Origin of the sequence: Nocardia stercoris, from assembly GCF_003696265.1 — a bacterium.
GTDB lineage: Bacteria > Actinomycetota > Actinomycetes > Mycobacteriales > Mycobacteriaceae > Nocardia > Nocardia stercoris.
Map to the genome: position 1 here is coordinate 230687 of NZ_RFFH01000002.1, position 230686 is coordinate 461372.

198 protein-coding genes, 3 tRNA genes and 2 pseudogenes (2 of these 203 cut by a window edge) are annotated in these 230686 nt (G+C 68.8%); 100 read left to right on the forward strand and 103 right to left on the reverse strand.

What is annotated here, in order from left to right:
• From EBN03_RS06520 to EBN03_RS06545, 6 genes are all read left to right on the forward strand, one after another.
• Positions 1-3451, forward strand: partial view of a murein biosynthesis integral membrane protein MurJ gene (locus EBN03_RS06520; RefSeq protein ID WP_407671098.1) — the 3' portion only. Its footprint begins 374 nt before the window's first position; only the last 3451 of its 3825 coding nucleotides appear in the window; its start codon lies off the left edge, out of view; the stop codon is at positions 3449-3451.
• A gap of 286 nt (positions 3452-3737) precedes the next feature.
• Positions 3738-4271, forward strand: coding sequence for an RNA polymerase sigma factor SigM (gene sigM / locus EBN03_RS06525; protein WP_233608245.1), 534 nt, complete (start codon positions 3738-3740; stop codon positions 4269-4271).
• 80 nt (positions 4272-4351) lie between these two features.
• Positions 4352-5308, forward strand: a complete 957-nt coding sequence (locus tag EBN03_RS06530) for a hypothetical protein (protein ID WP_122187012.1) — start codon at positions 4352-4354, stop codon at positions 5306-5308.
• A gap of 162 nt (positions 5309-5470) precedes the next feature.
• Complete coding sequence (gene trxB / locus EBN03_RS06535) at positions 5471-6457, forward strand: thioredoxin-disulfide reductase (protein ID WP_122187013.1); 987 nt, start codon at positions 5471-5473, stop codon at positions 6455-6457.
• Between the two features lie 21 nt (positions 6458-6478).
• Positions 6479-6808: a thioredoxin gene (gene trxA / locus EBN03_RS06540; protein ID WP_122187014.1), complete on the forward strand. Its 330-nt coding sequence runs from the start codon at positions 6479-6481 to the stop codon at positions 6806-6808.
• 271 nt (positions 6809-7079) lie between these two features.
• Complete coding sequence (locus EBN03_RS06545; protein WP_122187015.1) at positions 7080-8270, forward strand: N-acetylmuramoyl-L-alanine amidase; 1191 nt, start codon at positions 7080-7082, stop codon at positions 8268-8270.
• A gap of 67 nt (positions 8271-8337) precedes the next feature.
• Here EBN03_RS06545 and EBN03_RS06550 read toward each other — a convergent pair whose 3' ends face one another.
• The 4 genes from EBN03_RS06550 to EBN03_RS06565 all read right to left on the reverse strand — a co-directional run bounded on the left by EBN03_RS06550 (position 8338) and on the right by EBN03_RS06565 (position 12669).
• Positions 8338-9090 (reverse strand): GNAT family N-acetyltransferase, encoded by a 753-nt coding sequence (locus tag EBN03_RS06550; RefSeq protein WP_122187016.1) that lies wholly within the window; start codon positions 9088-9090, stop codon positions 8338-8340.
• A gap of 263 nt (positions 9091-9353) precedes the next feature.
• Positions 9354-10346 carry a ParB/RepB/Spo0J family partition protein gene (locus EBN03_RS06555; RefSeq protein ID WP_122187017.1) on the reverse strand — a complete coding sequence of 331 codons (993 nt, stop codon included), beginning with the start codon at positions 10344-10346 and terminating at the stop codon, positions 9354-9356.
• A gap of 3 nt (positions 10347-10349) precedes the next feature.
• Positions 10350-11360 (reverse strand): ParA family protein, encoded by a 1011-nt coding sequence (locus tag EBN03_RS06560; RefSeq protein ID WP_122187018.1) that lies wholly within the window; start codon positions 11358-11360, stop codon positions 10350-10352.
• A 553-nt stretch (positions 11361-11913) separates the two neighbouring features.
• Positions 11914-12669, reverse strand: coding sequence for a helix-turn-helix domain-containing protein (locus EBN03_RS06565; RefSeq protein ID WP_199742638.1), 756 nt, complete (start codon positions 12667-12669; stop codon positions 11914-11916).
• A gap of 84 nt (positions 12670-12753) precedes the next feature.
• On the opposite strand from EBN03_RS06565, the gene EBN03_RS06570 reads away from it, so the two are divergent.
• Together EBN03_RS06570 and EBN03_RS34045 are read left to right on the forward strand one after the other, a co-directional pair.
• Positions 12754-13608, forward strand: a complete 855-nt coding sequence (locus tag EBN03_RS06570) for an NAD(P)H-binding protein (RefSeq protein WP_122187346.1) — start codon at positions 12754-12756, stop codon at positions 13606-13608.
• 618 nt (positions 13609-14226) lie between these two features.
• Positions 14227-14382, forward strand: coding sequence for a hypothetical protein (locus EBN03_RS34045; RefSeq protein WP_158675549.1), 156 nt, complete (start codon positions 14227-14229; stop codon positions 14380-14382).
• A gap of 2149 nt (positions 14383-16531) precedes the next feature.
• Here EBN03_RS34045 and EBN03_RS34050 read toward each other — a convergent pair.
• The gene (locus tag EBN03_RS34050) at positions 16532-16678 is read right to left on the reverse strand and encodes a hypothetical protein (RefSeq protein WP_158675550.1); all 147 of its coding nucleotides are present in this window, start codon (positions 16676-16678) and stop codon (positions 16532-16534) included.
• A gap of 252 nt (positions 16679-16930) precedes the next feature.
• On the opposite strand from EBN03_RS34050, the gene EBN03_RS06580 reads away from it, so the two are divergent.
• Positions 16931-17641, forward strand: coding sequence for a phosphotransferase (locus tag EBN03_RS06580; protein WP_233608206.1), 711 nt, complete (start codon positions 16931-16933; stop codon positions 17639-17641).
• Positions 17642-17687: 46 nt separating this feature from the next.
• On the opposite strand, the gene EBN03_RS06585 is transcribed toward EBN03_RS06580, so the two are convergent.
• The 7 genes from EBN03_RS06585 to rpmH all read right to left on the reverse strand — a co-directional run bounded on the left by EBN03_RS06585 (position 17688) and on the right by rpmH (position 22858).
• The gene (locus EBN03_RS06585; protein WP_158675551.1) at positions 17688-19103 is read right to left on the reverse strand and encodes an alpha/beta hydrolase; all 1416 of its coding nucleotides are present in this window, start codon (positions 19101-19103) and stop codon (positions 17688-17690) included.
• Positions 19104-19184: 81 nt separating this feature from the next.
• On the reverse strand, positions 19185-19901 hold the full coding sequence (gene rsmG / locus EBN03_RS06590; RefSeq protein WP_122187022.1) for a 16S rRNA (guanine(527)-N(7))-methyltransferase RsmG: 717 nt from the start codon (positions 19899-19901) through the stop codon (positions 19185-19187).
• A 187-nt stretch (positions 19902-20088) separates the two neighbouring features.
• Positions 20089-20682: a Jag family protein gene (locus EBN03_RS06595; protein ID WP_122187023.1), complete on the reverse strand. Its 594-nt coding sequence runs from the start codon at positions 20680-20682 to the stop codon at positions 20089-20091.
• A gap of 61 nt (positions 20683-20743) precedes the next feature.
• Complete coding sequence (yidC, locus tag EBN03_RS06600) at positions 20744-21871, reverse strand: membrane protein insertase YidC (protein WP_122187024.1); 1128 nt, start codon at positions 21869-21871, stop codon at positions 20744-20746.
• Positions 21872-21875: 4 nt separating this feature from the next.
• Positions 21876-22208 carry a membrane protein insertion efficiency factor YidD gene (yidD, locus tag EBN03_RS06605; protein WP_122187025.1) on the reverse strand — a complete coding sequence of 111 codons (333 nt, stop codon included), beginning with the start codon at positions 22206-22208 and terminating at the stop codon, positions 21876-21878.
• Positions 22205-22633, reverse strand: a complete 429-nt coding sequence (gene rnpA, locus EBN03_RS06610) for a ribonuclease P protein component (protein WP_122187026.1) — start codon at positions 22631-22633, stop codon at positions 22205-22207. Before rnpA ends, yidD begins: the two co-directional genes overlap by 4 nt.
• Before the next feature lie 81 nt (positions 22634-22714).
• On the reverse strand, positions 22715-22858 hold the full coding sequence (rpmH, locus tag EBN03_RS06615; RefSeq protein ID WP_033085250.1) for a 50S ribosomal protein L34: 144 nt from the start codon (positions 22856-22858) through the stop codon (positions 22715-22717).
• A 1207-nt stretch (positions 22859-24065) separates the two neighbouring features.
• Here rpmH and dnaA point away from each other — a divergent pair.
• The 8 genes from dnaA (at position 24066) to EBN03_RS06660 (ending at position 36174) form a co-directional block, all read left to right on the forward strand.
• Entirely contained in the window at positions 24066-25649 is a 1584-nt protein-coding gene (gene dnaA, locus EBN03_RS06625; protein ID WP_122187347.1) for a chromosomal replication initiator protein DnaA, read from the forward strand.
• A 973-nt stretch (positions 25650-26622) separates the two neighbouring features.
• Positions 26623-27792 (forward strand): DNA polymerase III subunit beta, encoded by a 1170-nt coding sequence (dnaN, locus tag EBN03_RS06630; RefSeq protein WP_122187027.1) that lies wholly within the window; start codon positions 26623-26625, stop codon positions 27790-27792.
• 120 nt (positions 27793-27912) lie between these two features.
• The gene (recF, locus tag EBN03_RS06635) at positions 27913-29187 is read left to right on the forward strand and encodes a DNA replication/repair protein RecF (protein ID WP_122187028.1); all 1275 of its coding nucleotides are present in this window, start codon (positions 27913-27915) and stop codon (positions 29185-29187) included.
• A gap of 223 nt (positions 29188-29410) precedes the next feature.
• Positions 29411-29977 carry a DUF721 family protein gene (locus tag EBN03_RS06640; protein WP_122187029.1) on the forward strand — a complete coding sequence of 189 codons (567 nt, stop codon included), beginning with the start codon at positions 29411-29413 and terminating at the stop codon, positions 29975-29977.
• Between the two features lie 372 nt (positions 29978-30349).
• A complete protein-coding gene (gene gyrB / locus EBN03_RS06645) occupies positions 30350-32377 on the forward strand; it encodes a DNA topoisomerase (ATP-hydrolyzing) subunit B (protein ID WP_122187030.1) in 2028 nt (675 codons plus the stop codon).
• Between the two features lie 108 nt (positions 32378-32485).
• Complete coding sequence (gene gyrA / locus EBN03_RS06650; protein ID WP_122187031.1) at positions 32486-34993, forward strand: DNA gyrase subunit A; 2508 nt, start codon at positions 32486-32488, stop codon at positions 34991-34993.
• A 45-nt stretch (positions 34994-35038) separates the two neighbouring features.
• Positions 35039-35941 carry a DUF3566 domain-containing protein gene (locus tag EBN03_RS06655; RefSeq protein WP_199742639.1) on the forward strand — a complete coding sequence of 301 codons (903 nt, stop codon included), beginning with the start codon at positions 35039-35041 and terminating at the stop codon, positions 35939-35941.
• 159 nt (positions 35942-36100) lie between these two features.
• A tRNA-Ile gene (locus EBN03_RS06660) sits at positions 36101-36174 on the forward strand.
• Positions 36175-36283: 109 nt separating this feature from the next.
• Here the strand turns inward: EBN03_RS06660 and EBN03_RS06665 are convergent.
• Positions 36284-36796: a tyrosine-type recombinase/integrase gene (locus EBN03_RS06665; protein WP_199742640.1), complete on the reverse strand. Its 513-nt coding sequence runs from the start codon at positions 36794-36796 to the stop codon at positions 36284-36286.
• Between EBN03_RS06665 and EBN03_RS06670 the strand changes: the two genes are divergently transcribed.
• Complete coding sequence (locus EBN03_RS06670) at positions 36795-37130, forward strand: hypothetical protein (RefSeq protein WP_147471475.1); 336 nt, start codon at positions 36795-36797, stop codon at positions 37128-37130. The genes EBN03_RS06665 and EBN03_RS06670 overlap by 2 nt on opposite strands.
• Before the next feature lie 550 nt (positions 37131-37680).
• The gene (locus tag EBN03_RS06675; protein ID WP_122187034.1) at positions 37681-37995 is read left to right on the forward strand and encodes a hypothetical protein; all 315 of its coding nucleotides are present in this window, start codon (positions 37681-37683) and stop codon (positions 37993-37995) included.
• An 85-nt stretch (positions 37996-38080) separates the two neighbouring features.
• Here EBN03_RS06675 and EBN03_RS06680 read toward each other — a convergent pair whose 3' ends face one another.
• On the reverse strand, positions 38081-38308 hold the full coding sequence (locus EBN03_RS06680) for a hypothetical protein (protein ID WP_122187035.1): 228 nt from the start codon (positions 38306-38308) through the stop codon (positions 38081-38083).
• 221 nt (positions 38309-38529) lie between these two features.
• Between EBN03_RS06680 and EBN03_RS06685 the strand changes: the two genes are divergently transcribed.
• Positions 38530-38841, forward strand: coding sequence for a YciI family protein (locus EBN03_RS06685; RefSeq protein WP_122187036.1), 312 nt, complete (start codon positions 38530-38532; stop codon positions 38839-38841).
• An 84-nt stretch (positions 38842-38925) separates the two neighbouring features.
• Positions 38926-38998, forward strand: a tRNA-Ala gene (locus EBN03_RS06690).
• 109 nt (positions 38999-39107) lie between these two features.
• Here the strand turns inward: EBN03_RS06690 and EBN03_RS06695 are convergent.
• On the reverse strand, positions 39108-40043 hold the full coding sequence (locus EBN03_RS06695) for an oxygenase MpaB family protein (protein WP_122187037.1): 936 nt from the start codon (positions 40041-40043) through the stop codon (positions 39108-39110).
• A gap of 113 nt (positions 40044-40156) precedes the next feature.
• Between EBN03_RS06695 and EBN03_RS06700 the strand changes: the two genes are divergently transcribed.
• A complete protein-coding gene (locus EBN03_RS06700) occupies positions 40157-40798 on the forward strand; it encodes a TetR/AcrR family transcriptional regulator (protein ID WP_158675552.1) in 642 nt (213 codons plus the stop codon).
• Between the two features lie 48 nt (positions 40799-40846).
• Here EBN03_RS06700 and EBN03_RS06705 read toward each other — a convergent pair whose 3' ends face one another.
• The 3 genes from EBN03_RS06705 to EBN03_RS06715 form a co-directional block, all read right to left on the reverse strand.
• Entirely contained in the window at positions 40847-41191 is a 345-nt protein-coding gene (locus tag EBN03_RS06705; protein ID WP_122187039.1) for an alpha/beta fold hydrolase, read from the reverse strand.
• Positions 41192-41345: 154 nt separating this feature from the next.
• Positions 41346-41780: a MarR family winged helix-turn-helix transcriptional regulator gene (locus tag EBN03_RS06710; RefSeq protein ID WP_122187349.1), complete on the reverse strand. Its 435-nt coding sequence runs from the start codon at positions 41778-41780 to the stop codon at positions 41346-41348.
• A gap of 68 nt (positions 41781-41848) precedes the next feature.
• A complete protein-coding gene (locus EBN03_RS06715; RefSeq protein ID WP_122187350.1) occupies positions 41849-42508 on the reverse strand; it encodes a hypothetical protein in 660 nt (219 codons plus the stop codon).
• 157 nt (positions 42509-42665) lie between these two features.
• On the opposite strand from EBN03_RS06715, the gene EBN03_RS06720 reads away from it, so the two are divergent.
• The 3 genes from EBN03_RS06720 to EBN03_RS06725 all read left to right on the forward strand — a co-directional run bounded on the left by EBN03_RS06720 (position 42666) and on the right by EBN03_RS06725 (position 45192).
• A complete protein-coding gene (locus tag EBN03_RS06720) occupies positions 42666-43871 on the forward strand; it encodes an acyl-CoA dehydrogenase family protein (protein ID WP_122187040.1) in 1206 nt (401 codons plus the stop codon).
• A 167-nt stretch (positions 43872-44038) separates the two neighbouring features.
• Positions 44039-44146 carry a DLW-39 family protein gene (locus tag EBN03_RS34905; protein ID WP_233608208.1) on the forward strand — a complete coding sequence of 36 codons (108 nt, stop codon included), beginning with the start codon at positions 44039-44041 and terminating at the stop codon, positions 44144-44146.
• Between the two features lie 20 nt (positions 44147-44166).
• Entirely contained in the window at positions 44167-45192 is a 1026-nt protein-coding gene (locus EBN03_RS06725; protein ID WP_122187041.1) for an adenylate/guanylate cyclase domain-containing protein, read from the forward strand.
• Positions 45193-45606: 414 nt separating this feature from the next.
• Here the strand turns inward: EBN03_RS06725 and EBN03_RS34485 are convergent, their stop codons facing one another.
• A complete protein-coding gene (locus tag EBN03_RS34485; protein WP_199742641.1) occupies positions 45607-45747 on the reverse strand; it encodes a hypothetical protein in 141 nt (46 codons plus the stop codon).
• Between the two features lie 126 nt (positions 45748-45873).
• Between EBN03_RS34485 and EBN03_RS06730 the strand changes: the two genes are divergently transcribed.
• Positions 45874-46401: a peptidylprolyl isomerase gene (locus EBN03_RS06730; RefSeq protein ID WP_122187351.1), complete on the forward strand. Its 528-nt coding sequence runs from the start codon at positions 45874-45876 to the stop codon at positions 46399-46401.
• 13 nt (positions 46402-46414) lie between these two features.
• Positions 46415-47263, forward strand: a complete 849-nt coding sequence (locus tag EBN03_RS06735; protein ID WP_122187042.1) for a rhomboid family intramembrane serine protease — start codon at positions 46415-46417, stop codon at positions 47261-47263.
• Here the strand turns inward: EBN03_RS06735 and EBN03_RS06740 are convergent.
• Together EBN03_RS06740 and crgA are read right to left on the reverse strand one after the other, a co-directional pair.
• Positions 47260-47727, reverse strand: a complete 468-nt coding sequence (locus EBN03_RS06740; protein ID WP_122187043.1) for a PH domain-containing protein — start codon at positions 47725-47727, stop codon at positions 47260-47262. The genes EBN03_RS06735 and EBN03_RS06740 overlap by 4 nt on opposite strands.
• A 51-nt stretch (positions 47728-47778) precedes the next feature.
• Positions 47779-48045 carry a cell division protein CrgA gene (gene crgA, locus EBN03_RS06745; protein WP_122187044.1) on the reverse strand — a complete coding sequence of 89 codons (267 nt, stop codon included), beginning with the start codon at positions 48043-48045 and terminating at the stop codon, positions 47779-47781.
• Positions 48046-48150: 105 nt separating this feature from the next.
• Here crgA and EBN03_RS06750 point away from each other — a divergent pair, with 105 nt between their 5' ends.
• Genes EBN03_RS06750 through EBN03_RS06760 form a run of 3 tightly spaced genes read left to right on the forward strand, consistent with a single transcriptional unit; the run spans position 48151 to position 49976 of the window.
• On the forward strand, positions 48151-48810 hold the full coding sequence (locus EBN03_RS06750) for an aminodeoxychorismate/anthranilate synthase component II (protein ID WP_122187045.1): 660 nt from the start codon (positions 48151-48153) through the stop codon (positions 48808-48810).
• Positions 48807-49499 carry a RibD family protein gene (locus EBN03_RS06755; RefSeq protein WP_233608209.1) on the forward strand — a complete coding sequence of 231 codons (693 nt, stop codon included), beginning with the start codon at positions 48807-48809 and terminating at the stop codon, positions 49497-49499. Before EBN03_RS06750 ends, EBN03_RS06755 begins: the two co-directional genes overlap by 4 nt.
• A 9-nt stretch (positions 49500-49508) precedes the next feature.
• Positions 49509-49976 carry a deaminase gene (locus EBN03_RS06760; RefSeq protein ID WP_233608210.1) on the forward strand — a complete coding sequence of 156 codons (468 nt, stop codon included), beginning with the start codon at positions 49509-49511 and terminating at the stop codon, positions 49974-49976.
• A 57-nt stretch (positions 49977-50033) separates the two neighbouring features.
• Here EBN03_RS06760 and pknB read toward each other — a convergent pair whose 3' ends face one another.
• From pknB to EBN03_RS35770, 8 genes and pseudogenes are all read right to left on the reverse strand, one after another.
• Positions 50034-51941: a Stk1 family PASTA domain-containing Ser/Thr kinase gene (gene pknB, locus EBN03_RS06765; protein WP_122187048.1), complete on the reverse strand. Its 1908-nt coding sequence runs from the start codon at positions 51939-51941 to the stop codon at positions 50034-50036.
• Positions 51938-53491 carry a serine/threonine-protein kinase gene (locus EBN03_RS06770; protein WP_122187049.1) on the reverse strand — a complete coding sequence of 518 codons (1554 nt, stop codon included), beginning with the start codon at positions 53489-53491 and terminating at the stop codon, positions 51938-51940. Before EBN03_RS06770 ends, pknB begins: the two co-directional genes overlap by 4 nt.
• A gap of 35 nt (positions 53492-53526) precedes the next feature.
• The gene (locus tag EBN03_RS06775) at positions 53527-54993 is read right to left on the reverse strand and encodes a peptidoglycan D,D-transpeptidase FtsI family protein (RefSeq protein WP_122187050.1); all 1467 of its coding nucleotides are present in this window, start codon (positions 54991-54993) and stop codon (positions 53527-53529) included.
• Positions 54990-56486, reverse strand: coding sequence for an FtsW/RodA/SpoVE family cell cycle protein (locus EBN03_RS06780; RefSeq protein WP_122187051.1), 1497 nt, complete (start codon positions 56484-56486; stop codon positions 54990-54992). The genes EBN03_RS06775 and EBN03_RS06780 overlap by 4 nt, the downstream gene beginning before the upstream one ends.
• Positions 56486-57970 carry a PP2C family protein-serine/threonine phosphatase gene (locus EBN03_RS06785; RefSeq protein WP_122187052.1) on the reverse strand — a complete coding sequence of 495 codons (1485 nt, stop codon included), beginning with the start codon at positions 57968-57970 and terminating at the stop codon, positions 56486-56488. The genes EBN03_RS06780 and EBN03_RS06785 overlap by 1 nt, the downstream gene beginning before the upstream one ends.
• Positions 57967-58434 carry an FHA domain-containing protein FhaB/FipA gene (locus EBN03_RS06790; protein ID WP_122187053.1) on the reverse strand — a complete coding sequence of 156 codons (468 nt, stop codon included), beginning with the start codon at positions 58432-58434 and terminating at the stop codon, positions 57967-57969. The genes EBN03_RS06785 and EBN03_RS06790 overlap by 4 nt, the downstream gene beginning before the upstream one ends.
• Positions 58435-58603: 169 nt before the next feature.
• The gene (locus EBN03_RS06795; RefSeq protein WP_233608211.1) at positions 58604-59578 is read right to left on the reverse strand and encodes an FHA domain-containing protein; all 975 of its coding nucleotides are present in this window, start codon (positions 59576-59578) and stop codon (positions 58604-58606) included.
• A gap of 207 nt (positions 59579-59785) precedes the next feature.
• Positions 59786-60166 (reverse strand): annotated as a pseudogene (locus EBN03_RS35770) (DUF3662 domain-containing protein); the annotation flags it as partial.
• Positions 60167-60364: 198 nt separating this feature from the next.
• Here EBN03_RS35770 and EBN03_RS06800 point away from each other — a divergent pair.
• Positions 60365-60447, forward strand: a tRNA-Leu gene (locus EBN03_RS06800).
• 87 nt (positions 60448-60534) lie between these two features.
• Here EBN03_RS06800 and EBN03_RS06805 read toward each other — a convergent pair.
• From EBN03_RS06805 to EBN03_RS06815, 3 genes are all read right to left on the reverse strand, one after another.
• Positions 60535-62868: an FdhF/YdeP family oxidoreductase gene (locus EBN03_RS06805; RefSeq protein ID WP_122187055.1), complete on the reverse strand. Its 2334-nt coding sequence runs from the start codon at positions 62866-62868 to the stop codon at positions 60535-60537.
• 133 nt (positions 62869-63001) lie between these two features.
• Complete coding sequence (locus EBN03_RS06810; RefSeq protein ID WP_122187352.1) at positions 63002-63658, reverse strand: phosphate signaling complex PhoU family protein; 657 nt, start codon at positions 63656-63658, stop codon at positions 63002-63004.
• A 797-nt stretch (positions 63659-64455) separates the two neighbouring features.
• Entirely contained in the window at positions 64456-65466 is a 1011-nt protein-coding gene (locus tag EBN03_RS06815; protein WP_122187056.1) for a stage II sporulation protein M, read from the reverse strand.
• Between the two features lie 66 nt (positions 65467-65532).
• On the opposite strand from EBN03_RS06815, the gene EBN03_RS06820 reads away from it, so the two are divergent.
• The gene (locus EBN03_RS06820) at positions 65533-66357 is read left to right on the forward strand and encodes an RDD family protein (protein ID WP_122187057.1); all 825 of its coding nucleotides are present in this window, start codon (positions 65533-65535) and stop codon (positions 66355-66357) included.
• Positions 66358-66550: 193 nt separating this feature from the next.
• Here the strand turns inward: EBN03_RS06820 and EBN03_RS06825 are convergent, their stop codons facing one another.
• The 5 genes from EBN03_RS06825 to EBN03_RS06845 all read right to left on the reverse strand — a co-directional run bounded on the left by EBN03_RS06825 (position 66551) and on the right by EBN03_RS06845 (position 72861).
• Positions 66551-67900 carry a DUF58 domain-containing protein gene (locus tag EBN03_RS06825; protein ID WP_233608213.1) on the reverse strand — a complete coding sequence of 450 codons (1350 nt, stop codon included), beginning with the start codon at positions 67898-67900 and terminating at the stop codon, positions 66551-66553.
• A gap of 3 nt (positions 67901-67903) precedes the next feature.
• Entirely contained in the window at positions 67904-68887 is a 984-nt protein-coding gene (locus EBN03_RS06830) for an AAA family ATPase (RefSeq protein ID WP_122187058.1), read from the reverse strand.
• 10 nt (positions 68888-68897) lie between these two features.
• Positions 68898-69935 carry a DUF4129 domain-containing protein gene (locus EBN03_RS06835; protein ID WP_122187059.1) on the reverse strand — a complete coding sequence of 346 codons (1038 nt, stop codon included), beginning with the start codon at positions 69933-69935 and terminating at the stop codon, positions 68898-68900.
• Positions 69932-70798, reverse strand: a complete 867-nt coding sequence (locus tag EBN03_RS06840; protein WP_122187060.1) for a hypothetical protein — start codon at positions 70796-70798, stop codon at positions 69932-69934. The genes EBN03_RS06835 and EBN03_RS06840 overlap by 4 nt, the downstream gene beginning before the upstream one ends.
• Before the next feature lie 107 nt (positions 70799-70905).
• Positions 70906-72861, reverse strand: coding sequence for a DUF4407 domain-containing protein (locus EBN03_RS06845; protein WP_122187061.1), 1956 nt, complete (start codon positions 72859-72861; stop codon positions 70906-70908).
• Positions 72862-73879: 1018 nt separating this feature from the next.
• Here EBN03_RS06845 and gltB point away from each other — a divergent pair.
• The 3 genes from gltB to EBN03_RS06860 all read left to right on the forward strand — a co-directional run bounded on the left by gltB (position 73880) and on the right by EBN03_RS06860 (position 81187).
• On the forward strand, positions 73880-78547 hold the full coding sequence (gltB, locus tag EBN03_RS06850; RefSeq protein WP_122187062.1) for a glutamate synthase large subunit: 4668 nt from the start codon (positions 73880-73882) through the stop codon (positions 78545-78547).
• Positions 78548-78636: 89 nt separating this feature from the next.
• Positions 78637-80106 (forward strand): glutamate synthase subunit beta, encoded by a 1470-nt coding sequence (locus tag EBN03_RS06855; RefSeq protein ID WP_122187063.1) that lies wholly within the window; start codon positions 78637-78639, stop codon positions 80104-80106.
• Between the two features lie 319 nt (positions 80107-80425).
• Positions 80426-81187 carry a 3-hydroxyacyl-CoA dehydrogenase gene (locus tag EBN03_RS06860; RefSeq protein WP_122187064.1) on the forward strand — a complete coding sequence of 254 codons (762 nt, stop codon included), beginning with the start codon at positions 80426-80428 and terminating at the stop codon, positions 81185-81187.
• A 267-nt stretch (positions 81188-81454) separates the two neighbouring features.
• Here the strand turns inward: EBN03_RS06860 and EBN03_RS06865 are convergent, their stop codons facing one another.
• The gene (locus tag EBN03_RS06865; RefSeq protein ID WP_122187065.1) at positions 81455-81940 is read right to left on the reverse strand and encodes a MarR family winged helix-turn-helix transcriptional regulator; all 486 of its coding nucleotides are present in this window, start codon (positions 81938-81940) and stop codon (positions 81455-81457) included.
• 105 nt (positions 81941-82045) lie between these two features.
• Between EBN03_RS06865 and EBN03_RS06870 the strand changes: the two genes are divergently transcribed.
• Positions 82046-82687, forward strand: coding sequence for a DUF4386 domain-containing protein (locus EBN03_RS06870; protein ID WP_147471477.1), 642 nt, complete (start codon positions 82046-82048; stop codon positions 82685-82687).
• A 51-nt stretch (positions 82688-82738) separates the two neighbouring features.
• A complete protein-coding gene (locus EBN03_RS06875; RefSeq protein ID WP_122187067.1) occupies positions 82739-83506 on the forward strand; it encodes an SDR family NAD(P)-dependent oxidoreductase in 768 nt (255 codons plus the stop codon).
• Positions 83507-83692: 186 nt separating this feature from the next.
• Here the strand turns inward: EBN03_RS06875 and EBN03_RS06880 are convergent, their stop codons facing one another.
• Both EBN03_RS06880 and EBN03_RS06885 read right to left on the reverse strand, forming a co-directional pair.
• The gene (locus tag EBN03_RS06880) at positions 83693-85000 is read right to left on the reverse strand and encodes an acyltransferase family protein (RefSeq protein ID WP_122187068.1); all 1308 of its coding nucleotides are present in this window, start codon (positions 84998-85000) and stop codon (positions 83693-83695) included.
• A gap of 71 nt (positions 85001-85071) precedes the next feature.
• On the reverse strand, positions 85072-86643 hold the full coding sequence (locus EBN03_RS06885; protein WP_158675554.1) for a helix-turn-helix transcriptional regulator: 1572 nt from the start codon (positions 86641-86643) through the stop codon (positions 85072-85074).
• 288 nt (positions 86644-86931) lie between these two features.
• Here EBN03_RS06885 and EBN03_RS06890 point away from each other — a divergent pair, with 288 nt between their 5' ends.
• From EBN03_RS06890 to EBN03_RS06900, 3 genes are all read left to right on the forward strand, one after another.
• Complete coding sequence (locus tag EBN03_RS06890) at positions 86932-87843, forward strand: cutinase family protein (protein ID WP_233608214.1); 912 nt, start codon at positions 86932-86934, stop codon at positions 87841-87843.
• Between the two features lie 241 nt (positions 87844-88084).
• Positions 88085-88993 carry a cutinase family protein gene (locus EBN03_RS06895; protein WP_199742643.1) on the forward strand — a complete coding sequence of 303 codons (909 nt, stop codon included), beginning with the start codon at positions 88085-88087 and terminating at the stop codon, positions 88991-88993.
• A 184-nt stretch (positions 88994-89177) separates the two neighbouring features.
• A complete protein-coding gene (locus EBN03_RS06900; RefSeq protein ID WP_199742644.1) occupies positions 89178-90092 on the forward strand; it encodes a cutinase family protein in 915 nt (304 codons plus the stop codon).
• A gap of 135 nt (positions 90093-90227) precedes the next feature.
• On the opposite strand, the gene EBN03_RS06905 is transcribed toward EBN03_RS06900, so the two are convergent.
• From EBN03_RS06905 to lysX, 3 genes are all read right to left on the reverse strand, one after another.
• Positions 90228-90563: a hypothetical protein gene (locus EBN03_RS06905; RefSeq protein WP_122187070.1), complete on the reverse strand. Its 336-nt coding sequence runs from the start codon at positions 90561-90563 to the stop codon at positions 90228-90230.
• 111 nt (positions 90564-90674) lie between these two features.
• Positions 90675-91325, reverse strand: a complete 651-nt coding sequence (locus EBN03_RS06910; protein WP_122187071.1) for a histidine phosphatase family protein — start codon at positions 91323-91325, stop codon at positions 90675-90677.
• Between the two features lie 10 nt (positions 91326-91335).
• Complete coding sequence (lysX, locus tag EBN03_RS06915; RefSeq protein ID WP_199742645.1) at positions 91336-94635, reverse strand: bifunctional lysylphosphatidylglycerol synthetase/lysine--tRNA ligase LysX; 3300 nt, start codon at positions 94633-94635, stop codon at positions 91336-91338.
• Between the two features lie 85 nt (positions 94636-94720).
• Here lysX and EBN03_RS06920 point away from each other — a divergent pair, with 85 nt between their 5' ends.
• Complete coding sequence (locus EBN03_RS06920; protein ID WP_122187073.1) at positions 94721-94942, forward strand: RNA-binding S4 domain-containing protein; 222 nt, start codon at positions 94721-94723, stop codon at positions 94940-94942.
• Positions 94943-94949: 7 nt separating this feature from the next.
• Here the strand turns inward: EBN03_RS06920 and rraA are convergent, their stop codons facing one another.
• From rraA to EBN03_RS06955, 7 genes are all read right to left on the reverse strand, one after another.
• Positions 94950-95441, reverse strand: a complete 492-nt coding sequence (gene rraA, locus EBN03_RS06925; protein WP_199742646.1) for a ribonuclease E activity regulator RraA — start codon at positions 95439-95441, stop codon at positions 94950-94952.
• Positions 95442-95506: 65 nt separating this feature from the next.
• On the reverse strand, positions 95507-95959 hold the full coding sequence (locus EBN03_RS06930) for an SRPBCC family protein (protein ID WP_122187074.1): 453 nt from the start codon (positions 95957-95959) through the stop codon (positions 95507-95509).
• A 10-nt stretch (positions 95960-95969) separates the two neighbouring features.
• A complete protein-coding gene (gene galK / locus EBN03_RS06935) occupies positions 95970-97106 on the reverse strand; it encodes a galactokinase (RefSeq protein ID WP_122187075.1) in 1137 nt (378 codons plus the stop codon).
• Positions 97103-98215, reverse strand: coding sequence for a galactose-1-phosphate uridylyltransferase (gene galT / locus EBN03_RS06940; protein WP_233608215.1), 1113 nt, complete (start codon positions 98213-98215; stop codon positions 97103-97105). The genes galK and galT overlap by 4 nt, the downstream gene beginning before the upstream one ends.
• Entirely contained in the window at positions 98212-99009 is a 798-nt protein-coding gene (locus tag EBN03_RS06945; RefSeq protein WP_122187076.1) for a DeoR/GlpR family DNA-binding transcription regulator, read from the reverse strand. The genes galT and EBN03_RS06945 overlap by 4 nt, the downstream gene beginning before the upstream one ends.
• Before the next feature lie 50 nt (positions 99010-99059).
• Positions 99060-99332, reverse strand: a complete 273-nt coding sequence (locus EBN03_RS06950) for a hypothetical protein (protein WP_122187077.1) — start codon at positions 99330-99332, stop codon at positions 99060-99062.
• 36 nt (positions 99333-99368) lie between these two features.
• On the reverse strand, positions 99369-101072 hold the full coding sequence (locus EBN03_RS06955) for a sodium:solute symporter family protein (RefSeq protein WP_122187078.1): 1704 nt from the start codon (positions 101070-101072) through the stop codon (positions 99369-99371).
• 128 nt (positions 101073-101200) lie between these two features.
• Here EBN03_RS06955 and EBN03_RS06960 point away from each other — a divergent pair, with 128 nt between their 5' ends.
• The gene (locus EBN03_RS06960; RefSeq protein ID WP_122187079.1) at positions 101201-102004 is read left to right on the forward strand and encodes an aldose epimerase family protein; all 804 of its coding nucleotides are present in this window, start codon (positions 101201-101203) and stop codon (positions 102002-102004) included.
• 28 nt (positions 102005-102032) lie between these two features.
• Here EBN03_RS06960 and EBN03_RS06965 read toward each other — a convergent pair whose 3' ends face one another.
• From EBN03_RS06965 to EBN03_RS06985, 5 genes are all read right to left on the reverse strand, one after another.
• Positions 102033-103007 (reverse strand): copper resistance D family protein, encoded by a 975-nt coding sequence (locus EBN03_RS06965; protein ID WP_122187080.1) that lies wholly within the window; start codon positions 103005-103007, stop codon positions 102033-102035.
• Complete coding sequence (locus EBN03_RS06970; RefSeq protein WP_122187081.1) at positions 103004-103540, reverse strand: copper resistance CopC family protein; 537 nt, start codon at positions 103538-103540, stop codon at positions 103004-103006. The genes EBN03_RS06965 and EBN03_RS06970 overlap by 4 nt, the downstream gene beginning before the upstream one ends.
• Positions 103537-104190 (reverse strand): YcnI family copper-binding membrane protein, encoded by a 654-nt coding sequence (locus tag EBN03_RS06975; RefSeq protein ID WP_122187082.1) that lies wholly within the window; start codon positions 104188-104190, stop codon positions 103537-103539. The genes EBN03_RS06970 and EBN03_RS06975 overlap by 4 nt, the downstream gene beginning before the upstream one ends.
• A gap of 40 nt (positions 104191-104230) precedes the next feature.
• Positions 104231-104752 (reverse strand): hypothetical protein, encoded by a 522-nt coding sequence (locus tag EBN03_RS06980; RefSeq protein WP_147471478.1) that lies wholly within the window; start codon positions 104750-104752, stop codon positions 104231-104233.
• 68 nt (positions 104753-104820) lie between these two features.
• On the reverse strand, positions 104821-105465 hold the full coding sequence (locus EBN03_RS06985) for a DUF6474 family protein (RefSeq protein WP_122187359.1): 645 nt from the start codon (positions 105463-105465) through the stop codon (positions 104821-104823).
• Positions 105466-105813: 348 nt separating this feature from the next.
• Here EBN03_RS06985 and EBN03_RS06990 point away from each other — a divergent pair, with 348 nt between their 5' ends.
• The 4 genes from EBN03_RS06990 (at position 105814) to EBN03_RS07005 (ending at position 110952) form a co-directional block, all read left to right on the forward strand.
• On the forward strand, positions 105814-107424 hold the full coding sequence (locus tag EBN03_RS06990) for a TM0106 family RecB-like putative nuclease (RefSeq protein WP_233608246.1): 1611 nt from the start codon (positions 105814-105816) through the stop codon (positions 107422-107424).
• A 46-nt stretch (positions 107425-107470) separates the two neighbouring features.
• Positions 107471-109429, forward strand: coding sequence for a molecular chaperone HtpG (gene htpG, locus EBN03_RS06995; RefSeq protein ID WP_122187085.1), 1959 nt, complete (start codon positions 107471-107473; stop codon positions 109427-109429).
• A gap of 144 nt (positions 109430-109573) precedes the next feature.
• On the forward strand, positions 109574-110062 hold the full coding sequence (locus tag EBN03_RS07000) for a nucleotidyltransferase domain-containing protein (protein WP_122187360.1): 489 nt from the start codon (positions 109574-109576) through the stop codon (positions 110060-110062).
• Between the two features lie 74 nt (positions 110063-110136).
• Positions 110137-110952, forward strand: a complete 816-nt coding sequence (locus EBN03_RS07005; protein WP_122187086.1) for a class I SAM-dependent methyltransferase — start codon at positions 110137-110139, stop codon at positions 110950-110952.
• A 120-nt stretch (positions 110953-111072) separates the two neighbouring features.
• On the opposite strand, the gene EBN03_RS07010 is transcribed toward EBN03_RS07005, so the two are convergent.
• Positions 111073-111840 (reverse strand): SDR family NAD(P)-dependent oxidoreductase, encoded by a 768-nt coding sequence (locus EBN03_RS07010; RefSeq protein ID WP_122187087.1) that lies wholly within the window; start codon positions 111838-111840, stop codon positions 111073-111075.
• A 238-nt stretch (positions 111841-112078) separates the two neighbouring features.
• Between EBN03_RS07010 and EBN03_RS07015 the strand changes: the two genes are divergently transcribed.
• Positions 112079-112741 carry a TetR/AcrR family transcriptional regulator gene (locus EBN03_RS07015; protein WP_122187088.1) on the forward strand — a complete coding sequence of 221 codons (663 nt, stop codon included), beginning with the start codon at positions 112079-112081 and terminating at the stop codon, positions 112739-112741.
• On the opposite strand, the gene EBN03_RS07020 is transcribed toward EBN03_RS07015, so the two are convergent.
• From EBN03_RS07020 to EBN03_RS07035, 4 genes are all read right to left on the reverse strand, one after another.
• On the reverse strand, positions 112661-113404 hold the full coding sequence (locus EBN03_RS07020) for a TMEM165/GDT1 family protein (RefSeq protein WP_122187089.1): 744 nt from the start codon (positions 113402-113404) through the stop codon (positions 112661-112663). The two genes, EBN03_RS07015 and EBN03_RS07020, sit on opposite strands and share 81 nt — an antisense overlap.
• Before the next feature lie 383 nt (positions 113405-113787).
• Positions 113788-114315, reverse strand: a complete 528-nt coding sequence (locus tag EBN03_RS07025) for a peptidase (RefSeq protein ID WP_122187090.1) — start codon at positions 114313-114315, stop codon at positions 113788-113790.
• A 357-nt stretch (positions 114316-114672) separates the two neighbouring features.
• Positions 114673-115296 (reverse strand): superoxide dismutase, encoded by a 624-nt coding sequence (locus tag EBN03_RS07030; RefSeq protein WP_122187091.1) that lies wholly within the window; start codon positions 115294-115296, stop codon positions 114673-114675.
• Between the two features lie 191 nt (positions 115297-115487).
• Positions 115488-116102 carry a hypothetical protein gene (locus EBN03_RS07035; protein ID WP_122187092.1) on the reverse strand — a complete coding sequence of 205 codons (615 nt, stop codon included), beginning with the start codon at positions 116100-116102 and terminating at the stop codon, positions 115488-115490.
• 416 nt (positions 116103-116518) lie between these two features.
• On the opposite strand from EBN03_RS07035, the gene EBN03_RS07040 reads away from it, so the two are divergent.
• The 5 genes from EBN03_RS07040 to EBN03_RS35480 all read left to right on the forward strand — a co-directional run bounded on the left by EBN03_RS07040 (position 116519) and on the right by EBN03_RS35480 (position 119895).
• Positions 116519-116878 carry a rhodanese-like domain-containing protein gene (locus EBN03_RS07040; protein ID WP_233608216.1) on the forward strand — a complete coding sequence of 120 codons (360 nt, stop codon included), beginning with the start codon at positions 116519-116521 and terminating at the stop codon, positions 116876-116878.
• Complete coding sequence (locus EBN03_RS07045; RefSeq protein ID WP_122187094.1) at positions 116878-117927, forward strand: DUF4328 domain-containing protein; 1050 nt, start codon at positions 116878-116880, stop codon at positions 117925-117927. Before EBN03_RS07040 ends, EBN03_RS07045 begins: the two co-directional genes overlap by 1 nt.
• The gene (locus EBN03_RS07050; RefSeq protein ID WP_122187095.1) at positions 117924-118691 is read left to right on the forward strand and encodes a glycerophosphodiester phosphodiesterase; all 768 of its coding nucleotides are present in this window, start codon (positions 117924-117926) and stop codon (positions 118689-118691) included. The genes EBN03_RS07045 and EBN03_RS07050 overlap by 4 nt, the downstream gene beginning before the upstream one ends.
• Before the next feature lie 11 nt (positions 118692-118702).
• The gene (locus tag EBN03_RS07055; RefSeq protein WP_122187096.1) at positions 118703-119620 is read left to right on the forward strand and encodes a DUF5926 family protein; all 918 of its coding nucleotides are present in this window, start codon (positions 118703-118705) and stop codon (positions 119618-119620) included.
• Between the two features lie 143 nt (positions 119621-119763).
• Positions 119764-119895, forward strand: coding sequence for a hypothetical protein (locus EBN03_RS35480; RefSeq protein ID WP_267899260.1), 132 nt, complete (start codon positions 119764-119766; stop codon positions 119893-119895).
• A gap of 57 nt (positions 119896-119952) precedes the next feature.
• Here EBN03_RS35480 and EBN03_RS07060 read toward each other — a convergent pair whose 3' ends face one another.
• The 4 genes from EBN03_RS07060 to EBN03_RS07075 all read right to left on the reverse strand — a co-directional run bounded on the left by EBN03_RS07060 (position 119953) and on the right by EBN03_RS07075 (position 123154).
• Complete coding sequence (locus EBN03_RS07060; protein ID WP_122187097.1) at positions 119953-120501, reverse strand: ferritin; 549 nt, start codon at positions 120499-120501, stop codon at positions 119953-119955.
• A 92-nt stretch (positions 120502-120593) separates the two neighbouring features.
• Complete coding sequence (locus EBN03_RS07065) at positions 120594-121124, reverse strand: ferritin (protein ID WP_122187098.1); 531 nt, start codon at positions 121122-121124, stop codon at positions 120594-120596.
• Between the two features lie 9 nt (positions 121125-121133).
• Positions 121134-122324 carry an LCP family protein gene (locus EBN03_RS07070; RefSeq protein WP_122187099.1) on the reverse strand — a complete coding sequence of 397 codons (1191 nt, stop codon included), beginning with the start codon at positions 122322-122324 and terminating at the stop codon, positions 121134-121136.
• A 44-nt stretch (positions 122325-122368) separates the two neighbouring features.
• Positions 122369-123154 (reverse strand): CPBP family intramembrane glutamic endopeptidase, encoded by a 786-nt coding sequence (locus EBN03_RS07075; RefSeq protein WP_122187100.1) that lies wholly within the window; start codon positions 123152-123154, stop codon positions 122369-122371.
• 288 nt (positions 123155-123442) lie between these two features.
• Here EBN03_RS07075 and EBN03_RS07080 point away from each other — a divergent pair, with 288 nt between their 5' ends.
• The 6 genes from EBN03_RS07080 to EBN03_RS07105 all read left to right on the forward strand — a co-directional run bounded on the left by EBN03_RS07080 (position 123443) and on the right by EBN03_RS07105 (position 127960).
• Complete coding sequence (locus EBN03_RS07080) at positions 123443-123985, forward strand: hypothetical protein (RefSeq protein ID WP_122187101.1); 543 nt, start codon at positions 123443-123445, stop codon at positions 123983-123985.
• A gap of 247 nt (positions 123986-124232) precedes the next feature.
• Positions 124233-124784: a hypothetical protein gene (locus EBN03_RS07085; protein WP_122187102.1), complete on the forward strand. Its 552-nt coding sequence runs from the start codon at positions 124233-124235 to the stop codon at positions 124782-124784.
• 285 nt (positions 124785-125069) lie between these two features.
• Positions 125070-125672 carry a hypothetical protein gene (locus tag EBN03_RS07090; RefSeq protein WP_147471480.1) on the forward strand — a complete coding sequence of 201 codons (603 nt, stop codon included), beginning with the start codon at positions 125070-125072 and terminating at the stop codon, positions 125670-125672.
• A 199-nt stretch (positions 125673-125871) separates the two neighbouring features.
• Positions 125872-126297, forward strand: coding sequence for a hypothetical protein (locus tag EBN03_RS07095; protein WP_122187104.1), 426 nt, complete (start codon positions 125872-125874; stop codon positions 126295-126297).
• A gap of 89 nt (positions 126298-126386) precedes the next feature.
• Positions 126387-127307 (forward strand): prephenate dehydratase, encoded by a 921-nt coding sequence (pheA, locus tag EBN03_RS07100; protein WP_122187105.1) that lies wholly within the window; start codon positions 126387-126389, stop codon positions 127305-127307.
• A complete protein-coding gene (locus EBN03_RS07105; RefSeq protein WP_199742647.1) occupies positions 127304-127960 on the forward strand; it encodes a histidine phosphatase family protein in 657 nt (218 codons plus the stop codon). The genes pheA and EBN03_RS07105 overlap by 4 nt, the downstream gene beginning before the upstream one ends.
• A 90-nt stretch (positions 127961-128050) precedes the next feature.
• Here the strand turns inward: EBN03_RS07105 and EBN03_RS07110 are convergent, their stop codons facing one another.
• The 5 genes from EBN03_RS07110 to EBN03_RS07130 all read right to left on the reverse strand — a co-directional run bounded on the left by EBN03_RS07110 (position 128051) and on the right by EBN03_RS07130 (position 132120).
• Positions 128051-128878: an ESX secretion-associated protein EspG gene (locus EBN03_RS07110; protein ID WP_122187106.1), complete on the reverse strand. Its 828-nt coding sequence runs from the start codon at positions 128876-128878 to the stop codon at positions 128051-128053.
• Positions 128879-130063, reverse strand: a complete 1185-nt coding sequence (locus EBN03_RS07115) for a PPE domain-containing protein (RefSeq protein WP_122187107.1) — start codon at positions 130061-130063, stop codon at positions 128879-128881.
• 62 nt (positions 130064-130125) lie between these two features.
• Complete coding sequence (locus EBN03_RS07120; RefSeq protein WP_122187108.1) at positions 130126-130455, reverse strand: PE family protein; 330 nt, start codon at positions 130453-130455, stop codon at positions 130126-130128.
• A gap of 206 nt (positions 130456-130661) precedes the next feature.
• Positions 130662-131003 (reverse strand): metallopeptidase family protein, encoded by a 342-nt coding sequence (locus EBN03_RS07125; RefSeq protein WP_122187362.1) that lies wholly within the window; start codon positions 131001-131003, stop codon positions 130662-130664.
• A gap of 28 nt (positions 131004-131031) precedes the next feature.
• Positions 131032-132120: a septum formation family protein gene (locus tag EBN03_RS07130; protein ID WP_122187109.1), complete on the reverse strand. Its 1089-nt coding sequence runs from the start codon at positions 132118-132120 to the stop codon at positions 131032-131034.
• Between the two features lie 116 nt (positions 132121-132236).
• Between EBN03_RS07130 and serS the strand changes: the two genes are divergently transcribed.
• On the forward strand, positions 132237-133499 hold the full coding sequence (serS, locus tag EBN03_RS07135; RefSeq protein ID WP_122187110.1) for a serine--tRNA ligase: 1263 nt from the start codon (positions 132237-132239) through the stop codon (positions 133497-133499).
• A 210-nt stretch (positions 133500-133709) separates the two neighbouring features.
• Entirely contained in the window at positions 133710-135545 is a 1836-nt protein-coding gene (locus EBN03_RS07140; RefSeq protein ID WP_233608217.1) for a putative bifunctional diguanylate cyclase/phosphodiesterase, read from the forward strand.
• A gap of 6 nt (positions 135546-135551) precedes the next feature.
• On the opposite strand, the gene EBN03_RS07145 is transcribed toward EBN03_RS07140, so the two are convergent.
• Positions 135552-135773 (reverse strand): DUF4287 domain-containing protein, encoded by a 222-nt coding sequence (locus EBN03_RS07145; RefSeq protein WP_122187111.1) that lies wholly within the window; start codon positions 135771-135773, stop codon positions 135552-135554.
• Positions 135774-135947: 174 nt separating this feature from the next.
• Here EBN03_RS07145 and EBN03_RS07150 point away from each other — a divergent pair, with 174 nt between their 5' ends.
• Positions 135948-136973: a DMT family transporter gene (locus EBN03_RS07150; RefSeq protein WP_122187112.1), complete on the forward strand. Its 1026-nt coding sequence runs from the start codon at positions 135948-135950 to the stop codon at positions 136971-136973.
• Positions 136974-137025: 52 nt separating this feature from the next.
• Here the strand turns inward: EBN03_RS07150 and EBN03_RS07155 are convergent, their stop codons facing one another.
• Both EBN03_RS07155 and EBN03_RS07160 read right to left on the reverse strand, forming a co-directional pair.
• Positions 137026-138561 (reverse strand): Rieske 2Fe-2S domain-containing protein, encoded by a 1536-nt coding sequence (locus EBN03_RS07155; RefSeq protein WP_122187113.1) that lies wholly within the window; start codon positions 138559-138561, stop codon positions 137026-137028.
• Positions 138562-138757: 196 nt separating this feature from the next.
• Positions 138758-139684 (reverse strand): hypothetical protein, encoded by a 927-nt coding sequence (locus tag EBN03_RS07160; RefSeq protein WP_147471481.1) that lies wholly within the window; start codon positions 139682-139684, stop codon positions 138758-138760.
• Between the two features lie 67 nt (positions 139685-139751).
• Here EBN03_RS07160 and EBN03_RS07165 point away from each other — a divergent pair, with 67 nt between their 5' ends.
• Positions 139752-140519, forward strand: a complete 768-nt coding sequence (locus tag EBN03_RS07165; protein WP_122187115.1) for a lysophospholipid acyltransferase family protein — start codon at positions 139752-139754, stop codon at positions 140517-140519.
• Between the two features lie 39 nt (positions 140520-140558).
• On the opposite strand, the gene EBN03_RS07170 is transcribed toward EBN03_RS07165, so the two are convergent.
• The 6 genes from EBN03_RS07170 to EBN03_RS07195 all read right to left on the reverse strand — a co-directional run bounded on the left by EBN03_RS07170 (position 140559) and on the right by EBN03_RS07195 (position 148584).
• On the reverse strand, positions 140559-141386 hold the full coding sequence (locus EBN03_RS07170) for a hypothetical protein (protein ID WP_122187116.1): 828 nt from the start codon (positions 141384-141386) through the stop codon (positions 140559-140561).
• A complete protein-coding gene (locus EBN03_RS07175) occupies positions 141383-143053 on the reverse strand; it encodes an ABC transporter family substrate-binding protein (protein WP_122187117.1) in 1671 nt (556 codons plus the stop codon). The genes EBN03_RS07170 and EBN03_RS07175 overlap by 4 nt, the downstream gene beginning before the upstream one ends.
• A 37-nt stretch (positions 143054-143090) precedes the next feature.
• On the reverse strand, positions 143091-144764 hold the full coding sequence (locus EBN03_RS07180) for an ABC transporter family substrate-binding protein (RefSeq protein WP_122187118.1): 1674 nt from the start codon (positions 144762-144764) through the stop codon (positions 143091-143093).
• A 9-nt stretch (positions 144765-144773) separates the two neighbouring features.
• Positions 144774-146612 (reverse strand): dipeptide ABC transporter ATP-binding protein, encoded by a 1839-nt coding sequence (locus tag EBN03_RS07185; RefSeq protein ID WP_122187119.1) that lies wholly within the window; start codon positions 146610-146612, stop codon positions 144774-144776.
• Positions 146609-147529 carry an ABC transporter permease gene (locus EBN03_RS07190; RefSeq protein ID WP_122187364.1) on the reverse strand — a complete coding sequence of 307 codons (921 nt, stop codon included), beginning with the start codon at positions 147527-147529 and terminating at the stop codon, positions 146609-146611. Before EBN03_RS07190 ends, EBN03_RS07185 begins: the two co-directional genes overlap by 4 nt.
• A 74-nt stretch (positions 147530-147603) precedes the next feature.
• Positions 147604-148584, reverse strand: a complete 981-nt coding sequence (locus EBN03_RS07195; RefSeq protein WP_122187120.1) for an ABC transporter permease — start codon at positions 148582-148584, stop codon at positions 147604-147606.
• 224 nt (positions 148585-148808) lie between these two features.
• On the opposite strand from EBN03_RS07195, the gene EBN03_RS07200 reads away from it, so the two are divergent.
• Both EBN03_RS07200 and EBN03_RS35775 read left to right on the forward strand, forming a co-directional pair.
• The gene (locus tag EBN03_RS07200; RefSeq protein WP_122187121.1) at positions 148809-149609 is read left to right on the forward strand and encodes an HAD family hydrolase; all 801 of its coding nucleotides are present in this window, start codon (positions 148809-148811) and stop codon (positions 149607-149609) included.
• A 203-nt stretch (positions 149610-149812) separates the two neighbouring features.
• A complete protein-coding gene (locus tag EBN03_RS35775; protein ID WP_199742651.1) occupies positions 149813-150007 on the forward strand; it encodes a helix-turn-helix domain-containing protein in 195 nt (64 codons plus the stop codon).
• Between the two features lie 13 nt (positions 150008-150020).
• Here the strand turns inward: EBN03_RS35775 and EBN03_RS35485 are convergent, their stop codons facing one another.
• Positions 150021-152153, reverse strand: coding sequence for an N-acetylmuramoyl-L-alanine amidase (locus EBN03_RS35485; protein WP_122187122.1), 2133 nt, complete (start codon positions 152151-152153; stop codon positions 150021-150023).
• A 414-nt stretch (positions 152154-152567) separates the two neighbouring features.
• On the opposite strand from EBN03_RS35485, the gene EBN03_RS07215 reads away from it, so the two are divergent.
• From EBN03_RS07215 to EBN03_RS07225, 3 genes are all read left to right on the forward strand, one after another.
• Positions 152568-154145: a SpoIID/LytB domain-containing protein gene (locus tag EBN03_RS07215; RefSeq protein WP_122187365.1), complete on the forward strand. Its 1578-nt coding sequence runs from the start codon at positions 152568-152570 to the stop codon at positions 154143-154145.
• Between the two features lie 120 nt (positions 154146-154265).
• Positions 154266-155036, forward strand: coding sequence for a MerR family transcriptional regulator (locus EBN03_RS07220; RefSeq protein WP_122187123.1), 771 nt, complete (start codon positions 154266-154268; stop codon positions 155034-155036).
• A gap of 190 nt (positions 155037-155226) precedes the next feature.
• A complete protein-coding gene (locus EBN03_RS07225; protein WP_233608219.1) occupies positions 155227-156084 on the forward strand; it encodes a patatin-like phospholipase family protein in 858 nt (285 codons plus the stop codon).
• A 248-nt stretch (positions 156085-156332) separates the two neighbouring features.
• Here EBN03_RS07225 and EBN03_RS07230 read toward each other — a convergent pair whose 3' ends face one another.
• Positions 156333-157538: a hypothetical protein gene (locus tag EBN03_RS07230; RefSeq protein ID WP_122187125.1), complete on the reverse strand. Its 1206-nt coding sequence runs from the start codon at positions 157536-157538 to the stop codon at positions 156333-156335.
• Positions 157539-157766: 228 nt separating this feature from the next.
• Between EBN03_RS07230 and glf the strand changes: the two genes are divergently transcribed.
• From glf to EBN03_RS07310, 16 genes and pseudogenes are all read left to right on the forward strand, one after another.
• Positions 157767-158969 carry a UDP-galactopyranose mutase gene (glf, locus tag EBN03_RS07235; protein ID WP_122187126.1) on the forward strand — a complete coding sequence of 401 codons (1203 nt, stop codon included), beginning with the start codon at positions 157767-157769 and terminating at the stop codon, positions 158967-158969.
• 233 nt (positions 158970-159202) lie between these two features.
• Complete coding sequence (locus EBN03_RS07240) at positions 159203-161101, forward strand: glycosyltransferase (protein WP_122187366.1); 1899 nt, start codon at positions 159203-159205, stop codon at positions 161099-161101.
• Positions 161098-161700 carry a phosphatase PAP2 family protein gene (locus EBN03_RS07245; RefSeq protein ID WP_233608220.1) on the forward strand — a complete coding sequence of 201 codons (603 nt, stop codon included), beginning with the start codon at positions 161098-161100 and terminating at the stop codon, positions 161698-161700. The genes EBN03_RS07240 and EBN03_RS07245 overlap by 4 nt, the downstream gene beginning before the upstream one ends.
• Before the next feature lies 1 nt (position 161701).
• On the forward strand, positions 161702-162646 hold the full coding sequence (locus EBN03_RS07250; RefSeq protein ID WP_122187127.1) for a decaprenyl-phosphate phosphoribosyltransferase: 945 nt from the start codon (positions 161702-161704) through the stop codon (positions 162644-162646).
• A gap of 58 nt (positions 162647-162704) precedes the next feature.
• Entirely contained in the window at positions 162705-164612 is a 1908-nt protein-coding gene (gene zomB, locus EBN03_RS07255; protein WP_325052058.1) for a flagellar motor control protein ZomB, read from the forward strand.
• A 307-nt stretch (positions 164613-164919) separates the two neighbouring features.
• Positions 164920-165942 (forward strand): alpha/beta hydrolase, encoded by a 1023-nt coding sequence (locus tag EBN03_RS07260; RefSeq protein WP_233608221.1) that lies wholly within the window; start codon positions 164920-164922, stop codon positions 165940-165942.
• A gap of 273 nt (positions 165943-166215) precedes the next feature.
• Entirely contained in the window at positions 166216-167286 is a 1071-nt protein-coding gene (locus EBN03_RS07265; RefSeq protein ID WP_122187129.1) for an alpha/beta hydrolase, read from the forward strand.
• A gap of 425 nt (positions 167287-167711) precedes the next feature.
• On the forward strand, positions 167712-168794 hold the full coding sequence (locus tag EBN03_RS07270; RefSeq protein ID WP_122187130.1) for an alpha/beta hydrolase: 1083 nt from the start codon (positions 167712-167714) through the stop codon (positions 168792-168794).
• Between the two features lie 161 nt (positions 168795-168955).
• Positions 168956-169936: an alpha/beta hydrolase gene (locus tag EBN03_RS07275; RefSeq protein ID WP_122187131.1), complete on the forward strand. Its 981-nt coding sequence runs from the start codon at positions 168956-168958 to the stop codon at positions 169934-169936.
• A 182-nt stretch (positions 169937-170118) separates the two neighbouring features.
• Positions 170119-171933, forward strand: a pseudogene (locus EBN03_RS07280) (alpha/beta hydrolase-fold protein); the annotation flags it as partial.
• A gap of 1319 nt (positions 171934-173252) precedes the next feature.
• Positions 173253-173768: a DUF732 domain-containing protein gene (locus EBN03_RS07285; protein ID WP_122187132.1), complete on the forward strand. Its 516-nt coding sequence runs from the start codon at positions 173253-173255 to the stop codon at positions 173766-173768.
• Positions 173765-174766, forward strand: a complete 1002-nt coding sequence (locus EBN03_RS07290) for a cutinase family protein (protein ID WP_122187133.1) — start codon at positions 173765-173767, stop codon at positions 174764-174766. Before EBN03_RS07285 ends, EBN03_RS07290 begins: the two co-directional genes overlap by 4 nt.
• Before the next feature lie 502 nt (positions 174767-175268).
• Positions 175269-177191 (forward strand): long-chain-fatty-acid--AMP ligase FadD32, encoded by a 1923-nt coding sequence (gene fadD32 / locus EBN03_RS07295; protein ID WP_122187134.1) that lies wholly within the window; start codon positions 175269-175271, stop codon positions 177189-177191.
• A gap of 195 nt (positions 177192-177386) precedes the next feature.
• A complete protein-coding gene (pks13, locus tag EBN03_RS07300; protein WP_122187135.1) occupies positions 177387-182543 on the forward strand; it encodes a polyketide synthase Pks13 in 5157 nt (1718 codons plus the stop codon).
• A 58-nt stretch (positions 182544-182601) separates the two neighbouring features.
• On the forward strand, positions 182602-184146 hold the full coding sequence (locus EBN03_RS07305; RefSeq protein ID WP_122187136.1) for an acyl-CoA carboxylase subunit beta: 1545 nt from the start codon (positions 182602-182604) through the stop codon (positions 184144-184146).
• Between the two features lie 109 nt (positions 184147-184255).
• Complete coding sequence (locus EBN03_RS07310) at positions 184256-184453, forward strand: DUF5988 family protein (RefSeq protein WP_122187137.1); 198 nt, start codon at positions 184256-184258, stop codon at positions 184451-184453.
• Between the two features lie 168 nt (positions 184454-184621).
• Here EBN03_RS07310 and EBN03_RS07315 read toward each other — a convergent pair whose 3' ends face one another.
• Both EBN03_RS07315 and EBN03_RS07320 read right to left on the reverse strand, forming a co-directional pair.
• On the reverse strand, positions 184622-188023 hold the full coding sequence (locus EBN03_RS07315; protein ID WP_122187138.1) for an arabinosyltransferase domain-containing protein: 3402 nt from the start codon (positions 188021-188023) through the stop codon (positions 184622-184624).
• Positions 188024-188077: 54 nt separating this feature from the next.
• Positions 188078-188923, reverse strand: a complete 846-nt coding sequence (locus EBN03_RS07320) for an SDR family NAD(P)-dependent oxidoreductase (RefSeq protein WP_122187139.1) — start codon at positions 188921-188923, stop codon at positions 188078-188080.
• Between the two features lie 273 nt (positions 188924-189196).
• Between EBN03_RS07320 and EBN03_RS07325 the strand changes: the two genes are divergently transcribed.
• Complete coding sequence (locus EBN03_RS07325; protein ID WP_122187140.1) at positions 189197-191158, forward strand: galactan 5-O-arabinofuranosyltransferase; 1962 nt, start codon at positions 189197-189199, stop codon at positions 191156-191158.
• Between the two features lie 114 nt (positions 191159-191272).
• Here EBN03_RS07325 and EBN03_RS07330 read toward each other — a convergent pair whose 3' ends face one another.
• The gene (locus EBN03_RS07330; protein WP_122187141.1) at positions 191273-191614 is read right to left on the reverse strand and encodes a PIN domain-containing protein; all 342 of its coding nucleotides are present in this window, start codon (positions 191612-191614) and stop codon (positions 191273-191275) included.
• Positions 191615-191710: 96 nt separating this feature from the next.
• On the opposite strand from EBN03_RS07330, the gene EBN03_RS07335 reads away from it, so the two are divergent.
• Together EBN03_RS07335 and EBN03_RS07340 are read left to right on the forward strand one after the other, a co-directional pair.
• A complete protein-coding gene (locus EBN03_RS07335) occupies positions 191711-195058 on the forward strand; it encodes an arabinosyltransferase domain-containing protein (RefSeq protein WP_122187142.1) in 3348 nt (1115 codons plus the stop codon).
• A gap of 272 nt (positions 195059-195330) precedes the next feature.
• A complete protein-coding gene (locus EBN03_RS07340) occupies positions 195331-195906 on the forward strand; it encodes a Uma2 family endonuclease (protein WP_122187143.1) in 576 nt (191 codons plus the stop codon).
• 54 nt (positions 195907-195960) lie between these two features.
• Here the strand turns inward: EBN03_RS07340 and EBN03_RS07345 are convergent, their stop codons facing one another.
• Complete coding sequence (locus EBN03_RS07345; RefSeq protein WP_122187144.1) at positions 195961-196722, reverse strand: decaprenylphospho-beta-D-erythro-pentofuranosid-2-ulose 2-reductase; 762 nt, start codon at positions 196720-196722, stop codon at positions 195961-195963.
• A complete protein-coding gene (locus EBN03_RS07350) occupies positions 196719-198167 on the reverse strand; it encodes an FAD-binding oxidoreductase (RefSeq protein WP_122187369.1) in 1449 nt (482 codons plus the stop codon). The genes EBN03_RS07345 and EBN03_RS07350 overlap by 4 nt, the downstream gene beginning before the upstream one ends.
• Positions 198168-198340: 173 nt before the next feature.
• Here EBN03_RS07350 and EBN03_RS07355 point away from each other — a divergent pair, with 173 nt between their 5' ends.
• Positions 198341-198790: a GtrA family protein gene (locus EBN03_RS07355; RefSeq protein WP_122187145.1), complete on the forward strand. Its 450-nt coding sequence runs from the start codon at positions 198341-198343 to the stop codon at positions 198788-198790.
• Between the two features lie 6 nt (positions 198791-198796).
• Here the strand turns inward: EBN03_RS07355 and EBN03_RS07360 are convergent, their stop codons facing one another.
• Both EBN03_RS07360 and EBN03_RS07365 read right to left on the reverse strand, forming a co-directional pair.
• Positions 198797-199417 (reverse strand): pyridoxamine 5'-phosphate oxidase family protein, encoded by a 621-nt coding sequence (locus EBN03_RS07360; RefSeq protein WP_122187146.1) that lies wholly within the window; start codon positions 199415-199417, stop codon positions 198797-198799.
• Positions 199418-200073: 656 nt separating this feature from the next.
• Positions 200074-200556 carry a hypothetical protein gene (locus tag EBN03_RS07365; protein ID WP_122187370.1) on the reverse strand — a complete coding sequence of 161 codons (483 nt, stop codon included), beginning with the start codon at positions 200554-200556 and terminating at the stop codon, positions 200074-200076.
• A 208-nt stretch (positions 200557-200764) separates the two neighbouring features.
• On the opposite strand from EBN03_RS07365, the gene EBN03_RS07370 reads away from it, so the two are divergent.
• Entirely contained in the window at positions 200765-201325 is a 561-nt protein-coding gene (locus tag EBN03_RS07370; protein WP_122187371.1) for a DUF4282 domain-containing protein, read from the forward strand.
• A gap of 176 nt (positions 201326-201501) precedes the next feature.
• The gene (locus EBN03_RS07375; protein ID WP_122187147.1) at positions 201502-202374 is read left to right on the forward strand and encodes a helix-turn-helix domain-containing protein; all 873 of its coding nucleotides are present in this window, start codon (positions 201502-201504) and stop codon (positions 202372-202374) included.
• A 335-nt stretch (positions 202375-202709) separates the two neighbouring features.
• Here EBN03_RS07375 and EBN03_RS07380 read toward each other — a convergent pair whose 3' ends face one another.
• The gene (locus EBN03_RS07380; protein ID WP_122187148.1) at positions 202710-203246 is read right to left on the reverse strand and encodes a MarR family winged helix-turn-helix transcriptional regulator; all 537 of its coding nucleotides are present in this window, start codon (positions 203244-203246) and stop codon (positions 202710-202712) included.
• 85 nt (positions 203247-203331) lie between these two features.
• Here EBN03_RS07380 and EBN03_RS07385 point away from each other — a divergent pair, with 85 nt between their 5' ends.
• From EBN03_RS07385 to EBN03_RS07405, 5 genes are all read left to right on the forward strand, one after another.
• On the forward strand, positions 203332-204795 hold the full coding sequence (locus EBN03_RS07385) for an MFS transporter (RefSeq protein ID WP_122187149.1): 1464 nt from the start codon (positions 203332-203334) through the stop codon (positions 204793-204795).
• Positions 204796-204923: 128 nt separating this feature from the next.
• Entirely contained in the window at positions 204924-205295 is a 372-nt protein-coding gene (locus EBN03_RS07390; protein ID WP_158675555.1) for a WXG100 family type VII secretion target, read from the forward strand.
• A 45-nt stretch (positions 205296-205340) separates the two neighbouring features.
• Positions 205341-205634: a WXG100 family type VII secretion target gene (locus tag EBN03_RS07395; protein WP_122187151.1), complete on the forward strand. Its 294-nt coding sequence runs from the start codon at positions 205341-205343 to the stop codon at positions 205632-205634.
• A 1-nt stretch (position 205635) separates the two neighbouring features.
• Positions 205636-207141, forward strand: a complete 1506-nt coding sequence (locus EBN03_RS07400) for a hypothetical protein (RefSeq protein ID WP_147471482.1) — start codon at positions 205636-205638, stop codon at positions 207139-207141.
• A gap of 8 nt (positions 207142-207149) precedes the next feature.
• Entirely contained in the window at positions 207150-207476 is a 327-nt protein-coding gene (locus EBN03_RS07405; RefSeq protein WP_147471483.1) for a hypothetical protein, read from the forward strand.
• Between the two features lie 50 nt (positions 207477-207526).
• Here EBN03_RS07405 and EBN03_RS07410 read toward each other — a convergent pair whose 3' ends face one another.
• Both EBN03_RS07410 and rfbA read right to left on the reverse strand, forming a co-directional pair.
• Entirely contained in the window at positions 207527-208105 is a 579-nt protein-coding gene (locus EBN03_RS07410; protein WP_122187154.1) for a dTDP-4-dehydrorhamnose 3,5-epimerase family protein, read from the reverse strand.
• 2 nt (positions 208106-208107) lie between these two features.
• Positions 208108-209004 carry a glucose-1-phosphate thymidylyltransferase RfbA gene (gene rfbA / locus EBN03_RS07415; protein ID WP_122187155.1) on the reverse strand — a complete coding sequence of 299 codons (897 nt, stop codon included), beginning with the start codon at positions 209002-209004 and terminating at the stop codon, positions 208108-208110.
• A gap of 368 nt (positions 209005-209372) precedes the next feature.
• On the opposite strand from rfbA, the gene EBN03_RS07420 reads away from it, so the two are divergent.
• The gene (locus tag EBN03_RS07420; RefSeq protein WP_233608223.1) at positions 209373-210287 is read left to right on the forward strand and encodes an alpha/beta hydrolase; all 915 of its coding nucleotides are present in this window, start codon (positions 209373-209375) and stop codon (positions 210285-210287) included.
• 177 nt (positions 210288-210464) lie between these two features.
• On the opposite strand, the gene EBN03_RS07425 is transcribed toward EBN03_RS07420, so the two are convergent.
• From EBN03_RS07425 to EBN03_RS07440, 4 genes are all read right to left on the reverse strand, one after another.
• Entirely contained in the window at positions 210465-211247 is a 783-nt protein-coding gene (locus EBN03_RS07425; protein WP_122187157.1) for a hypothetical protein, read from the reverse strand.
• A gap of 542 nt (positions 211248-211789) precedes the next feature.
• Complete coding sequence (locus EBN03_RS07430; protein WP_122187158.1) at positions 211790-212503, reverse strand: hypothetical protein; 714 nt, start codon at positions 212501-212503, stop codon at positions 211790-211792.
• A gap of 887 nt (positions 212504-213390) precedes the next feature.
• On the reverse strand, positions 213391-214131 hold the full coding sequence (locus EBN03_RS07435; protein ID WP_122187159.1) for a hypothetical protein: 741 nt from the start codon (positions 214129-214131) through the stop codon (positions 213391-213393).
• Between the two features lie 321 nt (positions 214132-214452).
• A complete protein-coding gene (locus EBN03_RS07440; RefSeq protein ID WP_122187372.1) occupies positions 214453-215193 on the reverse strand; it encodes a hypothetical protein in 741 nt (246 codons plus the stop codon).
• Between the two features lie 490 nt (positions 215194-215683).
• Here EBN03_RS07440 and rfbB point away from each other — a divergent pair, with 490 nt between their 5' ends.
• Positions 215684-216685 (forward strand): dTDP-glucose 4,6-dehydratase, encoded by a 1002-nt coding sequence (rfbB, locus tag EBN03_RS07445; RefSeq protein ID WP_122187160.1) that lies wholly within the window; start codon positions 215684-215686, stop codon positions 216683-216685.
• Between the two features lie 56 nt (positions 216686-216741).
• Here the strand turns inward: rfbB and EBN03_RS07450 are convergent, their stop codons facing one another.
• Both EBN03_RS07450 and EBN03_RS07455 read right to left on the reverse strand, forming a co-directional pair.
• Entirely contained in the window at positions 216742-218295 is a 1554-nt protein-coding gene (locus EBN03_RS07450) for a DUF2142 domain-containing protein (protein WP_122187161.1), read from the reverse strand.
• The gene (locus EBN03_RS07455; RefSeq protein WP_122187162.1) at positions 218292-219263 is read right to left on the reverse strand and encodes a glycosyltransferase; all 972 of its coding nucleotides are present in this window, start codon (positions 219261-219263) and stop codon (positions 218292-218294) included. The genes EBN03_RS07450 and EBN03_RS07455 overlap by 4 nt, the downstream gene beginning before the upstream one ends.
• Positions 219264-219456: 193 nt before the next feature.
• On the opposite strand from EBN03_RS07455, the gene EBN03_RS07460 reads away from it, so the two are divergent.
• The gene (locus tag EBN03_RS07460) at positions 219457-219948 is read left to right on the forward strand and encodes a GtrA family protein (protein WP_233608224.1); all 492 of its coding nucleotides are present in this window, start codon (positions 219457-219459) and stop codon (positions 219946-219948) included.
• Positions 219949-220176: 228 nt separating this feature from the next.
• Positions 220177-222060, forward strand: coding sequence for a glycosyltransferase (locus EBN03_RS07465; RefSeq protein ID WP_122187164.1), 1884 nt, complete (start codon positions 220177-220179; stop codon positions 222058-222060).
• Positions 222061-222988: 928 nt separating this feature from the next.
• On the opposite strand, the gene EBN03_RS07470 is transcribed toward EBN03_RS07465, so the two are convergent.
• Positions 222989-223435, reverse strand: coding sequence for a hypothetical protein (locus EBN03_RS07470; protein ID WP_122187165.1), 447 nt, complete (start codon positions 223433-223435; stop codon positions 222989-222991).
• 213 nt (positions 223436-223648) lie between these two features.
• Positions 223649-224314: a hypothetical protein gene (locus EBN03_RS07475; protein ID WP_147471484.1), complete on the reverse strand. Its 666-nt coding sequence runs from the start codon at positions 224312-224314 to the stop codon at positions 223649-223651.
• 314 nt (positions 224315-224628) lie between these two features.
• Between EBN03_RS07475 and EBN03_RS07480 the strand changes: the two genes are divergently transcribed.
• Entirely contained in the window at positions 224629-225165 is a 537-nt protein-coding gene (locus tag EBN03_RS07480) for a hypothetical protein (protein WP_122187167.1), read from the forward strand.
• A gap of 113 nt (positions 225166-225278) precedes the next feature.
• Here EBN03_RS07480 and glfT1 read toward each other — a convergent pair whose 3' ends face one another.
• The 4 genes from glfT1 to EBN03_RS07500 all read right to left on the reverse strand — a co-directional run bounded on the left by glfT1 (position 225279) and on the right by EBN03_RS07500 (position 228583).
• Positions 225279-226187: a galactofuranosyltransferase GlfT1 gene (glfT1, locus tag EBN03_RS07485; protein ID WP_122187168.1), complete on the reverse strand. Its 909-nt coding sequence runs from the start codon at positions 226185-226187 to the stop codon at positions 225279-225281.
• Positions 226184-226999: a galactan export ABC transporter ATP-binding subunit Wzt/RfbE gene (gene wzt / locus EBN03_RS07490; protein ID WP_122187169.1), complete on the reverse strand. Its 816-nt coding sequence runs from the start codon at positions 226997-226999 to the stop codon at positions 226184-226186. Before wzt ends, glfT1 begins: the two co-directional genes overlap by 4 nt.
• 8 nt (positions 227000-227007) lie before the next feature.
• Entirely contained in the window at positions 227008-227892 is an 885-nt protein-coding gene (gene wzm / locus EBN03_RS07495) for a galactan export ABC transporter permease subunit Wzm/RfbD (RefSeq protein ID WP_122187170.1), read from the reverse strand.
• 145 nt (positions 227893-228037) lie between these two features.
• Entirely contained in the window at positions 228038-228583 is a 546-nt protein-coding gene (locus EBN03_RS07500) for a bacterial proteasome activator family protein (RefSeq protein ID WP_199742654.1), read from the reverse strand.
• Positions 228584-228722: 139 nt separating this feature from the next.
• On the opposite strand from EBN03_RS07500, the gene EBN03_RS07505 reads away from it, so the two are divergent.
• The gene (locus EBN03_RS07505) at positions 228723-229928 is read left to right on the forward strand and encodes a cysteine desulfurase-like protein (RefSeq protein WP_122187172.1); all 1206 of its coding nucleotides are present in this window, start codon (positions 228723-228725) and stop codon (positions 229926-229928) included.
• Between the two features lie 113 nt (positions 229929-230041).
• On the opposite strand, the gene EBN03_RS07510 is transcribed toward EBN03_RS07505, so the two are convergent.
• Positions 230042-230686, reverse strand: partial view of an NAD(P)H-quinone oxidoreductase gene (locus EBN03_RS07510; protein WP_122187173.1) — the 3' portion only. Its footprint extends 345 nt past the window's final position; 645 of the gene's 990 nt are visible here — the last part of the coding sequence; its start codon lies off the right edge, out of view; its stop codon occupies positions 230042-230044.

The following is a 230686-nucleotide window of genomic DNA, read 5'->3' on the forward strand; positions in this document are numbered from 1 at the left end:
CCTGGTCACCATGGCGTTCGTGGTGCTCGGCGCCGCCGCGCTGTTCTGTACCGCGTCGGCGCCGCTGCTGATCAAATACATCTTCCTGTCCGACGACGGCAAGGTCAGCGCCGGCCTGGCCACCGCGCTGGCCTACCTGCTGCTGCCCGCCATCGTCTGCTACGGCATGTCGTCGCTGCTCATGGCGATCCTCAACACCCACGAGATCTTCAAGCCGGGTGTGTGGGCGCCGGTGCTGAACAACCTCGTGGTGCTCGGCGTGCTGGGCCTGTACGCGGTGACCCCGGGGGAGATCTCGCTCGACCCGGTCCGCATGGGCGATCCCAAGCTGCTGATCCTCGGCCTCGGCGTCACGTTCGGCGTGTTCGTGCAGGTCATGAGCCTGCTGCCACCGATCCGCCGGGCCGGGATCGACCTGCGGCCGCTGTGGGGCGTCGACGACCGGCTCAAGCAGTTCGGTGGCATGGGTGCCGCTGTCATCCTGTACGTGCTGATCAGCCAGGCCGGCTTCGTGTTCGGCACCCGGATCTCGTCGCACGCCGACGAGGCCGGGCCCGCGATCTATAACAACGCCTGGCTGCTGTTGCAGCTGCCGTACGGCGTCCTCGGCGTGACCGTGCTGACGGCGATCATGCCGCGGCTCAGCCGCAATGCCGCGGCCGACGACACACCCGCCGTGGTGGACGATCTGTCCGCCGCGACCCGGTTGACGATGATCGCGCTGCTACCGGTCGTCACCTTCCTCACGATCGCCGGGCCGCAGGTGGGCGAAGCGCTCTACGGGTACGGGCATTTCGGCAACCACCAGGCCGCGCGGCTGGGCGAGGCGGTCAGCTGGTCGGCGTTCACGCTGATCCCGTACGCCCTGGTCCTGATCCATCTGCGGGTCTTCTACGCGCGTGAACAAGCCTGGACGCCGACGTGGGTCATCCTCGGCATCACGGCCGTCAAGATCGCGCTGTCCGCGCTGGCGCCGCTGGTGTTCTCCGACGACTACGTGGTCATCGCCCTGGGAGTGGCGAACGGGCTGGGCTTCGCGGCCGGCGCCGCGATCGGCGGCTGGCTGCTGCACCGCAGTCTCGGCGATCTGCGCATGTCGAACGTGGGCCGGACCGTCACCCGGGTGGCCCTGGCGTCGGTGGCGGCCGGTGCCGTGACCCTGATCGTCGACCAGACGGTCGGTTTGGACCGGTTCCATCACGGTTTCGGGGCACTGTTCCGAGTCGGGGTGGACGCCGTCGTGATGCTCGGTGTCGCTTTCGGTCTCATGCGCCTGGCGGGCATCCCGGAGATCGTGGCGATCACGGTGTCGATCACGCGGCGCCTCGGAATCTCCGCGCCCGCACCGAAACTCGACCTCGACGCCGCCGAACTCGAGGCGACGACCGTGCTGGCGCGGCCCGAGCCGGCCGCCCCGTACTACTACCGCTACGACCCGTACATGGACGCGCAGACGATGGTGCTTCCGGTCATCCGGCCCGGGACAGTTGTCCGCACCGGTACGAGCGAGTTCCCGTACCCTGTTGCGCAGGCAAACGCAAACGCCGGGTCCGGCACCAGCGCAACCGATATGTCGGGTTCCGCGGTACCGGGTCAGGACGACCGGGTCGGCGCACCACCGATACAGCCGGTATCCGCACAGCAGGTTGAAGGAGGAACCAGGGTGAGCGACGACGCGGCGGGCGCTGCCGCCGCCGATGCTGCCGCGACTAGGGAGGGCGCTCTGCGTACCGACGACCCCGCGGAGGTTCCACCGGCCGACGATGCGGCCGGCGACCAGGATACGGCCGGTACCGGGGAGCAGGATTCCCCGGAGAACTCCGGCGCGACTCCGCCGAGCTACGAGACCGGCATGCTGCCGGTCCACTCGCCGGAGATGCCCCCGATGCGTGTGGAACAACCGGCTCGCCGGACCCCGCGCGGTCCCAAGCTGATCCCGGGCGCCTCGGTGGCCGGCGGACGGTACCGTCTGCTGGCCGCGCACGGCGGTTCGCGTGGCCTGATCTTCTGGCAGGCGCTGGACGTCAAGCTCGACCGCGAGGTCGCACTGACGTTCGTCGACGCCGACCAGAAGGCCACGGAGAACTCAGGTTCCGACGGCCCGCAGGCCATCCTGTCGCGCACGCTGCGGCTGGGCCGGATCAACTCCCCGGGTCTGGCCCGGGTCCTGGACGTGGTGCGCGGTAGTTCCGGCGGCATCGTGGTCGCCGAGTGGACGCCGGGCCGCTCGCTGCGCGAGATGGCCGAGACCGTCCCGTCCCCGATCGGCGCGGCGCGCGCGATCCGGGTGCTGGCGGCGGCCGCCGAGATGGCGCATCGCGGTGGCGGGTCGCTGTCGATCGACAGTCCGGACCGGATCCGGATCAGTGCCTCCGGTGACGCGGTGCTCGCGTTCCCGGGCACGCTGTCGGACTCCGACGCGCAGGCCGACGTGCGTGGCCTCGGTGCCATGCTGTACGCCCTGATCACCGCGCACTGGCCGATCCGCACCGGTGGTGTCACCGGCAAGGCGGCCATGGTGGGTGGCCTGCCGCTGGCCGAATTCGGTCCGGACGGTACGCCGGTCGAGCCGCGGCAGATCCGGCCGGAGGTGCCGTTCGAGATCTCCGCGGTCGCGGTGCGCTCGCTGGAGTCGAACAAGGGTGTGCGGACCGCCGCGACCGTTCAGCACGTGCTGGAGCAGGCGTCGGTCGTCGACCAGAAGACCGATTTCATCCCGGTGCTGCGGCTCGGGCAGCGGGCGACGTCGGCTCCCGACGAGTCGCTGGCCGATCCGGAGCTGCTGGCCGCCGAGCGGGAACGCTCGAAGCGGATGATGTACATCCTGATCGCGCTCGGCATGCTGGCCGCGCTGGTGGTCGGTGTGATCATCTGGTGGCTGCTCAGTATCTTCGCGCCGGCGTCGTCGACGGCACCGCTGGACGAACAGCGCAAACTGGGCTTGACCACGGCCGCCTCGGCGCCGGCCAACCCGAGCGCTGCCGGTGCGCCGTCGTCGTCGGCGGCGCCCGCGGTGCCGGTGCCGTTGACGGGTGCCGCGGTGTTCTCCCCGGAGGGCACGCCGGACAGCCCCGGTACGGCCGGTGCGACGGTGGACGGCAACCCGACCACCGGGTGGCACACCGACCAGTACTTCCAGCAGTTCCCAGCCCTCAAGAAGGGCGAAGGGATCATGGCCTCACTGGCCAACCCGAGCAAGCTGACCGCGGTCAGCATCGACTCGCCGAGCCCGGGCACGGTGGTCGAGATCCGTACCGCGCCGGCGGCGAACGCGACCCTGGACCAGACCCAGCTGGTCGGCCAGGCCACGTTGGGCGACGGCACCACCGAGATCCCGGTGAAGACCGATCAGCCGGCCCGCTTCGTACTGGTGTGGATCACGCAGCTGGCCAACTCGGGCGGTCAGTTCCAGACCACCGTCAACGAGATCCGTTGCGAGGCAGCGCCCTGATCCGCTGAGCGGGTCGATTCCGCTGTGGGCCGGGCCGATTCTCCGGCGCTCGGCGCGATTGCTGCCGGTTTCGATCTGCCGCTATGATCGCCGCACACTCTCGACCGGGAGTGACCTGGTGGGATCCAACCGCGTGGGTGGCGGTCGTTCTCCGGGTGTGACGCGGCAGCTGTTCTGGGGGAACCTGTTGTCCTTCGATGCGATCGAGCGAACCGGTGCGGGACCGTCACGGTCCGCCGGGGCCGGGTCGCGTCTCGGCGATCCGGATACCGCGACGGACCGGGAGTTGCTCGCCGCCCATGTCGCCGGCGATCCGCACGCGTTCGCGGTCCTGTTCCGCCGTCACTATCACCATCTCTATCAACTGGCGCTGCGCTCGTCGTACTCGCCCGAGGACGCCGCGGATTCGGTGCAGGACGCGCTGCTGTCCGCCCATCGCAACGCGGCCGGGTACCGGGGTGACGCCGAGGTCCGCAGCTGGCTGCATCGCATCGTGGTGAACGCCTGCCTGGACCGGATCCGGCGCAATCGGGCGCGGCCGGCGACCTCGCTGTTCGAGGAGTCGATCGACGAGCCGGCCGCGCCGCGCGACGAGATGTCGGAGCTGGAGACGAAGCTGGTGGTGGATCGGGCCCTGTTCGACCTGCCGCCCGATCAGCGGGCCGCCTTGGTCGCGGTCGAGATGGAGCAGCTGAGCGTGGCGGAAGCTGCGGAGTTGCTCGGCGTGCCACCGGGTACCGTCAAGAGCCGGTGCTCGCGTGGTCGAAAACGGCTGCAGGAGAGACTGGGTTCGGTTCGAGATCGGGGGAACCGAAGCTAGGCGCCGCGCGTCATACCTAACGACCCGACCCCGATCCGAGCTCTACAGCAAACCCGCCACCGGCGACCAGAGGAGGTGCGATGGCAGACCGTCCGTTACCGCGGCCGCCGTTCGACGCCGCCCTGCTGGCCGACCTGCACGGCGACAACGTCCCGGCCGAGGTCGCGGCGGACCTGTGGCCGGCGGTTCGCCAGGATCCCGACGCCGTGCGCTATCTGGCCGAACTGGACGCGGTGAACGACAGTCTGCGCGCACTCGGCACGGAAACCGAAGTGCTGCACCGCATGCCGAACGCCGTCCGCGACCGGCTGGACACGCTGCTCGACCAGCTCTCGGCCGATGCCGGTCCAGACGTTGCCCCCGGCACCGACCCCGATCGGCTCGCTGGCTCCGTCGGCGTGGCCCGCGGGCCCGCCTCGGTGGCCGGCCCCAGGCTGCTCACCGCCGGCACGGCCGATGCATCGGCTCTGACCGACTCCGCCCCGACCGCGGGCGAGGCTGCCGCCGCGGGCGCAATTACCGAACCTGTCCGCCTCGCGGCCCAGGCCCCGGCCACAGACCAGTGCGCGGGCGAGGCCGCCGGCTCGAGTGGGGACCAGGCTCCGGTGGCAGAACTCGATCAGTACCGGGCCCGCCGCCGCCGGTTGCTGGCCGCGGCCGCGGCCGCAGTCCCGCTCATGACGTTCGGCATCATCGCGGTGGTCGCCGGGCACCACGATTCGGACAGTCCGAGCGCGCTGCGGCCGAGCTCGACGACCCTTTCCGAGGGTGACCTGGCTCCCGCCGCGCTCTTGGGGGCGATGGGCCGCAACGACGTGACCGGCCGGCTGGCCGCCCCGGGAGCGCTGAACGCCTGTGTCCGGGCCGCCGGGGCGGACCGGCAGGTTCTCGGGTCCACCGACACCACGTTCCAGGGGCAGCCGGCCGCGCTGATCCTGGTCGCCGGCCCGCATCCGCCCACCGTCACGGCCCTCATCGTCGGCACCGGCTGCGCGCCGGGCGACCCGCAGCTGCGCGTCCACCGCGATATCGGCTGACGCGGTAGTGCTGCGGGTTCGGGCAGTGGCGCAGCCCACAATCGGCCGGCGGTCGGGTCGGTACAGCGACCGGCGCTGACCCGGTGGGAACATCTCCCACTACGCTGTTGTTGACCTACGCGCCTGGACATCGCAGGCCTGTCGACCCACCTGGAAGGCATCATGACCACGCCTGTACGCGACCTCATCATCGTCGGCTCCGGACCCGCCGGATACACCGCTGCGATCTATGCGGCTCGTGCGGAGCTGGAACCGCTGCTGTTCGAGGGCACGCAATTCGGCGGCGCGCTGATGACCACCACCGAGGTGGAGAACTTCCCGGGCTTCCGCAGCGGCATCATGGGCCCGGATCTGATGGACGAGATGCGGGAGCAGGCCAAGCGCTTCGGTGCCGACATTCGCACCGAGGACGTGGACGCGATCGACCTGTCCGGTGAGGTCAAGTCGGTCACCGTCGGCGGCGAGGTCTACCGCGCGAAGTCGATCATCCTCGCAATGGGTTCCGCCGCACGGTATTTGAACGTACCGGGCGAGCAGGAGCTGCTCGGTCGCGGCGTGAGCGCCTGCGCCACCTGCGACGGCTTCTTCTTCAAGGGCCAGGACATCGTGGTCGTCGGTGGTGGTGACTCCGCGATGGAGGAGGCGACCTTCCTCACCAAGTTCGCGTCCAGTGTCACCGTCGTGCACCGTCGCGAGGAGTTCCGCGCCTCCCGCATCATGCTCGAGCGGGCCAAGGCCAACGACAAGATCCGGTTCCGCCTGGACTCGGAAGTCGTTGCCGTGCACGGCGAGAACAGCGTGACCAGCCTCACACTGCGCAACACCCGCACCGGGGAGACCTCCGAGCTGGCGGCCACCGGCCTGTTCGTGGCCATCGGCCACGACCCGCGCAGTGAGCTGGTCCGCGGCCAGGTGGCGCTCGACGGCGAGGGGTACGTGCTGGTCGACGGGTCGAGCACCGCAACCGATGTCCCCGGCGTGTTCGCCGCCGGTGACCTGGTCGACCACACCTACCGCCAGGCGATCACCGCGGCCGGTACCGGCTGCCGCGCGGCCATCGACGCCGAACGCTGGCTGGCCGAGCAGGGCGATATCACCGCCAACACCGTGGGCAACGCCGGTTCGCCGGTCGACGTCACCGTCAACTGAATCACCGCACGAGGAGTCACGATGTCCGAATCCGCCACCAAAACCGTCACCGACGCCAGCTTCGCGCAGGACGTCCTGGCCAGCGAGAAGCCCGTTCTGGTCGACTTCTGGGCGACGTGGTGCGGTCCGTGCAAGATGATCGCCCCGGTGCTGGAGGAGATCGCGGTGTCGCACGGTGAGCAGCTGACCATCGCCAAGGTCAACGCCGACGAGAATCCCGAATCCGCCCGGGACCACGGCATTCTCGGCCTCCCGACCATGCTGGTGTTCCAGGGTGGCAAGGAGGTCAAGCGGATCGTGGGCGCCAAGGGCAAGGCCGCGCTGCTGCGCGAGCTCGAAGGCATCATCTGATCGTCCGAGTTTCGGCCGTCGTCGACCTCCGTGCTGCGCGGACCGGCGACGGCCGATACTCTGTGTGCGCGGTAGTGCACGACCGCTATGGTTCCCGGGCGTCGTCGGATTGGCGTACGGAATCCGTCGCCGGTGTACGATCCGTGCACCCGGCCGATTTTGCCGAATTGCGGTCCGGGTCTCTAGCAATCGACCGACACTCCGGTCGTGCGTAGGTGTATTCCTCGCATGAGTGGGTACCCGGGTTGGCGGAAGGAAAGGGCTCTCACGCATGCACCGACTTCGCCACGGCGATTCCGGCCCAGCCGTCGCCGAGGTTCGGAGCACCCTGGCCGGTCTCGGCTTCTTACACGGCCAGCCGGGCCAGGCGGAACCGAGTGACCACTATTGGAAGGACGCCGATGCGGCGTTCGACGGTCCGCTCGACTCCGCGGTCCGCGCCTTCCAGCAGCACCGTGGGTTGCTGGTGGACGGTGTGGTCGGTCCCGCTACCTATCGTGCGCTCAAGGAGGCTTCGTATCGCCTCGGTGCCCGCACGCTGATCTATCAACTGTCCGCGCCGCTGTACGGGGACGATGTCGCCACCCTACAGCGGCGGCTGCAGGATCTCGGCTTCTACGTGCACCGGGTCGACGGCTATTTCGGCCCGCAGACTCACGACGCGTTGACCGCCTTCCAGCGGGAGATCGGTTTGGCCGCCGACGGTATCTGCGGCCCGGACACGCTGCGTTCGCTGGATCTGTTGGGCGCCAGGGTGACCGGCGGCAATCCGCACCGGATCGCCGAGGAGGAGGTCGTGCACCGCGCCGGCCCGCAGCTGACCGGTAAGCGGATCGTGATCGATCCGGGCCTGGGTGGCCCGGACAAGGGCCGTGCGGTTCCGACCGAGTTCGGTGACGTGTACGAGTCGGAGATCCTGTGGGATCTGGCGAGCCGGCTGGAGGGCCGGATGGCCGCCACCGGTATGGAGACCTTCCTGTCCCGGCCGTGGAACGCGAACCTGTCCGACGCCGAACGTGCCGAGATCTCCAACACTTTCGACGCCGACCTGATGATCTCGCTGCGCTGCGCCGCGAACGCCAGTTCGCTGGCCGGTGGGGTGGCGAGCTTCCACTTCGGCAACTCGCACGGTTCCACCTCGATGATCGGCCAGGTGCTGGCCGGGTTCATCCAGCGCGAGATCGTGGCCCGAACGTCGTTGCAGGACTGCCGAACTCACGCCCGCACCTGGGATCTGTTGCGGCTCACCAAGATGCCGACCGTGCAGGTCGACATCGGTTATCTCACAAACGAATACGACATGTCGGTGCTGACCAATCCGCGGATGCGGGACGTGATCGCCGAGGCGATCCTGATCTCGGTGAAGCGGCTCTACCTGCTGGGCCAGGACGATCAGCCCACCGGCACATACACTTTCGCGGAACTGCTGGCCGAGGAACTCGCAGCCTCAGACCGAATCTAGCCGGAAGCTGTTCTCGGACAACAAAAAAGGCGCCCCGGATTATCCGGGGCGCCTTTTCGTTTGCGGGTCAGAGGGTTCCGACCCGGGTCGGTACGGTCATCGAAGCGGCGGCGAGCAATTGGTCCAGCGCGCGCTCGACGTCCTCCTTCCACAGGTGGTCGCTGTCGAGTTCGAGCCGCAGCCGCGGGAAACGGTGGTGTGGGGCAACCACTTCGAAACCGACGTCCTCCAGGAAGTCGGCGTCGATCATGCAGGTCTCGGGGGAGCAGGCGGCCGCGGCACCCCGATGCGCCGGGGCACTACTGCCGCGGGCCGCACCCGAGGCCGGAGTGTCGATGCGTTCCATCAGCATCATCGAACCGACCGCACGAGTCGACAAGGCCGTGGCCGCCGGATCCTTCCGTAGACCGAAGGCCTCGATGGCGCGCACCCCGCGCCGGATCAGATCCGACACCACAGCGTTCAGCAGCCGCTGGGCGATGTCGTTGTGGTTGTACGGGAATTCGGCCCGCAGCGTGGTCAGCAGGACCGCGTCCGGGCTCACCGGAGACGTCGGGAACAGGCCCGCCCGGGGGACCGAACTCGGCGGGGCGTAGAGGGCGCAGCCGGCCGACTGACCGTCCACCAACGCGATCTGCCCGCAGGACCCCCACTGGAGCATGGTGGTCGACAGCCAGGCTTCCTTCTCGAAGACAGGATCACTGAAGCCGGCGCAGTCCTGCGCCACGGCCGGATCGATCTCCCAGAACACGCAGCGGCGTGCGTGCGTCGGGAGCTGGTCCAGCCCGCCGAGAGTTAGTGCGGTCACGCTGGTCGACACCGCTCTGCTCAGCCTCCAGCTGTCTGATTCATCCACACTCACGCTGCATCAACATTTTCTCGCCAGCAAGAATAAGCGATCACTGCGAGTCGCCTCTTTCTCATTCGCTGTGCTGTCGGACGTGCTCCCGAATCGATCCCGTCCCTAGGCCACAGCGCGACCGTGACGTTGTCACAGTGACGTTTCAAGTGTAGGTCCCGGGTCTCGGAATTCACGTGTGATTTTTCCTTCATACGCCGGCCTGTGGCGCCGGCGGGCGGACGTCAGAGCTGCTGCTCCATCATCTTCACGATGCGTTCCAGATCGTCGACCGAACCGAACTCGACGACGATCTTGCCCTTGCGCTTGCCCAGGCTGACCGTCACCCGGGTGTCGAAGGACGAGGACAGCCGATCGGCCACATCCTGCAGACCCGGCATCTGGATCGGCTTGCGCTTGGGCGCCGGGGGAGTGGCAGTTTCCGGGTCCCGGTTGGCCAGGGTCACAGCTTCCTCGGTAGCGCGGACCGACAGCCCCTCGGCCACGATCCGCGCGGCCAGCGTCTCCTGTGCCTCGGCACCGGCTTCCAGACCCAGCAGCGCACGCGCGTGTCCGGCCGAGAGCACACCGGCCGCCACCCGGCGCTGCACCGGAATCGGCAACTTCAGCAGGCGAATCATATTCGTCACGACCGGCCGAGACCGGCCGATTCGCGTGGCGAGTTCCTCGTGCGTCACCGAGAACTCTTCCAGCAGTTGCTGATACGCGGCGGCCTCTTCGAGCGGGTTGAGCTGCACCCGGTGGATGTTCTCCAGCAGGGCGTCGCGCAGCATCGAACCGTCGTCGGTGTCGCGGACGATCGCCGGAATCAGGGACAGGCCGGCTTCCTGGCTGGCCCGCCAGCGCCGCTCACCCATGACCAGCTGGTAGCGCGGCCCGCCCGACCCGGGTAGCTTGCGGACCACGATCGGCTGCATCAAGCCGAATTCACGAATCGAGTGGACCAGTTCCTCGAGCGCCTCCGGTTCGAAGACGTGCCGCGGCTGCTTGGGATTCGGCTCGATCTGCTCCGGCGGGATCTCCTGATAGACCGCGCCCAGATCGGGTTCGGTCGGGTCGGGGACCCGGTGCAGATAGGCCGACGCCGGATGCGGGCCGATCGGTTCGAGGCCGATGACCGCGTTCGCCGCCGCACTGCCCAGCCCCTGGACCTCAGTCGGCCCGGTGGGGATCAGTGCGGCGAGGCCGCGGCCCAGTCCACCCTTCTTCGCGCTCATCGACTACAGGCCCCTTCCGTCTGTCGCACCGACCGTGGCCACAGTCCGCGCCGCGAGCTCACGGCCCGCATCGAGGTAGCTCAGCGCACCCCGCGAACCCGGATCGTAGTCGAGCACCGTCATGCCGTAACCGGGCGCCTCGGACACCTTTACGCTGCGGGGGATGACCGACTTGAGGACGGCGTCGCCGAAGTGGTTGCGCACCTCGTCGGCGACCTGGTCGGCCAGCTTGGTGCGGCCGTCGTACATGGTCAGGATGACGGTCGAGACCCGCAGTTCCTGGTTCAGATGCGACTGCACCAGACCGATATTGCGCAGCAGCTGCCCGACGCCCTCCAGCGCGTAGTACTCGCACTGGATCGGGATGAGCACCTCCTTGGCGGCCACCAGCGCGTTGACGGTGAGCAGACCGAGGGAGGGCGGGCAGTCGATCATGACGAAGTCGATGTCGTAGCCGGCCAGATTCGCTTCGTGGACAGCGTTCTTCAGTCGGTTCTCGCGCGCGACCATCGACACCAGTTCGATCTCGGCGCCGGCCAGATCGATGGTGGCGGGGATGCACAGCAGCCGCTCGTTGTGCGGGCTCTGCTGGATCGCCTCCTTCACCGAGATCTCACCGATCAACAGCTCGTAGCTGGAAGGGGTGCCGGAGGTGTGTTCGACGCCGAGCGCGGTACTCGCATTGCCCTGCGGGTCGAGGTCGATGACCAGCACCCGCATTCCCTGCAGCGCCAACGCCGCCGCCAGGTTCACCGTGGTGGTGGTCTTTCCGACGCCGCCCTTCTGGTTGGCGATCGTGATGATGCGCTGTTCCTTGGGTTTCGGCAATGTCAGGGAGTCGGAGTGCAGCACCTGGCTGGCGCGCTGCGCCTCGGCTCCGATCGGCGTTTCGGCGGAGGAGATGCTGCCGAAAGCGGTGCGCCCGAACTCGTCCATATCGATGCCACTCCCATCGAGCGTGCCTCGCACGCGAGACTGTGTTTCCCGTGAAACATTCGTCGGACCGTTCGACATAGAAGCTCCTAACACCCAGAACATGCTCTTCGCGTGCCCGGTCTGCACCGATGCGTCCGGACCCGGGGTAAGTGGAGCGAGTCGTCTTCTTTCGACCGATGCTCGGCCTTACAAAGTCTGTCGGACATCGAGAATCGGCGCTCACACTCGACAACATCTAGCTTGCCAGCACCGAGCCCAATACGGAAGTTGAACCGCTGCAAACTCCGTATGACACGCGTCGAAAACGGGCCGCGGAGCGCCTCGGGGCGGTCTCGGCGGGCGAGATCGGGTGGGCGCGGGGGTAGTTGCGATGTTTCACATGAAACGTGGCAGGGCGGGAGCCGATCCGGCCTGAGCTCTCCGCGGTCCGCGGTTTCACATGAAACATCGCTACGCGGCGGCTGATCCGGGTTCGGTTTGCGCGGTTGCCCGGCGCCCATGGGGGACGGGAGCATTCCAGGCCGGCGTACGAGACAGGCTGGGCGCATATGACTATCGGCCGCCGACTCGGTTGATGAGGCTCGAGTGACAAGTCCGACCGAGGCGACCGTCCGCTGGAACCACACTCCGGCTACGGCGGCGGTCCGGCGCAGAGGCGGGGGGCCGGGCGGCCGCCGGATACGAAGGCGGCGGGGGAGATGCCCATGATGCGGCGGAAGTCGGTCGTCATGTGCGCCTGGTCGTAGTAGCCGGACTCGCGGGCGACGTCCGACAGCGCGACACCGGCAGTGGCCGCGCGGGCCGCCCGGCGCACGCGAGCGATCCGCGCGAACAGTTTAGGGGACAGGCCGATCTCGGTGTGGAACAGCGTCCGCAGATGCCGCTCGCTGATCGCCAGATCGCGCGCGATCGCGCCCACCCCACCGCGGCCGGTGTCGGAAGTGAGCGCGTGTTGCGCGCTGTCCAGCAGAGCCCGATAGGGGGTGGACCCATCGGCAGACGAGATTCGTTGCAGCAGGGCATCTTCCAGTCGGGCCGCCACCCGCGCCGGATCCGGCCACAGCTCGGACAGTTCCGCGGCCAGGCGGTCGGCCCGGTCACCCCAGAACTCCGCCAACGGCACCGACCGATCGACCAGTTCCGCCGCGTCGGCCGGACCGAGCGCCGCGCTCCCGTACCCAGGGCGCAGCCGGGCGACCGCGCACAGCGGCCGCGGGCCGTCGGTGCTGGCGTAGCCGGCGGCGGTGATCGGACCGCGCACGAACAACTGTCCCGGACCGTCGACCGGCTTGCGGAAGACCACCGACGCGGAGACATTCGGTTGGTCGACATGGATCGGGACGTCGGCCGAGGGCGGGTCGATCACGACGGGCAGTGCGGATCTCACCCTCCCACCGTAGGCCGTGAGCGCGCGTCGTGCTGTGCCGAAACTTCCAAGACCGATGGGACTTGCCCGGCGACAGTGGATTCCATGATTCTCGTAACCGGAGCTACCGGCACAGTCGGCAGCGCACTCATCGAACTCCTGGCCTCGCAGCACCTTCCGGTCCGCGCCCTGAGCCGGCGGACCGATGCCGAATACCCGTCCGGCGTCGAAGCGGTGACCGGTGATTTCGACGACGCCGAATCTCTGGTGGCGGCCGCCTCCGGGGTGACCGCGGCGCTGCTCCTCACCGCGCCGTCGGCGCCGACCGCCGAACACGATCGAGCGTTCGTGGCCGCCGCCCGCGCCGCCGGTGTCGAGAAGATCGTGAAGCTGTCCGCGATCGCCACCGGTGACTACGCACCGGACGGCGAGATGATCGGGGCGCACCACGCGGCGGGGGAGGAGGCGGTCCACGCCAGCGGTCTCGACTGGACTGTGCTGCGGCCGAGCGTCTTCGCCTCCAACTCGCTGTCGTGGGCACCGCTGATCAATTCCGGCGGACCGATCCAGAACCTGACGGGGTCCGGTCGGCAGGGCGTGATCCACCCCGGCGACATCGCGGCCGTCGCTGCCCACGTCCTCACCACCCCCGGCCACACAGCCACCACCTACACCCTGACCGGACCGGCCGCACTGACGACCGCCGACCAAGTAGCCGCGCTCGGAACCGCACTCGGTCGCGACCTGTCGACCGTGGACCTGTCCGAGGACGAAATCCGCGCCCAGCTCACCGCCGCCGGCATGCCCGAGTCGGCGGTGCGAACGATGATCAGCGGCCTCGGCTACGCCCGCTCCGGGAAGAACGCCACAGTGACCGGAGACGTCGAATCCCTCCTCGGCCGCAGCCCGCGGACGTACCAGGAATGGGCCGAGGAGAACCGCGACCGCTTCCTCGCCTGAGGGCGCACAGCGGTGGGCCGGTCCCGCAGCCGGGCGAACTCGGCCCACCGCCGTGGGTTTCACGTGAAACCGACGGCGCCACCATTTCCCGGCACCTGATGGAGGTCTGCCGTATGGGCGCCTACACCCTCGCCTTCGACCCGCAGGTGCTGCTGATGGACGAACCGTTCGCCGCCCTCGCCGGTCGCTGCTCACCGAACTGCCCCCCGCTGGGAAGCGGCCCCGATCACGGTCAGCGCCACCGAGACCGTGCCGCTGGTCTACGACTTCGGCGTGGCTGCCGGCCGCGGTGGTCACACCGAGATCGTCGAATAGGCAGCCGCTGAGAAGATGCGTCGCAGCGTGCCGTTCTCCCGGGCCGTGGGCGCCACAGACGAGCACCACCGGCGGCGCGGTTCCACGTGAAACCCGCGCCGCTATTTGCTGTCCGACAACGATTTCGGCCCGTCGGCCGGGCCGGGGCGTCAGCGCAGTCCGGCAGCACCGGCGAATGAGCGCGGGTTGTCCGCGTATGTCGTGGCGGCGCTGCGGGCGAAGAGACATCGAGATCGGTTGTAGATCGGTTGGTCGAACTGCCGCGGTGGCTGCAGGACGAGCACAGACGCCGCCTCACCCGGGATGACCGTCGTCGACCCGGCGCCGGGCGCCGACCGGGCGCACAGCGGGTACGTCGTCGCCGACGTGGCAATCCGCAGCTCGGTCCACCTGCCGATCGGCACCGCCGCACTGAGGCAGCGGTCACCGACGTCGAGCGAGCCGGCGCGCTCCACGTGAAACACCCGCCGCCGGTGCACGGCAACGACGTCGGGTCAGCTTCTCGGACCTGAGCATGGCCCCCGGCACGGTTCCACGTGAAACACGCACCGCCGTCACTGCCCGACGGCTCGGGTCCATCGATCTCCTCGAGCCCGAACATAGTTCTGCACCACAGGTTCCACGTGAAACACGCACCACCGCTGCCCGACAACGACTTTGGGCCCATCCACCTTCCCGAGCCCGAGCTCGGGAAGGTACTGCGAGCTCCGCACAAATCCGCGGGTGCACGCCGCCGTCGTCGCAACCGGGCAGCCGGTCGTGCTGAAGGGGTACAGCCGCCCACATCGCCACCACGGGCACCCGCGACTCCGGTACATCTCCCCGGGCCGGAGCTCGGGCGCCACAAGAGCTTGAACGTGAATTCACACCACGCGAACCCGAGGCGCAACGCCGCACGGTTCGCATACGGCCACCAGCCCGCCGAGTCCGCACGGTCTCCCCGGCGACGGGCCAAGGGCGAAGCATTGTCGGAACCGTGGGGAGTACAGCCTTCTTCGGTTCGGCGTCGCCTTCCGGCAATCCATCGGCGCGGTTCATCCACACCGGAAACGGGACCCAAGGAAGAGCCATCCAGTGCGCCGAAGTCGTACCACAGGACCCCCACCGAACATCCCGCCTACTTCCGCCACGTGACGGAAGTAGGTGGGGCTAGCGGCATCCCGCGTCCATCCTCCCGAGATTCGATCACGTCCGGCGTCCACCCCAACCGATCCACGCGGTCGCAGCCCGTACACCTGAAACTGTCCCCCGGCCACGACGGCCCGGGCTGCCCGGGCGCGCCACCCGAATCATGTACCGCAGCAAGGACACCAACGAGCAGCCGGTCCCGGTCACCGACACGCCACATCAGGTCCAGTCCGCATCGCCGATTCGAACGCGCTGTGACGATGCTTGCGGTCCACGAAGTTTGGCGGCCACCCGACCTCGAACTGAGGTACTGGCGCCACCCCGTAGCGGTTACGGTGCCGGCCGCAGATCACGGCTGGCGGTAGCGGGTTCGCCAGGTCACTAGACCGCCGGGCCCCGGTTCGAAAGGTCGCCGCGCCGCCAAACCACCGGATCGCCGTGTGGCGGGGCGGCCAGATCGCGACGCCGCCAGCCGCCGAACCGCCACCTGGCGGGTGACCGTGTCACCGGCCGTCGGGTCGAGAGGGCACCAATGGCGGGTTGGCCGGGTCGCCAGACCGCCGGGTCGAAGGTCGCCGCGCGGTGCAGGCGTAACCGCCGACCAAGGTGGCGCTGGTGTACTACGCGCGGACCCGGTCCGCTGACTACAGCGCAGGGCGTGCGGCTCAACGCGATCGAACCAGGTCGGAAGGTAGCGAGGTGGCCGGGTCGCCGTGTGGTGGGGCGGCCAGATCGGCAGAACGCAACCAGGTCGCCCGGGTCGCCTGGTTGACGGACCGTCGGCCGACAGGGCACCCCGTGAGGGGGTTGGCCGGGGCGCGCTAGACCGCCGGGACGTCTGGCGGCGGCCGGGTTGTCTGGCCGCCAGCTCGACAGGCCACGCAGCGGGTTGGCGGGGCGGCCGGGCCGCCTGTTGCCAGCTAGCGGGTCGCCAGCCACCAGGTGGCCGCGTGGTGCGGTGTCCGGGTCGCGCAGTGGCCAAGTCGCGGTGTCCAAGTCGTGGTGGCCGCGTCGTGGTGGCCGGATGGCCGGGTGGCCGGGTGGCCGGGTGGCCGGGTGGCCGGGTGGCCGGGTGGCCGGGTGGCCGGGTGGCCGGGTGGCCGGGTGGCCGGAAGATATCCGCCTGCTTCGTTTCACGTGGAACTCGCACGCAGCTGGAAGTTGCTGGGGCGACCGAGCAGCGTGGCGGGTCGACTGTGTTCACGATGGATTGTGACCGGAACACTTCTCGAATCAGATGTGGTGTCCGAGGCCCGTACTCCGCGACCGTGGCCCGTGGATGCGGAGCCGCCTATCTGCTCGGGCGTCGGTGTAGCGAGGGCTTGGCCGGTGCGGACTATGAGTCGATCGCCACCCGGCGGTACCGCGACGGCCGCACCGAGGCGATGCGTGTCGTCGTTGCTATGCCACCTGAGCACAGTCCTGCGGGTCACCCCCGGCCCCCGGGGCGGGTGGGATTTGGGCCATGAGATCCCTTGTTTCACGTGGAACGCGGTGGCGGCTGGGCTCCCGTCGAGTGCCCACTCATTTCCGCGTGCACGCGCGCGGCGGCGCCCAGCACCAGTTTCGGGAACACCAGCAGCGACGCCCCGATCACGGCGACGATGTTGCCGTGCTGGGAGAACATCAGGTCTTTCCAAGTGTCGGGCGCACCGCTTGCGGCACCTTAGGTGTTCCACGTGAAACCGCGCGATCACTTCTCACTCAGGTTCCCGCGAACGGCGAACCGTGTGCATTCGAGGTGCCGTCGCCGGGCCGGGCGGAGACCTGTCTCGGTGAAGTCCTAAGGGCCCCAATAAATCCAGCGACGTCGGCCGCCCTCCCAGCCATAATCGCCGCCGTGGAAGCAGTCGAGATCGTTGTTGCCCACCATGAGCGCGTGACTGTGCGAGTGGGGGATGCGTTCCTGAAGATCGATGCCGATCGTTCGCGTATCGACATCGAGGTGGAAGCCATGCGCAGGGCACCGATCCCCACCCCGGAAATTCTGTGGCGCCGGCCGCCCGTCCTCGCGCTCGCCGCTGTCCCGGGATTGGCGCTCGGGCGTCGCGGTGAACCGTCGACCGCGTCGCCGGCGGCGTGGGTCGCGGCGGGTGCGGCGGTCCGCATACTGCACGACGCTCCACCACCGCCGCGGCCCGGGCGCGGCCCGGACGAGATCGCAGCGCAGCTCGACAGTGAATGTGCTTGGCTCACAACGAACAATGTCCTTCCCGCCGACGTGATCGCACGCAACCGCCGGATCGCGGCGGCCGCGCTGCGACCGTGGACGCCGGTCTTCACGCACGGCGACCTGCAGCCCGCCCACGTGTTCACCGACGGCGACGCGATCACCGGTGTCATCGACTGGTCCGAGGCAGGCCCGGGCGATGCCCTGTACGACATTGCCGCCCTGACGCTCGGCCACGAGGAGCGCCTCGATGACGTGGTCGCGGGCTACGGCACCGCAGTCGATGTCGATGTCGTCCGGGCCTGGTGGTCGTTGCGCAGCCTGCTCGGGGTCCGCTGGCTGATCGAGCACGGTGTCGACGCGACCGCACCGGGATGCGAGGTCGACGTCCTCAGTACCCAGGCCGGGCGAGACAGCTGATCCGGTGGCCGCCGTTCGCAGCCGCCACGCCCCCTCGCCCGCCGGATCACGCGGCCGGGCAATGGGTTCCGGCTGCGGGCACGGTTCCCGAGATCAGGTACGCGTCGCCCGCAGCGGTGGTGCAGGGGGTGCGGCTGTAGACGCCGTGACCCCAGCCGTCGTAGGTGAGGAGCGTAGCTCGCGGGGTGTGTGCGGCAACGGCCGCGGCCCATTCGTAGGGTGTGGCCGGGTCGTGAATCGAGTTCATCACCAGGACGGCAGGGCCGCCGGTGACCGACGGCAGGTGCGCCGGGTCGGCCGGGGGGATAGGCCAGCCGGAGCAGAGAGTGGCTGCCGCCCACGCGAAGTGGGCGTGCAGGGGGCCCGCGTTGCGGTTCTGTTCCGACCACAGGTCGGTCCAGCGGGCTTGGTCGGGGATGTCGAAGGTCCAGTCGGAGCAGACGGCCAGTTGGCCGGCGGAGACGGCGACGCCGGTGGGCTGCGGCCAGGGGACCGGGCCGGAGATCGGCGGCCGATCACGCAGGGCCGCAAGGTCGTTCGCGAGGGCAGTCCAGTCCGGCTGGTACAGCCGCTGGGTCACCGCGGTACTCAGGCCGAGCGCGGTCGAGGGGCGGCCGTGCGAGTCGGCCAGGGTGCCGTGCAGGGCGCTGTCCCACAGCCGGTCGTACAGCCCGGGGATGTCGGAGCCGTGCAGGGCGCAGGCAGCTTCCCGGTCGCACCAGGACACGAACTCGCCGAAGGTGTCCCCGCCGGCGCGGGCCTCGGCGGCCAGGAAGCCGGGTCCATCCAGGCTGTGGTCGTCCACGCTGTCGATCAGCAGCGCCCGGACCCGTTGCGGGAACAGCTCCAGGTACGCCTGGCCGGACATGGTCCCGTAGGAACGGCCGTAGAGGGCGACCGTCGATCGGCCGAGGGCGGCGCGCAGCGCGTCCACGTCGCGGGCGACGCTGATCTCGTCCACATGCTCGAACAGGGGACCGGTGAACGTGCGACAGCTGTCGGCCAATCGGTGGGCGTACGCCTGCAGCTCGGCCAGCGTATGCCCCGATTCGGGGGCGGTGTCGGGCTGGGCGAGCAGTCCCTGGTCGCATCGGATCGGATGGCTGCGGCCCACACCACGCGGGTCGAAGCTGACGATGTCGAACGCGTCGTGCAGCGCGGGGGAGAACTGGTCCTGGGTGCGGAGTTCGTCGACCCCGGAGGTGCCGGGACCACCGGGCAGGGAGATCAGGGTCCCGGTCGGGTGGGTTCCGGTGGCGCGCTTGCGGGTCACCGCCAGGTCGATGGTGGCGCCGTCCGGGTGAGCCCAATCGATCGGGACGGCGATCGAACCGCAGTCGAGTGCCGCGCTCTCGGGGCACGGATGCCAGGCGACGGTCGGCGGGGCGGAGCGGCAGGCTCCGGCCGACAGCACCGCCAGCAGAGCGGCGGCGAATGGAATCATGTTGCGGCGCAATCGCATACATCCGATCGTGCCGTCGCGTGCCCGAACCCGGCATCCCGCGCTGGAACGAGCGGCCCCCATACCGGGGTAGCGGGGTGGCTAGCGGTTCTTGCGGGACTTGCGACCCGCACGCCCCACGGTCCGGGCGACGCGCTCGATGCTGAGCACCACCGTCGGCGGCGACACGATTCCGGCGCCGCATTCGAGAATCTCGCTGCGTCCGCCGCCGGCGCGCTCCACCTCGGCCCGGTCGCGTTCCAGTTCCTCGGCGACGCTCGACCCCTTGAGGGCGAGCATCCGGCCGCCGTCGTGTACGAGCGGCATGGACCACTGTGCGAGCTTGCCCAGCGGGGCGACGGCCCGCGAGGTGACGACGTCGGCGCCCCCGGCCTCCTTACGGACGTCCGGCTGCTCGGCCCGGCCGCGAATTACGGTGAGCCCCAACCCGGTTGCGGCGATGAACTCCGCGAGGAAGACGGTGCGCCGCAGTAGCGGTTCGACGAGGGTCACATGCAGATCCGGCCGCGCGATGGCGAGCGGGATCCCGGGCAGGCCGGCGCCGCTACCGATGTCGACGACGCGCGCCCCCTCCGGGATGATCTCACCGAGGACAGCGCAATTGAGGATGTGCCGATCCCACAGCCGCGGCACCTCCCGGGGTCCGATCAGTCCGCGCTCGACGCCGGCTGTGGCCAGCGCGGTGTAATAGCGCTCCGCGATCTCGAGTCGATCGCCGAACACCTCGGCCGCGGCCGGCGGCGGGGTCGGGTCGGCCGACGCTACCTCGGGATCCACTTCTCGTTCCACGTGAAACATCCTTCCATCTCGTTCGGCGACCACACGCACTCCACCACGGCCCGATCGGCCCCGAATCGGGCCCACCCCACGGCATCGATCGGTTTCGTCACGGTGACACCTGGCCGCAGCCGGCCGGTGAATCCCCCTGCGACGCAACTGGGCCCCCGGTTCGACGGAACACGGGGGCCCAAGAGCTCGAGCACGATCAGGCAGGCAACACCACGACGCGACGGTTGGGCTCGGCGCCCTCGCTCTCGCTCGTGACACCCGCGACCGCGGCGACCGCGTCGTGCACGATCTTGCGCTCGAACGGCGTCATCGGCGCCAGCGATTCCGGCTCACCCGACGCCAGCACCCGCTGCGCGGCCTCGGCACCCAGCGCGCTCAGCTCCGCGCGGCGCTTCGAACGCCAGCCCGCCACATCGAGCATCAGGCGGCTGCGGATACCGGTGGCCTGCTGCACCGCGAGGCGGGTCAGCTCCTGCAGCGCATCGAGCACCTCGCCGCGGCGGCCGACCAGCTTCGACAGATCGCGGCCGCCGTCGATGCTCACCACCGCGCGGTCGCCCTCGACATCGAGGTCGATGTCACCGTCGAAGTCGAGCACGTCCAGCAGCTGCTCGAGGTAGTCGCCGGCGATCTCGCCCTCTTCGATCAGGGCTTCCTCGGAATCGTTCGCACCGGAGCCGGTCTTCGCTTCGGCGTCCGATTCGTTCTCGGTCACCGGCTCCGCCTCGGTCGCCACACCGTTCGCACTGAGGGCCACAGCGGCATCCCCTCCGTCGGTTTCAACAGTCATTGGTCCGTCCTTCAATCCGCATCATCCGTCGTGTCCGGCACCCGCGGCGCCGGGAATCCGCTCAGCGCTTGCGCTTCTGATTCGCCCGGCCGCGATTGCCGCTCCGCTTCCGGTCGCCCGCGCCGCCCTTGGCAGCGGGCGCCTTCGCGGTGCCGTTGGTGGCCGGCTTCGCCGTACCGTTCGACGTGGCCGTCCCGTTGGCCGACGGCTCGGCGTCGACCGGTGCGTCCTCGACCGCGTCTGTGGGTGCGGCCTTCTTCTGCTTGGTGGGCTTGGCGCCGGGCTTGGGAGCATTCTGCGCGCGGCGCTCGAGCGCCTGCTGCTTCTTCAGCTCCTCTTCCTTCTCGATCTTGCCGAAGACCAGGTGCTGCTGTCCGTAGGTCCAGATGTTGTTGGCGACCCAGTAGAGCAGGATGGCGATCGGCAGGAACGGTCCACCGACGATCACACCCAGCGGGAAGATCCACAGCGCCATCTTGTTCATGAGTGCGGCCTGCGGGTTGGCGGCCGCCTCCGGGCTCTGCCGGGCGACCGACGCGCGCGCGTTGAAGTGGGTGGCCAGACCGGCCAGGATCATCAGCGGCACGGCGACAAAAGCCATGTTCCACCAATGGATCTGCTCACCGGCGGACCGGACGAACGCTTCCAGCTGTGCCTGCGGAGTGGTGATGGCGGCCGAGATCGGGGCACCGAACAGACGGGCGCGCAGGAACGACTGCACGTCGTCCACACCGAAGAAGTAGTTGGCCGTGTTCGCGTTCTGCTCGACGGTCATGCCGCCGCTCTTGCCGAAGCCCATGAAGCCGGCGCTGCTGCCGACCCGGTTGAACGACCGGAGCACGTGGTACAGACCGAGGAACACCGGCACCTGCAGCAGCACGGGCAGGCAGCCCATGAGCGGGTTGAAGCCGTGTTCCTTCTGCAGTTTCTGCATCTCGACGGCCATGGTCTGGCGGTCGTTCTTGTACTTGCGCTGCAGTTCCTTGATGTGCGGCTGCAGCTCCTGCATCTGCCGCTGCGTGCGGACCTGCTTCACGAACGGCTGGAACAGCACCAGCCGGAGCGTGAACACCAGGAACACCACCGAGAGCGCCCAGGTCACACCCCGGTCCGGGCCCAATACAAAACCGAAGACACGATGCCAGAACCATAGGATTCCCGACACCGGGTAGTAGATGAAATTGAGCACGGTCCTATGTACTCCCGTCGTTCGTGTCGGCACTCACCGCGTGCGCCGACCCTTTACAAGGCTTGTCCGCGGCCGTCGCCGCCGCTGCCCGTTTCCGTTCCGGAACCGGGTCCCACCCACCAGGGTGCCAGGGCGCGCATTTGGCCAAGCGCACGGCCGCCAGTCCGAGGCCGACGACGAGGCCGCGGGTGCGCAGCGCGGTCACCGCGTACTCGCTGCAGGTGGGAGTGAACCGGCACGTCGGCAGGCGGGTGGGGGAGATGTAGGTGCGGTACAGCTCGATGAGGAAGATCAGTGCCCGGGCCGGAAGCCCGGCCACCACCCGCAGAGCGGTCATGGTGCGCCATCCGCGGTGGGCACGGGCGTGCCGGTCCGGACGCGTTCGGCCGGGGCGCGCAGCAGCTTGTGTAGCGCGGCCCGCAGCTGCCGGTCGAGTTCCGCGGTGGGAGTGTCCGCGGCGCCCGGCAGGGCCCGGATGACGATGTCCGTCTCGGCGGGCAGTTCGTCGCGCAGGGCACCACACATATGACGCAGGCGGCGAGCCACGCGGTGACGTACCACCGCGGAGCCCACCGCCTTGCTGACGATCAATCCGAAGCGCGGACCACCGGAACGAACGAACGGTTCGCCGGTGTGCTCGTCCGGACCGGTCGGCCAGACGAGCGCATGCACGACCAAGTCCCGTCTCCCGATGCGACGGCCCCGCCGTACCGTTCGGGAGAAGTCGGCACGATGATGCAGCCGATACGGCTCAGGCAACACCCGAGTGTCCGAGCACGCAGCGGGACGGGAGTCCTGAGCCGTACAGCCGTACGGTCATGGCGCCGATGTCGAGGCCGACTATCAGGCGGTCAGCTTCGCACGGCCCTTGCCGCGGCGTGCCGACACGATGGCACGGCCGGCACGGGTACGCATCCGCAGACGGAATCCGTGGACCCGCGCCCGACGACGGTTGTTCGGCTGGAACGTCCGCTTGCCCTTGGCCACGGTCAACACTCCTCGAGTTGGTGGGCACCGTGCGGCGCCCGAAGCTTTGTTCGGTGAAACTGTAGGGTTCGCGCCGGATAAGCGGGTCATCCGAGGCGCGACGCCCATCGCGGTAGGGCCAGGGCCTGCTGGACAGCAGACAGCCACCACCGCGTCGATGGGTGACCGTTCGAGGGTACTGACCGCAGCGAAACAGGTCAAACTCAGCCCAGACGGCCCCTGCGCCACTCCACCAGCGACCTGCGAATATCGATAGCCCCCGGATTGCTGTCCGGCGACACTCGGCCGGTCGGCCCGGCCTTCCCGCTACGGGACGTGCCGTGAACGCGTAATCCACATCTGTGGATAATTGTGTGGAAACAGCGACGCGGTGGCATATCGTATGGCAACCCGCCAGCCCGGACGAGCGAACCCACACCCGCGCACGGGGAGACGCGGACCGGTGTCCGCCTGTCTGCTTCTTTCGACCGATTCGGGGAGGAATACGTCCGTGGACGACGAGCAGAACGTGTTGACCGCAGTATGGCCGGAGGTCGTGGCCGAACTGACCACGGGGTCGGCCGACGGGTCGATCCCGGCGGTAACCAACGCGCAGAAGGCGTGGTTGGGCCTGGTCAAGCCGCTGAACGTGGCGCAGGGATTCGCGCTGCTCTCGGTCCCGTCCTCGCTCGCCCAGGAGGCCATCGAACGTGATCTGCGCGAGCCGATCCTGCGTTCGCTGGGCCGCCGTCTCGATCACCAGGTCGAAGGACTCGGAGTTCGCATCGCCGCGCCGGCCGGCACCTCGGGGGACCGGCAGTCCGGTTCGCCCCGGCACGCTCGGATGACCACCCGTCCCGAGCGGATGCGCGAGGTCGTACGAGACCCGCGCGATCATCCACAGGCCCAGTCGGTGCCGGAGTACCCGGCCGCCGAGGAGTACGCCGCGCCGCGCTATCACACGACCGGCGACTACCCCATGGTCGCGGACTATCCCCAGGGTGAGTACCGGACCGGTTCGATGGCCGCGGAATTGCCGGACATCCCCAGGCAGGATCCGATGCGCACCGGGCATCCGGACACCGGCCGACACCCGTATCCGGAGCAGCTGCGGCCCGCCGACGGGTATGCCGAACAGCTGCGTCCGGGCGAGGGCTACTCCGACCAGATGCGGTCCGGCGACGGTTACTCGGACCAGATGCGGACCGGCGAGGGCTACCCCGAGCAGATGCGGACCGCCGAGAGCTACTCCGATCACATGCGGTCCGGCGACGGTCGCCCCGACCAGATGCGGTCCGCCGAGGGCTACTCCGACCAAATGCGGTCCGCGGACACCTACTCCGACCAAATGCGGTCCGCGGACACCTACTCCGACCAGCTACCCCCGGCCGAATCCCGCCGCCCGGTCCACCCGGAACCGGTCCACCAGGTCCGCCACGAGCAGCTGCGGCAACCGATCCACGAGCACGAGCAGCTGCCGCGACCCGGGCACCCGGCCCGGCAGGAATCCCTGTTCGGCGCGGAATCCGATGCGGTGCAACGACGTCCGCTCGAGCAGCCGCACGAAGCACCGCGCCACCCCATGGAACAGCCGCGGCATCCGATGGACGAGCAGCCGCGCCGGCCCGTGGACGAGCAGCCGCGGCATCCGGCACCGGAACCGCAGCGCGGTCCGGCGCAGCCGGATCCCGCCGACGACGAACCGGTAGTGCCGGTGCGCAACTCCTGGCCGTCGTATTTCACCAAGCCACCGGAACCGGCCGCACCCGCGGCCGCGCAGAACGGTGCCAGCCTGAACGCGAAGTACACCTTCGAGACCTTCGTCATCGGTGCCTCGAACCGCTTCGCACACGCCGCCGCGGTGGCGATCGCGGAGGCGCCGGCACGGGCCTATAACCCGTTGTTCGTCTGGGGCGCTTCGGGTTTGGGCAAGACGCACCTGCTGCACGCGGCGGGCCACTACGCCCAGCGGCTGTTCCCGGGTATGCGGGTGAAGTACGTCTCCACCGAGGAGTTCACCAACGACTTCATCAACAGCCTGCGCGACGACCGCAAGGTGGCGTTCAAACGCCGCTACCGCGAGACCGACATCCTGCTGGTGGACGACATCCAGTTCATCGAGGGCAAGGAAGGTATCCAGGAGGAGTTCTTCCACACCTTCAACACCCTGCACAACGCGAACAAGCAGATCGTGGTCTCCTCCGACCGGCCGCCCAAGCAGCTGGCGACCCTGGAGGAGCGGCTGAGGACCCGGTTCGAGTGGGGTCTGATCACCGACGTGCAGCCGCCGGAGCTGGAGACGCGAATCGCCATCCTGCGCAAGAAGGCCCGGATGGATCGCCTGGATGTGCCGCACGATGTGCTGGAACTCATCGCCAGCCGAGTGGAGCGCAATATCCGTGAGCTGGAGGGCGCGCTGATCCGCGTCACCGCGTTCGCCTCGCTGAACGGGCAGCCGCTGGACCTGTCGCTGGCCGAGGTGGTGCTGCGGGATCTGATGCCCGACGCCACGACGCTGGAGATCACCGCGGCCACGATCATGGCCGTGACGGCGGAGTACTTCAACACGACGCTGGACGAGCTGACCGGTCCCGGTAAGGCCCGGCCGCTCGCGCAGGCCCGCCAGATCGCCATGTATCTGTGCCGGGAGCTGACCGACCTGTCGCTGCCGAAGATCGGGCAGGCGTTCGGCCGCGACCACACCACGGTCATGTACGCCGAGAAGAAGGTGCGCAAGGAGATGACCGAGCGTCGGCGGGTCTACGACCAGGTGCAGGAGCTCACCGCGCGCATCAAGCAACGTTCGCGGTAGTTCGCGCGGACTTTTCCGACGCGAGCCGATCATCGGCTCGGCGGTCTGTCCCCATGGTGGACAACAGTTGTCCTCGAGTGCCGATCCACAAGCCGGTTCCCCCCTCCGACCTGGGGGAACCGGCTTTTTTCGGATGTGGATTCCTCGAGGAGTCCTTGTGGAGTCCTCGAGGAATCCCGAGTCTGTACACCGGTTTCCGCACAGCTTCGCCCCCAGGCTGGGGAGGGATCGACTCACAACCGGTAGTCCACAGTGTGCACAGGTGAATCCGTCCACGGGCCCTGAGCAGCGGCGTTGCCGAGTTGTCCTCGAGGATTCCTCGAGGAGTCCTTGTCGACTCCTCGAGGAATCCCGGGTTTGTCCTCGAGTCGGCGCACAATGTGCAGAAGTGGGCTCGGATCATGGAAGAACTCGAGGATGGCTCGAGGATGGAGTTGGGACAGTTTCGGTGGCTCCACAGCGGCCCGCTGTTCATCCTCGAGACACCCCCTGGCCATCCCCACGGCGCCACACGCTCCGACCTGCGCGGATGGCTGGACTCCACAGAATCCACAGCGCCTATTACTACTTCAGTTCTTCTTCTAGAAATCTCTCTTCAAAACAGGATGTGTGGAAACTCGGCTCGAGGACGGATCGACCGGACTCCAGCCGCACACCGGACTCGAACGAGGCATCGAGGGGAAGGGGGTCCACCGGATCACTCGGAACTCACGCGAGGAGCCCGCACCGGTCCGAGCACTCGACTCCTCGGTGCTCCTCGCACCGGACTCCGGAGTGGCACCACATCGGACAGCGGTGGCACCCACAGGACACGGCCCCACACCCGTTCCTCGAGCCTGCTACGGTTTCTTGTCGGTCGCCTGTGCCAGACTCGTCGGCAACGGATGTGGGGACCGATCAGCACTTCCACGCACACCAGCGCGCTGCGTGTAGAGATCACCACTGGTCGACACTGGAAAGGACAGACCCGGCGATGGAGCTTGCAGGCATGAAGTTTCGGGTCGCACGCGAGGATTTCGCCGAGTCCGTCGCATGGGTGGCCCGCAGCCTCCCGTCGCGCCCGCCGGTGCCCGTTCTCGGTGGCGTGCTGCTGGTAGCCGAGGAGGACGGCCTGACCGTCTCCGGCTTCGACTACGAGGTCTCCGCGCAGATGCGGGTGGCGGCCGAGGTCGCCGGCTCCGGTCAGGTGCTCGTCTCGGGCCGCCTGCTCGCGGATATCACCAAGGCGCTGTCCAACAAGCCGGTGGATGTGTCGGTGGACGGCACCCGCGTGCTCATCGCCTGCGGTAGCGCCAAGTTCTCGCTGCCGACCATGCCGGTGGAGGACTATCCCCAGTTGCCCGAGTTGCCGCCGCAGACCGGTGAGCTCGGCGTCGACGTGTTCTCCACCGCCATCGCCCAGGTCGCCGTCGCCGCCGGCCGCGACGACACGCTCCCCATGCTGACGGGCATCCGGGTGGAGATCGAGGGCGAGCGCATCGTCCTGGCCGCCACGGACCGTTTCCGGCTGGCTGTGCGCCATCTGGAGTGGAAACCGGGCCGTCCCGATGTGGAGACCGCCGCTCTGGTTCCCGCGCGCACGCTGTCGGAGTCCGCGAAGACGCTCGGTACCTCCGATGCGCCGGTGCAGCTCGCGTTCGGCGCCGGCACCGACGGCCTGCTGGGCATCGTCAACGGCGGCCGCCGCACCACCACCCGGCTGCTGGACGCCGAATTCCCCAAGTTCCGTCAGTTGCTCCCCAAGGAGCACACCTCGCTGGCCACGCTGCAGGTGAGCGCCCTCATCGAGGCGATCAAGCGTGTGGCGCTGGTGGCCGAGCGCGGTGCCCAGGTGCGCCTGGAGTTCTCCGAGCAGGGCCTGCTGCTCTCGGCCGGTGGCGACGACGCCGGCCGCGCCGAGGAGTGGATGGAGGCCGACTTCCGCGGCGAGCCGCTGACCATCGCCTTCAACCCCGGTTACCTGAACGAGGGTCTGTCCGCGCTGCATTCGGACCGGGTGACCTTCGGTTTCACCACGCCGAGCCGTCCCGCGGTCATGTGTCCGACGGCCGAGGGCGAGCCGGAGACCACCGAGTCCGGTGCGTTCGCGGCGCTCAGCGGTGACTACACCTATCTGCTGATGCCGGTCCGGTTGCCCGGCTGATCCCCTGTGGACACTGTTGATGAATCTGTGAACAACCGTGTGCGCGTGGGGATTTCGTACCCCTCGTTCGAGTTGTCCACAGCCGCAGTGCTGTTCGTTTCCCCGTCGGCGGTGGGATAGGTGCACATTCGTGCCCTCTCCCTGCGCGACTTCCGGTCCTGGTCGGCGGTCGAGCTCGAATTGCAGCCCGGGCGAACGGTTCTGCTGGGTTCCAACGGCAACGGCAAAACGAATCTGATCGAGGCGGTCGGGTATCTGTCCACCCTCGGTTCGCACCGGGTGTCCTCGGACGCGCCGCTGATCCGGATCGGTGCCCGGCAGGCGCGCATCGGTGCGACGGTGGTGAACGCCGGCCGTGAACTGCGGATCGACGTGGAACTGAACCAGGGCAGCGCGAATCGCGCGCAGATCAACCGATCTCCGGTACGGCGGCCGCGGGAGATCCTCGGCATCCTGCACACCGTGCTGTTCGCGCCGGAGGATCTGGCCCTGGTCCGCGGCGATCCGTCCGAGCGCCGGCGCTTCCTCGACGAGTTGTGCACAGCTCAGCTCCCCCGCTTGGCGGGCGTGCGCTCGGACTACGACAAGGTGCTGCGCCAGCGGTCGGCCTTGTTGAAAACCGCGGGGCGCCTGGCCCGTTCGCGGTCGGGCGGCAACGAGCTGAGCACGCTGGACGTGTGGGACGGCCACCTCGCCGCGCACGGCGCCCAGCTGCTGGCCCATCGGCTGCGCCTGGTGCACGAGCTCTATCCCCAAGTGACACAGGCATATCGAGCGATCGCCCCCGAGTCGCGGACCGCCGGCATCGGCTACCGCAGCGGCTATCTGCCACCGGAATTCCTGGCGCCCGAACGGATTCCGGCGCCAGACGACATCGAGGTCCTCGAAGCGATCCTGCTCCGGGAGCTCGCAGCGGCCCGCGGCAAGGAGCTCGAACGCGGCGTGTGCCTGGTGGGCCCGCATCGCGACGATCTGGACCTGCTGCTGGGTTCGGCACCGGCCAAGGGGTTCGCGAGCCACGGTGAATCCTGGTCGTTCGCGCTCGCCTTGCGGCTGGCCGGTTTCGAACTGTTGCGCAACGCGGGCACCGATCCGGTCCTGGTGCTCGACGACGTGTTCGCCGAACTCGACCGGCGCCGCCGCACGGCACTGGCCGCGGTCGCGGCCGGCGCCGAACAGGTGCTGATCACCGCGGCGGTGCCCGAGGACGTGCCGGCCGAACTCGAGGCGGTGCCGTTGCGGGTGGAGACCACCGGTGCGGCGGATGCGCGGATCTCACAGCTCGTTCATCCACAGGAGGATGCGGATGGACCGGTGGACAACGAATCCGCACCGGACCGGATAACCCCTGGTCCTGTGCAGAACAGCCACTCGGCTGTGGACAACTCTGGATAACTTCGGCACATCCCCCGCTCGAGCCGGGGGCCGGGCTCGAGGATGAATCCACGCCGAGTTGTCCACAGCTGTTATCGAATCGGGGGATGGGAACCGCCCGAACTCGCGGCCGACCGCCCTCCGCGTTGTGGAATTCGGCTCGCGGGCCGACCGGATAGCCTGTCAGGCACGACATTCGCGCCACCCGGGCGCGAATCGGCTACGGCGGAAGGGACGCCACACGATGACCGACGACGACGGTCCCGCGCAGGGCACCCCTGCCGCCGGGGAGCCGGAACTACGCGGCGTCGACCTGGCTCGCCGCGCGCTCGAGGAGGCCCGGGCCGCGGCCCGAGCCAGCGGAAAGGCGGTCGGCCAGGGCCGGGCCTCGCCGCGCAAGGGCGGGGTCCGAGCACTGCGCGGCCGCCGCGGCTGGTCCGGCGCCGGCCCCGACCAACGCGATCCGCAGACCCTCGGCAGCCTGACCGGTGCCCTGGCCAAGAGCCGCGGCTGGTCGGGCCGGGTCGCGGAGGGCACGGTCTTCGGCCGCTGGCCGAACGTGGTGGGGGAGGACATCGCCGCCCACGCCACCCCGGTGTCGCTGACCGACGGCGTGCTCAGCGTGCAGGCCGAGTCCACCGCTTGGGCCACCCAGCTGCGGCTTTTGCAAGGGCAACTGCTCGCCAAGATCAATGCCGCGGTCGGCCAGGGCGTGGTCACCTCGCTGCGGATCAGCGGCCCGGCAGCGCCGAGCTGGCGCAAGGGTGAGCGTCATATCAAGGGCCGCGGCCCGCGCGACACCTACGGGTAGACCGCCCCTGGATCGGTCGCCGCCGCGCGCCGTCCACCGGCGGTGGCGGGGCCGTACCGGCGGGCACGTCCCGCACTGCCGATGACTGGCCGCTCAGGCTCCCGCAGGCGCTGAAACCTACAACCGGACCCGCCGATGGTCGATTTCACGCACTCACGGGCCCGTCAGGGGTGTCATAGGTGCATCCTGCGCCGGACGTACCAGTAGGATGTAGGGGTAACTAGCGGCGAGACCTTCGACGCGATGCGTGTACTGCGCACGGGGACCAGTTTTCCCGGGCGGTTCGCCGACTTCAGCAGTGTATTTGCCGAGGTCGAGCGTGTGTGCGTAGCCGCGGCGGCGGAATCAGCAAGTAAGGAGAGCTACCCAGCAGTGGCTGCCAACGACTCCAACGCGAACGGCTCCAACCAGGGCACATACAGCGGCTCCTCGATCACAGTGCTCGAAGGGCTCGAAGCAGTACGTAAGCGTCCCGGTATGTACATCGGCTCCACCGGTGAGCGCGGTCTGCACCATCTGATCTGGGAGGTGGTCGACAACTCGGTCGACGAGGCGATGGCCGGTTACGCCTCGCGGGTCGACGTCACGCTGCTGGCCGACGGCGGCGTCCAGGTCGTCGACGACGGCCGCGGTATCCCCACCGACATGCACGCCCAGGGCATGCCCACCATCGAGGTGGTCATGACCCAGCTGCACGCGGGCGGCAAGTTCGACGGCGAGTCGTACGCGGTGTCCGGTGGTCTGCACGGTGTCGGTATCTCCGTGGTGAACGCGCTGTCCACGCGCCTCGAGGCCGAGGTGAACTACGGCGGGTACCACTGGACGCAGGAGTACAAGGACGCCAAGCCGGGTCGGCTGATCAAGGGTGAGCCGACCAAGCTGACCGGTACCACCATCCGGTTCTTCCCGGACCCGGACATCTTCGAGACCACCACGTTCAGCTTCGAGACGGTCGCGCGCCGCCTGCAGGAGATGGCATTCCTGAACAAGGGCCTGACCATCACGCTGACCGATCAGCGGGTGTCGGAGAACGACGTCACCGACGAGGTGGTCAGCGAGCGGGCCGAGGCGCCCAAGCACGAGGGCGAAGAGCCGGCCGAGCCGAAGGTGAAGACCCGGACCTACCACTACCCGGGCGGGCTCGAGGATTTCGTCAAGCACATCAACCGCACCAAGCAGCCGATCCACAACTCGATCGTCTCGTTCACCGGCAAGGGCACCGGCCACGAGGTCGAGGTCGCGATGCAGTGGAACTCGGGTTATTCCGAATCTGTCCACACCTTCGCCAACACCATCAACACCCACGAGGGCGGTACCCACGAGGAGGGTTTCCGTGCCGCGCTGACCACGGTGGTGAACAAGTACGCGAAGGACAAGAAGCTTCTCAAGGAGAAGGACGGCAACCTCACCGGTGACGACATTCGCGAGGGCCTGGCCGCCATCGTGAGCGTGAAGATCGCCGACCCGCAGTTCGAGGGCCAGACCAAGACCAAGCTCGGCAACACCGAGGTGAAGTCGTTCGTGCAGCGCACCTGCAACGAGCACATCTCGCACTGGTTCGAGGCCAACCCGGCGGACGCGAAAACCATTGTGACCAAGGCGGTCTCGTCGGCGCAGGCCCGGGTGGCCGCGCGGAAGGCGCGCGAGCTGGTGCGCCGCAAGAGCGCCACCGACCTGGGCGGTCTGCCGGGCAAGCTGGCCGACTGCCGGTCCAAGGACCCGGCGAAGTCCGAGATCTACATCGTGGAGGGTGACTCCGCCGGTGGCTCGGCGAAGTCCGGCCGCGACTCGATGTACCAGGCGATCCTGCCCATTCGAGGCAAGATCATCAACGTCGAGAAGGCCCGCATCGACCGCGTGCTCAAGAACACCGAGGTCCAGTCGATCATCACGGCGTTCGGCACCGGTATCCACGACGAGTTCGACATCGCCAAGCTGCGGTATCACAAGATCGTGCTGATGGCCGACGCCGACGTCGACGGCCAGCACATCGCGACCCTGCTGCTCACGCTGTTGTTCCGCTTCATGCGGCCGCTGGTCGAGCAGGGCCACGTGTATCTCGCGCAGCCGCCGCTGTACAAGCTGAAGTGGCAGCGTGGCGAACCGGAGTTCGCCTACTCCGACCGGGAGCGCGACGCGCTGCTGGAGGCGGGTATCGCGGCCGGCCGCAAGATCAACAAGGACGACGGTGTGCAGCGCTACAAGGGTCTCGGTGAGATGAACCCGAAGGAGCTGTGGGAGACCACGATGGACCCGTCCGTGCGGGTGCTGCGCCTGGTCACCCTCGACGACGCGGCCGCGGCCGACGAGCTGTTCAGCATTCTGATGGGCGAGGACGTCGAAGCTCGCCGCAGCTTCATCACCCGTAACGCCAAGGACGTTCGCTTCCTGGATGTGTGAGTGGTACCGGGGCGCAGTGGAATTCCCGCGTTCCGGTCCCTCGGGGGTTCGAATCCTCTTGTCCCGCTGTAGCAACGCTCCCAGCAGACTTTCTACGGAGACCAATTCATGACTGAGACTTCACTTCCGCCGTCGGGCGGGGACCGGATCGAACCGGTCGACATCCAGCAGGAGATGCAGAACTCCTACATCGACTACGCGATGAGCGTGATCGTCGGGCGCGCGCTGCCCGAGGTGCGCGACGGCATGAAGCCGGTGCACCGCCGCATCCTGTACGCGATGTACGACAACGGGTACCGGCCCGACCGCGGCTACGTGAAGTCCGCGCGCCCGGTCGCCGACACCATGGGTAACTACCACCCGCACGGTGACACGGCCATCTACGACACCCTGGTCCGCATGGCGCAGCCCTGGTCGCTGCGCTACCCGCTGGTCGACGGCCAGGGCAACTTCGGTTCCCGCGGCAACGACGGCGCGGCCGCCATGCGGTACACCGAATGCCGGCTCACTCCGCTGGCCATGGAGATGCTGCGCGGAATCGACCAGGAGACGGTCGATTTCATCCCCAACTACGACGGCAAGACCGACGAGCCGGTCGTGCTGCCGGCCCGCGTGCCCGCGCTGCTGATGAACGGCAGCAACGGCATCGCGGTCGGTATGGCCACGAACATCCCGCCGCACAACCTGACCGAGCTGGCCGAGGCGGTCTACTGGGCGCTGGACAACCACGACGCCGACGAGGAGTCCACCCTCGCCGCGTGCATGGAACGGGTGAAGGGCCCGGACTTCCCGACCGCGGGCCTGATCGTGGGTTCGCAGGGCATCCACGACGCCTACACCACCGGCCGTGGTTCGATCCGCATGCGCGGTGTGGTCTCCATCGAGGAGGACAGCCGCGGCCGCACCACTATCGTCATCACCGAACTGCCGTACCAGGTCAACACCGACAACTTCGTCAACTCCATCGCGGAGCAGGTGAAGGAAGGCAAGATCGCCGGCATCTCCGACATCTACGACGAGTCCTCCGACCGGGTGGGTCTGCGGATCGTGGTGGCGGTCAAGCGTGATGCGGTCGCCAAGGTCGTGCTGAACAACCTGTACAAGCACACCCAGCTGCAGACCAGCTTCGGCGCCAACATGCTGTCGATCGTCGACGGTGTGCCGCGCACGCTGCGGCTCGATCAGATGATCCGGCTCTACGTCAACCACCAGTTGGACGTCATCGTCCGGCGCACCCGGTACCTGCTGCGCAAGGCCGAGGAGCGGGCCCACATCCTGCGCGGCCTGGTGAAGGCGCTCGACGCGCTCGACGAGGTCATCGCACTGATCCGGCGTTCGGCCAACACCGACACCGCGCGCACCGGTCTGATGCAGTTGCTCGAGATCGACGAGATCCAGGCCACCGCGATCCTGGACATGCAGCTGCGCCGCCTGTCCGCCCTGGAGCGGCAGAAGATCATCGACGAGTTGGCCGAACTCGAGGCCGAGATCGCCGACCTGAAGGACATTCTGGAGAAGCCGGAGCGGCAGCGCGCGATCGTGCGCGACGAGCTCAAGGAGATCGTCGACAAGCACGGCGACGAGCGGCGCACCAAGATCATCGCGGCCGACGGGGACGTCGCCGACGAGGACCTGATCGCCCGCGAGGACGTAGTCGTCACCATCACCGAGACCGGCTATGCCAAGCGCACCAAGACCGACCTCTACCGCAGCCAGAAGCGCGGCGGCAAGGGCGTGCAGGGCGCCGGCCTCAAGCAGGACGACATCGTCAAGCACTTCTTCATCAGCTCCACCCACGACTGGCTGCTGTTCTTCACCAACAAGGGCCGGGTCTACCGGGCCAAGGCGTACGAGCTGCCCGAGGCCAACCGCACCGCGCGCGGCCAGCACGTGGCCAACCTGCTGGCCTTCCAGCCGGACGAGAAGATCGCCCAGATCATCCAGATCAAGTCCTACGAGGACGCGCCCTATCTGGTGCTGGCGACCCGTAACGGTTTGGTGAAGAAGTCCAAGCTGACCGACTTCGACTCCAACCGCACCGGCGGCATCGTCGCGGTGAACCTGCGCGATGCCGACGAATTGGTCGGGGCCGCACTGTGTTCCGCCGAGGACGACCTGCTGCTGGTGTCGGCGCACGGCCAGTCGATCCGGTTCCCGGCCAACGACGAGGTGCTGCGCCCGATGGGCCGTGCCACCTCCGGCGTGCAGGGTATGCGGTTCAACGCCGACGACGAACTGCTCTCGCTCAATGTGGTTCGCGACGGATATCTGCTGGTCGCGACGGCCGGCGGGTACGCCAAGCGGACCGCGATCGAGGAGTACACCCCGCAGGGTCGCGGCGGTAAAGGTGTGCTGACGATCCAGTACGACGAGCGACGTGGCAGTCTGGTAGGAGCGCTCATCGTCGACGACGACGACGAGCTCTATGCCATCACCTCCGGCGGCGGTGTGATCCGTACCGCAGCGGTTCAGGTGCGCAAGGCCGGCCGGCAGACCAAGGGCGTGCGATTGATGAACCTGGGCGAGGGCGATACCTTGCTTGCGATCGCGCGCAACGCGGACGAGCCCGATCCGGTCTCCGGTGATGACAGCACCAGCGGTTCCGAGAACAGGTAGTTTCCTCCTCAGCAGCGGCGGCACGAAGGACCGAAGGATTTTCCATTGACCACCAACCAGTCGAACGACGGGAACCACGCCAACGGCGTGACCGAGCGGATAGCGTCATCCGCACCCGACGACGCGACCGTGAAATCCGAATCATCGGAGAACGCAACGGAATCGGACGGGAGTGCCAAAGCCCCGAACGATGACCGGTTCCAAGAGGGCTGGTCGCAGCTGCCGCAGCGCGAGCCGCAGTCCAATATCAGCCGGCCCGGCGTGAAGTCGGTGACCGGTGGCGCCGGCGCGGCGAAGGTCGGGCTGTCCGGATCATCCGGAAATGCCCGCACCACAGCGGATCTCGCGGCCAAGGCGGCCCGCAAGGAAGCCGCGATGGTCAAGTCGGTCGGCATCGACGGCCCGACGCGCAGCATCGCGCGCCCGGAGCTGATCAAGGACATGCCGGACCTGTCGGAGCTGCGGCACCCGCTGCCGACGGCAGCCCCGGCACCGGCGAGCGATCTGCCGATGGCTCACATCCCGGGGAAGTCGTCCCAGCCGGTGTCGCCGTCCGTGCCGGCTGCGGCCGTGGCCGCGTCCAGCGGTGAGCCGCTGCGCGCGACCGTCCAGCTGCGCCACATCGACCCGTGGTCGACGTTGAAGGTGTCGCTGGTCATCAGCATCGCCATGTTCTTCGTGTGGATGCTGGCGGTCGGCCTGCTGTACATCGTGCTGTCCGGCATGGGCGTGTGGGACCGGTTGAACACCAGCTTCACCGACATCGTGTCCGACAGCTCCTCGTCGGGCGCGATCATCGACGCGGGCTCGGTCTTCGGCTACGCCGCGGTGATCGGCATCATCAACGTGGTTTTGCTCACCGCACTGTCGACAGTCGGTGTATTCATCTACAACCAGTGCACCGACTTGGTCGGCGGCATCCAGGTCACCCTGGCCGACCCGGACTAGTCGCCGCGGTCTGACGACGGCCGGCTCCCGCCCCTCACGGCGAGGCCGGCCGTTGCCGCATCCCAGGGTCCGCAGCGCTCCTACCAGCCGTTTTGGCCGATCCGCACCCGGTCGGGTAATCTTTGCACTCGGTTCGAGAACACGAACCGAACTGAATACGGGCCTATAGCTCAGGCGGTTAGAGCGCTTCGCTGATAACGAAGAGGTCGGAGGTTCAAGTCCTCCTAGGCCCACCCACTATGCAAAACCGGCCCTGACCTGCTTGAAGGTTGGGGCCGGTTTTCTGTATCCGGTGTCCGATTCATGTGACCCATGCGCCGGAAATGCAGCAGAAATACAGCATCAGCTTTCGGTGTCGTCGCCGAGCAGACCCCGGATGCTGTCGTGATCGTCGGTCCGGCGGACATAGAGCTGCATCGTCGTGGTGATGTGCTCGTGGCCCATCAGCTTGGCGACCCGGTGCGGCGGGATCCCGTCGTCAGCCAGCCAGGTGCCGTAGGAGTGGCGCAGATCGTGGAACCGCAGCCCGCCGTGTTCGGACCGGGCGACGTGGTTCACCGCCTGGCCGTGCTTGGCGAAGACCTCGGCGTGCACGTCGCCTTCATCGTCCATCCATACGGCCTCGAACTTGCCGTCGACTTCGGAGACCTCACCGAGCAGCCCGGCACGCACCAGCGACGGCCGCCACACACGGGACCGGAACAGAGTCCGGCTCAGCGGGTTACCTGCCTCGTTGGTGAAGATCGGGTCGCGCTGGCCGGCGGGATACTCCTTGAGATAGGCCGCCATTCGGGTCGGTGCCCATGAAAGCAGGGTCTTGGCGGCGAGGCATGGCCGCAATAGGTTCCGTCGCATGACGAATCGCATACTCGGCGGGACGGTATTCGCCGCCGCCATACTCACCGCCCTCACCGTCGGCGCTGGCGCGGCGAGCGCCGAACCGCTGCCCCTCACCCCAGTGAATTCGGACATCACCGGTACCGTCGGCACCTCCCCGAGTGGCACGGTGGCAAACGGCCTGCTGTCGGGCTCGGCCGGTGTCGCCTCGCTGTTTTACGGCGGCAGCGGCGACCACTTTTCGACGGACAACGTCGTGGACACGCTCAGTGTCGATACCGGTCTGGTCACATGCTCCGCCAATCCGATGGCGTTCACCGGTGGCTGCAGTCCGGCTGTGACCTTCTCCTGACCCCTGCAGAACCTGATACCTGGCTGCACGGTTTCGCCAGGTCGATGACCAGTCCCGGCTCCCGAAGACGTCCCCGAGCCGCCTCCGGAGCAGCAGGCGGGATACAGCAGAAATGCAGCGAACGGCCCGACAACCGTTGTTCCCGAGTGATACTGAACGACACAAACGCGCAGCTCAGAGCTACTGCCAGGCACCCCGGAGTCTCCTGGTACTGCCCTGATAACGAAGAGGTCGGAGGTTCAAGTCCTCCTAGGCCCACCCAGAAGAAAACCGGCCCCACCTACACCAGGTTGGGGTCGGTTTTTCGTTTTCGTGCCCGATTCACGTGAAACATGTGCCGCCCAGGCGCTGGCCGGGACTGGATTCACCGGCGATAGTCGAGGCGGCGTGCCTGCCCCGCGGCGACGTCGACCCCGGGCTCTCCCAACTGGGAAGCGATTTCGAGCTCAGGGGCGGATAGACGACCTGTCCGCTGGCACTCCAGCTTGACAGCTCAGGACCCGCCACCGATGCTCTGTGGAGAAGCAGTGGTCGATCAGGGGGACGTCCGGTGGAGATAAAGCAGATCACCGGGTTTACCGAGGTATGCACCGTCGGGGTGGCCGTTCTCTTCCTTACCTTCGGGCTAGTGATCCTGGTCGGTTCGACAAGGCTCAGGCACCTGGTCCTGCGCGGATATGCCCAACGATCCAGGGCTGCTGAGCGACTCCTGGGGCTGGCGTATGTCGCCACAGCCGGTGGCTGGCTGCTGACCGTGCGCTGGCCGGAACTCATGATCCTTGTGATGCTCGGGATGAGCGCGCCAGCCGCAATGGGCTGGAAGCGCCGCACAGTAGCCGGCCTGAGTACTACGCCAGGCTCCTGAGCTGGGCAGCAGGAAGGCAGCGAACGACCCCGTCACCGGGTGACCCGGAACGAGTGCCGCTCGAAACCTTTCTCGTTGTGTGGGTTCAGAGGCAGCCGGCTTGGCGGAGTTGGGCGGCGGCCTCGTCGGAGACTGTGATGGTTTCCGGTGGGGCGGCGGTGAGGGCGGGGATGTCCATGATGTCGGCGGTCATCGCGCAGTCCAGGAATTGCAGGTTGGCTGTCACGGTCTGATCGGCTTGTGCCGCACCGGCTCCGGTCACGACGGCTCCGGCGACGGCCGCGGTGACGAGACTCGCCCGCACGATACGCATAGCTCTCCTTCGAAGACTTCGGTCGGGGAACAGCATCGAACGCAGGCACACAGTACCGCCGCCGCGGCGTACCGCCCGGTGTCGTGTCCGGCAGCGTCCGCGGGTTGTCTACTACGACCGTTTTCGCTGGTGGCGGCCGCTCATTCCGGACTTCGGCTGCGATGATGGGGCGCGGTGGCCGAGCCGGTCACCACGGGCGACGCGGCAGGAGGGTTCGACGTATGACGAAGTTCCTGGTTCTGTACAAGTCGGAGCGTTCGGCTGCCGAGCAACTCGCGTTGTCCAGCGCGGACGAACAGCAGGCCGGCGTGCAGGCCTGGATGGACTGGGTCGGCCGCGTCGGACACGCCATCGTCGACCTCGGATCGCCGCTGGTACCGGTCTCACCCGGCGCCGAACCCGGAGTCGGCGGATTCTCGATCATGCAGGCCGACAATGCCGAGGCCCTGCTGGAGCTGATGCGGGGACATCCGCACACCGAACAGGGCGGCACGATCGAATGCTTCGAATACCTGACCACGCCCAGCTGGTGAGGGCCGCGCCACCCCGAACGTTTTGACCGGGTCCCGCCCGGGCGGGTACCGTTCCGGAGACGCGGTGACAGAATCTGTCGCTCCGGGGCGTTAGCTCAATTGGCAGAGCGCCGCCTTTGCAAGGCGGAGGTCAGGGGTTCGATTCCCCTACGCTCCACACCCGAGACCCTCTCGACCGGCGGTACGGCCGGTCGAGAGGGTCTTTTCGTGTGCGCCGAATCCGGCGATGGATCTCGGCTGTCCCGGGTCTGCGTGAGCGAAAACGGTTACGCGGGCCGCAGCGCCGCCGTGGTGTCCGGGGTGAACGAGGTGAGCCCGATGTCGCGATAGTTGCCGACCAGCCGCCGGTACTGGCGGCGGTTGCGGGCCAGTGGGGTGTCGGTGGCCCAGGTGGGCAGATACCGGTAGCCGACGCGGACCAGGGCGGTCAGGACGGCGAATTCCAGGTCGTGGCGGCGGGTCCAGGTGATCGGCAGCAGGGCGCGGGCGCCGGGATGCATGATGCCGTAGCCGAGGACGCCGGAGACGTGGCCGGCCAGCGGGCGGGTCGCGCGCCAGAGTGGTTCGGCGAGGGCGGGCAGGAACGGTGGCCGCGGCGGGCGCCGGACCGTCGCGCAGGCGTCGGCGGTGGTCTCGGTGGGGGTGAGTTTCTCGGCGACCATGCGGTCGTAGTAGGCGCACAGCTCGGTGTAGTCCTCGATCAGGCGGGCCCGGCCGGGCAGCTGCAGCCCCTCGACGTTGGTGCGGACCCGGTCCCAGATCGCCTGATTGCCTGCGGCATCGAGCTTTTCACCGGTCAGGGCGAGGAAGGCGCCGCGGTACATGAAGAAGGTGCTGATCAGGATCCAGTTCCAGCTCTCGGGATGCAGGGCGCTGTAGCGGATCCCGTCGGGGCTCACGCCCTTGACGTCGCGGTGCAGGAGTTTGAGCCGTTCCATCTCGACGCGGCGGTCGCCCTCCTCGCCGTGGAAGACGATCTGGTCGGACGCCGCCGACCGCATGGCCCGGCCCCACGGCTGGTTTCGGATCCGGCCGGTGTACACCAGGGCCGCGGAGACTTCCGGCAGGAGGGTCTGATCGAAGAGCGCGGAGGCGAACAGCGTGATGAACACGGTTCCGGCGGCGTCGTCGAATCGTTCCACGACCGCGGGCGTGGTCGGTGCGGTAGCCGCCGTGCCGTGGGGGTTCACCGGGCAGGTCATGTGGACTCCTTCGTCCTGACGCCTCATCTGGTGCGTCATGACACCAAATAATTTCTGGTGCCAGGATGCACCAGAAATTGGCGCCCGGTCAAGAGAATGGGGAAGATGGCAGGATGACAGCAGCGACCCGCAGCTACGGCGGTGAAACCGCGGAGCAACGCCGGGACCGGCGCCGGGCCGCACTGCTGGACGCCGCACTCGACCTCTACGCCGAGGGCGGGGCGAGCGCCGTCACCAAGCGCGCGGTCTGCGGCCGTGCCCGGCTCAACGACCGCTACTTCTACGAACACTTCGCCGACCGCGACGCCATCCTGGACGCCGTCGCCCAGGACGTCACCGCCCGCGGCCTGGAGGTGGTGGTCCCCGCCGCCCTGGCGCCCGCCCCCGATGTTCGTGGTCAGATCCACGCGGCCGTCGACGCCGCCATCACCTTCGTCACTGACGACCACCGCCGCGGCCAGCTGCTACTGAATTCCCAGGCAGCCGAAGTGGTCCAGCGCGCCCGCACCACCAGCACCCACACGATCGCCGTCGTCATGGCGGAAATGACCCGAGACCTGTTGGGCGACAAGGCTCCCGACCAGGTAGACGGTGACATGGCCGCCTACGCCGCCGTGAGCGGGGTAATGGAACTCGTAGCCGCCTGGCTCCGCGGCGAATTCGACACGACCCGGGAACATCTGGTCGACCTGGTCACCGCCATGCTCACCGCCGGCATGGACCTGGCCCCGCACCTGCGAACCGAGATCGATTAGGGCTCAGCTCCTTTCGGGTACCGCTCCCGTCGAGCCGCTCCCACGCACTCAGCCTTCGGTGAAGAACCGCGTCAGGGCCGCGCCGACGGGCTGCGGGTTCTCCAGATGTGGGTAGTGGCCGGTGACCGGTTCCTCGTCGAGGACGACGAATTCCGCGTGGCCCAACCGTTCTCGCAAGCGTGGTAGGACGTGTCCGCCGCTGTTGGGGTCGTCCGGGCCCCAGACGAACAGCAGCGGGCCGGGGTAGGACTCGAGGGCCTGTACCCAGCGGGTGGCGTTGGCGTGCCGTTCGCCGATGTAGCGCAGGATATTCGGCTGGATCGCGCGGCCGCCGTCGCTGCTGGTCGCCAGCCACAACTGGTGCAGTTCGGCATCGTCGAGCCGGCGTCCCATGACGGCCCGCAATGTCTTTCGGTAGGCGGGTTCGGTGAGGGCTAGTGTCAGAAGCGATCCGAGATTCGATGGCCGCCGAGCTCGAGCATGGTTCCGCCGGCGATCCACTCCTATTCAGTTCGAAGTTCGAACTAAATATAGTTCTATCATCGAACTACTGATAGGGGTCTGTGATCTCGCGCAACATCGCCAAGCTCTTGCGGAACTCACGCATCCGATCCGCACCCAGGTGCGCGGTCCATTCCCGCACGATCGCCCGGTCCGCGGCCGCCGCCACCTCCAGCGCCAGGCGGCCCCGGTCGGCGATCTGCACCAGCCGGCCCCGCCCGTCCGCCGGATCCGGAACCCGCCGCACATAGCCGGACCGCTCGAGCTGGTCCACCAGATGGGTGGCGGTCTGCTTGGTGACCTGCGTCTGTTCGGCGAGATCGGTGAGCCGGATACCGTCCGGCGCCAGCCGGGCCACAACGCGCGCCTGCTGCAGCGTGAGGTCGTCGAATCCGGCTGCCCGCAAGTCCGCGAACACACGGTTCTCGGCGGAACGGTAGGCCACGAACATCGACACCGTGGGACTGAGTCGTTCGACCATGGAACCATCTTGGCAGCCCGCGGCCGCGAGCCGATCGGGACCGTGAACCGGCCGAATCGCCGCGGAGATCAGCCCGCCAGCCGGATCCACACCTGCTCGGAGCGACTGATCAGGCGGTCGTCGCTGCCGTAGAGGGCAGTGGCGGTGCGGATCTTGCGGCCGTCCTGCGCGTGCAGGGCACCGACCACCACGCACTCCTCGGCCGGGGCGGGGAGATCCAGCAGGGTCGCGGTCATCGAGCCGAGGAGAGCGGGGCGGTCGAACATGCCCGGCACGGCCCAGCCGCCGGGACAGTCCATCACGGCCCACAGCAGGGGCGTGTCGATCGCGACGGTGCCGTCCGGAGACCACGGTGCGGCCACGACCCCCGAGCCCACCGGACCGGCCTGGATGCCGAGACCGTCGGTGCGCAGGCTGCCGCACACGAAACAGTGCCCGAATACCTCGCCGCCGTTGTGGGCGCCGCTCACCGCGGCCGCGAGCTCGGGTGCGACCGGTGGCGGCGGCTCGTGCTCGAACCCGGCCGGCGCGGACGTGGCGACCACCTGCTCGCCGTGCAGCAGGTTGCCGTCGGCGACCCGCAGCGGGGTCTCCAGCGGTGGCGGGGTGCGCAACATGATCCGCACTACCGGCTCGTCCCGAGTCGCGGCCAGCATGCCCGCCACGTAACCGCCGTTGCCGGAGTCCGGCGGGCCGTTGAATCGGGCGGGAATGCGCAATGTGGTCATTCCGGCCACGGTAGTGAAGCCGCCGGTGCCCGGCACGGCCGCCCGCCCGACCTAGCGTCGTGCCCCCGATTCCGCCGATTCACGGCGATAGAACCGGATGAAAGGCCCGGACCGCCGTAGGCTGGTCCCGTTCGCAACTTCGCGGAGGAGCCCGCCGATGGATTTCGCGCTCGACTCGAAGACCACCGAGGTGGTGGACCGGACCTGGGAGTTCATGCGGGAGGAGGTCTTCCCCGCCGAACCGGTCTGGGCCGAGTATCTGCGCGAGCACGGTGAGCATTCGCATCCGCCGGTCATGGAAGAGCTGAAGAAGTCGGCCCGGGCGCGCGGCCTGTGGAATCTGTTCCTGCCGGCCTGGTCGGGGCTGACCAATCTGCAGTACGCGGCGGTCGCCGAGGTCAGTGGCTGGTCCCCGGTGATCGCGCCGGAGGCGATGAACTGCCAGGCGCCCGATACCGGCAACATGGAGACGCTCGAGCTGTTCGGGACCGAGGAGCAGAAGCGGCGCTGGCTGGAGCCGCTGCTCGACGGCACCATCCGGTCCGCCTTCGCGATGACCGAACCCGACGTGGCCTCCTCCGACGCCACCAATATCCGCACCTCGATCCGCCGCGACGGCGACGACTATGTGATCGACGGCCGCAAATGGTGGATCACCGGCGTGGCCGACGACCGCTGCGAGATCTTCATCGTGATGGGGCAGACCGATCCGGACGCCGAGCCCTACCGTCGGCAGTCGATGATCCTGGTCCCGCGCGACACGCCGGGCGTCGGCATCGTGCGGCATCTGCCGATCTTCGGGTACCAGGACCAGCACGGACACTCCGAGCTGGTGTTCGAGAACGTCCGGGTGCCGGCGGCGAACCTGCTGGCCGAGCCGGGGGACGGGTTCCGGATCGCGCAGGCCCGGCTCGGGCCGGGCCGGATCCACCACGCCATGCGCGCGATCGGCATGGCCGAACGGGCGCTGGCGCTCATGGTGGAACGGGCCAAGTCCCGCACCGCATTCGGCGGTCCGCTTGCCGACCAGGGCGTGGTGCGGGAGCTGATCGCCAAGTCCCGCATCGAGATCGATCAGGTGCGGCTGTATGTGCAGAAGACGGCGTGGCTGATCGATCGGCACGGCGCGAAGGGCGCGCTCACCGAGATCTCCGGAATCAAGGTCGCCGCGCCGGCGGTGGCGACCGCGGTGATCGACCGTGCGATAGAGGTTTTCGGTGCGGCGGGCGTCAGCGACGACACGGTGCTCGCGTATTTCTATGCCTGGGCGCGGGTACTGCGCATCGTCGACGGACCGGACGCGGTGCACCGCCGCACGGTGGCCCGCAACGAATTACGCCGGACCCCGCCCTGGACCGGGTGAGGAAAGTTGTCCACAGTTGTGTCCGATAGTGTTGCCGCGCTGTCCATTACGGCGCGGCAAGGGTTTCGCGTGCTACGTTCGATGCCGACATATCGTTCCGGGTCTCGGCTCCGTTGCCCGGCACTTCGTGCCGTTCCGGGTCGTCCCGCATCACACAGAGGTGATTCATGAAATTCGTTCTGGTTCTGGGTGTCATCGCCGCCGCCGTGTTCGCCGTCACCAAGTTCCGCCAGCGCAACGAGGCCGACCTGTGGCACGAGGTCACCACGCGCTGATTCGGCCGTAAGGTCGAATCATGGCCAACCCGGGTTTGTCATCCGTCGTGCTGACGGCCATCGAGGAATATCTCCTCGGCGGTCCGCGCGAATTCAGTCGTGTCGATGTCAGCGAACGCACCGGTGTGCCGTCGGAGGTGACACAGCGGCTGTGGGTCGCACTCGGGTTCGCGGCCACCGGTGACGATTCGGCCCGCGAATATGCGGCCGCCGATCTCACCGCTATCGAAACGTTCCGCGGCATACCGAGTTTCGCGGACCTGGACATCGACCGCCAGACGGCGGTGACCCGGGCCGTCGGGCAATGGGCGGCCCGGCTGGCCGAATGGCAGGTCGATGTCGTCGTCGACGAGATCGGCAAACAGGTCGAGGTGCTGCTCGCCGCGGATCCGGACCGGGACCCCGCCGACGCGGCGGCGGCCGCCACCGCGACCGTCATGTCCGCGTTCGAGGCCATGAACTCCTATGTGTGGCGGCGGCATCTGGCCGCCGCGCTGACGCGGGCGTCGGGTGCCCCGGCCGACGACAGCGCCGCCGGCACCACCCGCCGGCTGGCGGTCGGATTCGCCGACATGGTCGGATTCACCAGGCTCACAAGGCGTCTCGATCTCGGCGAGCTCACCGAGCTACTGCATTCGTTCGAAGGGATCACCGCCGAGGTGATCGCGAACAACGGTGGCTGGGTGGTGAAGAACCTCGGCGACGAGGTCATGTTCGCCGCCGACACCCCGGCCGCGGCGGTGCGGATCGCGCTCGTCATCCAGGACGCGATCCGCAAGGCCGACGCCACCCCCGATCTGCGCACCGGAATCGCCTACGGCGAGGTGCTGCAACGGTTCGGGGACCTGTACGGCACCGTGGTCAACACCGCCGCCCGGCTGACCGGTCTGGCCCGTCCCGGCACGGTTCTGGTCGACGACGAGGCGGCCGCGGAACTGGCCGCCGATCCCGAATTCTCGGTGTGGGGGCTGCGTCCGGTGCACGTGCGCGGGATCAGCCGGCTGCGGCCGCATCTGGTGCGCCGGGCGCGAGTTCGCCAGAGCTAGCAGCTCATCCGTGACGTCGGAGGTCCCCGGGCATGGGAGCGGGCCTCGGCGAAGGGGGGGAGTTTGCCGAGGCCCGCTGGAGGTCGGCCCGGGGGGGAGGGGCCGACGACTCAGATCCTACGCGACGTCGGCGCTTTGTGGGGTGATGAGGGAAACCGCATTCGGAAAATCTTTTCCACCCGGCGATTGCCCTCCCGTTGCCGCGTCACCGATGCGCCAGGGATCGCGATCGAATCGGCTGGCGCGCAAGCATTTACACGATGTTGCGGGCGGCGGTTCGGCGCAAATGTGCCTTTCACCAGGAGGTATGCCGAACCCGCGGGATCGGCGCTATTTCACCCGGGACAACGATTGTCGGCGTGTCGCAGATTGCCGGTGGCCCAGCGGATCCGGGCGGCGGCGGCGACGGTGGTGTCAGCGATTTCGCGAACTGTGCCCCAGGCGCGGCGGTTCGGCGGCCGGCTCGGGCAGCTGAGGACGACGAGTGGACAACAACCAGGCCGCGCCGCCGCCGAATGCGACGAGGACGGCCAGTACGAGCCGGGTACGTGCCATGCGACCACTGTGTCACAGACACGCCGGTCGCGCACCGCCGCAGGTCAGGGGCATGTCGGCCCGGATCGCGACCACGCCGGGCGGGGTATGCGGTGACTGGTGAGCCGGATGAGGCACCATGTGCGGGTGACCACACCGAATCCGACCGCAGTCGCCACACTGCACACCAACCACGGCGACATCAAGATCTCGCTCTTCGGTAACCATGCCCCGAAGACGGTGCGCAACTTCGTCGGCCTCGCCGACGGAACCGCCGAATACACCTCCGAGAATGCCTCCGGGACCAAGACCGGGCCGTTCTACGACGGCTCGGTGTTCCACCGCGTGATCGACGGGTTCATGATCCAGGGCGGCGACCCCACCGGGACCGGACGCGGCGGCCCCGGCTACGAGTTCGGCGACGAGTTCCACCCCGAACTCCGCTTCGACCGCGGCTACCTGCTCGCCATGGCCAACGCCGGGCCGGGCACCAACGGTTCCCAGTTCTTCATCACCGTGGGCCCGCAGCCGCACCTCAACCGTCGGCACACCATCTTCGGTGAGGTCACCGACCCCGACTCCCGCAAGGTGGTCGACAGCATCGCCACCACCGCGGTGGACCGCAACGACCGTCCCAAGGACGAGGTCACCATTACCGGAATCAGCATCGCCTAGATCGGATCAGATCGTGCACGACCGGCCGCCCACCCCGAGCTGTTATCGCCACCCGGACCGTCCCACCGGACTGTCCTGCACTCGGTGCGGGCGGCCGGCCTGCCCGCAATGCCTGCACGCGGCACCCGTCGGCAGCCACTGCGACGAGTGCGTGCGCGCCGAGGCGAAGGCGCGGCCGGCTCCGGCCCGGCGGCCCACGCCGTACGTCACCTATGCGCTGATCGCGTTGAACGTGTTGGTCTTCGCGATCACCGTCGCGCAATCCCACAGTCTCGCCGACAATGTCGGGTCGCCGCTGTTCCGCGACTGGGTGATGATTCCCGACGGTGTCGCCGCGGGGCAGTGGATCCGGGTGATCGGATCCGGCTTCCTGCACTACGGTCCGCTGCACCTGGCGGTCAACATGTTCGCGCTCTACATCCTCGGGCGCGACACCGAGCTGGCCCTGGGCCGGCCACGCTATCTCGCGGTGTACCTGACGTCGCTGCTGGGCGGTTCGGCCGCCGTGATGTGGCTGGCGCGCGACGCCGCGACCGCGGGCGCCTCGGGCGCGATCTACGGGCTGTTCGGCGCCGTCACGATCATCCTGCTGCGGTTGAAGCAGAGCCCGGTGCAGATCCTGGTGCTGATCGCGATCAACCTGTTCATCAGCCTGACCCTGCCCGGAATCTCGCTGTGGGGTCACCTGGGCGGGCTCGCCACCGGCACCCTCGCCACCGCGGGCATCCTGTTCCTGCCGGAACGGGCCGGCGCCCGCACTCCGGCCGACGCGGCCCGGATCGGGTGGTTCGCGGTCGCGGGCGTGGCGCTCGCGGCGGTGGTCCTGATCGGCGCGGCGGCCGCGTCGATGCAGTCCTTCTAGCGGCCCGCGTCCTCGTGCGGCACCACGCCGTGCACGATCAGAGCGTCGAGCACGTCCTGGGGATGCGCGCCGAGGTCCCAGCGGCCGAAGATCAACAGCCGCTCGTGGCCGTCGGCCTCGATGTCGATCTCCAGCGAGGGCACCGACCGGCCGTGCCGCCGCGGACTGAGCACGCGGGCGCGCATCACCTGGGCGGGGGAGTACTCGGCGGGACGCCGCAATCCGCCCACCACGAGCCGTGGGGGATCGAGGCGGGCCGTCAGGCGCGGCCGGAGGCGCAGTGCGACCGCGGTCATCCCCAACAGCAGTGCGGCGGCCAGTCCGACGAGCAGCCGGGCCGGCGGATCCGGGGCCACGACCGCCGCGCCGAGCAGCACCAGGCCGCCGATTCCGGTCGCGACGAGCGCGGCCGGGGGCGTCGACCAATTCAGGGATTCCGGTGAGTTGTGCACAGGGTTATCCACAGGTGTGAGTGAATGACATCGCTGTTATCCGCTCGTCACCGACTCGATGCCTTACCGCCACCGCATCGTCATGACCAGGCCGATCACCATGAGGCCGAAGCCGATGAGGAAGTTCCAGGCGTTCAGATCCGCCATCCAGGTGATGTGATCCGAGGCCAGGTAGTAGACGAGCAGCCACGCCAGACCGGCCAGCATGAACCCGAGCATGATGACCACGTACCACACCGGCGACGGCCCACCCTTGACCTTGACCGGAGTGCGGTTGTTACCGCTGACGGCGGAGTAATCGGTCTTCTTGCGGACCTTCGACTTGGGCATGACGTCCTCGTGTTCGGGGAGACTGGTCTCCCTTGAAGGCTAACCCACCAGGCGCGATCGAGAGCGGGAGGTAATACTCTTGCGCGTCCCACGTACCCTTCAACCATGCGTGTTCTGGTCGTCGACAACTACGACAGCTTCGTGTTCAACCTGGTCCAGTATCTGGGGCAGCTCGGAGTGGAGGCCACGGTCCGGCGCAACGACGACCCGGAACTCACCACCGCGGCGGCCACCGCGAGCGGCCTCGACGCGTTGGTCACCGGCTACGACGGCATCCTGATCAGCCCCGGCCCCGGCACCCCGGACCGCGCCGGCACCAGCATCGAACTGGTCCACGCCTGCGCCCGCACCGCGACCCCGCTGCTCGGCGTCTGCCTGGGCCACCAGGCCATCGGCGAGGCCTTCGGCGCCACCGTCACCCGCGCACCCGAACTGCTGCACGGCAAGACCAGCTCGGTCTTCCACAGCGACGCTGGGGTGCTCGCCGGGCTGCCCGACCCGTTCACCGCCACCCGCTACCACTCGCTCACCGTCCTCGAGGACACGCTGCCCGCCGACATCGAGGTGATCGGCCGCACCGAGACCGGAATCGTCATGGCGCTGCGGCACCGCACCCTGCCGATCCACGGCGTCCAGTTCCACCCCGAATCGGTACTCACCCAGGGCGGGCACCGCATGCTCGCCAACTGGCTGGCCGCATGCGGCGAGCGCCCGGCCGAGGGCTTGGTGGCGACGCTGGAAGCCGAAGTAGCGGCCCTGGTGTGACGACCCGGCCCTTCGTCACCCTGTCCGTCGCGGTCAGCCTCGACGGCTACCTCGACGACGCGCGGGTCGAACGGCTGCTGCTGTCCAACTCGGCCGATTTCGACCGGGTCGATGCCGTCCGCGCCGCGTCCGACGCCATCCTGGTCGGCGCCGAGACCCTGCGCCGCGACGATCCCCGGCTGCGGATCGCCGACGCGGGCCGCCGGGCCGTACGGGCGGCCGCCGGTGAACCCGAACTGCCGCTGCGCGTGACCGTCACTGCGAGCGGTGACCTGGACCCCGGCCTGCGGGTGTTTCTCCCCGGCGGCGCGGCGCTGGTCTACACCACCGACACCGGCGCCCGGACGCTCGGCGACCGACTCGCCGGCCGCGCCGAGGTCGTCACGCTCGGCCCGGAGATCGACTTCGGTGACCTGCTCGACGACCTGGGCCGCCGCGGCGTCACCCGGCTGATGGTCGAGGGCGGCGGCCGTGTCCACACCGCCTTCCTGGCCGCCGATCTCGCCGACGAGCTGCTGCTCGCCGTGGCGCCCGTCCTCGTCGGTGATCCGGCCGCACCGCGCTTTCTGCATCCGGCCGCTTTCCCGGGCGGTTCCGAGCGCAGAATGGAACTGGTGGACGTCGACCGGGTCGGAGACGTCGCGGTCCTGCGATACCGGCCCCGGCCGCACGCCCCCGTCCGCGATTGAGGAGGGCTCGTGCGCTGGGATCCACCACCCGATGTCTCCGTCGACCGGCGCTGGATGCGGCACGCCATCGGCCTGGCCCGGCTGTCCCCGCCCAGCCCGGGCGCCTACTCGGTCGGCGCGGTCATCGTGGGTGCCGACGGAGTCGAACTGCGCCACGGCTATTCGCGGGAGACCGACCCCAAGGTGCACGCCGAGGAATCGGCGCTGAACAAGCTCGGCGCCGATCCACGGCTGCGGACGGCCACCATCTACAGCACGCTGGAACCCTGCTCCCAGCGGGCGAGCGTCGACCGGCTGCCGTGCACCGACCGGATCCTGGCCGCCGGTATCCGGCGCGTCGTGGTCGCCTGGCGGGAACCGGCGCTGTTCGTGGCCGACTGCGTCGGCATCGAGACGCTGCGTGAACACGGCGTCGAGGTCGTCGAATTGACCGACCTCGCCGACGAGGCCATGTCGATGAACCGCCACCTGTTCTGAACGGCGCAGCGCCCCCGGAGAAGTCCCCGAGGGCGCTGCACGGCAGGCTGTCCCGGATCAGGGCGGTCCGAGGACGTAGACGACCACGTTGACGCTGCCGTTACGGGCCACCAGACCACCCGGAGTCGGTGTCTGGCTGGCGATCTTGCCCACGCTGCCGGCGTCGAAGGTGCCCTGCGAGGTCTGCACGATATTGGCGGCCGTCCCGGTCCAGCCCTTGGCGCGCAAGGCGTCCACCGCGGCGGACGGGGTCAGCCCGACCAGGCTCGGCATGGTGATCTGATCACCCGAGGACACCTGCACGGTGACCGTCGAACCCTTGTCGGCCAGCGTGCCCCCGGCCGGACTGGTCGCGATGACCTGCCCCTTGGGCTGCGTCGACTGGACCTCCTGCACCGTGATCTTGAATCCGGCGCTGTCCTCCAGATTCGGCTGCGCCACATCGATGCTCTGCCCCACCACGTCCGGCACCCGGACCTGATCGGGTCCCTTACCCAGCGTGATCGTGACCTGGCTGCCCCAGTCCACCTTCGAGCCCGCGCTCGGGTTCGAGGAGATCACCTTGTCCTTGTCGTCGGCACTGGACGTGTCGCGCTGGATCTGCGGATTCAATTGCAGGCCCACCGCATTCAGCTGCTGTTCGGCCTGCTGCTGATTCAGCGTGTTCAGGCGCGGGACCTGCACCTCCTGCGGGCCGGTGGACACCTGCAACGTGACGGTGCTGCCCTTGGGCGCGCGCGAACCACCCAGCGGCTGGGTGGCGATCACATTGCCCACCCCCACCTTCGGGTCCGGCTTCTCCTGGATCGCGACCGAGAAACCGGCGGACTGCAATTCGCTCTGCGCCGTCGCGGCCGGCTTGTTCGACAGATCCGGCACCCCGACCTGATCCGGCTTCGTCAACGGCGAGATCACCAGCCACGCGACCGTTCCCACCACCGCCAGGGCGACAGCGAGCAGCAGACCCATGAGCAGGCTGCGCCGGCCACCACCGTCACCGGTCGCGACCACCTGCTCCGCGGTGTCGTCACCACGGTCACCGGAGCGGTAGCCGCGCGACGGCGGCACCGCGCCGAGCATGGTGGTGCGGTCCTCCTCGGTCATCACCGTGGGCGCGTTCGGCTTCTGGCCGCCCAGCACCCGGATCAGGTCCTGGCGCATCTCCGCGGCCGACTGGTAGCGGTTGGCCGGATTCTTGGCCATCGCCTTGAGCACCACGGCATCCAGCTCGCGCGGCACACCCGGATGGACGTGCGACGGCGACTTCGGATCCTCCCGGACATGCTGGTAGGCCACCGCGATCGGCGAGTCACCGGTGAACGGCGGTTCGCCGGTGAGGATCTCGTACAGCACACAGCCGACCGAATACACGTCCGAACGGGCGTCGACCGGCTCGCCGCGGGCCTGCTCCGGCGAAAGGTATTGCGCCGTACCGATCACCGCGGCGGTCTGGGTGACCGGGTTCGCGCTGTCGTGGATCGCCCGCGCGATACCGAAGTCCATCACCTTCACCGCGCCCTGGCGGTTGATCATGATGTTGGCCGGCTTCATGTCGCGGTGCACGATGCCGTTCTTGTGGCTGAAGTCCAGGGCCGCACACACATCCGCGACCACCTCCATCGCGCGGCGCGGCGGCAGCGGACCCGTACCGCGCACGATATCGCGCAGGGTGTCGCCGTCGACGTACTCCATCACGATGTAGGGCAGCGGACCACCGTCGATCTCCGCCTCGCCGGTGTCGTACACCGCCACGATGGCCGGATGGTTCAGGGCGGCCGCGTTCTGCGCCTCGCGCTTGAAGCGCAGATAGAACGTCGGGTCGCGGGCCAGGTCGGCGCGCAACACCTTGATCGCCACGTCGCGGCCCAGCCGCAGATCCCGAGCCTTGTGGACCTCCGACATGCCACCGAACCCGATGATCTCACCCAGCTCGTAGCGGGAAGAGAGATTCTTCGGGGTTGTCATGACTGTCCTCGAGATCCGGGGGGCGGCGGGAGACTCTCGTCGATCCCGGTTCCGAACGGACCGGGAGGCACAGAAAACGATGGTAGGCCCGAAGGCGTGAACGTGGTGTGACCTGGGGTGGTCTTGGTCGGCGATGTCGTGACGACCGACGAAGTCGTCGACGGTGTCGTCACGATCGTCGTCGGCACCGTGGTCGTCGTCGGTGGCGGCGGCGGTGGCGGGGTCGTGGTCGGCACCGGGAAGTACGGGACCGTGGTCGTCGGCTCTTCGGTGGTGGTCGGCGCCGCGGTCGTCGTGTAGGTCGTCGTCTGGGGGGTGGTCACCGGGGCCACCGGAGGCGTGGTCACCGTGGTCGGCGCCGGCGGCGAACCGCTGAACAGCACATACGCCGCGAGACCGAACAGCACGACCGCGGCGACGCCGAGACCGGCCAGCGTCCGCTGCCCGCGCGTCATGTTCGCGATGTCGAATCGCGACTTCTGCATGTGCTGCGGCTTCGACCCCGAACCGCCGTAATTCGACGGGCCGGGATAGCTGTTCGGCGGCAGCACCGTGGTGCCACCCACCGACTGCGGCATGGCCGGGCGTCCCGGACCCGAGGGGTACCGGGCGGTCGCCGCGTCGTACTCCGGCGGCACCGGGGGTGGCGGCGGGGTGCCCGGCGGCAGCACGCGGGTCGCGCCGGTCGCCACGGCCGCGTTGCGCGGCGGCGGCGGCCGGTGCCCGGCGCGCACCGCGGCGACCGCGTCGGCGAACTCGCCGCCGGTCGCGTACCGGTTCGCCGGATCCTTCGCCAGCGTGATGTCGATCAGTTCCCGCACGTTGTCGGGCAGATCCACCGGCATCGGCGGCGGCATCTCCCGCACGTGCTTCATGGCGACGGTCAGCGCGCCGTCACCGGTGAACGGCCGCACACCGCTCAGCGCCTCGTAACCCACCACACCCAGCGAGTACACGTCACTGGCGGAGGTGGCGTCGTCGCCGGTGGCCTGCTCGGGCGCGATGTATTGCGCGGTGCCCATGACCATTCCGGTCTTCGTCACCGGCGAGGCGTCGACCGCCTTCGCGATGCCGAAGTCGGTGATCTTCACCTGCCCGATCGGGGTGACCAGGATGTTCCCGGGCTTCACGTCCCGGTGCACCACCCCGGCCGTGTGCGCCACGTCGAGTGCGCGGCCGGTCTGCTCGAGCATGTCGAGCGCCTGCACGACCGACAGCCGTTCCAGTCGGCCCAGCACCGCGTTCAACGGCTCACCCTGCACCAATTCCATGACCAGATAGGCGGTTTCGCCGTTGGCCGGATCGGTGGTCTCGCCGTAGTCGTAGATGCCGGCGATACCCGGGTGGTTCAGCTGCGCGGTGGTCCGGGCCTCGGTCCGGAACCGCTGGCGGAAGGTCGGATCCGCGGAGAACTCGGCCTTGAGGACCTTGATCGCCACCCGGCGGTCGAGCCGGGTGTCCGTCGCCTCCCAGACCTGGCCCATCCCGCCGGTCGCGATCAGGCGCAGCAGGCGGTACCGATCCGCGATCAACGCACCGTTGGTCAGCATGAGGCCCCCCGTTCACGGCTGGTACGCATCATCGTTCAGCCCCCCAACAGTCCGGCGTCGAGCACCGACCGGGCGATCGGCGCGGCGACCGATCCGCCGGTGGCGGCCAGCGCCCGGTCACCACCGTTCTCCACGATCACCGCGATCGCGATCTTGGGGTTCTGGGCGGGTGCGAAGGCGATGTACCACGCGTGCGGCGGTGTGTTGCGGGGGTCGTCACCGTGTTCGGCGGTTCCTGTCTTGGAGGCGATCTGGTAAGGGCGCGGCTGCGTGCCGCCGGTGGTGGCCTGCTCCGAGGCGAGCATCAGAGAGGTGAGCTGGGAGGCGACCGGCGCGGACACCGCCTGGCCGACCGACACCGGCTTGGTCTGCGACAGCACGCTCAGGTCGGGGCCCTGCAACTGGTCGACCAGATGCGGTTCCATCCGCACCCCACCGTTGGCGACCGTGGCGGCCACGATCGCGTCCTGCAGCGGGGTCATCGCCACATCGCGCTGGCCGATGCTGCTCTGCGCCAAGGACGGCAGGTCGCTGATCGGCCCGGTCTGGCTGGTGGCCACCGGCATCGGCACGTTCATCTCCGAGCCGAGCCCGAACGCCGACGCCATGTCCTTGAGCTTGGCCGCACCGACCTTCATGCCGATCTCGGCGAAGGCGGTGTTGCAGGACAGCCGGAACGCGTCGTACATCGAGGCATTGGGCCCCTGCCCGCACGGCGTGCCGTTGTAGTTCTCCAGCGTGGTCGCGGTTCCGGGCAGCGTGATGTTCGGTGCCGAGGTGAAGGCGTCCTCGGGCTTGATACCGGCCGAGAGCGCGGCCGCGGCCGTGATCACCTTGAAGGTGGATCCGGGCGGATAGATCTCCGACACAGCTCGATTCAACATGGGCTGCTTCGGGTCGGAGTTCAACTGTTCCCACGCCTGGGTGCTCTTGGCGCCGTCGTGCCCGGACAGCTGGTTGGGGTCGAAGCTCGGCGTCGACACCATGGTGAGGATCCGGCCGGTGCTCGGCTCGATCGCCACCACCGAGCCGGTGTAGTGCTTGGCGGTCAGTTCGTCGTAGGCGACCTTCTGCATGACCGGGTTGATCGTGGTGACCACATTGCCGCCGCGCGGGTCGCGCCCGGAGATCAGGTCGATCAGGCGCCGGCCGAACAGTTTGTTGTCCGAGCCGTTGAGCACCGAGTCCTCGGCCAGTTCGAGCTGGGTGCGGCTGTACTGCAACGAATAGAAGCCGGTCACCGGGCTGTAGGCGAGCGGGTCGGTCGGGTAGGTGCGCAGGTACTTGTATCGGTCGTCGGTGGCCACCGAGGTGGCCAGGACCGTGCCCTGGGCCGAGATCTGGCCGCGCTGCCGCGAGTATTCGTCCAGCAGCACCCGCTGGTTGCGCGGGTCGTCGCGCAGCTTGTCGGCTTCGAAGACCTGGACATAGGTGGCATTGGCCAGCAGGGCCAGCACCATCACCATGACGGCCAGTGCGACGCGACGCAGGGGAGTGTTCACGCGCCCACTCCCTTCAGGTTGGCCGAGTCCGTCGGGCGCAGGACCTCGGTCGTGGTGTGGCGGGGCAGTTCGCTGGTAGCGTCGCCCGCGGTCTCGCGCTTGCGGACCGGGGCCGGCGCGCGCGCCGCGTCCGAGATCCGCGCCAGCAGCGCGACCAGCGCGAGGTCGGCCAGCAGCGCCGAACCACCGTAGGACAGGAACGGGGTGGGCAGCCCGGTGCGCGGCAGGATCCGGGTGACGCCGCCGACCACCAGGAACACCTGCAGCGCCAGCGTGATCGACAGACCCGCCGCCAACAGCTTGCCGAAGCTGTCCCGCACCGCCATCGCCGTGCGCAACCCGCGTACGGCCAGCACGGTGAACAGCAGCAGGACCGCGGTGAGCCCGATCAGGCCCAGTTCCTCACCGAGTCCGGCGACGATGAACGAGGTCTTCGCCAGCGGCACCTGCGACGGCCGGCCGCTGCCCAGGCCGGTGCCGCCGGCCCCGCCGGTGGCCAGGCCGAACAGCGACTGCACCACCGGATAGCCGCCGGGCTCGGTGAACGGATGCAGCCAGGCCGCGACCGCGGCCCGAATCGACTCGGACAGCTGATATCCGGCGACCAGCTCGCCGACCAGCAGCACCCCGCCGACCGCGAGCCAGCCGGTGCGCTCGGTCGCGGTGTACAGCATGGCCAGTGCGAGCACGAAAACCAGTGCGGCCGCGCCGAGGTCGCGTTCGAAGATCAGCACGCCGAACGCGACCAGGCCGACCAGCAGCAGCGTCCACAGGTCCCGGATCCGGGGCAGTTCCAGGCCGAACAGGTGGCGGCCGGCGGCGGTGAACAGTTCGCGCCGCGACACCAGCACCGACGCAGCGCATACGACCAGCGCGAGCAGCGCGAAAACCCCGGGCTGCATCGAGAATCCGGGCACGTGCAGCCACAGCCGCGCGCCGTCGACCTCGGCGAACCGGGCCGGCAGGAGTGCGGGCAGTGCCAGCGCCAGCAGGCCCAGCACCCCGAGGATCCAGCCCCGGCTCGCGAGACTGCGGTAGTCGCGGACCACCACCAGCACCACCAGGAACAGCGCGACCGCGGCGGCCGTCCAAGCCAGCTGATGCGGTGCGTCGGCCACCGGCGCGGGACCGGATCCCAGTGCCGCGGCCTCGGCCTGTTCGAGGTCGAGCCGGTGGATCAGCACGAGTCCCAGGCCGTCGAGCGCGGCCACGATCGGCAGCAGCAGCGGATCGGTGAACGGTGCGAACCGGCGCACCGCCAGATGAGCCACACCCCAGAGCCCGGCGAACCCGAGGCCCAGCAGCGCCGGATCCCAGGTCACCTCCTGGCTCTGACCGGCTTCGACCAGGACCAGACCGGTGACCGTGAGTGCCGCCGCCCCCGCCAGGAGCATCAGTTCGACATTGCGTCGGGTGGCGGGCCGCGGAGCGGGGGCGAAGCCGCCCGGCGGATTGGCGAAGGGACCGACGGACGGTAGGCCCGGTGCGGACATCAGTCCGCCTTCCTGCAGTTCTCTCCCGGAGTCTGCGGCACCGGGGTCTGGGTGACCGGCGGCGCGATGGTGGACGGTGCGGGAGTGTCGGCGTGCGGCACGCTCGGGTTGGCGTTGGCCGGCTGGTTCGGGTCGGCGGGCGGCGCCGGGGCGGGCGTCGGCACCGGCGGGAAGATCACCGGCGGCGGCACCACCACGGTCTGCGTGACGCAGGCCGGCAGCAGTTCCTGCTGGGCCAGCATCTGCAGCTGGCGGCGAGTGTCGTCGACGCTGCCCGGCTGCAGGGCGTTGTTGCGCACCTTGTCCCGGCCCGAGGGTTTGAGGTCGTTCACCTTCAGCTGCTTGCAGCCGGCCGGGAACGCGGCACCGGCCGCCAGCACGGTCGGGTTGCCGGACCGGTCGACACAGGCGACCTGGTCGACGCTGCGGATCGTCAGGCCCAGCACCGAACCCGGTACCGAACCGGGCAGGCCGCGCATGATCACGACATTGTCGTCTTGCGCGCCGACATAGTAGTTGCTGCGAATCATGTTGTAGCCCACCACGAGTCCGACCGCGACCGCGACCAGCAGTGCGACGGCCAGGCTGATCCACCGCCAGGTGTGCCGCTTGCGCGGCGCCGGCGGCTCGGCCGCGACGGGTGCCCGGCGCGGGGTGGCGCGCGGCGGGCGCATGGCCGCGGCCCGCCCGGCGGCGGTGTTCGGCGGCGGAACGTCCTCGTCCTCACCGGAAGCCGCGCCGGCCACGATCGGATGGCTCTGGCCGTAGTCGACGTCGATGACGTCGGCGACGACCACGGTGACGTTGTCGGGGCCGCCGCTGCGCAGCGCCAGCTCGATGAGCCGGTCGGCCGCGTCGTCGGTGGTGCCCTCGCGCAGCGTGTTGGCGATGGTCTCGTCGCTGACCACGTCGGACAGGCCGTCGGAACACAGCAGGTACCGGTCGCCGGCCACGGCCTCGCGCATGATGAGCGTGGGGTCGATCTCGTTCCCGGTGAGCGCCCGCATGATCAGCGACCGCTGCGGGTGGGTGTGCGCCTGTTCGGCGGTGATCCGGCCCTCGTCGACCAGCGACTGCACGAACGTGTCGTCGCGGGTGATCTGGGCGAGTTCGCCGTTGCGCAGCAGATACGCGCGGGAGTCGCCGATATGAGCCATGCCGAGTTTGCGGCCGGCGAACAGGATGGCGGTCAGGGTGGTGCCCATGCCGTCGAGTTCGGGCTCCTCCTCGACCTGGTCGGCGATGGACGCATTGCCTTCGCGCACAGCCCGATCTAGCTTGCCGAGCAGATCGTCGCCCGGCTCGTCGTCGTCCAGGTGGGCCAGCGCGGCGATCATCAACTGGCTCGCGACTTCACCGGCGGCGTGGCCGCCCATCCCGTCGGCGAGGGCGAGCAGGCGCGCTCCCGCGTAGACGGAGTCCTCGTTGTTGGCCCGGACCAGACCGCGGTCGCTGCGCGCTGCGTAGCGGAGAACAAGAGTCACGATCGCAGCTCGATCACTGTCTTGCCGACGCGGACCGGAGTCCCGAGCGGCACACGGACGGGGGTGGTGACTTTCGAGCGGTCCAAGTACGTTCCGTTGGTAGATCCTAGGTCCTCGACGTACCAGTCGTCGCCGCGCGGGGACAGCCGCGCGTGCCGGGTCGAGGCGTAATCGTCTGTGAGTACCAGCGTGGAGTCGTCAGCACGTCCGATCAGAACCGGTTGAGTGCCGAGTGTGATTCGTGTGCCGGCGAGTGAGCCCTGAGTCACCACTAGATACTTGGCACCCTTCTGGCCCCGGTTGAAGGACGGCAGTACCGCGGACCCACGCGGGGCCCGGGGCTGGATCCGAATTCCGGAAGCCGCGTAGATGTCGCTGCGCAAGGTCTTCAGCACCGCCCACACGAACAACCACAGCAGCAGCAGGAAGCCCGCTCTGGTCAGTTGCAGGATCAATCCCTGCACGGCGGTCCACCTCCTCCTCGCGACTGGTTCCGTGGGTACGGGCCGACCCTCGACCGGCGTTGGCGTGCCGACCGAGTATGGGCAGCATCATAGGGCCGTCGGCCGGTTGTCAGCACGGTGGGACGCAGGATTGGTGCGCCCCACCGTTGGCACCGGCGAGCTTACGGGATCAGACGATTCGGATCAGGATCTCGGAATGCCCAGCACGGATGACATCGCCGTCGGCGAGCTGCCAGTCCTGAACGGGCGATCCGTTGACGAGAGTGCCGTTCGTGGAACCCAAGTCGGAGAGCATGGCCACTTGGCCGTCCCAGCGAACCTCGATGTGGCGGCGGGAGACACCGGTGTCGGGCAGCCGGAAGTGCGCGTCCTGGCCGCGGCCGATGATGTTGCTGCCCTCGCGGAGCTGGTAGGTGCGGCCGCTGCCGTCGTCGAGCTGCAGGGTCGCCGAGTAGCCGGCGTTGGCCCGGCCCGGCTGGCCGTAGCCACCGGGCTGCTGGCCGTAGCCCTGCGGCTGGTCGTAACCGCCGCCCTGCGGCTGGTCGTAGCCACCCTGGTCGTAACCCGGCTGCTGGCCGTAACCCTGCGGACCGCCCTGGCCGTAGCCCTGGTCGTAGCCGCCGGGAGCCGGCGCGCCCGGCTGACCGTAGCCCTGGTCGTACCCCTGCTGCTGACCGTAGCCCTGGTCGTAACCCGGCTGCTGGCCGTAACCCGGCTGCTGGCCGTAGCCCTGCGGGCCGCCCTGGCCGTAGCCCTGGTCGTAGCCGCCGGGAGCCGGCGCGCCCGGCTGACCGTAGCCCTGGTCGTAAGCCTGCTGACCGCCCTGGCCGTAGCCCTGCTGGCCGTAGCCCTGGTCGTAACCCTGCTGGTCGTAGCCACCCTGCTGCTGGCCGTAGCCGCCGGGCTGCTGGCCGTAGCCCGGCTGGTCGTAGCCGCCCTGCTGGCCGTAGCCGTTCTGCTGGTATTCGCCGCCGCCGTACTGGCCGTCGGCGGCACCGTATTCGCCACCGCCGTACTGCTGCTGGCCGCCGTGGCCGTAGTCGTCGCGGTACTGGCCGGGGCGACCGGCCGGCGGCGCGTACCCGCGATTGCGTGCGTCCTCCGCGGGCTCACGGCTGGGGTCGTAGCCTGAGTTCTGCGTCATGGGGCCAGCTCCTGGTTGCGGGTTTTCAGGTCGGTATCGAGATTGTCCGGGGCGATCCGGTGGCATGGAGGTTCGTGTCGGACCCCGTGGTGTTCGAGGGCTCGGCCCTCCTGGGTTCCGTCGGCCCGCGTCCGGGTCGACCCGACCGCGCGTTCTGAACTGTCCGCTGTGCAGCGTAGGGGATGCCTCGAATTCCACGTGCACTTCGCCGTAGGTCTCCCAGCCTTGATCGCGGATGAAGTCCTGGAGATGCTTGGCGAATGCCCGAAGTGTGAGGTCGTGGTCGGCGTCGAGCTGCTCGAGATCCGCGGCGCTGACGGTGATGACATAGCTGTTGGGGGCGAGCAGATGTCCGCCCACGTCCTCGACCCGGTCGGTGGCTTCCCGCTGCAGTGCGGCCTCGACCTCGGCGGGGACGACACTGCCGCCGAAGACTCGCGCGAAGGCGTCACCGACCGCGCCCTGCAAGCGGCGCTCGAAGCGCGAAACGATGCCCATCCCGCACTCCTTTCGTTCGGCGCCGGTCGCTGCGGTAGCGGTTCGGTCGGTGGTGTGTAGCCGGCTCGTGACACGTCGGCTCCTCCCCATTGTCGGCCTGTTTCCGTGACGCGCCGACAAGGCGTGTCGTGGTCCGGGCCCGGTCCCTGCATGATATCCACGATTACCCACCCCTGTAACTCTTGGCGGGTCCAGCCGGTTCCCGAGCCCGGGCGTGGCGTCCGAACGGCCTGTGACCAGGCGATTTCTTTTTCTGCCGGTTGCCGTGCTAACTTTTTCGAGTCGCTCGGGCGAGTGGCGGAATGGCAGACGCGCTGGCTTCAGGTGCCAGTGTCCTTCGGGACGTGGGGGTTCAAGTCCCCCTTCGCCCACAAGATAGCGGGAGAGCCGCAGTTCCTCGATGGAGCTGCGGCTCTTCCTGTTTCGCGGGTGAGTGTGCTCCTGGTCACGCCGCGCCCCTATGCCGACGCCTCGATGCTCACCGGGATGTTCTTCATGAGCGGCTGGTCGCTCTGTGTGCTGGTGTCGCCGATCGCGATCAACACGTTCAGTTCCGGCATGTAGCCCTGGACGCAGCCGCGCGGGATCGGATACGGGATCAGCCGGTAACCGCGCACCGTCCGAGTGCTGCCGTCACGGGCATGACTGGTGACGTCGACGTGATCGCCCTGCTTCCAGCCGCGGTCGGCCATGTCGTCCGGGTTCATGAAGATCAGCGTGCGCAGGTTCTTCACGCCGCGATAGCGGTCGTTGTACGAGTAGACGGTGGTGTTCCACTGGTCGTGCGACCGCATCGTCGACAGCCGGTACCGGCCCGCGGGCAGGCGCAGGTCCGGTAGCGGCGCCGCGGAGAACTCGGCCTTGCCCGACGGAGTGAGGAACACCAGTTCCCGTGCGGGCTGGCGGATCCGGAATCCGAGCGGTAGCCGAACCCGCCGGTTGTAGTCCTCGAAACCGTCGATGACCTTGGCCATCACATCGCGGATCCGGTCGTAGTCGTCGATCCACTCCTGCCACGGTGTGGGCGAGTCGGGCAGGGCCGCCATCGCGATGCCGCCGATGATCGCGGTCTCCGACCGCAGGTCCGGTGCGGGCGGTGTCCGCATACCCTCCGAGCGGTGCACCATCGCCATCGAATCCTCGACCGTTGTCACCTGCAGGCCACTGCGCTGGAAGTCCTTCTCGGTGTGTCCGAGGGTGGGCAGGATCAGCGCCCGCTTGCCGTGCACCACATGGCTGCGGTTCAGCTTGGTGCTGATCTGGACGGTCAGTTCCGTGTTGCGCAGTGCCTCGAAGGTGTAGGCGGTGTCGGGAGCGGCGGCGGCGAAATTTCCCATGCCCACGAACACCTTGACCGCGCCGGCGTGCATCGCCCTGATGCTCTCGTTGACGTCGTAGCCGGGCGCGCGGGGCGGTTCGATCCCGGTCACCTGGCCGAGCCGGTCGAGGAATTCGGCGGTCGGGTTGTTGTCGATGCCGCAGGTGCGGTTGCCCTGCACATTGCTGTGCCCGCGGATCGGTGACGGGCCGGCGCCCTCGCGGCCCAGATTGCCGCGCAGGAGCAGCAGATTCACGATTTCGCGGATGGTGTCGACACTGTGTTCGACCTGGGTGATGCCCAGGCACCAGCTGATGATGGCGCGGTCGGCCTCGGTGTAGATCCGGGCCGCCTGCCGGATGACCGCCTCCTCGACCCCCGACTGCTCGACCAGTTCCGGCCACGGGGTGGCGCGCAGCAGCGCCGCGTACGCGTCGAAACCTTCGGTCCAGCGTTCGATGAACTCGTGGTCGAGGGCCTTGTCGTCGGTCTCGGACGTCTCGAGGACCGCCTTCGCGATTCCGCGCAGCAGCGCGAAGTCACCGGCGATCACCGGCTGGATGTTCAGGGTGCTGGTCGGCGTGGCATGGAACATGGCCATCTCGACGAACTCGTGCGGGATGATCGTGCTCTTCGCCCCGGCCTCGACGAACGGGTTGATGTGCACGATCTGCGCGCCGCGCCGGTGGGCGTCGGCCAGCGCGGTCAGCATTCGCGGTGCGTTGGACGCGGCGTTGACGCCCAGGATGAACAGCGCGTCGGTGACCGACCAGTCCTCCAGATCGCAGGTGCCCTTCCCGGTGCCCAGGGATGCCTGCAGCGCCCGGCCGCTGGCCTCGTGGCACATGTTCGAGCAGTCGGGCAGGTTGTTGGTGCCGAGCTCGCGGGCCAGCTGCTGATATAGGAAGGTGGGCTCGTTGGGCAGCCGTCCGGAGGTGTAGAAGGCGGCCTGGTTGGGGTCGTCGAGTTCGCGCAGCGCGCGGCCGACGAGTTCGAGGGCCTCCGGCCAGCCGATCGGCACGTACTTGTCGGTCGCGGGGTCGTAGACCATGGGTTCGGTGAGCCGGCCCTCGTGTTCGAGGTCGTAGCTGCTCCAGGTGGCCAGCTCGGACACCGTGTGGCGGTCGAAGAATTCGCGTTTCACCCGCCGGTGCGTCATCTCCCACGTGACGTGTTTGATGCCGTTCTCGCAGATGTCGAGGTGGGTGCCCTTGATCGAGTCGGGCCAGGCGCAGCCGGGGCAGTCGAAGCCGCCGTTCTCGTGGTTCATCTTCAGGATGGCCCGACTGCCGCTGACCGGCTCTTTCTCGCCGAGCACCATGAAGGCGCCGACCGATTTCGCGGCTCCCCAGCCGGCGGCCGGGTGCCGGTAGGGCCCGGTGAACTGGGGCGGCGCCACTTCGGCGCGCCGGCGGCTGGGGCCCTGGTCGGGGTTGTACGGGTCGAGCTCGTCACGAGGTTCGGTGGCCGTCATACCGCATCCCTTCGGTGGTTCGGCGACGCCTAGGGAACGTGGGCAACTCGAGCGGTGCGCTTCGCTGAGACTACTCCGGCCGAGGGGGGTCGCGGGGGTCCGGTTCGGGCGGCAGGCGTGTCGGGTGCGCAGGTCATTCGGGGTCGGCGGAGAGCGGGACGCCGGTGTGGAAGAACTGGATGAGCCGGCCGATCCGGATCAGGTGCGCGGTGCAGCGTTCCCAATGATGGGCCAGCAGCGCGAGATCCACCGCGGTGGCGCTGCCGTGCGGCCATTCGGCGGCGGTGACCGTGGACAGCAGCTGCTGGACCCGTTGCGGCACAGTGTCGTCGGCGCTGCCGGTGGCGGCGGGCGGAACCGGGTGCCGGTCGGTGATGGTGTGCCCGGCGGCGGTGGCCAGGGTGACGACGCTGCTGCCGATCGCGCCGAGGGTGGCGAGCAGGTCCGGTGGCGCAATGGGTTTCGGGTAGTGCCGCACCACGGTTTCGGCGATCCGGTCGGTGAGCCGGCCGATCTGGGAGAGGTCGTCGGCGATCTGGATGGCGCTCACCACGTGGCGCAGGTCGCGCGCGACGGGGGCTTCGAGTGCGAGCAGCAGGACGGCGCGGTTCTCGCAGGCGCCGTAGGCGAGCTGTAACTGCTCGCCGAGTGCGAATACCTCGTAGGCCACGGTGAGGTTGGCGTCGGCGACGGCCACCATCGCGAGTTCGGCGGCGTCGCGGGCGAGCTTCGCGAGCCGTGCGAGATCGTCGGTGAGCGCCGCGAGCTCGGATGAGAACTTCGTCCGCACGCGTTCATCTTTGTCGTTCGCGGCGATGATCGCAGCGCTTCCGTGCGGCAAGGATGCTGTCCGGATCCGTTGCGCACGAGCATGATCGGTGATCCGGCCAGGTTGCGGCCGAAAACGGCCGATCGACCACGGGTTACGCGGCCGGTCGCGGGGAGCGCGCGGCGGCTCGAGGCAGCTGGTGTGATGTTCGTCGCAGTACGGGCCCGGCGGGGGTGCCGGATCGTGGCGTCGCGGGAGCGGCTGCCGGGTTACCTGGTGCCGCGTTCGCCGGCGGGAAAATGGGTGGACATTCGCAGGCGGTGGTTTGTGGCATATGCCGGGTTCAGTAATTCGGTTCGAAACAAACTTCAAGTTTGTTAATCGGGTTATTTCCGGTCACAAGTAAAACTGTTGGGCCGCCTACCTCGGCGTTTCGTGGTCCGCGAGCTGAACCGGAAGGCGGAGTGCTGCGCGCCGGGGGTAGCGCATCGTTTCCATTCGGCGGCATTCCGGACCCGAATCCGGAGCGCAGTCCGATCGGTAGCGCGCGCTGCCGTCGATCGAAAGCTGCGAATTTGCGCGCTCGCGGTCGACGCCTATCCGAACTGGGTTACGGGAAGGCAACTTGCATGCGACTCGGGTCACAACGAGGGTTGCGTCGCGGTAACGATTGTGTACAGTTGGTGGCAACGCTGGCCGCAGCTGAGCTGGACTCGCTGCGGCCAGTGGCTCTCAAATTTCGGTCTCCCGCATCGGGATTCGCAGACCGGTACGCGGCCCGGGCGCACAGGCGCCGGGCGCGGTACGCCTTCGATTAGCTATCCGGCACTCCGAGTTGTCGCCGACTGTTCACTCTCGGCGCCTACAGTGCGCCCGGCATCGTCGTGCGCGCGAGCCGCCCGGCCGCCGAGCACGAAAACGTAGCCGAGAAAGGCCAGTTCGGCGAGCGCGCCGATCCCGATCCGAACAACGGTCGGCCAGCCGCTCGGCGTGACGAAGCCCTCGATCAGGCCCGACACCAGCAACACCCCGACCAGCCCCAGTGCGATCGTGGCCGTCGCCCGGCCCTGCCGGGCCAGCGCCCGCCCGCGGCTCTGCCGGCCCGGATCCACCAGCGTCCAGCCCAGTTTCAGGCCGGCGCCGCCCGCCACGAAGACCGCGGTCAGCTCCAGCATCCCGTGCGGCAGGATGAAACCGAAGAACGCGTCCAGCCGCCCCGCGTCGGCCATCAGCCCGGCGGAGACCCCGACGTTGAGCGCGTTCATGAACAGGACGGACACCGCGGGCAGCAACAGGATCCCCAGGAACAGCGCCAGCGCGGACACCCAGGCGTTGTTCGTCCACACGTGCGCGGCGAACGCGCCGTGCGGATGCTCGGAGTAGTAGGTCTCGAACGCGCCGCCCGGGCCGGTCAGATCGCCGTTGTCGTCGTGCAACCCGAGCAGATGGCGCGCGTCCGTCGAATTCGCCACCCAGACCGCGAGGCCGGTCGCGACGGTCAGGAAGGCCGCGCCCACACCGGCCCACCACCCGCGCGCCCGGTACAGCTCGGCCGGGAACCGCTCGGTCCAGAAGCGGCCCACCTCGCGCCAGGCGTCGATGCGGCCGCGCAGGATCCGCGCCCGCGCCCGCGCCAGCAGTGCGCTCAGGCCGCCGACCAGTTCCGGGTCCGGGGAATGCGATTGGAGCCGGGCCAGCTGCTGGGAGGCCCGCCGGTACAGCGTGACCAGCTCGTCGGCCTCGGCGCCGGACAGCCGGCCGCGGCCGCTCAGCTCCGCGAGCCGATCCCAGGACCGCCGCTGCGCGTAGGCGTATGCGTCGACGTCCATCGAATGGCCTCCCGTGCTGTCCGCGGGGCGCCGCGTCCCCCGATACAGGCTAATCTGTGAAAGGTCATGGCCGTCTTCACCACCGGCGAGGGAGTCGCCCTCGACCTGCCGATCGCGCGGATCCCGACCCGGGCCGCGGCGTTCCTGATCGACCTGCTCGTGCAGGCCGTGATCCTCAATGTGCTGACCGCCGGCCTGCTGTTGCTCGTGTTCCAGCTGCGTCCGGACGACGCCTGGGTGGCCACCGGGTTCCTGCTGATCTTCGTCGGTGTCCTGGCCGGATATCCGATCGCGTGCGAGACGCTGCTGCACGGGCGGACCCCCGGCAAGCTGGCCCTGGGGCTGCGGGTGGTGCGCGACGACGGCGGGCCGATCGATTTCCGGCACGCCCTGACCCGGGGGCTGGGCGGGACGATCGTCGACTTCTGGATGCTCGGCGGCTTCGGCGCGGTCGCGGTCGTCACCTCGGCCTGCTCGCCGCGCGGCCGCCGGGTGGGCGACATCCTGGCCGGAACCGTGGTGGTGCACAACGTATCCCGGGTCCCGTACCCGGCCCTGGCGGTGGCGCCGCCGTGGCTGGCGGCCTGGGCCCACCGGCTCGACCTGTCCGGCCTGACCGAGGACCTGGCCCTCCCGGTCCGCACCTATCTGACCCGCTTCCCGACCCTCACCCCGGAGGTCCGGCACAACCTGGGCCATGCCCTGGTGATCGCGGTGTGCGGGCGGCTCCGGGTGCCCGCACCCGCGGGCTACCCGCCGATGCACATCCTGGCGGCGGTGGTCGCCGAACGGCAGCGCCGCACCCTGGCGCCGGCGGTGCCGCCGGCGCGACAGCCGGTTACCTCGACAGCACCGCGGACGCAAGAAGCCGCCTGGGTCCTCCAGGCCTGAGATGCGAAGCCGAAGCGCGGGAACCGTTTCGGTGCACGAACGCATTCGGCAGCGGCGGGAGGTGAATGCCGCGAATCGGAGCACCGCACTGCGCTCGCAGCGGACCGCCCGACGTCGGGTGGGTGGACGTCACGCAGGGTGACGCCTGAGGGACCCGATCATGCGGTGGCGCAGAGGTCTTCAGTGCCACCCACTACATGCGGCCGGTGCGCTTGAGTTCGAGGTATTCGTCGGCGAGGGCTTCGGGGAGGCGGGCCGGGGCGGCGGCGATCACGGTTATCCCGTTGCGGCGCAGCTGTTCCTGCACCACTGCCTGTTCCGCGAGCGCGCGTTCGGCGGCGGCCGCGAGATAGATCTGCTCCAGGTCGTCCCGGCCTGCGGCGGCCGCGGCGATGTCCGGGTCGGTGATCGAGACCAGCAGGACCCGGTGGCGTTGGGCGAGGACCGGGAGCACCGGCATCAGGTTCTCCTCGACCATCGCCGGGTCCAGGCTGGTGAACCACACCACCAGGCTGCGTCGCCGGGTCTGGCGGACGGCGGTGCGGACCAGGCCGGGGGTGTCGGTGTCGAGCAGCGCGGGTACCACGCCGGCCAGGGCGTGCATCAGCTTGGGCTGCACCGCTTTTCCGCTCGTACCGCGCACCTCGGCCCGGACCTGCCGGTCGTAGGCGAGCAGGTCGACGGTATCGCCGGCCGCGGCGGCCACCCCGCCCAGCAGCAGCGCGGCCTCGATCGCCACCTCCAGCCGAGTGCCGTCCCCGACCCGCCCGGCCGCGACCCGGCCCGTGTCGAGCAGCATCAGTACGTGCCGGTTACGTTCCGGCCGCCAGGTCCGCACCAGCACGTCGTCGGCGCGCGCGGTGGCGCGCCAGTCGATGGTGCGCACGTCGTCGCCGGCCACATACTCACGGAAGGAATCGAATTCGGTGCCCTGGCCGCGCACGTTCGTCACGTTCCGGCCTTCCAGGTGGTGCAGCTGCCGGACCTTGGACGCGAGGATCCGTTCGCTGCGGAAGGCAGGCAGGGCGCGGACCCGGGCGGGAGCCTCCCGTCGAATTTGCCTGCCCGCCAAGCCGAGTGGGCCCAGCAGGCGCAGGGTCACCGGGCCCGCCACCCGGTCGCCGCGGTGGCGCGGGGTGAGGGTCACGGTGAAGCGTTGTTTGGTGCCGGGCGCGAGGCGCAGCCGGTGCTCGCGCGGCACCGGATCCGTGCTGTCGGGCCAGTCGTCCCAGAACCGGCCGCGCAGCGGCCGCGGACCCGAATTGGACACGGTCAGTTCGACTTCCGTGGACCGGCCCAAGCGCACCACGGTCAGTTCCGGGCGGGACAGTTCGAGCCCGCGCACCCGGCCCACCAGCGCGGCGTCGACGACGATCAGCACGGTCAGGACGCCGGTGACCGACACCACGCCGGCCCACGACGGCAGCAGCAGCGACACCACCGCGGCTCCCGCGATCGCGAGCGCGGCCAGCCGCCCGGTGAGAACCACTGTGCTGTACCGGCGGCGCGCGTCCGCCGCCCGGCCGGCACCCGATTCGGCCATGCGCTACACCGGAACCGGGACCGTGGCGAGCAGCGAGGCCAGCACCGATTCCGCCGTGACACCATCCAGCTCTGCCTCCGGGCGCAACTGCAATCGGTGCCGCAATGCCGTCACCGCAACGGTTTTCACGTCGTCCGGAGTGACGTAACCGCGGCCGTTCAGCCAGGCGAAGGCCCGCGCGGCGGCCAACAGCGCGGTCGCGCCGCGGGTCGAGGCACCGTGCGCGACCGCCGGGGACATGCGGGTGGCCCGGCACAGATCGACGATGTAGGCGAGCACCTCCGGGCTGACCGTCACCCCGGCGATCGCGGCCCGCGCCGTGGCCAGATGCTCGGCGCCGGCCACCGGCCGGAGACCTGCCGCGGCCAGATCGCGCGGGTCGAAACCGGTGGCATGCCGTTGCAGGATGCGGAATTCGTCGTCGCGCGCCGGCAGCAGGATGTCGACCTTGAACAGGAAGCGGTCCAACTGCGCCTCGGGCAGCGGATAGGTGCCCTCCTGCTCGATCGGGTTCTGGGTGGCGATCACCACGAACGGATCCGGCAGCGGCTGCGGTGTACCGGCGACCGAAACCTGGCGCTCCTCCATCGATTCCAGCAGTGCCGACTGGGTTTTCGGTGGGGTGCGGTTGATCTCGTCGGCCAACATGAGGTTGGTGAAGACCGGGCCCGGCCGGAAGGTGAACTCGGTGGTGTGCGGGTCGTAGATCTGCGATCCGGTGACGTCACCGGGCATCAGGTCGGGGGTGAACTGCACCCGGGTGTGCTCCAGGTCCAGCGCGGTGGCCAGCGCCCGGACCAGTAGCGTCTTCGCCACGCCCGGAACACCTTCCAGCAGCACGTGGCCGCGGCACAGCAGCGCCAGCACCAGGAAGGTGACGGCGTGGTCGTTGCCGACGACCGCCTTGCCGATCTCGGTGCGCAGCGCGCCGAGCGCCCGCAGCGCTTCCGCGGCTGCCGGGTTGTGGGTGGTCTCCACGGTCGTCATCCGATCTCCGTCATCCGATGGTCGATTCGATCCAGTCGAGCTGGGCGGCAACATATTCCAGGGCCTGATCGTCTGGCACCGGGCCGGTCAGCGCGGCGGCGACCACGGCCGGGTCGGTGCCCGACCGCTGGGCCGCCGCTGCGCAGATCTGTTGCGGCGGTGCGTCCGCGGGCAGGCCCAGGCGGGGCCGGATCCGGCGCAGGGTCGCCGCGCGCAATTGTCCTGCGGCATAGTCGCGGTCGCGGGAGCGCCGGTAGAGCCCGGCCTGGCCGGCCAGCACCTCGTTGGCGGCGACCTCCACCGGCCGGGGTTCGGGGACCAGTGCGCCGCGGCGCGGTGCCCGCCACCAGACGACCGCCGCGAACGCGATCAGCGCCTGGATCAGGCCGTACGCCAGCCAGTTCGGCATCCCGGACAGAATCGAGTCCTGCCCGCGGCCGAAGTCCGGCGGCGGTGGTTTCGACGGTTCGGGGATCTGCGGGGGCGGCGGCGGTGGTGGCGCCCCGAGGACCTTCACCAACACGATGCCGATCAGCACCAGCGCGAGGATCGCCCACAGCACGCCCCAGAGCCGCGGATCACGCAGCAGCTCGGGAAGTTCGAGGCCCGGCAGCCGCTTGCGGCGGGTGCGTTGCTTGCGCTGTTCGCCGGAACCGGCCGCCGTGGTGGCGTCGACGAGGTCGGCTTTCGGTGGCGGCGCGTTCGAATACCGGTCCGCCTGTTCGAGATAGCGGTACTCGTCGGCGGTGGCGGGCCGGCCGCCGTACACCACCTCGTCGAAACTGTGTGCTGCGGTGGGTAGTTCGATCGCGGCGGCCCGGTCGGCGGCGGCCGCGGCGGTCTCCCGCGCGGTGCGCGCGCGTTGCACCTCCAGCAGGCCGTTCTGTTCCAGACCGCGGACCACCGCGCGATAGCGCTCGCGCAGCGCGGTGTCGTAGTCGGCGCGTTGCGCCGCTTGTTCCGCGGCACTGCGATGTTCGCCGGCGGCACCCAGTTCCGGTGGCGGGGGAGTGGCGGGATGCGCGGTCTCCCAGCGGGGCTGATTCACCGGCGGGCCTCCGGAATCGTGATGTCCCAGGCTTCACGCCGGCAGCGCCGGTCGACGTATGCGACCACGCGCGTGGCGGATTCGATGGTTTCGGCGACCGCCACCGCGGTCAGCACGGCACACACGACGAGTACGGTCACGGTCCAGCGGTGCGTGCCCGTATAGCGGGAGAGGAAGAAGGGGATACCGGCCAACGGGACCGTGAGCACGACGGTGAGCACCCGCAGATACAGCCAGATCCCGGCCAGCCGCCAACCAGCGCCGCTCACCAGCAGTTTGGACCGGTCGCGGGCCTGCCCGAGCGGCAACTGCTCGGCGAAGAGCACCGGAACCGTCACGAACTGCTGCGCCCGCAACCAGCTCAGCCACACCGCCGACCCCACCAGCCCGACGAGGAACACCAGTGCGCCCAACACTGTGATCCCAACTCCGGTCAGGGTGAACAGACAGTGGAATCCGAGCAGCGGCCCGAACCGCGCGCCGAACGCTCCCAATGCCGCCTTCGCGGTGAGCGGCTGCTGCCGTACCCCGGCCAGGGCGACCGGCGTCACCACCCCGCGCACGACGGTCCGCAGCATCCACGCGAGTACCACCGTGACCAGCACCGCGACCCCCGCGAGCCGGCCGCCGGCCCCGCCGATCGCGTCCGCCACCGCGATGATCCCGAGGTCCACCGCCGCCGCCACGGCCAGCGCGCTCCCGACCAGTCCCGCGACCACCCGCAGCCGCCCCTGCAGCACCGCGAACGGCAGATCGAGCAACTCCCGCCCACTGAACGGCCGCAGCGGAACCCGCTCGGCCGCCTCGGTTCCGCTATCGGCCGAGCGCACCACCTCGCCCCCACCGGCGGCTGCTGACAACACGCGCCCGAGTGTATCCGCCACCGACGGTTCCGATCAGAGCCGGAAGGTCTCCACACCGCACCGGATCATCCCGCCCTCGGCAAGCGGCTGGAACGTGGTGTCGGCGATCAGGAGTGGTCGGTGCCCGGGGGGAGTTCGCGGGTGCCGCGGGATTCCAGTTCCGCGCGCTGTTGCGCGGTCAGGGAGTTGGGGTCGACGCCGGCCGGGAGTCCGTATCCGGCCTGGCCCGGGGTCAGTGCGGTGTAGCGGGGGTCCTGGTACTGGTAGCCGGGGTGGGGGATGCGGTCGGACGGTACGGAGTACGGGCCGGTGGGGGCTGTCGGCAGCTGGTACGGGTGCGGCTGGGTGGGGAAGGCCGGGGCGTATTGCTGCTGGGTCGGCTGGGGCTGTTCCACGCCGTCGACGGTGACCTTGCGGGTGCGGCGGAAGGTGAAGGTGACCTCCTCCGACTCCTCGAAGGCCTGCCGGATGGTGCGCAGCGGGCTGGTGGCGGTATCGATGGCACCCTCGATGGCGTTTGTCACGAAGTTCGGTACCAGCGGGCGGATCATGCGGGCGGCCGTGTCGGTGAAGGGGACCGTGCCGATGATCGGAAGTTCCAGGCCGCCACCGGATTTCGCCGCAGGCAGGACGTCCGGGTGGGCGGTGGCCGACAGCATCGGATAGGCCGGGACCGGTGTGCCCGCGGGCAGGCGGGCGGGCAGGTTCGAGGGATGGGTCACGATGTCCTCCTGGGACAGGGTGTCTGCGGGACTGCCCGACGGCAGTGCGGAATTGCCATGCGGCGGAAGTGTGTTCGGCCCTGGGCCGGGCAGAGTGCCGGTGGCGCTGTCGAATTCGTGCAGCGCGCGTGGTGCGGCGCCGGTGAGGCCGATCTCGAAGCCGCCGATGGCCGCCACGATCCGGGTGCGCTGCCGCTCCCGGTCGATCGCCTTGTCGGCGACGGCGGCCAGCCGGGCGGCATTCAATTCCTGTTCGACACGCAGGAATTCGGCTTCCTGACCGGCTTCGGCGCGCCGCACCGCGACCGCGGTCTCGGCGGCCCGGCCGGCGCGGTCGGCGGCCGTGTGGGCCGCGATCTCGCGATCCAGCGCGGTCTCCCCGCGCCAGCGGCGCAGCAGGAGCGGAAGCAGGGCGAGCAGTACACCGGCCACGAGGTCGGCGAGCCGCAGCAGCAGGCCGCCGGGGTGACCGGCGGTGTAGCTGTTCATGGCGAGCCAGCGGGCACCGGCGCCGCGGTCGGCGGATCCGACGGCGGCGGTCCGTGCCTGGTCGAGGGCGTCGCGCTTGTCGGCGACCCGCTGATCCGCGGCCGGGACCTGGCCCTGCACGGCGGCGAGCCGGTTGCGGGCGTCCTGCAGCATGGCGTCGTCGGTGGCGGTCTCCGGGCCGCGCCCGGGCACCCCGGTGATCTTGGTCTGCGGGCAGTCCGGCGTCGGGTGGTACTCGCAGCGTGCGGTCTGCAGCGCGTCGGCGATATCGGTCTGGGCCTTGTCGAGCTGCTGTTGCAGGCCGGCCCGGTCGCCGCGGGCCGCGTCGAGCTGGGACTGTGCGGCGACCACCGCCGGCGCCGAATCGGTCGCCCGGTGGGCTTGATCGTCGAGCACCCGGTCCACGGTGCCGCCCAGCAGCAGCACGGTCGCCAGCTCGGCCACCACGATGCCGGCCGCCGCGGCCGCGCCCGCGCGAGTCAGCAGGTCGGCGCGGGTGGCGCCGGAACCGGTCGTGGTGGCCCGGGCGCCGGCACCGGTGAGCAGGACGGCCAGCAGGGCCACGACGACATCGGCCGCGACGGGCCACCCGGCGGCCCGGCCGGTCAGCAGCACCACGGTCGCCGCGGCGAGCGCGAACACCGCCACGGCGGCACCCGAGATCGCGTAACTCGCCCGGTCGTGGCGGTTCACGACGGTTCCGGTGCCGCCGCCCAGCCACGTGAGGAGCCCGGTGCCGGTGAGCTGCGCGCGCTCGGTGACTCGCGGTTGCGCCCGATCGGTGCCGTGCGGTTCCGCGGCACCCGGCGGCGTCGCGCTGTCGCCGGCGTGCGGGACATCGGGGGTGGTCATCGGGAGCTCACATCCTCTGGGTCCCGGGTCGTTGTCCAGGCACGGCACTAGGGGTCGGAGGTTCGGGTGGACTCAGCGTGACAGGCAGACGGTCCGGTGAGCGACTGCGGCCAGGGTTCTGTGGGTAGGGTCACACTGATAGCGAGCAACTATTTCCGCACGTCGCGACGGTTGATCTTGGCCGGAGTCGGGCCTCGCGAACCGGCCGCGCGTACCGTCGGCGGGGTGGGAACGGGTGGCAGCGGCAGTGCCGCCGAAACTCACTGTGCGGCCCCGACGTCGGTGAACGATCCGGTGGAGTGCGAGCGCCATGCCCGGCCGAGGGCGCTGTGCGTAACGTCACAATGGCCTGAATTGCCGAAAGTGTGCTGAACTCCACAAAAGCAAAAAATGCCGTACGGTCGGAACATTGGCGCGGCACGTCGCGGGCGTGTCCGGGTTGTCGCGTTCGAGTGACGAGTGGGTTAGCCGTGCGTGGATCGGGTTTACCCGTGCCCGGCCCGGAAACTCTGCTTCGGTGCAGGTAGGAGCCATTGCGGCCCCGGCGGCGGGTGTCTGTGACTGTCTCGGGTGCGACGCGCCACGGTGGCGAAAGCGACTGCGGAGATGGTCCGATCCTGCCTTACACTGGACAACGCGCAGATAGGTAGAGGACCGATGACAAAGACCAGGTAGACGGATTATTTAGCCAACCCTCACTTGGTTGGGACCTGGTTGGCACTTATCGTTTGCTCTGAACGCCGGGCACATAATGCCCGGCTACCTCGCTCATTGCGGTCGCGGGCTCATGGCCTCAGGCTGACGAGCGAAACCGGAGCGCGGTGGCTGACGGATGCGCGCGCGTTCCGCTACCGCCGAGCACCCGGCGACGACCCGGAGCGGGTGAACAACTGGAGAGTTGACTGCACAGGACGGCCACCACCGCCGCTGGCACCCAACAGTCCTTGGGCAGTCTAGACGGAGGCATTCGACGAAGGCCGTATTTCTTCGAAGGCCTGATTTTTTTGAAGGCAGAGGCATGACGCAACTTCCTGGCCACCGGTCACCCGGGCCCATCGGTCTGTACGACCCGGCGAACGAACACGACGCCTGTGGCGTCGCGTTCGTCGTCGACATGCACGGCCGTCGCAGCCGCGACATCGTGGACAAGGCCATTACGGCGTTGCTCAACCTGGAGCACCGTGGCGCCGCGGGCGCCGAGCCCAACTCGGGCGACGGCGCCGGCATCATCATCCAGCTGCCGGACAAGTTCTTCCGTGGCATCCTCGCCGACGAGGGAGCCACCTTCGAGCTGCCGCCGCTCGGCTCCTACGCCTCCGGTATCGCGTTCCTGCCGCAGGCTCGCCGCGAGGCGGCCCGCGCCGCGTACAAGGTCGAGAAGATCGTCGCCGAAGAGGGCCTGGCGGTCCTCGGCTGGCGTGAGGTGCCGATCGACGAGAGCAGCCTGGGCGCGCTGGCGCGGGACGCCATGCCGACCTTCAAGCAGTTGTTCATCGCCTCGCCCAAGGGCGGCGCCGAGCAGCTCTCCGGCCTGGACCTCGAGCGTCGCGCCTACGTGATCCGCAAGCGCGTGGAGGCCGAGCTCGGCAAGCAGGGCGCCGGCGAGGGCACGGTCGGCCACGAGTCGGTCTACTTCCCGAGCCTGTCCGGTGAGACCTTCGTCTACAAGGGCATGTTCACCACCCCGCAGCTGCGCGCGTTCTACCTGGACCTGCAGGACGAGCGGGTCGAGTCGGCGCTGGGCATCGTGCACTCGCGCTTCTCCACCAACACCTTCCCGTCGTGGCCGCTGGCGCACCCCTTCCGGCGCGTCGCCCACAACGGTGAGATCAACACCGTCACCGGTAACGAGAACTGGATGCGCGCCCGCGAGGCGCTGCTGAAGTCCGACGTCTTCGGCAACGACGCCGACGGCAACAACCGCCTGGAGAAGATCTTCCCGGTCTGTACCCCCGGCGCCTCCGACACCGCCCGCTTCGACGAGGTGCTCGAGCTGCTGCACCTGGGCGGCCGCAGCCTGCCGCACGCGGTGCTGATGATGATCCCCGAGGCGTGGGAGCGCAACACCACCATGGACCCGGCGCGCCGGGCCTTCTACCGCTACCACTCCTTCCTCATGGAGCCGTGGGACGGCCCGGCCTCGGTGTGCTTCACCGACGGCACCGTGGTCGGCGCGGTCCTGGACCGCAACGGCCTGCGGCCCTCCCGCGTGTGGGTCACCGAGGACGGCCTGGTCGTCATGGCCTCCGAGGTCGGCGTGCTGGACATCGAGCCGTCGAAGGTTGTCCGCAAGGTCCGCCTGCAGCCGGGCAAGATGTTCCTGGTCGACACCTCCAAGGGCCGGATCATCGGCGACGACGAGATCAAGTCGGAGCTGGCCGCCGCGGCGCCCTACCAGCAGTGGCTGGACGAGGGCCCGGTCAAGCTGTCCGAGCTCCCCGACCGCCCGCACGTGCACATGTCGCACGACCGCGTGCTCATCCGGCAGCAGATCTTCGGCTACACCAACGAGGAACTGAACCTGCTGATCTCGCCGATGGCCGCCACCGGTGGTGAGGCGCTCGGCTCGATGGGTACCGACACCCCGATCGCGGTGCTGTCGTCGCGCTCGCGACTGCTGTTCGACTACTTCTCGCAGCTGTTCGCGCAGGTCACCAACCCGCCGCTGGACGCCATCCGCGAAGAGGTGGTCACCAGCCTGCGCAGCACCATCGGCCCCGAGTCCGACCTGCTGCACCCCGGCCCGGAATCGGCCCGGCACATCACGCTGACCCAGCCGATCCTGGACAACGACGAGCTGGCCAAGCTGGTTCACATCAACGACGACGGCTCCCGCCAGGAGCTGCGTTCGGTGGTCGTGCGCGGTCTTTACCCGGTCCGCAAGGGTGGCAAGGGCCTGCGCAAGGCGCTCAAGGCCATCAACGAGCAGGTGTCGGCCGCCATCGACGGTGGCGCCCGTATCATCGTGCTGTCCGACCGCGAGTCGAACGAGAAGCTGGCGCCGATCCCGTCGCTGCTGCTCACCTCGTCCGTGCACCACCACCTGGTCCGGGAGAAGACCCGCACCAAGGTCGGCTTGGTCGTGGAGGCCGGTGACGCCCGCGAGGTACACCACATGGCCCTGCTGATCGGTTTCGGTGCGGCCGCGATCAACCCGTACATGGCCTTCGAGTCGATCGAGGACATGCTCGAGCGTGGCGCGCTGAAGATCCCCGGCTCGACCGGCGACCACGAGGCCGACTTCGCCAAGGCCGTCGCCAACTACAACAAGGCGGCCGGCAAGGGTGTGCTGAAGGTGATGTCCAAGATGGGCATCTCCACCATCGCCTCCTACCGCGGCGCGCAGCTGTTCCAGGTCATCGGTCTCTCGCAGGACCTTCTGGACCAGTACTTCACCGGTCTGCGGTCCCCGCTGGACGGTATCGGCTTGGACGACATCGCCGACGAAGTCGCGGCCCGGCACCGGATCGCCTACCTGGAGAACCGCAACGAGCGCGCGCACCGCGAGCTAGAGGTCGGTGGCGAGTACCAGTGGCGGCGGGAGGGCGAGTACCACCTGTTCAACCCGGACACGGTGTTCAAGCTGCAGCACGCCACCCGGACCGGCCAGTACAAGGTCTTCAAGGAGTACACGAAGCTGGTCGACGACCAGTCGGAGCGCCTGGCGTCGCTGCGCGGTCTGTTCAAGTTCCGCACCGAGCACCGCAACCCGATCTCGATCGACGAGGTCGAGCCCGCGAGCGAGATCGTGAAGCGGTTCTCCACCGGCGCGATGAGCTACGGCTCGATTTCGGCCGAGGCGCACGAGACCCTCGCGATCGCGATGAACCGCCTGGGCGCGCGCTCCAACTCGGGTGAGGGCGGCGAGTCGCCGGTCCGCTTCGAGGTGGAGGAGAACGGTGACTGGCGCCGGTCGGCGATCAAGCAGGTCGCTTCGGGCCGGTTCGGTGTCACCGCGCACTACCTGACCAACTGCACCGACATCCAGATCAAGATGGCGCAGGGCGCCAAGCCGGGTGAGGGTGGCCAGCTGCCGGCGCACAAGGTCTACCCGTGGGTGGCCGAGGTGCGACACTCGACGCCGGGTGTCGGCCTGATCTCGCCGCCGCCGCACCACGACATCTACTCGATCGAGGACCTGGCGCAGCTGATCCACGACCTGAAGAACGCGAACCCGCAGGCGCGGATTCACGTGAAACTCGTCGCGGAGCCCGGCGTCGGTACCGTCGCCGCGGGTGTGTCCAAGGCGCACGCCGACGTGGTGCTGATCTCCGGCCACGACGGTGGTACCGGTGCCTCGCCGCTGACCTCGCTGAAGCACGCGGGTGGCCCCTGGGAGCTCGGTCTCGCCGAGACCCAGCAGACCCTGCTGCTCAACGGTCTGCGCGACCGGATCGTGGTCCAGGTCGACGGCCAGATGAAGACCGGCCGCGACGTGATGATCGCCGCGTTGCTCGGTGGCGAGGAGTACGGTTTCGCGACCGCGCCGCTGGTGGTCTCGGGCTGCGTCATGATGCGCGTCTGCCACCTCGACACCTGCCCGGTGGGTATCGCCACCCAGAACCCGGTGCTGCGGGATCGTTTCACCGGTAAGCCGGAGTTCGTCGAGAACTTCATGCTCTTCATCGCCGAGGAGGTCCGCGAGCTGCTGGCCTCGCTGGGTCTGCGCACGCTCGACGAGGCCATCGGCCGGGTCGACCTGCTCGACACCACGGCGGCCAAGGAGCACTGGAAGGCCTCGAAGCTGGACCTGTCGCCGATCCTCGACGACGTCGAGACCGCGTTCATGGCTCAGGACCGTCGCCGGACCAAGTCCCAGGACCACGGTCTGGACAAGGCGCTGGACAACCAGCTGATCGCGCAGGCGGCCGACGCGCTCGAGCGCGGCAAGCCGGTGAAGTTCGAAACCAAGATCACGAACGTGAACCGGACCGTCGGCACCATGCTGGGCCACGAGGTCACCAAACTCTACGGCGGCGCCGGCCTGCCCGACGACACCATCGACCTGACGTTCACCGGTTCCGCCGGTAACTCGTTCGGCGCGTTCGTCCCGGCCGGTATCACCCTGCGGGTCCACGGTGACGCGAACGACTACGTGGGCAAGGGCCTTTCGGGTGGTCACATCGTGATCCGCCCGTCGCTCAACGCGCCCGAGTCGTTCGTGGCCGAAGAGAACATCATCGCGGGCAACGTGATCCTGTTCGGTGCCACCAGCGGTGAGGCGTTCCTGCGCGGCATCGTCGGCGAGCGCTTCGCGGTCCGGAACTCGGGTGCCACCGCGGTGGTCGAGGGCGTGGGCGACCACGGCTGCGAGTACATGACCGGTGGCCGCGTGGTCATCCTCGGTGAGACCGGCCGCAACTTCGGTGCCGGTATGTCCGGTGGCGTGGCGTTCGTCTACGACCCGGAAGGCACGTTCGCGCAGCGGGTTTCGCCGGAGCAGGTCGACGCCGTCGAGCAGCTGTCCGGTGACGACTTCACCTGGCTGCACGACACCGTCACCCGCCACAAGGAGCAGACGGGTTCGGCTGTGGCCGAACGCATCCTGGCCGACTGGTCGCAGCAGGTGAACCACTTCGTGAAGGTCATGCCGCGCGAGTACAAGAAGGTCCTGCTGGCCATCTCCGAGGCCGAACGCGACGGCCGCAACGTGGAAGAGGCCATTATGGAGGCCGCGCGTGGGTAACCCGTCCCACGTCGCGACTGCCGTAATGGCGGTGCGACGCACCGAAATTGAAGGGTGCGCCGAGACGGCGCTGAACGCTGGAGCCGTACATGGGTGACGCACAAGGATTTCTGAAGCACACCAGCCGGGAGCTGCCCAAGCGCCGGCCGGTCGACCTGCGCCTGCTGGACTGGAAGGAGGTGTACGAGGAGAAGTTCTCCCACGACACCCTCCGGACCCAGGCGAGCCGCTGCATGGACTGCGGTATTCCGTTCTGCCACAACGGCTGCCCGCTGGGGAACCTGATCCCCGAGTGGAACGACCTGGTGTACAAGGGCGCGTGGCGCGAGGGCATCGACCGCCTGCACGCCACCAACAACTTCCCCGAGTTCACCGGCCGGCTCTGCCCGGCGCCGTGTGAGGCGTCCTGCGTCCTGGGCATCAACCAGGACCCGGTCACCATCAAGCAGGTCGAGGTCGAACTCATCGAGAACGCCTTCGACGAGGGCTGGGTCACCCCGGTCTACCCGACCCGAATCACCGGCAAGAAGGTCGCCGTCGTGGGTTCGGGCCCGGCCGGTCTGGCCGCCGCTCAGCAGCTGACCCGGGCCGGTCACACGGTGACCGTGTTCGAGCGCGACGACCGCATCGGCGGCCTGCTGCGCTACGGCATCCCCGAGTTCAAGATGGAGAAGCGCTTCATCGACCGCCGGATCGCGCAGATGGAGGCCGAGGGCACCATCTTCAAGGCCGGCGTGAACGTGGGTGTGGACATCACCGCCGAGCAGCTGCGGGAGCGTTTCGACGCGATCGTGCTGGCCGGTGGCGCCACCATCGCCCGTGACCTGCCGGTGCCGGGTCGCGAGCTCGACGGCATCCACCAGGCCATGGAGTTCCTGCCGCTCGCCAACCGCGTGCAGCTGGGCGACGCCATCACCGACGCCGACGGCCTGCCGCCGATCCACGCGCGCGACAAGAAGGTCGTCATCATCGGTGGTGGTGACACCGGCGCCGACTGCCTGGGCACCTCGCACCGGCAGGGCGCCGCGAGCGTCCACCAGTTCGAGATCATGCCGCGGCCGCCGGAGGAGCGTGCCGCTTCCACCCCGTGGCCGACCTACCCGCTGATGTACCGGGTGTCCTCGGCGCACGAAGAGGGTGGCGAGCGCGTCTACTCGGTCAACACCGAGCGGTTCGTGGGCAGTGACGGCAAGGTCACCGGCCTGCAGGCGCACGAGGTCGTGTTCGCCAACGGCCGGTTCGAGAAGGTCGAAGGCACCGACTTCACCATCGAGGCCGACCTGGTGCTGCTGGCGATGGGCTTCACCGGCCCGCAGAAGCCGGGTCTGCTCGAGGACCTCGGCGTCGGCTACGACCAGCGCGGAAACGTCAAGCGCGACAACAACTGGCACACCTCGGTCCCCGGCGTCTTCGTCGCCGGCGACATGGGCCGCGGCCAGTCGCTGATCGTGTGGGCCATCGCGGAGGGCCGCGCGGCCGCCGCCGCGGTCGACACCTTCCTCGAGGGCGAGACGGCTCTGCCGTCGCCGATCGTCCCGACGGCGGTCGCCCAGCGGTAAACGCTGCACAGCTCGAACGGCGCCTGTGGATTTCGATCCACAGGCGCCGTTCGCTGTTTGCGCACAGGTGGTGTCGCCGTGACGGGCGGTGGTGCGAAGTTATCCACAGTCTGCACATGGCTGTGGATAACTTCGCATGCCGGTGATTCGGGCTGTGGATGCTGCGGGCTGATCCAGCCGTCCGGTGTGGAGCGGGCTGACGTAGGTCGTGAAGGTAATCCCCCGAGCCCTTCGGATGCAAAGTGGTCCCGGTCCCGGTTACCGGTGCGGCAGCTCGCTTCCGCTTCGTAACCAAGCAAGCAATTGCTAGGGTGCGAGAATGAAGATCGATAACTCTGTCGCCGTCGTGACCGGTGGGGCTTCGGGCCTCGGGCTGGCGACTGTTCGTGCCCTGCACGCGCAGGGGGCCAAGGTGGTCGTCCTGGACCTGCCGTCGTCGCCCGGTGTGGCCGTGGCCGAGGAGCTGGGCGACGGTGTCGTGTTCGCTCCGACCGATGTGACCAGCGAGGAGCAGGTCGGGGCCGCGCTGGACATCGCGCAGGGGCTGGGTGAGCTGCGGATCGCGGTGAACTGCGCCGGAATCGGCAACGCCATCAAGACCGTCGGCAAGAAGGGCGCCTTCCCGTTCGACGCGTTCCAGAAGGTGGTGTCGGTCAACCTGTTCGGCACCTTCAACGTCATCCGGCTGGCCGCCGAGCGCATGGCCGCCGTCGAGCCGGCCGGCGAGGAGCGGGGCGTCATCGTCAACACCGCCTCGGTCGCGGCCTACGACGGGCAGATCGGCCAGGCCGCCTACTCCGCCTCCAAGGGCGGCATCGTCGGCATGACCCTCCCGATCGCGCGTGACCTGGCGGAGCTGAAGATTCGCGTCGTCACCATCGCGCCCGGCCTGTTCCACACCCCGCTCTTCGCGAGCGCCTCGGACGAGATCATCTCCCACCTCGGCAAGCAGGTCCCACACCCCTCCCGCCTCGGTGACCCCGCCGAGTTCGCGGCGCTGGCCCAGCACATCGTGGAGAACCCGATGCTGAACGGCGAGACCATCCGCCTGGACGGCGCGATCCGCATGGCCCCGCGCTGAGCATTGCCCTGATCCGAAAACCCTATCGGCCCAGCTACTCCCGGGTCGAGTACGGCGCCTGTGGACAACTCCACAGGCGCCGTTCGCATTTCGCACCTATCCGGCCGACGGTACCGACCGCGCGGATCCTCGGCCGCCCTCGACGCCCCTGACCTGTGAGCCACGAATCCGGTGTCCAGCAGGCATGTTCGAGTGCTACGGGGACCGTGCTGCGTCCGCTGGGCGACGCCGGTGGGGGACCGAGTGGGCGTAAGGGTGAGATCCGCGCTACCGAACCGTCTTGTAGCCCGGGTGGACTCCGGCGGTCAGGCCCTGGTCGGTGGCGAGGCGGCCGAGTAGTGAAGCCAATTGCGCGCGTTCGTCGGGGGTGAGCGACCGGCAGAGCGCCTCTTCGTTCTCGCGGGCGGCGACGGCGAGGCGGCTGAGCAGGGCGGTGCCCGATTCGGTGAGGTAGAGGGCGTGCAGTCGGCGATCGTCGGGGTTGGGGCGGCGTTCGATCAGGCCGCGCTGTTCCAGGGTGTCGGCGAATTTCACGAAGCGGCTGGGCGGCATCCCGAGCGCGTCGGCGAGCTCGCGCTGGCTGCGGCCGGGTTGCACGATGAGCATCCGGAGCAGGCCGGCCTGTGGGGGAGTGAGGTCGAGGGGGGCGATGCCCGCGGCGAAATGCGCGGCGGCATGGGCTCCGACCTGCGCCAACAGGAATCCCACGCCGCCCGGCGGGCGGTGACTGCCCGGCTCTGCGTTCATGCTCATAGCAGCATGATAGTCGACGGAAAACGATGCATCCTTGACAATCGTTACAGAATGTAATTATTGTCGACCGAGTACGGACGTCGCACCCGGAAGAAAGAGACCACCATGACCACCACCCTGCGCCCCACCCGGACCACCGCGCCGTTGCTCGCAGCCACCGGCGCCTTCACCGCCCTCACCATCGCCTACTTCGCGGTCAACGCCCGGATGCCGCATCCCGGAGATTCCGGCGCCGCGGTGCTGGCCTACGACGTCGCCCACCGCGGACTGCTCGAGACCGGCGCGCTACTGATGGTGGCCGCGGCCGCCCCGCTGGTGGTGATCGGAACCCTCGTCTTCGCTACCTTGCGGGCCCGGCTCGGCCGCGTACCCGGGATCGCCGTCGCCGGCGCGGTACTCGCCGCGGCCGCGCTCACGGTCAGCGGGATCATCGGCTGGGCGGGTGCCCGGCTCACCGACGCCGCCGGTCCGGCACTGGCGCGGGCCGTGGCCGACCTGAGCTTCGCGTCCGGCGGTCCGGCCTACGCGGTCGGATTCGGCCTGTTCGCCCTGGGCGTCGCGGTACCGGCGCTGATCGGCGACCTGCTGCCGCGCCCGCTGGCCTGGACCGGCGTGGCCATCGGAATCGCCGGTGCCGTCGCCGTTCTCGGCTTGGCGGTGCCCGCCCTGCTGCCGCTGCTCCCGGTGGTCCGTTTCGGTGGCCTGCTGTGGCTGATCGTCACCGTCGTCACGCTGGTCCGGCGCTGAGCCACACCGTCTCTCTCCCACAAGCACTCTCGCCCGGAAGGCTCGATTCCCATGCTCAGCACCTACTCCGACCTGGCGGGCAAGACCGCGGTCGTCACCGGCGGTTCCCGGGGCATCGGCGCCCAGACCGCCCGCCTGCTCGCCGCGCAGGGCGCGAATGTGTGTGTGGCCGGCCGTGATCGCGCCGCCCTCGACAGCGTCGTCGCCGAGATCACCGCGGCCGGGGCCGGTACCGCCTTCGGCGTCGTCGCGAACGTCACGGCCGCAGCCGATCTCGCGGAGCTGCGGGACGCGGTGACCCAGCGCTTCGGCGCGGTCGATGTGCTCTGCCCGTTTGCCGGCGGCCAGGGCGCGCCCGCGCCGACCAGCGCCCTGACCGAACAGCGCTGGCACGAGGTGCTCGACTCGGAACTGACCTCGGTCTTCCTGACCGTGCAGGCCTTCCTGCCCGCGATGGTGGAACGCGGCAGCGGCAGCATCGTCACCATGTCCTCGTCGGCGGGCCGCCAGCCCAGCCAGGCGAACCTGGCCTATGGCGTCGCGAACGCCGGCCTGATCATGCTGACCCGCCATCTCGCCACCGAGTACGGCCCGCACGGCATCCGGGTGAATGCCTTGGCCCCCAGCTCGATTCGCACCGAGAAGGTCGAGGCGCACATGCCGGAGGCGGTCCAGCAGCAGGTCGCCGCCGCCCACCCGCTGCGCCGCCTCGGCACCACGACCGACGTTGCGGAGACCGCCCTGTTCCTGGCCTCCGACGCCTCGGCTTACCTGACCGGCCTGACCATCGACGTCGCCGGTGGCCGGATCACCAACTGACTCAGCGCCTTACGACCGCGCATCCGTCGGATGCGCGGTCGTTCCGTTCCGTGGCGACTCGCCGGACAGCCACCGACATCGGATTCAGCCCCAGTTCCGGATCGGTCACCACAGGTCGCGTCAGTCCGGTCGGCAACGTCGCAAGGCCCGGCCGTCCTCGGGACGTGTCCGCACGGTGGTGTGGCACTACAACTCTCGGACGGCTCCCGCTGCGTGGCGCGCAGAAGCGCACAGCCCCACGAATCCCACTGCCGCGAACCATCCGAGCTCGGTCCCCAGTCCTTGTTTGGCGGCCAACAGGATCGAGGCCCCCGCTAGGCAGACGAACAGGCCCGCAACGGTGCTGCGCGCAGCGGTAGTCCTCGGCAAGCGGGCATCCCACCAGGGCAGCGGACGCTGCTCGAATCGGGTGAGCAGCGGGAACAACAGGGCCAGTACGGCGGCGAAAGCACAGGCGCGCAGGGCGATCCGGAACCAGAAGCCCGGCTGGTGCGGGTCGTGGGCGTCGAGGTCGGCCAGATGCAGGCCGAACGCGGCCACCGCGATCGCGGGAATGTGCCAGAGGTACAGGGTCATCGCGCCGGCATTGCCGACCGCCACCGGGTACCAGACCTTCGGGTGGCGGGCCCAGCGCTCGACGCGACCGGCGGCGGCCACGAAGAACAGGCTCATGGCCACGCAGTGCAGGGCCAGCACGACCGTCGGGGGCGAGACATTGGAGATCCCAGCGGATCCCGTGACGACCAGCGACACCTGATAGGGGCCGAACGCCACGAGCGCGATCTCGGCGGCCAGCGCGGTCAGGGCGGCCACGACCGCGGTGCGCGGCGCGATCAGCTTGCGCGCGTACCCGATACCGATCAACGTCGGGATCAACCACACGGTGAGGAAGCTCGGATAGCCGAATAGGTCGGAGCCCGAGGCGATCCGGGATACGTCGGCCGAGCCGGCGGCACCGAGCAGTGCGGCGATCCCGAGCCAGAGCCGAGGTGCGGTGTCGAGCTGGGTGAGCGCCGGAACACACGCGAGCACCATGAGATACACGCCGAGGAACCACAGCAGCGAGACCACCTGCTCGCCGAGCTGCGCCGCCGAGGCCGCCCCCATCCCCACGCGCACCGCGCCCAGCGCCACGGTCCACACGGCCAGGTACCAGAACACCGGCCGGCACAGCCGCTGCGCCTTGCCCACCAGCCAAGTGCCCCACGGTGTTTCCGCCCGCAGCCCGTAGGCGGCGGCCGCGCCGCCGGCCAGGAAGAACAGGGGCATGATCTGCAGCACCCAGGTGAGTGGCTGCAATGCCGGTGCGGACTGCAGGGTGTCACCGATCCGGACTCCGCCGGCGGTGATCGTGGCCAGCAGCATCGCGCAGTGACCGAACATCACCACGAGGAGGCTGACCAGGCGGGCGACGTCGATCGCGCGGTCCCGCTCGGACGAGGTGCCGGCCGCGACGGCCGCCGGCGAGGGCAGGGCAGGGCTGGTAGCGAACATGATTCGAGCCTGCCGGGCGCGCCACGGATCCGGATGAGTAGTTCCCCCCGGTTCGGGTGAGGGTTATCCGGTCACGACAGCTGCAGCAGACCCAGTTTCCGGGCTATGGCCACCGCCTCCTCACGGGAGTGGCCGCCCACTTTCTGATACATGCTGCGCAGCTGGGTCTTGACGGTGTTGATCGAGACGAACTGTTTCTCGGCGATCTTGCGCAGCGGTTCGCCCCGGGCCAGCTCGCGCAGGATGGCCTGCTCCCGATCGGTCAGCCGGACCACGGGGACGTCGGTGGGGAACACCGAAGGAGTTGCCGCGGCGAGGAATTCCGCGACCCCGCTGGTCGAGACGCCGGTGCGCTCGCTGAGTGTCCGGACCAGCCGGGTCGGGACGAGCGCCAGCGGTCGCAGCAGTCCGGTCTGTTCGATCAGCGTGCAGGCCGACACCCACCGAGTGTCGGCGGAATCGGTCTCGCCGAGCGCTTCGTGCGCGGCCGCCTGGACCAGTAGCGCCTCCAGATGCGGGCGGGGTTGCGCGGACTGGAACCAGTCCACCCGATGACACAGCGCGAGTGCAACGGTCGGCCGGCGGGCGAACAGATTCGCGCGGGCCGCGGCGACCACCGTCCAGGGATCGTCGCCGATCACGCTGTCGGCGATCTCGATGGCCTTGTTCCCCTCGCCGCCCGCCAGCCGCAGATCGATCTCGCTCGCGGTCAGCAGCGAGTAGGCGATCCCGCCGGGCCGGCAGGTGTCGGCATTGGCCGCGACACCGCGGGTCAGGTGGGCCAGGCCGAGGAACGGCTGCCCGATGGCCAGCGCGTACTGGGCGCGGGCGTACACCACGAACGACCACATCTCGTCGCGGTCTTCGGGTTCGCCGATGTCGTCGAGCACGGCGCCGGCATCCGGCGGGTCGAGCCGTTCCAGCGCTACCAGCGCCTGCGCCACCGAGCCCACCGAACGGCCGGACAGCCCGGCGGGCGCTTGGCCGAGCCGCCGGCGGGCCTGCAGGATGTCGCCGGCGACCGCCCGGCCCAGCGCCGATTCGAGGGCGGCGTCGCGGGCCAGCTGGGTCAGGCCGGCGGCGCGGGCCGCGCGGTAGGCCTGCTGTAGTTCGGATGTGGCCTCGGTGAAGGATCCGCTCAGCTGGTAGGTGATGCCGCGCTGGAATCGGACGATGGCCAGTGGCGCGCCCAGGGTGTCGGGCTGGGATTCCGAGGCGCTCGAGACGAGCGGGGTCTGCGTGCGGGCGATGTCGGCCGCGCGCCGGAATTCTCCGGTCGCGCGCTGCATTATCATTCGCACCGCGCCGACACTCAATGCGTCGCGCGCTTTCGGCGTTTCTCCCAGAGCACGCAATTCCTCCGGGTCCGACGGAAGTTCGATCAACCCACTGGTATTGGTGGATCCCCAGTGAGTGAACAGTTTTCGGCCGGCCAATAATGTAGGGTGTTCGGACAGTTCGGATTCGGGAATCGCTTCGGCCGCGACGCGCAGCAGCTGAGGGTCGTCGAGCAGGAGCGTGACCCAGCTATTCTCGATGAGCGAGATGGCCGTCTGCCAGTCACGATCGGCGATTGCGGAGGTCAGAGCGGCGGCTGTGTCGTCGGGAGTCGGTTCGGCAGTCCGCTGGCCGTGGTGGTTCATCCGACTCCCCTTTCTCTTCGCATTCACTTGGCAAACCGATCGGTATGTGGTCGACCTCGATAAATTGACTGTAACCGGGCACCTTAGGGGGGTCATCGCATTGTTGGCAAAATAGGGGCAACTTCCCTGGTCCCAGGTTAGGGGCCATGACCCTTGGGGTGCTAACCGAACTTTCGGTATCCAATTACCGACTGAATCGGTTTCGGTGCCCGAACTGTCGGTGTTGTTGCAGTGTTTGTTTGGTCAGCAGTCCAATACCCCATAGGGGCCGGAACGAACTGGAGCGAAATGCGGGTGCGCAAGTGCATTGCGATGGCGGCGTTCATGGCGGCGGGTGCGGTGGCACCGGCCGTGTCCGGCGCCGGGAACGCGGTCGCGGACAACGATTGTCCGTCGGTCGAGGTGATCGCGATTCCCGGCACGCTGGAGACCGGGCCGCACCGGCTCGACGGCGTCCGCGGCCACGGCATGCTCAGCGGAGTCACCAACGGCCTGGGCGATTCCCATCAGGTCGACTACATCGACTACCCGGCCACCGCGGTCTGGTGGGACGGCGAGGTGTACGGCACCTCCAAGCACAAGGCCGTCGACAACGCCCGCGGCCTGATCGCCGAGATGGCCGCCCGCTGCGCCACGACCCAGTTCGCCGTGGTCGGCTACAGCCAGGGCGCCGACGCCGCCGGTGACCTCGCCGCCGAGATCGGAACCGGCCACGGGGTGATCCCGCCGGAACGGTTCGCCGGCGCCGGGCTGATCTCCGACCCGAGCCGCTCACCCGCCGACATCCAGGTCGGGCCGCCCGCGCCGGGCGCCGGCGCCGAGGGCAGCCGGCCCGGCGGCTTCGGCTTCGTCAACGATCGGGTGCGCACCGTCTGCATCGCCGACGACCTCTACTGCGCGACCGACGAACAGGACTACGTCAGCCGGCTCGCCGGCCTCATCGTGCGCGGTACCGAGATGAACCCGGCCGGCCTGTGGCGGGACATGCTCGACACCGGCGTCTGGATCGGTGACCTGGGCGCGCACGGCGGCATCCCGACCCTGGCCTCGCAGATGAGCCGGCAATCCTACGAGGACCTGATCGACAAGGTGCAGTCCTTCCTGCAATCCGGTGCGCACGTGGCATATCCGCGCTATCAGGTCGGCGACGGACAGAACGCGATCGGCTGGATGCACGACTACGTAGCCGGAATGGGCTGAGCGGTCCGGAAACGGGCTGGGCAGCGGCTGAACAACGTAGGCGCCCACGGATTTCGGTCCGCGGGTGCTGTCACGTGCGCGCCATGATCGGAAATCGGACGCCACGCGGGTTCGGAATGGAAAGTCCGTCCCGTGCCCCATATTCTTGGCTCGCCGGTGGCGAGCGTGAATGTTCCCGCCGCCCTGAGCAATGCGCAAGATTGTGATGCCCTGGTTGGGCGAGTGTGGGAACTGGAGCAGTATGCGGGTGAGGAAGTGCGTCGCGGCCACCGCGGTCGCCGCGACGGGCCTGTCCGGTCTGGTGCTCGGAAGTGGCACGGCCACAGCGGATTCGGCCTGCCCCGACACCTATGTGGTGGCGGTGCCCGGCACCTGGGAGACCGGTGTCGACAAGGACGACAACGTCCGGGGCGGCGGGATGCTCGCCGGTGTCACCGAAGGCCTACCCGGCACGATGCGGGTCGACTACGTCGACTACTCGGCCACCGCCTTCCCGTGGGAGGGCGACGTCTACGGCGCCTCCGAGAAGGAGGCCCGCGACAACGCCCGCGGTCTGATCGCCGATATGGCCGCGCACTGCGGTGGTACCAAGTACGCGATCGTCGGCTACAGCCAGGGTGCGGACGCCGCCGGTGACGTGGCCGCCGAGATCGGCACCGGGCACGGTGTCGTCCCGGCCGACAAGGTCGTCGCGGTCGGCCTGGTCTCCGACCCGAAGCGCTCGCCCGCCGACACCCAGGTCGGCCCGCCGGTCGGTGGCTCCGGTGCCGAGGGTGCCCGGCCGGGCGGTTTCGGTCAGCTCACCGACCGGGTCCGGACGGTCTGCGCCGAGGGCGACCTCTACTGCGCGACCGAGGACACGGACTACATCTCCCGGCTCGCCGGGTTCGTCGCGGCCGTGTCCGGCGGCAACGCGGCCGACATGTGGCGCTACCAGCTGCAGGCCGTGAACCTGGCGAGCGACCTGATGTCGCACGGCGGGATCGGCGCCCTGCAGTCCCAGCTCACCGGTGACGCGAACGAGCAGCGGGTCAAGCAGATCGAGGACTTCTACGGCACCGGATATCACACGTCCTACGGCACCTACGCCGTCGGCGGCGGGCAGACCGCCATCAGTTGGATGCACAGCTTCATCGCCGGCGCGGCCTGACGACGGCCGGGTCGCGGCCCGAATGAGCTGGTCACGGTTCATTCGGGTCCGCGAGTCGGTTTGGGCCCGTATTATCGGCAGTCGAATCGGTTCGCCGGGAATTAACTAGAATGTAATTCCGGTTTGGCAGGATGAACCGGACCATTGGTTGGGCCCGACTCGGGCGTGTTCGAACTGGATCAATATGCGAGTGAAGAAGTACATCGCGGTTGCCGGCGCGACCGCCGTGGTGATGTCCGGCCTGACCCTGGCCGAAAGCGGAACGGCCGCCGCGGATTCGGGCTGCCCGAGCGTCGACGTCGTAGCCGTCCCCGGCACCTGGGAGACCGGCGACCAGAAGAACCAGGCCGTGATCGGCGGCGGCATGCTCGCCGGCGTCACCGACGGGCTGCCCGGTTCCATGCAGGTCGACTACATCTCCTACCCGGCCACCGCCTTCCCGTGGGAGGGTGCGGTCTACGGATCGTCCAAGGACGTGGCCGTCAAGAACGCCGAGGGCGTCATCAAGGACATGGCCGCCCGCTGCGCCGCCACCAAGTTCGCCATCCTCGGCTACAGCCAGGGTGCCGACGCCGCCGGTGACGTCGCCGCCAGGATCGGCACCGGACGCGGCGTCATCCCCGCCAACCGCGTGACCGCGGTCGGCCTGCTCTCCGACCCCAGCCGCTCGCCCGCCGACACCCAGGTCGGCCCGCAGGTCCCGGGCTCCGGCGCGGCCGGTACGCGGCCCGGCGGCTTCGGCGTGCTCACCGACCGGGTCCGCACCATCTGCGTCGACGGCGACCTCTACTGCTCGACCCCCGAGGGCGACTACCTGACCCGGGCCATCGGCTTCGCCGCCGAACTGTCCGCGGTCAACCCCGGCGACCTCGGCCGGCTCGTGGCCGACGGCAACTCGCTGGTCGGCGACATCCTGGCCAACGGCGGAATCCCCATGCTGCAGAACGCCATCGGCAACGATCAGGGCAACCGGGAACGTGTCGAGAAGCTGGCCGAGTTCTACGGCGCCGGCGCGCACACCTCCTACGGCACCTACGACGTCGGCGGCGGCGAGAGCGCGCTGCAGTGGATGCACCAGTGGATCGCGGGTCAGAACTGATCTCGTAGGCTGCGCCGCACACAGACATTCGAGGGCCGTCCCGACCGGGACGGCCCTCGAATCGTCTCGTGGCCGAACCTGCCGCTCACCGGAACGAACCCGGTGGGCAGCTGCCGCAATGGTTGTGACCCGGCCTCAGCTGCCGAAAGAGCCGGTCGGAAGTTGCTGCAGCCACTCGCTCGGGTCCTGCCAGCCGGCCGGGTTCTGCCAGCCCTGGCCGCCCGGCCAGCCGGGGTTCTGCCAGTCCGAGTTCTGGTCGCCGGGCCAGTTGCCCTGGTCGTCCCGGTCGCCGTTCTGCCAGCCGTCGTGGTCGTGGCGGTGGTGGTGCCAATCGTCCTGGTCGACGGCGGCGGCCGACGGGACGGTGTCGGCCAGTGCCGGTGCCGCCACAGCGGCCAGCGGGAGCAGCGCGAACGCGGCCAGCGCCGCGACCCGGGCGGCCGGACGGCGAGACTTGACGGAGGTACGCATCGGTGTGCCTTTCTTGTCGGAACCGTGAGCCGGTACGGGCGCTCACTGGGTTCCATGAAAGGTTCCGAGGCTGGGCGTGGCAGTCGGTCGCGCTGGGAACGATCTGTGAGTTCAGCCCGCGGCCGGTCGCAGATTGCGCGGCAGCAGGTCCCAGACGTGCCCGTTCTCGTTGATCGTGGCCGCGGTGCGAGTGCCGGTGCGCGAGTACAGCACCCGAGTCACCGAGCAGTAGTCGATCGGGAAGGTCAGCGGCCTGGCCAAGCTCAGCACATCCTGCAGCAGCACGTTGATCACGCCGCCGTGCGCGAAGACCACCACGGTGTCGCTCGGCCCGGCAGCCGACACCAGCCCGTCCACGGCCTTGTGCACCCGGGACACGAACGCGCCCGCATCGATCTGCTCGGGCAGGTGACCGGCCTTGATCCGGTCGTACTGCGCCCGCAGCAGCTCGTGCGCGCCCGCCGCGCCGGCGTCCTCGATCGGGATGTACACCGGCAGATCGCGATCGTATTCGGCCAGATCGTCGACGATCTCGAGCTCGACGCCCAGCCGGTCCGCGGTGGGCACGGCGGTGTCGCGGGCCCGGCGCTGCGGGCTCGCCACCACGCGTGTGATCGGCCGTTCCGGACTGCTCAGTGCCGCAAGCACATTCGGCACCCGGGCGGCCTGTTCGCGGCCGAGCGCCGTCAGTTCGGGGTCGGCGGGACCGCCGGTGACGGCGGCCCGCACCGGCTGGGCGTGGCGGACGAGTACCAGTTGCACGCCGCCCAGCCTAGGACCGCGGTTTCACCAACGGGAACGGCAGGGTCTCCCGGATACTGCGCCCGGTGATCAGCATGACCACCCGGTCGACACCGATCCCCAGACCACCCGTCGGCGGCATGGCGAACTCCAAGGCGTGCAGGAAGTCCTCGTCCAGCTCCATGGCATCGGGATCACCACCGGCCGCGAGCATCGACTGCTCGGTGAGCCGCCGCCGCTGTTCGATCGGATTGGTGAGTTCGCTGTAGGCCGTACCCAATTCGACCCCCCACGCCACCAGGTCCCAGCGTTCCGCGACGCCGTCGATGCTGCGGTGCGCGCGGGTCAGCGGCGACACCGAGGTCGGGAAATCGATGTAGAAGGTGGGCAGTTCGGTGCGGTCCTCGACCAGGTGCTCGTACATTTCCAGCACGATCTGCCCGGCGTCCCAGCCCGGCTGGCACGGCACCTCCGCCTTCTCGCACAGCGCCCGCAGTTCCTCCACTCCGGTCTGCGGTGTGATCATCGTGTCCAGCGCTTCCGAGACCGCGCCGTGCACCGACTTCACCGGCCAGTCACCGGAGATGTCGACCTCGACCATCGTGCCGTCGGGACCGGGCCGCAACGCCACGCACTTGCCGTTCGCCGCGACCGCGGCATCCTGGATCAGCTGCTGGGTGGCCGACATCATCCGCAGGTAATCACTGTGCGCCTCATAGGCTTCCAGGATCGTGAACTCGGGATTGTGGCTGTAGTCCACGCCCTCGTTGCGGAACACCCGGCCCAGCTCGAACACCTTCTCCAGCCCGCCCACACACAGCCGCTTCAAGTACAGCTCGGGCGCGATCCGCAGATACAGGTCCAGGTCGTAGGCGTTGATGTGGGTGGCGAACGGGGTCGCGTTCGCGCCGCCGTGTACCTGCTGCAGCACCGGGGTCTCGACCTCGAGGAATCCCCAGCCCGTCAGCGTGTCCCGCAGCGAGCGCACCACCGCGCTGCGCTTGGCCAGCACCTCGCGGGTGTCGGGGTTGATGGCCATGTCCAGGTAGCGGCGGCGCACCCGCGCCTCCGGGTCGGCCAGGCCGCGCCACTTGTCCGGCAGCGGGTGCAGGCATTTGCCGATCATCCGCCAGTCCTGTGCCAGCAGCGACAGCTGACCGCGGCGGCTCGAACCGATCCGGCCGCTGACCTCGATCAGGTCACCGAGGTCGAAGTCGGAGGTGAACTCGTCGGAGCGGCCGCCGCCGACCCGTTCCCGGTCGATCAGCAACTGGATGTCGCCGGACCAGTCGCGCAGTTCGGCGAAGATCACCCCGCCGTAGTCGCGGATCCGCAGCAGCCGGCCGCACACCCGCACCGTCGTGCCCACCGGCGCCCGGCAGGCGGCCGCCACGGTGTGCGTCGGGGGATAGGCGACCGGGTAGGCGTCGATCCCGGCCGCCGCCAGCCGCTCCACCTTGTCCATGCGGACCCGCACCTGTTCGGGGCGGCGCGCCGAATACGGTTCCAGCTCTTCCGGTTCCAGCTCCGGGGGGCTGCCGTCGGCGTGCAGGCCGTGCATGGTGGGTGGCACGGCGGAGTGGATACCGGTGTGCCGCAACGGATCCGGCTCCTTGCCGAACCGTGGCAGGAAACCTTCGGCGAGCGCGGAGGCGATCGCCACCCGCAGCAGATTGCGCCGATCCTCGAACAGCGAGAACCGCGGCACCCACTGCGGCTGATACTTCACGTTCGAGCGGTACAGCGCCTCGAGCTGCCACCAGCGGGAGAAGAACATCAGCGTGCCGCGCCACAAACGCAGCACCGGGCCGGCCCCGATCCGGCCGCCCTCCTCGAACACCGCCCGGAACACCGCGAAGTTCAGCGACACCTTGGTGATGCCGTACTGCTCGGAATCCAGCGCCAGCTGCGAGATCATCAACTCCATGATCCCGTTGGGGCCCTTGGGATCCCGGCGCATGAGATCCAGCGAGACCCCGGTCCGGCCCCACGGCACCAGCGACAGCTCACCCCACACCCGGCCGTCGCAATCCACGGCCTCGACCAGCAGGCAGTCGCCGTCGAGCGGATCGCCGAGCCGGCCCAGCGCCATCGAGAAACCGCGCTCGGTCTCGGTGTCGCGCCAGGTGTCGGCGCGGTGGATGACCGCCGCCATCTCCTCGGCATCGACTTCGTGGTGACGGCGAACCCGGACCGTGAACCCCTGCTTACGCAACCGGTTCGTGGCCTGCCGCACCTGCTTCATCTCCGGCCCGGCCAGCGAGAACGTGCGGGTGTCGATGATGGCCTCGTCGCCCAGGCGTAGCGCCGACAGTCCCGCGCGCTTGTAGACCGTGGCACCCGCCTCGCTCGCGCCCATGACCGCCGGGGCCCAGCCGTAGGCGTCGGCGAGCCGCAGCCACGCGTCGACCGCCTGCGGCCACGCCTCCTTCGTGCCGATCGGGTCACCGGAGGCCAGGCACACACCCAGCTCCACGCGGTAGGTCACCGCGGCCTTCCCGTTGGGGGCGAACACCACCGCCTTGTCGCGGCGGGTCGCGAAATAGCCCAGCGAGTCGTCCACATCGGAGCGGGCGAGCAGGCCGCGCAACGCGGACTCGTCGAGCCCGGTCAGCGCGTTCTCCGAACGCTGCGACCGGAACAGCACCACCGCCGCCGCGACCAGGGCCGCGAACCCGAAGAAACCCAGCAGCAGATTCACCACGTGCGGTGGCCGGCCGTCGAAGGTGTCGCTGCCGACCAGCACCGGTGAGGTGACCCGCGACAGCGCCCACAGCAGGCGTTCGATACCCGGTGGCAGTGTGCCCGGGACGAGTTCGATGATGCCCCAGCCGATCAGCGTGCCCGCGACCACACCACCGACCAGCGTCGCCAGCGCGGTCCAGCCGGCGCCGCGCCGCACCTGGGTGTGGAACTCGGGCCACGCCGCGATCAGCAGGCCGAGCACCACCACGTGCACCACCAGCGCGATGACCACGTTCGGATTGCGCTCGTCGGTCAGATCGATCGCGTTCGCGACCGTGAACATGGTCAGGTAGACCACCAGCAGCCACCAGGCCACCCGTTTCCGGCTCGCGATCGCACCGGCCAGCAACCCGACCACCAGCGCCCACACCAGGCTCGTGTCCGGGGCGTCGAAGTAGTAGCTGTCGATGTACTCGCGCGGCACCCGGGTGATGAACCGCAGTCCGGGCGAGATGCTCCACAGGGCCGCCAGCACCGAGAACGTCGCCAGAACGATCCCCGCCAGGTGCGGCACCTCGGCGAACCGGCCGCGCGCGCGGTGCGGCACGGTTGCGGTCGCGCGGACCGGCTCGCGGTTCGAGGTCACCGGTCCAGTGTGAATGCCTTCCCGCCCGGTGTCTCGAACCGGCCCGCCGTTGCCCGTGTCGGTGCGGGAAGTAAAGATGTACCCCATGTCGGATCCAGTCGACGTGCCGATCGATGACGATGTCATCCGCCTCGGACAATTTCTGAAGCTGGCCAACCTCATCGATAGCGGTGCGGAGGCCAAGACGGTTGTCGCCGCCGGCCTGGTGCGCGTCAACGACGAGGTGGAGCTACGGCGCGGCCGTCAGCTACACGCCGGCGATGTCGTCGCCCTGGCCGGACATCTGGCCAGGGTCGTCAACATGTGAGTGCCGTCTACTCGGCTCGCACCACGACACCGTCGGCGTCGCTGTAGAGCATCTCGCCGGGCACGAACGTCACCCCGCCGATCTGCACCACGACGTCCCGCTCACCGGAGCCGGTCTGGGTGCTCTTGCGCGGGTTGGTGCCCAGCGCCTTGATCCCGATGTCGAGGGTGCGCAGGATCGCGGAGTCGCGGACCGCGCCGTTGATCACGACACCGGACCAGCCGTTGGCGACCCCGCGCCCGGCGATAATGTCGCCGACCAGGGCGGTGTGCACACTCCCGCCGCCGTCGACGACCAGGACCCGGCCTTCGCCCGGCTCACCGAGGGTCTGCTTGACCAGCAGATTGTCCTGGTAGCAGCGGATCGTCACGATCCGGCCGGCGAACGACTCCCGCCCGCCGAACTGCGTGAATTGGGTGTCACAGCTCCGGATCTCGGGGCCGATCTCGTCCGCGAGGTCGGCGGTGGCAATAGCGTTCACAGATTCCGTCACGCGCATCAGCTTGCCATGGCCCGGCCGGTGCGTGGCTGAGACCTTGCTGTCAGAGCCGGGCGATCTCGCGGTCAGCGGCTCAGGTGGTATGCCTCGATCTCGGCGCTGAGCCGCTTGGTCATCTGCGCGGCGGCGATCTTGACGAACGGCTCGATGGTCTTGCCCAGGACCTTGCCCGCCAGGCCGGGCGCGACCCGGTAGTCGAAGTCGACGACCAGACCGCAGCGGCCGCCACCGAGGTCGGTGAAGTTGTACGTGGTCTCGACCTGGAAGCCGTTCACCGACTTCATGGCCAGCACGACGCCCGGTTCGCTGCGAGCCACCTCGACGGTGGTGTGCAAGGTGGCCGGCCCGAGCTTGACGGTCACGTCGAATGTCGCGCCCACACCTTCGATCTGGTCGGTGAGCGGGCTGATGGCGTGCACTTCGGCCATGTACTGCGGCGCGGTCCGGTAGTCGTTCACATAGGCGAACGCGGTCTCGGCCGTGGCGGCGCACTCCACGCTGATCTTCACGTCGGTCATATCGGACAGGTTAACGGTGTACCGGTGGCGGTGCTGCCGTGCGGCGGGCCGGTTCGGTGTCCGGGAGCAGGTGCGCGCCCGCGCCGGGGCGGATCCGGGTGCACCCGGGCCGGGGGTGCCCGGCGGCCGCCACCGTATCCGGTAACTCGGCGGCGATCCGGTCCGCCGCGTCCTGTGGGGCGAAGGCGATCACGGTGCCGCCGAAGCCGCCGCCGGTCATCCGGGCCCCGTACGCGCCGAGCCGGTCTGCGGTGGCCGCGATCAGATCGATTGCGGGCGTGGTGATCTCGAAGTCGTCGCGCATCGAGGCATGAGAGGCACGCATCAGCGCGCCGAATCCGGTGGCGTCCCCGGATCGCAGGGCGGCGGCGCCGTCGAGTACGCGGCGGTTCTCGGTGAGGACATGGCGGGCGCGGCGGCGCAGCTCGTCGTCGGCGAGTTGCCGCCAGTCGTCATCGGCCACGTCGCGCAGGGACGGCGCGCCCAGCAGTTCGGCGGCGCGTTCACAGGCCCGGCGCCGGTCGGCGTACTCGCCCGAGGCGTTGCGATGCGGGCTGCGCGAGTCGATCGCCAGCCACACGCCGCCGGCGGATTCCAGCGGCACCGGGGTCACCCGCACGGACCGGAAGTCGATGAGCAGCGCGGTGTCCGGCTCCCCGTACAGCGCGGCCAGTTGGTCGAGCAGCCCGGTCGGCGCTCCGACGTACTCGTTCTCCGCCCGCTGCGCGATCCGGGCCAGCTCGGTGCGGTCGACCACGGCGCCGGCCGCCGCGGTGAGCGCGCACAGCACCGCGCACTCCAGCGCCGCCGACGAGGACAGACCCGCGCCGACCGGCACTGTCGAGGTGATCCGCATCCGGCCGGCCGGTACCGCCACGCCGAATTCACGTAGCGCCCAGACACTTCCGGCGACGTAACCGCCCCATCCGGTGACGCGGTGGGTGCTTGGCGACGTATCGAGCGGCACCGCAACCGAATCCGGCTTCCGGTCCGACCCGGCGTGGATCGTCGCGTCCGCGCCGCCGACCTCGAAGTCGACGACCGTGCCGGCCTCGAGGGCGATCGGCAACGCGAATCCCGCGTTGTAGTCGGTGTGTTCGCCGATCAGGTTGACCCGTCCCGGCGCGTGCGCCCGCACCCAGGTCATGCGATCACCGCCCGTAGGTCGGCGGCGATGGTCTCCGGGGTCTTGTCGTTGAGGAACGCGTCCCGCCCGGATTCCGACCCCGCAAGGTATTTGAGCTTGTCCGCGCTGCGCCGCACGGAGAACAGTTCGGCGTGCAGGTAGCCCTCTTCGGCGTCCGCACGGTACTGGTGCCACGAGGCGATGTAGGGGAGCGGGCGGGCGTAGAGCGCGTCGAAGGCGCGCAGCACCGTGAGATAGACCAGGGCCAGGTCGTCGGCTTCGGCTGCGGTGAGGTCGATGAGGTTGCGTACGTGGCGATTCGGGTAGACGTGCACCTCGACCGGCCAGCGCGCGGCAAAGGGCACGAACGCCGTGGTGTGCTCGGTGCGCACCAACAGCCTTGTCCGGTCCGCGATTTCGTCGGCGAGGATCGACTCGAACAGATCGGTGCCGTGCTCGGCGCGGTACGCGGCGGCCGTGCGCAGCAGGTCGCGGGTACGCCGGGTGCGGAACGGGTAGCCGTAGATCTGGCCATGCGGATGGGCAAGGGTCACACCGATTTCCGCGCCGCGGTTCTCGAAGCAGTACACCTCGGCGATGTCGTCGCGGGCGAACAGCTCGGCTGTGCGGTGCGCCCACACGTCGATCATCAAGCGGGCGTGCTCGTCGGACAGGGCGGCGAACGAGCCGTCGTGATCACTACTGAAACAGACCACTTCGCAGCGGCCGGTGCCCAGCTCCTCGACCCGAAGCGGATTCGCCTCGGGCACAGCCCGGTACGGCACCCCGACCGTCGACAGTGCCGGGAATCTGTTCTCCAGCACAGCAACCCGATAGTCCGCTGCCGGGATCTCACTGGACCGACCGTCCGGATCCGGGCACAGCGGGCACATCTGCCTGGGCGGGTGATAGGTGCGTTCCTGCCGGGCGGGGGCCACGATCACCCGGTCGCCGGTGCGCGGATCCCGGCGCACCGTGGTGACGGGTAGCGGCGACCGTCGGGGCAGATCGCGCCGGTCCACGCCGAGCCCGGTATCCGAGTCGTACAGCAAGATCTCGCGATCGTCGGCGAGCCGGCCTCGGACGGGAGTCGGCAGGGTGCGGGCGGGCGCGGCCAGGGTGCGGCTCACGGGGCGGGGGTTCCTTCCGCGATGGTCAACGGCACCACGGCGGCGAGCACCTCGCGCGCCGCGGCGCTCAGCCCGGCGTCACAGATCAGGCCGTCGACGGCGTCGAACTCGGCGAACAGGTGCGCGCCGATCTCGCCGAACTTGGTGTGATCGGCCAGCAGCACCGTCGACCGGGAGGAGGCGATCAAGCGCCGATCCGTCTCGGCCTCACCGATATTGGGGGTAGTGAAGCCGGCCGCTGGATCGATGCCGTGCGTGCCGAGCAGCGCCAGATCGCACCGCACCCGTTCCAGCATGGCGTTGGCGACCGGACCGACCAGGGCGTCGGACGGCGTGCGCTGCCCGCCGGTGAGCTGCACCTCCCCGACCGGCAGGTGATCGTCCTCGGGGTCGGTGAGGACGTGGAAGATCGAGATCGAGTTGGTCACCACCGACACGTCCCGGCCGCGTAGCAGCCGGGCCACCTGCAGAGTGGTGGTGCCCGCGCCGATCGCGAGCGTCATGCCGTCCTCGATCCGGGCCGCGGCCGCCAGCGCGATGGCCTGTTTCGCCGCGATATTGCGTTCGGCCTTGCGGGCCGACGGCGGTTCGACGCCCCGGTTGAGCGAGGTCCCCTCGACCCGGACCGCGCCGCCGTGCACCTTGACCAGTTCCCCGGTCGCCGCCAGCCGATCCAGATCGCGCCGGATGGTCATCTCCGACACGTTCAGTTCGGCAGCGAGGCCGAACACCCGGACCGCGCCGTACGTGATGGCGGCGTCAAGGATGCGCCGGCGACGTTCAGCTGCGAGCATCCGACAAAACTATCATCATCCAACAGATACGAACAGTTCCGAACAACCGGTCAGTCGCGGTCGGCCGGGCGCACCACGACCCACACCGCGAACAGCAGGGTGATCAGCACCAGGATGCCGCCGACCCACAGGTTGGCCACGCCGCCCGCCGCCAGATCGGTGCGGTCGGGCGTGTGGGTCGCGGTGCCGGCGCCCGCCTTCGCCAGCGCGGGCGCGATCCCGGCGACCAGCAACAGCACGCCGTACACGCCCAGCAGCGCGGCGACGATGGACCGGATGTCGAACAACCGCGCCCACCGGCTCGGCTTCTCGGAGGTGTTCACGAAGCGACTCCTTCTGCGTGCGAACGGGATACGGGATCAGTGGAAGACGACGCTCAGCGCCACGGCGGCCAGCAGCACCGCGGCGCCCAGTGGCACCGGGCGGGCGTACCAGGCGGCTCCCGCGTCGTCGCCGCCGAAATCGCTTCGGTCGGTGCGGGAATAGACCAGGCCGGTCAGTTCCGCTTCCGGACGCGGGGTCGTCAGCAGCGACACCACGACCGAGATCACGATATCGGTCACGAAGGCCACCGAGGCGGCCACGAACGCCATCCCCTGCCCGGGCAGGTCGATCGTCCCGGTCTCCTGCAGCACGAAAACCGTGACGGCGGAAGCGGTTCCGGCCACCAGCCCGACCCAGCCCGCGGTCGCCGTCATCCGCTTCCAGAACATGCCGAGGATGAAGGTGGCGAACAGCGGGGCGTTGAAGAAACCGAACAGGGTCTGCAGGTAGTCCATCAGGTTCGAGTACCCGGCGGCGATGGTCGCGGTGCCGATCGCCAGCAGCACCGCCACCACGGTGGCCACCTGGCCGACCCGGATGTAATAGCGGTCCTCCCGGTCCTTGACCACGTACTGCTGCCACAGGTCGAAGCTGAACACGGTGTTGAACGCGGACACATTGGCCGCCATCCCGGCCATGAACGAGGCGATCAGGCCGGCCACCGCGACGCCGAGCAGCCCGTTGGGCAGGGTGTCGCGGATCATGAGCAGCATCGCGTCGTTGTAGGTGACGCCGTTGCCCGCGCCGGTGTTCTTCAGGTTGATCATGTCGCCGACCATGGCCGCGCAGATCATGCCGGGCACCACGACGACGAACGGGATCAGCATCTTCGGGATGGCGCCGATGATCGGCGAGCGGCGGGCCGCCGACATCGAATCCGACGCCATCGCGCGCTGCACCTCGACGAAGTTGGTGGTCCAGTAGCCGAAGGACAGCACGAATCCGAGGCCGAATACGATCCCGACCACCGACCACACCGGCGAGGTGAAGCCGCTCAGCGCCTGGCCCGGCCAGGACCGCATCTGCTCGGCGGCGGTCGCGGTGACCGCGCCGTGACTGTCGTGGGTGTCGATCAGCTTGTCCCGCAACCCACTCCAACCCCCGACCTTGATCAGGCCGATGACGGTGACCGGCACCAAGGCCGCGAGGATCACGAAGAACTGCAGCACCTCGTTGTAGATGGCGGCCGACAGCCCGCCGAGCGCGGTATAGGTGAGCACCACCGCCGCCGCCACGATCAGCGACACCCAGCGCGGCCAGCCGAGGACCGCATTGATCACGGTGGCCAGCAGGTACAGGTTGACGCCGGCGATCAGCACCTGCGCCACCGCGAAACTCAGCGCGTTGACCAGATGCGCGCCGGGACCGAAGCGGCGCCGCATGAACTCCGGGACACTGCGCACCTTGGAGCCGTAGTAGAACGGCATCATCACCAGGCCGAGGAAGACCATGGCCGGGATCGCGCCGATCCAGTAGTAGTGCACCGTGGCGATGCCGATCTGAGCGCCGTTGGCCGACATGCCCATGATCTCGACCGCGCCGAGGTTGGCGGAGACGAACGCGATGCCGGTCACCCAGGCCGGGAGACGCCGGCCGGACAGGAAGAAGTCGAGGCTGGAGGACACCTGGCGGCGGGCCAGATATCCGATGCCGAGCACGAATACGAAATAGATCGTGATCAGCGAGTAGTCGAGTGCGCCGACGTTGAGCCGGAGCGGGGCGTCGAGTGCGAGGGTCACCGCCGTCGACCTCCTCACGGTGAAATTTGCGTAGATTGCCCGGGAACCTAACAGATGCGAACATCGCAGCTGAGCGAAACTGTTGATACTCGTCCGGTCTTCGTGTGCGCATTGCTAGATTCGGCCGCATGAATCCCCGGTCGGATGCGGTCATACTGCGCTGCGCGGACGCGACAGTCCGGCTCAGCCCGGGTAACGGCGGCCGGATCAGCGGGCTGACGGTGGCCGGGCACGACCTGCTGGTCGACGGCGACGAGTACGGCAGCTTCCCGATGGTTCCGTGGTGCGGCCGGCTACGCGACGGCGTGCTGCGCCACGCCGGCCGGGAATACGAGTTCCCGTGCGACGCCCCGCCGCACGCCCTCCACGGCCTGGGCTGGACGGCCGGCTGGACCGCGGCCGCGCTGACCGACACCGCCGCCGAACTGTCCTTCGACCTGGGCGCGCCGTGGCCGTTCGGTGGCACGGTCACCCAGCGAATCGCGATCGACGCCCACGGCCTCGACCTGGAATTGACGATTTCCCCTGCCGCCGTGGACTTTCCGGCCCAGGCCGGCTGGCACCCGTGGTTCCGCCGAACCCTGTCCGCCGGTGACCCACCGCTCCGTCTCGACTTCACCCCCGCCTGGCAGGAACTGCGCGGCGACGACTACCTGCCCACCGGCGACCGAGTACCACCCCGCCCGGGCCCGTGGGACGACTGCTTCGGCATGCCCGACGGCGTCGACGCCACCCTGACCTGGCCGGGCCGGCTGCAACTGCGCATCACCAGCCCGGTGCGCTGGATCGTGGTCTACGACCAACTGCCGCAAGGGATTTGCGTCGAACCCCAGTCGGGTCCACCGGACGGGCTGAACACCACGCCGCAGATCGTGACCCAGGACGCGCCGCTACGAGTTCGAAGCCGCTGGGACTGGCGCTTGCTCGGCTGATCCGGCGCCTGGTTCGACCGGGCCGTCCTCAAGCCGCGACGGCGACGGCAGCCGCCAGCCCGAAAACGACACTCATGACGACCAATTCGAGCACCGACCGCCGCAGCGACTCGTCCGCGGTGAGCCGGTGCGCGCTCGCGGCGGGAACCCAGGTGCGGCGCCACCAGCCGCCCAAGCCGAGCAGGACGACCGCGATCACGGTCTTGGCCAACAGGATTCGGCCGTAACCGGTATCGGTCCAGGCGGCGAGGCCGGGGAGCCGGAGCAGGGCGTTCACGATGCCGGTGACCGTGACGGCCGCAGCCGCGCGCAGCGCCCAACGGGAGTACTCCGGCAGGACCGCGGCCCAGTCGCCGCGGCTGCGCAACTGGAGGGCGGCGGCGAGCAGCATGCCGCACCAGCCGGCCGCGGCGAGGGCATGGACGGCCGCGAACATCGAGCCGAAGGGCTGCTGGGACATGTGGCCGGTGACCGGCCGCAGCACCAGGCCGACGGCGGCGAACACCAGGATCACCCCGAGCGGGCCGCTGTCCGCGGCGGATCCGTTGCGGCGGAAGGAGATCGCCGCACAGCTGGTGACGATGAGCGCGCAGATCAGGATGGCGATGCCGATCTGCCCGTTGCCGGATCCGGTGAGATAGCGGCCGAACGCCGCGGTGCCCAGCCGGGCGACCGGCGTGCCGCTCACCTCCGCCGCCTGATCGGCGAGCAGGGCGGTCTCGGCGAACAGCCAGAGTCCGGCGACGGCGGCCAGCGGCCGCCAGGCCGGATCCAGGCGGTCGCTCAGCCGGGGCAGTGCGGCCAGCCCGACCACGACGGCCGCCGCGAGATCGGCGAGCGCCCGCAGCGTGGCCTCGGACTGCACCGGGTCGGGCGCGGCGAGCGCCCGGCCCAGCAGCACCCCGATCACGGCCGCGGGGACGACCAGCAGCAGCGCGGTTCGCCAGGCAGTGGTCCGGCGAGCCGCGCCTCGGGTATCGCCGCCGGTCGTCCCCCGGTTCACGACCGCCGCGGCTTGCCCCGGCCGCCCAGCAGCACCACCGCCAGGCCGCCACCGAACAGGACGGCCGCGGCCGCGATGAACACCCACACCGGGACGCCACCGGATCCGCCCTCGGATCCGGCCGCGGCACCCGGCTTGGGACCGGGCGTCCCGTGCCCGGCGACCGTCAGCGTGAAGGTGCGGGTGCCCGAAACCGGGTGTCCGTCGGCCGAAGTCACCCGGAACGCCACCGTGTACTTGCCGGTCGGCCCGAGGTCGCCGACCGCGACGCTCACGGTCGGCCCGTCCACCACGACGTCCCCGTGCGACCACAGGTTCCCGTCCGGTCCGACGACGGTCAACGACGGGAAACTGGCCTGCAGATTCTCGTTGAACGTGACCGAGGCCCGCGCCGGCCCGGCGGTGACGGTGGAACCGTCCGCCGGCTCACTGGACACCGGCAGCGAGTGGGCGCCGGCGGGCCCGGCGGCCAGCGCCGCGAACCCGCCGAGCAACAGCACCGCGACCAGGCCGGCGAGCACCCGCCGGATCATGACCGGCGCCGGATCACGCTACCGAGGCCCAGCGCGGCACCCAGCGCGCCGAGCGCCAGGCCGATCCCGCCCAGCCAGCGGGCGGTGGTGTCGTCCGAGTCGTGCGCCGCCGGTGCGGCCGAGTTCATGCCGTCGCCGTCGCCGTCGTCGCTGCCGCCCTTGGCCGCGGCCAACGCGATGGTGGGGGCCGGGTGCTCGGGTTCCTGGCTGCCGGTCTGCGGCTCGTCCCACTTGACGACCTTGCCGTCGCTGTAGGTCTGGGTAGCCGGGAAGCTGACCTTGTCCTGCTTGGGCAGGCTCACCGACACCACGAACCGCTGGAACTGGTCGACGCCGATCCCGGGGTTGCCCGGATTGGCCGACCAGGTCACGCCGGTGAACTCGTTCTTGTCGTTCTTGTCGAGCTTGGCGGTCCAGCCGGCGATCGGCTCGGTGCGGGCCGAGGCCACGTTCGGCAGCACCACGCTGACCTGGGTGGTGGTGGCGCCGGTGGATTCGGTCGGCACCTTGAAGGTGACGACTCCGTAGCCGCCCTGGGTGGCGCCGGGGGCGTCGGCGGTGACGTGGGCGGCGGCGGTGCCGGCGGCGAGCACGGTGAGGCCGGCGACGGCGGCGGAGGCCATGAGGGCGCGCGAAACTACGAGAGACATGGATGAATTGCTTTCTCTGGCAATGGAATAGGGGTCGGCACTAACAGGCCGGCACCGGTGGCGCGCGCGGGCCGGGCCCGGCACTGCCGAGAAAGCGTGCGATCGAAGGGGTTCGGCCGGTCGCGGCGATCGACGCGACCCGGGTCTCGAGGCGGAGGGGACGGCCGACGACACGCCGGAACGCCTGCGCCACTTCGGCATACAGCCGCTCCGTGGCGGCGATCAGCACCGCGGTCACGGCCGCGGCAGCCAGGTGTGCCAGGCCCATCCAGCCGGTCGGCAGATCCGCGAGATAGCCTGCGCCGCTTCCGGATCCACAGCCGGTGTGGTGGCTGCACAGTTCGGTGAGCGCCATGTGGCCCACGAGCTGGCCGCCGCCGAGCACGGCGAACAGCCCGGTCCGGCCGAAGCGCGGCAGCAGGGTGGCGACCGCGCCCGCGGTCGCGGCGGCGGCGAACAGCAGGGTCAGCCCGGTGCCGGTGGGCAGTCCGCCCCCCGCCGCACCGTGCGCGGCGACGGCGAGTACCGCGATGGTCACCGCCACCAGGGCGCCACGGGTCACCGGGAAAACCCCGGTGGCCGGAGCCACCGGGGTGCGACTCGGTGAACTCCGTAACCGCACGACTGGATTCAGCGCACGCCGAGGCGGCTGAGCAGGTCCGCTTCGATCCCGCCCAGCTCGGTCGAAATGGAGGCGTAAACCGCGCGGCGGCGCTGCGCCGGCATCTGCTCGGCCGCGCGGATCGCGGTGCTCAGATTGTCGAGGCGCTCGCGGGTGGCAGCGGCGAACTTGGCGGTGTCGGTGTGCTGCCCGCCGCCGCGGGAGTCGATCTGGGTGAGGCTGTTCTCGGCGTTGGCGATCCGGGCCTGCAGCTTGGCGCCCGGCCCGGAGAACTCGCTGAGCTGTTCGATCCCGATGCCGAGGCGCTGGGCCCGGCGGGTGTCGATCTGGCCGCGCAGCAGGGTCGCGCCCTGGTAGACGAGGGGGGCGAGCACCGGCACCAGCACCCGGGCCACGCCCAGGTACTTCTTGATCTGACCGGCGCTCAGCAGCTCCCGATCGGCGCGTTCGGCGGTCTTCACGGCGGCCTTCTCCTCAGCCTTCAGCGTGGCGATCTGGGCTTTGGCGACCTCGCGCTGGGTGCGCAGTTCGGCCCGGTTGCGCTTGCGCTCGTTGCGCGCGCTCAGCTTGGCTTCCAAGCCCGCCTTGTGTTTGAGGGCTTTCGCTTCCGCCTTGCGGTCCGAGCGCGTCTTGCGCTTGGTGAACAACCCCATCTGGAAGGCCTCCGTCATGCTGTGCTTCTGCCGCCGCGCCCACACGGTTCGGCCCAACCATATCGTCTAGGTAGCGGCGCGGGCGAGGCACATCCGCGGCGCGCTGCGGAAACGAGGCGGCGCGGACCGGACGTGTTCGTGCCGAAACGGGTTCGCGGCTCTCCTCGTACTACGCGGTTCACCGGGTTGTCGGGGGTGGGGACCATACTCGGGAGTGTGTATACGGGCAGCGGCGACCGAAACGGTCGCGAGAGCAACGGTCTCGACGGCGGTGGTGCCGTAGTGGGTGGGCTCGGGGACGGCGCGGCCGAGGGCGGCACCGAGGCGGCGCGGCGGCGCGCGCCGTTCATCGACGCACGCGCCCTGATCGGGTGCCGGCACCGCCTGCATCTCGAGGCCACCTACCCGTCCGTGTTGTCGGGGGTGGCGGAGGATTCCGGGGTGGCGCAGCGCCGGGCGGCGGCGGCCGCGCACCGCGATCTGGTCCGCGACACGCTGGTCGCGGCGGCGCCGGAGCAGTGGGTGGTCATCCCCGCCGACCAGCCCGCGTCCGCGCGCGCCGAGGCCACCATGCGCGCCTGCGCGGCGGGCGCGGCCCGGATCTGGGGGGCGCTGCTGCCGCAGGAGTTCGACACCGGCCGCCGCGGCGGGGTGGAGATCCTGCTGCGCGACGCCGACCGCGGCGGCTACATCCCGGTGCTGGTGGTCAATCACAAGGTGACCGATCCGCGCCAGCCCGAACCGGCCGACCACCATCCGGTGACTTCCGATCTCTACCAATGGAATCCGCGTCCGGACCGGCACGTCCGTACCCGCCCGCAGCCGCGCGACCAGCAGCGGCTGGCGCACCTGTACCGGATGCTGCAACGGCACGGCCTGGCCTCGCCCGCACTGGTCGGCGGCGCCGTCGGCCTGCACTTCGACCGCATCCTGGTACACGATCTGACCACGGTCCTCGACGACTACGACCGCCGCTACGCCGACCGGATCGCGGTCGTGCGCGGCGAGCTGCCCACCGTCCCGTCGAAGGTGCCCGAGTGCCGGCAGTGCCCGTGGTGGAGTCGCCCGGCCGACGCCGGACTGCCCAGCTGTGAGCGCCGGCTCAACGACGGCCGCGACGTCAGCCTGGTCGCGCCCGGTTCCCGCGCCGAGCTGCTGCGCCGGCACGGGGTCGAGACCATCGACGACCTGGCCTCCTGGCGCGGCGATCCGCCGGACGACTGGCAGTACGAGCCGTTCGAGGAGGCGGTGGTGACGGCCCGGGCGTGGGCGTCGGGTGCGCCGCTGGTGCGCCGGGTCGAGCGGGTCCAGGTGCGGCGCGCCGACGTCGAGGTCGACGTCGACCTGGAGAGTTTCCAGGAGTACGGCGCCTACCTGTGGGGCACGCTGCTCGACGGCGTGTACCGCCCGTTCGTCACCTGGGACCCGCTGCCCACCGCCGACGAGGCCCGCTCGTTCGCCGAGTTCTGGACCTGGCTGAGCCAGGTGCGTGCCGACGCGGCCGCACAGGGCAAAACCTTTGCCGCCTACTGCTATTCGCGCACCGCCGAGGACAAGTGGCTCTACGAGTCGGCGCGTCGCTTCGCCGGTGCGCCGGGGGTGCCCACCGAGAAGGAGATCCGCGACTTCGTCGACAGCCCGGAGTGGGTGGACATGTTCCAGGCGGTCTCCGACCAGTTCATCTGCCCGAACGGCAAGGGGCTCAAGAAGATCGCGCCGGTCGCCGGGTTCGCCTGGCGTGACCCCGAGGCCGGTGGCGAGGCGTCGATGGCCTGGTACCGCCGCGCGGTCGGCTACGACGGCGCCGAGCCGGAACTCGACCAGCGCACCCGCCTGTTCGAATACAACGAGGACGACGTCCGCGCCACCCTCGCGCTGCGGGAATGGATGGTGCCGCGCGACCCGAGCCGCCCCGGCGCCGACGCAGAGGTTCCCGGCATGAGCGACTTCCGGCGGTGACGATCCCCGGCCGTCCGCGTCGAGTCCCGGTCGTAGAATTCCCCGCGTGACAGATCACGTCGAACAACTCGAATTCCAGGCCGAGACCCATCAGCTGCTCGACCTGATGATCCACTCGGTCTACTCGAACAAGGACACGTTCCTGCGGGAACTGATCTCGAACTCGTCCGACGCGCTGGACAAGCTGCGCATGGCCGCGTTCCGGGACAAGGACCTCGATGCCGACACCTCCGACCTGCACATCGAGCTGGAGGTCGACGCCGACAACCGGGTGCTGACCGTACGCGACAACGGCATCGGCATGTCCCGGGCCGAGGTCGTGGACCTGATCGGAACCCTCGCCAAGTCCGGCACCGCCGAGCTGCGCCGCCAGCTCACCGAGGCCAAGACCGACGCCGCCGCCGAGGAACTGATCGGCCAGTTCGGCATCGGCTTCTACTCGACCTTCATGGTCGCCGACAAAGTCACGCTGACCACCCGTAAGGCGGGGGAGACCACCGGTACCCGCTGGGAGTCCGCGGCCGGCAGCTCCACCTACACGATCGAGGACCTGGCCGAGGCGCCGCAGGGCACGTCGGTGTCGCTGCAGCTCAAGCCCGCCGACGACGACGATCACCTCTTCGACTACACGCTGGAGTGGAAGCTCCGCGAGATCGTCCGCAAGTACTCCGATTTCATCGCCTGGCCGATCCGGATGTCGGTGGAGCGCACCGTCACCGAGGGTGAGGGCGAGGAGAAGACCGAGAAGACGATCGTCGAGGAGCAGACGCTCAACTCGCAGAAGGCGCTGTGGACGCGCCCGCGCAGCGAGGTCTCCGACGAGGAGTACAAGGAGTTCTACCACCACGTCTCGCACGCCTGGGACGAGCCGCTGGAGATCATCCCGTTCAAGGCGGAGGGCACCTTCGAGTATCAGGCGCTGCTGTTCCTGCCTTCGACCGCGCCGTTCGACCTGTTCAACCGGGACCACAAGCGCGGCGTGCAGCTGTACGTCCGGCGGGTGTTCATCATGGACAACTGCGAAGAGCTGATGCCGGAATACCTGCGCTTCGTCAAGGGTGTCGTCGACGCACAGGACCTGTCGCTCAACGTGTCTCGCGAGATCCTGCAGCAGGACCGGCAGATCACCATGATCCGCAAGCGCCTGGTGCGCAAGGTGCTCTCGACCGTCAAGGACCTGCAGAAGGCCGAGGATCAGACCAAGTACCGGACGTTCTGGAGTGAGTTCGGCCGAGTTCTCAAGGAGGGTCTGCTCTCCGACTTCGACAACCGCGACACCATCCTGGAGATCTCGTCGTTCGCGTCCACGCACTCGCAGGACGAGCAGACCACGCTCGCCCAGTACATCGAGCGGATGAAGGACGGCCAGGACAAGATCTACTACCTGACCGGCGAGACCCGGCAGCAGATCGAGAGCTCCCCGCACCTGGAGGCGTTCCGCGCCAAGGGGATCGAGGTCCTGGTGCTCACCGACCCGGTCGACGAGATGTGGGTGTCGTCGGTGCCGGAGTTCGACGGCAAGGGCTTCCAGTCCATCGCCAAGGGCGAGGTGGACCTGGAGTCCGAGGACGAGAAGAAGGCCACCGAGCAGCTGCGCGAGCAGCAGGACAAGGACTTCGGTGACCTGCTGACCTGGCTGGGCAAGGAGCTGTCGGAGGATGTGAAGCAGGTCCGCCTGACCAACCGTCTCACCACCTCGCCCGCTTGCCTGGTCGGCGACGTCTTCGATTTCAGCCCGCAGCTGGAGCGCATGTATCGCGCCTCGGGTCAGGCGCTGCCGTCCAGCAAGCGGATTCTGGAGCTGAACCCGGAGCACCCGCTGGTGACGGGCCTGCGCGATGCGTTCGACACCCGCAAGGAGGACATCGAGGCCGGCAAGGTTCCGGAGATCGGTGAGACCGCCGAACTCCTGTACGGCACAGCCGTTCTGGCCGAGGGTGGCGAGCTGAAGGATCCGGCGGCCTTCGCCCGCATCCTCACCGACCGGCTGACCCGCACGGTGTAGCCGTTGCCGCTGTGCCCCGGATCGAATTCGGGGCACAGCGGCGATGTGCGGTCCGTTTCCGCCGCCGACCGGTATCGTCACAGCATCCTGGCGACGAGACCCGTTGCCGGGCAACGGAATCGACTGCTGCGGATCGGAGCACCGATGCAAGCGCACGACGTACTGAGCCTGTACCGCGCGGTTACCGAAGCGGGTGTGGCGATCTGGATCGACGGCGGCTGGTGCGTCGACGCCCTGCTGGGCCGGCAGACCCGCGACCACAGCGATCTCGATCTCGCCGTACAGCGCGACCAGGCGGATCGCCTGCGCGAGATCCTCGCGACCCTCGGCTACCTGCCGGACCCGAAACCCGATGACACCCTGTGGAATTACGTCCTGACCGGACCCGATTCCCGGTCGGTGGACATCCACGTGGTCGAGTACGACTCCGCCGGCGCGGTGAGCTACGGAATTCCCTACCCCTTCGGCTCGCTGACCGGCACCGGCCACATCGACGGCACCCCGGTCGCCTGCGTCGATCCGGAGTGGATGTTCCGGTTCAAGACCTCCTATCCACCGGAGGACAAGGATCGCCACGACGTCGCGGCCCTCGCTGCCGCGTTCGGCTTCCCGCTGCCCGAGCCCTACCGCTAGGCCGTGCGTACGATGTACGCGTAACCGTTCATCGCGTACGACACACCCGAAGCCGGGTGGAAGGTAAGGAAGTCATGTCCGGGAATCCGCTGTCCACCGCCGCACCGTGGAGCACCATCGCCGTCGGATACGCCGAGATGGCCGAGAAGATGATGCGGCCCTTCGCTGCTCGGGCGCTGGAGCTCGCCGCCCCGGGTGCGGATGCTCGGGTGCTCGACGTGGCGGCCGGGCCGGGAACGCTCAGTCTGCTGGCAGCACAGCAGGTTTCGAAGGTGCGGGCCCTCGACTTCTCGACGGAGATGCTCGAGGTATTGCGGCGCAAGGCCACGGCGGCGGGCGTGGACAACATCGACGCCGTTACCGGCGACGGTCAGCAATTGCCTTACGGTGACGGCGAATTCGATGCGGCATTCTCGATGTTCGGGCTCATGTTCTTCCCGGATCGGTCGCGCGGCTTCGCCGAGCTGCATCGAGTGCTGCGGCCGGGCGGGGTCGCGGTGGTGTCCAGCTGGGCGCCGATGGACGAATCACCGCTCGCGGAGCTGATTTTCCGGGCGATGGTGGCGGGCACCCCGGCCGAGGGGAAGCTGCCCGAGACCGACATGTTCTCCCTGCAGAACCCGGAGCGCTTCGAAACCGAAATGCGCGCAGGAGGTTTCGGCGAGGTCATCGTCCAGCGCCACACCGTCGAGCTCACCTATCCCGACAGTGCCGCCCTGTATCGCGAACTGAGCGAAGGCGGTGCCCCGATGGCGGTGATGCGCACCGGCTTCGACGAGGCGGGCTGGGCGGCGCGCACCGCGCTGATCGAGAACTACCTGCGCGAGAACTACATTCCCGGCAGCCCGCTGGCGACCACGGCCTTCCTGGCTGTCGGTCGCAAGGACTGACGGCCCCGCTGTCGCAGGCGCGCCAGGACTCGAAGCACGCCGGCCCGCACCGAATATCGGTGCGGGCCAGCTGCTTACGTATCTCCGCTGGGTGCCTTACGGCTGAGCGCGCGGGACGGACTACCGCGGCGCCATGCGCAGCGCGCCGTCCATGCGGATCGTCTCGCCGTTGAGGTAGTCGTGCGACACGATGTACTCCGCCAGCTGCGCGTACTCGTCGGGACGGCCCAGCCGGGACGGGAACGGCACCCCGGCCTCGAGGCCCTTGCGGTACTCGTCGGTGACGCCGGCCAGCATCGGGGTGTCGATGATGCCGGGCGCGATGGTGTTGACCCGGATACCCCACTGGGCCAGGTCGCGTGCGGCCGGAATGGTCATGCCCGCGACGCCGCCCTTCGAGGCGGAGTAGGCGATCTGGCCGATCTGGCCCTCGAACGCCGCGACGGACGCGGTGTTGATGACGACGCCGCGCTGGCCGTACTCGTCGACCGGCTCGGTCTTGGCGATGGCCTCCGCGGCCAGTCGCATGACGTTGAACGAGCCGAGCAGGTTCACGGTGATGACCGTGCGGAACAGCTCCAGGTCGTGCGGGCCGTGCTTGGACAGGATCCGGCCGGCCCAGCCGACGCCCGCGCAGTTGACGACGATGCGCGGCGGCACACCGGATTCGACGACCTTGGCGACGGCGGCCGCGACCTCGTCGCCGCTGGTGACGTCGGTGGGGAGCAGGGTGACACCGGCCGGAACGTTGTCGCCGGCCTTGTCGATCGACTGCTGCAGGTCCAGTCCGAACACGGTCGCGCCCGCGTCGGCGAATCGCTTCGCGGTCGCGGCGCCCAGACCTGATGCCGCACCGGTGATGATCGCGGCGGAACCCGAAATCTCCACAGTCTTGTCCTCTCGTTGTCGTCGGCCGTTCCCGGCCTTCGGTCGATAGGCACCGTATCCGGCGTCCGTCGGCGACTTACCGGCCGGTACTTACCCGCTGGTAAGTATATGGGAGAACCCGGGCACACCGGATGGCCGGACTCGGCACCCGTGGCGGTACCGTGTCGAATACACGACAGCCGGGACCGCGGTGTCGCCGCTTCGTGACGCCCTGTTCCCGATCCCACGGAGCCGCCGTATGCCCGATCCGGTGCCGACACGTCAGCTGCCGCGCGGTCGTCACGGCCTACCCCGTGCGGTGGTCGTGCAATCCCAGCGCGACCGGATCCTGGCCGGCATGGCCGAGGCCATGGTGGAGCACGGTTACGTCGGTACCTCGGTGGCGGTGATCCTCAAGCGGGCCGGGGTTTCACGGGAAACCTTCTACGAGCAATTCCGTTCCAAGGAGGACTGTTTCGACGCCGCCTACGAGCGCGCGGTCGAACTGTTGATGGCCCACATCCAGGAACAGGCCGGCGCCCAGCCGGCCGGGCTGGGGGAGTTCGGCGGCACGCCGCTGGAGCAGATCGACCTGCTGCTCGGCGCCTACCTCGAAGGTCTGGCCTCCGAACCCGCCTACGCCCGGCTGTTCCTGGTCGAGGTCTACGCGGTCGGGCCGGCGGCGATCGCGCGCCGCGCCCTCATGCAGGAGTCGTTCGTGGCCATGGTGGCCCAGGTACTGGGCGCCACCACCGACGAGCAGATCTTCGCCTGCCAGACGCTGGTGTCGGCGCTGAGCGGCATGGTCACCGCACGGGTCGCCGCCGACGACACCGAGGGCCTACGCGCGCTGCGCGCGCCGCTGCTGACCCTGGTCCGCCGCAGCGGCGACCTGTTCGGAACCGTTCCCACCGGTAACTGAGCGGGCCCGCCGGGCCGCGCGCAGCCACAGGACGGCCGCGCCGGCGGCCGGCACCCCGGCCGCGAGCGCGTATCCGGCGACCGCGCCGAGGCCGGCGGCCTCGAGCAGGGTCGCGGCACCGAGGTAGAGGAACAGCAGCGCCGAACCCGTCGCGAGCAGCTGTTCCGGCACCCGCTTGCCGACCGCGATCCCGACGCCGATGGCTAGCGCGCCGGCGGCGACCATACCGGCGGCCGCGCCGAGCCAGACCGCGATCCAGGGCCGGTCCGCGGCGAGCGCGATGGTGGCGAACATGGTCCGGTCGCCGAGTTCGGCGAGCACGAAGGCCGACACCACCATCAGGAAGGCCCGGGTGTGCGAGCGCGGCTCGGGGCCGGGTTCGGTTTCGGGCTCGTTGGCGCCGAGGTCGCGCAGTGTCCACAGGCCGACGCCGATCAGGGTGACACCGGTGACCACGGCCATGACCTCGGTGGGCAGCGCGGCGCCCAGGAAGTGCCCGACGCCGACCGCCACCAGGTTGACCAGCACGCTGGCGAGCGTGATCCCGGAGAGCACGATCCACCACCGGTAGCGCAGCGCGAAGGTCAAGGCCATGAGCTGCGATTTGTCGCCGAGTTCGGCGAGGAAGAGCGCGCCGAAGCTCAGCGCGATGGTGGTGATCATGATGTCGGCTCCCAGGTCTCCGGCCCTGCCGACCGAAAGCGGATGCCTTCAGCCGGCCACAGCCCGAATATCTTCGGTTCGTGTCGTCGGCCGAAGGTCTCGCCCACCGGTGTGTGCACCGGTTCACGTGCCCGGACCCCGGTGGGGTCAGTATGTCGAGCAGGTGATTGGGGGCTACTCCCCTTCGTACGTTTGCCAGCGTACTCCACCGGTTTGCCGGATTCCAACCCGGTGTAACCGAAACCTCTGTTCGCGCAATAAGTTTGGCGGTCCACCCTGGGAAGTTAGGGTACCCGTCAACCTTCCGGCAGGTTTGCCGGAAGGATTCTGGACCGGCGTTCAGGGCCCGGTCGGGGCGGCTTCACACCCGCCCGCGGACCGGTTCAGGCGGCCAGCAGCATCGCCAGGACCGCGGTGTCCGGATCGCTGATCGGATCCACCCCGACCCGGCTGATCATCGACGTGACCGTCCCGTCCAGCTCCGCCTCGACCCACGCGGCCCGATGCGCGAGACCCAGATGCGGCAGCCCCGGCAGCAGTACACAACCGGACGCGGCGCCCGTGCACTCGGGCAGCGACGGACGGGTCTCCGACGGTGGATGCAGCATGAGCAGGGCCGGCGGCACGTGCCCGGCGAACCGCCCCGGCAGCAACGCTTGCTCCCCGAGCACCGGCCCTTCGGCGAGTACCAGGCCCACCGTGCCCGGCTGCGGATCGTCGGGCAGTTCCTCCCGGGCGCCGAAGACCGTCGTGGTGGTGAGCAGGCCCGGCAGGCTCGCCACCCGGACCGCGAGGACCAGCAGCTGGGCCCATTCCTTGGTGGTGTCGGGCCAGCGTCCGGAGATGACGAAGCCCTGCAACGAGCCGCGCGCCTGGAACGGAGTGACCCCGACCGGTTCATTGGTGTGCACGGTTGCCTCCCGATGAAGCTGGGGGCTGCCACTCGTCCGACACCCGTCCGAGCGACTGGTCCCTGTACCTACTGGGTACCCGAGAATGGCCCGAACAATGCTTGGCACACAAGTACCTGCGAGTGCTAAAAACCGCAGTTCACGCAGTAGAAACACCCTTGGAACGAACACAGACCCGCCGACCGCGGTGGTCGACGGGTCTGTGCGTACTTCCGAGGCGACAACTGATTTCGCGCGGGCCGGGTAACTCACCGGGTACGCCCGAAATTGTGTCGGCACCGACCGTCGGCACGGGTGCGAAACGGTCAGCGGCACTCAGCCGCCCCCAAAAAACGCGGAGAGGCGGGGGAGCGGAGCCTAGCCGAAGATGAGGCCCTTGCTCTGGGCGATGGCGCGAGCGAAGCGGTCCTGCACGTCGGCCCAGTTGACGACGTTCCAGAACGCGGTCACATAGTCCGCCTTGACGTTCTTGTACTGCAGGTAGAAGGCGTGCTCCCACATGTCGACCTGCAGCAGCGGGATGATGCCCAGCGGCACGTTGGCCTGCTGGTCGTACAGCTGGAAGGTCAGCAGCTTCTGGCCCAGGGTGTCGTAACCCAGGACGGCCCAGCCGGAACCCTGCAGGCCGTTGGCGGCCGCGGTGAACTGCGCGCGGAACTTGTCGAACGAACCGAACTGGTCGTCGATCGCGGCGGCCAGCTCGCCGACCGGCTTGTCGCCACCGTTGGGGGAGAGGTTCTTCCACCAGATCGAGTGGTTGACGTGGCCACCGAGGTGGAAGGCCAGGTTCTTCTCGTTCAGGAAGATGGCGGAGTGGTCACCGGCCTCGCGGGCGGCTTCCAGCTTCTCGAGGGCAGCATTCGCGCCGGCGACGTACGCGGCGTGGTGCTTGGAGTGGTGCAGCTCGTTGATCTGCCCGGAGATGTGGGGCTCCAGGGCGCTGTAGTCGTAGTCCAGATCTGGCAGCGTGTACTCAGCCACGATGTCCCTTCCTAGTGTGAGGCCGTTCGCGCCGTCGGGTCGCCGGCGTTCCCAAGCATCATTCGTACACCCGTCCGTGGACAACAGCCTTTCAAGCCCCCGGATTCCAGCATCGAGGATCGAATTTCGCGGGGCTCCTGGCGAAAATCCGCTGGTGCATACCGGATTCGACCGCAACCGGCGGTGAACAGTTACATCGGTGGTGCGACGTCGGGCAACATGGTGCGTGGATCGCACTTGTCGTGCGCCTTCCACCAGCGCTGCGCGCCGGCGACGAATTCGGCTGTGGGAACGTCGTTCCCCTCCGGGTCGAGGATCCGGATGCCCTGGAACCAGATCCGCACGTCGAGTTCGCGCGGGTCGACGCCCTCCTGCTGGGCGAATTCGAGCACGTGCACGGCCGGGTTCGCGCTGACCTCGGTGTCGAAGCTGAGCAGCTCGCGCCACAGCGACCACCCGCTGGACGCGCCGTCGATGAACTCCCAGCCGTGCAGGGCGCCGCCGCCGAACGCCGCCACACCCTCGTGCAGCGTGTCCAAAGTCAGTGGCAGGACCCGCGGTTCGGGCTCGTGCCAGTCGTGCAGGCGCATGGATGCCGCGACCCGGCTCACGCCGGTGAGCAGTAGTACCACCCGATGGTGTTCCGGCGGCGGCGAGTCTTCGGGAAGGGTCAGGACTTCCAGGTCGATGCGCAGTTCGGCGGCGGCGGCGTCGACGGTGACGCCCAGGCAGGTCGCCTCGGCGAGAGCAGTGTTCAGGCCGGCGGTATCCAATCCGTCATCGACGAGCGCCCTGGTCGCATCCATAGGCCACAGGCTAGCCGGATGACCTGGGTCACTGGCGAATTTCGATTTCGTACGAGTGTCGTCGGTTTTTTCCGAAATTCCGGGAACCGCCCAGGTCCGGGCCGCGTCCAACGTCGTGTCGGGTTCGGTCGAGGGCTCGGCAGGAGGCAGCCGCTCCGGGATCTGTTCAGGAGGGGAGTCCCGGATCGGCTGCCGCCACCCGTGCCGGACCGGCCGATCGGTGACTGTTCCCACCTGTGGATCAGGTTGTGGATTATGTGGATAACCCTGGTCGCGGGCGGTTCGTCCACGCGGCGATCCAGGGGTTCCGTCCACCGATGTCCGATCCCGCTGAACCTCGGGTCCGTGCCGGGATCCGGCGCGGGTTCTCCGGCGGAACTGTTCGCACCACCGGTGGCCGTGGCAGGATCGACGCTGTGACGAGCTCGGAAATCCCCGCGGTGCCGGTTACCGCCGTGCCCGACACCGCCGCCGACGCCGGCGGGGGACCGGCGGCCGTTCTGCTCGATGTCCGCGAGGACGACGAATGGGAACTCGGGCACGCCCCGGGCGCGGTGCACATTCCGATGGTGGACGTTCCGGCGCGGCGTGAGGAGCTCGACATCGATGCCGAGATCTATGTGGTGTGCCGGCAGGGCGGCCGGTCGATCGAGGTCGCGCGGTATCTCGCCTATATCGGATACGAGGCGATCCAGGTGAACGGCGGCATGGTGGCCTGGCAGCAGGCCGGGCGGCCGCTGGTCACCGACGGCGACCACCCGGCGAAGATCTACTGATGGGCGCCCGGACCGGTTCGGTCGTGCAGCCCTGCGCCCGCTGCGGATCGCGGTGGGCGGTCCAGAACAAGCCGCTGTACTGGTGTCCGCGCTGCCGCGGCGTGCTGCTGTCGCCCGGCCCGGTCGACGCGCCCGCCGAGCAGCGCAACTACCGCTGGGTGGTGCGCGCCCCCGGTCGCCGCGGCCCGGTGACCCGGCCGGCGCTGCGCGCGGACCGCACCCCGACGCCGCACTATCGCGAAATACCCACGTGGGGACTGCGTGACCGGCCGGCACCGCCGCCCGCCGCGGCGCGGCGCGGCCGCTGGGACCGGTCGCCGGAGCAGGTGCTGCGGTTGCTGCGCGTCACGGCCCTGCTGTTCCTGATCGCCGCCTGCGCCGAACTCGGCCGCTATCTGATCCTGTTGCGCAACCGCACCGCCCTGATCGATCCGCTGGTGCTGGGCCTGTCCGACTGGTCGGTGTGGATCGCCGAACTGGTGGCGCCCCTGGCCGCGCTGGGTGCCGCGATCGGTGTGGTGGGCTGGCTGGCCGATACCCGACGGGCGGCGTTCGCGGCCGCCGGGCTGCGGGATCCGCGGCCGCGTTGGCTGCTGTTCACCGGCTGCCTGGTACCGGTGGTCAACCTGCTCTGGCCCGGTGTGTACCTGACCGAACTGGTCCGGGCGCGCGCCGCCGGACCGCGCGGGGTGCGCGGTGGTGCACCGTATGCGCTTCGGGCCGTACGGATCTGGTGGCTGGTGTGGATCACCGGCGGCGTGATGGTCGCGATCGGTATCGGATTCCGGTTCACGCACACGCTGCAGGCGCAGGCCAACGGCGTGATCTTCGCGGTCTACACGAATCTGGTGGCGGTGGCCGCCACCGCGCTCACCGTATGGGTGATGCACGCGGTCGACGGCCGCGACCTGCGCGGCCGGGTCCGGGTGCCGAAGCGCTGGGTGCCGGCCGCGGGTCCGGCACGGCCGGTGATCGCGCCGGTCGAGCCGGAACCGGCGGCCGAGCCGGCAGCGGAGGAGACCGAGCCGGTGAAGGTCGCGGCGCGGTGAGTGGTGACAATCGCGCGCCCTTCGTCGTGGCGCACCGCGGGGCCTCGGCGCTACTGCCCGAACACACGCTCGCGGCCTACGAACTCGCCCTCGAGGCTGGCGCCGACGGGCTCGAATGCGACGTCCGGCTCACCCGCGACGGGTATCTGGTCTGCCTGCACGACCGCACGGTGGACCGGATGTCGAACGGGACCGGACTGGTCAGCGAGATGACGCTGGACGAGTTGCGGGACTTGAACTTCGGCACCGCGGACCGGCCCGCCTCGGTACTGACCCTCGGTGAACTGATCACCCTGGTCCTGGATTGGCGCAGCCGCCCGACCAAGCTGTTCATCGAGACCAAGCACCCGGTCCGCTACGGCGCGCTGGTGGAGAACAAGGTGCTCGCCGAACTGCACCGTTTCGGCATCGCCACCCCCGCTTCCGCGGATCACTCCCGGGCCGTGGTGATGTCGTTCGCGGCGACCGCCATGTGGCGCATCCGCCGCTCGGCGCCGCTGCTGCCGACGGTGCTGCTGGGCGAGTCGTCGCGCTATCTGGGCGGCAGCGCGGCAACCTCGGTCGGCGCCACGGCCGTCGGCCCGTCGGTCCGTACTCTGCGCGACCATCCGGATCTGGTCGACAAGGCGGCCGCCGCCGGCCGTGCCACCTACTGCTGGACGGTGAACGAGCCCGCCGACGTGCGACTGTGCGCCGAGCTGGGCGTCAGCTGGATCGCGACCGACCATCCGGGCCGCACCAAGGGACTGCTCGCGGCGGCGTAGGCTCACCGCCCATGGGTAAGAGCAAGCGCAACAGTCCCAAGCCCGACAGCAATCGGGCTCAGCGTCTGGCCGAGCGCCGCGCGGCGCAGGAGCAGGCCGCCAATTCCGAGACCCGCCCCTACGCCGGGCTGGCCGCCGAGTGCGACCTGGTCGCGCTGCGCGAATTCGTGCCGTCCGCCACCGCTGTGGTGAAGCTCGCGCCCGGGGTGAACGCCGAGCGTGAAGTGACCGTGTCGACCGTGCTGCCGGGTGCGGTGTCGGCGCTGGTGCGGGCGGGTGCCGAGCCGATCGGTTTCATCGGGCTGCAGACCCAGTTCCAGTCCGGTAACCCGGCCGCCGACCTGGCGGCCTCCATCCTGTGGACCCAGACCGCGGCGCCGGGCGCGTCGCTCGACCACGCGCCGGTCGAAGGTGCGCCCGCGCTCACCGAGGTACTCGACCCGGGCGCGGGCCTGGACATCGTGGTGCACCAGGACTTCAACTGGTGGGTGCCGGCCGATGTGACCCCGGACCCGCAGGTGGCGGCCACGATCCAGCAGGCGACGGCCGCGATCATGCCGTCGGCGCGGCTGGAGTTGGGCGCGGATCTGCCCGGTGCCGCGTGGTGGGTGGACGCCGGTGAGCGCGCGCACCTGCGCTGGGTGCGGCCCGAGGACGAGGACGCCCTGATGATCGCGTTGGCGCGCGTGCACGCGGCGGGCGGGTTGCACCTGGGTGAGGGTTCGCGGTTCGCGGGCTCGTTCCGCACGCACGGCCTGCTGGTGCCGGTGTTCGACCTGGACCGGGAACGGCATGCCGACGAATGGATCGCTCCGGCAACCGAATTCGGCGCGCGGCTGGCCGCGGCGCTGGCATCGGACGAGCCGCTGACTTCGGAGGAGCGGCGGTCGCGCGACGGTCTGCGGTCGCGTCAGGTCACATTGCGCTGATGTGCCGAGCGAGCCGGTGACCCCTTTGTGAAACATTGAAAATTCACCCTGGCGGTCGGGCTAGGTTGCTCACTGATCGATCACCATTCGGCCACCCCGATCTCGGGGTGGCCGAATCGCTATACGAGACACGAGGAAATGCCATGGGTTCTGTCGCCGGCCTGGTCTACGAGATTCTGTTCAACTGCCCGCTGAGCGCGGCCACCACCGGTTCGGAGGTCGGCAACACGCTCTCCGGTGGTGGCCACACCTCGACCGGTGGCGACTGCCGCTGATTCGCGCCGTGCGATCGAGCCCCGGGCGGTCTGCCCGGGGCTCGATCTCGTTGCGGTCTAGACGCTTCCGCCGGCCACGGCCGGCGCGCCCGCCGCATCGGCGGCCCCGCCCATCTCGCGGGAGACGAAGTTCTCCAGATCGAACAGATTCGCGCCGGCCCGGTCGGCCACGGTCAGCAGCGTGTTCATCCGCGCGACCTCCTCGATCTGCTCCTTGAGGAACCACTGCATGAACTGCTCGCCCAGGTAGTCGCCCTCTTCCCGAGCCGTGCTGACCAGCGCGATGATCTGGTCGGTGACAGTCTTCTCCTGCCGCAGCGCCAGCGCGATCGCCTCCCGCGCACTGCCGAATTCCGATCCGGCCCGGTCGATTCCGGTCAGCTCCACGCTCATGTCCCGGTCCAGGAAGTACTGCACGATCATCATGGCGTGATTGCGCTCTTCGAGGGCCTGCGCGTAGAAGTGCCGCGCCAGCACCGGCAGGTCCGCCCGGTCGAACCACACCGCGATCGCGATGTACTGATGCTCGGCGTTGAATTCGTGTCGGATCTGGTCGTGCAGCAGAGCGTGGAATTTGCTGTGCGGAGCGTCGGAGTGTGTGGACATGAATCCGACATTAACCGCGGCGGCGGGACCTGCCGACGCCAGTGAAGCCTTATTGAGGTAATGGTTACCTGATCATTTGCCGGCGGCGCGGCTCAGCGCCCGGCCGGACGGGGAGCGGTGGCGTCCGCGGTCAGCGGCCGCACCTCACGGGCCACGAACTCCTCCACCTCGAACAGGTCGGTGGCCCGTTCACACACCGTCAGCAGGGTCGACATCCGCGCCACCTCGTCGACCTGGTCCTTCAGGAACCACCGCACGAACTGCTCGCCGAGGAAATCGCCGCTCGCGCGGGCCGCGCGGGCCAGCGCGGTGATCTGGTCGGTGAGATTGCGCTCGTACCCGCCGAGGAACGCGATCGTGCTGCTGGCGGTGTCGAACTCGGATCGGATCGCGCCGATCTCGCCGATCGTGACCGGCAGATCGCGGTCGAGCAGGTACCGGACCATCCGCAGGGCGTGGGTGCGTTTGTCGTCGGCGTTGCCGTAGCAGATCGCGGCCAGCCGGGGCAGCCGCAGGGCGTCGAGATGCACCGCGGCCGCCAGATACTGCTGGGCAGCGGTGAATTCGTGCCGGATCTGGGTGCGCAGCAGCTCGGCGAAGGTGTCACCGGTGGCATTCGGCATGTCTGGAATCTACCGCGTGATCAGGTCGTCGGGCACGGGCCGGTCCTTGGCGAGGGCGTCGAAGAAGGCGCCGGCGCGGGCCCGGTCCCAGAGCAGCACGTTGCCACTGTCGGCCGTGTTCTCGAAGCCGCCGATCGGCACGGTGGTCGCGACGATGTCGCTGTGCAGCGCCCAGCCCAGGCTCGCCAGATCCCAGATGTGGTCCCCGTTGTCGACGGTGACGTTGTCGGCGATCCCGGCGACCATCGGGAACAGCGTGAACGGATCGAGCAGGGTCGCCGGGCTGCTTGCCTTGTGCAGCAGCGCCGACAGGAACAGACGCTGATTGTTCATCCGGTCCAGATCGGCCCGCGGGGTGGCCCGCGAGCGCACGAAACCGAGCGCTTGCGGCCCGGACAGCCGTTGGCAGCCGGCCGGCAGGTCGATCCCGGCCAGCGGATCGTCCACCGCGTACGGCAGGCACATGTCGATCCCGCCCAGATCGTCGACGAGCCCGGCGAAACCACCGAAGCCGATCTTGGCGAAGTGGTCGATGCGCAGGCCGGTGATCGTTTCGACGGTCTGTGCCAGCAACTTCGGGCCGCCGGCCGCGAAGGCGGCGTTCAGCTTGTCGCGTCCGATGCCGGGGATCGGGACATACGAGTCGCGGGGCAGGCTCACCACGGTCGCCGGCCCGGAACCGGGAATGTGCACCAGGATGATCGTGTCGCTGCGCTCACCTCCCGCGTCGGCGATGTCACCGGTGCTCAGCTGGGACTCCTCGGCGGCGCTCAGACCGGCCCGGCTGTCGGAACCGGCCAGCAGCCAATTGGTTCCGCCGCCCTGGGCCGGGCGGCCGCTGTAGTCGCCGAGCGCGGCGACGCGCTGCAGCGTGGTGTCGAAGTAGATGCCCGATCCGATCGGGATCAGTGCCAGGATCAGCAGGGCGACCAGCAGCCAGCGGCCGATGCGGTGCTTGCGGTGGGGTGCGGGCGAACTCGGTGGCGGTGTCCGGCCGCGCCGGTTCGGCGGGGGTACCGGGCGGGCCGGTGCGGCCGGTCGATGACCGAGCGGCGGGATGGGGCGGGGCTGGTGTGGTGCGGGTCTCGGCTGGGGTGGCCGTGGAGCGGGTTCGGGCAGCGGGCGGCCGGGCGCGGGACGGCGATCGGGCGCCGGGACCCACCTGCGCCGTCCGTGCTGCTCGCGGTTCTCGCCGTACATGCTTCGACTGTACGGACCGACTGTGGCGAAGCCCTGAGAAAACGTCAGGGCAGCCAGGAGACGTGTCCGTGCAGAGCGGTATACCCGACGTAAGCGACGGTATCGATCGTCGCGTGCGCCAGGATCAGCGGCCACAGCCGGGTCGTGCGCTGCCAGAACCGGCCGAAAACGACGCCCATGACCAGGTTTCCGAGTCCACCGCCGAGTCCCTGGTACAGGTGGTAGCTGCCGCGCAGCAGCGCGGAGGCGGCCAGTTGCCGGTTCGGTGACCAGCCCAGGGCCCGCAATCGGGTGACCAGGTAGCCGACCACCAGGATCTCCTCCGCGACGGCGTTGGCGATCGCCGCGAGGATCAGCGCCGGCAGTCGCCACCAGTGGTCGCCGAGCCCGCTGGGCACGATGGTGACGCTCGCGCCGAGGGCGTGCGCGACGAGATACAGTCCGAGGCCGGGCAATCCGATCACCGCCGCCAGGGCGGCGCCGGCGCCGAGGTCCCAGCCGCGGATCCGGGCCAGGCCCAAGGCTTTCGGGCCGATCCCGCTGCGCCACAGCAGATACAGCCCGAGCGCACCCCAGCCGAGCAGCCGCAGGTCGCCGAGCAACTGGAACAGCAGATCGATGGTCGATTGCGTGGCGCGGGAGGCATTGAGCGCCACCGTCTGTCCGCCGACTCCGCCGGGTGACAGCGCGCTCTGCAGCAGGGACAGCGCGGCGTCTGCGCCGCTGAGCCCGAACGTCACGACCAGGACGACGAGGATCTCCAGCTGGAGGGCGACGCGCTCCCCCACAGCGGGCCAAGCGGATTCGGACGGGTTCTCGGACGCCACCATGGTGTCAATCTAGGGCGGCCGCCGCCGGCCCGGCGCACCGGCCGGTCCGGAATTCACCCACAATATTTCTTTACATTCAGGGTCAGTGACGTGATCTATCGAATTATCCGGGTGAATCCGAGGTCCTGAATCAGTAATTTTTCAGAATAGGGTAATAAATCATACCAAAAGTTTGCAATAAAGGTCCCTGCAACCCGTAGACGTTTGAATCTTCACGCGCAATGATTGATTATTGTATCGGTTTTGTGTTCGGGGGAGGGCCAAGGAAAAAGGATGATCGGAAGGGCCATGAATGCCAAGAAGATGCTCGGCACCACGACACTGGCTATCTCCGCACTGGCGATAGCGTCCGCGACAGCGAACGGGCAAGCCGCCGACTTCGTCGTACAGAACACGACCGGTGGCATCGCCTACACCACCAGCCTCGGTGCGGACCACCGCAGCGCCACCATCGACCTGGCCTCCGGCCACTTCGTGACGCTCCCCGACGGCTCGGTCAACGTGACAGCGGACGACGGCACGGTCGCCGGAAATATCCCGACGGCGTACTCGACACCATCCGGTGACTTCTCCATCAACTTGGCTCTGGCCAACGACAACACCGAACTGGTGATGACCCCGAACACGGGCCCGCAGCCCACTCGGACGGCTCTGGACCAGTCCAACACCCTCATGCACGACGCACTGCTGATCGGCGCGGTCTTCGGCGCGGCCTTTGGCTGCTGGGTCGGCGTGGTGCTCGGTGTCTGGTTCTTCGTGGTCGGCGCGGTGGTCGGCTGCGTGGTAGGCGCCACGATCGGCGCGACCATCGGCCTGTTCTTCCCGATCTAGGAAGGCGGGAGACTCGCGAGGGTCACAGGTACCGATACCGGGCGGCGGATGCCGCCCGGTATCGGTGTTCGTGGGAGGTCCACCCAGGGTGAATTAACTGGCCGAGATCAACAAAAACACAGGTAGAAGGGTCGGAACCGCGTCGGAAATTTGTACCGATAGTCCCTCGTGTCCCATTGGTATCGGTCGATGGGCGCGGCATGATCGTCTGGGTCGGGGTTCAGATCACCGGATGATTGGACGGGCAATGATCACAACCAAGAAGTTGATCGGAACCGCAGCAGTCGCCGTCGGCTCCACCGCGATCGCAACCGCCATGGCGAACGGGCAGGCCGCTGCGTTCAGCCTCCAGAACTCTGTCGGTCCGGTCGCATACACGACAACACTGGCCGCAGACCACCACAGTGCCACCGTCGATCTGTCCTCCGGACACTTCGTCATGGCATCGGACGGAACCATCGGCGTGTTGGCCGATGACGGTACGAACGTCGGCACCATCCCCACCAGCTACACCACGCTGAACGGGCAGAACATCACGCTCGGCGCGAGCCTGAACGGTGACGCCACCGAGCTGACGCTGACACCGACCAGTGGCCCGGTGGCGGACCCCGCCGCGTTGGACGCGCAGGCCGGCCCGCTACTGCACGAGGCGGCGGTCGGCGGTGCGTTCATCGGCATCGGGATCGGCTGCTTCATCGGCGTCCTGATCGGTATCTGGATCTTCCTGGTCGGCGCCATCGTCGGCTGTGTGATCGGTGCCTTCATCGGCGGAGCGATCGGCCTGGGCACCCCGTTCTAGTACGCGGGATCCCACCTACGTCCCGGGTCGCCGGCCACTCCAGGCCGGCGGCCCGGGACATTATTATAGGCCCCTGTTTCCACCCCTGAATTCACTTTTGATTCCGGTAGCGCGGAAACGGTGCGCGCCGATGGTAATAAAACCGGGTGAACCCGCTGTCCGGACTGCGCATGAACCGCAGGTCTGTGCCGTGAAACCAAACTAGAAGTTTGTAATAGACGGACGCTGTCCCCTGTGGACACCCAAAGGTGTGGCACGGGATGATCGATTCGGTCCGGAAGAAATGTGTTCAGTTCAACGCGGGGGTTTTCAGGGAATCGGATGATTGGAAGGGCAATGACCGCAACAAGGAAGTTTCTAGGAACAGCAGCAGTCGCCATCGGCTCCACCGCGATAGCAACCGTGATGGCCAACGGGCAGGCCGCCGACTTCACGATGCAGAACTCCGCCGGCCCCGTCGCGTACACCACGACACTGGCAGCCGATCACCACAGTGCCACCGTCGATCTGTCCTCCGGGCACTTCGCGCTGGCTTCCGACGGCACCATCAATGTGCTGGCGGACGATGGAACGAACGTCGGCAACATCCCGACGAACTACTCCACGCAGGCAGGTCAGGACTTCTCCATCACTCCGGTCCTCAGCCACGACAACACCGAACTGACGATCACTCCTTCCGGTGGTCCGATGACCTCCCAGACGGCGCTCGACACGCAGGCCAACCCGCTGATGCATGACGCCCTGCTGATCGGCGCTCTCGTCGGCGCGAGCGTCGGCTGCCTCGTCGGTATCGCGATCGGCATCTGGTTCTTCCTCGTCGGTGCCGTGGTCGGCTGCGGGGTCGGCGCCGTGATCGGCGGCACGATCGGCCTGTTCTTCCCGATCTAGCAGGAGGTTTCGCGCTCCCGTATCGCTACGGGACCACTCGAGAACGAACATCCCGGGCCGCACCGCGACCCGGGATGTTGCTCGTCCGGCCGCGGGTACCCCGATGGGGGATATCGGCTACCCATGTACTGCCGGAGAGCGCCGGCGATCACTGTGGGGGGTTATCGGCCGGTGGCGCGGTGCTGGCTACGGTGGAACCGTGCCCCACGACGTCTCCCCGCACTCGGAACCGGTCCTCGTCTCGCTGAGCGTGCCACCGGCCGCCCGCCGCGGACTGGTGACCGGACTCGTGCGGGCGGTATCGGAACGGACCGACCTACCGGTACTCGACCTGGCCGCCGACGACGCCGAGGTCGCCGCGTTCCTGGCCCGAATCGCCCACGCCGACACCGGGTTCGTGGCGCGCACCGACTCCGGCGACCGGGCCCTGGCAGTTGTCGCGGCAACCGCGGCCGCACTCTGCGGCGAGGACATCCGCGCGGCCCTCGCCATGCCGGACATCGAGTTCCTGCGCGGACTGTCGGCACCGGCCGAGGACGCGGTCCGCGACGTGCTGACCGCGATCGAAACCGGCGAACCGGACGCAGTGGGCTCCGGATTGTCGGTCCTGGAAGCCGGTCGGTGACCACGTTCGGCGCCGCTCGCGCCACGGTTTCACCATCCCGGTGAGCCAATCCATGGGCCGCGCGGCGACCGACCAGTAATCTCGTAGGCGTGCCGCGTATCGCCTATTTCGGCCCCTCGGGAACCTTCACGGAGATGGCCCTCGCCCAGCTCGAACAGTCCGGCGCGTTCGACGGACCGGTCGAGCGGGTCCCGGCACCCAGCCAGGGCTCGACCCTGGAACTGGTGCGCGAGGGAGTCGTCGAGGGCGCGGTGGTCCCGATCGAGAGCTCGGTCGAGGGCGGGATCTCCCCGACCATGGACGCGCTGGCCACCGGCTCGCGGCTGCAGATCGTCGCCGAGACCGAGCTCGACGTGGCCTTCACGATCCTGGCCCGGCCGGGCATCGACCTGGCCGATGTGCGCAGTATCGCCGGGTACCCGGTGGCGACCGCGCAGGTTCGCAAGTGGCTGGAGAAGCACCTGCCGCACGCGGAGATTCGCGTCGCCGCCTCGAATGCCGCTGCGGCCGAGGACGTTGCGGCCGGCAAGGCCGACGCCGCGGTCTCGACCGCGCTGGCGGGTGAGCGGCTCGGCCTGGCAGTGCTGGCTTCCGGTGTGGCCGACCACGATCAGGCGGTGACCCGCTTCGTGCTCGTCACCCGCCCGCAGGAGGTGCCGCCGCGCACCGGATCGGACCGCACCTCGCTGGTGATCCTGGAACTGTCCAACGAGCCTGGCGCGCTGATGCGGGTCTTCGCCGAATTCGCCACCCGCGGTATCGATCTCACCCGGATCGAATCCCGGCCGAGCCGAACCGGCCTGGGCACCTATGTCTTCTACCTCGACTGCGTCGGCCACATTCGCGACCGCGCCGTCGCCGAGGCCCTGAAAGCCTTGCACCGCACCGCCGGCCGGATCCTGTTCCTCGGATCCTGGCCCACCGCAACGCCGACCGGTACCCCGCCGCCGTCGGACGAGGCCGCCACCGCGTGGCTGCACGATCTCGAGAAAGGGGTGGCCGACCTGTGACCGCCCGCTTGATCCTGGTTCGCCACGGCGAAACCGAAGGCAATGTCGCCAAGCTCCTCGATACCCGGCTGCCCGGCCTCGCGCTCACCGAACGCGGTGTGGCACAGGCGAAGTCGTTCGGGAGCACGCTACCCGGGCCGCCCGCCGGACTGTTCAGCTCGGCCGCGCTGCGCGCCCGGGAGACCGCCGCCCAGATCGAGGCGGTCACCGGCGTCGCGGCCCAGGTGCTCGACGACATGTTCGAGGTGCAGGCCGGCGATCTGGAAGGCCGATCCGGCGCGGACGCGCTCGGCGCCTTCCACGACATCTACCGGTCCTGGCACGAAGGCGATCTCGACCGGCGCATCCCCGGCGGCGAATCCGGCACCGACGTGCTCGACCGTGTCGTGCCGGTCCTGGACCGCCTGCGCACCGACTACCTGGACAACGCCACCGGCGACATCCTGGTGGTCAGCCACGGCGCGCTCATGCGGCTGGTCGGGCGGGTGGTCGGCGGGGTGACGCCGCCGTTCAGCACCGACAACCACCTCGACAACACCGAGACCATCGAACTGGTCCCGCGCGCCGGCGGCTGGGACTGCGTCCGCTGGGGCCGGTTCACGCCACCGTTCGGCTCGGGCGCGCACACCGAAACCGACGACCCGATGGGCTGATTCGCCGCCGAGGGTTCGCCTCGATGGCAGTGCGATGGAATCGGCTGTGGCTCAGCGAGATCCGCTGCGAGCGAGCGGATTCCGCTGAGCTCAGATGATTCCGCTCGGTGGCGTGAAATCCGCCCGGAGCGGCAGCTGCTCGATCAGATCTCGCAGCGCAGTACGCAGCCGCGCCGGCGTGCCGCTCGCCAGCGAACTCCACTGCACGCCGTCGTCGGCGCGGGTGGTGGTCACCAGGAAGCGGCCGTGCCGGGTGTTGAACACCGCGACCGCGTTGTCGCTGATATCGCGGGTGGCATCGCCGTATACGACACCCACCACGGACGCGTGCGAGGGCACCTCCACCAGCGCCGAGCCCAGGACCGCGGCGTCGCGCGGCGGACGGCCCACCTTCTCCAGCCGGGCGGTGGTGGTGGCGGCATCACCCGCGTCGCCGATGATCGGGCCCAATTCCTCGGTGAGCACGTTCATTCCGCTCAGTTCGAGCGGCTCGGCCGGGCCGAGCGCGGCCATCAGTGTGCCCGGCAGGTCGTGCCCGGCCTCGTCGACGGTGTAGCTGTCCGGCCCGCGCAGGACCACGACCTCGAGGTCGTCGCCCTTCGCGATGCAAGCCCGGTTGATCCGCTCGCCCTGGTACCAGCGCAATGCCACCACCCAGTGCGGGCGATCCAGTGTCCGCAGCCGGTCCTGCAGCTCGCTGTGGATCACCTCGTCGACGATCAGCTCCCGCGCCGCCAGCGACTCGGCCGCGGCCTGCATCGCACGCCGGTGCACGTCGTAGGTGTCGTAGCGGGCCCGGAAGTCCAGGACCACCGGGACCTCGATCTGCAAGGTCTCGACGAGGTACTGCATCTCGTCGAGCGAGAGCACGACCGCATCCAACTGCGCCGGACCGCGGCCGGCTCCCAGGACGGTCACTCAGGCGTCCTCGGCGGTGAGGTCGGCCCCGATGACACCCGCGGCGACCATGTTCTGGTCGGTGAGCGAGGTGTCCTGCCGGTAGACCTTGCCCTTGTGCTCGCCGTCCTCTTCCTCGTCGGCGTGGCCGCGGCCGAGCAGCGGGTTGCCGCCGGTACCGGTCGTGGCCGCACGGGCCGGGGTGCCGGCACCCGGCTGCGCGGGTGCGGTGGTGACCTGGACCTGCGGCGTGGCCGCCGAGGTGGCACCGCCGCCGGTGATATCGGGCGTGCCCCAGCCGGCGGGCAGGCGCAGCGCGCCCGCGTTGTTGCCGATGCTGACCGTCGACGAACCGCCGAGGTACGACGCGGCGGTGGTGACCGCGCCCGCGCCGACCGCGGTGCCGGCCGTCACGGCCGGGGCCATGCCCAGGCCGCCGAGCGGGCCGGCCGCGCCGAGCATGCTCACGACGTTCGAAATGCCGCCGGTCGCAACGGTTCCCGCGGTGGAGACGACGGTCGGGGCCACGCCACCGAGCACCTGGCCCGCCTGCGAGAGCGCGGCCGCGACGGTCGGGTCGGACAGCAGGGCCTGACCGGCCGCGATCGCGGCCTGGATCGGGTCGGTCGGGGCCGCGTCCGCGGCGGCCTCGACCGCACCACCGGGCTGGGCCACCGACGGCGGCTGCTCGAAGGAGTTCGGGGTGGACGTGGTCATGTCGGTGGCCGTCTCGTAGGTCTCCATGACCGCGGCCGCCTGCACGTCCAGCGCGGCCTTCGCGGCCTCGGCCGCCTCGGCGGCACCGGTCAGGTCGCCGCCCAGCGCGTGCGCGGTGGCCCGGGTCGCGTCGGCGGTCAGGATCTCCGGCATGCTCGGCATGGCGATCGACGCGACCGTGTACGCGGTGGCGTGGGCGGTGGCCTTGGCGCTCATGGCGGCGGCCATGGCGCTCTGCTGGCCGGCCCAGCCGGTGAAGCTGGTGAGCTTGCCGGCGACCGTGTCGCCGTTCTCGCCGGCCAGGCCGATACCCAGCTCGGCCATGATCCGGCCGACCGTGGCGGTCGCCTCGGTCCAGCTGGTGGCCAGCCCACCCCAGGCGCCGGCCGCTGCGGTGGCCGACGCGCCGTGTGTGCCGGCGTTGAGTGCGGCCGAGTTGCCCTCGGCGAGTCGTGCGAGCCAATAGACGCCGGTAACGCCAAATGCCATGACAATTCTCCCCTGTTGTCTGAAGTCTGTTCGGGCTCTGCGGTGTGGCCGGGTAGCTCCGGTCAGACCTCGGTGATCGTGGCGGTCTGGGCGGCGATGCCGGCGGCGTGGCTGTCGTCGTGCGCGTTGTACGCCGCGAGCTGGGCGCGCAGCGTGGCCGCCGCGTTCTGCAGCTCGAAGATGCCGCGGGTGACCGACGCGGTGTGGCTACCGCCCGCCTCGCTGAGGTGCGCGGCCGCGTGGATCGAGACCTCCTCGGCGCCGGAGGGCACGACGAAGTCGGTGGACGAGATTGCGGCGGCGTGCGCGGCCGTTAGCCGGTCGGCGAGCAGTTCCAGCTCGGTGGCGGCTGCCTCGATCGTCTCGTGACTGACGTTGACCAGACCAAACATGACTGGACCTCCTTCGGTTCGCGGCCCGCGGGCCCGACCGAGCGGTCCGGACCTCGCTGTGTGGGCCCCCCGGCAGTCCCCTTGACCGCCAAAACTTCCCACACATCGTTGGACGCGACATCCCCCGATCCGGTTCCCCCGAGATCCGGTTGCTTCGAGTCCGCAGGTTCGCACCTCACTCGACTCGGTCGCCCGCAGACGACAGACTATCCCCATCCCAGCTGATGAAGGCGGTCCTCGTCAATCCCGAAATGGTGGGCAAGTTCGTGCACGACCGTGATCGCCACCTCGTCCACCACCTCGGCTTCGCTCCCGCACATGTCCAGAATCGCGTTGCGGTACACGGTGATCCGGTCCGGGAGCGAGCCTCCGTACTCGCTGTCCAGCCGTTCGGTCAGCGCAATGCCCTCGTAGAGTCCCAGCAGGTCAGGCTCGTCGGGATGCCGCGGCTCGATCAACACCACCACGTTGTCGATCGCGCGCGCCAACTGCGGCGGAATCGAATCCAGTGCGTCGGCGACCAATTCCTCGAACCGGTCGTCGGACATCCGCACACCCACGGCAATCTCCGGACGTTCAGCGCGGCGGCGCGGCGCCGGGCAGCGGCGCCGGCGTCGACCGGCCCGAACTCGGTGGCGGTACCGGGGCCTGGCCGTCGATCTGGATGTCGCCCTTCGCACTTCCGGTGATGGACGAGAAGCCGTCCTGGGAGCCCTTGCCCACCAAGCAGTTCAGCTTGTGGCTGCCGACCAGCCAGCTGCGCGGGTCGAGGTTGTCCCAGAACGCGGTGAGGGTCTTGTTCATCAGATCGTCCTGGCCGCCCAGGTATTCGTCCACCGCGTGACTGCACTGGTCCTGCATGAACTTGTCCTGGGCGTCGTTGTCCGGCGGCGGGCCCTGGAACTGCTGGCTCAGGTCGACCACCGAGATCACTTCGTAGGCATGCGGTTTCGCGCAGTCGACCGGTTCGTTGGTCGGCAGGTTCTGGGTGAGGCCGATGCAGGTGCCGGGTTCGAAGATCCGGGACTGGTCCGCGTTCTGCACCCGGCCGGTGGACTGCTGGGTGGCGTTGCCGTTCGCGCTGACCAGCTGCAGGCCGCAGCGGATGGTCCGGTCGCCGCTGCGCCACCCCGGGTCACCCGGATTGATCATGCCGACCACGAACTTGCCGCGCGGGTCCAGCTTGCCGCCCAGATAGTCGGCGGCGGCGGGACCGCAGTTCTCGTCGCGCAGCTCGCTGAAGCGCAGCGAGTCCGGGAACGGCGCCTCCGGCCCGAACTCCTTGCCCGGGTACTTGCTCAGATCGATGTCGGCGGTCACCTCGAACAGGTGCTTGTCCGAACAGTTCACCTTGGTCAGGTCCAGGGTCTTGGCGTCGGTCCAGGTCAGGCAGTCGCCGGACTTGGCGCTGCCGAACGCCGCGTTCGACTTCCCGGTCGGATGGGTACTGCCCGGGTCGTGTGCCTCCAGATGCGAGGTGCGGAAACCGCCGGACAGCGCCATCGTGGCCCCGGCCGCGAGGATCGCGCCGGCGGCCACCGCCAGCAGCCCCCAGCGCAGCTTGTGCGCGGGCAGGCGGCCACGCGCGGACGGGTTCGGCCCGGCGGCGGGCCCGGATTCCGCGTCGACGGGTGCCGGTTTCGTGGGCACATGATCGGTGGACATTGCGGTCCATGATGGCAGCGTGGCGGCGGCGCCGCCAGAATCGGGCCACCCCCGCGCGCCGTTTCGCGGGCGGACCAGGTGCAATTCGCGCTGGACGCGCCCACTAGTCTGGTCACATGATCGACCTGCGATTCGTGCGTGAGAACCCGGACGCGGTCCGCGCCAGCCAGCGGGCCCGCGGCGAGGACCCGGCACTGGTGGATGCCCTGCTCGAGGCCGACGCCACGCGGCGCGCCTCCGTCGCCAACGCCGACGCACTGCGTGCCGAGCAGAAGGCGCTGGGCAAGAAGGTCGGCAAGGCTTCCCCGGACGAGCGGCCCGCGCTGCTCGCGCTCGGCTCGGAACTGTCGGCGAAGGTCAAGGAGGCCGAGGCCGCCGAGAAGGCCGCCGACGCCGACATGGACACCGCCCACCGGGCCATCTCGAACGTGGTCCAGGAGGGTGCGCCCGCCGGCGGCGAGGACGACTACATCGTGCTCGAGCACATCGGCACGCCGCCGGAGTTCGACTTCGAGCCCAAGGACCACCTCGACCTCGGCGAGGCCGCCGGGCTGATCGACATGGAACGCGGCGTCAAAGTCTCGGGCTCGCGGTTCTACTTCCTCACCGGATATGGCGCGCTGCTGCAGCTCGGACTGCTGCAGCTGGCGGCGCAGCGGGCGGTGGCGAACGGTTTCACCATGATGATCCCGCCGGTGCTCGTGCGCCCGGAGATCATGGCCGGTACCGGTTTCCTGGGCCAGCACTCGGCCGAGGTCTACCACCTGGCCGACGACGACATGTACCTGGTCGGGACGTCGGAGGTGCCGCTGGCCGGCTACCACTCGGGCGAGATCCTCGACCTGTCCGCGGGTCCGAAGCGGTACGCCGGCTGGTCGTCGTGCTTCCGGCGCGAGGCGGGCAGCTACGGCAAGGACACCCGCGGCATCATCCGGGTGCATCAGTTCGACAAGGTCGAGATGTTCGTCTACTGCCGGCCCGAAGAGGCCGACGCCGAACACCTGCGGTTGCTGAACTGGGAGAAGGAGATGCTGGCCGCGATCGAGGTGCCCTACCGCGTGATCGATGTCGCGGCCGGGGATCTGGGCAGCTCGGCGGCGCGCAAGTTCGACTGCGAGGCTTGGGTACCCAGCCAGCAGGCCTACCGCGAGCTCACCTCGACCTCGAATTGCACCACGTTCCAGGGCCGCCGGCTGTCGGTGCGGTACCGCGACGAGAACGGGAAGCCGCAGATCGCGGCCACGCTCAACGGCACGCTGGCCACCACCCGCTGGATCGTCGCACTGCTGGAGAACCACCAGCAGGCCGACGGATCGGTCCGGGTTCCGGCGGCGCTGGTGCCGTTCGTCGGCCGTGAGGTTCTCGAACCGCTGGCGTGACTTTCGTCTCGCCGGACCCCTCGATAACTGAGAGTTCACTCATATTGCCGGGTTTCGGCCGCCGCGGACCTGCGTCCGGCCCGGGGAACACGGACAATGCCAGCATGCCTTCGCTATCACCGTCGGACCCGGCCCGGCGTTGCCCGATGATTCCTGTCGTTGTGACTACTGCCTTCGGCACTTGTGTCTAGGCTGTTGAGCGTGCGAGGAATGAAGTCTCGCGGGGACACCCGCACACGTGTGCGGGCGGCGTCGGCGCTGGCGACGGCCAGGTTGATGGCTCGCACCACCGGTGCGTTCTATGTCATGGGTGGCGTGCTGGGCTTGATCATCACGGCCATCGCGCCGGGCGACGAAGGCAACCGCCCACTGGTCGGCATCGCCGCGGCCATCTCGGTGGCGCTCGGCCTCAGCCTGCTGGTGTGGGGGCCGCGGCTGCCGCATCTGGTCCATCACGGCTATCTGGCGACCGCGACCGTCCTGGTGACCGTCGCGGTGCACTGGTTCCCCAACACGATCGGCGGGATCGGTCTCGCCGCGTTCTACGTCTTCGTGGCCTGCGATGCCGCGATCTTCTTCGCCTGGCAGTGGGTGGCGGTCCACGTCGGCCTGGCGGTGGCGTTGTGCCTGGTGGCCTTGCCGACCCGTGGGCTGCCGTGGTGGTCGGGCATGATCCCGGCCGGTGTCACCGTCGGTGTCGCGATCGTGGTGGGCATTCTCACCCGCATGGCGGCCGATGCCGATATCGACACCTTGACCGGCCTGCTCAACCGGCGCGGGTTCGATCGCGCCCTGAACGCGGCCATCGACTACGCGACCCGCGCCGAGCAGGGGCTCGCGCTGGTGCTGGTGGACCTGGACCGGTTCCAGAAGATCAACGACCACCTCGGCCACCGGGCCGGTGACGCAGTGCTGCAGCGGGTTTCCGACACCTGGTCCAAACTGTTGGCTCCCGATCAGCGGCTCGCCCGCTACGGCGGCGACGCGTTCGCGCTGCTGTTGCCCAATGTCACCGAGCAGGCCGCGATCCTGCTGACCGAACAGCTGCGGGCAGCAGTGACCACCGGCTGCTCGGCCGGTGTCACCTCGTGGCAGCCGGGCGAATCGGCGTCGCTGCTGGTCAGCCGCGCGGATGTCGGCCTGTACCGGGCCAAGCAGGCCGGCCGCAACCGGACCGTGCTGGAATCGGCGCGGCAGCTGCCGCTCGCGGTGGAACTGCGGCAGGCGATCGACCAGGGCGCGCTGGACGTGCACTATCAGCCGATCGTGAGCCTGTCCGGCGACGGCAGCAAGACCGTCGGGGTCGAGGCCCTGCTGCGCTGGTCGTCGAGCGCGCAACCCGACGTCACCACCGAGGGGCTGATCCGGGTCGCCGAGGAGTACGACCTCATCTCCGACCTCGACGAACTCGTGCTGCGCCGGTCCTGCTCGGACGCGGCCCGGCTGCAGGAGACCTTCGCCCAGCTCGATCTGACCTTGAACGTCAATGTGAGCGGACTGGAACTGGCCGAAGCCGGATACGCCGACAAGGTTTCCGGCATCCTCGCCGAAACCGGCTGGCCGGCCGATCAGCTGGTGCTCGAGGTCACCGAGAGCGAGCTGGCGGCCGAATCCCAGACCGCCATCGCGAATCTGCACCAGCTGCGCGACCAGGGGGTGCGGATCGCCATCGACGACTTCGGCACCGGATACTCCTCGCTCAGCCGGCTGGCGACCATCCCCAGCGACATCCTCAAGGTCGACCAGTCCTTCGTGGCAGCCATCCGCTCCGACTCCCCGGCCCCGCCACTGTTGGGTGTCATTGCGGCACTGAGCAAGTCACTGGACCTGCAGGTGATCGCCGAGGGCGTCGAGACCGAGTACCAGGCGGCCGTCCTCACCGAACTGGGCTTCGCCCTGGCGCAGGGCTACCACTACAGCGACTCGCACCCGGTCGCCGCGTTGATCAACGACCTGAACGAACACCGCGGCCTGGTGGGCGCGGGCGTACCGGACGCCGACTTCGCGGCCAAGGGCTGGATCCCGATGGACGACCCGGGCAACTGACCGCGCTCAGCGCTCCCACTTGCCGGGGTTCAGGTGGAACTGCACGAGGGCGTTCGCGTGGCCGTGACCCATGGCGTGCACGGACTTCAGCCAGTCGACGAGGTCCTTGTGCCCCGCGATGCCCGAGGCGTTCAGCGCATCGAACCAATCGTCGACCGGACGACCGTATTTCGCCTCGATGGACGGGAAGTACGAGGCGGGGCCGTGCGGGCGGGTGGTGGTGGCCATGGTGATCTCCTCGGTCGAACGATGCTGTCTGCGGTGATGACGGACCTGGTCGGGAGGACTCGTCGCCGAGTGCGGTAGATCACATCCAAGGGTGCTGTGGTTGCCGGAGTCCGGTGATGCGGTTGCCCGGCGGTGCGGGTTGCGGGTGACGCGAGATGGGACCATTGCCGGGTGATGGGGCGCGAGGTGGGGTTGGGGCTGGGTTTCGCCATCGGGGCCGGGGTGGCGACCCAGGGGCGGGTGAACGGCGCGCTGGGGGCGCGGCTACACGACGGAATCGGTGCTGCCGTGGTCAGTTTCGGGTCCGGGCTGATTCTGTTGATGGTGGCGTATCTGGTGAGTGGGCAGGCGCGGTCCGGGGTCGGGCGGGTGCGGGCGGCGGTGGCCGGTGGCGTGCTGCGGCCCTGGCAGCTGCTCGGCGGGTTGTGCGGGGCGTTCTTCGTGACCAGTCAGGGCTTGTCGGTGGCGGCGCTCGGGGTCACGGTGTTCGCGGTGTCGGTGGTCGCGGGCCAGCTGGTCAGCAGTCTGGTGGTGGACCGGCTCGGGGTCGGGCCGCGGGGACGGACGGCGATCACCGGGTGGCGGATCGGCGGGGCCGCGGTGGCGCTGGCGGCCGTGGCCCTGACGGCGTTGGGACGCAACGGTTCCGGACCTGCCGGCGGTTCCTGGGCGCTGGTCATGTTGCCCGCGCTGGCCGGTGTCACGCTGGCCTGGCAGCAGGCGGTCAACGGGCGGGTCGCCGCCGCCGGTGCCGCGGCGCCTGTCCGCGGCGGCACGAGTACGCAGACCGCGGGCCGTGCGTCGACGGGTGACACCCTGGCGGCTGCGGCGGCCGGCACCTATGCGGCCACCACGATCAACTTCGCGACCGGCTTCCTCGCGCTGATCGCGGTCGAGGCGATCCACGTAGCGTTTTCCGGTATGCCCGAGCAGATCCCGTCACAGCCCTGGCTCTACAGCGGCGGCCTCATCGGCATCACCTTCATCGCTACCGCGGCCGTAGCGGTCCGCCTGATCGGCGTCCTGCTACTCGGCCTGACCTCGGTCGCCGGCCAGCTGGCAATGGCACTGCTCCTGGACGTGGTCACACCCTCGTCGGGCGTCGGACTGTCCGTGACAGCAGTAGCGGGTTGCGCGCTGACCTTGGTGGCGGTCGCACTGGCAGCCCATTCGCACACGGATTCATCCGCCCCCGAATGAAATTCGAGTGCAGCCCGTTCGGACTGCGGTCTTGCGATGGCCGCGATACCGATTACAGCTTGCGGCTGCGGAGTTCGTGGCCCTTGGAGGTTTTGCAGGCGCCGGTCTCCAGGTTCCACTGCCAGCCGTGCAGGTTGCAGGTGAGGGTGTTGCCTTCCACCACACCGAATTTCGACAGGTCGGCCTTGAGGTGGGGGCAGCGGCGCTGGATCTCCCAGCCGCCGAGTTCGCAGCTCGCGGTGTCGTCGTGGCTCTCGGCGAACCAGCCGTCGGCGTAGGCGATCCGCTCGTCGGTGAGGCATTTGAAGAACGTGTACAGGTATTCGTTGTAGCCGCCGATCCGCCACGCCTCGAAGCGGGTGGACAGGAAGATGGTGTTCACCCAGTCGGGTTCGTTGTCGCGCAGCACCGTGCGGACCAGGTCCGGGTGGATGCGGAAACCGTAGCGGTACCGGCCTTCTCCCTCGATCGGCGCGCGCACCGTGCGGTTCGGGAAGTCCAGCACCACGGTTTCGTCGCCGAGTACCAGGCCGACGGGATAGCCGATGCCGTCGGAGATCTGGTCGGACTGCCGCATGATCGGCTCGAACAGCTCCCGCAGCGGTTCCAGCAGTGCGCCGGAACCCGTTGCCCACGAAGCCTTCTCGGCGTCCAGCACCGGCTTCAGGCGCTGGGCCATGTCCTCGATGTAGGCGGCCTTGTCGCCGTAGATGGTGTCCGGGTCCACCGGGTGGGTCAGCGACAGTTCCTTGCCGCGCACGTCGGCGACCGAGCCGGGGATCATCAGGATCCCGCCCTCGTTGCCGTGGATGCGCATCTGCTCGAGGAACGTCATCTGGTCGGGGAAGATGTTGCCCTCGTCGCCCCGGTCGTCGTTGAGGTAGCGCAGGGCGTCGTCGAGGAACACCGGCGGCCCGGCCGAGGGCACTACCCAGGTGGCGCCGACCTGCTCGATGTAGCTGCGCGCCCGGTCCATACCGCGCTGGCGCTTCTGCTTGCCGAAGTTCGACTTGGTGCGTGCGGGGATGTCGTACACCATCGGGTACCAGATGGCGCCCGAGTACTGCAGCAGGTGGATGTCGACCGGGCCGAACGCGTCGTGCAGCACGTCCATGTCGACCGGGCGCGCGTCGTTCATGTTGAAGCACACGGTTTCCCCGTCGGAGACGACGAGACCGGAGTCACCGATCGGGCCGTCGGCGGGCGCGCGCAGCGCGATCACCATCACGTCCAGGTCGCCGCCCGGTCCGGTCACCGTGTGTTTGACCGAGTTCTCGGTCTCGAAGAACGTGTGGAAGCCCAGCTTCTCGAGTTCGCGCTGCAGGTCCGGCACCGGATAGTCGGGCAGCAGGACTGTGGCGTCCTTGTTCACGTGGTCCAGCAGGGTCCGCGCGTCGAAGTGGTCGCGGTGCAGGTGCGAGACGTACAGGAAGTCGACATCGCCCAGCTCGTCCCAGTCCAGCCCGGTGTTGTCCGGGAACGGGAACCACGAACCGAAGTAGGCCGGGTTGACCCATGGGTCGCAGAGAATCGTCCCGGCTGCGGTGCGAATGTGGAATCCGGCGTGTCCGACGCTGGTGATCTGCACGAAGAAGCCCTCCTGAACCGTTGCCGGTCACTCAGCCTACCGGTGGCGGCGGGTCCCGGCCGGGCAGCCTGTGTGGTCGCGCCCACGCTGCCGCCGCGGCCGCTGACCAGCTCGAATCCGGCAGTCCCGGCGATCGCGCAGCGCTACCGCCCCGCTGCGCGGTTCGGGCCGGAATTTCTCGGCCGTCGTACGCCGCTCACGCGGTGACGTCGCCGATGCAGTAACCCTGCTCACCCGCATGCAGGGTGAAGGTGTGCTCCTTGGTTCCGGCTGCGGTGGTAACCGTGGCGCTGACCTGCGCATAGTCCGTGCGCAACGTCTCCGAGCTGAGCGACTGGTCGTCGAAGGACTGCACGGCCGTCAGCTTCTCCGGGTTCTTCACCAAGGGCGGGGTGATCGGGCTGCCGGTGCCGGTGGGGTCCCAGCCGGACGTGCAGGTGAGCGGGAACGCGTCCTCGGTATCGGCGGGGTCGACGGGGGAACCGGTGAGCCGCGACAGGTAGCGCCGGACCGTGTGCCGCGCGTCGGCGTCGGTGAACCCGGGTTCGGTGCCGGCCTGGAACACGCGCGGACACGCGTACCCGGCAGCGATATCGCGATGCGTCACGACCAGCGTCACCGCCGGGCCCTTCCAGGTCACGGTCGAGCCGTCGTCGACCCCGGGAACGGCCAGCGCCGCCAGGATCGGCTGCTTGTCGGTGTACATGGTGTCGACGTCGTGCGGCGCCAGGCTCCAGCACTTGTGTTCCAGCGGGGTGTCGGCCGATGCCGAAGCGGCCGCCGACGTCGTCGTGGTCGTTGTCGACGTAGTGGTGGTCGTTGTCGACGTCGTAGTGGTCGACTGCTGCAGGTCGGCGGCGAACGCGCCGACCGCGAATGCGGTGGCCGGGGCCGGCACAGCGAGCGCGACCGGGTAGGCGGGCGCCGGCGGTGCGGGCGGCGCGACGGGTGCGGCCGGCGGAACCGGTACGGCGGCAGCGGATGTGGTCGTAGCGCGCGTGTGCGGGGAGTTCGTGTAGTCGGTGCCCTCGATCCCCACCGCGGAGTCGCAGCCGGCGGCCAGGCAGGCCAGCGCGGCCGCCGCCAGGACTCGGACTCTACGGGTGTGGAGCGGGTGATTCACGACGGTGAACCTCATTCCTGTGCGCGCACTCGATGTCGGTAATGACAGCGACTACGCTAGCGGAACTGTGGACCCCGTATACCGGACGATCATCGGGCTGGCCCGATCGGTCTTCTTTGCGCAAGGCTTGAAATTCGAGGTCACGGGGGAGGAGAACATCCCTGCCCGGGGTGGCGCGGTGATCGCGATCAACCACACCGGGTACATGGACTTCACCTACGCGGGACTGCCCGCCCGGACGCCGAAGCGGTACATCCGCTTCATGGCCAAGAAGGAGGTGTTCGACAACAAGATCTCCGGCCCGATCATGCGGGCGCTGAAACATATTCCGGTGGACCGTTCGGCGGGCGCCGACTCGTACAAGGCCGCCGTGGACTATCTGAAGCGCGGTGAACTCGTCGGGGTGTATCCCGAAGCCACCATCAGCCGCAGCTTCGAGATCAAGGACTTCAAATCCGGCGCCGCGCGCATGTCGATCGAAGCCGGGGTGCCGATCATCCCGGTGGTGATCTGGGGCGCGCAGCGGGTGTGGACCAAGGGACACCCCAAACGCCTGGGCCGCACCAACACACCGATCTCGATCGAGGTCTGCGCCCCGATCCCGGCCCGCCCGGACGGTCCCGGCGTCGCCGCGGAGATGACCGCCGAACTCCACGAGCGGATGCAGGAAGCGCTGGCCCGGTTGCAGCAGAACTACGTCCACGAGCCCGGTGCGTACTGGGTTCCGGCGAAGCTCGGCGGCAGCGCGCCCACGCTGGAAGAGGCGAACGCCATGGACGCCGCGGAGGCGGCCGAGAAGGCGGCCGCCCGGGGCCACGCGATCGAGGAGGAGTAGGCCGCCGCGCCGCGACCGGATCCGGCGCCGCGGCCCGACTCAGCTCGGATCGGAACCGCGGATCGCGGCGAACCAGACCGCGGCCGCGGCGGCGACCGTGGTGGCACCCGCGAACGCGGGGAACCCGCCGCCGTCGGTGTAGATCCACAGCAGGCCCAGAATCGGTGCGGCGACCACGGATTGAGCGTCCAGCAGCAGCCGCCGGCGGGGCCGGGACGCTGCTGCCGCGCGCTCGGCGCCGTCGGGAGTGGGCCGCGACGGGTTGTCCACCAGGCGGCCCACCGGCTCCGAATTGCGTAGGGGGCCGGACGGATACACGCGCAGTCGACTAAGGGTGCTTGTCCCCGTGGGCGGTTCACCAACGGCTGCATCTACCTCGGGCTGTTGTGCGCTGCTCGCTTCGAGTGGTGCGGCTGTATCTGGCTTGGGTTGTTCGGATGTGTCTGGCTCGGGCTGTCCAGCTGTATCCACCCCAGGGTGTTCTGTCGCTGTTGTTTCCGGTTGCCCGGTGTCCAGCAGTTCGACGCGATTACGGCCGAATTCGGCTGTGGTGCTGGGCAATGTGACCAGTGCCGGATCGAAATACACCGGCAGCCACCGACGTCCACCGGCCGTGTCCAGCTCCAGCCAGGAGCGGCTGAGCAGCCGGTGCTGCTGCCGGATCCGCCGCACCGGTACCTGCCCGCTCACCCGCCGCACCGGGGCCAGTGCGACCGACAGCCGGAACCCGCTGTAGCCCAAGATGATCAGCGCCACCGTCGCCAGCATCGCGACCTGATCCGAATCGCCGAACGGCGCCCAGGCGAGGCAGATCGCCAGGGCGCCGATCGTGATCCACAGCGGATAGGTCAGGGGATGACCCCTCACTTCACGAAACCGACCTTCGTCCAGTCGACTCCAGCCATACCGAAGGCGCCGATATTGGCCAGGCTCGCGCGAACCGCGTAGTTACCGGACGCCTGGTTCAGCGGCAGCGAGAACCCCTCTTCCCAGATCATCTTGTCGGCCTTGTTGCCGAGCTCGATGGCCTTGTCCGGGTCCAGCTCCGACAGCGCGGCGTCGATCGCGGCGTTCAGCTCCGGCGAACCGATGTGGCCGTGGTTGCCCTGCCAGTTGTTCGGGTCGTAGTAGTAGATCTGGGGGAGGCTGGCCAGCGGCAATGTCGATCCGCTCCAGCCGTGCTGGACGATGTCGAAGTTGCCCGGGTTCACCCATTCGGTCCACAGTCCGGTGCCGGGTACGGTTTGGATGTCGAGCTTCACGCCGACGGCCGCCAGGTTCTGCTGGATGATCTTGGCCGTGTCGACCCACTGGTCCTGCTGGTACATGACGTCGCGCAATTCCAGCTTGCGGCCGTCCTTTTCGCGGACGTCACCGTTCAGTTTCCAACCCGCGGCGTCGAGTTCCGCGGCCGCCTCGGTCGGATTGAACACCGTCGACGGCGCGGCGTTGTCCTGATAGCCCTTCTGTCCGGCGACGAACACGTGGTTGTTCAGGAAGGTCGGATGATCGACGACGCCGTGCTGACTCTGATTGACGATGGTCTGACGGTCGATGGCCTTCGTGATCGCCACCCGTACCTTGGCGTCCTCCAGCAACGAGCCGGGTGCACCGTTGAAAGTCAGGACGTTCCAAGAGGGTTCGGCAGTGCGCCGCACCAGCACGCCGGGGGTGTTCCGGGCGCCGGTCACATTCGCGAGACCGGACATGTAGGCGTAGTCGATCTCGTTGTTCTGGATGGCGGGCAACAGCGCGCTGGCGTCGAGCACGCTGAAGGTGATGTTGGCCAGTCGCGGTGTCGCACCCCACCACTTCGGGTTGCGGGCCAGCGTGATTCGGTTCTGGGTGCGGTCGAGGTTCTGGATCACGAACGGGCCGGCACTGACCTTCAGGTCGTTGCGGTCGAGGTCGTTGAACGCCTGCGGATCCGCGGTAACCGCCTTGGGATACAGCGGCGAGAACTGGCCCTGCCATTCGGAATACGGCTTGGCGAAGGTGACGATCGCCTGTCGGTCGTCGGCCCCGCGCTCGACCTTCTCGACGCGATCGAATCCGCTCTGAGACGAGACCTGGAAGTCCTTGTTCCTGCCGCTGAGCGCCGCAGCCTCGGACTGCAGGTCCTCCCAGGTGATCGGGGTGCCGTCGGACCACACCGCCTTCGGATTGATCGTGTAGGTGACGGTCTGCGGATTCGTGTTCGTCATGGCGACATCGGTGAAGAAGTCGTGATTCACCGACATTTGGCCCGACGCGTCGCTGGTGAATGCCTGCGGCATCACCGGGTCGATCACCTTGGCGAGGTCGGCATCCGCGCCGTCGACGTGCAGATAGTTGAAGGTGGCGGGGAAGGAACTGAGGTCCATCCGCAGGTTGCCGCCGTCCTGCAGACTTGCCGGATCCTGTGGATTGATGTCGTTGGTGGTCCCCACCACGGCGCTACCACCGGACCCGTTGGTACCGCTGCACCCGGTCACGATCAGGCCGACCGCTACGGCGGGTATCGCGATTTTCGCTACTGTCGAACGAATCCGCATGGATCGCTCCCTTCCTTCTGGGCGAGGTTGTTGCGGGTCATTGCACGAATCCGATGGCGGTGTAGTCGTAGCTGGCCAGACCGGGTGAGCCGTAGTTGGCCACCGTCTTGCGCACACCCCAGTTGCCCTCGGACTGGGTCAGTGGCAGCGAGTGGCCTTCCTCGAAGATCTTTCGGTCCACCTGATTCGCCAGTTCGATCGCCCGCTTCGGATCCAGTTCCGACACCGTGCGTTCGATGAGGTCGTTGAGGTCCGGGGAGCCGATCCGCCCGAAGTTGCTCTGCTCGTCGTCGGGGTGCAGGCCCCAGATCTGGTTCAGGCTCTGCAGCGGGAAAGCGTCACCCTGGAAAGAGAATTGGGTGGTGTCGAAGTCGCCGGGAATGATGAAGTCGGTGAAATAGTTCTGGCCCGGCTTCAGATCGATGGTGAGGGTGACGCCGATCTTGGCCAGGTTCTGCTGGATGATCTTTGCGATCGTCACCCAGACCGGGTCGTTGTACATGACGTCGCGGATCTCCAGCTTGCGGCCGTCCTTCATCCGCACGCCGTTCTGCAGGGTCCAGCCGTCGGCGTCGAGTTCCCTTGCGGCAGCATCCGGGTCGTAACCGAGGCTGTTGTCCTGGTAGCCGGTCTGGCCCCGCAGGTAGACGTGGTTGTTCAGCGGGACCGGCTTGTCCACCAGACCGTTCTGGGTGACGTCGGCGATGCTCTGCCGGTCGATGGCCTTCGTGATTGCCACGCGCGCCTTCTCGTCGGACAGGATCGCTCCGGGTGCGCCGTTGAAGGTGATGTGCCGCCAGCGATTACCCGGGGCGCGGCGCAGCGCCACGTCGGAGGTGGCCTGAATCTGCTTGGCATCACCCAGGCTGCTGAGCATGGCCGCGTCGATCTCGTTGTTGCGCAACGCGTCCACCCACGCCGCGCGGTCCAGCACGCTGTAGGTGATGGTGTCCAGCTTGGGCGTCGCGCCCCACCACTTCGGGTTGCGGGCCAAGACGATCCGGCCCTGGGTGCGATCGGTGGACTGGACCACGAACGGCCCGGCGGACAGGGTGAGGTGGTCGGCCAGGCTCTTGTTGAACGAATCCGGGTCGGCGGTAACCGATTTCGGATAGAGCATGGCATTGCCGGAGAGCTGACCACGCCAGTCCGCGAACGGTTTCGCGAAGGTGAGCACCGCCTGTCGGTCGTCGACCCCGCGCTCGACCTTCGCCACCCGGTCGAACCCGTTGTTGTTCGCGATCAGGAATCGTTTGTCGGCACCGCTGAGCGCGTGTGCCTCCGACTGGATGTCCTCCCAGGTGATCGGGCTGCCGTCGCCCCACACGGCTTTCGGGTTGATGGTGTAGGTGACCTGCTGGGGCTCGGTGCCGGTCAGCTGCACATCGGTGAAGTAGTCGTGGTCGACGGTCGAGTTGCCGGCGGCGTCGGTGGCGAACGCGCGCGGCATCATCGGCCATTCGATCTCGGCGATCTCGCCGTCGTTCCCGTCGTTGGACAGCGTGTTCCAGTTGGCGGGGAACGCGGTCGTCGCCAGCCGTAGATTCCCGCCGTCGCGAACCTGTTCGCGCGGAACGGGATTGATATCGCTGGTGGTACCTAGTGTCGCGGTGCCGGGCGCCGGGTTTCCGCTCGACGAGCAGGCCGCCAGCGTCAGGACGGCGGCGGCCGCCAGGACGGCGTACCGAATGACGTTCGGCGGCTGGCGCACTGCGGTCTCCTATCGGGTCACGACGGGTAGCGGGATCGCATCGATCAGCGCGCGGGTGTACTCGTGCCGAGGGTGCTCCAGAATCTGTTCCGCCGCACCGGATTCGACGATCTTGCCCTGATACATCACCGCGATGTCGTGCGCCAGGTTGCGCACCACCGACAGGTCGTGCGAGACGAACAGATAGGACAGGCCGCGGCTGCGCTGCAGGTCGCGCAGCAGGTTCAGCACGCCGGCCTGGATCGAGACGTCCAGCGAGGACACCGGTTCGTCCAGGATCAGCAGTTCCGGATCCAGGGCGAGGGCGCGGGCGATATTGATCCGCTGCTTCTGGCCGCCGGAGAAGTCGGCCGGGTAGCGGTCGGCGTGCTCGGGGCGCAGGCCGACCAGTTTCAGCAGTTCGGCGACCCGGGGCCGGATCTTGTCGATCGGCATGCCGTCGATGCGCAGCGGCTGCGCGAGGGCGTCGAAGATCGGCAGCCGCGGATCCAGCGACGACGCCGGGTCCTGGAACACGATCTGCATGCGGCGCCGCAGGTCTCGGCGGCCGGTGCGGGTCAGGGTGGCGACGTCCGCGCCGAACACCTCGATGGCACCGCCGTCCGGGCGCGCGAGTTCCATGATCTGGCTCAGCGTGGTGGATTTCCCGGAACCGGACTCGCCGACCAGCGCCAGGGTGCGGCCCGCGCGGACCTGGAAGCTGATGCCGTCGACCGCGCGCACCTCACCGGTGCGGCGCTTGAACACGACGCCGGAGGTGAGCGGGAAGACCTTGGTCAGATCCGAAACCGACAGCACCACAGCCGGATCCACCTGGTCTACGGGCGGCGGCGGGGGGACCTCGGAGCGATACGCCTCGAACAGCTGGGCCGAATTCAGTTCGCCGACCCGGATACACGCGGCGGTGTGGCCGGATTCCGTTTCGAGCAAGGGAGGTTCGGCGCTGGTGCACAGGTCCACCGCGACCGGGCAGCGCGGCGCGAACGGGCAGCCCGGGGGCAGCGCGTGCATGGCCGGGGGCGCCCCCGTGATCGGTACCAGCGGCTGGCGGGCGGGTCCGTCCATTCGGGGGATCGAGCCGAGCAGACCCACCGTGTACGGCATTCGCGGGGCGTTGAACAGGCTTGCGGCACCGGCGTTCTCGACGATTCGACCGGCGTACATGACCGCCACCCGGTCGGCGAGCGTGGCGGCGATCCCCATGTCGTGGGTGATCATGATGACGCCGGCGCCGGTGATGTCGCGGGCCTTGCGGAGCAGTTCGAGGATCTGCTTCTGCACGGTGACATCGAGCGCGGTGGTCGGCTCGTCGCAGATGATCAGGTCCGGATCGTTGGCGATCGCCATGGCGATCACCACGCGCTGCCGCATCCCGCCGGAGAACTCGTGCGGAAAAGCCTTGGCGCGCAACCGCGGATCAGGAATACCGACCAGATCGAGCAGTTCGACCGCCCGCTCCTCGGCCTGCTTCTTGCTCATCTTCCCGTGTGCCAGTAGCGCTTCCGCGATCTGATCGCCCACCCGGTACACCGGGGTCAACGCCGACAGCGGGTCCTGGAACACCATGCTCATCTTCGCGCCGCGCAGGTCGGACAGCTGCCGGTCGGACATGCCGAGCAGCTCCCGGCCGCGGAACCGGATCGAGCCGGTCACCCGCGCCTGGTCCGGCAGCAGCCCCATCACCGCCATGGACGACACCGACTTGCCGGAACCGGACTCGCCGACGATGGCGAGGACCTCGCCGGCGTTCACCGTGTAGCTCACACCCCGCACCGCGTCGATGCGGCCCTCCTCGGACGGGAACGACACCCGCAGATCCGAAATATCCAGCAGCGGTGGCGTGCTCACTTGTCGGCCTTTCGCTTCGAACGAGCCCGCTGCGAGCTCGGGTCCAGGGCGTCCCGAAGTCCGTCACCGACGATGTTGGCGCACAACACGATCAGGATCAGCGCGCCACCGGGCACCAGATAGGTCCACGGGAAGGTCTGCGCGTTGTCGGTGGCGCGGCCGATCAGGACGCCGAGCGAGACCTCCGGCCACTGCACACCGAAACCCAGGTAGCTCAGGCTGGTTTCACCGATGATCGATGCGCCGACCGCCAGCGTGGTGTCGATGATCAGGAAGGACGCCACGTTCGGGAGGATGTGGGTGGTGATGACCGTCCAGGTCGACGCACCCATATAGCGTGCGGCACGGACGAATTCGCGTTCCCGCAGGCTCATCGTGAGCCCGCGGACCACGCGCGCGCTGATCATCCAGCCGAACGCCGCGAGCAGGACGATCAGCAGCAGAACCGAATTCGAGCCCTTGGTGCGCTGGGCGAACAGCATGATCATCAGGAAGCTGGGGATCACCAGCAGCAGGTCGACCACCCACATGATCATGCGATCGGTCCAGCCGCCCAGCAGCCCGGCGACCGCGCCGGTGAGGCTGGCGATGATGCTGGACAGCAGCGCGACACCGAAACCGATGGCCAGGGATTTCTGCATGCCGCGCAGCGTCTGGGACAGGACGTCCTGGCCGTTCTCGTTGGTGCCCAGCCAGTGATCCGGGCCAGGGGGCTGCAGCAGCGCGGCGCTGTCCATGTACTGGTAGTCGTACTTCATCAGGCTCGGCCCGGCGAATGCGGCCAGCACCAGCAGCAGGAGCAGAATGCCCGCCACCACGGCCGGCTTGTTGCGCAGGAACCGGCGGACGATCAGCTTGCGCCGGCCGATGGCGACCCGTTCCGGATCCTGCTGGGCCAGCAACTCCACTTCACTCATCCCCGCGCCCGGAGCGCCGAGTTGTGGCGCCGGGGCAGGCTCGTCCGTGGTCGTCGGGCGCTCGCCGTGTTCGCTCACGACACACGCACCCGAGGATCGAGCAGGGCATAGGCGATGTCGGACAGCAAGCCGGACAGCAGGATCAACACTCCGGCGAACGCGGTGACGGTGACGACCACATTGATGTCCTGGAGGTTGACCGCGTTGACCATCCATTCACCCATGCCGTGCCAGCCGAACACCTTCTCCGCGAACACCGCGCCGGTGAACAGGCCGCCGATACTGTAGGCGAACAGGGTCGCCATCGGGATCAGGGCCGTGCGCAACCCGTGCTTGTAGAGGGCTTTCCGCCGGGTCAGGCCCTTGGCGCGCGCGGTACGGATGAAATCGCTCTGCAGCACGTCGAGCATGGCGTTGCGCTGATAGCGGCTGTAACCGGCCATCGACGCCAAGGCCAGGGTCAGTGTCGGCAGCACCATGTGCTGGAGCCGGTCGAGCAGTTGGTTCCAGGCGCCGTGCACCGCGGTCGCCGACGTTTCTCCGGTATAGAGGAAGATCTGCTGTCCCGTCGCCGAATTGATCTGGAGGGCACCGAGTTTCAGTAGACCGGCGAGCAGGAACACTGGGGTGGAGAGGATCAGCAGCGACAGTATCGTCGAGAAGTAGTCACTGAACTTGTACTGCCGGATCGCACCGGCCGCGCCGACCAGCACCCCGAGGGCCGTACCGAGGATCGATCCGACCACCAGCAACCGCAGACTCACCCCGACCCGGCGCCCCAGCTCGTCGCTGACCGGCTGCCCCGCGAGCGTCTTCCCGAAGTCCCCGTGCTCCACCACACCCGTCACCCAGGTCAGGTACCGCTGCGGAACCGGCTGATCCAGGTGCAGTTCGTGCGCCTTGGCATCGATCACGTACTGCGGCGGCCGCGGATTGCGCTGTTCCAGGCTGTCCAGGGGGTGGAAGTTCCACGCCGCGAGACTGAATGCCAGGAACGTGGCCAGCAGCAGCAATACGACGTAGTTGAGTGCACGTCGCAGCAGAAAGCCGGTCATCGGTCCCTCTCGGGTCGGGCGGTGTGCCCTGATCAGTGTCAGCCCTGATCATAGGGACCGGAAACTGATCCGCACGTCGAGTGACATGCAGAGCGCCCGAATCGGCCACCCCGGTCCGATCTCCGGAAGGCCGGGCTCGCGGGCCGGAACTATATCGATGTCGTGGCGGCACCCGGGTACGGCAGGATGGGCAGGTGACCCCCCAGCGATTGCGGAAACCGACGATGGTGGCCTCCGATGTGGACGGCACGCTACTCGACGTGCACGAGAAGGTGAGTGCCCGAACCAAGGCCGCGGTCGCCGCGGTCGTGGCCGACGGCGTCCCGTTCGTGCTGGCCACGGGCCGGCCGCCGCGCTGGGTGCATCCGGTGGTCGACGGGCTGGGATTCGAGCCGATCTGCGTGTGCGGCAACGGCGCGGTGATCTACGACAGCGCCACCGACAACATCCTGTACGCCGACACCCTCGACGTGCCGACGCTGACCTGGGTGGCGGAGCTGGCCGAGCGGGTGCTGCCCGGCTGCGGTCTGGCGGCCGAGCGGGTGGGCGCCAGCGCGCACGACGCCGCCACCCCGCAGTTCGTCAGCACGCTGGAATATCAGCACGCCTGGCTGAACCCGGACAACACGGATGTGTCGCGTACCGAAGTGGTCGAGATGCCGGCGATCAAGCTGCTGATCCGGCAGGTCGGCGCGCACAGCCGCGACATGGTGGCGGCGCTGACCCCGGAGCTGTACGGCCGCGCCGACGTCACGTATTCCACCGACAACGGCCTGATCGAGGTGGCGGCACCCGGCGTCACCAAGGCCTCCGGCCTGGCCCGCGTCGCCGACCGTCTCGGCATCGACCGCTCCGGCATCCTGGCCTTCGGCGACATGCCCAACGACATCGCCATGCTCCTCATGGCCGGCATCGGCGTCGCCATGGGCAACGCCGACCCCGCCGCCAAGGCCGCCGCCGACGAGATCACCACCACCAACGCCGACGACGGCGTAGCGCGGGTGCTGGAACGCTGGTGGGGTTGAGGTAGCCGATTGCTATATAGCATCCATCCTATCGAGGCCGAACATGACCATGCCCGAGAGGCTTTCGACAGAAGGGTGGCCGAGGATGGCTGATCACGAATCCATGGGCAATCTGCGGCGCGAGCGATTCGACCGGCCCGATTTCGCCCGGACCGAGTACGAAGCCGGTCGCGCCGAGGCGGTGCTTGCCATCGAGCTCGCCAATGCGATCCGAGAGCGCCGCCTCGAGGCTCGGCCTCACTCAGATACAGCTCGCTCAGCGCGCAGGGCTTAGGCAGCCGGATATTTCACGGCTCGAATCCGGTGGTGGTACGCCGACGATCGGGATGCTCGATCGTCTGGCGCATGCGTTGGAACTACGGTTCGTGGCGCGGTTCGAGAAGCTCTCTGCTGCCTGATCGGTTCGGTGGTCTAGGGCTGGTCGTCGGTGTCGGCTGGAGCGTCCGGCGCGAACTGTGGCGGATCCGGTGGGGCGGCGCTGTCGTCTGGTCCGCCGGCCACCGGCGCCGGTATCGGGGTGCTGTCCGGCACTGGTGCGGCAACTGTGCTGCCTGGTGTCGATGCGGCAATCCCGCTGTCCGGCAACGTAATCGAGCTGTCCGGCTCCGGTGTGGTCAGGGCGCTGTCCGGTACGGCGTTGACGATGGTGCTGACCGTGTTGGCGGCCGGATCGAGAATCAGTGAGCCGTAGCGGAAGTCGGCGCGGGTGGTGCCGTCGGGGCCGGGGTAGGGGCTGCGGGTCGGGAGGCCGAGCAGGCCGGAGTCGGCGCCCAATTCCAGGTAGCGGTCCAGGAGGGGGCCGGTGAGTTCGGTGACGGTGTCGCCGGGGCCGGAGTAGACGTATCCGTTGGCGAAGGTGGCGAATTGGCCACCCTCGCCGGCCGGGCGGGGGAGGGCGGTGGCGTCGCCGAGCGGGCCGGTGGCGGCGCCCGAGGCCGCCCAGTAGGTGGCGATCGGGTTGCTGCCCACCAGGTTCAGTAGCTGTTCGGTCGGGTTCGCGGTGCGCTGCAGCGGACTGCGCTGTGGGCGTGCGGGGGCCGCGCTGGGTGCCGGCTGGGTCGGGGAGTCCGGTTCGGGATCCGAAAGTGCCGGACCGGCAGCAGGATTCGGATTGCCGGCGACGCTCGCGGCGATGGCTCGGAGCTTGGGCAGGAGGGCGTAGGCGGCGTCGCCGGGGCAGGCGGTCTTGCCGACGTCGCGGTGCGCGAAGACCACCGGCAGCTGCACGGCCTGGCCCTCCGGGTACGAGGTGTATTGGGTCCCTTCGGAATACATCGTGGTGGTGCCCTGCGGGTCGAGTCCGGCGAGCTTCGCGCGCCAGCCGATGAACTGCCCGGTGGCCTGCAGCTGGGCGTCGGTCGGGGGCTGGTCGGTGAAGTTGCCGAGCATCGCCACCCCCGCGGTGTTCTCGTTGAATCCGCCCGCGTGCGCGCCCTCCACCGGCTTGTCCAGTCCCCCGTAGCGGCCCTCGAAGATCTGCCCGTACTTGTCGACCAGCGCGTTGTAGCCGATATCGCACCAGCCCAACGTTTTCGCGTGATACGCGTAGATGGCGCGCACGATGCCCGCCGACTCGGCCTTGGTGTACTCGTTGCGGCCGGCGCTGTGGTGCACCGTGATTCCGCCCAGGCTGTCGTCGTAGGTGGGGTCCTGGCAGCGCAGGCTCTCGTCGGCGCCCCACTGTTTGCGGGTGATCACCTTCGGCCCGCCGGCGACGGTCGCGGCGGTGGCCTCGAGCATGCCGTCGACGGCGCCGCGGCCCGGGTCGATGAGGACCGCGGACAGGTCCGGAACGTGGATGTGGCCGGGACGAGTGGTGAGGATCTGCACACCGGTGGTGGGGCCGACGTAGAGCGGTTCGGTACCGGTCCGGGTCGGCTGGACCCGGTCGTTGCCGGCGGTCTCGAGCGTGTCGAGCGGATTCCACTCACTCCAGCTGCCGTCGGCGTGGCGGGTACGGATCAGTGCGGTCAGTCCGTGCAGGTCCGTTCCGGTCAGCGCGACCATGCTGAACGGCGTGTCGCGGGTGATCTCGCGAACCTGCGCGCCGAGCCGGTCGGCGAGGTCGGGCGGGACCGCGCCGGGCTCCAGGGCGGGCGCGGAATAGTCGGGTCCGGGCGCCGGGTCGGGGATGACGGTGGTGGCCGCCGGGTCGGTGCCCTGGTCGATGCTGTGTGGTAGCGGAGCGACCGCTTGTGGGACCGGAAGGTGCGGCAGCGGTACCTCTTCGGGCAGTTGTACGCCCGGTGGTACCGGTAGGTCGTGCGGAATCGGGATCGCGGTGGGCAGCGGCAGCTTTCGCAGATCCGAGAGGTGTAGATCCGGCAGGGTCAGGCCGCGCAGTTCCGGCAGCGGCAGCAGCACCTCGGGGGCGCCGGAGAGGGCCACCTCGGCCAGGTTCGTGGTGACGGAGGCCAGGTCACCGTTGTCGGCGGGCCGGACGGTGTGTACCCCGGAGCGGAGGAAGGTCGTCAGTGCGACGGTGGCGGCGAGCGAGGTGACGACGGGCAGCAGCAGCGGATATCTCGGCCTGTGGTGTGGCACCGGAGTCCTCCATCCAGGGCGATTTGTGACCTCTGGTGGTTGTGCATCGAAATAACTTCTGTCACAGTAGCCACAAATGTCACAAATGTAAGTCTCGATTCCAGATCGAGCCAGACGATAGCCCGCAACTAGCCCACAGTGGCGCCAAGTCTCGGGGACATGCCGGAGCGGTGGCGAAACATCCCTTTCCGCCCGACGGCCGAACCAGGAGTGGTTATGCCCAGCTCACGAACATCGGAAGACACCGAGCTAGCCGTGGCTCGTCCCCGGACCATCCCCGGACGAGCCCCAGCTCCGGAGGTACCGCCCCGCCGCCGGACGCGGCCGCTGATCACGGGCGCGATCCTCACCTTCACGCTGACCGGCGCGGTCGCCGCCGCATGGGTCGGCGCACCACTGTTCGCACCGGTGCGCATGCTCGCCGACGCCGGACACGGCCGCGGCATGAGCCAATTCGGCGCCTTCAACCAGGCGGTCGCCGGCTCGGGCACTGACCAGATCCTGCAGCACTACTACCCCGGCGCGGTCACCGGCCGGGTCGGCGCCACCACCGTTCGGATCCGGCTCGGCGCGTACGACAACGAGACCCTCGACGTCTACTCCGATACCGAACTGCAGGTGGGCGACCGGCGAGTGGTCAAGGGCGAAGCCGCCCACCTGACCCCCACCCCGGACGGCGGCGCCAAGGTCACCATCACCATCGGCTGCGACGGCCACCAGGTGTGGAGCGGCACCACCGACAATCCCTGGGCCTTCCCGGTCGCGGACGGGCCCAACCGGCCGGCCGCGGAACAGCTCGCGGTCTGCGACGGCAGCCGCTATCGCGGCGCGCTCGGCGTCGCGCTGGAAGGCGACCAGCCGCGCACCGTGAACGCCGTCGACCTCGAGGACTATCTACGCGGCGTGGTCCCGGCCGAGATGGAGGCCGGCTGGGCCGACCAGGGCGGCGCGGCCGCCCTGCGCGCCCAAGCCGTGGCCGCCCGGTCCTATGTGCTCGCTGAGCACCGCTATCCGTACGCGCAGAGCTGCGATTCCACCGACTGCCAGATGTACCCGGGCACCGACAAGGAGGACGACCGCAGCACCGCGGCGGTGCTCGCCACCGCCGGGCAGGTGCTCACCCGCGACGGGCGGATCCTGCGCACCGAGTACTCGTCGGCGCCCGGTGGCGGGCAGCCGATCGACATCCGGACCCTCGACGTCGGGCCGCGGCCGCAGGACGTCGTCGCCGACCCGGCGCCGGGGGCGTCCGCGCCGCCCGGCCTGGCTGGACTCGTCCCCGCGCTTCCGGCCGGGACGCTGCCTGGAGGAGGTGTCCCCGGGCTTCCGGCTGGGACGCTGCCCGGTGGTGCCCCCGCGCTTCCAGCCGGGACGCTGCCCGGGGGTGGCGTCCCTGCTCCCGGCCCGGCACCGAACGGTGCACCGGGTCCCGACACTGCCCTGAAGTCGTTGCTGCCCAACCTGACTGGACCGAATCCCGGCACCGGGCCCGCTACCGGTCCGGACGCGATCGCGAACGCGGCCGCCGCCGCGGCCGGCGCACTGTTGGACGAATTCCTGAATCAGGCACCCGACGGGCAGGCCGGTCTGCCGTCGGCGCCTGGTGTACCTGAGACCGCGGCGCCTGGTGTACCTGGGACCGCGGCGCCCAGCGTGCTGGGGACCTCGGCGCCTGGTGTGCCTGAGACCTCGGTACAGGGCGTGGCTGAGACCTCGGCGCCCGGTGTGCCTGAGACCTCGGTACCGGGCGTGCCCGGGACCTCGACGCCGCACGGTCTCGCCGGTCCGCCGGACCAACCCCCTGCGGCCGACTCACACCAGGACTCGCTCGAGCCGTCGAACCAGCCGATGGCCACCCAGGAGCCGTCCGCGGGCAGCCCGTCGGGTGACGGCACCGCGTACGTCCCACCGGCCGTCGACACAGGGTCGACCACCGATGGTGACATCGCGCCGGACATGGCGGAGTACGACGGCGACGTGACCGGCCCGTAGCTGCCCGGCGTCGCGGAAGTCGGCCTGGAACCGGGCTGTGCCGCACCCCAGCGATCGGCCTTGACCTTCACGTAACGTCAACTTGCATCCTTGGTTGGTCGACGCGGCGAGGAGGAAGTTGTGGTCAGCGCGGCCGAATGGTCCATCCAGGAACTGGCGAAGGCGGCCGGCACCACGAGCCGGACGTTGCGCCACTACGGCGAGCTCGGGTTGTTGGCGCCCAGCCGGATCGGCCGCAACGGTTACCGCTACTACGACCAGGACTCGCTGGTGCGGTTGCAGCGCATCCTGCTGCTGCGCGAACTCGGCCTGAGCCTGCCGCTCATCGCCGAGGTCCTCGCGGGCGAGCGGGACACCGCGGCCGCCCTGCGCACCCATCTGACGCTGCTGGAACAGGAGCAGCAGCGGATCGGGCGCCAGATCGCGTCGGTGCGAACCACGTTGCGCAAGACGGAAGAAGGTGAACCGCTCATGGCGGCAGAGGTATTCGACGGATTCGACCACACCCGGTACCGGGAGGAGGTCACCGAACGCTGGGGCAAACAGGCCTATGAGAGCGGTGACCGCTGGTGGCGGTCACTCACCGACGCGGACAAGAAGAACTTTCAGCAGACCCATGTCGACATCGCGGCCGACTACGCCCGGGTGCGGGAAGCGGGTGTGGCGGTGGACGATCCGCAAGTGCAAGCGATCGTTCGCCGCCACTACGACTGGGTGACCGCTGGCTGGCAGGGGTGGCAGGGCGGAAAGTGCCCACCCGCACAGTATTTCGTCAACCTGGGCGAGATGTACGTCGCGGACCCGCGTTTCGGCAAGAACTACGGCGGGCTGGAGGGCGCGACCTACGTGCGTGACGCCATGGCCGCCTTCGCGGCCACCGAACTGCGGTAGCTCGGAATCGGCCGGACGCCGAGGGTTTCGGTGCCCGGCCGACGGTCCGCGGCGATCATGGCTGCCGGCCGGTCTCCCGGGTGCTGGAACGCCGAGAGTACGGCCGGCTGACCGCTTCGGTTCGGCGGTTTGTCAGCGCCCGGGAATAGCCTGTGCCCGTTGTCCCGTTCGAGCTGGGCGGGAGAGTCCGGTGGAGAGGGAGAGTATGGGCGTGCAGCGGGCTGTGGTGCTGGGTGGCGGGGGTGTCGCCGGGATCGCTTGGGCGAACGGGATCGTCGTGGGGCTGGCGGACGCCGGGGTGGATGTGACCGGCGCCGATCTGTTCGTCGGGACGTCCGCGGGGTCGAATGTGGCCGCGCAGATCACCAGTGGGCTGCCGCTCGCGGAACTGTTCGAACGGCAGACGGATCCGGCGAAGCAGAGTGCGGAGATCGTGCCGGAGGGCAACCGGCTGCCGGAGCTCATGGCAACCTGGACGCGGATCGGTGAAGAGGCGCAAGGTGATTCGCTGCTGACGCGGAAGCTGATCGGCCGGCAGGCGGTCGTAGCCGACACCGTCCCCGCGGCGGCTCGGCGTGCGGTCGTGGAATCCCGCCTGCCCGTGCATGATTGGCCGCAGCAGCAGCGACTGTTGGTCACGGCGGTCGACGTGGACTCCGGTGAGCTGCGGGTCTTCGATCGCGACAGCGGCGTCGCACTGGTCGACGCCGTCACCGCGAGTTCCGCTGTGCCCCTGGTGTGGCCGGTGACCACCATCGGCGATGCGCGCTACACCGACGGCGGCATTCGGACCACCGCGAACGCCGACCTGGCCGGTGGTGCGGCCCGGATCCTGATCATCGCCCCGATGCCCGACCAGTACCTCGACGACGAGATCGCCGCCCTCACCGCTGACGGCTCCCGGGTGGAACTGATCGTGCCCGACGAGGCGTCCGTGACCGCGTTCGGCGTGAACCCACTCGACACCGTCACCCGCGTGCCGTCCGCCGAAGCCGGTCGCGCCCAAGGCAACCGGGAAGCCACCCGCATCGCCGAACTCTGGAACTGACGCCGCAAGTCGTCCCGACCCCGCGGCCGGCGGTGCCGGCGCCCTCTGGCTGACCGCCCCCGGGAGACCACCGCACCGAGGCTGATGATCTGGGCGATCAACGGACTCGAAGTTTCGGTGGCGGTCGGCGCCGCGGGCTGGCTGATGATCATCGCAGGTTTCGTGCTCGCGAGGCGCCCCTGCCTTGATCCCGACCGCCTCGCCGAAACAGCTTGTTGGATACGGCTATCCGTCGCGGTACGGGCGACCTACACAGCGCACATGCTTTGCATGACGCCCAGTAGCGGGCCCGAGCCGTAGCTGTACGGCAGGTACGCGTAGGTTTCCGCACTGCCGAGGGGGCCGGTGATCGCGGCGGTACCGGGGATCAGGGCGGCGGCGCTGGTCAGGAGTTTGATCGTGTCCAGGGTGAGGGCCGCCAGGTCGTAGGCGTTCTCGACGGTGACGTCGGCGAGGGCGGTCGTGCCGGTGACGGTGCCGTTGCCGATCTCGAAGCCGAGGTTGGCCAGGAAGGTCAGCGGGCCGTAGTTCAGGAAGTCGATCACCGAGCCGAGCTGGTCGGGGCGCTGCATGACGGCCGCGTCGCTGATCCGGTTGTTGGCGAGGAAGGCCTGGACCTGGTCGGCGGTGACGGTCGCCTGGTTCTTGTCCAGCGGCAGGTCGGTGGCGGCCACGAAGGCGCGGGCGCGGTCGACGACGGTGGACAGCTTCAGGTCCGCGACCGGGGTGCACTGGCCGTCGGCCCGGTTCAGCTGGTGGGCCAGCGCGTCCAGTTCGGCCGGCACGGCGACGTGCTGCACCGGGAAGTCGTCGGTGTTCAGGTCCAGTTTCGGGTAGGCGCTGGGCAGGGCGCAGGTGCCGCTGATCGCGTCCTGCACCTTGCGGGCCAGCCATTTGATGCCGCTGAAGATGCCGCCTACGACGAAACTCAGCACGAATCCGAAGGTGGGCACGCTGCCGGCCAGGAACTGGGCGGGGATCTTCACGATGCGTGTGGCCATGATGAAGATCTCGACGACGTCGTTCACGCTCAGCGTGCTGAGCGGGGTGGTGTGGTCGAGGCGGCCGGTGCGGATGGCGTCGAGGTCGGCGACGATCTGGGTGACGAACGGATCGTCGATCTCGTCGACGCGCCCGCCGAGGGTGGCGGGGTTCACCGGCAGCAGGTCGCGGTGCACCGGCAGCTGGGCCATCGCCTGCCGGGTCTGCTCGACCTGCTGGTCGTAGGCGGCGAGCTGAGCGGCGGGGATCAGGGTGCGGATCGCGCTGGCTGTCGCCGACACCACCTCGTCGAAGGTGGGTGCGTGGTTGTCGCAGAGCTCACCGGCGACCGGGGTGGCGGCGAGCGTGTCGACCTCGTCGGCGCTCGCGACCGAGGGGGCGAGCAGACCGGCGCCGAGCGCGGAGGTCAGGACGACGGCCCCCGCGAGCGGGGTGAGACGCGTAAAGCGCATGAAACGACACTCCGGTGAACTCTGATTCAGACTGGACGGGCGCCCAATTCTGATCCATCAGACCCCATCATGTGGCGAATCTGTGGGTTTCCGAAGAATTCTGAGGGAAATCGGGATGTCCCCACGGACTCGTGCGTGCGGTGACACCGCCCACCCGGCCACCTTCGACGCCCAGGCAACTCCCCGGCCTGCAGACGCGGTGGCCGACTGCCGCTACGCTGGGCACCCGTGAGTGTCGCTCCCCCCTACGACCTGATTGTTGTCGGCTCCGGATTCTTCGGGCTGACCGTTGCCGAACGCACTGCGTCGCAGCTCGGCAAACGTGTTCTGATCGTCGAACGCCGGCACCACCTCGGTGGTAACGCGTATTCGGAGGCGGAACCCGAGACCGGGATCGAGGTGCACAAGTACGGAGCTCATCTGTTCCACACCTCGAATCAGCGGGTCTGGGACTACGTGAACCAGTTCACCGAGTTCACCGGCTATCAGCACCGGGTGTTCGGCCTGCACAAGGGCCAGGCGTACCCGCTGCCCATGGGCCTGGGCATGATCTCGCAGTTCTTCGGCCGGTACTTCACGCCCGACGAGGCGCGCGCCCTGATCGCCGAACAGTCCGCGGAGTTCGACACCAAGGATGCGGCGAACCTCGAGGAGAAGGCGATCTCCCTGATCGGCCGCCCGCTCTACGAGGCGTTCATCCGCGACTACACCGCCAAGCAGTGGCAGACCGACCCCAAGGACCTGCCTTCCGGGATCATCACCCGACTGCCCGTCCGCTACACCTTCGACGCGCGCTACTTCAACGACACCTACGAGGGTCTGCCGAAGAACGGGTACACCGCGTGGCTGACCAAGATGGCCGAATCCGACCTCATCGACGTGCGGCTGAACACCGACTGGTTCGACGTGCGGGACGAGATCCGCGCCGCAAACCCGGACGCCCCCGTCGTCTACACCGGCCCGCTGGACCGCTACTTCGACTACCGCGAGGGTGAGCTGGGCTGGCGCACCATCGACTTCGAGACCGAGGTCCTCAACACCGGTGACTTCCAAGGCACCTCGGTGATGAACTACAACGACGCCGACTTCCCGTACACCCGGATCATCGAGTCGCGGCACTTCCACCCCGAGCGCGACTACTACCCGGCGGACAAGACGGTCATCCAGCGCGAGTTCTCGCGGTTCGCGCAGACCGGCGACGAGCCGTACTACCCGATCAACGCGACCGAGGACCGGGAGAAGCTGCTCGCCTACCGGGAGCTGGCCAAGGCCGAGACCGCAGCCGCCAAGGTGATCTTCGGTGGCCGCCTGGGCACCTACCAGTACCTGGACATGCACATGGCGATCGGTGCCGCGCTGAGCACCTTCGACAACGTGCTGCGCCCGCACCTGGAGTCCGGCGCCGCCCTGACCGCCGAGGACGCCCAGTGACCTCAGCCGACGGTTCGGCCCCGGCCGACATCGACCACATCCCGGCCGCGGACGGGTCCGCTGCCGCCCCGGCCGAATCTCGGCCCGCGGCTGCCGAATCGGCTCCGGCAGCCGAGCCGGCCGCGAAGAACGAGCCCGCCGCGGGCAAGCCCGCACCGGCCAAGAAGACCGCGCCCGCGAAGAAGACAGCGGCCAAGAAGGCCGCCGCGTCGGCTCCCGCCGCCGCGGTCGCGGTGTCCGAGTCGCCCAGCCGCGCGGTCTCGCTGTTGCAGCGCGTGATCCTGCCGCGCCCGGGCGAACCGCTGGACGTGCGGACGCTGTACCTGGAGGAGTCGCCGACCAACGCGCGCCGGGCGCACGCACCGACCCGGACCTCGCTGTCGATCGGGGCCGAGTCCGAGGTGTCGTTCTGCACCTACTTCAACGCGGTGCCCGCCAGCTACTGGCGGCGCTGGTCGGTGCTGGATTCGGTTGTGCTGCAATTGGAGCTGGCCGGGCACGGCCGGGTCGACGTGTACCGCTCGAAGGCGGACGGGTCGCGGATCCACGTGCGCGGCAACGAGTTCACCACTCCGGCCGGAACTCCTTCCACCACGGTCGAATTCGAGGTCGAGCTGGGCCCGTTCGAGGACGGCGGCTGGATCTGGTTCGACATCACCACCGACACCGACGTCGAATTGCTCTCCGGCGGTTGGTATGCGCCGATCGCCGCGCCCGGCACCGGCAGCATCGCGGTCGGCATGCCCACCTTCAACCGGCCCACCGACGCCGTCGCGACCCTGCGCGCGCTCGGCTCGGACCCGCTGGTGCTGGCGCAGATCGAAGCCGTGATCATCCCCGACCAGGGCACCCGCAAGGTGATCGACGAGCCCGGATTCGCCGAAGCCGCAGCGGGTCTCGGCGGCCGGCTCTCGATCCACGACCAGCCCAACCTCGGTGGCTCCGGCGGTTACAGCCGGGTCATGTACGAGGCGCTGAAGACCACGAACGCCGAGTTCATCGTCTACATGGACGACGACATCGAGATCGAGCCCGACTCGATCCTGCGCGCGCTCGCCTTCGCCCGTTTCGCGAAATCGCCACTGCTGGTGGGTGGTCAGATGCTCAACCTGCAGGAGCGCTCGCATCTGCACGTCATGGGCGAGGTCATCGACCGCTCGGTGTTCATGTGGACCGCGGCGCCGAACGTGGAGTACGACCACGACTTCGCCAAGAACCCGCTGCGCGACCGCGACAACTCCAAGCTGCTGCACCGGCGCATCGACGTCGACTTCAACGGCTGGTGGACGTGTGTGATCCCGCGGCAGGTGGCCGAGCAGATCGGCCAGCCGCTGCCGCTGTTCCTCAAGTGGGACGACGCCGAATACGGTTTGCGCGCACGGGAAGCCGGATATCCGACGGTCACCTTGCCCGGTGCCGCGGTGTGGCACATGGCGTGGAGCGACAAGGACGACGCCATCGACTGGCAGGCGTACTTCCACCTCCGCAACCGGCTCGTGGTCGCCTCGCTGCACCTGCCCGGCGACGGCCGGGGCATGGTGATCAACACGATCAAGGCCACGCTGAAACATCTGCTGTGCCTTGAGTATTCGACGGTGGCGATCCAAAACCTCGCCATCCGTGACTATCTCGCGGGCCCGGACCGGCTGTTCCAGCTGCTGCCCAGCGCGCTGGGCGCGGTGCACGCGCTGCGCAAGACCTACCCCGACGCGGTGATCCTGCCCTCGTCCACCGAACTGCCGCTGGCGTCGGGCATCGACGTCGGCGCGGTCGGTGAACCCGCGAACCCGATCGCCAAGATCGGGCGGCTCGGCAAGGGCATCGTGCACAACTTCCGGCCCGCCAAGTCCGAGCACCACGACCGGCCGCAGCTCAACGTGCCGACCCTGGACGCCCGCTGGTACCTGCTCTCGCAGGTCGACGGCGTCACCGTGACCACTGCGGACGGGCGCGGCGTCGTCTACCGTAAGCGCGACCCGCGGCAGGCGTGGGGGCTGTTCAAGGAGGCGATGCGCTTGCGCAAGGAACTCGCCGCCCGTTTCCCGGAGGTCCGGGAGCAGTACCGCGCCGCGCATCCGTACCTCACCAGCACCGCGGCCTGGGAGAAGGCCTTCGGGATCGGAGAGAAATGACCGCCACCGCCCCCGAACCCGGGACCAGCGCCCCGCATCTACGGGTGGTCCCGGCCCCAGCGCCGGGCGCACCCGCCGAGGTCGCGATCATCAACGCGGTGCAGCGCACCATCGGCGGCGACCCGCAGGTGATCGCCGGTGCCCGCGCGATGTCGCACTTCGGTGAGCACGCGCTCGGCTGGATCGGCATCGCCGCGGCCGGCTGGCTGCTCGACAAGCCGCGACGTCGCCAATGGGCCGGTGTCGCAGTCGGTGCCGTCGGCGCGCACGCCGCGTCGATCGTCATCAAGCGCATCGTCCGCCGCCCGCGCCCGAACGACCCGTCGGTGCAGGTCAACGTCTCGACGCCGAGCAAGCTGAGCTTTCCGTCGTCGCATGCGACCTCCACCACGGCGGCTGCCGTGTTGCTGGGCCGGCTCACCGGGCTACCCTTGCCTGCGGTGCTGGTGCCACCGATGCTGCTGTCCCGGGTCGTCCTGGGGGTGCACTATCCCACCGATGTCATGGCCGGGTCCGCGCTTGGCGCCGCCTCCGCTGCCGTCGTGCTAGCCGCTGAAAAGAGACTCGATAGTGACCGCACAGGAAGAAGCCGTAGCTGAGATGAGCGAAGAGCCCTCGGACGTCGTGCTCGACGACGCCGTGCTGAAGGGCCCGCCCAAAACCTTGGCCGGCGGGTTGATCAAGGCCATGCGGCCGCGCCAGTGGGTCAAGAACGTGCTGGTCCTGGTCGCGCCGCTGGCGGCCGGCAAGACCGGCGGTCACATCGTGGTCGCCAACTCGCACGTGCTGCTGCACATCGCCATCGCGTTCGTGGCGTTCTGTATGGCCGCGTCCGGGATCTACCTCGTCAACGACGCCATGGACGTGGAGGCCGACCGGGCCCACCCGACCAAGCGTTTCCGGCCGATCGCGGCCGGTGTGGTGCCGGTGAACCTCGCCTACGTCCTGTCGGTGGTGCTGCTGGCCGGTTCGATCGGGATCTCGCTGCTCGCGGCCTGGCAGCTGTCGGTCGTGATGGCGGTCTACATCGCGATCCAGCTGGCCTACTGCTTCGGGCTCAAGCACCAAGCGGTGCTCGACATCTGCATCGTGTCCTCGGGCTTCCTGCTGCGCGCGGTCGCCGGTGGCGCGGCGGCCGGGATCGTGCTGTCGAAGTGGTTCCTGTTGATCATGGCGTTCGGATCGCTGCTGATGGCGGCCGGAAAGCGGTACGCGGAACTGAAGATCGCCATGGACACCGGCGCCAAGATCCGTAAGTCGTTGCAGTACTACACGCCCACCTATCTGCGCTTCATCTGGACGCTGGCCGCGACCTCGGTGGTGGTGTTCTACGGGCTGTGGGCGTTCGAGCAGGACCACGCGCGCAACACCCAGTGGTTCTCGTTCTCGATGGTGCCGTTTACCATCGCAATCCTGCGCTACGCGGTCGACGTCGATGGCGGCGAGGCCGGCGAGCCGGAAGAGATTGCCCTCGGGGACCGCATCCTGCAGGTCCTGGCCGTCGCCTGGATCGGAGTGGTAGGTGTCGCTGTCTATCTCACCTGACGAGAAGACTGTTGCCGGAGAACATGATGCGCCGACCGAAGCACTACCGGCCGGCACGATGAATCGCGAGGCGGCCACCCGGCGCTCCGCCATGTTCTCCCGCGCGGTTTTCGTCGGTGGGGTGATCGCGACCCTGGCCACGTTCTTCGCCGGTGCCTGGTCGCGCCGGTGGATCGCGGACGACGGCCTGATCGTGTTGCGCACCGTGCGCAATCTGATGGCCGGCAACGGCCCGGTCTTCAACGCCGGTGAGCGGGTGGAGACCAATACCAGCGCGGCCTGGACCTACGTCGTGTACGCGGTGGAGTGGGTGACCCGGGCGCGCCTGGAGTATGTGAGTCTCGCTGTGGCGCTGACCTTGTCGCTGCTGGCGGTGGGTTTCGCCATGGTCGGCACCGCGCGGCTTTGGGGCGCGCCGTGGGGTGTGGACAGCACCCGCGCGGTGCTGATGCTGCCGGCCGGCGCGCTGGTCTACATCGCGCTCCCGCCCGCCCGCGACTACGCGTCGTCGGGCCTGGAGAACTGTCTGGTCATCTTCTGGCTGGCGGTGCTGTGGTGGCTGCTGATCCGGTGGAGTCAGGCGCAGCGCGACCGGCTGGGACTGCTTGCCGCCGTGGTGTTCTGGGCCGGGCTGTCCTGGCTGGTGCGGCCGGAGATGGTCATGATCGGCGGGCTGACGCTGGCGCTGGTGTGGCTGGCGCCGATGCCGGCCACCCGGGTGGGGCCGGTGGTGTTGCGCGCGCTGCTGGTCGCGGTCGGCGGCCTGGTGCCGCTGGGCTACCAGATCTGGCGGATGGGTTACTACGGCCTGCCCTATCCGAATACCGCCGTGGCCAAGGAAGCCGGTGGTGCGAAATGGAATCAGGGCTTCACCTATCTCTGGGATCTCGCCGGGCCCTACTACCTGTGGGTGCCGCTGATTCTGCTGGTGGCGGGCACGATCGTGCTGCTGCGGCTCCGGCGTCCGGCCGGGCGAGCGGCTGAACAGACCGGGTCCGATGCGGGCGGCTCGCTGCTGCGGCGGGTGGACGGGTTGCGCCGCGGTTTGCGGCGGCCGTCGGTGGTCGTCGGGCTGATGCTGACCGGCTCGCTGCTGCTGCTCGTGTTCGAATTGCGGGTCGGTGGCGACTTCATGCACGGCCGGATGTTGTTGCCGCAGGTGTTCTGTCTGCTGCTGCCGGTGTCGGTGCTGCCGGTCGGATTGCCGCGTCCGAGCCAGTGGCGACAGTGGGCCACAGTTTTGCCGATTGTTGGCTGGCTCGGGTTGGTGGGCTGGGCGCTGTTCACCGCCAACACCACCGCCAATCAGGCGGGCGCGAGCATCAGCACCACCGGCATCGTGGACGAACGAATCTACTACGTGCTCAACAGCGGTCACGATCATCCGATCCTCGCCGAGGACTACCTGGACTTCCCGCGCATGCGAGCGATGGTGCAGGACATCGGCGCAACGCCCGAGGGCGGCCTGCTGATCAATTCGCCGTCGTTCCGGATGTGGTACGTGGCGCCGCCGCCGGCGCAGGCGCCCGGTGAGTCCTACGGGCACACCGTGTACTTCCTCAATCTCGGCATGACCAGCATGAACGTGCCGCTCGACGTTCGGGTGATCGACCAGGAGGGCCTGGCGTATCCGCTTGCGGCCCATACCGATCGGCTCACCGACGGCCGGATCGGGCACGACAAGAACCTGTACGCGGACTGGGTGGTGGTGGACACCGGCATGGTGGATCGGCACCCGTGGCTGCCCTGGTACATGGACGAGAAGTTCGTCGCGCAGGCGCGAGTCGCGTTGAGCTGCCCGGACACTCAGGCCCTACTGGCCTCCTCGCGCGCGCCGCTGACCTTCGATCGGTTCCGGCACAACCTGATTCAGGCATTCGGCTTCGCGAAGTACCGCATCGATCGGGTGCCGAAGTATGAGATCCAGCGCTGCCACCTGCAGGATCCCTACCCGCCACTGCGCTGATCCGCACCGGGCACACCAGTAGCCCGGATGTTGCGAATGGTCCGTTTTCACTTATTGGGAGAAAGCGGACCATTTGGTCGCTTAGAGACCTGCATCACATCTCGGTTCGGTAACACGTTGGCGTGGACAAACCGCTACAGTGCACGGAAGAATCCGTTGTTGCCGCACCGAGCTCGGTTGTGTGCGGGTCGATTTCGCAGAAAATGGCGCCCGGTGGCAGGTGCGCAAACGAGAGGCCGATCAGAACATGCAAGGCAAGGCTGTGCGTTCAATACGAGACCGTAAGCGCGGGACGCGCAGTGGATGGATGAAGCGCACCGTCGCGGGTCTAGCCGCCGGCCTGGCCATGCCCCTGGCCATGGATGCCGTCGTGGCCGCCCCGGCGCACGCCGCCCTCGACCCCAACGGGTTCGACTTCTGGGTGGACTCCTCCATGGGCCCGATCAAGTCCCGGGTCTTCCCGGCCGCCGACGGCAACACCAGCCGGGTGGTGTACCTGCTCGACGGTGAGCGCGCGCAGGACGACGACAGCGGCTGGGAGATCAACACTTCCGCCAGCCAGGCCCTCACCGCCGCCAACATCAACGTGGTCATGCCGGTCGGTGGCCAGTCCAGCTTCTACGCCGACTGGGCCGGCCCGAGCAGCTTCTTCGGCCTGGGCACCGGCTCGGCCGGCGGTTCGGTCGACGCGGGCTCCGGCACGTTCGGCTCGTCGGGCTGGCAGAACCAGTCCGGCAAGGGCAACAACAAGTACATGTGGGAGTCGTTCCTCACCGACACCCTCAAGCAGGCGCTGCACGACCGGCTCGGCTTCAGCCGCGCCAACAACGGCATCATCGGCCTGTCCATGAGTGGCCCGTCGGCGTTCACCCTCGCCGCCTTCCACCCCGACCAGTTCGATTACGCCGCTTCGCTTTCCGGCCCGCTGAACCTGTCCGGCCCGGGCATGCGCGAATTCCTCCGCCTGGCCATGCTGGCCGCCGGTGGATACAACACCGACTCGATGGCCCCGCCGTTCAGCGCGAACTACGTGCGCATGGACCCGTTCGTGCAGGCGCCGAAGCTGGTGGGTAACAACACCCGCCTGTGGGTGTCCGCGGCCAGCGGTATCCCGGGCCCGGGCGACGTCAGCAACATCATGGATCTGATCCAGGGCACCCCGATCGAGGCGGTGACGCTGGCCAACACCCGGATGTTCCAGCTCCGGATGGATTCGCTGGGCTACCACAACGTCACCTACGACTTCCCGCCGAGCGGTGTACACAACTGGCGGAACTGGGAAGCCGAACTCGACCGGATGATCCCCGACCTGTCGGCGAACATCGGCTGAACTGCGAACCTTCGCTCTGTGGCGGTCGTCACTCGGTTGGCGCAACCACCCCGGAATTGCTAATAATTAGCGCGCGGTCCGGACGGGCTCCAAGCCCGTTCGGACCTTTCGGTATTCATGAGGCGTGCGTCACATCTCGATTCGGTAACGCGCCGCCGTCCGGGAACCGATACGCTCCACAGAACGATCCGATGCCACCGGCGCCACACCTGCTCGGCGGCATACGAACGGATGCGGCCGAGGCGGGTCGCGCGACGAAAGGCCGATGAGGACATGCGAAGCGAGACCGTGCGTGCACAGCAAGGAGGCCGCGGCAAGCGTCGCGGATGGGTTAAGCGCACGGTAGCGGGCCTCGCCGCGGCCTTGGCCCTGCCGCTGGCGACGACCGCGGTCGGCGCTGGTGCCGCGCACGCCGCCCTCAACCCGGCCGGATTCGATTTCTGGGTCGACTCCACCATGGGCCCGATCAAGTCTCGCGTCTTCCCGGCCGCCGACGGCAACACCAGCCGGGTGGTGTACCTGCTCGACGGCGAGCGCGCGCAGGACGACCTGAACGGCTGGGAGATCAACACCAATGTCGCTCAGGCCCTGATGGACGCCAACATCAACGTCGTGATGCCGGTCGGTGGCGAATCCAGCTGGTACGCCGACTGGGCCGCGCCCAGTTCCTTCCTGGGCCTGAACACCGGTTCCGCCAACGGCGCCGCCGCTTCGCTGTCGGTCGGCGCGACCGGCTGGACCGAGCAGATGGGCAAGATCAACAAGTACACGTGGGAAACCTTCCTCACGCAGAACCTGCGCGGCGCCCTGCACGACCGCCTCGGCTTCAACCCGTCCGCGAACGGTGTGATCGGCCTGTCGATGAGTGGCAGTTCGGCCCTCACCCTGGCCGCCTTCCACCCGGACCAGTTCAAATACGCCGCGTCCCTGTCGGGTCCGCTGAACCTGTCGGGCCCGGGCATGCGGCCGCTGATGCGGATGGCCATGATGTCGGCCGGCGGCTACAACATCGACTCGATGGCTCCGATCGGATCCGGCCAGGCGGCTCGGATGGACCCGTTCATCCAGGCGCCGAAGCTGGTGGCCAACGGAACCCGGATCTGGGTCTCGGCCGCGAGCGGCATCCCGACCCCGGGTATCCCGGCCGGCCCGATGGACTACATCCAGGGCACGCCGATCGAGGCGGTCGTGCTGGCCAATTCGCGCATGTTCCAGCTGCGGATGGACTCGCTCGGCTACCACAACGTCACCTACGACTGGCCGGCCACCGGTACTCACAACTGGACCACCTGGGAGCCCGAGGTGTACAAGATGCTCCCCGATCTGTCGGCCAACATCGGCTGATCGGTCGCACGGAATTCCCCGCAGGCCCCGCCCGGGCGGCACTCGCCGTACCGCGTGGGGCCTGCGGTTTTTCGCTGTCCGGTGCGCGGATATGGAAAAGACGTAGCCGATAAATCGCTGCAAAGCGGCCGATTCGGCTATCTCCGAGGAAGCAGTGGATAGCTCGATGTTTGTTGTGACCCCTACTCTGGAGCGATGATTGCGTACCGACCCGCTCGCGGGTTCCGGCGCGTCATCGTGTTGAATCTGCTCCGGCCACCGTTTCGGTGGGCAATACTCGTTTGATATTTCGCAACCCGCACCACTGGTCACCACACGCAGCCAACGGGCGTGCCGCAACGGCGAGGCGCATCTGGGTAGTCGAGACAGCGCAGCGCACGTCTCGGCACACCCGGAGCCTGCACGAGCGGAAGGTCAGAGTCACGATGCGCTTTGCCTGTTCGACACCACGACACTCCGCCTCCGGGCGAGAACCAGGCCGTACGCGCCGAGGTGCGCTGACTCTGGGACTGGCCGTCGCGTTGTCGGTGGGAGCCGTATTCGGCGGGCACGTCGCGCCCGCGCGCGCCGCCTTCGATCCCGCCGCGTTCGACGTCTGGGTCGACAACGAAGCGATGGGCCCGATCAAGACCCGCGTGTTGCGCGCCGCGGACGGCAACACCGATCGAGTGGTGTACGCGCTCGACGGCATGCGGGCCCGCGAGGACCTCAACGGCTGGGAGATCGAAACCAATGTGGCCGAGCAGATGGCGGCCGCGAACATCAACGTCGTCATGCCGGTCGGCGGCCAGTCCAGCTTCTACGCCGACTGGAACGCACCGAGTTCCTGGCTGGGCGAGGCGCCCGCGAACGTCGGCCTGCCCAACTCCGGGTCCGGCGCCACCGAGGCGTTCCTGAGCGGGCCGGGCAAGTCCTACCGCTACGAGTGGGAGACCTTCCTCACCCGCGACCTGCGCAACGCGCTGTACGACCGCTTCGGATTCCGGACCGACCGCAACGGGGTGTTCGGCCTGTCGATGGGCGGCAGCGCCGCACTGACCCTGGCCGCCTACCATCCGGACCAGTTCAGTTACGCGGGATCGTTCTCCGGATATCTGAACATCTCCGGACCCGGTATGCGGGAAGCGATCCGGACCGCGATGGTCGACGCCGGCGGCTACAACGTCGACTCGATGGCGCCGCCGTGGGGCCCGAACTGGCTGCGGATGGACCCGTTCGTCTTCGCTCCGATGCTGGTGGGCCACGGAACCCGCGTCTGGGTGGCGGCCGGTAGCGCGGTCCCGGGCGCGGTCGATCTCGGTGCGCCCAACGCCGCCGACCTGGTGGTCCGGGGCACTCCGCTGGAGGCGTTGGCACTGGCCAACACTCGAGCCTTCCAGGTCCGGATGATGTCGATCGGTGCGCAGAACGCCGTCTACGACTTCCCGGCCGTCGGTGTGCACGACTGGTTCAACTGGGCCGACGAGGCAGCTCGCATGCTGCCGGACATGTCCAACAACATCGGCTGATCCACCTCGCCCGACCTGCGGCTCGACGGCACATCGCCGTCGAGCCGCGGCGTTCCTCCCTGTCATCGTGACGTTCCGGGCAGTCCGGACATCGCCGCGCGAACCGGCCGCCGCCGCCCGCGCGGCGCCGCACCGCCCCTGGTGAAGGAGACCTCCCGCTCATGCGTTTCGGTACTCGCGTCGCCTCGCTCGCCCGCCTCGCACTCGCCGCGTTCGCCGTGGCGGTGCTGCCGTTCACCGCCACCGCCGGGGTCGCCGCGGCCCGGCCGGTGGCCGGCCCGGTGCACCGGATGACTCCCGGTGCGTACGAAGAACTGTGGGTACCGTCGGAGATGGGTCCGGTGAAGGTGCAGGTGCAATGGGCCCGCAACGGCGGCGGCGGTGCGGTGTACCTGCTCGACGGGCTGCGGGCGCGCGACGACCGCAACGCCTGGTCGTTCGAGACCGACGCGCAGGGCATGTTCGCCGAGGACAACGTGACCCTGGTGATGCCGGTCGGTGGACAGTCCAGCTGGTACGCGGACTGGGGCGCGGCCGGCGCCGTCGGCCAGCGCTCGCCGTACAAGTGGGAGACCTTCCTGACCCGGGATCTGCCCACCTTCCTGGCCGGTTACGGCGTGTCGCCCACGGCGAACGCGGTGGTCGGGCTGTCGATGAGCGGTCCGGCGGCGTTGCGGCTGGCCGCTTTCCACCGCGACCAGTTCACATACGCGGCGTCGCTGTCGGGTCCGCTGAGCATGAACGGGCCGGGCATGCGAGAGGCGATCCGGGCCATGATGCTGGATGCGGGCCGGTTCGATTGCGACGCGTTGGCCGCGCCGTGGAGCCCGATCTGGTTGCGGATGGATCCGATCATCTTCGCGCCCCAGCTGCGCGGCCTGCCCATGTTCATCTCCTCGGCGACCGGCGTGCCGGGTGCCTACGACCGCCCAGCCGATCTGACCGGCGTGGTGAACACCGTCGACGGCGCCGCGATCGAGGCCCTGGCGCTGATCGGCACGCGGGCGTTCCAGGGCAGGCTGACCGACCTGAACATCCCCGCGATATACGACTTTCCGTCCACCGGAACCCACGGCTGGCGCTACTGGCAGGACGAGCTGGCCAAAGCGCGGCCCAGTATTCTCGCCACGGTCGGCAGCTGAAATCGCGGCGATCCACTGCCTCGATTTGCCGATCATTCGCCGTATTGTCGGTAATGCCGCCGAATCGCGATAACCGGTTCCGCGCGTCTATCCCCGGAATCGGGACGGACGCGCGGTACAACATCACAGTGGCAGCCTTGGCGAATGATTCGAGAAGTTCGCGGCACGCACGACGCACGCTGATGACGCTGGCGGCGGCCGCGCTGCTGCCCGGCACGGCCGGAATCGTCCCGGCGGCAGCCGAACCCGCGCCGCCCGCCCAGCCGGTCGTGCAGCCCGCGGCGGCCGCCGTGCCCGCCACGCTGCAACGCGTGGTGTGGCTGACCGACCGCCGGGTCGAGCTCTGGGTCAACTCCCCGTCGATGGGTGTGCCGATTCCGGTGCAGCTGTTGCTCGCTCGCGACTGGAACACCCACCCGGACGCCCAGTTCCCGGTGATGTTCATGCTGGACGGGTTGCGTGCCACCGACGACGAGAACGGCTGGACGAAAGAGGCGCACGCCCAGGATTTCTACGCCGACAAAAATGTCACCGTGGTGTTGCCGATCGGTGGCCAGTCGAGTTTCTATTCCGACTGGCTGCAACCCGACAACGGCAAGCTCTACAAATGGGAAACGTTCCTCACGCAGGAATTGCCGCCGGTGTTGACGAATGCGTTCCGCGCGACCGCGGTTCGCGGTGTCGAGGGCCTGTCGATGGGCGGCACCGCCGCCATGTTCCTGGCGGCCCGCAATCCGGGCTGGGCGAAGTACGCCGCCTCCTATTCGGGATTCCTGACCACCACCTCGCTGGGCATGCCCGACGCCATCCGGTTCGCCATGCACGACGCGGGCGGATTCGATCCGGTGAACATGTGGGGTCCGCCGACCGATGACCAATGGGCCCAACACGATCCCTACGATCTGGCCGACAAGCTGAAGAACGTCAGCCTGTACACCTCGGCCGGCAGCGGAACCAGCGGCGTCACCGACATTCCCAGCGACCTGATTCCGCTGCTGTCGCAGAACTACGCCGGCACCGGACTCGAGATCCTGTCCCGGCTCACCACGCAGAACTTCGTCGCCAAACTCAACAAACTCTCGATTCCCGTGCAGGCCAACTATCGTCCGGCGGGCACGCACACCTGGCCGTACTGGGACTTCGAGATGCGGCAGTCGTGGCCGCAGGCCGCGGCCTCGCTCGGCGTGGACCAGACCCCGTCGAACTGCGGGACCGGTGGCGATATCGCGCCGGCCGCGCTGGCGCACGGCTGGCTCGGCGACTGCCTCACCGCGGAGTACCCGGCCGCCGCGGGAGTGGCGCAGGACTTTCACGGCGGCCGCATGTTCTGGTCCGCCGCGACCGGGGCGCATCCGGTCGGCGGCATGGTCGCCGGCTCCTACACCGCTGCCGGTGCGGCCGCCGGACCGCTGGGCTTCCCGACCGGCGACGAACAGGGACTGCCCGACGGACGCGGCCGGTTCCAGGCCTTCCAGAACGGCTCGATCTATTGGACGCCGTCGACCGGCGCGCAGCTGGTGCGTGGCGCGATCCTCGACGGCTGGGCCAAGGAGGGTTACGAGCGCGGTCCCGGCGGCTATCCGGCGGCCGCGGAAGTCAAGACACCGCACAAGGACGGGGTGGTCCAGGCCTTCGAGAACGGCCCGCTCTACTGGTCCGCCAAGACCGGCGCCCATCGGGTGCAGGGGCTGATCCTGCAGAAGTACGCCCAGCTCGGCTACGAGGACAGCCCGCTCGGATTTCCCGCCGACGACGAGCAGCAGCTGCGCGACGGCGGCCGGTACAGCCGGTTCGAGGGCGGCAACGTCTACTTCCACCCGGTGGCCGGGACCTGGGTGGTCCGGTCCGGGCCGATCCTGGACATCTGGGGTAAGCAAGGGTTCGAGAACGGGCCGCTGGGTTTCCCGGTCGGCGACCAGTTCGACATCCCGGGCGGGACCCAGCAGAACTTCCAGGCCGGTTTCGTCACCGTGGTGAACGGCAAGGCGGAGGTGCACGCACCGGGGATCGATGTGCTCGCGCCGCTGCCCGCGCCACCCGCGCCCGCACCCGCACCCGACCCGGCGGCCCCGGTCGCCGCGCCCGGCCCGGACACCTTGGCCCCCGCACCGATCGACCCGGCACCGGCGGCTCCGCCGACCGGTGTGCCCGCAGCCGCTCCGACGCCCGCCGATCCGGTACCCGCGCCCGCACCGCCAGCGGACGCACCGGCCCCGACAGCCGCACCCGCGCCGGACGCATCGGTCCCAGCGGCGGCCGCGCCTGCACCCGCGGCGGACGCACCGGCCCCAGTCGCCGCTCCCGCGGCGGACACGGCGGTACCAGCGGGGGCCGCGCCTGCATTCGTCCCGGACACGCCGGCCCCGGCCGCATCCGCCCCGGCCGCGCCCGCGTCTGCGCCTGTGCCGGACGCACCGGCGCCCGCCGCGCCTCCGGCCGCACCCGCTTCTGCGCCAGCGCCGGATGCATCCGCACCCGCCGCGCCCGTGCAAGCCCTGGATGCACCTGCACCTGCCGCACCTGCGCCCGCTCCGGACGCGTCGGCGCCGGATGCATCCGCACCCGCCGCGCCCGTGCAAGCCCTGGATGTACCTGCACCTGCACCTGCCGCGCCCGCGCCCGCTCCGGACGCGTCAGCGCCGGACGCCTCGGCCCCTGCGGCCATTGCGCCCGCACCCCTGGCGCCGCAACCGGCCCCCGCCGGACCGCCCACGCCAGAAGCGGCGGCCCCGCCCGGACCGGCCAGCGGCGCACCTGCGCAGGCCACAGCACCGCCCCCGTCGCCGGCCGACGGTGTCCCGGCGCCCGGACCAGCTCCAGCCGGCGCCCCCGCTCCGGTGCCCGCGCCGAATGCGGCCGAGCCGCAGGCTCCGCTGGGCGCACCGTCCGTCACGCACTGAGCTCGAGCCGTCCTCGACCAAGCGAAGTCGTCCGCAGTCAATCAAAGTTGATCATGTTGTGTAGCAAGGTGATCCGGCTCTAGCCTGCGCCGACGATTCGCCCGGGGCTGCCGACGCCGGTGGTTCCGTGGCGCACCGAGACACCCGCGTAGTCGCCACCCGAGCACTGTGCGAGCGCCGCTCGCGGAACCCGGGCCGCGCCCCTGTTCGCTGTCGCGGGTAGCGCTCACCGCACTGGTGCCCGGCTCGCTCCTGTGTTCCGGACCACACCGAATTCGGACCTCGCCCGATAGCGACCTGCCTCACCTGGGTTCTGTGAGTTACATGAGGTTTGTTGTCCGAATCGGTACCCGGCCCGGTGGGCTACTAGCCTGGACCGCGACCCGTACCCCTGAGACAACCCGAGGACTCGATACATGCATCGGACCCGTGGCAAGGTATTCGGCACGCTGGTCGCCCTGGCAGCGGCCGGGCTGCTAGCCGCCTGCGGCAGCAACTCGTCGAGCGCGTCGAGCACCCCGTCGCTGAAGCCGTCGGTCACCACCTCCGCCGCGGCGAGCTCCACGCCCGCGAGCGTCGAGCCCGGTGACTCCGGCACACCCGCGCCCGAACCGACCACCACGCAGTCCGTCGAGCGGCCGGCACCCGCACCCGCCGGCACGCCCGCCGCGGCACCGCTGACCCCCAAGCAGCAGGGGTTCCTCGACGCACTCAAGAAGAACGGCGTCAACCCGAGCCAGACCGATATCGCGATCTCGGCGGCGGAGTACATCTGCCAGGCCAAGGCGGCCAACGCGCCCGCCGACCAGATGCAGACCTTCGTCAACGCCATCGCCGGTCAGGACCCGAACTACGACCCGCAGAAGATGCCCATCGATCAGGCCGGTAACGCGTACATCTCCGCCGCTACCTCCGCCTACTGCAACAAGTGAGTCCCCGGCGCGACCAGTACGGCGCCCGCCGCCCCGCGCGGCGGCGGGGCCGGTTGCGCGTCCTCGGCTACGCGGCCGCGGGATGCGTGCTCTTCGTGGTCGCCGCCGTCGTGGCCTGGTATATCGCGGCCGGCCGGTTGAAGCCGCCGGGGCCGACGCCGCCGCCCGGGCCGGGCCGCCCCACCGCGCAGCCGGCCGACTGCCCCGACGTCCAGATGCTGGTGATCCCCGGCACCTGGGAGTCCTCGGCCACCGACGACCCGCACAATCCGACCGCCAATCCGATCTCGCTCATGCTCGGGGTGAGCAGGCCGGTGCAGCAACAGTTTCCGGACCAGCGGGTCGACGTCTACACCGTTCCCTATGTAGCCCAGTTCTCGAATCCGATCGCGTTCCCGCCGGACGGGCAGCAGTCCTACAACAACAGTCGATCCCAGGGCACGCAGCGGGCGATCGACGAACTGCAGCAGATGTCGAAGCACTGCCCGCTGACCAACTACGTGCTGGCCGGTTTCTCGCAGGGCGCGGTGATCGCCGGTGACATCGCCGCCCGGATCGGCGCCGGGCAGGGACCGGTCGCGGCCGACCAGGTTCTCGGCGTCACCCTGATCGCCGACGGCCGCCGCGATGTCGGTCCCGGGCAAGGCAATCCGGTCGGTGCTGCGCTGCCGGGTTCGGGCGCCGAAGTGTCGTTGCGGGGCTTGACAGTTCCCGGCATCACGATGACCGGCCCGCGTCCAGGGGGCTTCGGCGCGCTGGCCGACCGCACGAACACCATCTGCGCGCCCGGCGACATGATCTGCGACGCGCCGCGGCAGGCATTGAACCCGGTCAACATGATTCCCAGCCTGAACGAGCTGATTCACTCGGCGGGTAATCCGGTGCACGCCAAGTACGCCTCGTTTGTGGTGGACGACAACGGAACGACGGCAACACAGTGGACTGCCCAGTGGGCGGCCGGTTTGATCGACGGCGCACCGCACCCCAAACATTCCTGATGGGTCCTTCCTACCCCGAAGACCACGCAGTTCGTCCCGTTCGCCGGTACAGTTCTGCGAACGACGCGCACTGATCCGGGCACTCCGGGTGGTCGCGTCGCAAGGCTCGATACGAAGCAGGAGAGCAGTAGTTCATGTCAGGGTCGAGTGCCGTGGTGCACGGGCGGCGGCATCGTGTCAGCTCGGCTGGGTGCGGCGGATGTGGTCTTCCGCACGGTGGCCGTGGGAAGCGGAACCCGGGCCTACCGTGCGACGATTGAGCTCGAGGTCCTCCACGGGTGCGACGTGGCGCCCGGAGGCTGCGAATACCGCCGCCGGTCGTGCTCTGTAACATGGCCGGGGCCCGAATACATCTAATCCATGGGTGGTCTGCGCGCAGCCACCCCAACAGAGCTGTGCACACCCGACTCGTCGTGGGGTTGTGTGCAGGTGAGAGAGATTGTCGGGGCCTCACAGGTATCTGCGGTGCTGCCGCGCTGTGTGCCTCGGAGGAGAAGAAGGAATGCTGACGGACGAGACTTTCGACGAGTACCTGGACGACACCGGGAATATCTACATCCCGGAGGGTCACACCCTGGTCGACTACGTCGAAAAGCACACGCGTAACGACGCGAACACTCTCGCCTACCGGTACATCGACTACTCCCGCGAGCGTGACGGCGAATACAAGGACCTGACCTGGCAGGAGTTCGGCATCCGGTTGCGCGCCGTCGCGGCCCGCCTCCAGCAGGTGACCAAGCCCGGTGACCGGGTGGCGATTCTGGCGCCGCAGGGCCTGGACTATGTCATCTCCTTCTTCGCGGCCATCTACGCCGGTTGCATCTCGGTGCCACTGTTCGACCCGGACGAGCCGGGCCACAGCGACCGCCTGCACGCCGTCCTCGGCGACTGCACCCCGAGCGCCATCCTCACGGCCAGCGACTCCGCCGCCGGTGTGCGCCAGCTGTTCCGCGCGCTGCCCGCCGCGCAGCGCCCCCGCATCCTCGCCGTCGACGCGGTCCCCGACACCCTCGGCGACTCCTGGGTGCGCCCGGACGCGACCCTCGACGACATCGCGTACCTGCAGTACACCTCGGGCTCGACCCGGACCCCGGCCGGTGTGGAGATCACCCACCGGGCCATCGGCACCAACGCGGTGCAGCTTGTCCACGCCCTCGGCCTCGACGACAACTCCCGCGGTGTCACCTGGCTGCCGCTGTTCCACGACATGGGCCTGCTGTGCGTGATCCTGCCGGCCATCGGCGGCAAGTACGTCACCTTCATGTCGCCGAGCGCGTTCGTCCGCCGCCCGTCGCGCTGGATCAACGAGCTGGCCGCCGCCTCCGACGGTGCCAGCACCTTCGCCGCCGCCCCGAACTTCGCCTTCGAGCACGCCGCCATGCGTGGCCTGCCGCGCCCGGGCGAGACGCTGGACCTGTCCAACGTCGTCGGCCTGATCAACGGCAGCGAGCCGGTCACCACCTCGTCGATGCGCAAGTTCAACGAGGCGTTCGCGCCCTACGGCCTGCCCAAGACCGCGATCAAGCCCTGCTACGGCATGGCCGAGGCCACCCTGTTCGTGTCGGCGACCCGGACCGAGGACGAGGCCAAGGTCATCTACGTCGACCGCAACGAGCTGAACGCGGGCCGCATGGTCAAGGTCGAGCAGGGCACCGACAACGCCATCGCGCAGGTCGCGTGCGGTTATGTCGCGCTGTCGCAGTGGGCGGCCATCGTCGACCCGGAGTCGATCGACAGCGCCGGCGGCGCGGTCGAGCTGCCCGAGGGCCGGGTCGGCGAGATCTGGCTGCACGGCGACAACATCGGCATCGGCTACTGGGGTCGCGCCGAGGAGACCCGGGCCACGTTCAAGAACCAGCTGCCGAACCGGCTCGCCGAGGGCAGCAAGGCCGAGGGCGCCAAGGACGACGCGATCTGGTTGCGCACGGGCGACTTCGGCGTCTACGTCGACGGCGAGCTGTACATCACCGGCCGGGTCAAGGACCTGGTGATCGTCGACGGCCGCAACCACTACCCGCAGGACCTCGAGTACTCCGCGCAGGAGGCGAGCAAGGCGCTGCGGACCGGTTTCGTCGCCGCGTTCGCGGTGCCGGCCAACCAGCTGCCCGCCGAGGCGTTCGCCGAGGGCGGCTCGGGCCTGAGCTTCGACGCCGACGACAGCTCCGAGCAGCTGGTGATCGTGGCCGAGCGCGCCGCGGGTGCCGGTAAGGCCGACCCGGCCCCGATCGCCGCCGACGTGCGCGCCGCGATCTCGCAGCGCCACGGCGTCACCGCCCGCGACATCCTGCTCGTGCCGGCCGGTTCGATTCCGCGGACCTCCAGCGGCAAGATCGCCCGCCGGGCGTGCAAGGCCGCTTACCTGGAAGGCACGCTGCGCGGCGGACACCAGCAGCAGGCGTTCCCGGACGCGCTCGACCAGGACTGAGCCGAAGTCCGTCGAACCCGGCGAAACACTCGGCGCCGTTCCGGCGACACACTCTGCGACGCACCGGATCCAGACACCGCTGGGTCCGGTGCGGTGTCGTGCCGGGTGGGTAGGCAGAATGGGCCTTACATGACGGCGTTCTTGGCTGTCAATCCCGACCGCATAACATCCGGATACAGGTAGCTTGAGGAATTGATGGCTGAAAACGAGGGCACCCAGACGAACGAGACCGCCCCTGACGTGGCGGTCACCGACGACAACCGCCAGGGGACCGAGCTGTCGGTCGCCGAGCTGCGGGAGTGGCTGCGGAACTGGGTCGCGCAAGCGACCGGACAGCCGGTCGACAACATCACCGTGGACCGGCCGATGGAAGAGTTCGGTCTGGCCTCGCGGGACGCGCTCGCCCTCGGCGGTGACATCGAGGAACTCACCGGCGTCACCCTCACACCGACCGTCGTGTACCAGCACCCGACCATCTCCTCACTGGCCGAGGTGATCGCCGCGGGTGGTGTGCCCGAGGAGCTCGAGGCGCCCGCCGACATCACCTACACCGCGGCGGCCTACTCGCCGAACGAAGCGCACGACATCGCGATCATCGGTCTGGCGACCCGGTTCCCGGGCGCCGGCGAGACCCCGGATTCGACCTGGGACTTCCTGATCAACCGCGGTGACGGCATCAGCGACCTGCCGGAGGGCCGCTGGTCGGAGTTCGCCGGGCAGCCGATCCTGGACCAGCAGATCGCCGAGGCGAACACCAAGGGCGGCTACCTCACTCAGGAGCAGATCAAGAACTTCGACGCGGAGTTCTTCGCGCTGTCGCCGATCGAGGTCGAGCGTATGGACCCGCAGCAGCGGCTGGCGCTGGAGCTGACCTGGGAGGCGCTCGAGCACGCCCGGATTCCCGCCAACACCCTCAAGGGCGAGCAGGTCGGCGTCTACATCGGTTCGACCGCAACCGATTTCTCGCTGATCGCCATGCTGGGCGCCGGCAACACCGATCCGGGGACCCCGGCGTCGGCCGACGCGTACGGCATCATGGGCAGCGTCTCGTCGATCATCGCCAACCGGGTGTCGTATTTCTTCGACTTCCACGGGCCGTCGCAGTCCATCGACACCGCGTGCTCGTCGACCCTGGTCGCCGTGCACGACGCGGTGCGCGGTCTGCGCAACGGTGAGACCGACCTGGCCCTGGCCGGTGGCACCAACATGCTGCTGTCGCCGGCTGCCACAATCGGTTTCGACACCAACGGCGGGGTCGCCAAGGACGGTCACATCAAGGCGTTCTCCTCGGATGCCGACGGCATGGTCCGGTCCGAGGGTGGTGGCCTGGTGGTGCTCAAGCGCCTGGTCGACGCCGAGCGCGACGGTGACTCGATTCTCGCGGTGATCAAGGGTTCCGCGGTCAACAACGACGGCCGCTCGAACGGCATCCTCGCCCCCAACCCGGCCGCGCAGGCCGACTGCCTGCGGGCGGCCTACCGGGACGCGCGGTTCGCGCCGACCCAGGTCGACTACATCGAGGCGCACGGCACCGGTACGCCGATCGGCGACCCGATCGAGGCGGACGCGCTGGCCCGGGTCGTCGGCCGCGGCCGGGCGCCGGAGAAGCCGGCCCTGCTCGGCTCGGTCAAGACGAACTTCGGTCACCTGGAGGCCGCGGCGGGTGCCGCGAGCCTGGCCAAGGTGGTCATGTCGTTGCAGCACAACGTGATTCCGCCGAACCTCGGCTTCGCCGGTGGTAACCCGTACATTCCGTGGGACACCGCGCGGCTGCAGGTCGTCGACCAGCCGACCGAATTCCCGCGCTACAGCGGCAAGGCCACGATCGGTGTGTCCGGGTTCGGGTTCGGTGGCACGAACGCCCACATCGTGGTGCAGGAATACGTGTCGTCGGCCGCCGCGCCGGCCGTGACGGCCAAGCCGCTCGAGGAAGCGCTCGACAACGAGAACACCGGTGTGGTCGCGGACGCCGAGGCGATCCTGGCCGCCGCCGACGCGGGCGAAACCGACACGGCCGAACCGGAACTCGCGGCCACGGCCCCGGTCGCGGAGTGGACCGACGCCCGCACCGAACCGCTGCCGGTGATCCTGCCGGTGTCGGCCTATCTGCCCTCGCGCCGCAAGCGTGCCGCCGCGGATCTGGCCGACTGGCTGGAAACCGAAGCGGGACAGGCGACTCCGCTGGTCGATGTGGCGCGGGCGCTGGCCAAGCGCAACCACGGCCGCTCGCGCGGCGTCGTGCTGGCCACCACCCACGCGGAGGCGATCGCCGGTCTGCGCGCCATCGCCGCCGGTAAGCCGCAGCCCGGTGTGTTCACCGCCGACTCTCCGGCGTCGCACGGCGCGATGTGGGTGTTCTCCGGTTTCGGTGCGCAGCACCGCAAGATGGCCAAGCAGCTGTACCTGGAGAACACGATCTTCGCTCGCGCCGTCGACCAGGTCGACGAGCTGGTCGAATTCGAGGCCGGGTTCTCGCCGCGCGAGCGCATCCTCGACGACGAGCAGGACTGGACGTCGGGCTGGGCGCAGATCGGTATCTTCACCGTCCAGGTCGGCCTGGCCGCGCTGCTGCGTGCGCACGGCGCGGAACCCGAAGCGGTCGTGGGTCATTCGCTCGGTGAGGCCGCCGAGGCCTATGTCGCGGGCGGTCTGAGCCTGGAGGACGCGGTCCGGCTGATCTGCGCGCGCGGCCGGTTGATGGCCGAGGGCGAGGAGATGCTCACCGACGACGACGTGCGCCGGATGGCGCTGGTCGAGCTGTCGGCCGACGACGTCACCGCCATGCTGCCGGACTACCCGGGCATCGAGGTCGCGGTGTACGCCGCGCCGACCAACACGGTGATCGGTGGCCCCGAGGAGCAGGTGCAGGCGATCGTGGACGCGGTCGAGGCGCAGGGCAAGTTCGCCCGGGTGCTGCAGGCCAAGGGCGCCGGCCACACCTCGCAGATGGACCCGCTGCTGGGCGAACTGGCCGCCGAGCTGGCCGGTATCGAACCGACCACGCTGGCCACCGACCTGTACTCGACCGTGATCAAGGACGGCGTCTTCCGCGCCGGCGACGGCCCGATCCACGATGTGGACTACTGGGTCACGAACCTGCGGCACTCGGTGTACTTCACCAACGCGGTGCGTCGCGCGGTGGACAACGGGATCACCACGTTCCTGGAGCTGGCGCCGAATTCGGTGTCGCTCATGCAGGTTCTGGGCACCACCTATGCGGCGGGGGCACATAACGCGGCGTTGATCTACACCCTCAAGCGCAAGGAGGACGAGTCCGCCGGTGTGATCGCCGCACTGGCTCAGCTCTACGTGCACGGCCACGAGGTGGACCTGGTGTCGCTGGTGCCCGCCGGTGACACCTATGCCGACATCCCGCGCACCGCGTTCCTGCGCAAGGAGCACTGGCTGAAGGCGAGCATGGGATTCGGGGTCGGCAACCGGCGGATGCCGGGTACGCATGTGCCGCTGCCCGACGGCCGGCATGCCTGGGAGGTCGAGGCGCACCGCGTCACCGATCTGGCGTCGCAGGTCACCGCGGCCGCCGCGTCGGTGCTCTCGGATGTGGTGCTCGGTGCGACCGCCACCTACGGTGAGCTCCCGGCGTCGGGCACTCTCACCACGATGCTGACCCCGCACCCCGGTGGTGCGTCGGTGCAGGTACATGCCAAGCAGGACAACGGTTTCCGGCTGTTGTTCGACGCGGTGGTGACCGCGGGCGGTGAACTGGCCGTGACGTCTGCGGCGCGTCCCGCCGCTATCGCCGCGGCGCCGGTGGCGGCCGAGCCGGTGCGGGACGCCGCGGCGCCCGCGAACGCGGGCGAGCGCTGGGTCGCCGGCAGCGGTGAGTCCGTGGTGGACCGGTTGAAGCTGATCACCGCCGAGTCGATGGGTTACGCGGTCGAGGATCTGCCCATGGAGATCCCGCTGATGGAGCTGGGTCTGGACTCGCTGATGGCGATGCGGATCAAGAACCGCGTCGAGTACGAGTTCGACATCCCGCAGTTGCAGATCGCCGCGGTCCGCGACGCCAGCCTCACCGAGGTGGCCAAGGTGCTGGAGTACGCCATCGAGCACCGCGACGAAATGGCCGCGATGGCCGAGCAGCAGGCCGCCGGTGGTGGCGGGCTGAAGCTCGACGACGAGTTCATCGAGGCGGCCCGGGCGGCGGCCGAGTCGGGTGCCGACCCGATTGCCGTGGTGCAGGAGAAGATCGCCGCAGCCGCTCCGGAACCGGCTGTGACGCAAGAAGTCCCGGTCGAGGATGTGGTCGCCGTTCCGCCACGTGACGGTGCCGAGCGACTCACCTACGCCGCCTGGGCGACGGTTACCGGCAAGGCGGCGGGCGGCATCTTCCACACCCTGCCGGTGCTGGACGACGCCACCATGACCGCACTGGCACAACGGTTGTCGGAGCGGGTGGACGCCGACATCACGGTCGAGGAGCTGCGGGCCTGCACGACCATCGAGCAGATGTCGGACGTGGTGCGCATCCACCAGGACGACAACGGCGGCCTGGACGGTTTCGTCCGCACCCTGCGGGCGCGGACCGAAGGGTCCACGGCCACACCGGTATTCGTGTTCCACCCGTCGGGTGGCAACACGCTGGTATACGAGCCGCTGTTGCGACGGTTGCCGGCCGACACCCCGATGTACGGCTTCGAGCGGGTCGAGGGTTCGATCGAAGAGCGTGCGCGGCAGTACATTCCGGAGATCCGCAAGATCCAGCCCGAGGGGCCCTACGTGTTCTACGGCTGGTCGCTGGGTGCGGTGTTCGCGCTGCAGTGCGCGCAGATCATGCGGGCCGAGGGCGTCGAGGTGGAGCTGGTCGGCCTGATCGATCTGGCCATGCCGTCGGAGCCGGAGAGCAATACCGCCGAAGAGCGGGTGGAGCGGATGCGCCGGTACCAGGCGTTCGCCAAGACCACCTACGGCTTCGACGGTGAGCTGGACGAGGAGCAGCTCGAGGAGCTGGCCGCGGCGTCCGACGAGGAGCAGATCAAGATCGTCTTCCAGCTGCTGGAATTCGCCGGCGCCAAGATCCCGGCGGGAGTGCTGGAACATCAGCGCACCTCGTGGATCGAGGGCCGTGAGCTGCAGAAGGTCCAGCTGTCGCACTACGACGGCAAGACCGTACTGTATCTTGCCGACAAGTATCACGACGGATTGATGGAGCTGGAGCCGCGATTCGCCGACCGTGCCCCCAATGGTGGCTGGTCGGAATACATCCCGGACCTCGAGGTCATCCACATTCCCGGTGACCACCTGCAAATCGTCGACGAGCCGCGGATCGCCACCGTCGGTGCGGATCTCACCCGGAAGCTGGGGGAGATCGCCGCTCGAGCGCAGGCCTGACCCCGGCTCGACGGACCGCGGCCCGACCGGCCGCGGTCCGTCCCAGGAAGGAGAAGCAGTGAGTTCGACAGCCGACAAGCTCGCGGATCTGCGACAGCGGCTAGACGTCGCCAAGGAACCGGCGGGCGCGGCGGGAATCGAGAAGCGGACACGTAAGGGCCTGCCCTCGGCCCGCGACCGGATCAACTCGCTGCTCGACCCCGGCTCCTTCGTGGAAATCGGTGCGCTGGTTCGCAATCCAGGAGAGAAGGACGCGCTCTACGGCGACGGCGTGGTGACCGGCCACGGCCTGATCGACGGCCGCCCGGTGGCTGTCTACTCCCACGACCAGACCGTGTACGGCGGAACGGTCGGCGAGATGTTCGGCCGCAAGGTGGCCGCGATCCTCGACTTCGCCTGCAAGATGGGCTGTCCCGTGGTCGGCATCAACGACTCCGGGGGCGCGCGCGTGCAGGAGGCGGTCACCTCGCTGCACTGGTACGGCGAGCTGGGCCGCCGCCAGGAGCCGTTGTCCGGTGCGGTGCCGCAGATTTCGCTGGTGCTCGGCAACTGCGCCGGTGGCGCGGTGTACGCGCCGATCAACACCGACGTCGTGGTCGCCACCGAGGCCGCGCACATGTTCGTCACCGGGCCCAAGGTGATTCGCGAGGTCACCGGTGAGGACGTCAGCCTCGAGGAGCTCGGCGGCGCGCGCAGCCAGGCCGGTTACGGCAACATCCACCATGTCGCGCCCGACGAGGCCGCCGCGTTCGAGTGGGTGCGCGAATACCTGAGCTACCTGCCGTCGAGCTGCCAGGAGGAGCCGCCGATCATCAACCCGGGGCTGGAGCCGGAGGTCACCGCCTCCGACCTCGAGCTCGACGATCTGGTGCCGAACTCCGACAACGCCAGCTACGACATGCACGAGGTGCTGCTGCGCATCTTCGACGACGGCAACTTCCACGAGATCGGTTCCGACACCGCCCGCAATGTGATCATCGGGTTCGCGCGGGTCGACGGCCGTCCGGTCGGCGTGGTCGCCAACCAGCCGATGTACCTGGCCGGCGCGTTGGACGCCGCGGCCTCGGACAAGGCGGCGCACTTCATCCGCATGTGCGACGCGTTCGAGATCCCGCTGGTGCTGGTCGTCGACACACCCGGGTTCCTGCCGGGTGTGGAGCAGGAGAAGATCGGCGTCATCAAGCGGGGTGGCCGGTTCCTGTTCTCCTTCGTGGAGGCGTCGGTGCCGAAGGTGACCATCGTGGTCCGCAAGGCGTACGGCGGCGGCTGGGCCGTAATGGGGTCCAAGGCGCTGGGTGCCGACGTGTACCTGGCCTGGCCGACGGCCCGGATCGCGGTCATGGGCGCGGAGAGCGCGGTAGGCCTGATGTTCGGCAAGCAGATCGCGGCGACGCCGGAAGAGCAGCGGGCCGCGGTCCGCCAGCAGATGATCGACTTCTACAACGCCAATGTGGCCACGCCGTGGATGGCGGCCGAGCGCGGCTTCATCGACGCGGTGATCGAGCCGTCGGCGACCCGGCTGGAGCTGCGGCGGGCGCTGCATCTGTTGCGCGACAAGAAGGTGCACAAGCCGCCGCGCAAGCACCATCTGCTGCCGCTGTAGGGCCCGCCGGGGACCCGGCTGCGACACGGTAACAACGTGTGAACGACACCTATCGGCACGGTTGCGACAGTTGGACTCGCGACCGTGCCCGGTGTGAGAGTCTCATGCTATGAGTAGCTCACCGATGGCTGTCCTGGAGGGCGGGCCGGCCGACCTGCCCCAGCGTATTGTGCCGATCACTCCGCCGGGGGTGGAACTGCGCATCCATTTCAACGGCGGCTACGAACGATTCAAGGTGACCCCACGCTGGGCTGATACCGACGAGGGCAGCCTGCCGGTCTACCAATGGTTCGCCCGTATCGACTGATCGCAGAGCCGGAACAGATGCCGACGGTTCAGGGCCGTTGACACGATCCAGGCCGGTCAGTGGCCGGAAACGGCAGTCCGGCCGACCCGGTTCCAGACCGGATGACAACGAACGAGGCGGCGCACCGATCGGATCGGTGCGCCGCCTCGGCGTTCGGGTCGGGATCGCTCAGTACAGGTGCATCGGGCCCGGCGTCCACAGTCCGGAACGGGTCGCCTCCCCGGTGTCGAGCACCGGCGTGCGGTCCGCGTTCGGGAAGTAGCGCTTGTATTGCTCCAGCGATCCCCAGTCGCGCGCCCAGTTGTCCTTCAGGTAGGTCGGGACCGTGGTCGAGTCCGCCAGCATGTCGGCGAAGCCGAGCGGACCACCGAACTCCTCCGCCTGCCAGGTGTCGGTGGAGCTGACCGCGAGCGGGCGGTCCGGCTTGATCCGGAAGTTGGGCATGTCCGCGACACCGTTGCGGTGCAGGAACGGCTGCTGGCACGGGAACTGCAGGCCGACGGCCCAGTCCAGCAGGATCGGCTGGGTGTGGCCCAGGTACGAGTCCAGGGTCTGCAGCTTGGGCACCCGCGGCGGGGTGAACGCCAGCCACTGGTCACCGATGAGCACGTTGCGATTGGCGACGATGCGGACGGTGTCGGCGTCGGGGGCGAGTTCGGCCAGCGGGATCCGCAGGTTCCGCCAGGACGGTGCCGGGCCGATGTCGCGCGGCACGTAGGTGCCCTCGGTGGTCACCGTGCCGTCGGGCTGGCGTTTGCCGTACTCGAGATGCAGGTCCTGGCCGTACTGCAGGGTCCCGGTCATGTCGAAGGACAGGATCCGGCCGGCGGCCGAGATCACCACCAGCGGTGCGTCGTCCGAGCGCGGCGGCAGCTGGTACCAGCTGGAGGTGAGGTGCGCGTTCTGCTGCACCCCGCTCTGGTAGCTGCCCATGATCGGCGTGGTGTGCGGGTCGAGGCCGAACGGGAGGGCGACGGTGCTGCCGTTGATCCCGGGCTCGGTGGTGCGGCCGCCGCCGGTGCCGGCGGACTGGCCCTCGGCGAAGTTGGCGCCGACCGACTGGCTGGAGGTGTTGCCGGTGCCCGGTTTGACCTCCACCGAGTCCGCTTTCAGGCTGTCCGGCACGCCGTTCGGGTCGAAGCCGACCGGGTCGGCGCCGGACAGCGGGTCGTCGTTCTTCGGCGGGTGTGCCGGGTCGACGATCGGGGTGAGCCGGCCCGCGTTCGGATCCGCTTCCACCAGAACGTCGTTGGCGAGCCCGCACGGTTTGCCTTGCACCGCATCGAGATTCCCGCGGGTCAGCGAGTAGGCGGGGTACTGGGTGTAGGCACCCTTGACCAGGGACGCCACCTCGAACAGCACGATCAGCCCGACCACCACGGTCAGCGGCATCGCGGCGAACCGGTTGAGCCGCTTGGCCTTACCCGGCTGCTCGTCGGGCAGATAGTCGGCGCGCAGCGAGTACCAGCAGACCAGGGCCAGGGCGAGGCCGAACAGCACCAGCATCAGCGTGTTGGACTGCAGGCCGTGCAGGACCACGGTCTTGTCGAACCACGGCACGCCGTAGCTGGACACGTACCAGTAGCCGTTGATGCCCGAGAACGACAGGGCGAGAACGAACATCAGCGCCGCGAGGAACACCGCGCGGTTGCGGCGGGAGCGTAGCGCCGTGGTCGAGACGGCCACGGCGGTGGCGGCGGCCAGGGCGCCGGCGATGCCCGCGTACGCGCCGAAGTGGTGGGTCCACTTCGTCGGGTTGAACATCATGAAGAAGATGGTTCCGCAGACCGCGCCGATGAGGCGCCAGGTCGGGCCGCTGGCCAGGCCGGGAATCTGCTTGCGGCGCAACAGGATCAGTGTGGTCGTGCCCAGGCACAGGATCATCACCAGGAACGCGAAGCGGCGCGAGAGCGAACCGTCGACGGTGTTGACGAACAGGTAGTAGTAGCGCAGGTAGTCCTCGTACCAGGCCAGGTTCGGGCCGGTCAGCTTGCGGACCTTGTCGGCCTCCTGGATCCCGGCGAACGTTTGCGACCCGTAGACGATGGTGAGCACCAGGAATCCGGCGGCCGCGATCGGCGCCAGCAGCGGCAGCGTGGAACCCCACAGTGTGGACGCCCAGCCGCTGCCCGCTACCCGGGCCTGCTCGCGATGCCGGCGCACGATGATCGCGACCAGTGGCCGGATCGCGGCCAGCAGGATCGCCACACACATCAGGCCGGTCGGCGCCGCGGCCAGGGTCAGCGCGGCCAGCAGGACCGACGCCGCGGCGGGCAGCAACCGGGACGTGGCGATCGCGCGTTCCATCGACACCCAGGTCAGGATCGCGCCCAGCGCCACCACCGACTCCGAGCGCAGGCCGTTGTCGTAGGGCAGCCAGAACGCCAGGAACACCAGGCCACCGGTCCACAGCGCGACCGTGCCGACCGTGCGGTTCCCGCTGCGGTCACCGGTGCCGCGGTGCGCGCCCCGGCCCAGCCGCGGCAGCACCTCCCGGCTGATCACCAGCCAGGTCAGCACGCCACAGGCCAGCGCGGGGATCCGGACCCACGGACTCGCGGTGGAGAAGTGCGCGAACGCGGCGATGACCTCGTAGTACCAGCCGAACGGGGCCTCCGGCACGCCGTACCAGCGGAAGTAGTTGGCCAGATAGCCGGCGTGCGGCGCCACCCGGACCATGGTGAGGATGTAGCCGTCGTCGGAGGTGTTGGCGCCGACGAAATGCCACACCCCCAGCGTGCCCAGCACGGCCGCGTCGGCCCAGGTCGGGCGCAGCCAGCGGGTGGGCAGCATGCGGCGGCGGCCGCGTCCGTCCGCGCTGTCGAGCTTGCCGAGCGCGACCAGCGCGATCAGCGTGAACACGATCGCGCCGCCCATCGCGGACCACTTGAGCAGCGACGGGTTCGAGGTGAACCGGGAGTCGATGGTCATGTGGAACTGCAGGCCCGCCGGTGCGGCGCCGGTCAGATCGGAGAAGACACCGACCACCTGCGGCCGCAGGTCGCCCTCCTGGGTGCCGGTGACCGGCACGGTGACGGTCTCGGTGGCACCGGCCGGGCCGTCGGTAATCGGCTTCTCGACCTGAGTGGTGAGGTTCTCGAAGGTCGCCGTCGTCCGGTTCACATCCGAGTCGATGACGATCGACGTGCAGCCCGCGAGCGCGTCCCGGGACGCCGAGGTGACCACCGCGTTGCGGTTGAGCACGTCGACGCTCGAGTCGGACACCCGGACGAACAGGCCTTCCAGCGAGGCCCGATCACCCAGCGGCGGGGCGGTTTCCAGCAGCATGCCGCCGTTCGGCAGCGCGGACACCAGCGAGCACGGGATGGTCGCGTGCAGGTCGACCGGCACCTGGCTCATCAGCGGTGCCTCGACGTTGCCGACCCGGCCGTGCTGTGGCCAGTTCAGCGCCGAGGTGGTCTGCACCACCGGCAGGAACGGGGTCGCGATCGCGAACAGTGCACCGAGTAGGCCCGCGATCAGCGCGACCCACCGGGCGATTCGAAAGTTGCCCGGTGAAGTGGTCGTTTCGGTCGACCGATTCAGTACGGCGGTAGCGGCAGCAGGCACGGCTATGGATGGTATCTGTCGGTGCCGCGAGTCACTCCCGGGCGCCGCGCTGTCTCACGACGGCAGGTCCAGCACCGGCGTCGCCCGCGCCCGGATCATCTCGGCGCGCGGCACGACCCCCTGATCGATCGCCTCGGGCTGGGGCGTGACCCAGTAGCGGCCCGCCGCTACCTGTTCGAACACTCGGTGAGCGTGCTCGTCCGCGGTGATTCCGATGGTCTCCGAGCGCTGTTGCAGGGCGTCGTTGAACTGCTGGGCCTCGGGCAGCGTGCCCTCGCCGCGTTTGGCCGCGGTGAAGATGTCGCTCTGCACCGAATCGGGCAGCACCACCGAGACCTGGATCGGCGCCTGCCGCATCGCCAGTTCGTAGTGCAGCGATTCGGCGAGTGCGAGGGTGCCGAATTTGGTCACGCTGTACGGCGCCATCAACGGACTCGGGAACAGGCCGCCGATCGAGGACACCTGCAAGATCCAGCCCGGGGTGCCCTGCGCGAGCATCCGGGGAACGAAAGCGCGCAGGCCGTTCACGTAGCCGCCGATATTGATCCGCAGCATCGCGTCCCAGCGCTCGGCCGGAATGTCCCAGGACCAGCCCATCGCCATGATCCCGGCGTTGTTGATCAGCATGTCGACGCTGCCGAACCGGGCTACGGTCCGTTCGGCGAGCTGCTCGACCGACGCCGGATCGGAGACGTCGGTGCGCACCGCCTCGACTTCGGCGCCCGCCGCGCTCAGCTCGTCGGCCAGCGCTGTCAATCGCTCTTCGGCGATGTCGGCGAGCACGAGACGCATGCCCGTGGCGGCCGCGTGCCGGGCGAATCCGGCGCCGATCCCGGCGGAGGCGCCGGTGATCACCGCGGTCTTTCCCGAGAACACATCGGTCCCGGCGCTTTCGGTCATCGGTCACTCCTCGCGGTCGTGTCGCGGCCGATCCGCAACCCGCGCCGATTATGTTTCCGGCTGCTCGACGCGGACAGCCCGTTGTCCTGCCTGCCGGGAGGTCGGCTGGGCAGAGGTCACCGGCTACGGCGTCGTACGACGGCTCGAACTCACCCTCGGCCGGGAGTTTCGCCGTCCGTTCGCGGCGGGCCCGCCCGGTCGCGGCTTGTAGGCTGGCCCACGGCTCACCGGGCTGGTGACAAGAGAACCGGAGGCGGCGGCGTGCGAGTTGGGATGCGGCAGGTTGGCGGGGCGGTATCGGAGGCGGTGGTCGCCGCACTCGTGGCCGTGGTCGTGGGGGCCGTCGGCCTGAAGGCCTTCTCCACCGTGCATTGGCCGGCGTTCAACGCGTCCAACGTGACTCGGGCACTGACCACGGTCGGGCAGGTGGGAACGATCGCGGCGGTGGTCGTCGCGGCGCTGCTGGTCCGGGCGCGGCGCAGCCCGTGGCTCGCGAAACTGCTTGCCTGGGCAGGGATCTCGGGCTTCGTGACGGTCAGCCTGGGGATGCCGCTGGCGGCCACCAAGCTGTATCTGCTGGGTATCTCGGTGGATCAGGAGTTCCGCACCGAATACCTGACCCGGTTCACCGACAGTCCCGCGCTGCACGATATGACCTATGCCGACCTGCCGCCGTACTACCCGGCCGGCTGGTTCTGGGTCGGTGGCCGGGTCGCGCACCTGCTGGGGATGCCGGGCTGGGAAGCGTTCAAGCCGTACGCGATCGTCTCGATCGCGGTGGCCGCTGTGCTGGCACATGTGTTGTGGTCCAAGCTGGTTCGCGCCGACTACGCGATCGCGGTAACCCTCGTGACCACCGTGGTGCTGGTGGCCTTCGGCTCGCCGGAGGCCTACAGCGCGGTGCTCAACATCCTGTTCCCGCCGGTCGCGGTGCTGGCCTGGGGTGCGCTGTACCGGCCGGAGCGGTTCGGGATCGGCGGGCCGCTGCTGCGCCGGCCCGGCCAGGATCCCAGCGCCACAACGGAATCCGCGGGTGGCTGGGCCGCGGCACTGGGGACCGGGCTGTTCCTCGGGCTCGCTTCGATCTTCTACACCCTGTACTTCTTCGACGCGGTGTTCACCGTCTGCCTGATGGCGCTGGTCGCCTGGATCGCACTGTTGCGGCACCGGCACCGGGCCGATCCGGCGCCGGGCGCGCTCGCGCTGGTGTGGCCGATCCTGTTGCGGCTCATCGTGATCGGTGCGGTCGCCGGGTCGATCGCGCTGCTGTCGTGGGGTCCGTACCTGGCGAAGGCGCTGACCGCGCACTCCTCCGGCGGCAGCGCGGCGCTGCACTATCTGCCGGAAACCGGTTCCCGGCTGGCCTTCCCGATGGCCGATTTCGATCATCCGCTGCTCGCGATCCTGTGCCTGGCCGGAACCGTCTGGCTGATCTACCGTGCCGCCGATTCGCGGCGGGCGCAGGGGCTGGGGATCGCTGTGGTGGCGATCTACCTGTGGTCGCTGCTGTCGATGACGGTGACCGCGGGCGGCATGACGCTGCTGTCGTTCCGGCTCGAGCCGCTGCTGCAGGTGCTGCTGGCCGCGGCCGGTGTCTTCGGTCTGGCCGAGGGTGCCCGGGGCGTGTATCGGGCGTTCGGCGAGCCGGCCCGGTTCCGTGTGGCCGCGGTGGTGGTCGCGGTGCTCGGGGTCGTGGCCTTCGCACAGGACATCCCGGCCGTGCTGACCGCCGAGATCGACACCGCCTACACCGATACCGACGGCAACGGTCAGCGCGCCGACAAGCGCAGCCCGTCCGCGGTGTCGTACTACCGCGACATCGACGCGGCGCTGCTGGCCGCGACCGGCAAGCCGCGCGACCACACCGTCGTGCTGACCGCCGACACCAGCTTCCTGTCGATCTACCCGTACTACGGTTTCCAGGCCCTGACCGTGCATTACGCCAACCCGCTGTCCGAGTTCGCCGCCCGCGCCGCCGAGATCAAGCGCTGGTCGACGTCGAAGTCCCCGGCCGAACTCCACGACGCCCTGGCCCACAGCCCGTGGCGCGCCCCGGACGCGTTCCTTTTCCGCCGCAGCGGCGACTCCTACACGCTGCGCCTGGCCGAGGACGTCTACCCGAACGACCCGAACGTCCGCCGCTACACGGTGACCTTCCCGGCGTCGCTGTTCGACGATCCCCGTTTCCACACCACCGAGGTCGGTCCGTTCGCCCTGGTCGTGGTCCAGCCCTGACTCGCCACAGTGCGCACGCCCACACCTGATGCCCACTGTGCATAACCCCTGTGGATAACCGCAAAACCTGTGGATAACTGTGCACAATCCGGTTCGCGGCCGCAGCGACCAGCTCTACTTGCGGATGTCGTACTGGCGCAAATCGGTAATTACTCGGCTGACTGTCACAAAGTCGTCGTCGGTGTGCAGTACTGTGAGCCCATGGTGAATCGCCGTGGCGCACACCACCAGATCGATCACCCCGGCTGGCCGGTGCTGACCGTGTTGGGTCAGCCGGTATTGCGCGGACTCGACCCACCGCCACGCGGTCTTCGGTACCGGCGTCGACCGGCACAGTTCGTCCAGCAGATCGCTGAGTTCGTCGCGATGCGAGGGTCCGGTCGCCGAGTAGAGGAACTCGGTACGAGTCGCCTCGCACAAGCACAGCGACCCAGCGCGGGCCGGCCCACGCCACATGCTTGCGGCGTCCGGATTCCGCAGGAGATTGCGGGATCGTTCGATGCTGCCTGGTAGCCGTTAGCATCGGGACTCGTGCGCGCAGACTCTGCTGGGTTGGTTCGTGTTCGGTGGCTCGCCCTCCTGTTCGGGGTTGCGGCGGTGCTGCTCGCTGTCCTGACGCCGTTGCTGCCGGTACGGCAGGACCGGGCGGCGCTGGACTGGCCGCAGGCCGGGACCGTCGACGTGACGGCGCCCCTGGTGGCCTACGTGCCCTTGGACGTGGCGATCTCGGTGCCGTGCACCGCGATTCGCGATCTGCCGAGCGGCACCGTGGTGTCCACCGTCCCGGCGAAAGCGCCGGGGGCCAGTGCCAAAGGACTGCTGGTCACCGTCGAGGACCGGGCGCAGACCGGACGCACCCTCTCGGTGCTGCTCCGCGACATCCCGCTGCTGAGCGCGCCGCTCGACGAAATCACCGGCACACCAGGCGAACCTGGCCCGATGTGCGGTGGCCTGAACATCACCTCCACCGCGGCGGCTACCACGGTCGAGCTCGGCGGCGTGCACCGGCAGGACGGAACTCCGTTCCGCAACACCGTCGGCCAGGACATCCGGCCCCAACTCGTCGGTGTCTTCAGTGATCTGCCGCGCGCACAGCTCGGTGACGCGCACCTGCACGCGAACCTGGACTCCCGGTTCTCCTCGCGCCCGAGCCTGCTGAAGTACCTGGCCATTGCCGGTGCGGTGCTGTGCACCGTCCTCGCCCTGGTCTGCCTGCACGCCCTCGATACCGCCGACGGCCGGCGCCCGCGCCGCTTCCTGCCCGGCGGCTGGTGGCGGATCCGCGGCACCGACGTGGCGATCATCGGCACCCTGCTGGTCTGGCATGTGATCGGCGCCAACACATCCGACGACGGTTACATCCTGACCATGGCCCGGGCGTCGAAGTACTCCGGCTACATGGCCAACTACTACCGCTGGTTCGGGGTCGCGGAGGCACCGTTCGGCTGGCCGTACGAGGTGCTGGCGCAGATGACGCGGATCAGCGCCGCCGGCCTGTGGATGCGGCTGCCGGCGCTGCTGGCGGGTATCGCGTGCTGGCTGGTCATCAGCCGGGAAGTGCTGCCGCGTTTGGGTACCCGGGTCCGGCACAGCACGATCGCCCGCTGGACCGCGGGCCTGGTGTTCCTGGCCGCCTGGCTGCCCTACGACAACGGCCTGCGCCCGGAACCGCTGATCGCGTTGGGCGCCTTGCTGACCTGGTGTTCGATCGAGCGCGCCGTCGCGACCGCGCGGCTGCTGCCGGCCGCGATCGCGGTGCTGATCGCCGCCTTCTCGCTGGCCGCGGGCCCGACCGGCCTGATCTGCCTGGCCGCGCTGATCGCCGGTTCGCGGCCGGTGCTGCGGACCGTCATCGCCCGGGCGCACACCGACGACGGCTCGTCGGATGCCGCAATGGAGAGCCGCGGGCCCGCGCGGCGGCGCGGCATCACGGCGACGCTCTTGCGCTACGGTGCCCTCCTCGCGCCCGTCGCCGCCGCCGGAACCCTCGTTCTGGTGGTCGTTTTCGCGGATCAGCCGCTGGCGGCCGTGCTGGAGGCGACCCGGGTCCGCAAGATCATCGGGCCCAACGTGGCGTGGTTCGACGAACGCACGCGCTGGGATTCGCTGTTGATGCTCTCCCCGGACGGATCTCTGGCCCGCCGCTTCGGTGTGCTGGCCATGCTGCTGTGCCTGGGTGTCTGTGTGCTGGTGGCACTTCGGAAGGGCGGCCGGATCCCCGACACCGCCAAGGGCCCGTCGGCGCGGCTGCTCGGCATCGTGTTCATGTCCCTGCTGCTGATGATGTTCACCCCCACCAAGTGGACCCACCACTTCGGCGTCTACGCCGGACTGGCCGGTGCGCTGGCGGCGCTGACCGCGGTCGCGGTGGGCAGCAACGGGATTCGCGCGCCCTACAACCGGTCGCTGTTCGCGGCGGCCACGCTGTTCGTGCTGGCGGTGACCTTCACGGGCTCCAACGGCTGGTGGTACGTGTCGAGTTACGGTGTGCCGTGGTTCGACAAGGCGCCGCTGGTCGCCGGTAAGGGCCTGTCCACCGCGTTCCTGGCCCTGGCGGTGGCGAGCCTGCTGCTCGCCGGCTACCAGTACTACCGCGAGCCCTATCGAAAGCAAGCCCCGGCCAAGCGGTTCGACCGGTTCGCGATCGAACCGCTGACGATCGCGGCGGCACTGCTGGTGCTGTTCGAGGTGGCCTCGCTGGCCAAGGGCGCGCTCGGCCAGTACCCCGCCTACTCCATCACCTCGTCGAATCTGCGTGCGCTGCAGGGTGATACGTGCGCGCTCGCCGACGAGGTGCTGGTGGAGACCGACACCGCGGACTCGCTGCTGCAGCCCTACGACGGCAGTGCCTCCGACGCGCTCGCCGGCGGATCGTCCACCCCGGCGGTCGCTCGATCCGGTGGTACGGCGACCGGCGACAGCGGTTTCACCCCCGACGGCGTGGCCGCCGACCTCACCGCGGACGCCGACGAAACCGTCAGCGGTGGAGCCAATTCCGTCAGCGGGGACAACAAGAACAAGACCACCCGCACCACGGCGGCCGGAACCGGTGGCGGCAGCACCGCGGCCCCCGGTGTCAACGGCTCCTCCGTCGCCCTGCCCTTCGGGCTCGATTCCGCCCGCACCCCCGTCCTGGGCAGCTACGTGAGCGGACCGAAGCAGCCCGCCCACCTCACCACCGGCTGGTACCGCCTGGATCTCGCTGCCGCCCAGCAGGATCCGGCTTACCGGGTGCTGGTGGTGACCGCGGCCGGCCGGATCCGCTCGGTCGACAAGGACGGGGTCGTCACCTACGGCCAGGACCTGCGCGTCCAGTTCGCGCACCGCGCCGACGACGGCACCGTCCAGACCTTGGGCGAGGCGATCCCGTCCGATATCGGCGGCGCACCCTCCTGGCGCAACCTGCGCCTGCCGCTGGATCGAATTCCCAGGGGCACCAACGCCGTCCGATTGGTCGCGAACTCCGCCGACCTCACCGAACGGCAATGGCTCGCGATCACTCCGCCGCGGCTGCCCAAGCTGACCACACTGAATTCGGTTGTGGGCGGCACAGATCCGGTCCTCGCCGACTGGCACGTCGGCCTGGCCTTCCCCTGCCAGCGCCCGTTCGACCACCGCGACGGCGTCGCCGAAGTTCCGCGCTGGCGCATCCTGCCCGACCGTGTCGGCTCCGACGCCGCCAACGCCTGGCAGGATGACATCGGTGGCGGCCCCCTCGGCTGGACCGGCCTGCTCCTGAAGGCCCAGACCGTCCCGACCTACCTGAATCACGACTGGGCCCGCGACTGGGGCGAACTCGAACAGTTCACGCCGTACCTGCCTGCACCGCCCGCGAATATCGCTGTGACCGTGCAGAATCGCGGCGGCTGGGTGAAGGACGCACCGATCAGGACCCGCTGACGGTGCCGGACGGCGACTACGGGATCAGATCCACCTGTGTCACCGGGTCGAGCTTCGTCAGCACGGTGTCGCGCGCCGTTGCGACCGGTCGGCCCTGCTGACCCGCACCTGGAGCATCGGCCGAGGTCAGCACCGTTCGTGGCCGGTGGGGAGCAGTCGGCCACGGTCCGGCCACTGGGCTGGTGTGCGGCTGCGGTGTGGCGCTCGGCGCCCGTCCGCGCGCCGTCTACGGTGGACAGCGGGGATACAAAACCCGGGGGTAGGGGCCTGATATGACAGCACTGCCCGTGCAACGGCACCCGCTGACAGTCGCCGGCTACATGGCGCTCGGCGAGGACGGTGACGTGCGCTACGAGCTGCAGGAGGGGGTACTCGTAATGTCGCCGTCGCCGCTGCCGTATCAGGCGCGGATGTCGAGGCATCTGGTCTGTCAACTCGATGCGCAACTCCCCGCTCACCTGGAGGTACTGCAGGACACGGATCTGGATCTCGAGCTGGCTCTGCCGGAGCAGCCCGGTACGGTCCGGCGACCGAATCTCATGGTGGTGGAATCCGCCGCGGTCGAGGCCGCTCAGAAGGAGCATCGGCTGTTGCGTGCGGCTGAAGCTCTGCTGGTCATCGAAATCGTGTCACCGGGTTCGAATCGCATGGATTACCGGATCAAGCGCGACGAATACGCCGAGGCACGGATCGAACAGTACTGGATCGTGGATATCCAGCGGCCGGTCAGCATGCTGATCTGCCGACTCGGTGACGGTACGGACTACTACGACAACGGTGAGGTGACCGGCCACTTCACCACGACAGTCCCCTGCCCGATCACTATCGAGTTGTCTGTCGAACGCTGACACGGTGAGAGCCCCTGCCCGATCCATCGGGCAGGGGCTCTCACGTGCCGCGCTCTAGACCGGCAGCTTGCGGAAGATCGGGCGCGGGATGTGCCGCAGCACCATCATCACGTAGCGGAAAGCGCCTGGGGCCCAGACGATCTCCTTGCCCTTGTCGGCGGCCGCGACGGCGATCTCGGCGACCTGCTCCTTGTTCACCGTGAGCGGCGCTTCCTTGACGTGCGCCGACAGCTTGGTGCGGACCTGGCCGGGGCGCACGATGGTGACCTTCGGGCCGAACGGGCGCAGCGCCTCGCCGAGACCCTGGTAGAAGCCGTCCATACCGGCCTTGGTGGAGCCGTAGACGAAGTGCACGCGGCGGATCTTCTCGCCCGCCACCGAGCTCAGGGCCAGGATGTTGCCGTAGCCCTGCGCCTTGAACCGCTCGCCCAGCAGCACACCCACCGACACCGAAGCGGTGTAGTTGATCTCGGCGGCGAGCACCGCCTTGCGCTGGTCCTGCCACAGTTCCTCGGCGTCACCCATGATGCCGAACACCACGATCGCCACATCGATGTCGCCGCGGCTCCAGGCCTGCTCGACGACCTTCGGGTGGCTGTCGAAGTCCAGCGCGTCGAAGTCGATCACCTCGACCTCGGAGGCACCGGCGGCCTTCACCTGCGCGGCGGACTCCTCGCGCAGCGGGTCACCGGGCAGCGCGGCCAGCACGACCCGCGCCGGGCCCTTCTTCAGGTACTCCGCCACGATCGCGAGACCGATCTCGGAGGTACCGCCCAGCAGGAGGATCGCCTGCGGGTTACCGACTGCGTTGATCACTGCAGCTCCAGCCTTCTCGCCATATCGGACATGAAAACACCTGTGGGGTCGACACTTCGGCGGACCTTGATCCACTCGTCGATCCGGGGGTACATCGCGTGGAAGGTCTCCGCGGTGGTGCGGGAGTCCTTCGCCGTGTAGAGCCGGCCACCGAATTCGAGTACCCGCTTGTCGAGCGCGCTCACGAACTCGTTGAGCCCCGGCAGGATCGGGAAGTCGACGCAGATGTTCCAGCCCGGCATCGGGAAGCTCAGCGGCGCTTGGTTACCCGGGCCGAAGAGCTTGAAAACGTTGAGGAACGAATAGAACCCGGACTTCTGGATGTCGCGGATGATGTTCTTGAACTCGCCCACCGCCTCCGGCGGCACCAGGAACTGGTACTGCAGGAAGCCGGCCGGTCCGTAGGCCCGGTTCCACTCGCCGAACATGTCCAACGGGTGATAGAAGGCGGTCAGGCTCTGCACCTTGCCGCGGTAGGTGCCGGCCTTGCGGTACCAGAGCTCACCGATCGGCTGGAAGGTGTACTTGTTCGCCAGCCCGTTCGGGAAGATGTCGGGCAGCGTCAGGAAGGTCTTACCGCTGAAACCGAGCGGGTTCTTCTGCAGCTTCTTGGGCAGTTCGTCGAACTTGGCCAGGTTGCCGCGGGACAGCGCCGCGCGCCCCAGCTTCGGCTCCGGGCTGATCGCGTCGAACCAGGCCGAGCTGTACTCGTAGCGGTCCTCGGAACCGTCGCTGTGGATGGCGATCGTCTCGTCGAGGTTCGCGGTGACGTCGCCGTCGGCGATGAAGTAGGCCGTCTCGGTGGGCGTCATCTCGATGACGGCCCGCAGGATGATGCCGGTCAGGCCGCAGCCGCCGATGGTCGCCCAGAACAGTTCCGGGTTCTCGGTGGGCGTGATGTGGTGGATGGTGCCGTCGGCCGTGAGCAGGTCCATCGCGCGCACATGGTTGCCGAAGCTGCCGGCGCTGTGGTGGTTCTTGCCGTGGATATCGGATCCGATGGCGCCACCGACGGTGACCTGCCGGGTGCCCGGCAGCACCGGGACCCACAGGCCGAAGGGCAGGGCCGCCTTCATCAGCTGGTCCAGGTTCACGCCCGCGTCGACCTCCACCAGGTGGGTGTCGCGGTCGATGCGGTGGATCCGGTTGAGCGGGGTCATGTCGACGACCAGGCCGCCCGCGTTCTGCGCGTTGTCACCGTAGGACCGCGCCAGGCCGCGGGCGATCACACCACGACGCAGGTGTGACGGCTTGCCCTCGTTGTCGGCCGCCACCATCGCGACGGCCCGGGCGATGAGCTCCGGGTCGCGGGTGGACAGCACTTCTGCGGTCGTGGGTGCGGTGCGACCCCAGCCGGTCAGCCGGCGGGCCTGCGTGGGCAGTGTGAACTCGGCGGGAGTCGCACCACCGGCCGCGGGGGCGGGGGTCTGAGCGTTCGTGGACATCGGCATAGAGGCTACAGGTCCGGACCGACGTCGTCCGGACTGTGGGACGCCTCACCGGGGTGAACTACGGGCCGGTCGCGCCGGAAACCGCCTGAACAGGACAGCGCCGGCCGCGGCCGTGGGCCGGATACGACCGCCTGGCGCGCTCGGGCACACCCGTTACGCTTGCGCGCGTGAACGCGGAACCGCACCTGCCCCTGCCGGTCGAATTGCCCCTGGTCGACGAACCGGGTGGTACCGATGTCGACCTGAAGACGCAGCTGGTGCGGTTCGTGGCCTCCGGCGGGTTCTCCGCGATCATCGACCTCGGGCTGTACAAGCTGCTGTATCTGGCCGGCCTGCCGCTCGCGGTGGCGAAGTCGATCAGTTTCGTGGCGGGCACCACGACCGCGTACCTGATCAACCGCCGCTGGACGTTCCGGGCCGAGCCGAGCCGCAAGCGGTTCCTGGCGGTCGTGGCGCTGTACGGCGTCACGTTCGCCGTGCAGGTGGGGATCAACCAGGTCGTGTACTTCGCGCTGGATCCCACCTGGTGGCGGTTGTACTTCGCGTTCGTGGTCGCTCAGGGCACCGCGACGGTGATCAATTTCATCGTGCAGCGCGCGGTCATCTTCAAGCTGTAGCGGGTCTCAGGATCCGGTGACCAGCTCGCGGGATTCGGACTTGGCGCCGAAGTAGTCGCCGCCCTTGGCCCGCACGTTGTCGGTGCCCCATTCGCGCGGCTGTCGTTCCGCGGGGACCAGGCGCGGAATGTGCTTGCGGCAGTGGATGTATGCCTCGACGACGTCGACCACGATCCAGTGCTCGGCCACCTTGCCGCGCTCGTTGACAGGCAGGTCGGGGACGGAACGCCGCAGGATGTACTCCTCGACGATGCGCGCGGTGCCGTTGATGTGCAGGCCGATCAGCTCTTCGGTGAAGTCGATGAGCATGATCCCGATGTGCGGGTTCTCGGAGATGTTGCCCATGCTGGCCATCACCCCGTTGCCGCGGTACTCGGGGTAGGCCAGCGTGTGGTCGTCGATGATATGCAGGAAGCCCGGTTTGCCGGCGCGGAAGCTGGAGTCGCATTCGCCGTGGCGATCGGCGGTGGCGATGAACGCCATGTCGCGGGCCTTGACGAACTCGATCATCTTGGAATTCAGCCGGTCCAGGACTTGCTCGTCGTAGAAGCGCTCGGCTCGGTCGGTCGTGCCGTACCGTTCTTGAAGTTCCCGCTCGCCGCTGCTGCCATACCCGTCGAGTGGCATGTCCGCCCCTTTCGGTAGCTGGATTCCGCATCCGCGAGGCTCCGCACTGAACCCCCATCGGATTCAAAGCGTAACGGGCATAACAGGTTTACCGGACGAAACGAAAAAACCCGATGTAGAAGTACTGCTACCCGAAAACTTGCCGTAACCTGCGCGGGCCTCCTATTCAGATTCCTCCGCGCGGAATTGGTACGCAAGGGACAGTTTTGGTGATCGCTGCCGGGTAGCCGTGCCCGGCGGGGTGCCGGGACGAGCTGTAATCGTTGCAGGACAAGGAGATTCACCCGATTGCGTTGTCTGCATTGCAATATTTGCGGGCGGAAAGCTGAAATGTCCGCTGCGTAAGACTCCTTGCGCGGGGGTGACCCGGAAGTGCTTGTTACCCAACATCTTCGATCTCCGCCTCGGACATTCCGGGCGGCGCTGCGGACGCCGGAGCCGAGTGGATGCCGGTGGGTCCGTTGCCGGATACGCCGCCGGAAACCGGCACCACCCGGACTGTATGCGTCGGGGTGGGAGCGTGCTCGATATCGGGCCCGGCGCTCCGAGCGATACTCGAGCAATCGCGCAGCGATTTGTCAGTTATCGGGCGAATCGGCCCGCCGGAGTGGCGGATCGAGTGTTCGTGAACAGCCGCCGCGGTGGCGCGGATCGGCTCAGCTGGCGATGCTGGCCAGCTGGGGGCGGCGCTGCGAGGTCACGGCGCGCACCGCGGCCGACAATGCCACCACCGGCGGCGTCCAGCGGGCGTCGGCGGGCGCGACGCCCCAGGTCGCGGAGCTGGCGGAGACCCGCGACGGTGGCAGCGGAACCCCGGCGCCGTCGGTGTGCACGGTCGCGCCGGCCGCGCGCAGGGCGGCAATCGCCAAGGCGGCCTTCCGGATTCCCGTCACCAGGTGCACCTCGCGGCGCTCGGCGCCGGGGAACTCGATGACCGGTCCGGTCAGGTTGTTTACCTGCAGGAATGTGCGGACGGTGGCGGCGAGCTCGCCGGTCACCTCGACGCCCGAGATGTTCTCGTCGGTGATCAGGCAGACGCCGTTGGCCGTTTCGGCAACCGTCCACCCGCGCTCGGTATAGTCCTGCACGATTTCGGCGAGGGTCGTCGCCGAGACGGAAGTCGTCGACTGCGTGCGCACTGGCTTCTCCATTCCCCGGGTAGCTCTGGTACTTCGCATCTGCTCGTGGGAGTTATCGCTCGGTGGCGACTGCCGTGTTACACCTCGGCAAAACTTTTTCCCGGGAGTGGATTCCAGCACACCGTGCGGGTTCGAGGAACATCGGCTGTGGTGTGCGGCTGTCGGCTCGGCCATTGCCCAGGTGCCCGCGCCGGGGGAGGATGCGGACATGACTGATGAGCCGCTGGGGCAGGACCGGATCGAGCCGGTCGAGGAGAGCGACCCTCGGCTCTTCGCGTTGCGCGAGAGCGCGAGCCGCCGGCTGTCCCGGCATCTGGCCGTCGATCTGGAAGCCGACGACATCGATGCCGAGGAGCGGACCTTCCGCGGCTGGGTGGACGCCGCCGGTCGCGCGCTGCTGGATATGCAGTTCCGGCGCTCGGCCACCGAAACCCTGCTGCCGCTTGCCTATCCGCTGGGTCTGGTCGGTGCGGTCGTGGCGCCGGTGGTGCTCACGGTGCTGATCTGGCACTCGTCGCTGGTGCTGGGGTTGCTGTTCGCGGTGTTCGTGGCGGTACCGCTGGCGCTGGTGCTCGCCGCCGTCGTTCGCCTGATGCTCGAGTTCGTGCTCAACACATCGTTGTTGGTGCGCCGGGTCGATCACATCACCGATCTGGCCGACGATCTGTTCCAGGTGTTGTCCGAGGTCGCCGAACCGGTGAGCCAGCTGTCGGAGGACGTGCGCGCCGTCCAGTTCTGGCGGTTCCGAAAACGCCCTGCCAGAAAGTAATCCTGTTCTGCGCTTGGGTGCCGATGGCGTAACTGAGACGAACTGGGTGCCCGGTGCTGGCATCACTGTGCAAGAATCCGTCCCGTACGGCAGGTGAATCCAGACCTGCCGTAAGGGTTTTGCCGTTCGGTGGGCCGCGAGAGCGAGTACGATCGGCGCACTGGACAGGGGGAAGCATGGCTTTACCGCACGGGATCACCGGTTCGACGATGCCGAGGCGGCAGCTGGGGCGGCAGCTGCGTGACCTGCGCAATCGGGCGCGGATGACCACGCGGGTCGCCGCGCAGCAGTTGGAGTGGTCCGAGGCGAAGATCTGGCGGATCGAAACCGGCCAGACCTCGCTGCGCAGCCTCGACGTCGAGGCGATGTGCAAGGTGTACGGCGCGCCCGCCGAGATGGTCGGCCCGCTCGCGAGCCTCGCTCGGGAAACCAAGGCCAGGGGTTGGTGGACCGAATACAGCGATGTGATCGCCGAGGGCTTCGACGTCTACATCGGCCTCGAGGAGGCAGCCGGCCGGCTGTACACCTATGAGAACGAACTGATTCCGGGCCTGTTGCAGACCGAGGAGTACGCGCGTGCGGTGCTCGCGGGTGCCCGACCCGGCATGCTGCCCGACGAGGCGGACCGGCGCTGGGCCGTACGGGCCGCGCGACAGACGCTCATCACGCGCAACGACTCACCGCTCCGCCTGCGTGCGGTGATCGCGGAATCCGCGCTGGTGCACCGGGTCGGGGGGAAGGCCGTGATGGCCGGACAACTCGAGCACCTGCTGCAGCTGGCGCAGCATCCGAACGTGGACCTGCGGGTGGTGCCCGCCGACTGTGGCTACCACGACGGTCTGGACGCGGGCCGCTTCGTGCTGCTCGAATTTCCCGAGGCCGCAGGTGATCTGCCCGAACCGCCGGTCGTCTACGTCGAAAGCTTCATCGGCTCAGCCTATTTCGACAAGGACATCGAGGTCGACCGCTTCCGCGGCGCCTTCCAGGGGATCGAAGCCGCCGCGGTAGGTGCGCGCGAGCCGATCGAACGGGCCCTGCAGGCGCTGTGAGCCGCCGGCCGCGGGCCGACGGGTGAGTGGGGCGACGAGATCCGCTGCGGGCGAACGACGATGTGGGTCCGCCGCCAGGACTGGGTTGTGCCGGTGGGGATCCGGGCGCGACCAGGGCCGCGCTCCTAATCCGTGGCCGCGAAATCCGCTGGGCCGGAAACTGTCCGGTGCGGTGCCGCGCGGCGTCGCGGTCCTCGGCCAGTACTTCGCGGGTGGTGCGCTGACGCGCGTGGCCCAGACCGCAGGCCGCGAATCCGGTCCTGATGGCCGCTGATCCCATTGTGCGGCATAGGGTTTCGCGGGAACGCGGTCGCCCGTTGGGCCACGGGGCCTCATCAGTGCAGGGTGCGTTCCAAGACTTCGCGGTGGGTGGGCGCGGCCGCCGCGTGGGTGGCCCGGCCCTGGTCGGTGACGCAGATGAAGATCGCGCGGCGGTCGAAGTCGCACAGGTCGCGTTCGACCAGGCCGTCCTTCTCCAGTCGGGCCACCGTGCGGGACAGTGCGCTCTGACTCAGGTGGATGTCTTCGGCGAGCTCGCTCATCCGGTACTTCTCGGAGCCGGTGTCGAGCAGGCGGTCCAGGGTTTCGAACTCGCTGAGGCCGATGCCGTGCCGCTTCTGTAGTTCGTTCTCCAGGGCGCAGGACACCGAGGCGTGTACGCAGAGCAGCTTGCGCCATTCGGCCACCAGCGGATCGGCGGTTGCGTGCGGAGTCGAATCCGCGGCGCGACCCGGTGTGTCGTCCGCGGTGTGACTCGCGATGTCCGGTACCGCCGCGTCGGCCGCGGTGGGCGCCGGAAGATCCGGGTGGCCGGGCCGGGGTGCCTTGTGGGCGCCCGGCCGGTCGACGGACGTTGTCGACAGCTTGGACATGACCAGATCCTAGTGCCTGGGGTCGAAAGATGCAAGTGCATTAAATGTCTGGACAAATTATGCGTGCGCATCTAAATTTCTCGGCATGACTTCCACGGCAACCCAACCGGCCGCCGCGGCGACCGGTACCCAGTGGTCCGCCCGGCTCTGGGCGATGCTCATCACGCTGTGCATCGTGCTGTTCCTCGACGGCCTCGACGTCTCCATGATCGGCGTCGCCCTGCCCTCCATCGGCGACGAACTCCACCTGTCCACCTCGACCCTGCAATGGCTGGTCAGCGGCTACGTCCTCGGCTACGGCGGCCTGCTGCTGCTCGGCGGCCGCACCGCCGACCTGCTCGGCCGGCGCAGCGTATTCCTCATCGCCCTGGGCGTTTTCGCGCTCGCCTCACTGTCCGGAGCGCTGGTCAGCTCGGCCGCGCTGCTGATCGCGACCCGCTTCGTCAAGGGCCTGGCGGCCGCGTTCACCGCGCCCACCGGCCTGTCGATCATCACCACCAACTTCGCCGAGGGCCCCGCCCGCAACAAGGCCCTGTCCATCTACGTCGTGTTCGGCGCGGGCGGATACTCCATGGGCCTGGTGTTCGGCGGACTGATGACCGGTCTCGGCTGGCGCTGGACCTTCCTGCTCCCCGTGCCGATCGCGCTGGCCGCGCTGGTCGCCGCCGCGTTCCTGGTCCCGCGGGACAAGAAGGCCGACGAAGGCGGCCACGACCTGCTCGGTGCGCTGCTGTCCACGGCCGCCATGCTGCTGCTGGTGTTCACCGTCGTGTCGGCGCCCGCCGCCGGCTGGGGTTCGGCGCGGACCGTCGGTTCCTTCGCCGCGGTCGCCGCGCTGCTCGCCGCGTTCGTGGTGGTGGAGAACCGGGTGCGCTACCCGCTGATCCGGCTCGGCATCCTGCGCAAGCCGTCGCTGCTGCGGGCCACCCTGGTGGTCATCACCCTGGCCGGCTCGTACTTCAGCTGGCAGTTCATCGTGACCCTGTACCTGCAGGACACCCTGAAGTGGTCGCCGCTGCACCTGGCGCTGGCCCTGCTGCCGGTCGGTGTGCTGGTCGCCGCCTCGTCGGTGTTCTCCGACAAGCTGGTCGACCGCTTCGGCACCGGGCCGATCATCGCGGTCACCACGACCGTGATGTCGATCGGCTACTTCCTGTTCCTGCGCCTGGACACCGCGCCGTCCTACGTCGCGGTCATCCTGCCCGCGGTACTGCTCATCGGCATCGGCTGGATCGGCTTCCCCGCCATCAACATCCAGGCCACCAGCGGTATCGAGGACGAGGAACAGGGCCTGGCGGCCGGCGTGCTGCAGACCGGCATGCAGGTCGGCGCGGCGATCGTGCTGGCCGCGAACACCGCGATCATCTCCTCCGGATCGCACGGTGACGGCTCCCCGGCCGCCCTGCTGCACAGCTACCGTCCCGGCCTGATCTTCGCCGGCGTGGTCTGCGCGATCGGCGCCCTGATCGCGATGACCGCCTTCCTCCCCGGCCGCACGGTCACCGAGACCGTCGCGGAGCAGGACGAAGAGGAGTTGATCGCCGCGTAATCGGTTCGGCCGCAACGGAAACGGACGTCACCCGCATGGGTGACGTCCGTTGCGTTATCGGGGGACCAGGAGTTGCTCGGTCGCGGGTGCGGTCCCGCAACCCCGCCGCGGTGTCGCGCGTCCGGCCGGTGCGTGATCTGCTGTTGTCGCGCCACACGTTTCGCGACGGAAGGGGATCAATGGCAAACGCGGCAGAATTCGCGATCGTTCCGACCGATGTCTCCGACGCGGGCAAATTCGCTCAGGACACCGCCACCAACCTGATCGCCGGCATCCAATCCGCCGACGCCGATGTGAAGGCGCTCGAGGCCACGTGGAAAGGTAACGCGGCCCGCGCCTACATCATCGGGTGGGAATCGGCACGCGCGGCGGCAGTCGAGGTTCTCGATGCGCTCACCGCCATGGGGGAGCTGCTGGGAGTGACCGTCGCCCAGCTCGATGCGCAGGATGCCCGCAACGCCGCGGACATCGCCGGCTTCCTGGACCTGCCGCCCCTGTGACCGCGCCGGCCGACACCGTTCGCCGCTAGGAGAAGAACCACCCGCATGACCGATGGATACCGCGTCGACCTGGACCACCTGGACGACGTCACTGCCCGCATCGCTGGATTGCACGGCTTCATCACCGACACCCTGACCGCCCTGGATGCCCGCATCGCCGCGGCGCATCAAACCTGGGAAGGCGCCGCGGCCGACAAACACGCTGCCGCGCACAAGGAATGGGCTGACAGCGCCCAGACTGCTGCCGAAGGCATCGCCGCGATGCGGGACGCCGCCAAGGCCGCCCACGCCGCCTACACCGACGCCCTGGCCGCGAACCGCAAGACGCTGGGCGTCTGACGTGACAAAAGTTGATGTCCAGCCATCGGTGTTCTACGACTCGGCCACGTCGCTGCACAACGCTGCGGTCGCTCTGTTCCAGCAGGTCCAGGGTTCGCAGACCGCGCTGTCGGGTTGTAGTGGCATGTCGGGCAGCTACTCCGAGGCCAAGGCTTGGGCCAAGACCTACGACGACCAGTCGTGGCAGGCGCTGTTCGCGGCGCAGACCCTCGCCCAGACCATGGAGGACTACGCCGGTGCTCTGCGCGTCATCGGGTTCAACCACGAACTGGCCGACTGGAACGCCAACGTATCCGACAACAAGGGCCCCGCCCCGACGCTACCGGCGACCCCGGATCCCGCGGTGAGTGCGTGCGACGTCCCGCCGCCCTCGGCCGGTGGACCGGGCAACGGCCTGTCCGATGTGGTCGGGCTCGCGGAAAAGGTCGGGATCACCATCCCCGACGGCGACACCGACAAGCTCGGCGCCGTCGGTGACGCCTGGACCAAGCTGCACGACGCGAAATCGGTGTCCGGGCTGTCAGATGAGATCGGCCGCATCTACGACGCGGTCAACACGGTCAAGAGCCCCGAGGTGTGGACGATCCTGTCGGACCTGAAGGGCATGCAGGACGCCGCATCCACCTTGGCGACCGGGTTCTCCGCGCTCGCCGACGCATGTCACGGCCACCAGAAGGACCTGGCCGACCTGCGGACCAAGCTCGAAGACCAGCTCGAGGACCTGGCGAAAGAGCTGCTCGAGCAGGAGGCCATCAACCTCGCGGTCGGGGCCGTGGCGAGCATGGTGACCTTCGGTATCGGGGCGGTCGTCGCGGCCGCCCGGACCGCCGAGCTGGTCGAGAAATTCGCGAAGCCGATCAAAGACCTGGTGCAGGTCTGGAAAGACGCCCGCGCCGCGAAGAAAGACTTGGACGGCGCGGAGACGCTCGCCCAGGCGGCCCGCAAGCAGCAGCAGTTGCAGCAGCGGATCGACAAGGCCGCCGCGCAGGCGAAGAAGAATGCGGAGAAAGCGGCGAAAGACGCGGCGGATGGCGTCAAATCGCAGAGCCTGACCTACGACGACGTCGTGACGTTGAATCGCGGTCCCACCGACCGCAACGGCAGGGATCTCATTAAAGCTATCCGTGAGGGCAAGCTCACTCCGGAGCAGGAGCAGGACATTGCCGCCTACAACTCCGCGCTCGACAAGCTGCCCAACTATGAGGGCGACGTGGTCCGGCAGACGAACCTCTCCCCGGAGCAACTCGACAAGTACGTCAAGGGGCAGCCATACACCGAGGACTCCTACACCTGTACCAGCCACAATCCGGCCGGCACCGGGGGCGGATTGAACGCGCCCAGCAGCAATGTCGAGTACCAGATCGTCAGCAAAACCGGTAAGGACATCTCCCAGTACGGCGGCACGAAGGATGAGATCCAGTTCAAGGATCACACCAACTTCTTTGTGCAGGACAAGTATTGGGATCCCCAGAAGCAGATGACCATCATCGTCATGGATGAAATCTAGGAGGCATGGTGCCTGAAAAATTCGGCGGAAAGACGTTCTGGACCCGGGAGGAAGCCGAGGCGGCGGGCATGGTCCTACCGCGACAGCTGACAGATGAAGAACTGGCGGCCCGTCGTGAGCGATGGGCCGAGAAGGTCCGCAACGCCCCTCCGCGCCCCGCCGGGGAACCCGACTACCGCAGCAGCAAGAACTACCGGGATGACCTGGTCGGCACCGAGTTCGAAGGCTGGACCCGCAACCCCGAGACCGACGAATGGTTCGATGCCAAGGGTCGGCCCGCCTACGACGCGAACCGTCAACGGATCGTCTACCCGGACGCCATCGAGAGTGAGTGAGCCCGTCCCGGCAGTAGCCGCCGAGACGGCCACCGGTCGGCCCCGGTCGATCAGTGGTCGGTGGCCGACAGGTGGAACGTGTCCCGGAAGCTCGGCGCCACTTGGTCTTTCGCGGACCGGATGTAGGTGAGCGGGTTGCCGTCGAGATCGGTCGTGGGCCAGTCGATGCCCAGGTCCGGGTCGAAAGCGTCCAGGTCCCGGTCGAATTCGGGTGTGTACTCCAGCGAGCACAGGTAGGTCGTGGTGGAGTCGTCGGCCAGTGACAGCAGCGCGTGGCCCAGGCCTTCGGCGACGAACACCGAATTCCGTTGCGTGCCATCAATAATCACGCTGTCCCACTGACCGAAGGTCGGCGAGTTCGGTCGCAGATCGACCACTACGTCCAGGAACGCGCCGCGCAGGCAGGTGACGTACTTGGCTTGGCCCGGCGGGTCCTCGGTGTAGTGGATGCCGCGCAGCACGCCCGCCGCCGAGGTCGAGGTGTTGACCTGCCGCAGATCGAACGGGCGGCCCACCGCGCGCTCGAACTCCGAGACCTTGAACTGCTCCGCGAAGTAGCCGCGCGAGTCGCCGTGTAGCTGCGGAACGAATTCCCAGGCTCCGGAGATCGCCAGCTCCCGAATCCGCATACTCACCGCATTCCTCCCGTCGCGGGCTCTTCCTCGCGCCCGTGTTCGAGCAGACCGTACAGGTAGCTGCCGTACCCGGACCGGACCAGCGGCTCGGCCAACCGGGCCAGCTCGTCGTCGCCGATGAACCCCTGCCGCCAGGCCACCTCCTCCGGCACGCCGATCTTGAGGCCCTGCCGTTCCTCGATGGTGCGGACATAGTTGGCGGCGTCCAGCAGCGAATCGAACGTGCCGGTGTCCAGCCACGCGGTGCCGCGAGGCAGCACCTCCACCGCGAGCCGGCCCTGATCCAGGTAGGTGCGGTTCACATCGGTGATCTCGTATTCGCCGCGCGCCGACGGCCGCAGCCCGCGCGCGATCTCGACCACGTCGTTGTCGTAGAAGTAGAGGCCCGGGATCGCGTAGTTCGAGCGCGGCACCTTCGGCTTCTCCTCGATGGAGATCGCCTTCCCGTTCGCGAACTCGACCACACCGTAGGCCGACGGATCCGACACCTGGTAGGCGAATACCGCCCCACCGTCGATGCCATGGAAGCGCTCCAAGCTGGTGCCCAGGCCGGGTCCGTGGAAGACGTTGTCACCCAGCACCAAGCCGACACCCTCGCCACCGATGTGCCCGGCACCCAGCACGAACGCCCGAGCCAACCCGTCGGGTTCGGGCTGCACCACATAGCTGAGCGATACCCCGAACTGTGAGCCGTCGCCCAGCAGCCGCTGGAACGCGGGCGCGTCCTCGGGGGTGGTGATCAGCAGGATGTCGCGGATGCCCGCCAGCATGAGGGTGGACAGGGGGTAGTACACCATCGGCTTGTCGTACACCGGGACCAGCTGTTTGCTCACCCCGCGCGTGATCGGGTGCAACCGTGACCCGGTGCCACCGGCCAGGATGATTCCGCGCATGTCGCGCAAGTCTGCCAGCCCGGCCGGATCGGCGCACGACGGGCACCTGGTTCGCGGTCGCCCCGCGCCCGGGCCGGATCCGACCGCGCGGTCTGATCCGCTGTCGCGGACCGAATCCTGCAGTCTGTACGACGATTTTCGCCGAAACAGATTAATGCGGGCCAGATGTGGGCATACTCACTGTGTTGGACCCATTCACCCGGGAGCTCGACCGCCGGGTGAATTTTTGTCAGTGCCGACGAGGGGTTCAGGTGGGTCCGGCCCGCCTGTCGTCGGCGCGCCGGATCTGAAGCAGGTGCGCGATGAAGGGCATCGACTCGACAGTAGTCAACCCTCAGGGGGGCAGCGGCCCGTCCCAGGCGTTGCGAATGGTGTTCCGAAATGTGGTGCGCCCCATCGCGAAACGCTATCCGATCAACGAGGTCACCATCCCGCTGCTGCGCACCGCGATCGACACCGCGGTCAAGCTCCGTCCCGACCCGCAGGGCGTCGAGCGCGAGCAGATCCTCATGAACGGCTTCCGCATGGAGGTCGTGCGCACCGTCGGCGACCGCCGCCCGCTCAGCGAGGGCGCCGTGATGTACATGCACGGCGGCGCCTTCTTCATCGGCGGCATCGAAACCCACCGCCCGATCGCGGCCGCCCTCGCCCGCCGCACCGGCCTGCCCGTGGTCAACGTGGAATACCGCCAGCTCGGCGGCACCCGCATCCCCGAATCGATCACCGACTGCATGACCGCCTACCGCTGGCTGCTGCGCAAGGGCGCCGACCCCAGCCGCGTCGTGTTCGCCGGCGACTCCGCCGGCGGGTTCCTCAGCTTCGCAACCGCGCTGCGCGCCGCCGAGGAGAGCCTGCCCGCCCCCGCCGGCATCGTCGGCATCTCGCCGCTGCTCGACCTCGACTACCGGGCCAAGCGCGGCTACGAGAACGTCGAGCGCGACGACTACATCCCGCTGGCCGGTCTGCAGCGCATGGTCCGTCTGGGCGCCGAAGTGGACAAGCGCCTCGACCCCGCGCTCTCGCCGGTCAACTGCGCCCTGCACGGCCTGCCCCCGGTCCTGCTGATCGTCGGCGAAGACGAACTGCTGCGCTACGACTGCGAACTGATGGCCCACCGCCTCGCCGAAGCCGGCGTCCCCGCCACCCTCGAACTGTGGCGCGGCCAAGTCCACGCCTTCATGAGCATCGCCCCCGGCCTCCCCGAGAGCCGGATGGCCCTGGCCCGCGTCGCCCGCTTCATCCGTGCCCGCACCGAAGCGAACCCGGTCGCCCGCACCGCGTGATGAATGCCGGTCCGCGCCGGCATCGAAACTCGAATAGGGAGAGAAGGAACGCACCCCGGTGGGCCGGGGTGCGTTCCTGTGTCCGCGGGCAGATGGCATCGGATGCGCGAATCCCCCACCCGGGAACCGGACGGGGGATTCGTGGCAGGCGGGCGCTACGAACGGCGCTCGCGTGGCTTACTTGGCGGGAGCCGGGGCCGGCGGGTTGAACGGCTCGTTGGTGGTGGTGAAGTACTGGATCGCCGCACCGATCGCGACCGGGATGGTCACCAGCAGGGCGCCACCGATGGTGCCCAGGAAGCCGGTCGCGGCAGCGCCCGCGATGCAGCCGACCAGAGCGCCGGGCAGGAAGGAGAAGATGCCGCCGATGATGCCGGTGGCGAGGGTCGCGCCGCCTCCGACGGCAACACCGCCGAGGACGCAGCCCAGGGCAGCTCCGCCGATGGCGCCGACTGCGGCACCGATCGTGGCACCCATGCTGATGGTGTCCTTCAGGCGGTTGAACGCGGCCTGCTCACGGTCGTACGGGGTCTTCCACGGGGCCTGGTCCTGGAACGGCAGGTCGACGTTCTTGACGGTGGAGTTGGCGGGCAGGCCCGCCTTCACGTCGTTCGACACGGGCGCGTAGGTCGCGTCGGCCAGGTCGAACTTCGGGCTCAGGGTGGCGGTGTTGCCGTTGATGTCGGCGGCGACCGGGAAGGTGAAGTCGTCGACCCGGAAGCTCAGCGGGATGCCGGCCAGCACGTTGCCGTTGGGGGCCTTGATCTCCAGCTTGCCGTCCTCGTTCACCAGCGAGCCCGCGTCGGTCTTGATGATGGCCGAGGTGTCGGTCGCGGTGGCGGTGTAGTTAACGACCTTGTCGCCAGCGTTCGCGACGGGGTCGGCGTGGACGGTGCCGGCGGTCGCGGCAATCGCGCCGATGACCAGGGCGGAGGTCGCAGCAAACTTGTTGATACGCATGGGTGGAGATACCTCATCGATTGTTATGGCAGGTGGGTAGTTCAGGGAACTGGTTGTCCGCTCTGGACTCCTGTAGCAAACCGGGCAATAGCTAACTGTGGGTAACGAGATATAACCGTGACCGTTAACCGTTGCGGCTAGTTAGCTGTATCACAGTGTTTCCGAGAGGAAAGATCCCCCGCTCAGCGCCCGGAAATGGGGGTTTCGTGCACCGCTCGGTGTGAGGCAAACCACGCGGAATTCTGAGGGAATTCGAAGACCGATGCCCGAATTTCCACAGTCGCGGGATCGTCGGACCATTGTTCGACTCTGTTCGTTCACCTGAACCGACACCGTTCGTTCACTTTGGGCGGGTTCCGGCCGGAATTGCGAGTGTGAACCGATCGCGATGCCTCGCCCTCGGCTCCGTGAGTGGAACCACTGCCGGGAAACCGATCGACCGGTGTGAACGCGAAAAATCCCCGCTCCGAACAGGAACGGGGAATTTTCGCGCTGGGGGATGAGGAATCTCTGTTCGGCCTGCGGCCGATCCGTTGTACTCGTTATTTGGTACCGGCCGGGACGAAGGGCGCGTTGATGGTGGTGAAGTACTGCGCGATCGCACCCACCGCGACCGGGAGCGTCACCACCAGGGCGCCGATCACGGTGCCCAGGAAGCCGACCACGGACGCACCCGCGAGGCAGCCGACCGCCGCCCCGCCCAGCCCGCCGAACAGGGCGGTGATGGTGGCGACCGTGAGACCCGTGGCCACGGCACCGGCGGCGCAACCGATGGCCGCCCCCGCTACCGCACCGGTCGCCGTACCGACCACACCGCCGACGCCGACCGTGGTGGCCAGCCGCGTCCAGGCCGCCACCTCACGGTCGTACGGGGTCTTCCACGGCGCGCTGTCTTGGAAGGGAAGGTCCACGTCCTGGGGGGTGTAGGTGGCGTGCGCGAGGTCGTACTGCGGGGTCAAAGTGGCTGTGTTGCCGTTGATCTGCGCGGCGATCGGAAAGGTGAAGTCGTCTACGCGCACCGCCAGCGGAGCCGCCCCGCCCACAGTCCCGTCGTCGCTGCGCACTTCGAGCACACCGTTGTCGTCGACCAGGCTGCCGCCGTCGGTGGTGACGGTCGCTCCGGTGGTGGTGAGGTCCACGTGATAGCCGATGGTCTGCCCTGGCGCCTCGGCGGGCGCGGCGTGCACGGTCCCGGCGGTGACGCCGATCGCGGCGATCGACAGTGCCGCGGTGGCGGCGAATTTCCTGATCTGCATGTGCTGCTTGCTTCCTCGCTAGTCGGACGGAAGGAAAGCGGTGACGCCGCTCTGCCCAAGCGGCGCCGAACCCGCTGGTCCGTGCGATGAAGAATCCCCGAATCGGGCGAATCGCTGAACGGTTGCGCTCAGCGCGAGTCGATTGCGGCTCATCCGAGACTGTTTCGCTGTCGCCGCCCGCGGTGTGGTGTGTACCCCGCATGCGGTCCGATCGGAAGTGGGGGATCGGTGCGGGCGATTCGCTCTCCAGCGACGCCGTGGCGATCACCGTGGCACGGCACCCCACCGTCCTGCCGCGATCACTGACGAACCCGTGCTGACGATTCCGATCGAGTGTCGAGTGCGCACTGGTGTACGCGCCGCGAAACGTACTGCACAGCGCTCGAGCGGGTGGGGAATTCTGATGTGGGCGCGATGAATTCGTGCGCTCAATGAAATAATCTGGGGTTCAAGGGATTTGCGTGATGATAGGGTGCCGCGAAATTTGCGGGTCGAACTCGGTATACCCGGAATCCGATTGCGCGCCCCTGTGGGCGAGTTCGCCGGCATCCGAAGGCCGACGCTGCGTGGAGAATTGGGATAGCCACCGGCGGCTTGCGGGAGTAATTCTGCGGCACCAGAATTCGGGTTCGTCAGGTCACCGCTGTCGGTCCTCGGCGCCAGCGGCAAACCTTCGCGGGCTTGCACAAGCAGTCGGAATTCGAGTTCGAGAAAACGAAGAAGCCTTCCCAGCAGGACCGGTTTTCGTTCGGCTATGGGCTGTCCGGCCGTGTGGCACACGGAAATTCTTGTGCCGCAACCAGCTTCGGCTCACCTGGCTGCGCGCACGGCGAAGCCCCGTCCGGCCGAGCGGCCGAACGGGGTCTCCTGAAGCGAGCGACCGGCCCTTACTTGGCGGGGGCCGGGGGGTTGAAGGGCTCGGTGATGGTGGTGACGTACTGGATCGCGGCGCCGATGGCGACCGGGACGGTGATCACGATCTGGCCGAGGAAGGTGCCGATGAAGCCGGTCGCGGCGGCACCGACGAGGCAGCCACCGAAGCCACCGGCGGCGCCGGCGGGGACAGCGCCGACGGCGCTACCGGCGATGGCGCCGAGGATACCGGTGGCGGTCCCGGCGCCGGCGGCGCCCACGGCGCAACCGATCGCGGCACCGGTCAGACCACCGAGGGCGGTGCCGATGGTGGCGCCGGTGCCGACGGTGTCCTTGAAGCGGGTGAAGGCGGCGACCTCACGGTCGTAGGGGGTCTTCCACGGGGCCTGGTCCTGGAAGGGCAGGTCCACGTCGGCGGCGAGGGAGGCGTGGTCGAGGTCGATCTGCGGGGTCAGCACGGCGGTGTTGCCGTCGACCTGTGCGTCGATCGGGAACGCGACGTCGTCGACCTGAACGGTCAGCGGGGTGCCCGCGACCACGACGCCCTGGTCGTTCTTGACCTCGAGCTTGCCGTCCTCGACCGCCAGGGTGCCACCGTCGACCGAGTAGGTCAGGCTGGTGTCGGTCGCCTCGGCCTGGTAGCTGACGGCCCGGGCCGGCGCGTCGGTGGCCGGGTCGGCGTGGGCCGTGCCGGCGGCGACGCCGATCGTGGCGATCGACAGCGCCGCGGTCGCGGCGTACTTCTTGATCTGCATGTGCTGCTTGTTCCCTCACTCGTCGAACGAACCGAGCGCGATGGTGCTGCGCGGCCCCAGGCGGTTGCCGAACCTGTCGATCCGTGCGGCGAGAGTGCCCGATCCGAGCCGATCCGGGAATGATTGCGATCAGTGAGATTCGATCTCGGTCGCACGCCATGAGGGATTCTGCCGGTGGAATGCTCCGCGTACTCGGTGGCGCGCGTTGTGTCGGCGCCGATCGTTCAGGTCCTGCGGCAAGGGGTTTCGCGCGGAGAAGCCCCCGCCAGGCAGCTGCCGGACGGGGGCTTCCTCGTTCAGTTCGGTAGACCCGACCAGCCCCTACTTGGCGGGGGCCGGGGGGTTGAAGGGCTCGGTGATGGTGGTGACGTACTGGATGGTGGCGCCGATGATGACCGGCAGGGTGACCACGATCTGGCCGAGGAAGGTGCCGATGAAGCCGGTGGCGGCGGCACCGACGAGGCAACCACCCAGGCCACCTGCGGCAGCGCCCGGGGCGGTGGCAACGCCGCTACCGGAGATGAAGCCGAGGATACCGCCACCGGTGGCGCCGCCGGCGGCGCCCGCGGCGCAACCGATGGCCGCACCGGTCAGACCACCGAGGGCGGTGCCGATGGTGGCGCCGGTGCCGATGGTGTCCTTGAAGCGGGTGAAGGCGGCGACCTCACGGTCGTAGGGGGTCTTCCACGGGGCCTGGTCCTGGAAGGGCAGGTCCACGTCGGCGGCGAGGGAGGCGTGGTCGAGGTCGATCTGCGGGGTCAGCACGGCGGTGTTGCCGTCGACCTGGGCGTCGATCGGGAAGGCGACGTCGTCGACCTGAACGGTCAGCGGGGTACCCGCGACGACGGTGCCCTGGCTGTTCTTGACCTCGAGGCGGCCGTCGTTGACGTCGAGAGTGCCACCGTCGACCGAGTAGGTCAGCGAGGTGTCGGTGGTGGTCGCCTTGTAGGAGATGGGGGCCGGCGCGTCGGTGGCGACGGGGTCCGCGTGAACGGTGCCGGCGGCAACGCCCATGGCGGCGATGGACAGCGCCGCAGTGGCGGCGTACTTCTTCATCTGCATTGTGGAGTTCCTCATCAGGTGTTCGCGCAGTGCAGTCACGGCGTCGTTCGACGTGCCCGCGGTGCCGTAATCCCGGCGGGCTCAGGGTATGTGCCCGGGTTGCGGTCCGCATGCCGGTGGAAGCGGCTGTGAGCTGCGGGTCTCTCAATGTTTCAAGGGACTCACGCATCACAACGGGTCAGAGCTAACGCCCCGTGAACCCTGGTGATCCCGCAGTTCAGGCATCGTTCACCTCCGCTTCGCTGTGGATAGAATTCGGCTGAAAAACCGCTGATTGCACGGCATCTCCCGACGGGCGGTGAGAAGTTAGTCCACAAACAATTAACAATTGCGTGTGACGAAGGTCACATCACATAGTGTTATTGGCCGTGGGAAGTGTTATTCGACTGTTGTCTCATTCCACCCCGCGTTGTCGCGAACTGCATCCGAATGGTGGTTTCGCCCAGGACCGCTCGGCATCGCGGCGGTGCCGGTGACTAGGGTGGACGGGGTGCGACTCCTCGTAACCGGCGGTGCCGGGTTCATCGGCGCGAACTTCGTTCACCAGACCGTCACCGATCGGCCCGATGTTCGGGTGACAGTGCTCGACAAGCTCACCTATGCCGGCAATCGCGCCTCGCTCGCGCCGGTCGCGGACCGCATCGAATTCGTGCACGGCGATGTCGCCGACCCGGATCTGGTGAACCGTCTGGTATCCGACGCGGATGTGGTAGTTCATTTCGCCGCCGAATCTCACAACGACAACTCGCTCGCGCATCCGATGCCGTTCGTGCAGACCAATATCGTCGGAACCTTCACGCTGCTCGAGGCGGTCCGCGCGCACGACGTGCGCTACCACCACATCTCCACCGACGAGGTGTACGGCGATCTGGAGTTCGACGAGCCCGCGTTCACCGCGGACACCCCCTACAACCCGTCCAGCCCCTACTCGGCCACCAAGGCCTCCAGTGACCTGCTGGTTCGCGCCTGGGTGCGCTCGTTCGGGGTGCGGGCCACGATCTCCAACTGCAGCAACAACTACGGCCCGTATCAGCATGTGGAGAAATTCATTCCGCGGCAGATCACGAATCTGATCGACGGTGTCCGGCCGCGCCTGTACGGCGCGGGACATCAGATCCGGGACTGGATTCACGTCGACGACCACAATCGCGCGGTGTGGGCAATTCTGGACCGCGGCCGCATCGGACAGACGTACCTTATCGGCGCCGACGGGGAACGCGACAACAAGGCGGTGGTGGAACTACTGCTGCGTGAATTCGGGCGCGCCGCCGACGATTTCGATCATGTCACCGACCGGCCCGGCCACGATCTGCGCTATGCCATCGACGCGAGCCTGCTGCGCGACGAACTCGGCTGGCGCCCTCACTACTCCGACTTCGCCGACGGCCTCGCCGCCACCGTGCGGTGGTACCGCGACAACGAACAGTGGTGGCGCCCACAGAAGTCCATCACCGAGGCGGCGTACGCGACTGCCGGAGAACAGGTGCTGTAACGGCAACGGGCGGACCCGAATCGGATCCGCCCGCTACCCCGATAAGGCCGCTTACCTCAGCCCCAGACGAAGTAGTTGTATTTGAGCAACGCGGCCGACAGCGCGAACACCGACGCCGCGACGACCGTGACCGCCGGGCCCACCGTCGGAATCTTGCCCCGAGCGTCGCTGAGCCGCAACGGCATCCACCGCAGCAGCACCGCGAAGAACGCGATCGCCAGCGGCACGAAGTACCGGCCCTGCACACCGTCGATCAGGTAGTAGTCGACCGGCGAGAACGACATGTACAGCGTCACGTAGATCATCGCCACACTGGCCGCCACGGTCAGCGCCACGATCCAGGTCCGGGTTCGGGTGGCGGGCGACCACGACATGCGCTCGGCCACACCCACACTCACCGCCAAGGCGAGCAGGCACGCCACGATCGACAGCGCCGGCACATCGACGTAAGCGAAGCCGAGTTCCCCGAAGAACTGCGTGAACCAGCGCTGATCCCGCAACCACACACTGTCGAAGAACGTGCCGGTGAACTGGAACGGATCGCTCAGGATGTGGTGCAGCTGGTCGCTGGGCCGCACCGAATGCCATTGCGCGGCAGGCCGCATCAAGCCCATACCGTCGCCGGTGGGGGCGGCCTGCTTCATCCATACCGCGAACAGGCCCGCACCCAGGGCCGCGAAGCCCCACGGGATCCAGCGCCGCCACCCGCGCAGGCCGTACCGATTCGCCGGGATCACCACGGTCAGCATGGCCAGCAGCAGGTAGGTCGGCTTGCACAGCGGCAGCAGAACCGTCGCGCCCAGTGCGGCAACCAGTTCCGGCCGGGTCAGTTTCGCGCCCAGGAACAGGCCCTTCACCAGCAGGCACGACACCAGGATCGCGAGCGCGTTGGTGACCGTGTCGGCGGTGACCGTGCCGGCCTGGAACAGTGCGATCGGCAGCACCGAGACCGTGAACGCCAGCCACTGCACCCGATAGCCGCGCAGCGACCGCAACGCGAAACCGACGATCACCAGATAGGCGAGCAGGTCGGCCAGCCGGGTCAGCTCGACGGTGGCGCCCACGTTCAGGTCCAGCGCCTGCGCGGTTCGAATGGCCACCGCCGCAGGGATATACGGCACCGGCGAGTAGGCCGCGGTGTTGGTGAACCACATCGTCTTGGTCTGCTTCGACACCGGCTGCGCGCCGAGCGCGTCGTAGGCCGAGGGATCGACCACGATCGGGTCCGGCTCGTCGGGCTTGTGGTTGTAATCGCGGAACGCGTAGTCCATCTCGGCGTCGATGCTCACCGAGATCTGGCCGCCGTAGGCGACCCCGCGGTCGTCCGGGATCTTGTGCGGGGCGAAACCACCGTGCGCCACCTGGAAGGCGCGACCGAACTGGGTGATCTCGTCGTGCCCCCAGAACGGCGGCGTCACCACCGAGAACAGTGCACCGAACAGGCCGGCCACCACGACGAAAGCCAGTGCGCCCGCACCGAATCGGCGCTGCACCACGCCCCACAGGCCGCGCACCCCCGTGGTTTTCCCGGGAGCGGGCATCGCGGTCGCGGTCTCCGAGTCCGCCGACACCTCTTCGGCCGCAGTGTCTTCGAGATCGGCCGAACTCATCGCACGTCCTGCCGCGCCCAATCGCTCACGCGCTCACCGACAGCCGAATAACGCAGGTACATCAGCCGCGCCGCCTCGTGCCGGGAGCGGCGGATGCCGTCCAGGATCAGACCGGCCGTCCAGGCCAGGCTGCCGAACAGCAGCAGCGTGAAACCCAGGAACAGCGTGGGGAACCGCGGCACCGTGTGCGTCTCGTAGAACTCGAACACGATCGGGGTGATCAGCACCAGCGATACCAGCCACGACAGCGTGCCGACCAGGCCGTAGAACGCGACCGGCCGCTCGTGCCGGGCGAGCCCGGCGATCAGGCGCAGGATCTTGAAGCCGTCGTGATAGGTGCGCAGCTTGGATTCACTGCCCTCCGGGCGATCCCGGAACCCGACATTCACCGCCGTCTGCGGCACCCGCAGGTGCAGCGAGTGCACGGTCAGCTCGGTCTCGATCTCGAACTCGCGCGACACCGCGGGGAAGCTCTTGACGAAGCGCCGGGAGAACACGCGGTAGCCGGACAGCATGTCCTCGACGTTCTCGCCGAAGACCTTGCCCACCACGCCGTTGAGGACCTTGTTGCCGGTCTCGTGCCCGGCCCGGTAGGCGGAATCGGCGCCCTCGTCCTGTTTGCGCACACCCAGCACGTGGTCGTACGGGCCCGACAGCAGGGTTTCGATCATCTTCGGGGCGGCGAACGCGTCGTAGGTGTCGTCGCCGTCGATCATCAGATAGACATCGGCCTCGATGTCGGCGAAGGCGCGGCGCACCACGTTGCCCTTGCCCTTGACGTGCTCGAACCGCACGATCGCGCCCGCGGCCCGCGCCTGCTCGGCGGTGGCGTCGGTGCTGCGGTTGTCGTAGACGTAGACGACGATGCCCGGAACGGCGGCCTTCAGGTCGGAGACGACCTTGGCGACGGCTGCCTCTTCATTGTGGCAGGGCACCACGGCGGCGATACGAAGCTCGGTGGGGTCCACCCGGTCAATCCCTCGTGTTGATCGGACACTTGCGGCAACACGGGGGAGGGTACAGGGAGGACTCGTTGTTCTGCCCGACAACCCATGCAGCCGCATACCGGGGATGGTGCACGGCAGCCCTGCGTGTAGTGCCGACAACCCTGGCAGACAGTCGCCCTCGGCCCGCAGCCGGGTCTCGAGGTACCGTCACCCGGTGTCCAGCAGCAATACCGCGGCCGATCCGGTCGCGCGGCCCGACCTCCCGCTCGTGCAGCGGGTAGTCGCCGGACTCCGCCAAGGTGCCGCGTTCCTGGTGGTCGGTGGCATCGGATTCTTGGTCGACGCCGGGACATACAACCTGCTGGTCTTCTGGAGCGGGCACGGCCCGCTCTTCCATCAGCCACTGGTGGCGAAGATCCTCGCGATCGTGACCGCGACCGTCGTCACCTATTTCGGCAACAAGTGGTGGACGTTCGCGCACAAACAAGGCGGCGGCGCCGCACGCGAATATGTGCTCTATGCAATGTTCAATGTGATCGCCATCGCACTGCAGTTGGGGTGCCTCGGGTTTTCCCGCTACGTGCTACATCTGTCCACTCCGCTGTCGGACAACATCTCGGGCACGGTGATCGGCCAGATCATCGCCGTCGCCTTCCGCTACTGGGCCTACGACCGCTTCGTGTTCGTGGATCGCAAGGAACAGTGAATATGCGTGCCTGTGCGGGCAATTGCGTGGCCTTGCCGCGACACCGCCGCCCGACACCCGGGCACGGTGACCGCACCACTGCCGGGCCGACGACGTCCGGGCACAGTTCGAAACATTCCGTGTACACCGTTCGTCCGGGTCGGTTGATATTCTCAGCGCGGCCGGATGCGACGAAACGGGTGCAGCATCCAGATTTCCGACCGATGAGAACTTCGAGGATTTCCGACTATGGATCAGGCTGGGGCCGTGACCGAAACCGATCGTCGTAGCGCCGATCCCGCGCCCGCCACACTGCGGGCCGACCACGACGCGCCCGAGCGACTGGTGCTACAGCGCGGCCTGTTCGCCGGCCCGGCGCCCAAGATCAGCGACGACCTGTACGCGGTCGCCGACGGCAAGGTCACCCGCGAGCGGCTGTCGCTGCGACTGGCGGTCGACACCTCCGTTCACACCAACACCTACTTCGGCCGGTTCGCCGCCGCCTACTGGCAGCGCTGGACCACCGTCACCGAACTCGAGGTGGCGATGACGCTGGAGGTGGGCAAGCGGGTCAAGGTGCGCCTCGCCGCCTCCGACATCGCCGGCCACCGCCGGGTCATCGACACCGCGGACGTGCGTGCCGACGGCCGCGTCGTGCTGCGCGCGCCGCTGGACCAGTACGTCGACGGCGGCGCGCTGTGGCTGGAATTCGACTCGATCGGCGGCGAGGCCCTGATCACCGACGTCGAGTGGACCGCGGTCGCGCCCGAGCGGATCCGGCCGGTCGCCATCGCGATCTGCACTTTCAACCGGGCCAACGACTGCGCTCACACCGTGGCCGCGCTGGCCTCGGACCCGACCGTGCTGAACGCGATCGACGCGGTGTACGTGGTGGACCAGGGCACCGACCTGGTGCGCGACCAGGACCTGTACCAGGCGAAGGCGCCGGAGTTCGGTGACAAGCTGCGCTACATCCAGCAGCCGAATCTCGGTGGTGCGGGCGGGTTTACGCGCGGCCTGTACGAGGTGTCCGCCGCCAACGAGCACGCCGACGTCATCCTGATGGACGACGACATCCTGTGCGAGCCGGAAACGGTGTTGCGGCTCAACGCTTTCGCGAACATGACCGTCGAACCGACCCTGGTCGGCGCGCAGATGCTGTTCCTGCTCAACCCCGACTACCTCAACGTCGGTGCCGAGGAGACCAACCTGCCCGTGTTGCGGCACGGCCAGAAGGTCTCGAAGGCGTTGCGCAACACCAGCATGCTGAAGAAGAACCAGGAACGCCGCGTCGACGCCGGCTACAACGCCTGGTGGACCTGCCTCATCCCCGCCGAGGTGGTCGCCGAGATCGGACTGCCGGTCCCGATCTTCTTCCAGTGGGACGACGTGGAATACGGCCTGCGCGCCCGCGAACACGGCTTCGTCACGGTGACGTTGCCCAACGCGGCGGTGTGGCACGCCGACTTCTACTGGAAGGACTTCGACGACTGGGCGCGGTACTTCTCGTCCCGCAACTCGCTCATCGTGTCCTCGCTGCACACCGACCTGGACCCGAAAGCCATTCGGCGCCAGCTGTTCCGGGAGATCTGCGAATACCTGGTCGGCATGCAGTACGGCCTCGCGCACACCACGCTGCAGGGCATCGAGGACTACCTGAAGGGCCCGAAGGCGCTCGCCGACGGCGGCCAGGAGGCCCTGAAGCTGGCCCGCACCAGCCGCGGCGACTACGCCGAGACCCAGAAGGTCCCGGCCGCTACCGCCCCCGTCCGCAACGCCGACCTGCGCATCTCCCGCGACACCGGTGAACCGAGCCGCCTGATGCTCACCCTGCTCAAGCGCGCCGTGCAGCAGTGGACCGGCCGCGTCGCCCCCGGCCCCGTCGCCATCCCGCGCGAGGACGCGCACTGGTGGCACATCGGCCTGTACGCCCAGGTCGTGGTCACCGACGCCTCCCAGTCCGGCGTCCGAATTCGCCGCCGCGACAAGGCCCGTGCCCGCGCCCTGCTGATCCGCGCCTTCCGGGTGCTGCGCAAGCTGGAACGGGAACTCCCGGAGGTCACGCGCCAGTACCGTGCGGCCATGCCGCAGCTGACCAGCCGCGAGAACTGGGAACGCTTGTACGGCATCTGATCTCCGATCGATCTCCGGTGCGGCCACGGGAAAACCGTGGCCGCACTGCGTTTTCGACGGGCTGTGAACGCCGTACTCCCGGGCGGCGGGGCGCTGTCGATGAGCCTGGTCGCGAGCGCCGGCCCCGGCGGGTCCGTCGGTTGGCGATCCGCTCAGGACAACGAGTGGCACCGGGCAGTCGAGTCCGGATACACCGCGCGGTCGGAACCGGAAGTGGCTCGAGCCGACGTCTGCGTTCCCGGGTGCGGCCACGAGAGTGGCAGCCGCACCCCATCTTTCGTCGCGGCATCGAATACTCGGCGTTGGTATCTGCCCGTGGGCGCGCGAGAGCCACGACGGTGGTATCGCGGCGCTGTGCTGCCGAGGTCCGCGTGCGGACCACACGGGGTGAGGACCCAGCCGGTGCCGAAGTATTCAGTGCGGCGACGGAATCCGGTCCTACCGGCTGTCGACTGTGTTCACGGACGCCCCCCTTTACGGTTCCCCCGGCTACCCGCGTATCGCGAGCTCGCAGCCGAGCATGACAGCGCACCGCGCTGTCCGGCAACGGATTTACGGCCGACCCCCGCCGTGTGCCGAACTTCGCCGTGATGTTTCACGGCTCGTTCACACCGGGTATCCGTTCCCTTGGTGACAGTCGCAAATCGTTGCGGGAGAATCAATTTCCCGCTGTCTTTGCGAAAGCAGGTGGCTGAACGGTGCAAAACCCGGACGACAGAACCGAATCCGACGGCACAGACCGCGGCGCACCCGGCGCCGAGGCAGCCCCCCGCCACCCCGGTGAACGCCCGGCCACACCGAACCCCAGCCCCGCTCAACCCGCTGCTTCGGCGTCCGATCCGACCGGCACCGCGCCGAACCGACTGCGCCGACTGCCACGTGGGCCCGAACTGCGTGCCCTGCTCGCCTCGAAACGTGGTCAGGTCGTTCAACAGTCGGCCGCGGCCGCCATCCTGGTGGTGACCGCGATCGTCCTGGTCGCCGTGCTGACGATCGGCCCTGCCCGGCAGACGAAGAACACCGGAGACCTGCTCGCCTCCGCGCCCACTCTCAGCGCCGTCGACTCCGACTCGTCCAGTGTCACCCCGGTCGACGCCTCGGGCGTCCCAGCCGACGGCTCGACTCCCTCCGGCGACACACCGGGCGACCAACCCGTCCCGGACCTCGGCAGCACCGACGCCTCGGCGCCGGTGGACGGCGGCCAGCCGGCCGCCGACCCCATGACAGCCGCCGACACCAACGGTCCGGTCGACACCGCCACCGCCACAGTCGATCCCACCACCACCGACACCGTCGTGACGACCCCCGACACCCCCATCACGACCACCACCGACACCCCCACGGTGTCCCTGTCGTTCAGCGCCAGCCTCTCCATCGGCCCGCCGACCACCGACCCCTGCGCCGCCTACGCCAACGGCTCGTGCCCGTACTCCAGCACCTACCCGTACAGCAGCGACCAGTGCGCCACCTATACCTACGGCACGTGCCCGTACTCCACGTACCCGACCACCAACCCGTACGCGACCTATCCGTACCAGTACCCGGGCACGATCGGCCCCGGCAGCAGTACGGATTTCGGCCAGCCCGCCTACCCGACCGACGTCTCGAACCCGTACCCCGGCAGCACCACCGACTTCGGCACGACGGTCACCACCATCACCACGATCACCGTGATAGTCCCTCCGCCGACCACAACGACGAACCCGAATTCCTCGACCACGACGGCGAATCCGACTACCACCACACCGGTGACCAGCACGACCACCACACCGGTGACCACGACGGCCACCACACCGGTGACCACGCCGACCACCACCTCGGCGGTCCCGACGACAACCACCACAGTCGCGCCGACCACCTCCACGCCGACGACCACGCCGTCCACCACGACCGTGCCGACCACCACCGCCGCACGGTCCACCACCGCCGCGCCGTCCGCAACGGTCACATCGACGCGGCCGCCCGCGGCTGCTCCGGCAAGGACCACCGCCCCGGCGACCACAACCGTCGCGCCGACATCGACCGCGGCCCCGCAGGCCCGAACCAGCTCTGCCACACCGACTTCCATCGGCGCCCCAGCACAGAACCGGTCGGCCGTTGCGCCCTCGACGACCACGACCCACCCGACACCGACGCACCCGCCGACCACCCCGACTCGCCCGGCGCCCACCACACCGCACGTGACCACCCCGAAGCCCCCGATCCCGCCCTGCCCGCCCACCACACCGGCAACGCCGCCGGTCCGGGGTGCCACGACACAACCCTGCAAGTGACGGCCGGCCCTGGCCAGTCGATATCGGTTGTAGCGCAGTACTTCTCGGTGCAGCTTCTACTCGGGACTGTCCCGCGCCGCTCGATGGCCCGAGGCCCGAGCGGCCGGACCTGCTGTACCTGCGGCGCGGCTAGACTCGCTGCGCCTCCGGCCTGAGCGCACCGTCTTCCGCCTCTGCGAGCAATTCTTGCCGGATTCTCGCGATGATTGTGCGCTCACGCCGGAGGAGTCCACCGCATTGCCCCCGCCGATCTTCTGCGGTACGTTGCCCGGTTGCCGACAGGACGGGTACTGATATGGGATTCACTTCGAACCGGCTTCTGGTGCAAGGGAAGACACCGCAGCAGGTCTGGGAGCTGCTCGATGTCCACCCCACCGGAACTCGCGCGGAGGAACCCGAACCACCCCTGTGCGGCGCAGCACGCCCCGACGGTTCGTACCTCCTGGTGGCCCAATCGGCCGAGGAATCCGTAGAAGAGACATGGGATCTGGTGACCCTGTCGGCCGGCTGCGAGGTAATCGGTGTCGGGGAGATGGACATCGCCGGCGGCGCCGAAGTGGTCCTGTGGCGCGACGGCCGAAAGGTCTGGGGGATAGTCGCACCGATAGCCGACGAAGGTCCGGAGGCCTGGGGAGACCTCCCGACGGAGATCCGTTCGACGGTGGAGCGGGACGCACGATCCGGAGCCGACGACGATGGCCCCGACTACTTCAACGCCATCCTGAAGCTCGGCACGGCTCTGACCGGTTACGAATCAGGTTGTCCGATCGCCGAACCGGGAACGAACCCGTTCGAGACCCTCGGTTCCCATTCCCTCACGCGGTCATCGTGATTCACCCAGGCACTGACCGGTGGCTTCGCTGTAGACGGCATGTGGATGTGGTGGACGCCCGGGTCGGGCCGTTGGGGCCGGGGAATGTTCCAGGATTCGGATCGAACCCGAGCTCAGTCCGGTTTCTGGAACTGTTCCCGTCGCCCGAGGCGGCGCAGTCGCAACCACTCCTTCAACCCCTCCGGGTCCTTCTGTTGCACGAGGAAGAACCACCCGAACCGAGCCCACTCCTGCGGCAACAGCTTTCGCATGCCCGGCTGGGCCATGAGATAGCCGCGGTTGCGATAGGTGAAGTGGCGCTTGACCGGGTCGTCGGGGTACTGGGCGTGCATGCGGCCGCCGAGGATGGGCTTGAACTCCTCGGACCCGTTGGGGTGCAGGTAGGCGGTCTGCAAGCAAGTTCCGAACGGGAGCCCGGAGCGGACCAGCCGCCGGTGGACCTCCACCTCGTCGCCGCGGACGAACAGGCGCAGGTCGGGGACACCGATCTTGTCGATCGCGGGCCCGGCGATCAGCGCACCGTTGAACAGCGAGGCGATACCCGGCAGGAAGTCGTCGTCGCCGAGTTCGGAGCGCAGCCGCCGCCACACCACACCGCGGCGCAACGGAAACGCCAGCCGATCGGGCTCGTCGATGTCGCAGACCACGGGCGAGACCTCGGAAAGCCCGTGCCGCTCAGCGCATTCCAGCAGCATGCGCAGCACCTCGGGCCCTTCGGGGCGCCCGTCGTCGTCCGCGAGCCAAACCCAGTCCGCCCCTTGGGAAAGCGCATGCAGCATGCCCAGCGCGAACCCACCGGCACCACCGAGATTGTGCTCCGACCCCAGGTAAGTCGTCGGCACCGGCTGCTGTTCGACCAGCTCGCGAACTTCGGCTTCGTTCGCGTTGTCCACAACGATCAAGTGATCGATCGGACGTGCCTGGGTACAAAGCACTTTCAGCGACTCGGCGAGCAGTTCCCGGCGCCGGTGGGTAACAACGACCGCGACGACGCGGGCATTCGCGGACGTGTCGTGCTTCATGCCGATTTCTGCTCCAACTTTCGTTCCTGTTCCAGCTCGCGCTGGATCTGGGCGACGTGGTCGCCGGCTTCCGGCCCTTCGTACGCCCGCACCACATCCGCGATCTCGCCGCGCATCCGCATCTGACCGTGGTCGATCCAGATGGCGGTGTCGCACAGTTGCGCCAGGAATTCGTTGGAGTGACTGCAGAACACCAGGATTCCGGAGCGGGCCACCAGGTCCTGCAGGCGGTGGCGGGCCTTGCGCATGAATTCCGCGTCGACCGCGCCGATGCCCTCGTCCAGCAGCAGGATCTCCGGGTCGATCGAGGTGACCACACCCATCGCCAGCCGCACCCGCATACCCGTCGAGTAGGTGCGCAGCGGCATGTTCAGGTATTCGCCGAGCTCGGTGAAATCGGCGATCTCGTCGACCTTCGCCATCATCTGCTTGCGGGTCTGCCCGAGGAACAGGCCGCGAATGATGATGTTCTCGTAGCCGGAGATCTCCGGGTCCATGCCGACCCCGAGGTCGAACACCGGCGCCACCCGCCCGCGGATCCGGGCGCTGCCGCGCGTCGGTTCGTAGATGCCCGACAGCAGCCGCAGCAGCGTGGACTTGCCGGCGCCGTTGTGCCCGACCAGGCCCACTCGGTCGCCTTCGCGCAGCGACAGCGTGATCTCCTTGAGCGCCTCGACGACGACCACATCGGAGTTGTTGCGGCCGATCGAGCCGCCCGCCTTGCCCAGGAACGCCTTCTTCAGCGAGCGGGACTTGGCGTCGAAGATCGGGAACTCGACCCAGGCGTCCTGAGTATCGATACTGACGGTCATGTCGCCTCTCACACCCAGTACGGGACGCGGGAACGGTACTTCTTCATCGCCAGGATCGCGATCATCCAGCCGACGACGGTGATCGTCCCCACCACGGCCCAGCTCAGGCGGTGGATCGGCTCACCGAGCAGCGGGGCCCGGACGATCTCCAGGAAGTGATAGGTCGGGATGATCTCGACGAGCCGGGCGCGACCGCTCACCGACGCGTTGCCCTGCAGCGCCTTGGTGCTCCACATGACCGGCGTCAACACGAACAGCATCATGACGAAACTGCCGAGCAGCGGCGCGAAGTCGCGATAGCGGGTGCTGAGGATGCCGAACACGATCGTGACCCACAGCGCGTTGAGGAACACCAGCGCGATCCCGGGCACGGCGAGCACCACCGTCCAGTGCACGTGTTTCCACACCCATGCCAGCATGACCAGGTAGATCACCATGTTGTGGGCGAAGAACAGGAATTGTCGCCAGACCAGCCGGTAGACGTGCACGCTCAGCGCGGACGGCAGCTGCTTGATCAGGCCCTCGTTGGCGACGAACACCTCGCCGCCCTCGATGATCGCCGCGTTGATCACGTTCCAGACGATCAGGCCCACGGTCACGTACGGCAGGTAGGTCCACAGATCCTGGTTCAGGATCGCCGAATACAGCAGACCCATCGCCGCGGCCTGCAGGCCGGTGGAGATCGTGATCCACAGCGGACCCAGCGTCGAGCGCCGGTAGCGCTGTTTGATGTCCTGCCAGCCGAGGGACAGCCACAACTCACGCTGGGCGAATCCGTCGCGGAAGTCCTTGAACGCGCGCCGCAGCGACTGGGAATCCGACACCAACGGTACCGGGGCGTCGGCCGGGGTCACAGCTTCGGTCGGCGCGTCGGCGGAGGCAGTGGCAGGCACACTGCGACTGTAGCGGTGCTCGAACCCGCGGGTACGGGTTGGGCACCTTTGCGTCCGATTGACGAACTACCTCCGACAGTGGTCAGCGCGCTCGTCACATCCGCGACAGCGGTGCTGGTCACAGCCCGCAGCGGTCCGGCGACGTTCAGAGGTACTGCCCGCCGCCGCTCAGGCCGCCCTCACGCCCGGTGTGCGCGCCCGGCGGCAGCGCGTGGCGTATTTGTTCCAGCTGCGCCCGGGCCGCCATCTGCTGGGCGAACAGCGCCGTCTGGATGCCGTGGAACAGGCCCTCCAGCCAGCCCACCAGCTGGGCTTGCGCGATTCGCAGTTCGGCGTCAGTGGGGATGGAGTCGTCGGTGAACGGCAGGGTCAGCCGTTCCAGCTCGTCGCGCAGTTCCTCCGACAGCCCCGACTCCAGTTCGCGGACCGAGGTCTTGTGGATGTCCTTGAGCCGGCTGCGGCTGGCGTCGTCCAGGGGAGCGGCACGCACCTCCTCGAGCAACTGCTTGATCATGGTGCCGATCCGCATCACCTTCGCGGGCTGCTCGACCATGTCGGCGAGCGACTCCTCCTTGGCGTCGGCGTCCGTGTCCGCCGGGTCGGTGCCCGCCGCGCCGCCCATTCCTACCAGGGGCTGGCCGCCGGGGCCGATCACGAGGATGGGATCCGGTCCCTGATCCGAGTGCGTCATGCCTCCCATCATGTCGTGTTCGAGTGGATGGCGCGAGGAGTCGCTGCGCGGAGTCCGGAGCGGGCGGCGCGAGCGGTCGCGGGTGCGGCTGGGGCAACACGGTTACGCCGACCGGGCCGCTGCGCTTAGAGTGACTGCCATGACTTACGACGTCGCGCGGGTTCGGGGGCTCATACCGTCCCTGGGCGACGGCTGGATTCACCTCGACCCGCAGGTCGGCATGCTGGTTCCCGATGCCGTATCCCGGGCGGTGTCCACCGGTTTCCGCACTTCCGCGTTCACACACACCAACCGGCACGCAGCCGCACAGCGCAGCGCCGCGATCCTCGAGTCGGCGCGGGAAGCGGTGGCGGACTTGGTCGGTGGCGATCCGGCCGGCGTGGTACTCGGTCCCGACCGGGCCGTGCTGCTGGCCTGGCTGGCCGAGTCGCTGAGTTCGCGGCTCGGGCTCGGCACCGGAATCGTGTTGTCCCGCTTGGACGACGAGGCCAACGTCGCACCCTGGCTGCGCATCGCCAACCGCTACGGCGCCCACGTGCGCTGGGCCGAGGTCGAGATCGAGACCTGCGAGATGCCCGCCTGGCAGTTCGAGGAACTCATCGGTCCCACCGCGCGACTGGTCGCGTTGACGGCCGCCTCACCCTTCGTCGGTTCCGCGCCGGCGGTCCGGGTGGCGGCCGACCGGGTCCACGAGGTCGGCGGCCTGCTGGTCGCCGACTGCTTCGGCGCGGCACCCTACGCCCTGATCGACATCGAAGAGCTGAACGCCGACGTGGTCGCGCTGTCCGCGCCGGCCTGGGGTGGTCCGCAGGTGGGCGCGCTGGTGTTCCGCGACCCGGCGTTCCTGGACCGGATCCCGTCGATGTCGTTGAACCCGTACGCGAAAGGCGCCGAACGGCTCGAGGTCGGCGGCCACCAGTACGCGCTGCTGGCCGGCCTCACCACGTCCATCGACTACCTGGCCGGCCTCGACGAGCGCGCCCGCGGCACCCGCCGGGAGCGCCTGGAGATCTCGATCTCCTCACTGCAGGACTACCACGACCACCTCTTCGAGTACCTGATGCAGGTGCTCGACCAGGTCCCCAACCTGACCATGATCGGCAAGGCCTCGACCCGCATCCCGACGGTGAGTTTCACCATCGCCGGCATGCAGGCCGAGAAGGTTTCCGCCCGCCTGGCCGATCGCCGCATCGGCACGGTCAGCGGGGTGCACGGCGGTAGCCGCCTGCTCGACGCGCTCGGGGTGAACGACGAGGGCGGCGCGGTCACCATCGGGCTCGCGCCGTACACGACCCGGCACGAGATCGATCAGCTCGCCCGGGCGCTGTCGAACCTGGAGTACTGAGCCGCGCAGGCCCGAGCCCGGCGCCGCGCACGCTCGACCGTCCGCAGCGGCGGCATCCCGAGCCTCGGAATGCCGCGCCGGCTCAGGAGCCTCGAACTGCCGTGCGCCTGGGTTCACCCCTGCGGCACGACCAACAGCACCTTTCCGACGGTCTGCGCACCGTCCAGCAGCCGGTGTCCCTCGGCCGCGTCGGTGATCGGCAGCTCGGCGTGCACCACCGGCACCACATGTCCGTCCGCCACCTGCTCCCACAGGTGCCGGCGCAGGTCGGCGATGATGTCGGCCTTACTCGAGCGACCGGTCGCCGGTCGCGCCCGCAGTCCGGCCGCGTGCACGGTCGCCCGCTTGGCCATGAGCGTGCCCAGGTTGAGGTCGGCACGCACCCCACCCTGCATGCCGATGACGCAGAGTTTGCCGTCGGGCGCCAGCGCCTCGATATTGCGATCCAGGTAGGCGGCACCCATATTGTCCAGAACCACGTCGGCGCCGCCGAATTCGCCGAGTACCGCGACGAAGTCCTGTTCGCGATAGTTGATCAGGATGCTCGCACCGAGCTCCGCGCAGCGGTCCAGCTTGTACTGCGAACCCGCCGTGACCGCGACCCGCGCGCCGCGGCGGACCGCGACCTGAACGGCGTGTGTCCCGATTCCGCTGCCCCCGCCGTGTACGAGCAGCAGCTGCCCGGCGTGCAGCCCCGCGTACATCACGACGTTCGACCAGACGGTGGCCGCGACCTCGGGTAATGCCGCCGCCGCGAC

Bases quoted from the DNA above. Each gene is read 5' to 3' on its own strand.
- EBN03_RS06530 (WP_122187012.1), top strand. From the start codon at position 4,352: ATGGCAGACCGTCCGTTACCGCGGCCGCCGTTCGACGCCGCCCTGCTG.
- trxB (WP_122187013.1), top strand. From the start codon at position 5,471: ATGACCACGCCTGTACGCGACCTCATCATCGTCGGCTCCGGACCCGCC.
- trxA (WP_122187014.1), top strand. From the start codon at position 6,479: ATGTCCGAATCCGCCACCAAAACCGTCACCGACGCCAGCTTCGCGCAG.
- EBN03_RS06545 (WP_122187015.1), top strand. From the start codon at position 7,080: ATGCACCGACTTCGCCACGGCGATTCCGGCCCAGCCGTCGCCGAGGTT.
- EBN03_RS06555 (WP_122187017.1), bottom strand. From the start codon at position 10,346: ATGAGCGCGAAGAAGGGTGGACTGGGCCGCGGCCTCGCCGCACTGATC.
- EBN03_RS06560 (WP_122187018.1), bottom strand. From the start codon at position 11,360: ATGTCGAACGGTCCGACGAATGTTTCACGGGAAACACAGTCTCGCGTG.
- EBN03_RS06570 (WP_122187346.1), top strand. From the start codon at position 12,754: ATGATTCTCGTAACCGGAGCTACCGGCACAGTCGGCAGCGCACTCATC.
- EBN03_RS34045 (WP_158675549.1), top strand. From the start codon at position 14,227: ATGACCGTCGTCGACCCGGCGCCGGGCGCCGACCGGGCGCACAGCGGG.
- EBN03_RS34050 (WP_158675550.1), bottom strand. From the start codon at position 16,678: ATGTTCTCCCAGCACGGCAACATCGTCGCCGTGATCGGGGCGTCGCTG.
- EBN03_RS06585 (WP_158675551.1), bottom strand. From the start codon at position 19,103: ATGCGATTGCGCCGCAACATGATTCCATTCGCCGCCGCTCTGCTGGCG.
- rsmG (WP_122187022.1), bottom strand. From the start codon at position 19,901: ATGTTTCACGTGGAACGAGAAGTGGATCCCGAGGTAGCGTCGGCCGAC.
- EBN03_RS06595 (WP_122187023.1), bottom strand. From the start codon at position 20,682: ATGACTGTTGAAACCGACGGAGGGGATGCCGCTGTGGCCCTCAGTGCG.
- yidD (WP_122187025.1), bottom strand. From the start codon at position 22,208: ATGACCGCTCTGCGGGTGGTGGCCGGGCTTCCGGCCCGGGCACTGATC.
- dnaA (WP_122187347.1), top strand. From the start codon at position 24,066: ATGCGGACCGCCGAGAGCTACTCCGATCACATGCGGTCCGGCGACGGT.
- dnaN (WP_122187027.1), top strand. From the start codon at position 26,623: ATGGAGCTTGCAGGCATGAAGTTTCGGGTCGCACGCGAGGATTTCGCC.
- EBN03_RS06640 (WP_122187029.1), top strand. From the start codon at position 29,411: ATGACCGACGACGACGGTCCCGCGCAGGGCACCCCTGCCGCCGGGGAG.
- gyrA (WP_122187031.1), top strand. From the start codon at position 32,486: ATGACTGAGACTTCACTTCCGCCGTCGGGCGGGGACCGGATCGAACCG.
- EBN03_RS06670 (WP_147471475.1), top strand. From the start codon at position 36,795: ATGACGAATCGCATACTCGGCGGGACGGTATTCGCCGCCGCCATACTC.
- EBN03_RS06665 (WP_199742640.1), bottom strand. From the start codon at position 36,796: ATGCGACGGAACCTATTGCGGCCATGCCTCGCCGCCAAGACCCTGCTT.
- EBN03_RS06680 (WP_122187035.1), bottom strand. From the start codon at position 38,308: ATGCGTATCGTGCGGGCGAGTCTCGTCACCGCGGCCGTCGCCGGAGCC.
- EBN03_RS06685 (WP_122187036.1), top strand. From the start codon at position 38,530: ATGACGAAGTTCCTGGTTCTGTACAAGTCGGAGCGTTCGGCTGCCGAG.
- EBN03_RS06695 (WP_122187037.1), bottom strand. From the start codon at position 40,043: ATGACCTGCCCGGTGAACCCCCACGGCACGGCGGCTACCGCACCGACC.
- EBN03_RS06700 (WP_158675552.1), top strand. From the start codon at position 40,157: ATGACAGCAGCGACCCGCAGCTACGGCGGTGAAACCGCGGAGCAACGC.
- EBN03_RS06705 (WP_122187039.1), bottom strand. From the start codon at position 41,191: ATGGGACGCCGGCTCGACGATGCCGAACTGCACCAGTTGTGGCTGGCG.
- EBN03_RS06710 (WP_122187349.1), bottom strand. From the start codon at position 41,780: ATGGTCGAACGACTCAGTCCCACGGTGTCGATGTTCGTGGCCTACCGT.
- EBN03_RS06715 (WP_122187350.1), bottom strand. From the start codon at position 42,508: ATGACCACATTGCGCATTCCCGCCCGATTCAACGGCCCGCCGGACTCC.
- EBN03_RS06720 (WP_122187040.1), top strand. From the start codon at position 42,666: ATGGATTTCGCGCTCGACTCGAAGACCACCGAGGTGGTGGACCGGACC.
- EBN03_RS34905 (WP_233608208.1), top strand. From the start codon at position 44,039: ATGAAATTCGTTCTGGTTCTGGGTGTCATCGCCGCCGCCGTGTTCGCC.
- EBN03_RS06725 (WP_122187041.1), top strand. From the start codon at position 44,167: ATGGCCAACCCGGGTTTGTCATCCGTCGTGCTGACGGCCATCGAGGAA.
- EBN03_RS34485 (WP_199742641.1), bottom strand. From the start codon at position 45,747: ATGGCACGTACCCGGCTCGTACTGGCCGTCCTCGTCGCATTCGGCGGC.
- crgA (WP_122187044.1), bottom strand. From the start codon at position 48,045: ATGCCCAAGTCGAAGGTCCGCAAGAAGACCGATTACTCCGCCGTCAGC.
- EBN03_RS06750 (WP_122187045.1), top strand. From the start codon at position 48,151: ATGCGTGTTCTGGTCGTCGACAACTACGACAGCTTCGTGTTCAACCTG.
- pknB (WP_122187048.1), bottom strand. From the start codon at position 51,941: ATGACAACCCCGAAGAATCTCTCTTCCCGCTACGAGCTGGGTGAGATC.
- EBN03_RS06770 (WP_122187049.1), bottom strand. From the start codon at position 53,491: ATGCTGACCAACGGTGCGTTGATCGCGGATCGGTACCGCCTGCTGCGC.
- EBN03_RS06780 (WP_122187051.1), bottom strand. From the start codon at position 56,486: ATGTCCGCACCGGGCCTACCGTCCGTCGGTCCCTTCGCCAATCCGCCG.
- EBN03_RS06795 (WP_233608211.1), bottom strand. From the start codon at position 59,578: ATGACGCAGAACTCAGGCTACGACCCCAGCCGTGAGCCCGCGGAGGAC.
- EBN03_RS06805 (WP_122187055.1), bottom strand. From the start codon at position 62,868: ATGACGGCCACCGAACCTCGTGACGAGCTCGACCCGTACAACCCCGAC.
- EBN03_RS06815 (WP_122187056.1), bottom strand. From the start codon at position 65,466: ATGGACGTCGACGCATACGCCTACGCGCAGCGGCGGTCCTGGGATCGG.
- EBN03_RS06820 (WP_122187057.1), top strand. From the start codon at position 65,533: ATGGCCGTCTTCACCACCGGCGAGGGAGTCGCCCTCGACCTGCCGATC.
- EBN03_RS06825 (WP_233608213.1), bottom strand. From the start codon at position 67,900: ATGGCCGAATCGGGTGCCGGCCGGGCGGCGGACGCGCGCCGCCGGTAC.
- EBN03_RS06830 (WP_122187058.1), bottom strand. From the start codon at position 68,887: ATGACGACCGTGGAGACCACCCACAACCCGGCAGCCGCGGAAGCGCTG.
- EBN03_RS06845 (WP_122187061.1), bottom strand. From the start codon at position 72,861: ATGACCACCCCCGATGTCCCGCACGCCGGCGACAGCGCGACGCCGCCG.
- gltB (WP_122187062.1), top strand. From the start codon at position 73,880: ATGACGCAACTTCCTGGCCACCGGTCACCCGGGCCCATCGGTCTGTAC.
- EBN03_RS06855 (WP_122187063.1), top strand. From the start codon at position 78,637: ATGGGTGACGCACAAGGATTTCTGAAGCACACCAGCCGGGAGCTGCCC.
- EBN03_RS06860 (WP_122187064.1), top strand. From the start codon at position 80,426: ATGAAGATCGATAACTCTGTCGCCGTCGTGACCGGTGGGGCTTCGGGC.
- EBN03_RS06865 (WP_122187065.1), bottom strand. From the start codon at position 81,940: ATGAGCATGAACGCAGAGCCGGGCAGTCACCGCCCGCCGGGCGGCGTG.
- EBN03_RS06870 (WP_147471477.1), top strand. From the start codon at position 82,046: ATGACCACCACCCTGCGCCCCACCCGGACCACCGCGCCGTTGCTCGCA.
- EBN03_RS06875 (WP_122187067.1), top strand. From the start codon at position 82,739: ATGCTCAGCACCTACTCCGACCTGGCGGGCAAGACCGCGGTCGTCACC.
- EBN03_RS06880 (WP_122187068.1), bottom strand. From the start codon at position 85,000: ATGTTCGCTACCAGCCCTGCCCTGCCCTCGCCGGCGGCCGTCGCGGCC.
- EBN03_RS06885 (WP_158675554.1), bottom strand. From the start codon at position 86,643: ATGAACCACCACGGCCAGCGGACTGCCGAACCGACTCCCGACGACACA.
- EBN03_RS06890 (WP_233608214.1), top strand. From the start codon at position 86,932: ATGCGGGTGCGCAAGTGCATTGCGATGGCGGCGTTCATGGCGGCGGGT.
- EBN03_RS06895 (WP_199742643.1), top strand. From the start codon at position 88,085: ATGCGGGTGAGGAAGTGCGTCGCGGCCACCGCGGTCGCCGCGACGGGC.
- EBN03_RS06900 (WP_199742644.1), top strand. From the start codon at position 89,178: ATGCGAGTGAAGAAGTACATCGCGGTTGCCGGCGCGACCGCCGTGGTG.
- EBN03_RS06905 (WP_122187070.1), bottom strand. From the start codon at position 90,563: ATGCGTACCTCCGTCAAGTCTCGCCGTCCGGCCGCCCGGGTCGCGGCG.
- EBN03_RS06920 (WP_122187073.1), top strand. From the start codon at position 94,721: ATGTCGGATCCAGTCGACGTGCCGATCGATGACGATGTCATCCGCCTC.
- rraA (WP_199742646.1), bottom strand. From the start codon at position 95,441: ATGCGCGTGACGGAATCTGTGAACGCTATTGCCACCGCCGACCTCGCG.
- EBN03_RS06930 (WP_122187074.1), bottom strand. From the start codon at position 95,959: ATGACCGACGTGAAGATCAGCGTGGAGTGCGCCGCCACGGCCGAGACC.
- galK (WP_122187075.1), bottom strand. From the start codon at position 97,106: ATGACCTGGGTGCGGGCGCACGCGCCGGGACGGGTCAACCTGATCGGC.
- EBN03_RS06945 (WP_122187076.1), bottom strand. From the start codon at position 99,009: ATGCTCGCAGCTGAACGTCGCCGGCGCATCCTTGACGCCGCCATCACG.
- EBN03_RS06960 (WP_122187079.1), top strand. From the start codon at position 101,201: ATGAATCCCCGGTCGGATGCGGTCATACTGCGCTGCGCGGACGCGACA.
- EBN03_RS06970 (WP_122187081.1), bottom strand. From the start codon at position 103,540: ATGATCCGGCGGGTGCTCGCCGGCCTGGTCGCGGTGCTGTTGCTCGGC.
- EBN03_RS06975 (WP_122187082.1), bottom strand. From the start codon at position 104,190: ATGTCTCTCGTAGTTTCGCGCGCCCTCATGGCCTCCGCCGCCGTCGCC.
- EBN03_RS06985 (WP_122187359.1), bottom strand. From the start codon at position 105,465: ATGGGGTTGTTCACCAAGCGCAAGACGCGCTCGGACCGCAAGGCGGAA.
- EBN03_RS07000 (WP_122187360.1), top strand. From the start codon at position 109,574: ATGCAAGCGCACGACGTACTGAGCCTGTACCGCGCGGTTACCGAAGCG.
- EBN03_RS07005 (WP_122187086.1), top strand. From the start codon at position 110,137: ATGTCCGGGAATCCGCTGTCCACCGCCGCACCGTGGAGCACCATCGCC.
- EBN03_RS07015 (WP_122187088.1), top strand. From the start codon at position 112,079: ATGCCCGATCCGGTGCCGACACGTCAGCTGCCGCGCGGTCGTCACGGC.
- EBN03_RS07020 (WP_122187089.1), bottom strand. From the start codon at position 113,404: ATGATCACCACCATCGCGCTGAGCTTCGGCGCGCTCTTCCTCGCCGAA.
- EBN03_RS07035 (WP_122187092.1), bottom strand. From the start codon at position 116,102: ATGGATGCGACCAGGGCGCTCGTCGATGACGGATTGGATACCGCCGGC.
- EBN03_RS07045 (WP_122187094.1), top strand. From the start codon at position 116,878: ATGGGCGCCCGGACCGGTTCGGTCGTGCAGCCCTGCGCCCGCTGCGGA.
- EBN03_RS07055 (WP_122187096.1), top strand. From the start codon at position 118,703: ATGGGTAAGAGCAAGCGCAACAGTCCCAAGCCCGACAGCAATCGGGCT.
- EBN03_RS35480 (WP_267899260.1), top strand. From the start codon at position 119,764: ATGGGTTCTGTCGCCGGCCTGGTCTACGAGATTCTGTTCAACTGCCCG.
- EBN03_RS07060 (WP_122187097.1), bottom strand. From the start codon at position 120,501: ATGTCCACACACTCCGACGCTCCGCACAGCAAATTCCACGCTCTGCTG.
- EBN03_RS07065 (WP_122187098.1), bottom strand. From the start codon at position 121,124: ATGCCGAATGCCACCGGTGACACCTTCGCCGAGCTGCTGCGCACCCAG.
- EBN03_RS07070 (WP_122187099.1), bottom strand. From the start codon at position 122,324: ATGTACGGCGAGAACCGCGAGCAGCACGGACGGCGCAGGTGGGTCCCG.
- EBN03_RS07075 (WP_122187100.1), bottom strand. From the start codon at position 123,154: ATGGTGGCGTCCGAGAACCCGTCCGAATCCGCTTGGCCCGCTGTGGGG.
- EBN03_RS07080 (WP_122187101.1), top strand. From the start codon at position 123,443: ATGAATGCCAAGAAGATGCTCGGCACCACGACACTGGCTATCTCCGCA.
- EBN03_RS07085 (WP_122187102.1), top strand. From the start codon at position 124,233: ATGATCACAACCAAGAAGTTGATCGGAACCGCAGCAGTCGCCGTCGGC.
- EBN03_RS07115 (WP_122187107.1), bottom strand. From the start codon at position 130,063: ATGGCATTTGGCGTTACCGGCGTCTATTGGCTCGCACGACTCGCCGAG.
- EBN03_RS07120 (WP_122187108.1), bottom strand. From the start codon at position 130,455: ATGTTTGGTCTGGTCAACGTCAGTCACGAGACGATCGAGGCAGCCGCC.
- EBN03_RS07125 (WP_122187362.1), bottom strand. From the start codon at position 131,003: ATGTCCGACGACCGGTTCGAGGAATTGGTCGCCGACGCACTGGATTCG.
- EBN03_RS07130 (WP_122187109.1), bottom strand. From the start codon at position 132,120: ATGTCCACCGATCATGTGCCCACGAAACCGGCACCCGTCGACGCGGAA.
- serS (WP_122187110.1), top strand. From the start codon at position 132,237: ATGATCGACCTGCGATTCGTGCGTGAGAACCCGGACGCGGTCCGCGCC.
- EBN03_RS07140 (WP_233608217.1), top strand. From the start codon at position 133,710: ATGAAGTCTCGCGGGGACACCCGCACACGTGTGCGGGCGGCGTCGGCG.
- EBN03_RS07145 (WP_122187111.1), bottom strand. From the start codon at position 135,773: ATGGCCACCACCACCCGCCCGCACGGCCCCGCCTCGTACTTCCCGTCC.
- EBN03_RS07150 (WP_122187112.1), top strand. From the start codon at position 135,948: ATGGGGCGCGAGGTGGGGTTGGGGCTGGGTTTCGCCATCGGGGCCGGG.
- EBN03_RS07175 (WP_122187117.1), bottom strand. From the start codon at position 143,053: ATGCGGATTCGTTCGACAGTAGCGAAAATCGCGATACCCGCCGTAGCG.
- EBN03_RS07190 (WP_122187364.1), bottom strand. From the start codon at position 147,529: ATGAGTGAAGTGGAGTTGCTGGCCCAGCAGGATCCGGAACGGGTCGCC.
- EBN03_RS07195 (WP_122187120.1), bottom strand. From the start codon at position 148,584: ATGACCGGCTTTCTGCTGCGACGTGCACTCAACTACGTCGTATTGCTG.
- EBN03_RS07200 (WP_122187121.1), top strand. From the start codon at position 148,809: ATGGTGGCCTCCGATGTGGACGGCACGCTACTCGACGTGCACGAGAAG.
- EBN03_RS35775 (WP_199742651.1), top strand. From the start codon at position 149,813: ATGCGATCCGAGAGCGCCGCCTCGAGGCTCGGCCTCACTCAGATACAG.
- EBN03_RS07215 (WP_122187365.1), top strand. From the start codon at position 152,568: ATGCTCGCCGACGCCGGACACGGCCGCGGCATGAGCCAATTCGGCGCC.
- EBN03_RS07230 (WP_122187125.1), bottom strand. From the start codon at position 157,538: ATGCGCTTTACGCGTCTCACCCCGCTCGCGGGGGCCGTCGTCCTGACC.
- EBN03_RS07245 (WP_233608220.1), top strand. From the start codon at position 161,098: ATGACCGCCACCGCCCCCGAACCCGGGACCAGCGCCCCGCATCTACGG.
- EBN03_RS07250 (WP_122187127.1), top strand. From the start codon at position 161,702: ATGAGCGAAGAGCCCTCGGACGTCGTGCTCGACGACGCCGTGCTGAAG.
- zomB (WP_325052058.1), top strand. From the start codon at position 162,705: ATGAATCGCGAGGCGGCCACCCGGCGCTCCGCCATGTTCTCCCGCGCG.
- EBN03_RS07260 (WP_233608221.1), top strand. From the start codon at position 164,920: ATGAAGCGCACCGTCGCGGGTCTAGCCGCCGGCCTGGCCATGCCCCTG.
- EBN03_RS07265 (WP_122187129.1), top strand. From the start codon at position 166,216: ATGCGAAGCGAGACCGTGCGTGCACAGCAAGGAGGCCGCGGCAAGCGT.
- EBN03_RS07270 (WP_122187130.1), top strand. From the start codon at position 167,712: ATGCGCTTTGCCTGTTCGACACCACGACACTCCGCCTCCGGGCGAGAA.
- EBN03_RS07275 (WP_122187131.1), top strand. From the start codon at position 168,956: ATGCGTTTCGGTACTCGCGTCGCCTCGCTCGCCCGCCTCGCACTCGCC.
- EBN03_RS07285 (WP_122187132.1), top strand. From the start codon at position 173,253: ATGCATCGGACCCGTGGCAAGGTATTCGGCACGCTGGTCGCCCTGGCA.
- fadD32 (WP_122187134.1), top strand. From the start codon at position 175,269: ATGCTGACGGACGAGACTTTCGACGAGTACCTGGACGACACCGGGAAT.
- pks13 (WP_122187135.1), top strand. From the start codon at position 177,387: ATGGCTGAAAACGAGGGCACCCAGACGAACGAGACCGCCCCTGACGTG.
- EBN03_RS07310 (WP_122187137.1), top strand. From the start codon at position 184,256: ATGAGTAGCTCACCGATGGCTGTCCTGGAGGGCGGGCCGGCCGACCTG.
- EBN03_RS07320 (WP_122187139.1), bottom strand. From the start codon at position 188,923: ATGACCGAAAGCGCCGGGACCGATGTGTTCTCGGGAAAGACCGCGGTG.
- EBN03_RS07325 (WP_122187140.1), top strand. From the start codon at position 189,197: ATGCGGCAGGTTGGCGGGGCGGTATCGGAGGCGGTGGTCGCCGCACTC.
- EBN03_RS07330 (WP_122187141.1), bottom strand. From the start codon at position 191,614: ATGTGGCGTGGGCCGGCCCGCGCTGGGTCGCTGTGCTTGTGCGAGGCG.
- EBN03_RS07340 (WP_122187143.1), top strand. From the start codon at position 195,331: ATGACAGCACTGCCCGTGCAACGGCACCCGCTGACAGTCGCCGGCTAC.
- EBN03_RS07350 (WP_122187369.1), bottom strand. From the start codon at position 198,167: ATGTCCACGAACGCTCAGACCCCCGCCCCCGCGGCCGGTGGTGCGACT.
- EBN03_RS07360 (WP_122187146.1), bottom strand. From the start codon at position 199,417: ATGCCACTCGACGGGTATGGCAGCAGCGGCGAGCGGGAACTTCAAGAA.
- EBN03_RS07370 (WP_122187371.1), top strand. From the start codon at position 200,765: ATGACTGATGAGCCGCTGGGGCAGGACCGGATCGAGCCGGTCGAGGAG.
- EBN03_RS07375 (WP_122187147.1), top strand. From the start codon at position 201,502: ATGGCTTTACCGCACGGGATCACCGGTTCGACGATGCCGAGGCGGCAG.
- EBN03_RS07380 (WP_122187148.1), bottom strand. From the start codon at position 203,246: ATGTCCAAGCTGTCGACAACGTCCGTCGACCGGCCGGGCGCCCACAAG.
- EBN03_RS07385 (WP_122187149.1), top strand. From the start codon at position 203,332: ATGACTTCCACGGCAACCCAACCGGCCGCCGCGGCGACCGGTACCCAG.
- EBN03_RS07395 (WP_122187151.1), top strand. From the start codon at position 205,341: ATGACCGATGGATACCGCGTCGACCTGGACCACCTGGACGACGTCACT.
- EBN03_RS07410 (WP_122187154.1), bottom strand. From the start codon at position 208,105: ATGCGGATTCGGGAGCTGGCGATCTCCGGAGCCTGGGAATTCGTTCCG.
- rfbA (WP_122187155.1), bottom strand. From the start codon at position 209,004: ATGCGCGGAATCATCCTGGCCGGTGGCACCGGGTCACGGTTGCACCCG.
- EBN03_RS07420 (WP_233608223.1), top strand. From the start codon at position 209,373: ATGGTGTTCCGAAATGTGGTGCGCCCCATCGCGAAACGCTATCCGATC.
- EBN03_RS07425 (WP_122187157.1), bottom strand. From the start codon at position 211,247: ATGCGTATCAACAAGTTTGCTGCGACCTCCGCCCTGGTCATCGGCGCG.
- EBN03_RS07430 (WP_122187158.1), bottom strand. From the start codon at position 212,503: ATGCAGATCAGGAAATTCGCCGCCACCGCGGCACTGTCGATCGCCGCG.
- EBN03_RS07435 (WP_122187159.1), bottom strand. From the start codon at position 214,131: ATGCAGATCAAGAAGTACGCCGCGACCGCGGCGCTGTCGATCGCCACG.
- EBN03_RS07440 (WP_122187372.1), bottom strand. From the start codon at position 215,193: ATGCAGATGAAGAAGTACGCCGCCACTGCGGCGCTGTCCATCGCCGCC.
- EBN03_RS07450 (WP_122187161.1), bottom strand. From the start codon at position 218,295: ATGAGTTCGGCCGATCTCGAAGACACTGCGGCCGAAGAGGTGTCGGCG.
- EBN03_RS07465 (WP_122187164.1), top strand. From the start codon at position 220,177: ATGGATCAGGCTGGGGCCGTGACCGAAACCGATCGTCGTAGCGCCGAT.
- EBN03_RS07470 (WP_122187165.1), bottom strand. From the start codon at position 223,435: ATGGAGAGGCTGGCGCTGAACGACAGGGACACCGTGGGGGTGTCGGTG.
- EBN03_RS07480 (WP_122187167.1), top strand. From the start codon at position 224,629: ATGGGATTCACTTCGAACCGGCTTCTGGTGCAAGGGAAGACACCGCAG.
- glfT1 (WP_122187168.1), bottom strand. From the start codon at position 226,187: ATGAAGCACGACACGTCCGCGAATGCCCGCGTCGTCGCGGTCGTTGTT.
- wzt (WP_122187169.1), bottom strand. From the start codon at position 226,999: ATGACCGTCAGTATCGATACTCAGGACGCCTGGGTCGAGTTCCCGATC.
- EBN03_RS07500 (WP_199742654.1), bottom strand. From the start codon at position 228,583: ATGACGCACTCGGATCAGGGACCGGATCCCATCCTCGTGATCGGCCCC.
- EBN03_RS07505 (WP_122187172.1), top strand. From the start codon at position 228,723: ATGACTTACGACGTCGCGCGGGTTCGGGGGCTCATACCGTCCCTGGGC.